The following is a 227184-nucleotide window of genomic DNA, read 5'->3' as shown; positions in this document are numbered from 1 at the left end:
GTTCGCCCATAACGGCAAGATGATCGGCGGCATCATGACCAAGGAGCCCAATATCCCCGTGCCGTGCTGGGGTTACTATTTCTGCGTCGATTCCATCGACGCCGCCCTGGAGCGGGTTACGTCCGCCGGCGGCCGGGTGCTGAACGGGCCGATGGAAGTGCCCGGCGATGCCTGGGTGATCCAGTGCACCGATCCGCAGGGCGCCTATTTCTCGCTGGTCGGCGGGCGCTGATCGTCCCGCCCGCGCCTTTCGTTCAACCGCCGCGCTGGCGGCTTTGGTTCAACCGCCGCGCTGGCGGCTTTGGTTCAACCGCCGCGCTGGCGGCTGGCGAAGGGACGCTCCAGCGCCGGCAGGGCGGGCACGTCGATATGGTCGGGCGCAAGCCCGGCCCTTGCCCGCTCCGCCATCAGGCCATAAGCGCGCTCCAGATGCGCGGTGATGCGCGCGCCGTTGAACAGCGGCGCACAGAAACGGTTTTCCTCAAGGCGCTCCTTCAGTTCCGCCACCTTGCCCGGCGCGCGGGCGATGGCGGTTGCCATGGTGCAGAAGGCCTCGTCGTCGCGGGCGACCAGTTCGGACAGGCCGATGGCATTCAGCAGGCTTTCGGAAACCCGCGATGCAAAACTGTTGCCCCGGCTGGAAAGCACCGGCAGACCGGCCCAGAGCATATCCGATGTCGTGGTGTGGCCGTTGCACGGGAACGTATCCAGAGCAAGATCGGCGAGCGGCACCCGGGCAAGGTGATCGGCATAATTGGCCGAGCCGGTGAACAGGATGCGCTCCCCGGCGATGCCGGCTTCGGCGAAGGCGGAGCGGAGGTTGACGCGGGCGAGCGGTCGGTCGCAGAGGATCCAGAGCACCGACCCGGGCACGCGGTCGAGGATATTCGCCCACAAGGCGATGGTGCGCGGCGTGATCTTGGGCACGGCATTGAAAGAGGCGAAGACGAAGGCATCCTCCGGCAGGCTCCATTCGGCGCGGCTGGAGGCGTGCGGCAGCGGCCGGCCCGTCGTGTCGTTGGCCTGGTAGCTTTCCGGCAGGCGGCAGAGCTTTTCCGTAAAGAACGCCTTGCTGGCGTCCGGCGTGACGAAACGGTCGGTGATGGCGTAATCGAGATCGGCGCCGTGGACGCTGCCGGGGTAACCAAGGTAGGTGGCTTTCACCGGCGCATCGGAGCGATTGACGATGCCCAGCCGGGCATTCATCGTATGCCCCTTGAGATCGACCAGGATGTCGATATCGCGGGCCGAAATGGCATCTGCGGCGGCGCCGTCGCTCATCTCCTTCACCGGCACGATCGCCTTGCGCACCACCGGCGGAAAATGGCGCTCCTGCCAGTCGCGATGCTGGCCGTCCGAATGGCAGAACAGGGTGACGTCGAAGGCATCCCGGTCGTGCAGGGCGAGCACCTGGCCGAACAGCCGCATCGTCGGGTGATCGTAGAAATCGTTGGAAAGGTAGCCGATGCGGATCTTTCCGCCGGCGGCGGAAAAAGCCCGGCGGGCGGGCGCGGCCGGAACGGCGGCGACACGGGTCGAATCGGAATTCGGCCGGCGGCTGATCGCCTCGTCGTCGTTCCAGAAGACGCGGCCGAGCGCCGGTTCGCTCGCCAGCAGCTTCGTGGCCAGCGGACCGTCGGGCTCCTTCATGATCGCTTCGAATTCGGCGAGGATCTCGACGTCGCAGACCTCGCGGCCGACGACGAATTTCGAAGTCTGCAGCAGGAGGTTGCCAGGGTCGAGGCGGCAGGCCTGCTTCAACTCGCGCAACAGGACTTCGAAATTGTTGTTCAACCGGTGGCAATTGACGATCATCGCCATATGCTGCGGATTTGTCCGGTCGAGATTGTCGAGATACGGCGCGGTTTCCCCAAACCGTCCCTCGGAAAACAGTGTGTTGACGTAGGTGAAGGCGAGGTCGGTATCGCCGGGATTGAGCTTGACGGCCCTCTCGCCGACACCGAGGATTTTATCGCGTGCGCCGGCGTTGTGGTAAAGGGTAACGGCAAACTTGGCCAGCATGGCGCTTTTCGGGCTGGAAAAACTGGATGCTTCCGCGAAGGCATCGGCGGCGTCGAGCATCCGGCCGAGCTTCAGGTTCGTATTCCCAAGCAGGGCATAGGTATCCTGGTTGCGGACACGCTCCGCGGAAATGACCCGTTCCGTCAATTTCAGTGCCGACGGGAAATCGCCCTGCTGATAGGTCTGCAAGGCTTTCTTCAAGGTCTGGCTCATATCGGGGATCTCGCTTCCGTGCAGCGCGCAAGGGGGCACCCTGTCGCATCTGAAGCCCTGTATAAACCGCCGCGGCTTGCATGAAGCTTTTGCCGCAGAGCTCAGGGAATACACGATTAGCGCGTCAGCAACGCGCCGGCATGGACCGCGCCGACATGCATGCCGTTCCAGTTGCGCAGCGCCCGGTTGGCCATCGCCGTCAGGCCTGTTTGCTCCGGGGTGTCCTTGTCGAAGAAGCGCGACAGGACGGCGGCGACCATGGCTTCCGCCGCCCGCGTCGCCCCGTCCTCGCATTTGAGCGCGATGGCGATGCCCTTTTCCGGCACGGCGGCGCAGAACACGCCTTCGGCACCGGTCTTGGCGAAGATGCGGCCGGGGGCGATCTGCATGAGTTTGGTACAGGCCCGGCCGGTGCCGGCGACATAAAACGGTTCGGCCATGCACGCGTCGATGATGCGCCGGGACGCTTTTGCCCGTTGCGGGGCAAGCCCCGTTCCGGTGACCATCCGCGCAAAACCGTGGGCCAGCCCACGCAGCGGCACGGCATAGGTGGGGATGGAGCAGCCGTCGGTGCCGCAATTGTCGTGGCCGAGCGCCGCACCCGTCAGGCTTTCCATGATGCCGCGGATCTCCGCCTGGATCGGGTGATCATAGCTGCTGTAGCCCTTGGGGTCGGTGCCGGAATGGCAGGCGGCGCAGACGAAGCCGGCATGTTTTCCCGAACAGTTGTTGTGCAGGGCCGACGGCTTTTCCATGCTGCGGGCCTGCTCGATCAGCACCGGCTGCTCGAAAGACCAGTGGGCGCCGCACTCCAGCACCGTTTCGTCGCGGCCGGCGCGGGCGAGCATCGCCGCAGCAAGTGTTGCATGCGCCGGCTCGCCGGAATGCGACGCGGCCGACAGTGCCAGTTCGGCATTGCCGAAACCATAGGCGTCCGCCGCGCCGCTCTCGACCAGCGGCAGCGCCTGCATCGCCTTGCAGGCCGAGCGCGGGAATACCGTCGCGTCGATGTCTCCGAGCGAAAAGACCAGGCTGCCGTCGCCATCCACCACGGCCACCATGCCGCGATGCCGGCTTTCGACCAGGTCGCCACGCGTGACGTCTACGAGGACAGGGTTCGTCATGGCTGTTTTCTCCCGGATGCCAGATGCTGGGCGCAGCAATATCGTGCCGCCGCGCCCGTGCCAACGGCTTTCAAATGCCATAATCGCATGATGTTCATCGCAATGTCCCGCCATTGCACTTCCGCCGTTACCGCCGAAGGACTTTCATGAAGCTCGCAAAACGCCTGGCGATCGCCTTCCTCGTCATCTACCTGCTGCCGGCGCTGGCGTCTGCCGGATGGTGGGCGATCAAGGACAGGCCGCGCAGCTGGCGGGAGGCGGACTGGTCGTCGGCCGGGCTGCTGCCCAAGCCGGAAGAGGAAAAGGCGGCGGCGATCTACATCTTCTCGGCAGCGACCGGCGGAATGAAGGGCGCCGTTTCCAGCCATTCGTGGATCGTTACCAAGGGCAAGGGTGACCAAAGCTATACGCGCTACGACAAGGTCGGCTGGGGTTCGCCGATCCGCCGCAACGGCTATCCGGCGGACGCCTACTGGTATTCCAACACGCCGCATCTGGTGCGCGCCATCAGGGGTAAAGAGGCCGAGCGGCTGATCCCCGCCGTCGAGGCGGCGATCCGCGACTACCCTTATGCGAAACCCGGTTCCTACCGGCTCTATCCCGGCCCCAACTCCAATACCTTCGTGGCGCATGTGCTGCGGTCGGTGCCGGCGATCGGCGCGGTGCTGCCGCCGGATGCCGTCGGCCGCGACTACCTACCGGACGGCCGATTCTTCCAGCTCGACGACGACGGGCTCGACATGCACGCCTCGCTCTACGGCCTCATCGGCTTCTCCGCCGGGTTGCGCAGCGGCATCGAACTGCATCTGCTCGGCCTGGTGGCCGGTCTCGATGTCGTCGAGCCGGGGGTAAAGATCCCGGCGGTCGGCACGTTAAGGATGTAAAGGCCGGATGCGGTAGGCGCAGCGGCGGGCGCCGTGCAGGATATGCTCGAGGCGCTCGACATCGGCGTCGAGGATGCGGCGGAAGACGGCAAGCTCGGAAACGCAGAAATTGCTGCAGGCGGTCGCCGCCGCGCAGATCGGACAATGGTTCTCGACAAGGATGCACGACCCGTCCTCGTCGCGCCACCAGTCGGCCATGTAGCCCTCCTGCGTGCGCAATGCCGCCAGCCGGGCGACGCGGTCGGGCAGATCCCCCTCGCCGGCCAAGGCAGCCGCATAATGCGCCGCCGTCTGGTTTTCCCGGGCGGCGATCACCGCCTCCAGGGCCGCAGGCCCGAGCGTCTGCCGCAGGATGTCGATCAGGCCGGCGGCAAGCTCCGCGTGACCATCGGGAAAGACGCGATGGCCTTCCGCCGTCAGGTGCCATAACTGGCGCGGCCGGCCCCGGCCGCCATCGCCCTCGCTGCGCGCCTCGACCAGCCCCTTTGCCGCAAGCTTGGCCAATTGCTGGCGCGCCGCCTCGCCCGTCGTGCCGAGCGCCTCGCCGATCGTCGCGGCCAGTTGAGGCCCTTCCTTCTTGATGAGAATCAGGATCTTGTTGACCGGCGACTGCCGCATATATTTATCCAAGCTCCACCTTGATTAATTGCATAGCCCATGCAATTTTCCAATTTATAACTTGGAATAACAGAAAGCTGCCGGATTTCAACCGGCGGAATGGAAACACCCGATGTCGACGCCCGCTTCCGCAGCACCTTCCGCTTCCGTCTGGAGCCTTTTTTCCCCCACGCACCTCGCCGCCAGCCTGATGCTCGCCGGCGGCATTTCGCTCTATGCCATCGAGACCTATGTAACGGCGACCGTGATGCCGTCGGTGGTGCGCGATATCGGCGGGCTGCCGCTGTTTGCCTGGGTGACGACGCTCTACGTCGCCTGTTCGGTGCTCGGTTCGATCTTCATCGCCATCCGTCCGCGGGGCATGAGCCTCAACCGCACCTACATGGTCGGCGCCTTTCTGTTTCTCGCCGGCAGCCTGATCTGCGCGCTCGCCCCGACGATGGAAATCGTGCTGATCGGCCGTGCCGTCCAGGGTTTCGGCGCCGGCACGCTGTCGACGCTCGGTTACGCCTTCATCCGCTACGCCTATCCGGAGCCCTTGTGGGGCAAGGCCTCGACGCTCTATGCGGCGATCTGGGGCATCTCGACCTTCATCGGCCCGACGGTCGGCGGGTTCTTCGCCCATGACAGCGCCTGGCGCTACGCCTTCGCCATCATCATCCCCTTCGCGCTCGCCATGGGCACGCTGGCGCCGTGGCTGCTGCCGGAAGGCGCCGACGACCGCACGGAAACCAAGGCACCGGTGCGCCAGATGGTGTTGTTGATCGCCTCCGTGCTGATGGTGAGCTTTGCCGGCACGACGGAAAACGTATCCCTGCGCATGTGGCTGGTCGTCGCCGCCGTCGCGACCATCGCGGTCATGATCGTCGTCGAATGGAACGTGCCGGTGCGGCTCCTGCCGCGCGGCGGCGTCAACCTGAAGAAACCGATTTCACGTGTCTATATCGCCATGTTCATGCTTCTGGCGGCGCTGGTCTGCGACATCTATATTCCGTATTTCCTGCAGGTGCTCCATCACGTGACGCCGCTGATTTCCGGCTATCTCGTCGCACTGATCGCGCTCGGATGGACGATCGGCGCTTTCTTCAGCGCCAATCTCAAGGGCAGGACGATGCGATTGGCGATCATCTGCGGCGCGGCGCTCGAAGCCATCGCCACCGGCCTCCTGATCTTCACCATGGCACGCGACAATCCCGATTCCGACCTGACGCTGCTGATCGCCAACACCGTGCTGCTGTTCGGAATGGGGTTCGGCGTCGGCCTCGGCTGGGCGCATCTGGTGACCTATGTGTTGAAACTCGCCGACGAGGACGAGAAGGACAAGGCGTCCGCCGGTATCACCACGATGCAATCGCTCGGCAGCGCCTTCGGCGCGGCGATGGCCGGCGTTACGGTGAACAGTACCGGCCTGATCGCGCCGGGCGGCGTCGCCGGCAACATTTCGGCGGCGACCTGGCTTTTTGCGCTGTTCACCCTGCCCGCCCTCGTCGCGCTGGTCGCCAGCATCAGCCTGCGGAAAACCGCGACCGATACCTAGAATATCCGTGTTCTTGCCGCATTGTCCGGCACAGAAGCGACTACGCTTCGGCTGGACATGCTCTCGGAGGAAAGCGCCGGCGGCGAACTAGCGGCACGCGTGCTTGACACGATATCACGTAGACGAATGATTGCAGCCGGATTTTAAGGGAATTTCAAAACCGATCGTATAATATAAAGATCAGAGACAGATTTGCTCACGAAAGAGTTTCCCAAAGGCATGTCGAAGGCTTCGAGCATCATTGCTGCCAGCACATATCCGACGAAACGACGCGAGCCCGAAACACCGGAAACGGCGGGCTCGCATTCCGCGTTTCCGGATGCCCTGCTTGCGGGCTTTGCTGCCAGCGGCGCTGCGATTGCCCTCTTCGATCCGGCCGACCGACTGGTCTTCACCTCCGAGGGCATGCGGCGGATCTACAATATCCAGCCGGGCTGCGCCAGTTTCGACGACATCATGCGGCATTGTCATGCCACCCGCACCGGCCCGCGTTTTTCCGTCGACATCGAGACCTGGCTTTCCAATGCGCGGCAGAAGCGCCGCAGCGCGCCTTACCGTTCCTTCGAGATCGACATGGTCGACGGCAGCTGGTTCTGGTCGAGCGAAACCACCTATGACGGCGGCTGGGTGCTGCTGTTCGTCACCGACATCACGCCGCTGAAGACCAACGAGAGCCTGCTGCGGCTGGCGCGCGACCTCGCACAGCAGGCGGCCGATACCGATGCACTGACGGGCCTGCTCAATCGCCGCCACGTCATGTCGGTGTTTTCCTACAAGACGCTGGAGGCCGGCGAACGCGGCACCGCCTTTTCCGTCGCCCTCATCGACCTCGACCATTTCAAGACCATCAACGATCGCTTCGGCCACGCGGCCGGCGACAAGGTTCTCTGTCATTTCGCCGAACTGGCCAAGCAGAAGATCCGCGATACCGACACGCTCGCCCGCATCGGCGGCGAGGAATTCATGCTGTTGATGCCGGGGGTCCGGCTGCAACGCGCCGTCGATATCGTCGAGCGTATTCGCGAGGCGGTCAGCCGCTCGGCCCCGGTCGCCGGCATCGACCTCTCCTACACGCTGTCGGCCGGCATTGCCGAATGCATCGGCGAATGCCCGGAAGAGCTGTTCCAGCGTGCCGACAAGGCGCTCTACCGCGCCAAGCAGGCCGGGCGGAACCGCACGGAAGCCGCCCGCTGAACCCTCAGCATTTCCCGTGAACACGGGTTCACAGGATTGCTCCATCCTCTTGGTGTTGCCGCATTGTCCGACGCCGAAGCGATGCCGCTTCGGCTGGAAATGCTCCGGTTAGGCAAGCTTCAGCACGATCTTGCCGATATGCTCGCTGCTCTCCATCAGGCGATGCGCCTCCACCACCGCCTCGAACGGAAGCACGCTATGCATCACCGGCGCCAGGTCGCCGGCATCGAGCAGCGGCCAGACCTGGGACAGCAATTCGTCGCGAATGCCGCGTTTTTCTTCCGCCGTGCGTGGCCGCATCGTCGAACCGGTCACCGTCAGGCGCTTGACCATGATCGGCGCAAGGTTGACTTTCTCGGCCATGTTGCCGCCGAGGAAGGCGATGATCGACAGGCAGCCGTCCTTGGCGAGCGAGGCGAGGTTGCGCTCCAGATAGGCGGCGCCGATCATGTCGAGGATCGCATCGACGCCGCGTCCGTCCGTCTCCTCGCGGATGACGGCGGCAAAATCCTCAGTGCGATAATTGATCGCCCGTTTGGCGCCGAGCTTTTCGCAGGCCTGACATTTTTCCGGCGACCCGGCCGTGGCATAGACGGTGGCGCCGAAGGCGCGGGCAAGCTGGATGGCCGTCGTGCCGATGCCGCTGGTGCCGCCATGGATCAGCACGCTTTCGCCTTCCATCAGCCCGGCCATCTGGAACAGATTGGCCCAGACGGTGAAGAAGGTTTCCGGCAGCGCCGCCGCGCGCACGGCGTCGTACCCTTTCGGAAACCGCAGCGCCTGGCCGGCCGGCAGCACGCAATAATCGGCATAGGCGCCGCCATTGGTCAGGCCGCAGACCTTGTCGCCGATGGCAAAACCGGTCACGCCGGCACCGAGCCCGACCACCTCGCCGGCGATCTCCAGCCCGAGCACCGGGCTCGCATCCTTCGGCGGCGGATAGGACCCCTGCCGTTGTGCGACATCGGGGCGGTTGACACCGGCAGCCTCGACGCGGACGAGCAATTCACCTTCGCGCGGCTGCGGCAGCGGACCGCGGGCGACCACCATCACCTCCGGCGCGCCAAACTGCGGCAAATCGATGTAACGCATATCCTTCGGCAGACTCATTGCTCACGCCCTCCTGTTCGGCATGGCAACCGCAATAGAGGAAGCCGCGCGACTTGAAAAGCCGACCGCTTGCCGCGCCCTGAAAGCGCATCGCAACGCTTCAGATCCGCCCTCAGGTCCTGGCACTTTGTTTCTGCATGTCATTTTCGCCAAAAACCTGGAAGGCAAGGCCGCTGTCGCTGTTCTTGGCGCGCGCCTTGACGGCGGCGATTTCGGCGCTGACGCGGGCGCTGTCGTCGATGACAAGGCCGGCCGGCAGTTCCAGCACGCCGATCGAGCAGCGCATCAGCTGGAAGATCCGCTCGTTGCCGGTGCGGTCGTGGCCCTTGATGTAGCCGTTGATGCGGTCTTCCTCGGTGTAGAGGTCGATCACGTCGTCGTGGAAATCGGTAAGCAGGCGGTCGAGGATTTCGGTGATCTCCTCCGTCGACCAGCCGGAGATGCCGATGAAGAAATCGTCGCCGCCGACATGACCGAGGAAATCGCCCTCGGAGAAGAAATAGCGGCGCATCAGCGCCGCGAAAAGCGAGATGGCGTGATCGCCGATATGGAAGCCGTAATGATCGTTGAACGGCTTGAAGTTGTCGAAATCGCAATAGCAGAAGAAGCGGGTCTCGTCGCCGTCGCGGCCGGCGGACTGCATGAACTCGCGGATGGCGCGGTTGCCCGGCAGGCCGGTCAGCGGGTTCTGGTCCTGCGCCGTCTTCAGCTGCTTTTCGTTGATGACCTTGATCAGCGAGGCGGCGGAAACGACGCCGGCATAGCGCATGTTCTCGGTGAGGATGACGCAGTCGCTGCCATCCATGTTGGCGAAGATCGCCATCAGCCGCTCCGCATCCGCATCCAGGCCGACGGTGGGCGCGCGGTCGACGAATTGCGAGATGGAGCGTTCGTAGACCTTGTTCTTCAACAGGTCGCGGCCGAACGGCTGGTAGATATATTCCTTCAGGTGATATTCGTTGATGATGCCGCGCGGTTCGCCGTTGGCGTTCAGCACCGGAAAGAAGGCCTGGCGCGGGTTGCGCCGGAACAGCTCGAAGACGTCCTCGATGCTGTCGTTCTCATAAACGGTCGGCAGCCGCTCGATCTGCTTGCGGATGAGGATTTCGTCGAGCGACTGGCTGGAACGCTTCATCGTCCCGAGATCGCGCAGGTGCGGGAAGGCCGGCTTCAGCTCGGAGACGAAGGTGGTGGGGCGGGAGATGAACCAGCCCTGCACCAGATCGACGCCATATTCGCGGCAGGCCAGGAATTCCGCCTCGGTCTCGATGCCCTCGGCGATGACGCGGATGCCGAGCACATGCGCCATGTTGACGAAATTCTTGAACAGGTGGCGCTTGCGGGCGCTCTTGTCGATATCGGCGACGAAGTGGCGGTCGATCTTGAGATAATCGACCGGATAGTCGCACAGCAATTTCATCTCGCCATGGCCGACGCCGAAATCGTCGATGGCGAGCTTGAAGCCCGCCTTGCGCATGGTGGCGATCAGCGCCGAAAATTCCGGCACGCTGGTATTGTCGAACCGCTCCGACAGTTCGAAGCACAGCGAGGACGGCGGGATGTTGTTCTTGCGCAGGTGCTGCAGCAGGGTTTCGACCAGCCGTTCGCCATGGCGAATCAGCCGGACGTCGAGGTTGAGGAACAGGGTGGCGGAGGAGAAGTCCTCGATGGTGGCGAATTTCGCCAACGCCCGGCTGGTCAGCATCTGCTCCAGCGCGACCAACTGGCCGGTCTTGTCAGCCTGGTCGAGCACTTCCAGCGGGGAATCGAAACCCATCCGGTCGAAACCGCGCATCAGCGATTCGTAACCGAAGACGGTTCCCGTGCCGGCTTCGACGATCGGCTGGAAGGCACTTTCGATCACCAGCTTGGCGAGCGTCACCAGCTGGTCGCTGGCATAGCGGCGCAAAAGTTCAGGTTCGGTGTGCTGCGCCATCAACATGCTGCGTTCCTCAAATCCACACGGGCTCAAATCCATAAAGGCACGCCCGCAGGATTCCCGGCAAAAGGTCAATAAAACCTTTTGCCAGTGTGAAACTTGCATGAATGTTTGATGATCGGCGCGAGGCTTGGCGGGAAATTTCCCGCTCAGGGTGTGTTCTCTTTCGTTTTCAAGGTCTTGCCGGCAATCACCCCCGTCAGCACGCCGCCGTGGGCAGGCGGTGCATATGGGCGCTGAAAAGGTCCGCGACACAGACCCTTTCGCTGTCCAGCCACTCGCGGCGGGAGCTCGCTTCCCACATCTTTTCCTCGCCGAAGCGCGGCGCGCCGCGCCGGGTTTCGCTCCACAGCTTCAGCGCCTCGCGCACGACGTCGCTTTCGGACGCATAGGTGCCGTCATCAACGGCAGCCCGGATGGCAGCAGCAAGTTGGGGTGGGACGGTGGCATTAACGATCGGCATGTGTTTTCTCCCTCGTTCTATCGCACGGAGTAACCACCAGGATACGCTGTACCCGATCCTTGGACGGATCCGGCCGATGCCCTGTCGCTGCCTACGGAAACCGGGTGACGCCGCTTCGAACAGGTCTCGCACGCAACACGCCAGGAAAACGAATCTAGGCCTTCTTCGTGCGCTTGTCAAAAACATGGGGACCGTGCCCGCGGCCGACAAGTGTGCAGTTGCCGATTTCCGTGCAGATGAACGGCAAAACAGCAGATCATTCGGGCGGAAAAATTTCGCGTTTTTTATTGATTGGCGCGTCAATCAAAAATAGACTGCCGTCATTCTGCTTGGACCAAACCAGAGGACGGACCGCCCCGATGGCCCTTCGCAACAAGCTTCTGCTGATCATTCTCGACGGCCAGCCCTGGCGCAACGCCCGCCGGCTGATGGGCAATCTCGAGGGCTGGGTGCAATCCGGCGAGGCCCGCGTGTGGAAGATGCGCTCCGTGCTGCCCTCCACCTCGGCCTCCTGCTACGCCTCGATCCACACCGGCGTTTCGCCGCAGGTGCACGGCGTGCTCTCCAACGAGACGCTGTTCCGCGTCGCCCAGCCGGACATCTTCTCGGAAGTGGCCAAGGCCGGCGGCAAGACGGGGGCGGTGACGCATTCCTTCTGGTCGATGTTCTTCCAGCGCTCGCCTTTCGACATGGTGCGCGACATCGAATACGACGAGCCGGAGGGGCCGATCCATCACGGCCGCTTCCACACCATGAGCGGCTACAACCACCAGAACCAGATGACGCCGTGCGACCTCGACCTGTTCGCGACCCTGACGCGGCTGACCGAGCGTTTTTCCATCGATTACGGTATTCTGCACACCTGCACGCTGGACAGCATGGGCCACCGCTACGGGCATGACTGCGGCCAGATGGACGGCGCCTGCTTCGTCATCGACGCGCAGCTCGCCGCCTTCCTGCCGCGCTGGCGCAGGAACGGCTACGAGGTGATCGTCACCGCCGACCACGGCCAGACCAACCGCGGCCACCATGGCGGCCATGACGAGGAGATGCAGGATTTCGCCTTCTACTGGTTCGGCGGCGGCGAAGGCCCCTCGGAGGATACGCTGCTCGACCAGCTGCAACTGGCGCCGACCGTGCTGTCCCGCCTTGGCGTGCCGGTGCCGGACAGCATGAAGGCCAGCGCCTTCCTGCGCTGACACAGAAGGGAGACGGGATGCCGAAAGTCGGAATGGAGCCCATTCGCCGCAAGGCGCTGACGGATGCCGCGCTGCGCGCCATCGGCGACCACGGTTCGCTCGACGTGACCATGTCGGAGATCGCCCGGCAGGCCGGCGTTTCGGCGGCACTGGCGCATCATTATTTCGGCTCCAAGGACCGGCTGGTGATCGAGACGATCCGCAGCCTTCTGCGCCAACTGCGCGCCGATGCCGTTGCGGCGCTCGGCGCGGCCGCCTCGCCGCGGGACAGGCTGTCGGCGGTGATCCGCATCAGCTTCCAGGCCGACCAGTTCAGCCCGGAGACCATCGCCGCCTGGCTCGCCTTCTATGTCGAGGCGCAGCGTTCGGAGGAGACGCGGCGGCTCCTGGTGCTCTACAGCCGCAGGCTGCATTCCAACCTCGTGGCCAGCCTGCTCGACCTCTGCCCGCGTGCCGATGCCGAACGCATCGCCGAAGGTTTAGCGGCGATGATCGACGGTCTCTACATCCGCCAGAGCCTGAAATCCGCACCGATCAGCATCGAGGCTTCGGTGGCGATGACCGAGGATTACCTGGCGATGCAACTTCAGGCGGTGAACCGATGAGCGACTTCCGTATGTGGCACGACGGCGCCTCTTTGCCCTTCTCTCCCGCGGGAAGAAGGGATATGCCGCACCGTTTTGCCGTATTCCGCTGCCGCGTGGGGCAAGTCCCCTCTCCCCGTAAAACGGGCAGAGGGTTAGGGTGAGGAGCAATCTTGCCAGTATAAAACTGAATTAAATCAATATTATAACAAGGGAACACCCCGTTGAGCCATACCCAGCCGAATATCCTGATCATCATGGTCGACCAGCTCAACGGAAAGTTCTTTCCCGACGGCCCGGCCGACTTCCTGCATGCGCCGCACATGAAGGCGCTGGCCGCCCGCTCGGCGCGCTTCCGCAACAACTACACCTCGTCGCCGCTCTGCGCCCCTGCCCGCGCCTCGTTCATGGCCGGCCAGCTGCCGAGCCGCACGCAGGTCTACGACAACGCCGCCGAATATGTCTCGTCGATCCCGACCTATGCCCATCACCTGCGCCGCGCCGGCTATTACACCGCGCTGTCCGGCAAGATGCATTTCGTCGGGCCAGACCAGTTGCACGGTTTCGAGGAACGGCTGACCACCGACATTTATCCGGCCGATTTCGGCTGGACGCCGGACTACCGCAAGCCCGGCGAGCGCATCGACTGGTGGTACCACAATCTCGGCTCGGTCACCGGCGCCGGTGTCGCCGAAATCACCAACCAGATGGAATATGACGACGAGGTCGCTTTCCTCGCCAACCAGAAGCTCTATCACCTTTCGCGCGAAAACGACGACCAGGGCCGCCGCCCCTGGTGCCTGACCGTCTCCTTCACCCATCCGCACGATCCTTACGTGGCGCGGCGGAAATACTGGGATCTCTACGAGGACTGCGAACACCTTCTGCCGGAGATCGGCACCTTGCCGGACGAACAGCAGGACCCGCATTCGCAACGCATCATCCACTCCTGCGACTACCAGAACGCCACGGTAACCGAGAACGACATCCGCCGTTCGCGCCAGGCCTATTTCGCCAACATCTCCTATCTCGACGACAAGATCGGCGAGCTGGTCGATACGCTGACGCGGACGCGGATGCTGGACAATACCTTCATCCTGTTCTGCTCCGACCACGGCGACATGCTGGGCGAGCGCGGCCTATGGTTCAAGATGAATTTCTTCGAGGGGTCCGCCCGCGTGCCGCTGATGATCGCCGGCCCCGGCATCACGCCCGGCCTGCACACGACGCCGACCTCCAATCTCGACGTGACGCCGACGCTTGCCGACCTCGCCGGCATTTCGCTCGACGGCGTCAAGCCCTGGACCGACGGCATGAGCCTCGTGCCGATGATGAACGGCGTGGCCCGCACCGAGCCGGTGCTGATGGAATATGCCGCCGAGGCTTCCTACGCGCCGCTGGTCGGCATCCGCGAGGGCAGGTGGAAATACATCCATTGCGAACTCGACCCCGAGCAGCTTTTCGACCTCGATGCCGATCCGCTGGAACTGACCAATCTCGCGGCAGATCCCGCCCATGCCGAAACGCTCGGTCACTTCCGCGCCAGGCGCGATGCCCGTTGGGACATGGGGCGTTTCGACGCCGCCGTGCGCGAAAGCCAGGCGCGGCGCTGGGTGGTCTACGAAGCGCTGAGGAACGGCGCCTATTACCCCTGGGACCACCAGCCGCTACAGCGCGCTTCCGAGCGCTACATGCGCAACCATATGGATCTCAACATTCTGGAAGAATCGAAACGGTATCCGCGCGGAGAGTGACTGTGAGAAAAGCGAGATACAATGCGCGAGGCGGCTTCGGCCCGGACATCGACAGCCCAGCGGACGGAATTCTGAACGAGGCCTGGGATGCAGAGACGCCGGGTAAGCGGACCAAACTCGCCCGCAAGGCGCTCTCCGTCGATCTCGACTGCATCGATGCCTATAACATTCTCGGCATTCACGCCGAAAGCCACGCCGAAAGCATCGCCCTGTTCCGTGAGGGGGTAAGGATCGGGGAGAGGCTCTTCGCGCCGGTCCTCGACGATGAAGACATGGCCTGGTGGGGCTTCCTCGGCACCCGTCCCTGGATGCGCGCGCAGCATAATCTGGGCCTCGCCCTGATGGCCGCGGGAGATGCGAAGGAGGCTGCCGAGACCTTCAAGCGACTGCTCAAGCTGAACCCGAATGACAACCAGGGCGTTCGGACCCTGGTGATGAAGCTTTCGGCGGAAAGCGGCGACTATAGCGATTGCCGCATTCTCTTCGCCGACTACGACGGAGATGGCTCCATAGAGTTCGTGGCAACCAAGCTGCTGGTCGATCTGGCCAGCAAACGGAAGATCGATTTCCGCCGGCATTTCGACGAAATAGAAGCCAGCAATCGATATTTCCTGCCCCTGCTCGCCACGGCGGCCAAGAGCAACAGGTGGCCCCGCGCCGTGTCGGCCGACTTGATTGCCTGGGGCAGCAAAGAAGCCGCAGCCATCTATCTCAACGAATTCAAGGCGGCGTGGCAAAGAAGCCCGAAACTGCTCGCCGGTTTCCTGGAAGCCTATCTCGCCCAACAGGCAAAGGATCGCACATGAAAGCCCAACCCAAAGCCTCGCACTTCATCGACGGCGAGTATGTCGAGGACGCCGACGGCACCGTCTTCGAAAGCCTGTATCCGGCCACCGGCGAAGTCATCGCCCGCCTGCATGCGGCAACGCCCGCCATCATCGAGAAGGCGATCGCCGCTGCCAAGCGCGCCCAGCCGGAATGGGCGGCGATGAGCCCGACGGCCCGCGGCCGCATCCTCAAGCGCGCCGCCGAGATCATGCGTGAACGCAACCGCGAACTCTCGGAACTCGAAACGCTCGACACCGGCAAGCCGATCCAGGAAACCATCGTCGCCGACCCGACGTCCGGCGCCGACAGTTTCGAATTCTTCGGCGGCATCGCCGCCACGGCGCTGAACGGCGACTATATCCCGCTCGGCGGCGATTTCGCCTATACCAAGCGCGTGCCGCTCGGCGTCTGCGTCGGCATCGGCGCCTGGAACTATCCGCAGCAGATCGCCTGCTGGAAGGGCGCGCCCGCCCTGATCGCCGGCAACGCCATGGTGTTCAAGCCCTCGGAGAACACGCCGCTCGGCGCGCTGAAGATCGCGGAAATCCTGCACGAGGCCGGGTTGCCGAAGGGCCTCTACAACGTCATCCAGGGCGACCGCGACACCGGGCCGCTGCTGGTCAATCATCCCGACGTCGCCAAGGTGTCGCTGACCGGCTCGGTGCCGACCGGCCGCAAGGTGGCCGCCGCCGCCGCCGGCCACCTGAAGCACGTCACCATGGAACTCGGCGGCAAGTCGCCGCTGATCGTCTTCGACGATGCCGACATCGATTCCGCCATCGGCGGCGCCATGCTCGGCAATTTCTATTCGACGGGACAGGTGTGCTCCAACGGCACGCGCGTCTTCGTGCAGCGCAAGGTGAAGGAAACGTTCCTGTCGCGCCTGAAGGCCCGCACCGAGGCGATCCTCATCGGCGACCCGATGGACGAGGCGACGCAGCTCGGCCCGATGGTCTCCTGGGCGCAGCGCGAGAAGGTGCTCGCCTACATCGAGAAGGGCAAGGCCGAGGGCGCGACGCTTCTGACCGGCGGCGGCATTCCCAACAATGTCGCCGGCGAAGGCTATTATGTGCAGCCGACCGTCTTTGCCGACGTCACCGACAAGATGACCATCGCCCGCGAGGAGATTTTCGGCCCGGTGATGTGCGTGCTCGATTTCGACGACGAGGCGGAGGTCATCGCCCGCGCCAACGCCACCGAATTCGGCCTGTCCGGCGGCGTCTTCACCGCCGACATCTCCCGCGCCCATCGTGTCGTAGACCGGCTGGAAGCCGGCACGCTGTGGATCAACACCTACAATCTCTGCCCGGTGGAGATCCCCTTCGGCGGCTCGAAACAATCCGGCTTCGGCCGCGAAAATTCCGCCGCGGCGCTGGAGCACTACAGCGAGCTGAAGACGGTCTATGTCGGCACCGGGCCGGTTCAGGCGCCGTATTGAGATGGCGGCGTCAATCCACCACGAGATCGTCGAGATCGACCTTGAGAGCGGCGGCGATGCGCTTCAGCACATCGACGGAGCCGGTCTTCTTGCCGGTCTCGATCTCGGAGAGATAGGGCTGCGAAATACCCGCGGCCTCGGCGAGCTCGGACACGGTCATCCTGCGGTAATTGCGAAACGTGCGGATGCGGCTGTCGGTTTCGGTGAGTTCCCTGACGAACTCCAACGGCCATGTTTCCTCACCAGCCGCAACACGCGCCATGATCGCGTCGGCGCGAAGACCGTCGACCAGGTCTTCGTAATCCTCTTCGCTGAGCAGAACATAGTTCTTGCCGTCGATCGTCAGTTTCTGGATGTCGCCCATTCCGACCTACTCCTTGTAAATGCCTCCGCGCGGCCCGGCATCGATAACCATCACGACTCTTCCCTGATCGTCGATGATCACCCGATCCTGACCGACGCGAATGCGGTAGTAGCTTTTACCTTGCATCCTCTTGATGTCGACAGGCTCTCCGCGCGCATAGGCATCGAGCTTGGCATAGATGGCTGCCCGACGCTTGGGCTGCATCCGGCTCAAGCTTCTTTGCGCCTCCCGGGTCACAACAATCTGTTTCATACAACAGCAATTGCCCAAAGCTATGGATACGGCGCTATGCATAGCAATTCGCGATACTTTTGTCACTAACTTCGTGGAACTGCGGGGACATCCATCATGCAGGCAGATTTCGTCATCATCGGTTCGGGTTCGGCCGGTTCGGCCATGGCTTACCGCCTGTCGGAGGACGGCAAGCATACGGTCATCGTGCTGGAGTTCGGCGGCTCGGATTTGGGGCCGTTCATCCAGATGCCGGCGGCGCTGGCCTGGCCGATGAGCATGAAGCGCTACAATTGGGGTTATCTTTCCGAGCCGGAGCCCAACCTCAACAACCGCCGCATCACCGCGCCGCGTGGAAAGGTGATCGGCGGGTCGTCGTCGATCAACGGGCTGGTCTATGTCCGCGGCCACGCGGAAGATTTCAACCGCTGGGAAGAGCTCGGCGCCAACGGCTGGGCCTATGCCGACGTGCTGCCCTACTTCAAGCGCATGGAACACAGCCATGGCGGCGAGGAGGGCTGGCGCGGCACGGACGGGCCGCTGCACGTGCAGCGCGGGCCGGTGACCAACCCGCTGTTCCACGCCTTCATCCAGGCCGGCAAGCAGGCCGGCTTCGAAACGACGGAGGACTACAACGGCTCGAAGCAGGAAGGTTTCGGGCTGATGGAGCAGACGATCCACAACGGCCGCCGCTGGTCGGCCGCCAATGCCTATCTCCGCCCGGCGATGAAGCGGCCGAACGTGCAGCTCATCCATTGCTTCGCCCGGAAAATCGTCATCGAGAATGGCCGCGCCGTCGGCGTCGAGATCGAACGGGGCGGCAAGGTCGAGGTGGTCAGGGCGAACCGCGAGGTTATCGTCTCGGCCTCCTCCTTCAACTCGCCGAAACTGCTGATGCTCTCGGGCATCGGCCCGGCGCAGCACCTGCGCGACCTGGGGCTGGAGGTGAAGGCCGACCGGCCGGGCGTCGGCGCCAATCTCCAGGACCATATGGAATTCTATTTCCAGCAGGTTTCGACCAAGCCGGTATCGCTCTATTCCTGGCTGCCGTGGTTCTGGCAGGGGGTTGCTGGCGCGCAGTGGCTGCTGTCCAAGGGCGGGCTGGGCGCCTCGAACCAGTTCGAGGCCTGTGCCTTCCTTCGGTCGGCGCCGGGCCTGAAACAGCCCGACATCCAGTACCACTTCCTGCCGGTGGCCATCAGCTACGACGGCAAGGCGGCGGCGAAGAGCCACGGCTTCCAAGTGCATGTCGGCTACAACCTGTCGAAATCGCGCGGCAACGTCATGCTGCGCTCGGCCGATCCGAAGGCCGATCCGGTCATCCGCTTCAACTATATGAGCCATCCGGAAGACTGGGAAAAATTCCGCCACTGCGTGCGCCTGACCCGGGAAATCTTCGGCCAGAAGGCGTTCGACACGTTCCGCGGGCCGGAGATCCAGCCGGGCGAAGCGGTCCGGACCGACGAGCAGATCGACGCCTTCCTGCGCGACCATCTCGAAAGCGCCTATCATCCCTGCGGCACCTGCCGCATGGGCGCGAAGGATGATCCAATGGCGGTGGTCGATCCGGAATGCCGCGTCATCGGCGTCGAGGGCTTGCGCGTCGCCGACTCGTCGATCTTCCCGCATGTGACTTATGGCAACCTCAACGGCCCGTCGATCATGACCGGCGAAAAGGCCTCCGACCATATACTCGGCAGGCAGCCCCTGCCCCGCTCCAACCAGGAGCCCTGGGCCAATCCGCGGGCGCAGGTGAGCGACCGGTAGCGGCGGGACTGCCGAACATTAACGGTGCCGGATTTTTCATCCGGCGCTCGTTGACAATTAATCTATAAATCTAGTAGACATAATCGGGTCGGCGGCACGCCTCATGGTTTTCTGCCGCGCTTGCCGTTCGGAGAGATATTTGCTCCCGCGGCCTTTGTTTCGAAATCCGTTTTTCTGTCTTGCTGCAGCGCAACCTGCGATACTCCGGTCACAATCGAACCCGGATATCCTGCAGATGACTGCCATTCAAAGCATCGCCGACGCACAGACCCTCAACGAGACGCTGGCGGGTCTCGATCTTGCGGCGCGCCTGTCGCTGGTCGCCGGCCTTGGCGGGCGTGTGGTGTTCACCACCTCGCTCGGCATCGAGGACCAGGTCATCACCGCCGCCATCGGCTCGCACCGCTTGCCGGTGGACGTCGTGACGCTCGAAACCGGGCGGCTCTTTCCCGAGACCGTTGCGCTGATCAGGGAGACCGAAAGCCGCTTCGACATCCAGATCCGCCGCTTCCATCCCGAGCAGGCCGACATCGATGCCTATGCCGCCCGATACGGCATGAACGGCTTCTACGACAGCGTCGAAGCCCGGCATGCCTGTTGCGGCGTGCGCAAGGTGAAGCCGCTCGCCCGGGCGCTGGAAGGCGCCGCCGTGTGGATCACCGGCCTGCGCCGCGGCCAGTCCGGCAACCGCGCCGAAACGCCTTTCGCCGAATACGATCCGGAGCGCTGTCTGATCAAGGTCAATCCGCTGGCGGATTGGGACATCGAGGCGATCAACGCCTATGTCGCAACCGAGGCGGTGCCGATCAACCCGCTGCACGCCCGCGGTTATCCGTCGATCGGCTGCGAACCCTGCACCCGCGCCATCAAGCCGGGCGAACCCGAACGCGCCGGCCGCTGGTGGTGGGAAAACGACGAGAAGCGCGAATGCGGCCTTCATGTCACTGATGCCGCTTCCGCCCTGCCGCAGGCATCGACGCTGGCCCGCTGAGCGGCCGGCCATGCCGAACACGAATTCCTGGAGCCCCTGACGAGATGTCCGATACCCGACCGGAACAAGACCTGAAAAATCCCAAAAGCAACAAGGCCCCGCTCGACCCGCACCTGAAAGCGCTGGAAAACGAGGCGATCCATATCTTCCGCGAAGTCGCGGCCGAATTCGAGCGTCCGGTGATGCTCTATTCGATCGGCAAGGATTCTTCTGTGCTGCTGCATCTCGCTCGCAAGGCCTTCTATCCCGGCCGCGTGCCCTTCCCGCTGCTGCACGTCAACACCGGCTGGAAATTCAAGGAAATGATCGCCTTCCGCGATGCGATCGTCAAGGAATACGATCTCGACCTGATCGAGCACATCAATCCGCGCGGTGCCGCCGAAAACGTCACGCCGTTTACCCACGGCTCGGCGCTCTATACCGACATCATGAAGACCGAAGCGCTGCGCCAGGCGCTTGATGCCGGCCAGTTCGATGCCGCCTTTGGCGGTGCGCGTCGCGACGAGGAGGCCTCGCGCGCCAAGGAGCGCATCTACTCCTTCCGCACTCCCGACCACCGCTGGGACCCGCGCAACCAGCGCCCGGAACTGTGGAACATCTACAACGGAATGATCCGCAAGGGCGAAAGCGTGCGCGCCTTCCCGCTGTCCAACTGGACCGAGGTCGACATCTGGCGCTACATCCAGGCGGAAGACATCCCGCTGGTGCCGCTCTATTACGCCGAGAACCGCAAGTTCGTCGAACGCGACGGCATGATGATCCTCGCCGAGGACCCGCGCCTGGAACTGCTGCCCGGCGAAGTGAAGCAGGAAGGCATGATCCGCTTCCGCACGCTCGGCTGCTTCCCGCTGACCGGTGCCATCCGCTCCGAAGCGACGACGCTGGACGAGGTGATCGCCGAACTCGAGATCGCCACCGTCTCCGAACGTCAGGGCCGCGCCATCGACCGCGACCAGTCCGGCTCGATGGAAAAGAAAAAACGCGAAGGATATTTTTGAGATGAGCGCCTCCCTCACCGCCACCGCCACCGTTTCGGCCCATCCGGCCAGCGAGCCGGCCAGGGCCGTCCGCGACACGCGGCCGTTGCGCCTCATCACCTGCGGCAGCGTCGACGACGGCAAGTCGACGCTGATCGGCCGGCTGCTCTGGGATACCAAGGCCGTCAAGGAAGACCAGGCCGCGACCCTGCACCGCGATTCCGGCAAGCAGAACGACCTTGGCCTGCCGGATTTCGCCCTGCTGCTCGACGGCCTGCAGGCCGAGCGCGAACAGGGCATCACCATCGATGTCGCCTACCGCTATTTCGCCACCGACAAGCGCTCCTTCATCGTTGCCGATACGCCCGGTCACGAGCAGTACACCCGCAACATGGCGACCGGCGCCTCGACGGCGGATCTCGCCGTGCTGCTGGTCGATGCGCGCTCCGGCATCCTGGAGCAGACCCGCCGGCATGCGACCATCGCGGCGCTGATGGGCATCAAGCAGTTCGTGCTGGCGGTCAATAAGATCGACCTGACCGGCTACGACCGCGCCGGCTTCGAGCGCATTGCCCACGAATTCCGCGAGATCGCCCTGTCGCTGTCCATCCGCCAGGTCACCGCCATCCCGATGTCGGCGCTGAAGGGCGAGAACGTCGTTTACGACGGCAAGGCCGCGATGCCCTGGTATGACGGCCCGACGCTGGTGGAGGCGCTGGAACTGGCGACCGTGCGCTCGGCGCAGACGGTCGGCTTCCGCCTGCCGGTGCAGCGCGTCTCCCGCCCCGGCGAAAGTTTTCGCGGCTACCAGGGGACCGTGGCGGGCGGCTCGGTGAAGCCGGGCGATTCCGTCGCCATCCTGCCCTCCGGCATCGTCGCCAACGTCACGCAGATCGTTACCTTCGACCTGGTGCGCAACGCCGCCGTCGCCGGCGACGCCATCACGCTGGTGCTCGACCGCCAGGTCGACGTCGCCCGCGGCGACATCATCGCCTCCATCGACGGCCAGCCGCAGGTGGGCCTGAACTTCGACGCCAACCTGGTGGCGCTGCAGCCGGAAGGCATCCAGCCCGGCAAGCGCTACTGGCTGAAGTCCGGCGCCCGCCGCCAGCGCGTCAGCATCGAGCCGGTGAGCCAGATCGACCTGGAGACCGGCGCCTGGAACCCGACGGATTCCTTGGCGATGAACGGCATCGGCAAGGTGCATCTCGCCTTCGACGAAGCGGCTATCTTCGATCCCTACGACCAGAACCGCTCGACCGGCGCCTTCATCCTGATCGATCCCGACACCAACAACACGGTCGCGGGCGGCATGGTCACCGGCAAGCGCGCGCCTTCCATCGGCGGCATCCACCGCGAGGGCAACCGGGTGATCCTGTCCCTGCCGGCCGACCTCGCCGACCAGATCATGGCCAGCGAACTCTTCGCCAACCGCCGCCACGAGGCGGAGGTGAAACGCATGACGGCCGCCGAGGCCGCCCAGCTCTGGTCGAACGCGGCCAGCGACATCTGATGCAAAAAGGGGCCGACCGGCCCCTTTTTCGTTTCCCCGTCCCGATGTCAGCCCGCCGATCGGCCCAGCGTCGATTCCCGCTCGACGAGGGTAAAACCGACATCGACGGACAGCGGTTCGAGCCCCGGATTGTCGATGGCGCGGATGATCATGTCGGCAGCGCGCACGCCGAGGTCGTAGCGCGGCACCCGCACCGAGGTCAGCGTCGGCGCGCTGACGGCGGCGAAATCGAGATCGTTGAAACCGCACAGGCCGAATTGCTGCGGTACGGCGAGGCCGACGCGGCGGCATTCGAACATCATGCCCAGCGCCACGTCGTCATTGTGGCAGAAGGCTCCGTCGATATCGGGAACACGGTCGAGGAGGCGCCGCAGCAGCCGGCATCCGAGATCGGCGCTGGTGGCTTCGTTCTCGACGATATCGAGCACCGGATCGTAAAGCCCGGCCGCCTGCATCACGTCGCAGTAGCCGGCATGCCGCAGCCGGCTGCGGCTATCAGGCCCGCCTACCATGGCAAAACGGCGGTAACCCCGCTCCAGCATGTGGCGGGTGGCGACCCGCGCTGCCTCGCGCGTGTCGATGCCGACCCTGAGGCCGGAGTAGGTCTCTTCCGAAATATCCAGCACCTCCAGCACCGGGCAATCGGCGCTGCGCAGGATGGCCCCGGTCTCTTCGCTCGGCGACAGGCCGGTGACGATCAGGCCGGCGGGATTTTGCGCCAGGAACAGCCTGATCTGCGAGACCGCAGCCGCCTCCAGGAAACGGGTATAGGCATATTGCACCCGGTAGTGCGTCTGGTGGATGCGCTCCTCGATGCCCTGCATCACCGACATCAGCGCAAAATTGGAAAGCGTCGGCAGCACGACGCCGATGACGTCGCTGTCGCGGCTTGCCAGGGTGCGGGCGGCAAAATCCGGCACATATCCCAGTTCCTCGACCATTTTCAGGATTTTTTCCCGCAGGCTTGCGGAAACCTTGTCCGGATTGCGCAAGGCGCGCGACACGGTAATCGAACTGACGCCGACGAGCCTTGCGACATCGATCAGCGTTATCTTGTCTCTGCGGCTACGCCGCCGTCTCACATTCACACGGCACCCCTAACTGCATGCTGGCAGCCGCCCTGATGGCAGCCGCTTGCCGTGTCTTTGGCAATGATACCGCGTCACCTCCGCTTGCGCGGCTCTCACTGTCGGATCATCAATGCGATGAATTTAATGAGAATATTCCTAATAAAGAATATGAACGGCGATACGACAAATGACGGGGAAGTTCTGTTGGGCGCTCCTCACGGCCTTGTGAATTTTCCGGCCGGGCATGGCACCGCATTCATCGAAGCCTTATATTGCCGTCACCACGGTGCATGGATGCAATGGACAAGGCAAAACCCAAGATAGAGATTTTTCTTCCCGGACATGACGAACCGCTTCCGGACGAAGACGTCCCGATCCGGAAATCGAAGCGAGTCGGCGACGGAGCAGCGTTGTGGATTTTCGGGACGATCACCTTCATCAGCCTGATGACGCCATTGATGATCTATATCTACCGCTGACGTCGTGGCGCCAGCGTTGCCTGCCGCGAAGGCGGACAATCTTCGACAAAAATCTCTGAGAAATATCGGAAGACATGAAAAACCCCGCCGCAGCGGGGTTTCAAGCTGGTCGGAGTGAGAGGATTCGAACCTCCGACCCCCACGTCCCGAACGTGGTGCGCTACCAGACTGCGCTACACTCCGTGACCAGCGGCGCCTCTATAGACCAGCTATTTTGGATAGACAAGCGGCATCGGGAAAAAAGTCCGTACGTTTGACGAAAAAATGACGGGGGTCTCTTCCGGGCGCCCTGGCGGATGTTTCGGCAACCGCCGGAGATATGGCAGCAAAGACCCACTCGAACTATTTCTGCTGATAAAGCCGCAAAGCAGATTTTCTTTGTCGACGATTAGCGCTAGAGCGACGGCCGGACAAACCGCCGGATCGCCTAGGTTTTGTTGGGCTCCCGCGGCATTCGCCGAGATGACGTTCAAGGGACAAACACGATGAATTTCCGCATGATCACCGCGGCCGGGCTGGCGCTCGCTCTCGCCGGCTGCACGACGACCGGCCTTGCCAGCAACCCTGTCGAAGCCCGCTGGAACGGCAAGCCGGCCGGCACCTTCTTCGCCGCCTACGGCCCGCCGATCTCCGACGTCGAAAGCGGCTCCAGCACCACCTATGTCTGGCGTGGCGGCTACAAGACGGTGCGCGTGCCGGCCCAATATGCCGAAGGCGAGAACGGCAAGAAGGGCAAGCGCATCGCGGCGGCCAAGACCGTCTACATGCGTTGCGAAGTCAAGCTCACCGTCGGCTCGGACTACGTGATCCGCAATATCGAGACGATCGCCGACCGCCCCGGCGTCAAGGGACCGTCCTATTGCGCCGAATTCCTCGGCGACGATAAGTAAGGCTTAACCCTTCATTATCCATGATGGCATCGGCGGCGCAGGCCGCCGCCGCCGCTTTCGATCCGCCCTGCCCTTCCATCCTGAAGCATCGCCATGACAGCCGAGATCAAGTCGTTTCTCAAGCATGCCCAAAGCCGGGGCGAGCAGCCGATCGCACAGCTCTACCGTGTCGAGGCCGCCCTGATCCAGGCGGGTTTCCATCTCGACATCACCCACGGCTCGACGGACGAGGGCGATCCCTGGGTGGTGTTCTGCCGGCCGGAAAACGGCGCGGTGATCGCCCATGTCGCCGTGATCGGCGGCGAGGTGGTGGCGGACAGCCCGGCCTTTGCCGGGCCGGTCAGGATGCGCAACGTTTCCGAGCTGATCGCCCGGCTGGTCAACCGGCTGCGTGCCGGCAGCTTCCATCGCGGCGATTTTCTCTCCGACCAGTTCGTGCTGCTGGCCGGCATCGTCGCGCTTGCCACCCTGCACCTCACCGATGCCGGTGCCGACTGGCGGCCTCTTGCCCCCGAGACATTTGCAGACCTCGGCGACCACATCGCCGCCGTGCCGGCGGAGATGATCGCCAGGGCGGCGCTCTCCGTCGAAAACGCGATCCACACCGCCTTCGTCGCGCCCGACGATACGATCCAGGTGGCGGAACTGCTGCAGGAGAGCGCCGGCACGTCGCTGCCGGTGGAGACGCCGGACACCCGGCCTCATCCACATGCCTCCGAATTCAAACTGCCCGGGGACATGCCGCAATCCGCCGCCGCGCTGGAACTGCAGGCCGTGGCCAAGGCCCACGAGGCGCAGGCGAGCGGCGAACTCGCATTCGCCTTTGCGGCGCCGACGCTCCCGAACGATCCTGAATTCGGCAGCGCGCCGGCGTGGAAACCGAAGGAGGCCGGCCTGAACACCCTCGATCCGCGGGAAATGCTGGCCTATATCGTCAGCCATCACGAAACCGCCGTCAGCATGACCGGCGGCAATGTCACGCTTTATGCCGAAGGACTGAAGAGCGAGGACTATCATCTGCAATTCGCCGACGGCTCCAGCCTCTCGATCGTCGGCGTGTCGGTTCTCCCCGTGGAGCACGGCGCGCCGATGTGACCGGCGGCATTGCATCTGGCGACGAAATTCATGGAAAACGTGGCTGGGGCGCCAGGATTCGAACCTGGGAATGCCGGTACCAAAAACCGGTGCCTTACCGCTTGGCGACGCCCCACCGTGACGCGAGCATCACTGCTTCGCGAAATCGCCGCCTGCTTATCAAAGCTTCGGGGATGCGACAATCACTAACTTCGCGGGGCCCCAAGTTTTCTGTGCACCGCCTGCCCTTCCGTGCTAGGTCAAAAACCGCGGCATCTTCCTGCCCTTGCAGGGGAGCAGTGCCTCGAATGAGCATCGGAGAGATTTATGAGCCAGTTTCGTGCCCGCCCGCCCGCTATCCCCACCACCCTGCTCGACGACGAAATGGTGCGCATCATCCGCTGGGATTTCGAGCCGGGCGCCGATACCGGCCATCATGTGCATGGGCTGGGTTACGTCGTCGTGCCGATGACCGATTGCCATTTCCTGATCGAGGACGAGAGCGGCAGCCGCCAGGTCGACGTCGCCAAGGGCGCGCCCTATCGCCGCGAGGCCGGCATCGCCCACAATGTCGTCAATGGCGGCAGCGAGTTCATGTCCTTCATCGAGATCGAGTACAAGTGAACGAAACAGCGCCTCCCGTCTTCGATATGAGTTTCGAGCCGCATTACGGCGAAGCCGTGCCCGTTGCCGAAGGCGTCGAGCGCCTCACCGTCAACAATCCCAGCGCCTTCACCTTCCACGGCACCAACAGCTACATTGTCGGCCGCCAGTCGGTGGCGGTGATCGATCCCGGGCCGGACAACGAGGCGCATTTCGAGGCACTGATGGCGGCGCTGAAGGGGCGCGAGGTGACGCATATCGCCGTCAGCCATACGCACCGCGACCACTCGCCGCTCGCCCGCCGGCTGCAGCAGGCGACCGGGGCGATCCTCGTGGCGGAAGGGCCGCATCGCGCCGCCCGGCCGCTGCACGAAGGCGAGGTCAATCCGTTCGGCGAAAGCTCCGACCTCGATTTCGTTCCCGACATCGCGCTGGCGGATGGCGACCTCGTCGAGGGCGACGGCTGGACGCTGCGGGCGGTGCTGACGCCCGGACACGCCGCCAACCATGCGGCCTTCGCGCTGGAAAACACCGGCATCCTGTTTTCCGCCGATCACGTCATGGCCTGGGCGACCTCGGTGGTCGCCCCGCCCGACGGCGCGATGAGCGACTACATGGCCTCGCTGGAAAAGCTGCTCGCGCGTGACGACCGGATCTATTTTCCCGGCCATGGCGGGCCGGTGAACGAGCCGCAGGCCTTCGTCCGCGGCCTGCGCACCCACCGGCGCATGCGCGAGCGGGCGGTGCTGGAGCGGATGAAAGCCGGCGACCGGCTGATCGCCGACATGGTCAAGGCGATCTATCGTGACACGGATCCCAGGCTGCACGGCGCAGCGGCGCTTTCGGTGCTGGCGCATATCGAGGACCTGGTCGAGAAGGGGCTGGTGACGGCTGACGAACCTCCGTCTCTGGCGACAGTGTTTCGTCCCGCCGCCTGACGGGACGCGGGTCCGGCTGCAACGTCAGAAGCCGGATCACCTCCAGGAAAATCTGCATCATCTCGGTCATGGCCTGCCCTCCTTTGTTTTGTTCGGCAGGCCTTATCTTCTTGCGCGCTTGCAGGGCGGGCGCAAACGAGCTTATGGTCGCCTTCGAATGACTTGAGGTTATGCGAATGAAACGGGGACGCCTGCCGCTGACGGCGCTGCGCAGTTTCGAGGCCGCCGGCCGGCTGGAAAGTTTTACGCTGGCCGCGGAAGAACTGTTCGTGTCGCAGGCGGCGATCAGCCGGCAGATCCGCGGCCTGGAGGAGGAGATGGGCCGGCCGCTGTTCGAGCGCCAGCATCGGCGCGTGGTGCTGACATCCGCGGGGCGAGCATTGCTCGACGTGCTGACTGCCTGTTTCGACCGCATGGAGAATGCGCTGGGCGCCACGGCGGCGGGCGAGGTGCGGCACCTGGTGCATATCAGCGTCGAGCCTTCCTTCGCCTCCGGCCGGCTCCTGGCGGCGCTGCCGGATTTTGCGGAAAACAATCCCGACATAGACGTGCAGATGGAATCGGATTCACGCCTTATCGGCTTTCGCGGCAAGGGGCCGGTGCTGGCGGTGCGTTACAGTGCCGGCGCGCGCAACTGGCCGCGCGTGGAGGCACGGCATCTCTACGATTGCGAGATGGCGGCCGTTGCGGCGCCGGAGCTAATCGCCGCCGGCACCATGCCGGACAAGCCGGCCGATCTCCTGCGGTTTCCGCTGGTGCACGAGGAGAACCGCGATCTCTGGGCGCGATGGTTTTCGGCCGCCGGCGTTCACGGCGGCGGTTTCGAGCGCGGACCGATCTTCGACGACGCCTCGCTGGTGCTGCAGGCGGCGATCCGCGGCCAAGGCATCGCCATCGTCGACCTCGCCATGGCGCGCGGCGAGCTGGAGGCCGGACGGCTCGTCCGCCTGTTCGACACGGTGCTCCTGCACGGCGCTTATTTTCTGGTGGCACGGGATTTTCGACGCCTGCCGCCGGCGGCCCGCATCCTTGCGGACTGGCTGACCGAGGAATTCGGCGGGGCGTCTTAATCCCCGGCGATCCCCAGCAGCTCGGCGTCGAGCGCCTTCAGGTAGCTTTCGGCGAGATCGGCGCCCATGCCGAGATCGTGCGGGCCGTAGCGCGACGCGATGCGGATATCCACCAGCGTCGTTTCCGCCTCCTCGCGCAGGCGGATGGCGGCATCGAAGCGCAGCCCCAGCACCAGCGTGCGGATTTCGCCTTGCAAAAGCACGTCGCTGTCGCGGCCGAAAAGCGGCTCCTCCTCCTGTTCGGGCCGCGGCAGCGGCACCGGCACATTGTCCAGCGTGTCGGCGACGGCTTCGTCGTCGCCCTCCTTGGCCTCCTGCTTGGCGGGAAGATCGCCGATATCGGCCTCGGTCTTCTCGACGCCCTCGGTCTTGACGATCACGATGCGCTGCTGGTGCGCCACCTTGCTCACCGCCTGGTAGACGCGGTCGAGAGCGCCGTCGTAGCGCCGGCCGGTCAGCGCCGGATAGGCGAGCATCTGCGCCTCGCGGTCCTCCGGCCCCACCTCGGCCGGCCGCCGCAGCCACAGCTGATCGACAGTGGAAGGCTCCAGCCATGGCGGCGCATCGATGACATCGGTGGAGATATCGTAGATCGGCGGGTAGCGCAGGTAATCATAGCTGGCGAGGCCGAAGAGCAGCAGCGGCGGCAACGCATAGACGAGGCCCTTGACCGCCGCTCCGCCGCCCTTGGCCGCCACCTGCCAGAGGCGCATCAGCCCGACGGCGGCAAACAGGATCGCCAGGGCTGCAAAGGCCACCGACAGCAGCACCAACGCCACGAAATAGGGCGTGATCATCAAGCCGAACCGGTGCGCCACCAGGACGACGACAAACAGGAGGAAGGAAAACTGTCCGAGCCGGCAGGAAAGATAGGCCGCGTGGGATACTGGGCGGTCGTAGCGAATGGTCATCAAGCGGCACCCGGAAAAACAGAACCGGTAAATGCCGGCATGACCGATTTTCTAACCGCTGGTTCAATACGAAACAAGCGGGGTGACGGACGGAAGCGGGCGATCGCATAAGGCATGACGTCGCCTCCTACCCCTTCTCCCCCGCGGGGAGAAGGGGTAGGAGGCGACGTCTCGTTCAATATGACAGCCCTGCCGGTGGCGGGACAGGCAGCTTGTTCGCACCCGCGAGGATACCTGCGCCGTCGCATGAACGGCCAGGTCGCAAATTCGCCATGCTTTCGCGCGATTTCTTAATAAATACGGATCCGTGAAGGAGAAGAGCAATGACTGCCTCCGTCGAAGCCCATGCCGCACCGGCCGCATTCGCGCCGCCGGTCGTCGACAAGAACGAATTGTCGCTTCCCGTCACCCTGCTGGAATTGGAACTGTCGCTTGCCGCCTTCGATGGCGACGAGGAGAGTTTCGGGCGCACGGTCCGCGTCGCGGCGCAGGCCTCCGGCGGCGAACTTCTCTTCGAACTGCCGGCCTCGGGGCTGCTGCCCGATTGCCACAAGATCGCCGTTCTCCACATCCCCCGGGAAGCGGACCAGGGAAAACGCATCGTGCTCGCGGTGCTCGATACCGACAGGACGATCCGGCTGGAGGAGCCGACGGAAGCCACCGCCGGCCTCGTGCGGCTTGCAGAAGCCTTCGTGGACGTCCTGAAGCGCATATGACGGCTTGACGGGACCGCCCGGCGGGTCTTGGATGCCGATAGCCGGCCAGCTTGCCGGCGCTTGGAGTTGTCATGCTGTCGACCAGACTTGTTGCCATCCTGCTGACCGGACTTCTGCTCTCCGCCTGCCAGACGATGACGCCGGAGGAGCGCCGTGCCGCCGACGAAGCGAAGTGCCGCGACTACGGTTTTCGCGCCCGCACCGAAAGTTTTGCCAACTGCCTGATGAAGCTGGAACTCGACCGGCGCGCCGAACGGCGCAGTTTCCGCGACAGCGCGGCCATGGATCCCTGGTATCCGTGGGGACCGCCGCTGGTGATCGAGCGGCGCGTCATCATTCGCGACTGAGCCGCGCTGGAGCATTTTGTTTCTGCGCAATTCCGGACGCAAAACCGCTAAGCAGTTTTGCTGGAATTGCTCTATTCCGCCGCCAGCCGCCCCTTGATCGCCGCCTGCGCCGCCGCCAGCCTGGCGATCGGCACGCGAAACGGCGAGCAGGAGACGTAATCGAGGCCGATTTCTTCGCAGAAATGGATCGAGGCCGGATCGCCGCCGTGCTCGCCGCAGATGCCGAGCTTCATGTCGTTGCGGGTGCGGCGGCCACGCTCGGCGGCGATGCGGATCAGTTCGCCCACCCCGTCGAAATCGAGCGAGATGAACGGGTCGTGCTCGATGATGCCCTTGCGCTGGTAGGTCGTCAGGAAGGCGGATGCATCGTCGCGGGAAATGCCGAAGGTCGTCTGCGTCAGGTCATTGGTGCCGAAGGAGAAGAATTCGGCGGCCTCGGCGATGATGTGGGCGCGCAGCGCCGCCCGCGGCAGCTCGATCATCGTGCCGACGAGATAGTCGATCCGCATGCCGGCCTCGGCCATGACGTCGCTGGCGACGCGGTCTATGCAGCCCTTGACGTAATCGAGCTCCGAGCGCAGGCCGACGAGCGGCACCATGATTTCCGGAACGACGGGCGCGCCGGTTTCCCGCGCCGCATCGACGGCCGCCTCGAAGATGGCGCGGGCCTGCATCTCGGCGATCTCGGGATAGGAGATCGCCAGGCGACAGCCGCGATGGCCGAGCATCGGGTTGAATTCGTGCAGCGCATCGACGCGCTGGCGTAAAAGCGATGGCTCCATGCCCATGGCAAGCGCCACCTCGGCGATCTCGGCGTCGCTCTTCGGCAGGAATTCGTGCAGGGGCGGGTCGAGCATGCGGATGGTCACCGGCAGCCCGTGCATGATGGTGAACAGCGCGGCGAAATCCGAGCGCTGCATCGGCAGGAGCTTGGCAAGCGCGGCCCGGCGCCCCTCCTCGCCTTCGGCCAGGATCATCTCGCGCATCACATGGATGCGGTCGCCCTCGAAGAACATATGCTCGGTGCGGCACAATCCGATGCCTTCCGCGCCGAAGGAACGGGCGGCACGGGCATCCTGCGGCGTATCGGCATTGGTGCGCACCGTCATGCGGCGGGCGCGGTCGGCCCATTCCATGATGCGGCCGAAATCGCCCGACAGCTCCGGCTGCAGCATCGGCACCTCGCCCTTCAGCACCTGGCCGGAGGAACCGTCGATGGTGATGATGTCGCCCTTTTCCAGCGTCAGGCCGCCGAGCCCGATCAGTTTCTCGCCGCGCAGATCGACGCGCATGGTGCCGGCGCCGGTGACGCAGGGAATGCCCATGCCGCGGGCGACGACCGCCGCATGGCTGGTCATGCCGCCGCGCGTCGTCAAAATACCTTCGGCAGCATGCATGCCGTGGATGTCTTCCGGGCTGGTTTCGATGCGCACGAGAATAACCTTGCGGCCCTCGCTTTCCGCCTCGACCGCCTGTTCTGAGGTGAAGACGATCTCGCCGGTCGCCGCCCCCGGCGAGGCCGGCAGGCCGGAACCGATGACGGTGCGGTCGAACCGCGGATCGATGGTCGGGTGCAGCAACTGGTCGAGCGAAGCGGGCTCGATGCGCGCCACCGCTTCGTCTTCAGAAATCAGCCGCTCCAACGCCATGTCCACGGCGATCCGCATGGCCGCCTTGGCGGTGCGCTTGCCGGCACGGGTCTGCAGCATCCACAGCTTGCCGCGCTCGATGGTGAACTCGACGTCCTGGACATCGCGGTAATGGGTTTCGAGGCGGGTGCAGATCGCCCGGAACTCGGCGAAGGCCTCCGGCATCAGCTTTTCCAGCGACGGCTTGTCCGAGCCGGAGGCGATGCGGGCCGCCTCGGTGATGCTTTGCGGCGTGCGGATGCCGGCGACCACGTCCTCGCCCTGGGCGTTGACGAGGAACTCGCCGTAGAGTTCGCTTTCGCCGGTGGACGGATTGCGGGTGAAGGCGACGCCGGTGGCCGAACCGTTGCCGAGATTGCCGAACACCATCGCCTGGATGTTGACCGCCGTTCCCCAGGCTTCGGGAATGTTGTGCAGGCGGCGATAGATGGACGCGCGGGCATTCTGCCAGCTGGCGAAGACCGCCGCGACGGCGCGCCAGAGCTGGACGTTCGGATCCTGCGGGAAAGGCTCGCCCAGTTCCTCCTCTATCGTCGCCTTATAGAGCGAGATGACATGCTGCCATTCTACGGCGGAGAGTTCGGTGTCGTATTCATGGCCGAACCGCGCCTTCTCGTCCTCGAGGATTTCCTCGAACACCTCGTGATCAAGGCCGAGAACGACGGCGCCGTACATCTGGATGAAGCGACGGTAGCTGTCCCAGGCAAACCGCGCATCGCCGGCATCGTGGCCAAGCGCCTGCACCGTCTCGTCGTTGAGGCCGAGGTTGAGCACGGTGTCCATCATGCCCGGCATCGAGGCGCGCGAACCGGAACGCACCGACAAGAGCAGCGGCTGGCGCTTGTCGCCGAAGCGGCGGCCGGTCATGTCCTCCATGGCGCGCAGGCCCTGCTGCACCTGCAGCTTGAGGTCGGCGGGCAAGGTGCGGCCGTTTTCATAAAACCACGTGCAGGCCTGGGTGACGATGGTGAGGCCCGGCGGCACCGGCAGGCCGAGGCTTGCCATCTCGGCGAGGTTGGCTCCCTTGCCGCCGAGAATGTCGACATCGCTGGCGCGGCCTTCCGCCGCGCCGTTGCCGAACGTGTAAACCCACCTGGTCATGCCTGCTCCCCGCCCCCGGCACCTGTTTGCCAAAGCTTATGTCACTTAAGCAAGGATGAAAATTGATAAATACGGCCAAAATGTTGCATTGCACAATAAAACCGTCGCACGCAACAGGATTGTTTCCGCGGCAGCCGCCAAAAAGCGGCGCATGCGGTCCGTTCCGATCAAACGCAGGCGACTTCCGTTTCGACCCAGGTGTTCTTGCCGGCCGCCTTGGCGCGGTAGAGCGCCTTGTCGGCGGCGCGCATCAACCCGTCCGGGTCGAGCGCCGCAAAGGGTGAAACGGCGATGCCGATGGAGACGCCGATGGTGGCGGTCTCCGCCTGGATGAGGAAAGGCCGGGCCATGGCGGCGATGCAGCGCTGGGCGAGCGCGGCCGGCGGCGTCCGGCCGATCGGCTGCATGATGGCGAATTCGTCGCCACCGAGACGGGCAACCAGGGTCGGTTCGTCGGCCACGGAGCGCAGGCGGCGGCCGACCTCGACCAGCAGCGCATCGCCGGCAGCGTGGCCGAGGCGGTCGTTGACCGGCTTGAAACCGTCGAGATCGAGGTAATGCACGGCGATCTGGGTCTTTGAATCGCGGATCGCCAGCGCCGATTCCAGCGCCGAAAGGAAATGCATGCGGTTGGGCAGGCCGGTGAGCGCATCGTGATGGGCCAGGTGGTTGGCATGCGCCTCGGCGCGCACCCGGTCGGTGACGTCGGCAATGGCGAGCAGCAGGCGGCGTTGCGGACCTTCTTCGAGGAAGCGCACATAGACCATCACGGCGCGTTCGGACCCGTCGGCGCTCGTCTGACGCCAGATCGTCCGCGCCTCGTTGTCACCCTTCATCGATCGCAGCCCGGCGGCGAAGCGGCCAGCATCCTCGGGCGGACAGAGGCTGGCGACGTTGCGGCCGACCAGGACCTCGCCGACATAGCCGTACAACGCCACCGCGGCGCGGTTGACGGAGGAAATCTCCAGCGTGGCGGCATCGCAGAGCATCATCGGCATCGGATTGGCGTCGAAAAGCTGGCGAAGCGCCTCCTCGCGGCGCTTGAGGTCGGTGATATCGATGCGCATGCCGATGGCGCCGCCATCCGGCGTGCGCCGGTCGTCGTGCAGCATCCAGCGGCCGTCCTTCAGCTTCTGCTCCTCCTGGGGCGACACCGTCATCCGCTGCTTCTTCATGCGGGCGGCGAACCAGGCTTCCGGATCCTCCGTCGCTTCCGGCATGTGGCCGCTGTCGACGCTCATGCGCAGGATCTGCTCGAACGGGATGCCGGGGCGCAGGTGCGGCGCGATTTCCGGATAGAGTTCGGCATATTTGCGGTTCCACAGGACATAGCGGTCCTGGGCGTCGAAGATGCAGGCGGCCTGCGGCAGCATGTCGATGAAATATTCGAGGCGCCGGGTGGCCGCACCCGCATCGAGAAGCGCCTTTTCCGACTGGCGCTGCAACTCGGTCTGCAGCGCGGCGATCATCTTTTCGCGGCCGATGTCGCGGATGACGGCGCAGACCAGCCCGCCGCTGCCGAGCTTGACGATAGAGACTTCGACATTCGCCTTGGTGCCGTCCTCACGAACAAGCGCCATCTCGCGACGCGGCGCGGCGGCATTCGCCGAAGGCACAGTCCATTCCGGCAGGACATCGGTTACCGGCTGGCCGGCCAAGGCCTGGGTGCCGCCGGCAATCGCGGCTGCGGCAGTGTTGGCGGCGACGATGAGACCGTCCGGTCCGATGCACAGGGCGGCAAACGGACAGGCTTCGAAAAAATTCAACGCATCGTCTGCGCCAAACGTTCCCACCATGCCTCCTCTCACCCGCACCCAGTTTCCCAGGGCCAGATATCCCCCCTGACCCTTTTTCATACTGCAGGAGGAGAAAAGGAATCGTTACGAACCGTGCTGCAATTGCAACCTTTGCCGGCAAAACAATCTGACGCCCCGGGCGCGCAAGACAGCCGATGCAACGGCTATGTCGACAAACAACCACTACCGCCGGCTGCAGCAACCGGCGGCGATGGAAACGAACCGTCACGAGATCGCCGAAATCGGCAGCCCGGATCGGCAGCACGCGCAAGGGCAGACGCGGCCGGGAAAGGGATTATTTCCAGCCGGCGCGGGCCGAGCACTCGTCGTTTTCGGCCGGGTTCAGCTTTTCCCATTCGGTGACGGTCTTGGTTTCGCCCGAGCTCATCTTCTCGTTCATGCAGGCGCAATAGACGGCAACGGTGCCATCAGCCTGCTTCTGGTCGTCATTGTCCTCGACGCACTGCTTGATCCAGGCGTCGTCGTCGGCATTGGCAAACGCCGGAGCGACGGAAAACAGCAGCGAGGCGGCAAAAAAAGCGGAAACGGCAAGTTTCATAACATCCTCCATGGGGTCATTTCAGTCGGCACGACGCCGGCCGACGACGGTCGCTCCCGCAGGTTCGCAGGAGGCTGGGACTGTCATAACCGAAGCGGCGCGATCGCCGCCTTACCATTATTGGGACGAGAGGCCGCGGCCCGGAACATTTATGGTTGTTTCCGTGACGAAAGGCACGGGCGCCACTCGATTTGCGCGTCGGTGGCACCGCTTGCCTTGTAGGACTACAGCCAGCCGCGCCGCTTGAAATAGAGGAACGGCAGGGCGGCAGACAGGATCATCAGCAGCACCGCCCACGGATAACCGCCGACCCATTTCAGCTCCGGCATCACCTCGAAATTCATGCCGTAGATCGACGCCACCAGCGTCGGCGGCAGGAAGACCACCGAGGCGACGGTGAAGATCTTGATGATCTGGTTCTGCTCCAGGTTGATCAGGCCCAGCGTCGCATCCAGCAGGAAGTTGATCTTGCCGGAGAGAAAAGTGGCGTGGTCGCCAAGCGAGGAGGCGTCCCGTTGCAGCATCTTGACGATCTGGCGGGTTTCCTTGCTCGGCTTGCGCGTCGCATTTTCCAGCGCAGCGTGATAGGCGGCCAGCCTCGAAATGCTGACCAGGCTTTCGCGCACGCCACTGAGGAAATCGCCCTTCTGCCCAAGCTGCTCGATCAGCGACTGCAGGTCGTTGGTCTTCTTGGCTGACGTCTTCGACTTGCCGCGGAAAACCTCGCGGGAGATGCCGTCGATATCGTTGCCGATGCGCTCCAGCACGTCGGCGAGCCGGTCGACGATCGCCTCCACGATGCCGAGCATGATCTCCTCGCCGCAGGTGTAACCGTGGCCGTTCGGCCTCAGCGCGCGGCCGGCGAAGATCACGAAGGGCTTTGGATCGGCGTAACGCACGGTGACGAGCGTCTGCCCCTTGAGGATGAAGGTCACCGGCGTCTTGACCGGCTCGTCGCCGTCGAGCTTGGTGAGCGCCGTCAGCGTCATGAACTCGGCGCCGTCCTCCTGGTAGAGCCGGGCGGAAAGTTCGATTTCCTCCATCTCGTCGCGGGTGGGCATGGAGATGCCCAGCGCCTGCTCGACATGGCGGCTTTCGCCGGTGGTGGGATTGACGAGATCGTACCACAGCACGGGATCGGTGGCGGAAAAGGCTTCACCGTCATTGTGCAGCACGAGACGTTCTGCGTCGCGGCAGTAGATGCGCAGCATGGCATAACTCCTTCAAGGCTTTCGCCATCCGGAGCAGGAACGTGGGAGAACCCTTACCGGACGGTTCGGTCGAAATCGGTCGGTTGTCGACTGTCAGGGTCCATTTTCATGTCCTCGGAAAATGCCGTCGGCAAACGCCGCGGCAGGCCCTCGCATGAGCCAAAAAACCGGGCGCGTCAAGCCCGGAGTGACGCGCGAAGAAAGGCGTTGCGCAGCGTCGGCGGGTCGATGCGTGCGCTCAGCCGACGTCGAGCAGACGCTCCGCCGCCTGCAGGTCGACGGACACCAGCTGCGACACCCCCTGCTCCGCCATGGTGACGCCGAACAGGCGGCTCATGCGGGCCATGGTGATGGGGTTGTGGGTGATGACGACGAACCGCGTTTCCGTCGAGGCCGCCATCTCGTCCATCAGGTTGCAGTAGCGCTCGACATTGTGGTCGTCGAGCGGCGCGTCCACTTCGTCCAGCACGCAGATCGGCGCCGGGTTGGTGAGGAAGACGGCGAAGATCAGCGCCATGGCCGTCAGCGCCTGCTCGCCGCCGGACAGCAGCGTCATGGTCTGCGGCTTCTTGCCCGGCGGGCGGGCGAGGATTTCGAGACCCGCTTCCAGCGGATCTTCCGATTCGATCAACTGCAGCTCGGCCGTACCGCCACCGAAGAGATGGGTGAACAGCCGCTGGAACTGGGCGTTGACGACGTCGAAGGCGGCGACGAGGCGTTCGCGTCCCTCGCGGTTCAGGCTCTGGATCGCCGCGCGCAGCTTGCGGATGGCGTCGATGATGTCGTCGCGCTCCTTGACCAGCACGCCGAGCTTTTCGGAGAGTTCCCGCTGCTCCTCGTCGGCGCGCAGGTTGACGGCGCCGAGGCGTTCGCGCTCGATCTTCAGCCGGTCGAGCTCGCGCTCGACATCGCGCAGGTCGGGGATCGCCTCGATGCTGGCAAGGCCGGTGAGGCGCATCGCCTCTTGCGGCGCGACGTTCAGCCCGTCGCGGATGCGGGCCTCGCTCTCGATGCGTTTTTCGCGGGCCGAAACCAGGCGTTCTTCGGCGCGGCCGCGCTGCTCTCGGCTTTCCGCCAGTTCGGAGAGCGCGATGGTGGCGGTCCGGTCGGCCTCGCGCTGGCGGGTTTCGGCGGCGACCAGCTGGTCGGCGGTAGCGCGGCGGGCTTCCTCCGCCTTGGAGAGTTCGTTCATCAGCGCGTGGCGGCGCTCGTCGAAGGCATCCGGGGCCATGTCGAGGTCGGCGACCTCCTCGCGGGCTTCCTCCTCGCGCTCGCGCAGGGTGGCGATATGTTGTTCTGCGCTGGCGGCGCGCGACTGCCAGCCAGCCCGCTCCTGCCCGATCGCCACCAGGCGGCGGCGGTGGGCCTCGTTTTCACGCGACAGGCCTTCGTAGCGCGCCCGCACCTCGGCCAGGGCACCGCGGTCGGCCAGCACCTCGGCCTGGGCCTCGCGCAGGCGCAGATCGAGGTCGGCGATATCGGGCGCATCCTCCATCTCGATGCGGGCATTTTCTTCCTGCACCGCCAGGTCTTCCAGCTGCAACGACAGCTGGCTCGCCGCTTCCGCGACCACGTCGCGGCGGCGCATCAGTTCGCCGGAGGCGCGCTCGGCCTGGGCCAGCGCCTCGCGGGCATCGCCGAGATGGCGGGCGGCGAGACGGGCGAGATCGCGGGCGTCGGCCAGCGCCTGCTCGGCGGCGCGGATCGCCTCGGCGGCTTCCGCCTGGCGCTCCTCGGCTTCGAGAAGCAGATCGTTTGCCTCGTCGATTTCGGCGGTAAGTTCCGAAAGGCGGTTCTTCTGGGCAAGCCGCAGTGCGGCAGCGCTCGGCGCTTCGGAGCCGGTGACGTGGCCGTCCCAGCGGAAGACGGCGCCTTCGCGGGTCACCAGCCGCTGGCCGGGCTTCAACAGCGCCATCATCCGGGTGGCGTCCTCGGCGGCAACGATGCCGATCTGCCGCAGGCGGCGGCCCAGCTCCGCCGGCGCCCTGACGTGGCCGATCAGGGCAACGACGCCCGCCGGCAGCGGCGGATCGCCGGCACCGTCGCCGTTCTGCGACCAGTAGGAGGGCGCCTCGCGGTCGAGCGCGCTTTCGAGATCGTCGCCCAGCACCGCGCCGAGCGCCGTTTCGAAACCGCGATCGACCTTGAGGTCTTCGGCAACCGGGGGGAACCGGCCGGCGGAAGCACCGGCGACCAGCATCTTTTCGATGGTGCGGGCTTCGGTGCTGAGCGCATTGAGTTTCGAGCGGGCGGCCTCGACCGGTGCGCGCGACAGGGATTCCATGCGCCGGGCATCGGCCAGCACGACATCGGCGGCTTCGACGGCGAGTTCGGCATCGGCAAGCCCGCCTTCGGCCGCTTCGACCATGGCGCGCTTTTCCGACGGGTCCGGCAGGCCGGCCATCCTTTCGTCGATGCCGGCCAGTTCGCTCTGCGCCTCCGCCAGCTGCTTTTCGAGGCGCATCTTGCGGTCGGCCAGGTCGCGGATCGCCCGTTCCAGCTGGTTGCGGGCAGCCGCCCCTTCGGCGCGCTCGGCGGTCAGGGTGGCGAGTGCTTTTTCGCTGTCGGCGAGCTTTGCCGTCGACCCCTGCAGTTCGGCGAGGATTTCCTCGGAGAAACGGCCGGAATCGGCCAGCGTCGCCTGCAGGTCCTCCTCTTCGGCATCCAGCCGGCCGATGACCTCGGCATTGTCGGCCACCAGCCGTTCCTCGCGGCGGATGTCTTCGGAGAGCTGCGACAGGCGGCGGCTCAATTCGTCGCGGCGCTTGAGGATGCGGCTTGCCTCCTCCTCAAGCTGCGTGCGGGCAATCTGCAGGCGCTGCAACGCGGCGGCGGCGCGGGCCTCCTGCTCGCGCAGCTCCGGCAGCTTGAGGCTGGCGACGGCCTGCGATTTTGCCGCCTCCATCTGCGCCTGCGCCTTTTCGGCGACGATGACGGTCGCCTGGTTGAGCGCGCTGTCGGCCTCGCCTTCCGCCGCCTTCGCCTGCACCCAGCGGATATGCAACAGCATCGCCTCGCGGGCGCGGATATCGGCCGACAGCGCCTTAAAGCGGTTCGCCTGCCGCGCCTGGCGCTTCAGGCTCTCGATCTGGCTGTCAAGCTGCGTCGTGACGTCTTCCAGACGCTCCAGATTGGTCTCGGCGGCGCGCAGGCGCAACTCCGCCTCGTGGCGGCGCGAATGCAGGCCGGAAATGCCGGCCGCCTCTTCGAGCAGCTGGCGGCGGGCCTGCGGCTTGGCCTGGATCAGTTCGCCGATGCGGCCCTGCCCGACCATCGAGGGCGAACGCGCGCCGGTCGAGGCGTCGGCGAACAGCAGCTGCACGTCCTTGGCGCGGGCTTCCTTGCCATTGATGCGGTAGACGGACCCCTGCTCGCGCTCGATGCGGCGCGTCACCTGGATTTCGTCGCTGTCGTTGAAGCTGGCGGGCGCGGTGCGGTCGGAATTGTCGAGGTAGAGGCCGACTTCGGCGGTGTTGCGCGCCGGACGGTTTCCGGAGCCGGAAAAGATCACGTCGTCCATGCCGGAGGCGCGCATGTTCTTGTAGGAGTTTTCCCCCATCACCCAGCGCAGCGCCTCGACGAGGTTCGACTTGCCGCAGCCGTTCGGCCCGACGACGCCGGTCAGGCCGGGCTCGATGATGAATTCGGTCGGTTCGACGAAGGACTTGAAGCCGAGCAGGCGCAGGCGGTTGAATTTCATGGGCCGAAACCCCTTTCATCCGCCGTTATGCGCCACCTTCCCCCCGCAGGGGAGAAGGGCAAGACTGCGCGCGCCAAAAGGCCGTCGCCGGAACGCGACGGCGAAAGGCGGTCAGAGCAGGCTGTCGATGAGCGCCGACATGGTTTCAACCGACATGTCTCCAGAATAACGCTTCCCGTTGATGATGAAGGTCGGCGTGGAATTGACGCCGAAATCCTTGGCGCCGCGTTCGCGAACGCTGTTCACATCATCCAGAAGCTTCTGGTTCGTCAAGCAGGCTTCGAAGCTCTCCTGTGTAAAACCGGCGAGTTTCGACATCTGCAGCAGCGCCTCGCGACCGTCCTGCGCCGCAGCCCAGGCTTCCTGCTGCTTGAAGAGCATGGAAACCATCGGGAAGTAGCCGTTGTTGGGCGCGCAGCGCGACAGCATGAAAGCGGCGGCAGCGCGCGGATCGAACGGGAATTCGCGGATGATGAAGCGCACCTTGCCGGTGTCGATATACTTCTTCTTGATCTCGTCGAAGGTGGTGTTGTGGAAATGGGCGCAATGCGGGCAGGTCATCGACATGTATTCGACGATGGTGACCTTGGCATCTTCCGGGCCGAGCGCCTGCTCCGGCAGGGCGCCGGGCTTCAGCACCTCCGCCATGTCGACGTCGGCATCGGCGGTGGGAAGCTCGACAGCGGCAAATGCGCTCGAGGCAAAGAGCGGCCCGGCGACGGCAACGGTGGCGATACCGGCGAGAAGTTGGCGCTTCGTGATGTTCATTTCGGACGTCGGCATTCAATCACCCGTATCGATGGAAATGGTCGGAAAGTTCGCTGGGAACCGTCATAGTCGATATATGCAGCCGGTGCCACGGACAAGGCACGAGCGCGCCGATTTCTTCAAAGAATTGTGACCGGCTGTTGGCGGCGTCGATGAAAGTTTCGTAACAATCGCGCCGCCGCTGGCATCAACGCTTCAGGAGCGGGTTTTCTTCGACAGGACGGCCGTTCCCAGCCGTTCGATCGCCTGGCGCAGCTTTTCGCTTTCGATGCCGTCCATCATCGCCTCCAGGCGGCGGGCAGGCTCGCCCTTCAGCGGCTGCGGCTTGCGGCTGCGCGGCGGGCCGGCCGAAACCGGTTTCTGGACGATGCGGATCTGGCGCACGGCGGGAAACCCGAAGAAACCGTTGATGCGGCTGATCAGTTCGCCCTGGGCGTGGGTGAGGAACAAGGCCCTCGCCCCTTCGCAGGCGATGGTGAGCACGCCGGGCTGGTAACCGCCGCTGCGGTCGTCGGCATGGTCGCGGCGCGGCCAGGTGATCTTTTCGGGCCGGGTACAATCGGCGAAATCCTCGCCGGCGATCTCGTCCCAGGAGCCGAGCAGCGCGGTGGAAATGCCGGCGCGGCGGGCGAGCACGGGATCGAGCAGGCCGTTGGCGACCTCGGCGATCTGGTGCGCGCCCTTCTTCTGGAACCCCGGCCTCTGCCGCGTCTTGCCGTTCATGCCGGGCCGACCTTGCCCCCCACGGAGGGTTTTGGCGCCGGCCGGCGCGCGTAGAGGAAGCGGGACACGCTCTCCTTGAGGCGGAAGAGATAGGCCGGCAGCCGCCGCCAATGCGACGGCTTTACCGAGCGGTAGTCGGCCCGCGTGGCGATCACCGTCGCCTCGCGCATGTCGCCGAAGGGCAGGATGTTCTTTTCCGCCGTAAAGATTTCCGCGCCGTTCGCCCAGCCGCGCTCCAGCGCCACGTCGAACGGCAAAGCGATGACCTTCATCGACGCCAGAAGCTTTTCCGCTCCCTTGCGGGTGATGAGATAACAGGCGGCCGACCCCTGCGGCCCCCACAGGCAGCGCCCGACGCGATCGCCGAAGCGGCTCTGCGCGAACGGCCGGAAACCCGAGGCGCGGTGATTGACCAGCTTGATGACGTCGGCGGAAGGCAGGGCATCCAGAAGCGCGCTGGCGCGGCGCAGGAAACCGCCGTCGAAGGCGATATCGTCCTCGACGACGACCGCCGCCGGTTCGCCGCTCGCCACCAGCCGTTCGAAGGCCAGCATGTGACTGCGGTAGCAGCCATATTCGCCGGGCAACATCGGGCGGCCGTTGCAGGTGTAGAACCGGTCCTCGTCGGCATCGACCCGGTCGACCTTGGCCAGCAGCGTGCCGTCGACGCCGGCAACCCGTTCCAGAAGCACGCCATGGGTCTCGGCAACCGCGCGCAACGCTTCCATCCGGGCGGCGGCGCGGTCGATGTTGACGACGTAGACGGGCAGGTCCTGGGACGGCATGTCGAAGCTTTCGGGCGAGAGCGGGGAAGGCCGGCTTGACTCGTGCAGCGTCATTCTTTTTTCTCAGGCCCCGATGCAAACAGATTCCCCGCCCTTAGCACAATTCGCCATCGCAAAGAAACTGCTCGAATGGTACGACCGCCATCACCGGGAATTGCCGTGGCGGGTTTCCCCGGCCATGGCGCGGCGCGGCGTGACGGCCGATCCCTATCACGTCTGGCTGTCCGAGGTGATGCTGCAGCAGACCACCGTCCAGGCCGTCAAACCCTATTTCGCCAAGTTTCTCGACCTGTGGCCGACCGTCAATGACCTGGCGGACGCGCCGTCCGAGGCGGTGATGACGGCCTGGGCCGGCCTCGGTTATTATGCCCGGGCGCGCAACCTGAAGAAATGCGCCGAGGCGGTGGCCCGGCTGCATGGCGGGTCTTTTCCACAGACGGAGGACGGGCTGAAGTCCCTGCCCGGCATCGGCGACTATACCGCCGCCGCCGTCGCCGCCATCGCCTTCAATGTGAAGGCAGCCGTGATGGACGGCAATATCGAGCGTGTGGTCTCCCGGCTCTATGCCATAGATACGCCGCTGCCGGCGGCCAAGCCGCTGATCCGCGGCCGGGTGGCCGAGATCACGCCGGAGGACAGGCCGGGCGATTTCGCCCAGGCGATGATGGATCTCGGCGCGACCATTTGTACGCCGAAACGCCCCGCCTGCGCGCTCTGTCCGTTCAGGGAGGACTGTCTGGCGCTGGCCGGGCACGATCCCGAGACGTTCCCGGTCAAGGCGGCGAAGAAGGCAAAACCGGTGCGCCTCGGCGCCGCCTTTGTCGCCATCGACGACACGGACAGCATCTTCCTGCGCCGCCGGCAGGAGGAAGGCCTGCTGGGCGGCATGACCGAGGTGCCGACGACCGGCTGGACGGCGCGGATCGACGGCGAGACCTCGACCGAGGCCGCCCCCTTCCCGGCCCCGTGGCAGGCGGAGGGCGCCATCGTGCACGTCTTTACCCATTTCGAGTTGAGGCTTTCCGTCTACAGCGCCCATGTCGAGAGGCGGGAACGCGATGACGGATGGTGGCGTGCCGTTGCAAATCTTGACCAGGAAGCGCTGCCGACCGTCATGAAAAAAGTCATCGCCCAGGCTATTCCCGACGCATTCAAATCCAGACGACAGGGATAGGCCATGGCATCGGAAATTCGCCACATCGTGTTCGACATCGGCAAGGTGCTGATCCACTACGATCCCAGCCTGCCCTACCGGCGACTGATCCCCGACGATGCCGAACGCGCCTGGTTCTTCGCCAATGTCTGCACCCACGACTGGAACATCGAGCAGGACCGCGGCCGCAACTGGGATGACGCCGAGGCGCTGCTGATCGCCGACCATCCCGGGCGCGAGGAGCATATCCGCGCCTTCCGCAAGCATTGGCACGAAATGGTGCCGCATCCCTACGACGGCAGCGTCGCGATCATGGAACGGTTGATCGACGAGGGCCGCGACGTGACCATGCTCACCAATTTCGCCTCAGACACGTTCCGCGAGGCGCAGCAGCGTTTTGCCTTTCTCAACCGGCCGCGCGGCGTGACGGTGTCGGGCGATATCGGCCTGATCAAGCCGGATGCGGCGATCTACCACCGACATGCGGACACTTTCGGGCTCGATCCCGATGCGACGCTGTTCATCGACGATACGGCGGTCAACGTCTCCGGCGCCAGGGACGCCGGCTGGGGTGCGGCGATCCATTTCACCGGCGCCGATAGGCTTAAAGAGGATCTGCACCGGTACGGCATCGAAGCTTGACGGGAGTCGGAAAACTCTAGCTATCGCGAACAATCGTTTCGAAATGCGCCTCGATTGCTCGCGTCAGCGCGACCGTATCGAACAGCGGAGCAGTCGAGCGGACTTCGATGAGGGTCTGGCGCAGGCGGAAACGGCGATTCCCGTCCTGCGCCAGTTCGACCGCCAGGCGGACGAAACCGTTCAAATCTTCAGCCACCAGTTCCGGCAATCCGACAGCGGAAAGCAGGCTTTCGCTGACACGACCGGCAAAACTCGTGCCCTTCCAGGTGATCACGGGAACACCGGCCCAGAGCGCGTCTGATGTCGTGGTATGGCCGTTGTAGGGTGCGGTATCCAGCGCGATATCGGCTTCGGCAACGCGGCGCAAATGTTCGGTCAGCGGTTTCTGCCGGGCGAAGACGAGACGATCCGGATCGACGCCGGCCGTCCTTGCCGCTGCGCGCAGGTTTTCGCGCACCGGCGCCGGATGATCGACCAACCAGAGAACCGAACCCTCGACGGCTGAGAGGATGCGCATCCAGGCGGCAAAGACGGCGCTGCGGATTTTTTGCGCCTGGTTGAAGGAGCAGAAAACCACGACACCATCCGGCAGTCCGTGGCCGGCACGATCGCCGCTGCGAACCACAGCTTCCCGGCTGGCATCGTTGCATTGATAGCTCGCCGGAAGCCGCAGCAGGCTTTCCGCATAATAGGGCACACTCGTTTCGGGCGTCACAACGCTGTCCGTCAGGGCGTAGTCGATGCCGACACCGGCAACACTGCCGGGAAAACCGAGATAGGTGACCTGAACGGGTGCCGGACGACGGCAGAAGATACCGAGCCTGTTGCCCTGGGTGAACCCCTTCAGATCGATGAGAATATCGATATTGCTCTTGGCGATCGCCTCGGCGGCCTGATCGTCGGTGAGATCGAGAATATCCGTGTAGCGGTCCACGCTTTTCAGGAAGCGCTCTCGCATGACGCCCTGCCGCGCTTTTTCCGGCGTGTGGCAGAAGCCATGGATCTCGAAACGGCTGCGGTCGTGAGTTTCCAACACGCCGGCAAACAATGCCATCGTCGCGTGATCGAAGAAATCGCAGGAGAGGTAACCGATACGGATCGGGCGGCCGCGCACGTCAGGCAGCCCGGCCTTGCGGGCTGCGACCTGCGGGAACATAACCTCCGCCGTGCGGCGGGCAACAGCAAGGTGATAGGCCTCGTTCGCCGACCAGGTCAGTGCACAGAAGGCATTTTCACGGATGTCAGCTTTATCGCCTTCGACGGCATAGGCGGCTTCAAGCTTGGCTTGCATGGCGTCGGCGACGGGGAAATCGCAGAGATTGCTGGCGCACCAGAACAGTTCGCTGACGGCCAGACGCTCGTCTGGCCGCTCCTTTTGCGCTTTCAGCAGCACCGGATAGGCCTCCTCGGAGCGGCCGAGCCCGGAAAGAACGATGCCGGCATTGAGGGCGTTTTCGAAGCCGTTGCCGACGCTGACGAGCTTGACAGCAAAGGGTGCCGCCTCGTGGTAACGACTGGCCTCGCGCAGGATCGAGCAGATGCTGTGGTTGACGGCAGGATCGTCGGGAAAGAAGCCGTGCAGGGTGAGGAGGACCGAGAAGGCCCGGTCGCTGCGGCCGCTCGCCAGGTAATGCGACGCGGCGCGAAAACCGACCTCACGCTTCAGATTGGCAGTGAGCGGCATGGCGCTGGCGTAAAAATCCGCGGCCAGTTCGCGGTTGTCCTGCTGTTCGTGGATCGTCGCGGTGAGGATATGGGCGTCGGCATTGCGCCGGTCCTGCTGGATCAGACGGCGCAGCGTCGCGAGTGCGATTTTATAGTCGCCGCGATTATATTGCTGCTTTGCCTTGTCCAGCAGTGCCGCCATTGGGATTGCCCTCGTCTTCGGGCACGGTCTAGCGGCATTGTCTTGCCTCAGGCTGGACTTAACCGGGGCTGTTGGCATGGCCTGCGCGCGGGCAAAAAATGGCGCCCAGGGCTTCTCTTCCCTGGGCGCCAAGCAACTTTCCGGGACTGAAGGTACAAAAACCGGAAAGCCGTAGAGGAACTGGCGACTGGGTGGATCAGTCCATTTTCGCCAGATCACTGCGGACGATCGACCGCAGTTCGTCGATCGGGCGCAGGGTTTTCCCGTCGTCGAAATGCCAGAAGGTCCATCCGTTGCAGGTATCGAGGCCCTGGACTTTGGCGCCAAGGCGATGAATGGAGCCGGCGTCTCCGCCGGAGGCGACGGTGCCGTCGGCGCGCACGATGGCGCTCCAGCGCCGCCTTGCATCCGTCAGCACCTGGCCCGGCTTGACCAGGCCGGTTTCGACCAGCACGTTGAAGGCGACGCGGGCCTCCGCCTTCTTGCCGGTCATGACCGTGAGCACCGCCTTGCCGAGCGGCTCGACGGCGGCGATGCGCTCGGAAGCGGCATCGATATAGGCCTGTTCGCGCTCGATGCCGACGAAGTGGCGGCCGAGGCGCTTGGCGACGGCGCCGGTGGTGCCGGAGCCGAAGAAGGGATCGAGCACGATGTCGCCCGGCTTGGTGGAGGCCATGATGACGCGGGCGAGCAGCGCCTCCGGCTTCTGGGTCGGATGCACCTTCTTGCCGTCCTCGCCCTTCAGGCGCTCGCCGCCCGAGCAGATCGGGAACAGCCAGTCGGAGCGCATCTGCACGTCGTCGTTCGCCGCCTTCATGGCGTCGTAGTTGAAGGTGTAGCCCTTGGCCTTGGCGTTGGGGGCGGCCCAGATCATCGTTTCATGGGCGTTCTGGAAACGGCGGCCCTTGAAGTTCGGCATCGGGTTGGTCTTGCGCCAGACGATGTCGTTGAGGATCCAGAAGTTGAGATCCTGCAGGATGGCGCCGACGCGGAAGATGTTGTGGTAGGAGCCGATCACCCAGAGCGTGCCGGTCGGCTTCAGCACGCGGCGGCAGGCCAGCAGCCAGGCGCGGGTGAAGGCGTCGTAGACCTCGAAGGAGGCGAACTGGTCCCATTCGTCGTCGACGGCATCGACCACCGACTGGTCCGGGCGATGCAGGGTGCCGCCAAGCTGCAGGTTGTAGGGTGGATCGGCAAAGATCGCATCGACGGAATGATCGGGAAGCGCTTCGAGCGCGGCGACGCAATCGCCCTTGATGATCGTGTCCAGCCAGATGCGGGATTGCCCGGTCTCGCGGAGACCGGCAAGCGGAAGAACTGACGCCATGTGATACTCGCTATACGCTTACGCAGAACTGATAACGCCCTTATGGTTACCGAAGTTGGTTACCAAAAGCTGAAGCGGAACGGTAAATGCCAAAATAATTCATGGGGCTCGTGCGTTAATGGGAAAGCGCGGTCCTCAGGCCGCCGTCGCTCCGGCATGGCGCTTGCACCGCGGCAAGCGCCATGCAAACCTACACGCAGAACCGACCGATGGAGGAAATTCCGGTGCGATTTTTCGTCATGGCAGTGCTTCTTTGTCTCTCCATCCTCTTCCGACCCGCAATCGCGGCCGAGCAGTCGATCATCGTGCTCGATGCCTCCGGCTCGATGTGGGGCCAGATCGGCGGCAAGACGAAAATGTCGATCGCACGCGAAACGCTGCACCAGGTGTTGCAGTCGATGCCCGCCGACAATCCACTCGGCCTGATGGTCTACGGCCACCGCGAAAAAGGCTCCTGCAGCGACATCGAGCTCGCCGTGCCGCCGGGCGTGGGCAATGCCGACAAGATCGCCGCCTTCGTCGACGGCATCAACCCGAAGGGCAAGACGCCGCTCAGCGCCGCCGTGCAGCAGGCGGCGGAAGCGCTGAAATACACCGAGGAGAAGGCGACCGTCATCCTCGTCACCGACGGGCTGGAAACCTGCGAAGCCGATCCTTGCGCGCTCGCGAGCCAGCTGGAAAAGCAGGGTGTCGATTTTACCGCCCATGTCGTCGGTTTCGGCCTGACGCCGGAGGAAGGAAAGCAGGTGGCGTGCCTGGCCGAAAACACCGGCGGCAAATATTTCGAGGCCGCCGATGCGCCGCAGCTGGTGGCAGCCCTCAAGGAAACCGTCATCGAGGCGCCGCGGCAGGCAAGCGAAGAGCCGCAGCCGGTGCCGGAAGAGCAGGCGGTGGCCCCCGCCTTCAACGTCGAGCCGGATGCGGTGCTTTCCGAAGGCGGTCCTTCGCTTGGCGACAACAACGACGTGCAATGGAAACTCTTCCCCGCCGGGGCGGACGGCCAACCGGCCGGCGACTATGTCGACCTGACCTACAAGGCGCATTATTCCGTCACCATCCCGCCGGGCAAATATATCGGCGAGGCGACCTTGCGCAGCCTGATCGTGCAGCGGGTGCCGTTCGAGGTGAAGGAGGGCGAGGTCGCCAAGCCCTTCGTGAATTTCGATGCCGCCACCGTCACGCTGGTGCCGAAACGCTCGGCCGACGGCGAGGCGGACAGCAACGCCGTCATCGAGATGAAGTTCGGTCCTTACACTACAACAGAATACGGCCAGAAGACCGTCTATATTTCCGCCGGCACGGCGAATATCAAGGCGACGATCGGACCGTCCGCGATCGAGGAAACACTGACGGTCAAGGCGGGCGAAACGCTGACCAAGGAGCTGATCATCGGCTCCGGCATCATCGACAACAAGGCCATCTATGCCGAGGGCGGACCGGACGTCGAATCCAACGACCTGTTCTTCGAAGTCCTGTCGGCCACCAAGAGCATCGACGGCAGCCGCAAATCTTTCGGCTACACTTACGGCAACGGCACCAAGCTGGACGTGCCCACCGGCGAGTTCATCCTGAAGGCGACGCTCGGCAAGGCGAGCGGCGAAACGCCCTTCTCGATCGGCGCCGGCGAACGCAAGGACGTGTTGGTCAACATCAACGGCGGCGTCGTGGCGATCACCGCGCCGAATGCCTACAAGGTCGTCGTGCTGGAAGCCAAGAAGGATATCCAGGGCAACCAGAAAGAAATCACCTACAGCTTCGACAGGCAATTCCAGGACACGGTGCCGCCCGGCGACTACATCGTGCGGGTGACCTACGAGGGCGACGTCGCCCCGAAGGAAAAGCCCGTGACAGTGAAGGCCGGCGAGAGGGCCGAGGTGACGGTGGAATAGGCGCCTGGGCCGCCCCTGTAAACATTCGGTCCAGAAAGAAAGAACGAGCGGGCCACATGCCTCTTCTCCCCACCGGGAGAAGGGGAAATAGCTGCACCGGCCTCTATCCAATCGCTGCCGGGCATGCGACCTCCCCGTTCACGCCTCGGCAGCAGCGTGAAACTGGCGGCTATCGTCCGGCGCCCCGTCGCGTTCTTCAAGCCCGTAGTCGCGCAGCACGCCGGCGATGCGCAGGCGGTATCCGGCGAAGACGCCGTTGCGCCCGGCATGCTGGGCGGCACGGTGTTCGGCGGTGTTGCGCCACTGGCGGATCGCCGTCTCATCGCGCCAGAAGGACAGGGAGAGCAGCTTGCCGGGCTTCGACAGGCTTTCGAACCGCTCGACGGAGAGGAAACCGTCCATCTTTTCGAGTTCCGGCCAGAGCGCTGCGGCCATCTGCAGGTAGGTGGAACGGCGGTCGTCCGCCGGCGTCACTTCGAAGATCACGGCGATCATGGCATCGTCCTTTCCGCGTGCGGCAGGGATACGTTGCGCAGGAAGATGCGATCCTCCTTCAGGATGAAACGTTCGCGCCGGGCAAAATCGTAGTTTTCCTTCCCCAGCGGGTCGGCGGCCAGCCGGGCGCGATAGGCCTCGTAGGCGGCAAGGCTTTCGATGGCGTAGACGCCGTAGGCCGTGGTTGCCGAACCTTCGTGCGGGGCGAAATAGCCGACCAGGCCGGCGCCGCAGCGCGGGATCGCCTGGCCCCAGTTGCGGGCATAGTCGCAAAAGGCCTCGCGTTTGAAAGGGTCGATCTCGTAGCGGATGAAACAGGTGATCATGCATGTCTCCTTGATGGAACGATGCCTGCTTATGCCATGTTGCACGTCGCCGATGCTTCGGTTACGATCGAAGTATGAAAGAAGGACCTGACATCGCCCAGATCGGCGCACTCATCGGCGATCCCGCCCGCGCCAACATGCTGACCGCCCTGATGAGCGGACAGGCGCTGACCGCGACCGAGCTTGCCGGGGCGGCGGGCATCACGCTGCAGACGGCGAGTTCGCATCTCGCCAAGCTGGAAGCCGGCGGCTTCATCGCCCAGCGGAAGCAGGGCCGGCATCGCTATTTCACGCTGGCGGATGCCGGGGTCGGACGGTTGATCGAAAGCCTGATGGGTTTTGCCGCCGACCGCGGGCACCTGCGCCATCGCGCCGGGCCGAAGGAACCCGCCTTGCGCAAGGCGCGCATTTGCTACGACCACCTCGCCGGCGATTTTGGCGTGCGCATGCTCGACAGCCTGGTCGCCGGCGGCGCCATCGATGCGGCAGATGATCGTCTGGTGCTGACGGCGGCGGGGGAAGAGCGGCTCGCCGCCTTCGGCATCGATGCCAGGCAGCTCAAGCGCTCCTCGCGCCGGCCGCTGTGCCGCTCCTGCCTCGACTGGAGCGAACGCCGCGCCCACTTGGCCGGCACGCTCGGCAAGGCGCTGCTTTACGGTTTCATCGAGCGCGGCTGGGCAAGGCGAAGCGCCGAGAGCCGCGCCATCGCTTTCAGCCCGGAAGGGGAGCGGCAATTCCTGGCGCTGTTCCCGCTGGCGCAGGCGGCCTGAGCGGAGCGCAGATATCGTCCGGACCGGCGACGATAATTAACGGTGAAGGCCCGTGCATGGCCTTCACCGATAGAGGTCAGCATGCCCGAGCAGATGACGGGCGCGCAGTCGGACAGTCAGCCGAGTCGGGCCCGATCACCGAAACGGCGCATCGCCTTCAGCACGGCGGCTGCGAGCGCAGACTTGAGCACCGCGCCGAGCACGAACGGGGCGACGCCGAGCAGCCAGGCCTTTTCGGCACCGATAAGGGCCGCGAGGTAAAGGCCGCCGAGCACCAGGCACAGCAGGTTGGCGAGGAGATGCGCCGCAAAGCTGCGGATCACCCGGTTGCCCGTCCAGCCGCGCTCCGCAAGAAGACCGGCCAGGGCCGCGACCAGCGGGAAGGAGACGAGATAACCGGCCGTCGGACCGGCGAAAGGCGCGAGGCCGCCGGCGCCGCCGGCCAGTACGGGGGCGCCGAGCATCGCCTCGCCCAACCAGGCCAGCACGGTGAGCGCACCCTGCCGCCAGCCGTAGAGCGCACCGATCATGGTCACCGCGAACGTCTGCATGGTGATCGGCACCGGCACCATCGGCACGGCGATCTGCGAGGCCAGCGCCAGCACGAGCGTGCCGGCGAAGACGAAGGCAAACTTCACCGCCAGCGGGCGGCTTGCGAGATTCAAGGGATCGACAGACAGGGGGCCGGATGGGTTTGACAGGTGCATGTTTCTACTCCTCTTCAAATTATAGATAATTTTAAAATTCCATCTATTTCATGAGAGATATTTTTCACATGCGCAAGCGGGATTTGCGCGAGACGGCAGGGAACCTGCCTGCAACAGTGCTAAACTCCACATAAAATCCGGGCGCAGGAAGACGACGATTCGACGCTGTCCGCACCTTTCCACCCTCGCGACGTCATCCTCCGTCCTGTCCCAAAGATCGAAGAACGTCAAATATTATCCATTTTTATCAAATACTTGAATGGAAATCGCAGATCCTCGGGACAAGCCCGGGATGAAGACGACGGGCGGAGCCTGGCGGCTGCCTACCGCACACACACTGCCGTGCAAAAAATTATCTATAATTCCTGGAAAAAATCACCCGACGATGGCGAATGCGCCGGATTCGTCATCCGCCTGCGTGCCGCGCGGGGCGCGGCCGATCCATTGCACATGTTTTTGCAGCACGGCGACGGCCTCGTCGGTGCGGCCCTGCCGCAGCGCCGACAGGATGGCGCGGTGATCGTGGTCGGTGCGTTTTTCCCAGCCCGAACGCCAGGCGGAAAACAGGAAGCGGGCGCTGGCGGCGTGCAGGTCGTCGATGGCGGCCAGCAGGCGCGGCATGGCGCAGGGCGCCAGGATCAGCCGGTGGAAGCGACGGTTGGCCGCTTCCCAGGCCTGCACGTCGGCGGCGGCATCGCCCTCCCGCGTCGCCTCTTCGGCAGCGTCGAAGATGGCGGGGGTGAGGTGGCGGGCGGCGTGTTTCAGCGCCAGCACCTCCAGCGCCGCCCGCATTTCCGCCACTTCGCGCACCTCGGCGATGTCGAAGGAGGCGACGCGCACGCCGCGGCGCGGCTCGCTGATCGCCAGCCCCTGCGCCTCCAGCCGGCGGAATGCCTCGCGCACCGGCACATGGCTCGCCTGGAATTCCTCGGCGATGTGATCCTGCCGCAGGCGGGCGCCGGGCGCAAGTTCGCCGCGCACGATGCGGTCGGCCAGCACGCGGCTGATCCGTCCTGCGATTGTGTCTTCGACGTCCTTGCTCATCTATCCTTACCGCCGGCGGGAATCGCCGTGCCGAAGCTAGAACGCCGCAGCCGCCAAGGCAAATGCGGGCGCTCCCGCCAAAGCCGCCCGCAAGGCGCATCGCAGCCATGCGCGCTTCCGGTTGAGATTGGCGCTGCCATCGTGTAAAGCGCCGGCAATTCGAAACAGGGTGTTTGTCATGAGCGGCTTCGACCTTCTTCTCTTCGATTGCGACGGCGTGCTCGTCGATTCGGAAATCATTTCCGCCAAGGTGGAATCCTCGCTGCTGACCGAGGCCGGTTATCCCATCACCGTCGAGGAGATGAACGAACGGTTTGCCGGCCTGACCTGGCGCGACATCCTGTTCACCGTCGAGAAGGAGGCGGATATCCCGTTTTCGGCGACGCTGCTCGACAAGTCGGAAAAGCTTCTGGATGCACGGCTGGAGCGCGAGGTGAAGATCATCGACGGCGTCAAGTTCGCGCTGTCGCGGCTGACGCAGCCGCGCGGCATCTGTTCCAACTCCTCGTCGCACCGGCTGGAGATGATGCTGACCAAGGTCGGCCTGCGCGACTATTTCGCGCCGCACATCTATTCCGCCAAGGATCTCGGTGCCGACCGGGCGAAGCCGAAGCCGGATATCTACCTGCACGGTGCCGAACAATTCGGCGTCAAGCCGGCACGGACGCTGGTGATCGAGGATTCCGTCCACGGCATCCATGCGGCGCGCGCCGCCGGCATGCGTGTCGTCGGTTTTACCGGCGGTTCGCACACCTATCCCGCCCATGCCGACCGGCTGACGGATGCCGGCGCCGAAACGGTGATTGCACGCATGGCCGACCTGCCGGCGGTTGTCGCAGCACTCGCGGAGTGGGCGGGGGCGATCTGAACGTTCGGCGAGCCGGTTGCCGGTTTTGGGGGTTGCGACCGATCCCTCATCCGCCTGCCGGCACCTTCTCCCCGCAAGCGGGAGCCGTGGCAACGTTTCCCTCCACATCTCGCGGAGCGAGTTAGAACGCCGTACTTTCTAAAAACTTTTGAGCCGCAGCCGGCCGGGCAGGCATTCGAAACGGGCAGGCAGGCTCCCCGGCGCTTCGCCGTCGCAGTCCATCAATGCCGCCCGTCCGCCGAGCGGCTCCGCCTCCACGGTCCGGGCGCGAAAAACACGGACCAGCGGATCGCGGATGTGGGCGCCGCTGTATAGCTTGTTGAGCAGGCCGAACACGTTGAGCGTCGGCGCCCCGCCCAGGAGCACGACATCGAAAAATCCGTCATCGAGCACGGCATCGGGCGCCACATGCATGCCGCCGCCGAACCAGGCGCCGTTGCAGACGGCAATCGCGGTGATGGGGCCTTCGAAGGTGATCTTGCCGTCGAGCGTCAGGCGCACGCCCTCGGGACGGTAACGCAGGATTTCCCGCGCCGAATGATAGAGAAACCGTAGCGACCCAGGCATGCTGCGGCCACGTTTCGCCGTGTTGACGGAACGCACGATCGGTCCCGGCACGCCAAAGCTGGCGATGTTGGCGAAATGGCGCTCGACCGGAGCACCATCCTCGCCTCGGCAATGCATCAGCCCGGCATCGACGCTTCGCACAGGGGCGGCAAGCAGGGCTTCGACCATCGCCTCGGGGTCGCCTGCCGGCGAAAAATTGCGGGCGAAATCGGCACCGGTGCCCTGCGCCAGGAAGGAGAAGGCCGTTTCCGGCCGCGAGGAGGTGAGGATGCCGTCCACCGTTTCGCCGATCGTGCCGTCGCCGCCGACGGCGATGACAAGATCGGCACCGCCGTCGCAAAGGCTGCGCGCATGGCGCGCGGCGTCGCCGGCGCCGCGGGTTTCGAGGATGGTGGTCTCGGAAGCCTGTCGCCGAAGCGCCGCGAGCAGCCGCGGCCAGAGCCTGCGCGCAGCGGCGGAGCCTGCGACCGGATTGCGCACGATGCCAATCTTCACGCGACCGCCCTTCCGCCGGGGGACAGGGAGGTCGCGGGCATCGTCGTCAAAGGCCGGCGGTTATTTGGTGTTGTACGGGCCTTCATCGAAACCGATATAGATCTTGGCAAGCTTGCCGGCACCGCCGGGAATGCTGACATTGTCCTTGCGGAAGACGAACTGTGCCGAGCTGCCGCCGGCCGGAATGGCGGCCTCGAACTTGACCAGTTCGGAATAGAGCGTCGTCTGGCCATCGGTCACGGCGACACGGATCGGCATCACCAGATTGCCGGCCGAGCCGACCGGTCCGGTGACCAGTCGGCCCTGGGCGACGACGGTGATGTTCATGGCGCTGGCGTTCATCGTGCAGCTGCGCGAAGTCTCGGCGAGCGATGCCTGATAGATCACCTTGGCCGGGTCGTCCTTGCCGCCCTTGGCGTAGGTGCGATAAGAGGAGGTGCCGTCGCGCAGGAAGATCTGCGGGCAGGTTCCCTCGACCACCGGCATGGTGTCCGTCGGCGCGGCAGCGGCGGATTTGTTGTCCGTCGTTTCGAGCGTCTTTTGCGTGTTGCAGCCCGCAAGGAGGGTGAGAGCAGCCGCAAAAACGATAGGCCGCGAGACATAAGCTGACACGATACTGCCACTCCCTGCATTCCGCCGTTTGCCGGCTTTAAACCTTTATACCGGGTCTTTCATGACCCGCGGCGATGGTCTATAGCAGCGACGCAGAGAAAAATCGATTGGGTAAGCGCGTTTTGGTGCAATTTTCGCTTTTGCCGCAAAGAGGTGCGGTGTCCGCGACCCTGCTCGCAAGGTCGGCGATTGACGCAGTTGCGAAAAGTGCGCGCCGCTTCTGGCGCAAAATGACGGATGCCCTTGCGTTTCCTCCCCTAGGCTTACGGCTCTGCGCTACAGAATTCTCTTCCGCTCTTCAAGACCAAGGATGACCGTCGTGGATTATATCTCAACCCGGGGCGAGGCCCCTTCCCTCGGCTTCAGCGACGCGCTGCTGGCGGGCCTTGCCAAGGATGGCGGGCTCTACGTGCCACGCGAATGGCCGACGATGTCGAAGCGGGAAATCCGGGCGCTGCGCGGGAAATCCTACCAGGAGATCGCCTTCGAGGTGCTCTACCGCTTCACCGGCGGCGAGATCCCCGCTGAAAAGTTCCGTGCGATGATCGACGAGGCCTATGCCACCTTCCGCCATCCGGGCGTGGCGCCGCTGGTGCAGACCGGCCCGAATTCCTTCATCCTCGAACTGTTCCACGGCACGACGCTCGCCTTCAAGGACGTGGCGATGCAGCTGCTCGGCCGGCTGATGGATTATGTCCTGACGGAACGCAACCAGCGCGCCACCATCGTCGGCGCCACGTCGGGCGATACGGGCGGCGCGGCCATCGACGCCTTTGCCGGGCGCGAGCGCACCGACATATTCATTCTTTTCCCGCACGGCAAGGTCTCGCCGGTGCAGCAGCACCAGATGACGACGTCTACGGAAAACAACGTCCATGCGCTGGCGATCAAGGGCAATTTCGACGATTGCCAGACGCTGGTGAAGGGCATGTTCAACGACGCCGCCTTCCGCGACCGAGTGAAGCTTTCCGGCGTCAACTCGATCAACTGGGCGCGCATCATGGCGCAGGTGGTCTATTATTTCACCACCGCGATCGCGCTTGGCGGGCCGGATCGCAAGATCTCGTTTACCGTGCCGACCGGCAATTTCGGCGATATCTTCGCCGGTTACGTCGCCAAGAAGATGGGCCTGCCGATCGACCGGCTGGTGATCGCCACCAACGAGAACGACATCCTCGCCCGCACGCTGAAGACCGGCCGCTATGAGATGAAGGCGGTCAAGGCCACGACGTCGCCGTCGATGGATATCCAGATCTCCTCGAACTTCGAGCGGCTGCTGTTCGAAGCCTATGGCCGCGATGCCGGTGCCGTGCGCTCGGCCATGGACAGCCTGAAGCAGTCCGGTTCCTTCGAGATCAGGGACGAAGCGCTGAAAGCGATCCGCCGCGAGTTCCGTGCCGGCCGCGCCAGCGAGAAGCAGGTCAAGGACACCATTCGCGACACGCTCGCCGAAACCGGTTACCTGCTCGACCCGCACACCGCCATCGGCGTGCATGTTGCCAAAAAGCATGAAAAGGCCAATAGTCCGATGGTAACGCTCGCCACCGCCCATCCGGCGAAATTCCCGGACGCCGTAAAATCGGCCTCCGGTATTGACCCGGCGCTTCCGGCATGGCTTGCTGACTTGATGGACAGGGAGGAGCGCTTTGACATTCTGGAGCCGGAGCTTAAGACCGTCGAAAGCTTTATCGACAAACATGCCCGGATCACAGACTAGTACGGCGCAGAAAGACAGACGATGAATGTTGAGTGCACCCGGCTTCCTTCCGGGTTGACGGTCGTTACCGAAAAAATGCCGCATCTGGAGAGCGCAGCTCTCGGCGTATGGATCAAATCGGGTTCACGCAACGAAACGGAAGCTGAGCACGGCATCGCCCATCTTCTCGAACACATGGCCTTCAAGGGCACGGCGCGCCGGACGGCGCGCCAGATCGCAGAGGAGATCGAGAACGTCGGCGGCGAGGTGAATGCCGCCACATCGACGGAAACCACCTCCTATTATGCCCGCGTCCTGAAGGACGATACGGCCCTGGCGGTGGATATCCTGGCGGACATCCTCACCGAATCCGCCTTCGACGAGGAAGAGCTCGATCGCGAAAAGAACGTCATCCTGCAGGAAATCGGCGCTGCCGACGACACGCCCGACGACGTCGTCTTCGACAAGTTCTCCGGCATGGCCTACAAGGACCAGACGATCGGCCGGCCGATCCTCGGCACGCCGGACACGGTGATGAGCTTTTCGCCCGACGACATCCGCGCCTATCTCGGCCGCAACTATACGACCGACCGCATGTTCGTCGTCGCTGCCGGCGCCGTCGATCACGACACCTTCGTGCGGCAGGTGGAGCAGCGCTTTTCCGGCCTGCCGACCGCACCGTCGGCCCCGCCGGTCTTCGAGCCGGCGATCTATACCGGCGGCGAGGTGCGCGAAGGCCGCGACCTGATGGACGCGCAGGTGCTGCTCGGTTTCGAGGGCAAGGCCTATCACGCCCGCGACTTCTACTGTTCGCAGATCCTCGCCAACATCCTCGGCGGCGGCATGTCCTCGCGGCTGTTCCAGGAAGTGCGCGAGAACCGCGGCCTCTGCTATTCCGTCTACGCCTTCCACTGGGGCTTTTCCGATACCGGCATTTTTGGCGTGCATGCGGCGACAGGCGGCGAGAACCTGCCCGAGCTGGTGCCTGTCATCGTCGACGAGTTGCGCAAGTCGTCGGAGCGCATCGACCAGCAGGAAATCGAGCGCGCCCGCGCCCAGATTCGCGCCCAGCTGCTGATGGGCCAGGAGAGCCCGGCCGCCCGCGCCGGCCAGATGGCGCGGCAGATGATGCTGTACGGCCGGTTGATCACCAACCAGGAACTGATGGAACGCCTGGCGGGCATTACCACCGAACGCCTGACCGATCTCGCCGGACGTCTGTTCTTCGACAAGGCGCCGACGCTGTCGGCGATCGGGCCGCTGGAACAGCTGGCGCCCATGGAAGACATCATCGCATCCCTGTCGACGCCTGCCCCGAAACCGCTGACGGCCAAAGGCTGATCGGCCGTTCCGGCACGTCGACCGCAACCCTTACCCCGCCGGATCCGTCCGGCCGGCCCAGCCGGGAGTATCTGATGGCACGATCGGTTTTTCGGTTTCTGTCGCGGCAGCCGGAGACGGTCGAACTTGTTGGCGACGCGCTCACTCTCAGGCTGCCGCGATACGGCGATTTCCGCCAATGGCATCAGCTGCGGGCCGAAAGCCGAGCTTTCCTCGAACCCTGGGAGCCCACCTGGCGTCACGACGAACTGACGGAAAGCGCCTTTCGCCGCCGGGTGCAGCGCAACGAACAGGAATATGCCTCCGGGCAGGCGGCGCCGTTTTTCCTTTTCCGCAAGGCCGACAACGCGCTGCTCGGCGGCATGACCATCGGCTATATCCGCCGCGGCGCGGCGCAAAGCTGCATGATCGGCTACTGGATGGGCGAGAAATATGCCGGTCAGGGCCATATGTTCGCCGCACTTCGACTCGTTATACCTTACATCTTTTCAGGGCTTCAGTTGCACCGGATCGAGGCAGCCTGTATTCCGGACAACACACGCAGTATCCGGCTTCTGGAAAAAGCCGGCTTTCGTCGCGAAGGGCATTTGAGGGAATATTTGAAAATCAACGGACAGTGGCGGGATCATGTGATGTTCTCCAGATTGGCCACGGACGGTGAGATGGACGGGAAAATACGCACCCCATGACTTTGAACGGTACGATGCTCTTGTCGTCAGCCCGCCGGCTGATCGCCCTCCCGGCTATCCTGGCGGCGCTTTTCCTGCTGACGGCATGGACGGGCGCCTTCGCCGCCGAGCCGATCAAGATTTCCCGCGACGACACGGCGCTGGACCTGACCAGCACCACGGAGATCTATACCAACCAGGGCGAAGCCTTCCAGGTCTCCACCGCCGCCGGCGCCGACGGCATCCGCCGGCGCATCGAGGTGCGCGCCAGCTCGGAAAACCACCAGGGCGACTGGGCGGTCTTCGCGCTCGCCAACGTTTCGGAAGAGCAGCTGGAGCGCGTCATCGTCGCCCCGCATTTCCGCCTCGTCGATTCGAAGCTGTTCTGGCCGGACCTCGGTTCGCAGCGCATCATCTCGATCACGCCGAGCGAAGGGTTCGCGCTCGACCGGCAGCCGAGCGAGGAGGCCGACGTCTTCCGCATCACGCTCAATCCCGGCGCCGTGATCACCTTCGTCGCCGAGCTTTCGACGCCGGAACTGCCGCAGATCTACCTGTGGGAGCCGAATGCCTACAAGGATACAGTCAACGCGTTTACGCTCTACCGCGGCATCGTGCTCGGCATCGCCGGCCTGCTGGCGGTGTTCCTGACCATCCTCTTCGTCGTCAAGGGCACCTCGATGCTGCCGGCGACCGCAGCGCTTGCCTGGGCGGTGCTCGGTTACGTCTGCGTCGATTTCGGCTTCCTCGAAAAGCTGATCAGCCTGACCTCGGGAGACCAGCGCATATGGCGCGCCTGCGCCGAGGTGGCGCTGGCGTCCAGCCTGGTGATCTTCCTGTTCACCTATCTCAATCTCAACCGATGGCATGTGCATCTGGGCTACGTCACCCTTGCCTGGATACTGGGGCTCGGCGTGCTGTTCGGCGTCGCCATCTACGATCCTTCGGTCGCTTCCGGCATCGCCCGCGTTTCCTTCGCGCTGACGGCATCGGTCGGCATCATCCTGATCGTCTATCTCGGCTTCAACCGCTACGACCGCGCCATCCTCTTGATCCCCGCCTGGGCGCTGATCCTGGTGTGGATCTTCGGCGCATGGCTGACGATCACCGGGCAGCTCGACAACGACATCATCCAGCCGGCGCTGGGCGGCGGCCTGGTGCTGATCGTGCTTTTGATCGGCTTCACCGTCATGCAGCACGCCTTTGCCGGCGGCGCCTACCAGCAGGGACTGTTTTCCGACCTCGAACGCCAGGCCTTGGCGCTGACCGGTTCCGGCGATACCGTCTGGGACTGGGACGTCGCCCGCGACCGCGTCGTCACCATTCCCGACGTGTCGCAGAAACTCGGCCTGCCGCCGGGCTCGATGCACGGGCCGGCGCGCAACTGGCTGCCGCGCCTGCATCCCGACGACCGCGACCGCTTCCGCGCCACGCTCGACGTGCTGCTCGAACATCGCCGCGGCCGGCTGAACCACGAATTCCGCATCCGCGCCGAAGACGGTCATTTCCATTGGCTCGCCATCCGCGCCCGGCCGGTGCTCGGCTCCAACGGCGAAATCATCCGCTGCGTCGGCACGATCATCGATGTGACGGAACAGAAGAACTCCGTCGACCGGTTGCTGCATGACGCCATGAGCGACAACCTGACCGGCCTGCCGAACCGCCAGGTGTTCCTCGACCGGCTGCAATCGGTGCTGACGCTGGCGCCGACCGGCGACATCGTCCGGCCGACCGTCATGGCGATCGATATCGACCGCTACAAGCAGGTCAACGACGCGCTCGGCATCGCCGCCGGCGACAACATCCTGATCGCGCTCACCCGTCGCCTGCGCCGCCTCCTGAAGCCGCAGGATACGCTGGCGCGGCTTTCCGGCGACGAGTTCGGCATCATCCTGGTGTCCGAGCGCGATCCGGCCAAGGTGGCCGATTTCGCCGATGCGGTCAGCAAGGCGATCATGGTGCCGCTCAACTTCGCCAACCGCGAGATCATCCTGACGGCGTCGATCGGGCTTGCCTCCTGGGTCGACCAGCAGGAAAGCGCCACCAGCCTGCTCAACGACGCCGAGCTTGCCATGTACCGGGCCAAACGCGCCGGCGGTAATCGCGTCGAGCCGTTCCAGCCGGCGTTCCGCAGTTTTGGCGCCGACCGCCTGCAGCTTGAAACCGACCTGCGCCGCGCCATCGAACGCAAGGAACTGACACTGGTCTACCAGCCGATCGTGCGGCTGGCCGATGCCGAGATCGCCGGTTTCGAGGCGCTGATGCGCTGGGACCACCCGAAGCGCGGCACGGTGCCGCCGACGGAATTCATCCCGATCGCCGAAACCTCCGACCTGATCGGCCCGCTCGGCATCTTCGCGCTGGAGCGGGCGAGCTCCGACCTGGTGCACTGGCAGCAATATGCCGGCGACGTGCCGATCTTCGTCTCCGTCAATCTTTCCAGCGCCCAGTTGCTCAACAACGAGCTTTACAGCGACATGCGGGCGATCCTCGCCAAGACGCAGTGCCAGCCGTCGCAGATCAAGCTGGAGCTGACGGAATCCATGGTGATGGAGAACCCGGAACAGGCCCGCCTGGTGCTCGACAAGCTGAAGGAGATCGGCATGGGCCTGGCGCTCGACGATTTCGGCACCGGCTATTCCTCGCTCGCCTATCTGACCCGCTTCCCCTTCGACACCATCAAGATCGACCAGACGCTGGTGCGCGACGGCGGCGCCAAGCGGCCGATCCTGCTGCGCTCGATTATTTCCATGGCCCGCGATCTCGACATGCAGGTCGTCGCCGAAGGGATCGAAACGGAAGAGGATGCCATCGAACTCGGCAAGCTCGGCTGCAATTTCGGCCAGAGCTATTTCTTCGGCGCGCCGATCGGCGGCGATTCCGTGCTGCGCCTGCTCAAGGAACGTTTTCCGCTGACCAAGCGGGCCTAACCGGCCGCTGATGATAGGAGTGTGGGTGCGGCATGGAAGAGTGTTCCCTGCGTCTTCTTCACATTTGATCGTGTTTTCGTGAGCGCGCCGGGCGGGAACAATGTCTGGCCGTGACGGTTCTATCCTCGTAACACCGATAAAAACGATAGTGATACACGAGGAGAAAACGCATGTTTATGAAACAGATCGCCGTCGCAACTCTTTGTCTCGGCATGGCAACCAGCGCTTTCGCCCAGCAGGGCAATGCCGACAATGGCTCGAAGACCGTGCCGCAAAACCGTTCGACCACCCAGGACGGCAAGGTCATGACACCGGATGCCGTCGACCCCTCCACGACACAGGGCATCACCAACAATTCTATGGACGGGTCAACCAACCCTGACTGCATCACCCGCAATTCCGGTGGTGCCGGTGACGGCGTCGATGGGACGGCACCCACGAATAATGATCTCGCCAACAACACCAAGGCTTGCTGATTGCGGCATTGAGAGTTGGTTAGGGACAAACCAAAGGCCAGTCATCGGTTTCGATGGCTGGCCTTCTCTTTGCAACGGAAGAGGGTCGGTGGATTTGCATCGGAGGTCTCAAACAGTCTTCACCGGTGCAAGTGACGGTGCCGCCGCTTTTTCGACCTGGCTATCCTTGGCCGTGGCCGTGTGGATCAGCGCGTGGATGAATTCCAGCTTGGCGACGACGACGGGCGACAGCACGAACGGATAGAGGTCCGGCTGGCCCATGCTGCGATGAATGCTGTTGAGTGCGACACTCAGCGGGATCCAGGCATTGGCAAGCTGCTCGGCGTTGCGGGCGGCATAAGGATTGAACGTCACCTCCGTCGCCATCTCGTCATGGCCTTTCGGATCGATGGCGATGCCGAAGGAGCGCGCCGTTTCCAGCGTATCGACGATATGCAGGTAGTGGGCGAAACATTCGGCGAAATCCTCCCAGGGGTGCGTGCTGGCATAAGCGCTGATGAAATCGTTCTGCCAGCCCGCCACGGGGCCGTTTTCGTAATGACGCTGCAGGGCGGCGGCATAATCCTCGCGCTCGTCGCCGAAGGCGTCGCGGAACGGTGCAAACCGGTCGCGGTCGCGCACCAGCTTGTTCCAGATGAAATGCCCCGCCTCGTGGCGGAAATGGCCGAGCAGCGTCCGATACGGCTCGTTCATCATCGTCCGTGTCAACTCGCGTGTCACGTCGTCCGCCTCGGCGGCGCGGATGACGATCACGCCTTCCTCATGCCCTGTCATGGCCGGCACGATCGTGCCATCGGGATTGATGGTGTCTTCGAGGAAATCAAAGACCAGGCCGCCCTCGGGATCTTCGTTGCGATCGGGATGCGGCAGGTTCCAGCGCAGGAAGGAATAGAACAGGTGCCGCTGCGCCTGGCTGATGCGCCGCCAGCGCTCGACGCCTTCTGCCGTGTCGATGTTGGGGACAAGCCGGTTGTGGCTGCAGGCCGGGCAGAAACTGTTTTGCGATCCTGCCGGCAGCGTCCAGTTGCAGATATCCAGTTCGGCGTTGGCGCAGAAACGCACCTGCCGCCCAGGATCCGCCACCACCCGCCAGGCGTCGTCGGACGGCTCCAGCGCATGCATGGCCATCACCTCCGGCACGAAGCCGAGACGGTGGCCGCAATTGACGCAGGATCTGTTGTCGAAATGGACCGGAAGGCCGCAATGGTCGCAGGCATAAAGTCTCATGAGTTCTGTCCCCGATGATGATCCATGCTGAAAAAACCTGCCGCGGCATTCGCCGGGCAGGTTTTTCGCTATTCAGTCTTTCCCGCGGAAAGCCCGAACGTTAAAGCCGGTCCACCTGGTTTTTCACGGCGTCCTTGACCTTGCCGCTGACAACCTGAACCTTGCCCTTGGCCTCCTGTGCGGCGCCCTTGGCCTGCATTTCATGATTGTCCATCGCATCACCGGCAGCTTGCTTGATCTTGCCGGCAGCCTGGTTGGCGTAACCGGAAACCTTGTCGCTGGTGCTTCCCATTGGGTACTCCTTGAGCTTTTCGAGCGAACCATATGTTCGCCCTGGCGAGGAGTAGAACGGTATGCCGGGGACATTCGTTCCGGTGAACCGAACAATATTTTCAGTCTTCAGGCGTGGCCGGCATCGCTGGAGAGCATGGCGGGCGTCACGCCCAGCAGGGCCAGCGCCCGCTCGTATTTGTCGTCCAGGCTGTCGTCGAAGATCAGTTCTTCGCTTGCCGGGCAATTGAGCCAGCCATTGTTGCCGATCTCGCGCTCCAGTTGTCCGGCACCCCAGCCGGCATAGCCGAGCATCATCGTCGCCCGGCGCGGCCCGCTGCCGCTCGAAATCGCCCGGACGATATCGAGCGTCGCCGTCAGCGAGATGTCGTCACTGACCGGAATGCTGGATTCGCTGAGATAATCGTCGGAATGCAGCACGAAACCGCGGCCGCTCTCCACCGGACCGCCGTTGCGGATCGGGAAATCCCGGGCATGCGGCGGCAGCATGATCGCATCCGTCTGGTCGATCATGTTGAGATGCAGCAGCACTTCGGTGAAGGTCAGCGCCTGCGGGCGGTTGATGACGAAACCCATGGCGCCGGCGGCGGAATGGGCGCAGACATAGACCACCGTGCGGGAAAAATTGCTGTCGAACATGCCGGGCATGGCGATCAGGAAATGACCATCGAGGAACCCGCGCTCTCGCTTATCCTTCAGTGCCGACAATGACATGTGGTCCTCCAGCGTAACGTCCTCCGGCCGGTGCAAGAGGAACGTGTGAGTGCTTCGACCTGAGAAACATGGGGTATAGTCACAAATCAATCAACCGGAAATGATGAAGAAAAAACGGCGGCCTCTGGAAGACTTTCCGGGCATCGGCTAAATCCTTACAAGATGAAGATATTTTTTCGATCCACACAATTCATGGCCGGAATTTTCGGCATCGCCGCTCTTGCAGGCGTGATTGCCGGCCCGGCGACGGCCGCGATGACGGCCTGGGCGGAGAGCGAGGGGGGGCGTGTGCGCCTCATCGCCCTGCCCGCGGATGCCGACGGAAAGATCAGCGCGGCGCTGCAGATCGAGCCGGCGCCCGGCTGGATCACCTACTGGCGCGAACCGGGCGACAGCGGCATTCCGCCCCACATCAGCATCACGCCAGACAGCAATGTCACGCTCGCCGGCATCGCCTATCCGGTGCCAAAACACATCGAGGCGGGGTCGTTGCGCGATTTCGGTTATGACGGGCCGGTCGCCTTTCCGCTCGACCTCACTCTGGCCTCGGCCGACGCCGAACCGCGTTTCGATGCGCAGGTGTTCATCGGGCTGTGCAAGAACATCTGCATTCCCTTCCAGGCGGATTTTTCGCTGACGCTGCCGAAGGCGGCACAATCGGCGGCGCAGGAGGCGATGATCATCGAAACCGCCCGCGCCAGCCTGCCGGAAGCCCCGGGCGCCGATTTTGCCGTGACCGGCTCCGGCCTTGCCGCCGACCACAAGGCGCTGCATCTGTCGCTGACGCTGCCCGAAGGCGGCGATTTTCCCGAGATCATCGTCACCGGCCCGGCCGGCTACGTCTTCACCGAGCAGCAGAACGCCCGGCGGGAGGCAAACACCTTCTCGACCGACATCGTCATTCCGAAACTGCCGAAACGATTCAAGGCCGAAACCGCCCGCTGGGGCCTATTGGTCAAGAGCGGCAGGCGGGCCATGGAGACCACGCTTGCCTTTGAGTGAGCGACGCATATATTCGCCACCAACCCGGACGGCCGGACCCGCCCCGTTTCAAGGAGACATTTCATGACCATATCCATTGGAAGCCAGCTGCCGCAGGCGAAATTCAAGGAAAAGACCGCCGACGGTCCGACGGAGATCACCACTGACGAGCTGTTCAAGGGCAAGCGCGTCGTGCTCTTCGCCGTGCCCGGCGCGTTTACGCCGACCTGCTCGCTGAACCACCTGCCCGGCTACCTGGAAAACCGTGACGCCATCCTCGCCAAGGGTGTCGACGACATCGCCGTCGTCGCCGTCAACGACTGGCACGTCATGGGCGCCTGGGCGCAGAATTCCGGCGGCATGGGCAAGATCCACTTCCTCGCCGACTGGGACGGCGCCTTCACCAAGGCGCTCGGCCTCGATGCCGACCTGTCCGCCGGCGGCCTCGGCCTGCGCTCCAAGCGTTATTCCATGCTGGTGGAAGACGGCGTGGTGAAATCGCTGAATGTCGAGGAGAATCCGGGCCAGGCGACGGTTTCCGCCGCTGCCGCCATGCTCGAGCAGCTGTAAGTTTCATACAAAACGCAAAGAAAAACCGCCTCCCGGGGCGGTTTTTTTTGTGTCTGCAGTTGATGCTGCTCAGATCATCAGGTCGAACACCAGAATGCCGGCCAGGCCGCCATCGGTGGCGGCAATGATGCGCTCCCCGACCGCCACATGCTCGGGATGGACGAGATAGGCGTCGCGGGCGGCCGCATCGTCGAAGGTCACGGTGAAACCGTCCACGAAGCCGCCATTCAGGCCTTCCGGCGAAACGTTCGGCCCGTATTTGACATCGACGATGCCGGGAATGACGTCCTTCAACGCGGCGACCGCCTCGAAGATCGCCTGTTTGTCGGCGGGCTGAAGCGCCGCCTTGAAGCGCAGGAACACGCAATGCAGGATCATATATCTCTCCCCTTGTCCTCGCCGCACAATAACGGCAAACCGGCTCGCCGCAAGCCGGCATTCGCCTGCCGTCGGCGCGCTATTGGGCGCCGCCCTTCTTGAACGGCGCCATGCCCATGCGGGCGAGTTCGTCGGCGCGTTCGTTTTCCGGATGGCCGGCATGGCCCTTGACCCAGTGCCAGATGATCTTGTGGCGCTTCGTCGCCTCGTCGAGCGCCTGCCACAACTCACCGTTCTTCACCGGCTTCTTGTCGGCGGTCTTCCAGCCGTTCTTCTTCCAGCCATGGATCCACTTGGAAATGCCGTCCATGACATATTTGCTGTCGGTATGCAGGTCGATTTCGCAGGGCTCCTTCAGGGCGTTGAGCGCCGAAATTGCCGCCAGCAACTCCATGCGGTTGTTGGTCGTCGCCGCCTCGCCGCCGGAAAGGTCCTTTTCCGTATCGCCGTAACGCAAGACCGCACCCCAGCCGCCCGGACCGGGATTGCCGGAGCAGGCACCGTCGGTAAAGATATCGATATGTTTCATGGCCGGCTGAGCCCGTATTCGCCGACCGAGGAGACGGCCGCGTGAAAGCGCAGCTTGCGCAGATATTCCAGCGGGTCCTTCTTGACGACGAGCGCATCCGGCGGCGTGGTCAGCCAGTCGTAGAGGCGCGTCAGGAAGAAACGCAGCGCCGAACCGCGCGACAGGATCGGCAGGGCCTCAGCCTCGGCCCGGCTCAGCGGCCGCACGCTTTCGTAACCCTCCAGCAGCGCCATGCCCTTGGTCATGTTGTAGGACCCGTCCTTTTCGAAGCACCAGGCATTGAGGCAGATCGACACGTCGTAGGCGAGAAGGTCGTTGCAGGCGAAATAGAAATCGATCAGGCCAGAGAGCCCGTCGCCGAGGAAAAACACGTTGTCCGGGAAGAGGTCGGCATGGATGACGCCGGCTGGCAGGTCCTTCGGCCAGTTGGCGGCGAGGAAGGCGAGTTCGCCGCGGATTTCCGCCTGCAGCCCCTTTTCCACCTCGTCGGCGCGTGCTTCCGATTTTTCCCACAGCGTGTGCCAGCCGTCGAGCGACAGGGCGTTCGGGCGCGTCAGGGTAAAACCTTCGCCGGCAATGTGCATCTTCGCCAGCGCCGCGCCGACATCGCGGCAATGCCGTGCTTCAGGCTTGCGCAGCCACATGCCTTCGAGGAACGAAATCAGCGCCGCCGGGCGTCCGGACAGCGTGCCGAGCAGCGCGCCGTCCCTGCGCGGCAAGGGCAGCGGGCAGGACAGGCCGCGGGCGGCGAGATGCTGCATCAGGCCGAGGAAGAACGGCAGGTCGGATTTTTCCACCCGCTTCTCGTAAAGCGTCAGGATCAGCGGATCGCGGGTGGTGTGCAGCAGGAAGTTGGAATTTTCCACGCCTTCGGCGATGCCCTTGTAGGAGGTCAGGTCGCCGACGTCATATTCGGTGAGGAAGCGCTTGAGGTCGTCTTCGGTGATATCGGTGTAGACTGCCAAGGGTGTGACTCGCGGATGGAAACTCAGGTGGGACGAGACATGCTTTGGCATCGCGATAGCGACAAGGCAAGTGGGTCCGGCCCCCATAGACGTCGCATCACCCTCTTTCGCTCCATATGCGAAAGCCCGGGGCTCGGGACAATCCGGCCCTGCGCCTCCCATTTCTCACCCGTTGACGAAAGCCATGTCGGCGGATTCGAGGGCGATGTCGCGCAGCTCGCGGTTGACGAGGAAATGCTCGTTTTCCTGCACCGTTTCCGCCAGCTCGACGCGCGCATCGAAACGATCGCGGAAGGCGGCGATGATTTCGTCGACGATCACCTCCGGCGCCGAAGCGCCGGCGGAAAGGCCGACGGTGGTGATATCGCCGAGATCCGACCAGTCGATCTCCGAGGCGCGCTGCACCAGCAGCGATTTTTTCGCCCCTGCCCTGAGCGCCACTTCCACCAGCCGCTTGGAATTCGACGAATTCGGCGCGCCGACGATCAGGAACAGATCGCAGCCGGGCGCCGCTGCCTTGACCGCCTCCTGCCGGTTGGTGGTGGCGTAGCAGATGGAATCGGCGGCCGGCGCCATCAGCTTTGGAAACCGTTCGCCGAGCCTGGCGATGACGCCGGCCGTATCGTCTACGGACAGCGTCGTCTGGGTGACGAAGCCGAGATTGTCGGCATCGACGGGCTCGTAGGCATCGGCATCCTCGACCGTCTCGATCAACGACACCGAGCCTTCCGGCAACTGCCCCATCGTGCCGATGACCTCCGGGTGGCCGGCATGACCGATCAGCACCACATGGCGGCCGAGCCGCTGGTGACGCATCGCCTGTTTATGCACCTTCGAAACCAGCGGACAGGTGGCGTCGAGATAAAAGAGATTGCGCGCCTCGGCATCGGCCGGCACGGATTTCGGCACGCCGTGGGCGGAAAACACCACCGGCTGCGCGCGGTGCTCGGCGGGGATCTCGTCCAGTTCTTCGACGAAGACGGCACCCTTGGCTTCCAGTCCCTCGACGACATAACGGTTGTGGACGATCTCGTGGCGGACATAGACCGGCGCGCCATAACGCTTCAGCGCCAGGACGACGATCTGGATAGCGCGGTCGACCCCGGCGCAGAAACCGCGCGGGCCGCAAAGCCTGATCGTCAGCGGCGGTTTGGAAACGGCGATGTTCATTCCTCGTCCCTGGCTTCGTATGTCCATGGATATGGCAATTCGGCTGCGGGTTTACCACAAATTTCCCGGCAGGAAACCGGCAAAGCCTCCGTTCCCTGTAAATCTGCCATGACCGTCCTGGCCTTCAGCCTTTCCGGCGGCGCAGCCACATCGTGCCGGAAACCGCCACCAGCGCCACAGCCAGGCCGTACCAGGTGAGCGCATATTGCAGGTGGTTGTTCGGCAGTTCGAACTGGGTGACGCCGCCGATCGGCAGGCCGGCGGGATTGCGCGTCGCATCCGCATCCATGAAGAACGCCACCACGTCCGAGCGGTCGAGGCCGGTGGTATCGGCCATGGCGTCGAGATCCTTCCAGTAGAAGATGTTCTTGGCCGGATCGTTGTCCGGCACGATCGACGACGGTTTTTCCGCAAGCTTGGCGCGGGCCAGACCGGTGACCGTCACCTGGCCGGTCAACTGTCCCTGCTTGCGCATCTCCGGCTCCTTGTTCTCGTAAGGAACGAAGCCACGGTTGACGAACAGGTAGCGGCCATCGGCCAGAAGCAGCGGGGTGTAGACGTAAAAGCCCGTCTGGCCGCGATAGGTGGCGAAAAAGTGCCGCTCCTTGTTGTTGACGAACCGGCCGCTGACGGTCATGGCGCGGTAATCGACGTCCTCTCCACGGCTGCCAAGCGCCTCGATGTCGGCGAGCGATGCCGGCGGGGCGGCGCGACGTTCGGCGATATCGGCCAGCAGCTGTTCCTTCCAGTGCAGCCGCCGCACCTGCCATGTGCCGAGCGACAGCAGGATGGCCAGCGCCAGCAGGAACAGGATGAAGGTGGCGATCTTCTTGCGGCCGCTCCACGCGACGACCGCTGCCTGGACGTCAGTCACGATCGAGCTTGCCTTCGGCGGCATTGTTGCGGAACTGCAGGGCAATCAGCACGCCCTTGAGCGTTCGCAGCAGAAACAGCGACAGGACGATGGTCAGCGGTCCCCACAGCAGGATGTGCAGCCAGACCGGCGGCGCAAAATTCACCTCCGCCCACAGGGCGAGGCCGACCACCAGGAAACCGATGATCAGGATGACGAAGACCGCCGGCCCGTCGCCGGAATCGGCGAAGGAATAATCCAGGCCGCAATTGGCGCAGCGCGGCTTCACCTTCACCAGGCCGTCGAACAGCTTGCCCTGGCCGCAGCGCGGGCATGAGCCGGCAAGTCCGGTCTTGAACGGATCGACGGGCGGATAATGGGCGCTGTCCTGGTTCATGGCATAATCCCGGTCGGCCTTTGTCTCCGGCAGGCCGCTTCGCCGTTTCTGTTGATCGTATCACGGCTTAAACCGTCATGAGGCCATTCCATAAGCCGGCACTTCGCCGCAGGCCAGCGTAAAGTAGAGCCCCATGGGCTTTCATGACGTGGCCGGAGCCTTTCATGCGAAAAGGCGGCTGCGTTTTCGCGCAACCGCCTTTCCTTATGGTTCTTTCGATCGGACCGGATCAGCCGTGCGCGATCGGCGCCCCCCAGCTGCCCCAGATGTAGATGCTGAAGAACAGGAAGAGCCAGACGACGTCGACGAAGTGCCAGTACCAGGCAGCGGCCTCGAAGCCAAAGTGCTGCTTCGGCGTGAAGTCGCCCTTGATCGCACGCAACAGGCACACCAGCAGGAAGATGGTGCCGACGATGACGTGGAAGCCGTGGAAACCGGTCGCCATGAAGAAGGTCGCGCCGTAGATCGAGCTCTTGAAGGCGAACGGAGCGTGGGCATATTCGTAGGCCTGCACGAAGGAGAACAGCAGGCCGAGGGCAACGGTGAGCGCCAGGCCGTTGATCAGGCCCTTGCGGTCGCCGTGCAGCAGCGCATGGTGCGCCCAGGTGACGGTCGTGCCCGACAGCAGCAGGATCACGGTGTTGTAGAGCGGCAGGTGCCAGGGGTCGAGCACTTCGATACCCTTCGGCGGCCACTGGCCACCGGTGAATTCGAAGCGCGAGGCCTGGATGGCTTCGTGCGAGAACAGGCTGGCATCGAAGAAGGCCCAGAACCAGGCGGCAAAGAACATCACTTCGGAAGCGATGAACATGATCATGCCGTAGCGCAGGTGCAGCGAAACGACGCGGGTATGGGCACCCTCATGCGCTTCCTTCACCGTGTCCGCCCACCAGCCGTACATGGTGTAGAGCACCAGAGCGAGGCCGATGTAGAAGATCCACGGAGAAGCAAGCTCCAGGCCGAACAGGTGGAACGAACCACCGTTCAGATAGCGCATGTAGCCGACGCCCCCGAAGGTCAGCAGGAATGCACCGACGGAGGCCAGAAGCGGCCACGGGCTAGGGTCGATGATGTGGTAGTCGTGATTTTTCTGGTGTGCATCGGCCATGTCAGCGATCCCCGAATGTCTTTCTCCAAAATGTCACCGGCGAACCGGAAACATACCTCTCACAATTTCTGTTCAGAACCCTTGTCCTCATCCGTCCGCAAAGCCACCGGCTTTCCGCTCTCATGCGGATAGAATGTGTAAGACAGGGTCAGCGTTCCGATACTCTTGGTCTCGGGCGTATTGACGATGTCCGGATCGACGTAGAACACCACCGGCATGGTCATCGTTTCGCCCGGCTTCAGCTCCGTTTCGGTGAAGCAGAAGCACTGGACCTTGTTGAAATAGGCGCCTGCGACCATCGGCGTGACGTTGAAGATCGCCTGCCCCTTGGTCGGCTTGTTCGACATGTTCGTCGCCGTGAACTCGACCTGCACCGTCTCGCCGATCTTGACCTCGACATTGCGCTGCACCGGCTTGAAGTCCCACGGCAGGCCGCTGGCGACGTTGGCGTCGAAACCGACGGTCACCTTGCGGTCGAGCACCACCTGCGACATCTGCTCGACGCGCTGGGTCGTGCCGTTGTAGCCGGTGACACGGCAGAACATGTCGTAGAGCGGCACGGCGGCAAAACTTGCGCCGACCATCGCGCCGACGAAGGTGAGGCAGGCGGCAACGACGACGCCGTTGTTGCGCGGCGTGTTGCGGCTGGTCTGCGGCGATTGTTCGGTCATCGGCTCACCCCTGCATCCCGCCGCCGAACTTGATCAGCGTCACGACGTAAAAGAGGACGACAAGGCCGGCCAGCGCAAAACCGAGCGCGATGTTGCGGCCACGGCGGGATTTCTGTTGCTTGTCGGTCAGCGTGATCTTGTCGATCATGCGGCACCTCCGATCAGCGAAAGCAACGGCGCCACGAAGGCGTCGATCATCAGGGCGGAAAAGATGGCGAAGAGATAAAGGATCGAGAAGGCGAACATCTTCTTCGCCGGCACCATCTTCTGATCGCCATCCGGCATGCGCCAGACGGCGATGGAACAGTACAGGAAGACGGCGCCGAGCAGGCCGGCGAAGACGCCGTATCCGAGGCTCGACCAGCCGGCAAGGGCGGGAACCACGGCAATGACGGCGGTCAACAGCGTGTAGATGAAGATCTGCACCTTGGTGGAGGCTTCGCCGGCGACATTCGGCATCATCGGTACGCCGACGGAGCCGTAGTCACGCATCTTGAACAAAGCGAGCGCCCAGAAGTGCGCCGGGGTCCACAGGAAGATGATGAGGAAAAGCACGATGCTTTCCATCGAGACGCCGCCGGTGACGCAGGCCCAGCCGATCATCGGCGGGAAGGAGCCGGCAGCACCGCCGATGACGATGTTCTGCGGCGTCGAGCGTTTCAGCCACATGGTGTAGACGACGGCGTAGAAGAAGATCGTAAAGGCGAGCAGGCCGGCCGAGAACCAGTTGACCACCAGGCCGAGGATGGCGACCGAGAAGAAGGAGAGCGTCAGGCCGAAGGCGAGCGCCTCGTTCGGCTGGATGCGGCCGCCCGGAATCGGCCGGTTGGCGGTGCGGCTCATGACCGCGTCGATATCGGCGTCGTACCACATGTTGAGCGCGCCCGAGGCGCCGGCTCCGACGGCGATGCAGAGAATGGCGATGAAGCCGAGGACCGGATGGATGTGGCCCGGCGCCAGCACGAGGCCGGCAAAGGCCGTGAAGACGACGAGCGACATCACCCGCGGCTTCAGCAGTTCGAAGAAATCCCGTGCGCCCGCTTCCGAAAGGCGCACGCCGCCATTCGTTCCCAGCGCTTCGTGATCGTCGATGACCGTCATTCAACCCGTCCTGTTTTTATTTGTATCGGCGCCGCGTCTTTTCCGCGGCGCCTTTGTTTTCAAGCTTTGACCAGCGCGCGCGGCTTACTTGATGCGCGGCAGCTGTTCCCACTGGTGGAACGGCGGCGGCGAAGACAGCTGCCATTCCAGCGTGGTCGCACCCTCGCCCCACGGATTGTCGCCGGCGATGCGCTTCTTGGCGAAGGCTTCCCAGACGGCAAAGAGGAAGATCAGCACGCCGATGCCGGAGATGTAGGAGCCGATCGAGGACACGTAGTTCCAGCCGGCAAAGGCATCCGGATAGTCGATATAGCGGCGCGGCATGCCGGCGAGGCCGAGGAAGTGCTGCGGGAAGAACACCAGGTTCACGCCGATGAACATCACCCAGAAGTGCAGCTTGCCGAGGAACTCGGAATACATGTAGCCGCTCATCTTCGGGAACCAGTAGTACCAGGCGGCGAAGATGGCGAACACGGCGCCGAGCGACAGAACGTAGTGGAAGTGAGCCACGACGTAATAGGTGTCATGCAGCGAACGGTCGAGGCCGGCGTTGGCGAGCTGGACTCCCGTAACACCACCGACGGTGAACAGGAAGATGAAGCCGATCGCCCAGACCATGGGGGTGCGGAAGGTGAGCGAACCGCCCCACATCGTAGCAACCCAGGAGAAGATCTTCACGCCGGTCGGAACCGCGATGACCATCGTGGCGAACACGAAGTAACGCTGCGTTTCGAGCGACATGCCGACCGTGTACATGTGGTGCGCCCAGACGATGAAGCCGACGGCGCCGATGGCGACCATGGCGTAGGCCATTCCGAGGTAGCCGAAGATCGGCTTGCGCGAGAAGGTCGAGACGATGTGGCTGATGATGCCGAAGCCGGGCAGGATCAGGATGTACACTTCCGGGTGACCGAAGAACCAGAACAGGTGCTGGAACAGGATCGGGTCGCCGCCGCCTTCAGGATTGAAGAAGGCCGTGCCGAAGTTGCGGTCGGTGAGCAGCATGGTGATGCCGCCTGCCAGAACCGGCAGCGAGAGCAGCAGCAGGAAGGCGGTGATCAGCACGGCCCAGGCAAACAGCGGCATCTTGTGCAGCGTCATGCCGGGAGCGCGCATGTTCAGGATCGTGGTGATGAAGTTGATGGCGCCGAGGATCGACGAGGCGCCCGAGATGTGCAGCGCGAAGATCGCAAGATCGACCGCCGGTCCCGGCATGCCCGATGTCGAGAATGGCGGATAGATCGTCCAGCCGCCGCCGACACCATAGGCACCCGCCGGACCCTCCACGAACATGGATAGAAGCAGAAGCAGGAAGGCCGGAACGATGAGCCAGAACGAGATGTTGTTCATACGCGGGAACGCCATATCCGGCGCGCCGATCATGATCGGCACCATCCAGTTGGCGAAGCCGCCGATCAGCGCCGGCATGACCATGAAGAAGATCATGATCAGGGCGTGAGCGGTGGTGAAGACGTTGAACATGTGCTTGCCGCCGTCGATGGCGGCGTCGCCTTCATAGCCGTAGACCATGGAGGCCAGACCGTGGAAGATCTGGATGCCCGGCTCCTGCAGCTCGGCGCGCATGGCGACCGAAAGCGCGCCGCCGATGATGCCGGCGATGATCGCGAAGATCAGATAGAGCGTGCCGATGTCCTTGTGGTTCGTCGACAGGAACCAGCGCGCGAAGAAGCCGAGCGGCTTGTGCGCGTGGTCATGATGGTCATCGTGACCATGGGAATGATCGTGATGATCGTGCGAATGATCGTGAGCAGACGGTCCAGCCATTGTCCTCACCCCTACCTTACTGTGCGTCGTTTGCTGCAACGTCGACGGACTTCTTGCCGTCCGTTGCCGCCATCAAAGTCTTGTTCGCGCCTGACAGATCCGTGCCAGCCGCCGCGATCCAGGCGTCGTATTTCTCCTGGGAGACGACGCGGATGGCGATCGGCATGAAGGCATGATCCTTGCCGCACAGCTCGGAACACTGGCCGTAGAACAGGCCTTCGCGTTCCGGCTTGAACCAGGTCTCGTTGAGACGGCCGGGCACCGCGTCGATCTTGACGCCGAAGGACGGCATCGCGAAAGCATGGATCACGTCGGTCGGCGCAGCCGTCACCAGGAGGCGAACGACCTTGTTGACCGGCAGGACCATTTCGTTGTCGACGGCGAGCAGGCGCGGATAGACCGACTTGTCTTCCTTGCCGAGGCCGGCGCGATCGGCATCCTTCAGCAGATAGGAATCGAATGCGACGGGCGTTTCCATCTCGTATTCGTAGTTCCACTGCCACTGCGTAGCGGTTGCCTTCAGCGTCAGATCCGGATTCTCAGGGATAGTGAGCTGCGCGGTGAGCAGGTTGAAGGAGGGGATTGCGAGGAAGAGCAGCAGAAGCACCGGACCGACGGTCCAGACGACTTCGATTGCCGTGTTGTGGCTCGTCTTCGACGGCACCGGGTTGGCGCCGGCGCGGAACTTGACGACGACGATGATCAGCAGCAACAGCACGAAGAGCGTGACCGGCACGATGAACCACAGCGTGTACTGCTCGAACCAGCGGATCTCATGCATGATCGACGTCGCTGCGGGCTGCAGCGTCATCTGCCAGTCCAGCGGCTGATCGGCAAAACTGCTGGAAGCAAACAGCAGACAGACCAGACAGGCCAGAACTGCATAAGCTTTATTTTTCACAACGTATCTCCCTCAAGCGCTTGATGTGGATCAAACCCAAACGCAGAATCCTAGCTATTCTTCCGCTTCAAACCACAGTTTGCCCCCCGCCGCAACATCTGTCAAAAAAACCCTGTGCGGCATTTTTGCCCAAATTCAATTTTGGCCCAGATAATACCGTTTTCCTGTGACGCGGTGTTAACTCCTTCCACAATTTCAGGACGATGGGCCAGGGCCTGCAGTCCAATTTCCGCCGCACTGGGCTGGAATTGAAGCAGGCAGGGCTTTTCATTTGACGGCCCGGGCTCCAAAAATGGCAGCAGTGATTCGAATTCTAGAGGTATTCATGGGTTTTCATCCCCTTGCGCGGTCCGGCATGCTGGCCGCCGGCCTGATCGCCGCGATGGCGGCGCCCGTCGCCGCACAGCAGAAAGTCGAGCAGCAGCAGGTCCAGAACCAGACGACGCAGACCCAGCCCGGCACGGTGAAATCCAACCACGGCGCCTGGTCGATCGTCTGCGACCAGCCGGCCGGCGCCAGCGCCGAGCAGTGCGCGCTGATGCAGAACGTGATTGCCGAGGACCGCCCGGAAGTCGGCCTGTCCGTCGTGGTGCTGAAGACCGCCGACCGCAAGTCGCGCATCCTGCGGGTGCTGGCACCGCTCGGCGTGCTCCTCCCCAACGGCCTCGGCCTCAACATCGACGGCAAGGATATCGGCCGCGCCTATTTCGTGCGCTGCTTCTCCGACGGCTGTTATGCGGAAGTGGTGCTTGAGGAAGAACTGCTGAAGACGCTGCGCAGCGGCGCCCAGGCGACCTTCATCGTCTTCCAGTCGCCGGAAGAGGGCATCGGCATCCCCGTCGACCTCAAGGGTTTCGCCTCGGGCTACGACGCCCTGCCGTAACGGCAGGGCTTGTCCCGCCGGCGTCGGGCGCCTACATCGCTGGCGACACATTATATATAACAAGCGGCGGCCGCACGGCGCGGCCCTCTCCATGCCGCGCCGATGGAGCCAGATAGCATGAACACCGATCTCCTCACCCTTTTCGATGCCGACGAGACCACCTTGCGCACGCTCGTCGCCGAGGCGCTGAAAGGCGCAGACGACGGCGAACTGTTCATCGAACACGCCCAGTCCGAAGCGCTGACCTTCGACAACGGCAAGCTCAAGGGCGGCAGCTTCAATACGGAGCAGGGTTTCGGCCTTCGCGCGGTGGCCGGCGAAGCGGTGGGGTATGCCCATGCCGGCGATCTTTCGGTGGCGGCGCTGAAACGCGCTTCGGATGCGGTCGGCGCCGTGACGCGCGGTTATTCCGGCGCCTATTCGGAAGCGCCGCAGCGCACCAACCACAAGCTCTACGGCGAGGAAAACCCGATCGGCGCGCCGACCTTCGAAGAGAAGGTGGCTCTGTTGCAGGAGATCGACGCCTATCTTCGCGCCGACGGCAAGGTGCGGCAGGTGACGGCATCGGTGGCGGCGAGCTGGCAGATGGTCGATATCCTGCGCGCCGACGGCCACCGGGTGCGTGACATCAGGCCGATGACCCGGCTCAACATTTCCGTGGTGGTGGGCGACGGCGACCGGCAGGAAACCGGCTCCTTCGGCACCGGCGGCCGTTTCGGCTTCAACGATTTCCTCACCGCCGCGAGCTGGCGCAAGGGCGCCGACGAGGCGTTGCGCCAGGCGCTGGTCAACCTCGACGCCATCGAGGCGCCGGCCGGCACCATGGACGTGGTGCTCGGCAACGGCTGGCCGGGCGTGATGCTGCACGAGGCGGTCGGCCACGGGCTGGAAGGCGATTTCAACCGCAAGAAGACCTCCGCCTTCGCCGGCCTGCTGGGCGAAATGGTCGCCTCCCCCGGCGTCACCGTCGTCGACGACGGCACGATCGAGAGCCGCCGCGGCTCGATCTCCGTCGACGACGAGGGAACGCCCTCCGGCTACAACGTGCTGATCGACAACGGCAAACTTGTCGGCTACATGCAGGACCGCCAGAACGCCCGCCTGATGGGCATGAAGCCGACCGGCAACGGCCGCCGGCAAGGCTACGCCCATGTGCCGATGCCGCGCATGACCAACACCTACATGCTCTCCGGCGACAAGACGCCGGACGAAATCATCGCCTCGGTGAAGAACGGCATCTATGCCGTCTCCTTCGGCGGCGGACAGGTGGACATCACCTCGGGAAAATTCGTCTTCGGCTGCACCGAGGCCTACATGATCGAGAACGGCAGGATCGGTGCGCCGATCAAGGGCGCCATGCTGATCGGCAACGGCCCGGATTCGATGAAGCGCGTCTCGATGATCGGCAACGACAGCAAGCTCGACACCGGCATCGGCAATTGCGGCAAGGCAGGACAGTGGGTGCCGGTCGGTGTCGGCCAGCCGCACATCCGCATGGACCAGGTTACCGTCGGCGGCACGCGAACCTGATCGTCCGCCGCTTGACGAACCGCCGCCGGCAGATGCAAGCAGGGCCGATCTGAAACGGAAACGCCATGCTGCAGAACCTGTTTGCCGGGACCACCTTCGCTCAACTCGCCTTCCTCGGCATCGCGGCTTTCGTCGCCGGCCTGGCGCGTGGCTTTTCCGGCTTCGGAGCGGCATTGATCTTCATGCCGCTCGCCAGCGCCATCGCCGGCCCCAGGATTGCCGCCCCCTTGCTGCTGGTCATCGATGGTTTCGGTGCGCTCGGCATGATTCCGAATGCGTGGCGTCAGGCGCATAAACGCGACGTGGCTGTCATGGCAGCCGGCGCGGTGATCGGTGTGCCGATGGGGGCGGCCTTCCTCGCTTATGCCGACCCGCTTCTCGTCCGCTGGCTGATCATCGTGCTGGTCATCCTGCTGCTGATGCTGCTCATGTCCGGCTGGCGCTATCACGGCAAACCCTCCGATGCGATAACGGCGGTCGTCGGGCTGGTTGCCGGCCTCTTCAGCGGCACCGCGCAGGCCGGCGGCCCGCCCATCGTCGCCTACTGGCTGGGCGGCGCCATACCTTTCGCCATCGTGCGGGCCAACATCGTTCTCTATTTCGCCGTCTCGACGGTTTTCAGCGTCGTCAGTTATACGATCGGGGGATTGTTCGTCACTGCGATCGTCGCGCCGGCCCTGACCACGGGACCTCTCTACCTGCTGGGCCTCAACCTGGGGTCACGCCTGTTCAACCGCGCCGACGAGCGCCTGTTCCGGCGTGTCTGCTACGGGCTCATCGCCACGGCGGCAATCCTCGGCCTGCCGCTGCTCGATCCGGTACTGCGCTGATGCCCGGGCCCGATTCAGCGATGCTTAACACCCTTGCCGATAGTCTTGCGAAAAATCGGGACAGAGGATCATGGGGCTGAAGCAGAGGGTGCGTGCCGGGCTGAAGCGTGCCGCTATCACCGGCGGCCTCGAAACCGCGTGGCTGCTGAACCGTGCCGGCTTCATGGGCGGTGCGCGCGGGCGCGGCGTCATCTTCACCCTGCATCACGTCCGCCCGAAACAATCCCGCAGTTTCGATCCCAACGCCCATCTCGAAATAACCCCGGATTTCCTCGACCGGGCGATCCGGCAGTTGCGGGCGGACGGCTACGAATTCGTGGCGCTCGACGCGGTTCCGGCGCGGCTGGCGAAGCGCTCGGCGCGGCCCTTCGCCGCCTTCACGCTCGACGACGGCTATCGCAACAATGCCGACCATGCCTTGCCGATATTTGCCGCGCATGGCGTGCCGTTCACGGTGTTCGTCAGCGGCGGCTATGTCGACCGGACCCATACGATGTGGTGGGAGACGGCAGCGGACCTGCTATCGGCCCGGACATCGCTGTCCTTCGATTTCGGCCATGGCGAAGAACGGCTCGACCTTGCAAACAATGCGGCAAAGCAGGCTGCCTTTGCCAGGATCGCGCAGTTCGTCCTTCGCCCCGGTGAGTCCGAAGCCGTTGCGCGGCTGAACCGGATTGCGGCAGAGCATGGTGTCGATGCGCATGCCATCCCCGACGGCGCGACGATGACCGAGGACGAAGTGAAGGCGCTTGCCGCCCATCCCCTCGCCTCGCTCGGGGCGCATACGATCAGCCACCGGGCGCTGGCGCTTCTGGATGAAGACGAGGCGCGGCGGGAAATGGTGGCATCGGCGGAGCGCATCCGGGCGATCACCGGCACGATGCCGACGACATTTGCCTACCCCTACGGCGATCCGCCGGCGGCATCGGCCCGGGAGTTCCGCCTGGCGGAAACGCTCGGCTTCAAGCTCGCGGTGACCACCAATCCGGGCACGCTGTCAGAAGCAGCGCTCGCCGGCCTGACGGCGCTGCCGCGGGTCTCGCTCAACGGTCATTTCCAGAAGCGCCGCTACGTCGCGGCGCTGGCCTCGGGGATTCCGTTCAAGCTGATGGGGCGGGGTTAGGGATACATCCTGACCTTCGACCATGGCCCTTCCGGCGTCTCGCGGCGGAATTCGATTCGGTCATGGAGACGGAACTTGCGGTCGTGCCAGAATTCGATCGAGACCGGCCGGATGCGGAAGCCGGACCAGTGGGCCGGACGCGGAATTTCGCCGATGGCGTAGCGGGCGGTATATTCGGCCACCGCCTTTTCCAGCGCGAACCGGCTTTCCAGCGGGCGTGACTGTTTCGAGGCCCAGGCGCCGATGCGGCTGCCGCGCGGCCGGGTCTGGTAATAGGCGTCGGCCTCGTCGTCGGTGACGATCTCCACAGGCCCGCGCAAGCGAACCTGCCTGCGCAGGGATTTCCAGTGGAAACACATCGCCGCCTTCTTCTGGCCGAGGATTTCCTGGCCCTTCTGGCTTTCGAAATTCGTATAGAAAACAAAGCCGTCCGTATCGAACCCCTTGAGCAGCACCATGCGCACGTTGGGCAGGCCGTCCGCATCGACGGTCGCCAGTGCCACGGCGTTGGGGTCGTTGACCTCGGAGGCCTGTGCCTCGTTCAGCCACGCCTCGAAAAGGGAAAAGGGTTCGCTTACCTCGGTGAAGTCACCGGTTGTTAACGCCTGGTCTGTCATGATAGCTAAAATGCCTCGGACTTTCTTAACCAATGCCCAGGGATTCGCATCCCGGGGTCATCTCAAGGTGACAGACATAGCAAAGTCGAACATCCACACAAAGGGTTTGTGCGCGAGGTTTGGTGTGGCGGCTGTCCTGGCAGCTGCGGCTCTTGGCCTGTCGGGCTGTGTCGGCAACGGGCTCGACCTCTTCGGCTCGAAGGTCGACCAATCGATCTCGACAAGCACCATAACGGACGGCAAGAACAAGGATGCCCTTTCCGACGAAGTGACGGTACGCAACGCCGTGACGTCGGCCGACATGTCCAAGCTCGACGGCAAGCCGCTGGCCTGGGCCAATGCCTCGACCGGCAGCGCCGGTGTCATCAGCACCATCACCGAACAGTCCCAGAACGGCACCGTGTGCCGCGCCTTCGAAACCAGCCGTCATTCCTACGCCGGTGTCGCAAACTTCCAGGGCAAGGCCTGCCTTGCGGGCGACGGCAACTGGCAGCTGCTCAGCTTCCAGGAAAACAGGTAGCCCCTGCCCTGCTGATTCGCGCCGGCGCCACGCGAAATCTTGGGATCGCGTAACCTCCGATTAGTAAGTTGCCGCCATACTCCTTGCGTATGTGCGCCCCCGGCGGCTTTTTTACGCGCCGGGATCGGATTGCACTCGTTGTATTGCGTTTCGGCCCGCCCCAAATGAACAGGTGCGGCGTCGTATAGAGTTGTTAACCGGTGGTGATATGCGCGATCCCTATTCTGTGCTCGGCGTAAAACGGGATGCTGGTGCCGACGAGATCAAGTCTGCCTGGCGGAATATCGCCAAGGCGGTCCATCCCGACCATAATCGTGAAGACCCGAACGCGACCAGGCGGTTCGCCGAAGTCGGGCAGGCCTACGACATCCTCAAGGACCCGAAGAAACGCGGGCGCTACGACGAACGCGTCAAGGCCGCGGAGGCCAAACACCAGGCCCAGACCATCCAGCAGCAGCGCCAGGCGGCCCGCGAGGCCGCCGAAAAGGCCCGTGTGGCCAAGGCCAATGCCGAAAAGATGATGGAGGAGCTTGCCCGCGCGGAAGCCGCCAAGGCCAAGGCGCAGAAGCCTGCGGCCGCGACGGCGGGAGCCACCTCGGGCAGTGCCGGCGCAACGGCCGCATCCGGCGCGTCAGGCCCGGCGGCCGGCGGCCCGGAGACGCCGGAAGACGTCATTTCCCGGATTTTCGGCGCCCAGGCGGCGGCGGCCCATACGGCGACGCAGGCTGCTGCCGCCAGCGTGCTCGGCGACACACAGCCTGCCGCAGAAGCACCGGCGCGAGATGCCGACGACGCGTCCAAGGGATTTGCGACGTCGCTGCCGGCGCAGGCGATCAATCTCGTCAGTTCGCTGGTGCGCCGCATCCGCGGCATCCAGCCCATACCGGAAAAGGCGCCGGACATTGCCGCCATCGCCGCGATCACCATTACCGATCTTCTCAAGGAAAACTGGATCACCGTACCGCTGCCGGAAGGCCGCGAGGCGCGTCTCCGGCTCGAACCCGGCGCCAGCGACGGCCAGGTGATCCGGCTCGCCGGCCAGGGTCTGAAGCTTCAGGGCATGCAGCGCGGCGACGCCTTGGTGACCCTCAAGCTCGATCAGAACGGGCCTTTCCGGGTCGACGGCGCCGATATTCACACGATTCTGCCCGTCAACCTGCAGAACGCCGTGCTCGGCTGCACCGCGATGGCGGATTCGCCGGCCGGTCCTGTCGAGGTGGCCGTGCCCGCCTGGTCGGGTTCCGATCAGGTGATCCGCATTCCGGACGGCGGCTTGCCCAGGGCCGAAGGCGGCCGTGGCGACCTGGTCGTGGAAATCCGGCTGATGTTGTGGGAAAAACCCGACGAAAAGGTCACGGATCTGATGAGAAGCATGCGCGAAGGCCTGTTTTTATGAATATTTCGTGACGTCTGCACCCTTTGTTACGCTCCCTAACAGTTGATGATGGCCCCCGTGCTTGAACCGGGGTGCCGCCTATGTCATAGGCAACATCCATCTGATCTGCGAGGGAGCAAAGCATGGCTGAAGCATCGGGCCTCATGAAGGGCAAGCGCGGCGTCATCATGGGCGTCGCGAACAACCGGTCGATCGCCTGGGGCATTGCCAAGGCCATTCACGCCCAGGGCGGAGAAATCGCCTTTACCTACCAGGGCGAAGCCCTGAAGAAGCGCGTCGAGCCATTGGCTGCCGAACTCGGCGGCGTGCTGGCCGGCCATTGCGACGTCGGCGACGAATCGACCATCGATGCCGTTTTCGCCGAACTGGAACAGCGCTGGGGCACGATCGATTTCGTCGTGCACGCCATCGGCTTCTCCGACAAGGACGAACTGACCGGCCGCTACGTCGACACCTCGGCGGAAAACTTTTCCAAGACGATGCAGATCTCGGTCTATTCGTTCACCTCGGTGGCGCGCCGCGCCGAAAAGCTGATGCCGAACGGCGGCTCGATGCTGACGCTGACCTATTACGGCGCCGAAAAGGTGATGCCGAACTACAACGTCATGGGCGTCGCCAAGGCAGCGCTGGAAGCAAGCGTGAAATATCTCGCCGTCGACCTCGGCCCGAAGAACATCCGCGTCAACGCCATTTCCGCCGGCCCGATCAAGACGCTGGCCGCCTCCGGCATCGGCGACTTCCGCTACATCCTCAAGTGGAACGAATACAACGCGCCGCTGCGCCGCACCGTCACCATTGAGGAAGTCGGCGACGTCGGCCTCTACATGCTCTCGGACCTGTCGCGTTCGGTCACCGGCGAAGTGCACCATGCCGACAGCGGCTACCATGTCGTCGGCATGAAGGCCGTCGACGCGCCGGACATTTCGGTCATCAAGGACTGATACCGTCAACGGAAGGCCTCCCGTGCTCATCTACGTGATCCGCCACGGACAGACGGACTGGAATGCCGAAGCGCGCCTCCAGGGCCAGAAGAACATCCCGCTCAACGATGTCGGGCGCGGCCAGGCGAGCAGCAACGGCGAGACGCTGGCCGGCATCCTCGGAACCGAAGCGGCGGGCTACGATTATGTCGTCAGCCCGCTTTCGCGTGCCCGAGAGACGATGGAACGCATCCGCGACGCCATCGGCCTCCCCCGCGACAATTACCGAATCGACGACCGGCTGATGGAAATCTCCTTCGGTGCCTGGGAGGGTTCGACGCTCAAGGAACTCAAGGCCCATACGCCCGAACGCGTCGCCGCCCGCAAGACGGCGAAATGGGATTTCATCCCACCGGGCGAAGACGCCGAAAGCTACGAGATCCTGTCCTGGCGTGTCGGTTCCTGGCTGTTGTCGGTGGATCGGCCGACGGTCTGTGTCAGCCATGGCGGCGTCATTCGCAGCCTGTTCCGGCTGGTCGGCGACACGCCGAAGGAAGAAGCCGCCGAAATCGCCATCCCCCAGGACCGAATCCTGAAGGTGGACCGCGACCGCCGCATCATCGCGTGGATCTGACCCCGAACGCAATTGCGGGCACGCAACCGCTGCGCAATCTTGCCGGAATTGCTTTAACCCGGCTCATGAACGGAAACTTACTGAACGACTTCCAGATCGTTGATGACGCGCCGGCCGTCGACTTCGGTGTAGAAGACGATCACTTTCACGCCCGCTGCCAGCCCCTCGAAATTGAACTCCTCGGGCGCCTGGTAGATCTTGCCGTCGTCGAGCGTCAGGCTGAGGTTGCCCATATCGACCTTCTTGATCGTCGCCTCGACATCGGCGCTTTCCGCAAAACCCTTCAAGGGGGAAAGGAAGCTGGCGGTTGCCAGGAGAGCCGCGATCATCAGACGCATTTTGCGGGACCTGCTGTGAAACATGGAAAGGATTTTCTGAAACAAGATTAGCCCCTCGAATGTGGCAAAATTTGCCCTGAAACGTGACAATTGCGGCCCAATTGATGAACGGAAAATTTGCCGTTATCAAGGGGCTGGGCGCTTGCAAAGTATTCGGCCGGATTCGGTGGCGTTATCCGGCGGTTAACGTAAACAACCGCGCATCGTTGCCCGTCCCGCAAAGGCCAATCCTAAATTAACGTTCTCCACTTTATCCTCATGTTCTAAAATGAAAGGGATGCGGCCATTTGACGTCTTGGAGTTTGCCTTTTCGCGGGAAAGATGGCCGCCTCACGGATACTCGCCTCTCCGTCGTCGCCGCCATGCTCGTCGCCGCGATGGTCATGACGCTGGGTTTCATCCTCGACCGGCAGAACCAGGCCTTCTATCTCCGCGAGATGCACATCCGCACGGAAAACGATGCGGCCCTGATCCATGCCCGGATGATGGGACAGATCAACACCGACTTTGCCCTGGTCCGCAACCTTGCCAACACGATCAGCGCCGCCGGGGCAATCCATCCGGAACTGGACACGCAGATCGAACGGCTGCTGCTGCAGAACCCGCATCTTTCCAGCATCGCCTTAGCGCCGGGCTTCATCGTTGAAGACGTGTTCCCCGCGGACGAAGGGCGTTCGCGCATCGGCCAGGACGTGCGCGGCGAACTGCTGCTGAAGCCGTCCGACGTGCGCGGTTCCGACCGCTTCGCCGCAAAATTCTACGGACCGGTGCTGACGGCCCGCGGTGCGGGCGGCTTCGTCATTCTTTATCCGGTCGTCAGCAGCGACCAGGGCAGCCACAAGCTCTGGGGCGCGATCGAAGCCGTCATCGATGAAGACAGGTTCTACGAGGCGACGGGGCTGCGCCCCATCCGGAACAGCGAAAACCAGGAGCGTTACCCGCATCTCGACAGGCTGTCGCTTGCCGTCCGCGACCTTTCCCTGCCGGCCCTCAACAGCATGCCCTTCTTCGGCGATGCCGCCGTGCTGGATGAACAACCCGTGCGCCGCAAGATCGGCTTTCCCGGCGGCACCTGGGAACTGGCGGCGGTCCCTTCCGCCGGCTGGAATGCGCCGCCGCCGAACCAGACCTTCCTGCGGGTCGCCATCATCTTTGCCGGCGGCATCATCATTTTCCCCGTCTTCATGTCGAGCCTGCTGATTTTCGAACGCAGCCAGAACGTCAAGACGCTGGAGAAACGCGAGACGCAACTCAGCGAACTGTCGCAACGCCTCGACCTGGCGCTGGAATCATCGCAGATCGGCATCTGGGAAATGGGCAGCGACGGCACGCAGCTTTTCTGGGACGACCGGGCCGCGCAGCTGCACGGCCACCTGCCCTCGAACCGTTGCTACAAGCTGGCGGACTGGATCGCCGTGGTCCATCCCGACGACCGGCCTGCCGCCGAAGCGCATTTCTTCAACTGCTCGATCGTCGGCAACACCGCCAGCGTCCAGTACCGCGTCATCTTCGAGAACGGTTTCGAACGCTACCTCCGTTCGGTCGGCTCGCACTACAAGGGGGCCAGCGGCACGCAGACCATCGGCATCGTCTGGGACGTCACCGGCGACGTGCTGATGAACGACGACCTGCGACACGCCAAGGAAACCAGCGATCTCAAGAATGCCGAACTGGAGCTGGCGCTGATGGAGCTTTCCAGCCGCGAGCAGCTGCTGGAAGAGCTCTCCCGCAAACTGAGCCTGGCGCTCGATTCCTATCGCTGCGGCATCTGGGAAGTCGATCTCGATACGAAGACCGAGATCTGGGACGACCGCATGCATCAGCTCTACGGCCTGCCCTACAGCACCGAGCCGATGACCTCCGAGCGCTGGCTTTCGCTCATGCATCCCGAAGACCACGCCGCCGCCAAGGCCAGCGAAAGCGACTTCGCCAACCACGACATGTCGGAGCCGCTGGTGGTCCGCGCCATCCATCCGGACGGCTCGCTGCACTACATCCGCTCGATTGGCAAGCTGCACACCGGCAAGGACGGCAGGCGCAGGATCATCGGCATCGCCTTCGACATCACCACCGATGCCCTGCTGACGGCGGAACTGAAATCGGCCAAGGCCGAGGCGGACATGCGCAACATCGAGCTGCAATTCGCCAAGAACTGCATCGAGCACAATTCGCTGCACGACCCGCTGACCATGCTCGGCAACCGCCGCAAGCTCGACGTCGAGCTCGACGCGCTGTGCCGGCGCAGCGCCGAAACGCCGCAAAAGCTATCGCTGCTGCATATCGACCTCGACCGTTTCAAGCAGATCAACGATACGCTCGGCCATGCCGCCGGCGACGCGATGCTTGTCCATGCGGCAAAGATCCTGGAAGCCAACATCCGCCAGGGGGACCTCGTGGCCCGCATCGGCGGCGACGAATTCGTCATCGTCGTCCACGACAGCTGCGATCCCGAGCGCATGGCGGCTCTGGCCGGGCGCATCCTCGAGGCGATGCGTCAGCCGGTGATCTTCGAGGGCGCCTCCTGCCGCTGCGGCGTTTCCATCGGCATCGCCCAGGCGGACGGCATGAACATCGACACGCGGCAATTGCTGGTCAATGCCGACATCGCCCTCTACCGCGCCAAGGCGACGGGGCGGAACTGCTACGAGTTCTTCACCCAGAACCTGCAGGCCGAGGTCATCACCACCAAGCGCATCGCCGACGAAATCCTCGCCGGGCTGGAAAACGACGAGTTCACCGCCTGGTACCAGCCGCAATTCTGCGCCAGGACGATGGAACTGACCGGCGTCGAGGCGCTGGTGCGCTGGAACCATCCGAACCAGGGCGTGCTCACCCCGGATCGTTTTCTCAAGATTGCCGACGAACTCAACGTCGTGCAGATGTTCGACCGCATCGTTCTCGAAAAGGCGCTGCAGGACAAGATGCGCTGGGCGGCGCGCGGCATCGTCGTGCCGAAGGTATCCGTCAACGTCTCCTCGCGCCGGCTGAACGACGAAACCCTGTTCGAGACGCTGACGACACTGGCCATCGTCCCCGGCGAAATCTCCTTCGAACTGATCGAGTCGATCTTCCTCGACGAGAGCGACACCGTCGTCTCGCACAATCTCGAACGCATCAAATCGCTGGGCATCGATATCGAGATCGACGATTTCGGCACCGGCCATACCTCGATCGTCAGCCTGCTCAAGCTGCGGCCGAAACGGCTGAAGATCGACCGGCAGCTGGTGCAGCCGATCCTGGAATCACAGCAGGAGCGCGCCCTGGTGCGCTCGATCATCGAGATCGCCCATTCGCTGGATGTCGATACGGTTGCCGAAGGCGTGGAAACATTCGAGCATGCCGCCATGCTGCGCGAGCTCGGCTGCGACCTGCTGCAGGGCTACGCCTTCTCCAAGCCGCGGTCCTTCGAGGATTTCTGCACGATGGTCCAGGCAGCGGAGTGGCGCAAGGTTTCCTGATGCCTCCTGAGCGCGGGAGAAAGAAAGGCTTTTCTCTTAGAGCATTTCCGCTTTTCTCCGAAAAACGAAAATGCTCTATATCTTTGTTTCTACGCAATTCTGGACGCAAAACCGCTCCGCACTTTTGCTGGAATTGCTCTAGCCGCATTTTCGACGACAGCGCCGCGCGCCAATGACGCGCTCGCGTTCGCTGTAGCGCTTTATACCTGCTGCATAATTTTATCCCCAAACCGATATCGGTTTGGGGAATTATGCAGTATGAGTGTGCCGCTCCTTTCCTGCGGCGCGGCAGGCGTTTTTCGCCGCCCGCGCGCTATCAATCGGTCGGTTTCATGTCACACAATACCTTCGGTCATCTCTTCCGCGTCACCACCTGGGGGGAAAGCCACGGGCCGGCGCTCGGTTGCGTGGTCGACGGCTGCCCTCCCGGCATCCGCTTCCGGCTGGAGGAACTGCAGGCCTGGCTGGACAAGCGCAAGCCCGGCCAGTCGCGTTTCGTCACCCAGCGGCGCGAGGACGACCTGGTCAAGGTGCTCTCCGGCGTGATGTCCGACGACGACGGCGAGACGATGATCACCACCGGCACGCCGGTGTCGATGCTGATCGAGAACACCGACCAGCGCTCCAAGGATTACGGCGAGATCGCCCGCCGCTACCGGCCGGGCCATGCCGACTATGCCTATGACGTCAAATACGGCATTCGCGACTATCGCGGCGGCGGCCGCTCCTCGGCGCGCGAGACGGCGGCGCGTGTCGCCGCCGGCGGCCTTGCCCGCAAGGTGGTGCCCGGCGTCACCGTGCGTGCGGCGCTGGTGCAGATCGGCAAGCACAGGATCAACCGCGCCAACTGGGACTGGGCCCAGGTCGACCAGAACCCGTTCTTTGCGCCCGACGCCGCGATCGTGCCGGTCTGGGAAGACTATCTCGACGGCATCCGCAAGGCCGGGTCCTCGATCGGCGCCGTCGTCGAGGTGATCGCCGAAGGCGTGCCGGCCGGTCTCGGCGCGCCGATCTACGGCAAGCTGGACCAGGATATCGCCAGCCTGCTGATGTCGATCAATGCCGTCAAGGGCGTCGAGATCGGCGAGGGTTTTGCCGCCGCCGAACTGACCGGCGAGGACAACGCCGACGAAATGCGCATGGGCAACGACGGCAAGCCGCTGTTCCTCTCCAACCATGCCGGTGGCATCCTGGGCGGCATTTCCACCGGCCAGCCGCTGGTGGCCCGTTTCGCCATCAAGCCGACCTCGTCGATCCTGACCGAACGCCAGTCGATCGATGCCGACGGCAACAATGTCGATGTGCGCACCAAGGGCCGCCACGATCCCTGCGTCGGCATCCGCGCCGTGCCGATCGGCGAAGCAATGGTCGCCTGCGCCATCGCGGATCATTATCTCAGGGATCGCGGCCAGACCGGCCGTGTGCGGTAAGGGTTCGACAAGGCCTGCCGGTTGCAGAAGCGTTGCCGCGCATGGATTTTTCGTGTACGAATAATCCATGCGGATCGTCTGGGACGAACACAAGCGGCTTGCCAACATCGAGAAGCATGGCCTCGATTTTGCCGATGTCGTTTTCTTTCAATGGGAAACGGCCGTTCTCGAACGAAGCCATTCGGGCCGCGTAAAAGCCGTCGGTTATTTCGAGGACGGCACTGTCGTCGTGATCTTTGCGGAGCTCGGCTCGGAAGCGATTTCCATCATCAGTTTCCGGCAAGCGAATGCCAAGGAAAGAGGAGTTCTCAAATGGCGATAAAACGTGCTGTCCAGAAGGAATTCCGACCGGGGCGCGGCTATACGAAAGAGGATTGGGATGCCGTCGACAGCCCGCCTCTGACCGACGAAGAGCTTGCGGCGATGCGCCCGGCGCGGGACGTATTTCCCCCGGAATTTTTTGAAGCGATGGAAAAAGCCGCAGCTGCCGCCCGCGGCCGCCCCAAGGTCGATGCGCCTAAGGTGGCCGTGACCTTGCGGCTCGATCCGGACGTGCTCGAAAAATTCAAGGCCTCCGGCAAGAACTGGCGCAGCGTCATGGCCGAGGAACTGCGCAAGGCGGCAGGGCTGTAAAGCATGTCGCGCAAAAGTGTGCAGCGGTTTTGCGAAAACGACATGCGAAAACAAAGAGCTAAAGCGTGAGAGCGAATCTGGAGGATCGCGACACGATTTAGCCGGCCGTCGCCTTATCCCTGCCAGCCGTCGAGATATCGCACGCTCTCCAGGCCGGAGAAGCGGGCGAGACGGGAGAGTTCCGCCTCCAGTTTCTCCAATCGGCCGGACGAGGCCCGCACGCCCTTCTCCCACCACAGGCGCTTGACATCCAGCGTGCCGCGCTTGCGGTCGGCCTTCATGTCGATGCGGCCGACGAAACGGTCGCCTTCGAGCAGCGGGAAGACGTAATAGCCATATTCCCGCTTCGGTTCCGGCACGAAGACTTCGATGCGGTAGAAGAAGCCGAAAAGGCGTTCGGTGCGGTTGCGGTCGCGGATCAGCGGGTCGAAGGGGCTGAGCACACGCAGGCGCGCGGGCGGTTCGGGCAGGTCGGTTATCTCGTCCGGAAACGCCGCGAAAGCCAGCGAAACCCGCGGCTTGCCGCCATCGATCGGCTCGACGGACACCTCCAGCAGTTCGTCCCTGCGCGCCGCCGCCCAGTCCTTGACCTCCTGCGGCGACAGCAGGTCCCAGAAAGCGGCGATTTCCCCCGTCGTGGCATAACCCAGCCGCTGCAGGGCGCTGCGGCAGGCCCAATCGACGAAATCCTCGCTGCCGACCTCCGGATGGTAATGGTGCGCCGGCAGCACGCGCTCGGCGAGATCGTAGACCTTCTGGAAATTCTGCCGGCCGGCGATGGCGAGCTTGCCGGTGTGCCAGAAATATTCGAGCGCCGTCTTGTTGGGATGCCAGTTCCACCAGCCGCCGGACTTGTGGTCCTCGACCTTGACGTCGCGCGACATCGTCGCGCCGTTCTCGGCGATCCGCCGGATGGTCTCCTCGAAGGTGCTGTCGAACCCCTCCCCCTGCCACTTCGCCCAGCGCTGGCGCAGGATCGGCTCGCGGCGGACGAAGCGATGTTTCCAGTAGCGGAAGAAGGCCGACGGGATGATCGAGGCGTCGTGGGTCCAGTGCTCGAACAGATCGCCGTCCGTTTCCAGGAGTTCGGTCAGATGCTGGCGGCGATAGGTCTGGTTGCGGGCAAACAGGATCAGGTGATGCGCCCGCTCGACCGTCTGGATGCTGTCGACCTGCACGAAGCCGAGATCCGCAATCAGGGCCAGCAGCCCGGCCTTGTCGAGGCTGCGGTTCGGCGGCTGGCAAAGCCCCTGCCTTGCCATGAAGATCCTGCGGGCTTCGCGATTGGAAAGAAGAATCGTCATGCACAAACCATAGGCTTTTATTCCCAAGTTTCAATCCGCCTCGCCATTCTAGATGTTTCCAAAAACGTCCGGCTTCGGTTATAGAACGGCGACGTTTTTGCGAGGACATGACTTGGACATCCGCTTTCAGGACGCCGGCGCCGCTTTTGCGGGGAAAACGGCGCTACAGCCGCTTACGGTGACGCTCCATGAAAGGCGGATCGGCATCATCGGCCTCAACGGCTCGGGAAAGACGACGTTCGCGCGGATGATCAACGGCCTCGTCACACCCTCGACGGGCAAGGTGACCGTCGGCGGGCTGGATACGGTGAAGGATGCCAAGGCCGTGCTCGGCAAGGTGGGCTTCATCTTCCAGAACCCGCAGAACCAGATCATCCTGCCGATCATCCGCGAAGACATCGCCTTCGGCCTGAAGAACCGCGGCCTTTCGAAATCGGAGATCGCTGCTGCGGTGGATGCCGTGCTGGTGCGGCTGGACATCGCCCATCTCGCCGGCCGCCGGGCCCACGAGCTTTCCGGCGGCGAGTTGCAGCTTGCAGCCCTAGCCGCCGTGCTGGCGACGGGGCCGGACGTGCTGATCCTCGACGAGCCGACCAACCAGCTCGACCTGAAGAACCGGGCGCGGGTCGAAAAGACCATCGCCGGTCTCAAGGAAACGACGATCGTCATCAGCCACGACCTGGCATTGATCGAGAATTTCGACCGGGTGCTGCTGTTCGACGGCGGCAGGCTTGTGGCCGACGGGCGCCCGTCGGAAACGATCGTCCGTTACCGAGAGCTCGCCGCCGCGTGAAATCGCTCTACGTCGAAACCAACACCATCCTGCACCGGCTCTCGCCGCGGACAAAACTCGTTGCGCTCGCGGCCATCAGCGTCGCGCTGTTTTTCACACGCTCCTACGTGCTGCTGGCGGCAGCGGCAGCAGCGGGAGCATTTTCCTATCTGCTGGTCGGCCTGCCGATCCGGGAAGCGCTTCGACGGCTGTTGCCGGTCTTCGCCACCATTGCCGCCGTCGCAGTCTTCAACTTCGCCTTCAACTCGGCCGAAGAGGCGATCGTCATGCTGCTGCGGCTGACCACGCTGATGCTGTTTGCGGCAACGGTGACCGCCACCGTCACGGTCGCAAGCTTCATCGACGAAATAACCGCCCTTGCCCGGCCGCTGGAACGGCTGGGTGTCGTACGGGCCGCCGACATCGGGCTGGCGGCGGGGCTGGTGATTCGTTTCGTGCCGGAGATCCTCGACCGCTATGCGGCCATCCGCGAAGCGCATGCCGCCAGAGGCCTCAAGGTGGGTTTTCTGACGGTTTTGGCGCCGCTGATCATTCTCACTCTGCGCGATGCCGACAATATCGCCGCCGCCATTGACGCACGCGGCTTTCGGCGGCAATAGTCGAGGATGGAATTCGTCTGCAGGAGACGTCAATGAGCACCCGAAACCTTGTTCTGTCGTCCCTTTTTGCCGCCATCATCGTCGCGCTCGGCATGCTGCCGCCGATCTATCTGGCGGTGTTTGCCGTGCCGATCACCGCCCAGTCTCTCGGTGTCATGATGGCCGGGACGGTTCTCGGCGCCTACCGTGCCGGCGCCGCCGTTCTGATCGTGCTGGTCCTCGTCGCCATCGGCCTGCCGGTGCTGTCGGGCGGCCGCGGCGGACTGGCGGTGTTTGCCGGACCGACGGCAGGTTTCCTGCTCGGCTGGCTGGTTGGCGCCGTCGTCACCGGTTACCTGTCGGAAAAACTCGTGAACGCCGAACAGTCGGGACTGGTGCAGACGGTCAGCTTCTTCCTCGCCTGCTTCATCGGCGGCGTCGTCACCGTCTACTTCTTCGGCATCCTCTATCTCGGCATCGTCGGCGGCACCGGAATTTCCAAGGCCTTCCTCGGCTCCCTTGCCTTCGTTCCGGGCGACATCTTCAAGGCCGTGATCGCGGCTCTGGCCGGCAGGGCTGTCATGGCCGGTTATCCGCTGCTGCCGCAGCGCGCCTGAGGGCCAAGGGGCCTTACGGCAGGAACTGGTAGAGCCAGTCGCGGATTTCTTCCGGCAACGGCGCGGGTTCGCGGCTTTCCGGATCGGCGGCCATCCATGTCATCTCGACATCGGCGGCAAGCTCTTTTTCGACCTCGATCAGCACGTTGAACCCGACCGAACGGCCGCCGATCTTGTCGATGCGCACCGTCAGCCGGGCAATCTCGTCAAGCTTCAAACCGCGGTGATAACCGCATTCCACCTTGCGAACGACAAACAGCGGTTCGTCTTCGACCCGAGGCCGGTGACGCCAGAATTGCAACAGTGCCGCTTCCGCATAGGCCAGATAGGCATGGCTGTGCAGGAAGCCGTGCATGTCGATATCCCGGTAGGCGACCTGCACTTCCGATATGTCTATGCGTCCCGTTTCTGCCATTGCCTGCCCCCAAAATACCTGCAATCATCTCCCCGGACGCGTCCCCAGTCCGGGAAGAAACATGCTTTATGCTTTAGAATTCATCTAAGGCATTTTTCTCACCCTGGAACAAGCGGCATTGCCCCGCCATCCGTTCCGTTGCGGCAAGATCTCCTGTTGAAAAGCGGCGATTTCCGCCCCATCTGCTGGACAGAAGGCGGCCTGCGCTTCAATCCTTGCCGCAAAGGAACCCGGCATGACGACGCGTCTCTACGAACATCCCGTTTTTCTGGAGCACAACACGCCCCCCGGCCACCCGGAGCGCGCCGACAGGCTGCGCTCGCTCAACATCGCCCTGGAGCATGCCAATTTTTCCGGCCTGCAGCGCCACCAGGCGCCGCAGGCCAATGAGGATGCCGTGCTGCTGGCGCATCCGGAGGAACATCTCTTCTCCGTCATGCGCGCCGTGCCGGAAGAGGAGGACGAGATCAACCAGATCGAGTCCGACACCTATGCCAGCCAGAAAAGCCTGCAGGCGGCACTGACCGGCATTGGCGGCGCCATGGCGGCGGTCGATGACGTGTTTGCCGGCAGGGCGGACAATGTCTTCGTCGCCAGCCGGCCGCCGGGGCACCATGCCGAGCGCAGCCGCGCCATGGGGTTCTGCCTGTTCAACACCATCGCCATCGCCGCCCGGCATGCCCGCAAGGCGCACGGTGCCGAACGGGTCGCCATCGTCGATTGGGACGTGCATCATGGCAACGGCACGCAGGATATTTTCTGGGACGATCCAGACGTGCTGTTCTGCTCCACCCACCAGATGCCGCTCTATCCCGGCACCGGCAGGAAGGACGAAGAGGGCGCAAGCGGCAACATCGTCAACGCGCCGCTTTCCGCCAATGACGGCAGCGACCATTTTCGCGAGGCGTTCAAATCGCGCGTGCTGCCGGCGCTCAAGGATTTTTCGCCCGATCTCATCCTGATCTCCGCCGGCTTCGACGCGCATCACCGCGATCCGCTGGCGCAGATCAATCTGGTCGGCGAGGATTTCGACTGGGCGACCGGGCGGCTGATGGAGATCGCCGACAGGACGGCGGGCAACCGCATTGTCAGCATCCTCGAGGGCGGCTACGACCTGGAAGGACTGGCGGAATCCGCCGGTTTGCATATTTCACGTTTGATGAGAGGTTGACGATGAGCGAGAGCACCCCACTGGCCGAGGTTTCCGGCTATACATTCGAAAAGGCGGTAGCCGAGCTCGAAAGCATCGTTCAGCGCCTGGAGCGCGGCGACGTGGCGCTCGACGAGTCCATCGCCATCTACGAGCGCGGCGAAGCCTTGAAGAAGCATTGCGAGACGCTGCTGAACGCGGCGGAGAACCGCATCGAGAAGATCCGTCTCGACCGCGCCGGCAAGCCGCAGGGCGTCGAGGCACTCGACGGGGAATAAGAAAAGGTTTTGGGGGCCGGATGCGGGTGGAGCCCCATCCATGACGGGGAGACTGCAATCATGACGGACAGGCTGAAAGGAAAGGTCGCCATCGTTTCCGGCGGCGCGACCGGGATGGGCGGGGCAGCGTCGAAGCTGTTTGCCGCCGAGGGCGCAAAGCTGGCGATCATCGACCGCAATGCCGACGCCGCCGCAGAGACCGTCAAGGCGATCCGCGATGCCGGTGGCGACGCCGATTTCTGGACGGCCGACGTCTCCGACGAGGGCGCGGTCAACGCGGCCGTCGCCGGCGTCCAGGCACGCTACGGCGCCGTCAACGTGCTGTTCAACCATGCCGGCACCATCGTCATCAAGCCGTTCCTCGAAACGACGGTCGAGGAATGGGACTGGCTGCATGCGGTCAATGTCCGCTCGATGTTCCTGATGACCAAGGCGGTTCTTCCCAAGATGATCGAGGCCGGCGGCGGCTCGATCGTCTGCACCTCTTCCATCTCCGCCGTCGCGGCAACGCCGATGGAAGTGCTCTACGACACGACCAAGGGCGCCGTGCACATGTTTGCCCGGGCGATCGCGGTGGAATTCAGGGACCGCAACATCCGCTGCAATGCCGTCTGCCCCGGCTTCATCCGCACGCCGCACGGGCTGCGGGAAGTCGCCGAACTGCAGGCGCATGGCGTCGACGTCTCCGACGCGGCGATCGCTGCCCAGCAGGGTCGGATCGGCGAGCCCGAAGACGTGGCACGCGCGGCGCTGTATCTCGCCAGCGACGAGTCGAGCTTCGTGAACGGCGCCCATCTGTTCGTCGACAACGGCTTCACGGCGATCTGAACCGGCGAGGCTTTCGCTGCGCGCCGCAGGGGCCTATGCTCGGCTGAGGCGCTTGCGACAGGAGACCATGCCATGTCCTTTTTCCCCGGAACTGATCCCGTTGCCGGCGATGCCTTTGCCTGCGATGCCATCGAGCAGCTGATCATCCCGCGTTCGAGCGATATCGGCGGCTTCGCGGTCAGGCGCGCCCTGCCGACCTCGCGCCGTCGGCTGGTCGGGCCGTTCATCTTCTTCGACCGCATGGGGCCGGCGGTGCTGCGCGCCGGCGAGGCGCTGGACGTCAAGCCGCATCCGCATATCGGGCTGTCCACCGTCACCTATCTGTTCGACGGCGAGATCAAGCATCGCGACAGCCTCGGCACCGAACTCGTCATCCGTCCCGGCGACATCAACCTGATGACGGCCGGCCGCGGCATCGTCCATTCCGAACGCACGCCGGAAAACCTGCGCGGCCATCCGCTGTCGATGTCGGGGCTGCAGACCTGGCTCGCCCTGCCGGACCGGATGGAGGAAATGGCGCCCGCCTTCGCCCACACCGCCAGAGCCGAGATGCCGCTGATCGACATCGATGGCGCCAGCGGCCGCGTGGTGATCGGCAGCTTCGAGGGCCTGTCGTCGCCGGTGGCGGCCTTTACCGATACGCTCTATGTCGACCTGACGCTGACGCCGGGATCGCGTTTCCCCTTCCCGGCCGTGCATGAGGAGCGGGCGATCTACATCCTCTCCGGTTCGCTCGTCGTCGCCGGCGATCGTTTTGCCGCCGACCAGCTGCTGGTCTTCCGGCCGGGCGACGACATCACCCTGGAGGGTGGCGAGGAAGGCTGTCATATCATGCTGTTCGGCGGCGCGGCGCTGTCGTCGAAACGCTATATCTGGTGGAATTTCGTCTCCTCCTCGAAGGAGCGCATCGAACAGGCGAAGGAGGAGTGGCGCACCGGCCGTTTCGACATCGTGCCGGGCGACGAGGAAGAATTCGTGCCGTTGCCGCAGAGTTGACCGCCTTTCGACCACAAAAACATGACTTGTTGAAACCTGGCGCTTTTGCCACAGATAGTTTTGCAGTATGGCGGCATGCCTGCCAAAACACCAAGAAGAGGCGATCGCCCGTGACAAAACTTCCCGAGACTCCGCTTTTGAACCAGGTCGACCTGCCCGTGGACCTCAGAAAGCTGGATGATCGTGATCTGCCGCAACTCGCCCGCGAGCTTCGCGACGAGATGATCGATGCGGTGTCGAGCACGGGTGGCCATCTCGGCGCCGGCCTCGGCGTGGTGGAACTGACCATCGCCATCCACAAGGTGTTCAACACGCCGGACGACCGGCTGATCTTCGACGTCGGCCACCAGTGTTATCCGCACAAGATCCTCACCGGCCGGCGCGACCGCATCCGCACACTGCGCCAGGAAGGCGGCCTCTCCGGCTTCACCCGCCGGGCGGAAAGCGAATACGACCCGTTTGGCGCCGCGCACTCCTCCACCTCGATTTCCGCCGGTCTCGGCATGGCGGTGGCGGCCGAACTCAGCCAGACCGACCGCCGCGTCATCGCCGTCATCGGCGACGGCGCCATGTCGGCCGGCATGGCCTACGAGGCGCTGAACAATGCCGGCGCGCTGGATGCCCGGCTGATCGTCATCCTCAACGACAACGACATGTCGATCGCGCCGCCGACGGGCGCGATGAGCGCCTATCTCGCCCGCCTCGCCTCCGGCCGCACCTATATGGGCTTTCGCGAGCTCGGCAAGAAGCTGACGGCCTATCTCGGCAAGAACATCGACCGGGCGATTACCCGCGCCGTCGAGCATGCCCGCGGCTACGTCACCGGCGGCACCATGTTCGAGGAGATGGGTTTTTACCACATCGGCCCGATCGACGGCCATTCCTTCGACCATCTGCTGCCGGTGCTGCGCAACGTGCGCGACCACCAGCAGGGGCCGGTGCTGATCCATGTCGTCACCCAGAAGGGCAAGGGATACGCGCCGGCGGAAGCCGCCGCCGACAAATATCACGGCGTCAACAAGTTCGACGTCATCACCGGCGCGCAGGCGAAGGCCAAGCCGAATGCGCCCGCCTATACCTCCGTCTTCGCCGAGGCGCTGGTCGAGGAAGCCCGCCATGACGAAAAGATCATCGGCGTCACCGCCGCCATGCCCTCCGGCACCGGGCTCGACAAGCTGGCCGAGCTGTTTCCCGCCCGCTGCTTCGACGTCGGCATCGCCGAGCAGCATGCGGTGACCTTTGCCGCCGGCCTTGCCGCCGAAGGCTACAAGCCGTTTGCGGCGCTTTATTCCACCTTCCTGCAGCGCGCCTATGACCAAGTGGTGCACGACGTGGCGATCCAGGGCCTGCCGGTGCGTTTCCCCATCGACCGCGCCGGTTTCGTCGGCGCCGACGGACCGACGCATGCCGGCTCCTTCGACACCACCTTCCTCGCCTCCCTGCCCGGTTTCGTCGTCATGGCGGCGGCCGACGAGGCGGAGCTGAAGCACATGGTGCGCACCGCGGCCGCCTATGACGAAGGCCCGATCTCCTTCCGCTACCCGCGCGGCGAGGGCGTCGGCGTCGAGATGCCGGTGCGCGGCGAAATCCTCGAAATCGGCAAGGGCCGAGTGATGAAGCAGGGCACGACGGTTGCCCTGCTCTCCTTCGGCACGCGGCTGGCGGAATGTCTGCTGGCGGCCGAGGACCTCGATGCTGCCGGCCTTTCCACCACCGTCGCCGACGCGCGCTTTGCCAAGCCGCTGGATGCCGATCTCATCCGCCAGCTCGCCCGCCATCATCAGGTGCTGGTGACGGTGGAAGAAGGCTCGATCGGCGGTTTCGGCGCGCAGGTGATGCAGTTGCTCGCCACCGAAGGGCTGCTCGACAACGGGCTGAAGATCCGGCCGCTGGTGTTGCCGGACAACTGGATGGAACAGGCCAAACCGGAAGCCATGTACGCCAAGGCGGGCCTCGACCGCGCCGGCATCGTCTCGACGGTGTTCCGGGCGCTTGGGCAGAAGCAGATCGAGGTCGGCGCCGCGGGGTAATCCGCGTGCGTGAGCACGTGTTCTCATAGAGATGGGACGGTGCTGCATATCCCCTTCTCCCCAGCGGGGAAAAGGGGACGGCTAACCCAAGCCCTTACGGCTGCAGGGTGTTATCCACCTTTGCCAAGAGCAGGATATCGAGATCCTTTTCCGGGAAAAAATCCTCGGCGGTCATCTCGAAGCTGGTCGGGCCAACCTTCTTCACGCCGGTGCCGCAGAAGCTGACGTAGTTTTCCGACCTGCCCTTGTCGACGGTCAGCTTGAACTTCTTGATGGTGCCGCCCCAGTTGGCGCCGGTCTTCAGCACGTAGGAAATCCAGTTTTCCATGAAGTAGGGCTTGCCGCTCGCCATCGCCTCGTTCGACTGCCTGGCGATCTTGACCATGGCGTCGTCGATGCAGAAACGCTTGACATATTCCTCGTAGCGCTCGCCCTTGCCCTCGTTGTTTTCGTCGAGATAGGTGGTCGCCACCGTGCCGCCGACGCTCGGCTTGTAGGTGTGGGCGACCTTGATCCTCGAATGCGCCGGGAACGTCGTGCGCCACCAGTAGACCGAGCTCATCGTCCACAGCGCCGAGGTATCGCGCTGCATGCCTTCACCGGCATCGTAGCTCGAATCCATGGCAATGCCACGGTCGAAGAAATCCTGGCGCACGTCGTCGGCCAAGGCGTTCAGCGCCTTGTTGGTCGCTTCGCTCAAGGGCAGCAGCGGGATCTTGTGGGCGATCAGGTCGCCGGTGATGTCGACGCCGTTGGCAGTGGCGCGCTGCTGCAGTTCCGGCGTGATCGACTTGCCGTCCTGGCTGACGGTGAAGCCCAGCATGTTGTCGGAGTTCGGGTCGTAGACGGCGACGTTCTGACCCGGCCCGCCGGTGACCTCCGGCATCGGGAAGGCGACGACGGTGTGGATGTCGCGGTCGGTATCGTTGGCGAAGACATAGTTCACCCGCACCTCGGCCGGCGAGATGAACAGGTCCTCCTCCTCCATGGTGACATCAAGCGTCTCGACATAGATGATGCCGCCGGTCTTCAGTTCGGCCATGGTGTCGTTGGCGAGCGCCGGCGCGGCAAGCAGGCAGGCGGTCAAGAGGCAGGTGATGGGCGCCGCCGAAAGTCTGGTCATCATCGTCGCAAATCCCGGTTCGAGGAGAGGTCGGGCGGCAGTCTCCACCCCCGGCTGACACAAGCGTTAGACAAGCCCCTGCCCCGGCGCAAGCGACCGGCGGCACAGCTGCGGCGGCAAGGCGCGATGCGCCCAAAGAAAGTCGCCGACGCGGCCTGCGGCCCGCTTGGAAACCTTCGCGAAACCATGGCCGTTGGCTGGCGTGTAACCATCTTCCTTGGCGGTTTTTGAATGTCTCCTTGCTAAGGTTCCGAGCATCAAAACAAACAAGAATGACAGGGACAGAACCATGCTTACCAAGATCCTGCTGGCGGGAGGATTACTCGCGGCCACGGCATTTTCGGCAGCGGCCGACGACACCCCGCAATACGATCGCCAGCTCGAAGCGGCGATGATCGCCCGGCTGCAGACCAGGCTGCCCGAGCTGCGCAGCAGCTACGACGTGACGGGCGCGGCGCAGACGGCGGCGCAAAAGGACGAAGCCACCGATTGGGCCGAACTTCTGAAACCGAGCATCATGAAATACAGGGGCCGGATCATCTGGCTGTAACGACGGACAATCCCAGGCTGAAACGACAAAGGCCGCCGGTGATCCCGGCGGCCTTTGTCGTTGCAGGCAAACCTCTGCGAGGCCCCGAAAAATGAAAAGGCAAGCTGGACGATACCAGCCTGCCTTTTTTCATTGATGTGTACTGGCTCAGAATTCCGACCACTCTTCCTTCACTGCGGCATTGCCCCGTGAAGCAAAGGCGCGGGCGACGGTGGAGCGCATGTCGCGCGGTGCCGACGCCACCGGCCGGGCATTCGCCGGGGCGGCAACCGGGCGCGACGCCGACAGCATGGAGTGGCCGAGGTTGAACTGCGCCAGCAGCTCGTCCAGCGCATGGGCTTCGCGGGCCAGCGAATGGCTTGCCGCCGTCTGCTGCTCGACCATGGCGGCGTTTTGTTGCGTGCCCTGGTCCATGGCGTTGACGGAGGTGTTGATCTCCTGCAAGCCGGTCGACTGTTCGCGGGCGGCGACGACGATGGCGCTGACATGGGTGTTGATCTCGGCCACCTCGGCCACGATCGCTTCCAGCGCCTTGCCGGTCTCGCCGACGAGCGAGACACCATTTCCGACATGCTGGCTGGAGGCGGTGATCAACGCCTTGATCTCCTTCGCGGCCTTGGCGGAACGCTGGGCGAGCTCGCGCACTTCCTGGGCGACGACGGCGAACCCCTTGCCGGCCTCACCGGCGCGGGCGGCCTCGACGCCGGCATTCAGCGCCAGCAGGTTGGTCTGGAAGGCGATTTCGTCGATGACGCCGATGATGTTGGAAATCTCGCCCGAGGACTTTTCGATTTCATGCATCGCCGACACCGCATTGCGGACGATCTCGCCCGACCGCTCGGCGCCGGCGCGGGTGCGCTCGACGAGGCGGCCGGCCTCTTCGGCGCCGCGGGCGGTATCCTTGACGGTGGTCGTCACCTGCTCCAGCGCGGCTGCGGTCTCTTCGACGGAAGCGGCCTGCTGTTCGGTGCGGCGCGCCAGGTCGTCGGCAGCGGCGCGGACCTCGTTGGCGCCGGAGTTGATCGCGGTGGCATTCTGACCGACCGAGCGCAATACGGACTGCAGCTTCTCGACCGCGCCGTTGAAATCGACGCGCAGGCGCTCCAAGCGGCCGGCAAACGGCGTTTCGAGCCGCGAGGCGACATCGCCGCTGGCGAGACTCGACAGGCCCTTGGCGAGAGCGTCGATGGCGAATTCGATCTCGCCCGTCTCGCGTGCCTTCTGCTCGTCGTTTGCCTGGCGCTCACGTTCGGCGGAGCTGCGCATGGCATCGGCATCCTTGGAGAGCCGGATCTTTTCGATCGCCGCATCCTTGAAGACGGCGACGGCCTTGGCCATGCTGCCGACTTCGTCGCCGCGATCCAGCGCCGGCACGTCGATCGAATTGTCGCCGCCGGCAAGGCGGGTCATGGCGTCCGTCATGCCGACGATCGGCGTGACGATGGCGCGCGACAGCGCCCAGACGAGGAGAACGGCAATGGCGCCGGCCAGAGCACCGCCGACGAGCAGTGCCAGCAGCAGGTCGCGGAATGCGGCCTTCTGCACCTCGACCAGGCCGTTGCTGTATTCGAGCGACTGTTGCTTGATCTTGGCCGCAGCCTCGCGGAAGCGGTCGAGCTGGCCGCGCGACTTGTCGCGGTTGAGATTGGCGACCTCTTCGACCGGCATGTCGGTCGTCTTGCGGGCTTCCAGCTGCGGTTCGGTCAGTTCCTTGTGGAAGACGTCGGCTGCCTGGCGCATCGCAACGAGCGATTCCAGCATCTCCGGCCGATCGGCGGCAGCCGCCTTTGCGGCATCCAGCGCGGCGATCATCTTGTCGCGATTGGCGAAAACGTCATTGTAGGTGCTGTGGCTCTTGAACAGCAGGTAACCGCGCTGATTGACGGCCTGTTCCAGCATCGCCTCGAGCGCATTGTCGACATGGCCGAGGATGCCCTGGGCCTCATATTGTTGCCGGGACGCTTCCCGGGAAGCGGCAGCCTGCCAATAGACGCCTGCGGACGCTAAAAGACAAACCGACATCAGTGCGGCAAAAGTACCAATCAACTTCTTGTTGAGAGAGAGATTTCTAAGAGACATGGGGTTCGCTCTGTTCGATTCGAATGGGTCGGCTCCTCCAGATCCCAAAAGAGGGCGCAGCCGTTAAGATTGCGTTGAAAACCATCGCGATTCCGAACATTTCGGCGATGCAGATCGACGCAGCGCGAACTCGGCGCGCCGGCGCGTCCCCGCCGCCACCAGGGGTTGTCAAAGAGCAGGAATTCTTCCCAGCGCCCGCTTTCGCCGGCCAGGCATGGCCTGCCGACTGTCGCGACGGCTGATGCGCCGCAACAAAAGGCTTGCCAGAACGGCGTTTGGCCGTCATTGACGGCACATGTCGACCTCATCAGAACCCCAGCGCCTGGACCAGCTCCTGGTCTCCCGCAACCTCGTGGCCAGCCGTTCGCGCGCCCGCGACGCCATTGCCCGCGGCACCGTCACCGTTGCCGGCAAGGTGGTGACCAAGCCGAGCCTGGTCTTCGCCCCGGACGTCATCATCACCATCGACGATCCGGCCCAGGACTACGTCTCACGCGCCGCCCTGAAGCTGGTGGCGGCGCTCGACCATTTCGGTCTCGACCCCAGGGATGCCGAATGTCTCGACGTCGGCGCCTCGACCGGCGGCTTCACCGAAGTGCTGGTGCTGCGCGGCGCCGCCCATGTCACGGCAATCGATGTCGGTCATGGCCAGATGCATCCGCGGCTGCTTGCCAACGAGAAGGTGACCACCATCGAAGGGCTCAACGCCCGCTACCTGGAGCCAGGCGACATCGACGACCGGCCGATCGAGTTCATCGTCTCCGACGTCTCCTTCATCTCGCTGAAGCTGGCGCTCGCTCCGGCGCTGGAGCTCGCCGAGCCGGGCGCCAGGGCGATCCTGCTGGTGAAACCGCAGTTCGAGGCCGGGCGCGACGCGATCAGCAAGGCCGGCCTGCTGAAGGAGCCGGAAACCGCCCCGGATGTCGCGGCCGAGCTGGAACGCTGGTTCGTCGAAGACATGGGCTGGACAAGCCTCGGCCTGATCCCCTCGCCCATCGACGGCGGCGACGGCAACAAGGAATTCCTGCTCGCCGGAACGAAACCATGAGCACCGAAACCGTCACCATCTCCCGGCTCGGCGCCCAGGGCGACGGAATCGCCCACACGCAGGACGGCCCGCTCTACGTGCCGTTTGCCTTGGCCGGCGAAACGGTGGCGGTGGCGCGGATCAAGAGCCACGGCACGATCATGTCGATCACCACGGCCTCGCCGGATCGCCAGGAGCCGGCCTGCCGGCATTTCGGGCCGGACGGTGTCAACGGCACCTGCGGCGGCTGCGTGCTGCAGCATCTCAAGGACGACCCCTACCACGCCTTCAAGCGCATCCTCGTGATCGAGGCGCTGCAGGCGAAGGGGCTCACGCCCGTTGTTGACGATCTTGTCATCGCCCGGCCGGGCGAGCGGCGGCGCGTGACGCTGGCGGCGCGCAGGACCGAGAAGGACCTGCTGCTCGGTTTCAACCAGGCGGAAAGCCACCACATCGTCGCCATCGAGGAATGTCCCATCGCCGTGCCGGGCATCGTCGCCCGGCTCGGCACCATCCGAGCAATCGGCAAGGCGGCGGCGGCGAATGCCGAGCCGTTCCGCATCACGGTGCTCGAAACCCTCTCCGGACTCGATATCGCCATCGAAGGGCTGAAGGCGGTTTCCGACAGGCAGAGGCGCGCAACCATCGACGCGGTGCTGGCCGAGCGCGGCGTCGCGCGGGTTTCCGTGAACGGCGAAGCACTGGTCGAACCGCAGAAACCGCAGCTGGATTTCGGCGGCGTCAAGGTCTCCCCGCCGCCTGCCGCCTTCACCCAGGCGACAAAGCCGGCCGAGGACGCGATGGCCGAACTGGTACTGGCCGAAGTCGGCAAGGCCAAGCGCATCGCCGATCTTTTTGCCGGCTCCGGCACGTTTTCGCTCAGGCTCGCCCGCATCGGCCGGGTGCATGCGGTGGAATCCGAGGACAAGGCCCTGAAGGCGCTCGACCTTGCCGCCCGCGGCGCGCAGGGCTTGAAGCCGGTGACCACGGAAAAACGCGATCTGTTTCGCCGGCCGCTGACGCCGCAGGACCTGAAAGTCTACGACGCCGTCGTCTTCGACCCGCCGCGCGCCGGCGCCGAAGCGCAGGTGAAGGAACTGGCACGGTCGAGCGTGAAAAAACTCGTCGCCGTCAGCTGCAATCCGCTGACGCTTGCCCGCGACCTCGCCTTGCTGGTCGAGGGCGGTTACCGGATCACCCGGGTCACGCCGATCGACCAGTTCTTGTGGTCGTCGCATGTGGAAGTGGTGGCGACGCTGGAGAAATAAAGCGTTTTCGAGCGCCCAACCGCTGCGGACTTTTGCTGGAACGACTTCAAGAACGGATCAGGGAAACCAGATCACGTCTGGAAACCGCGCCTTCAACGCTTTCAACAGCGGCTCGCGAAACGTCGCCGTGGGGACGGTTGCGAGAATGGCGGAGACGGCGGGAATATGCTGGTCGTCGAGGCTGCCGAGAACCGCCGTCAGCATCGAGGCACGTTCGGTCTCGACCGGATTGGCGGCGATGGCGGCGAGCGCCTCTGCGGCCAGCGACGCATCCTGCAGGACGAATTTGCCGAATGCCCAGGCCCGCGTGGCGGCATGGACGGCGGGCAGATTGGCAGTCGCGACGGCCTCCGGCAGAATGGAAGGCATCAGCGGCAGCAGCCGCGTCAGCGCGACAACCCGCTCATCGGGGCCTTCCGTCCGGCGCGCGACGTCCAGTATGAGCGGGAGATAACCGTCTGAAAAGCGGCTCGCCAGAGCGACCAGAACATGGTCGCGATTGCCGATATCGGGGTCGTTCTGTCGAGCGGCAAGCTCAAGCGCTTCGGTGAAAAGCGCGTCGGGCAGATGGCGGGCGAGAGCCAGCAGGATCTGCGACCGGTCCCATTGGTCAAATGTATCGGCAGCTCGATCCAGCACCTCTTTCGCCAGTTCCGGCGGCATGGTCGTGCGAAGGGCCTCGATGGCGTTGCAGATGCCGACGTAACGGCTGAATTCCAGCGCCTCCCTCAGATCAGCGATGTTTTGCGACTCATCGTTCATCATCCGCTCCTGCCTGCCGTTGTCCTGCAGTGTTTCCGTTGCGCAGTCTTGCCGGACGTGCTCGACAGGCAGCCGCTCCGCCGCGGGCAACCGGTGGAACGCTACCGCTTCAAAAAGGTCTGGAACGCGGCGCGGGCCTCGTCGCTCTTCAGCCGTTCGGTGAAGTGATAAAGCTCCTCGTCCATGCGCGCCAGCAGGCCGGTCCGGTCGCCACGCAGGAGATCGCGGGTGATTTTCAGCGCCTCGGCGGGGCGGGAGGCGAGCCTTGCTGCGGCGGCGAGCGCCTGGGGCTCGACCTGGTCCGGCGCGACGACCTTCCAGACGATGCCGGCGGCGCGCGCCTCCTCGGCGGAAAACCCTTCGCTGGCGGCGAGCAGGGCAAAGGCGCGCTGCTGGCCCATCGCTTGCGGCCCGAGCAGGCTCGACCCGGCCTCCGGAACCAGGCCGAGATCGACGAAGGGCGTCTTGAACAGGCTGCGGTCGGAGGCAAACGTCAGGTCGCAATGCAGGTTCAGCGTCGTGCCGATGCCGATCGCCAGGCCGTCGACGCCGGACACGACGGGCTTTTCGCAGAGCGCCAGCGCCTTGAGGAAGACGAAGGCGGCCGGCGGCTCCGTCGGATTGGTTTCGGCAAAGGCGAGGAAATCGGCAAGATCGTTGCCGGCGGAAAAACAGCCCTCGGTGCCGAGGAACAGCACGGCGCGGATGACCGGGTCGGCGCCCGCCTCCTCCACAGCCGCCGCCATGCGCCGGTACATGGCGGTGGTGATGGCGTTCTTCTTTTCCGGCCGGTTGAAGCGGATCGTCAGCACGCCGGGCGCTTGTTGCGGGCGGTCGACGAGGATGTGGCTGTCGCTCATGGGACTATCCTTCAATCGAGGATGCTGCGGGCGGCGGCAAGGCTGTCGGCGCCGTTCAGCACCCGGTCCTTGAGCGCCAGCGTCTCGGCCAGCAGGTTTTCCGCCGAGAAACGGCAGAGCGCCACGCGCTTGTCCGTGCCGCCATTGTCGACGGCAGCGAGCCCGCCCTTGGCGAGATAGGCCGTGGTCAGCACCAGGCCGAACAGCCGCAGATAGGCGGTGGCGCCGGAGAGCGCCCCGGCAAGGTCGCCGTCCTTCTGGTGCGACAACAGCCAGTCCGTCGCCGTCTCCAGATCGGCGATGGCGACGTCCAGCCGGCCGGCCGTCTCGCCGAAAGCCGGATGGTTGGAGGCGCGGACATCGGCGGAAATCGCCTTCAACTCGCCGATGAAACCCCGGACGTGGTCGCCGCCCGACAGCGGCAGCTTGCGGGTGACGAGGTCGATGGCCTGGATGCCGTTGGTGCCTTCGTAGATCGGCGCGATGCGGGCGTCGCGCAAGAGGCGGGCGGCACCGGTCTCCTCGATGAAGCCCATGCCGCCATGCACCTGCACGCCGAGCGAAGCGACATCGACGCCGACATCGGTGGAAAAGGCCTTGGCGATCGGCGTCAGCAAGGCGGAACGCTCCTGCCAGTGGCGGGCGGTCTCGCCTTGCGCATGGTGCGCCCGGTCGCCGGCATGGGCGCAACTGTAGGCGATGGCACGTGCACCCTGTGTCAGCACTTTCATGGTGAGCAGCATGCGGGTGACGTCGGGATGCTCGATGATCGGGCTCATGCCTTCTCCGCGCCATCCGGGCGCCTTGCCCTGGGTGCGGTCCCTGGCATATTGCACCGCCTTCTGCGTTGCCGCCTCGGCGATCGCCACGCCCTGCATGCCGACCATGAGGCGGGCATTGTTCATCATCGTGAACATGCAGTTGAGGCCCTTGTTCTCCTCGCCGATGAGCCAGCCGACCGCCCCCTTCTCGCTGCCGAAACGGCCGTCGCCGTAGATCATCGTGCAGGTCGGCGAGCCGTGGATGCCGAGCTTGTGCTCCAGCGAATGGCAGAAGAGATCGTTGCGGGCACCGAGCGTGCCGTCGGCATTGACGAAAAATTTCGGCACGAGGAACAGCGAGATGCCGCGCGTGCCGGCCGGCGCATCCGGCAGCCGGGCGAGCACGAGGTGCACGATGTTTTCGGCCGCGTCGTGTTCGCCCCAGGTGATGAAGATTTTTTGGCCGAAGATGCGGTAGGTGCCGTCGCCTTCGGGCACCGCTCGCGTCTTCATGACGCCGAGGTCGGAGCCGGCATGCGGTTCGGTCAGGTTCATCGTCGCCGTCCATTCGCCGGAAACGAGGCGGGCGAGATAGGTGTCCTTGAGCGCCTGGCTGCCATGCGCCTCCAGCGCCTCGATGGCGCCGACGGTGAGCGTCGGGCCGATGGCAAAGGCCATGGAGGCGGAGTTCCACATCTCGAAGGCGGCGACGTTGAGCATATGCGGCAGCCCCTGGCCGCCGAAAGCCTCCGGCGCCGTCAGGCCGTTCCAGCCGCCGGCGGACCAGCGGCGGTAAAGGTCGGCCCAGCCGTCCGCCAGCCTGACCGCGCCATCGGCAAGGCGGGCGCCCTGCCGGTCGCCGATCTCGGCCAGCGGCGCCACTTCCTCGCTGGCGAAGCGGCCGGCCTCCGTCAGGATCGCCTCGACGAGATCGCCACTCAGATCGCCGAAGGTGCCGTTCTCCGTCGCCTCGGACAGGCCCGCGACATGGTTGAGCGTGAATACGATATCCGCGACCGGTGCCCGGTACATGAGGTCTCCTTCCGACTCAAATGCGTTCGTCGGTTGGAACTTAACCGAAGGATCGGGTTGCGCCCACAGGAATTGCTGTTGCCGACCGGACACCTCTCGTCCTGCAGCCGCGCCGGCGATAATGCACTGCACACGATTTCGCTTGAAGCCTTTCCGTCATACGGGGCAGATAGGGGCGCTGCCGCAGTCACCTGACCGGGGCAGAGATTTCCCGCGGTGTTCGAAAGCCGGCCCATGGTACTGCAAACCTCCGATATCCCCGGCCTCGTCTGGGCCTATCATTTCCAGCCCGAAAACCGAAAAGCGCTGCGGATGCCGAACGAATGTTCGCGCTCGCAGCTTGAGGTGCAGGACGGGTTCGTCTGGCTGCATCTCAACCTCGCCGACGCCCGCGTTCCGGCCTTCCTGGAGACGTTTCCGGGCCTGACCGAGCAGGCGCGCACGGCGCTGACGACCCATGACACGCATGCGGCCATCGCCGCCGAGGACCAGTTGCTGTTCGGCACGCTGGTCGATTTCCAGCGCGAATTCGATGCCGATACCCGCGATATCGCCTGGCAGCATTTCGCCGTTTCCGACAGGTTCATCATCACCACCCGGCTGCAGCCGCTGCGCAGCATAGACCGGGCGCGGGCGGCGATCGAAAAGAACGCCGGCAAATACAGCCAACCGATCCACGTGTTCGAAACGCTGGTGGCGGAATTCCAGCGGACGCTGATTTCGCTCGTCCTCGAAATGACCGAGGAACTCAACGTCATCGAGGATTTCGTCTACGACAACACGCCGCGTGACGAACGACGGCGGCTGGCGCCGGTACGGCGCACCGTGGTGCGCCTGCATCGCCACCTGCGCACCGTGCTGACCCTGATGCGCCGGGCATCCGCCGCCGACGACGAGGACATGCCCGCCGGTTTCGAAGACGTGGCCGGACGGCTCACCAACCGGCTGGAGGCGGTCGACCACGACGTCTATGCCCTGCAGGAACGGGCACGGCTGCTGCACGAAGAAATCGATTCCAAACTGTCGTCGGAAACCAACCGGCACCTGTACATCCTGTCGCTGATGACCGCCTTCCTGCTGCCGCCGTCGCTGGTCACCGGCTTCTTCGGCATGAACACATCGAGCCTGCCGTTTGCCGAAGGCGTGAGCGGCACGCTTTATGCAGTCGGCTTTATCGTCCTCTCGATTGCGCTCGCATGGTGGCTGTTGCGGCGGGCGGGCATCATCTAGAAACAACAACGAAAAACCCCGTCCGCAGCTGCGGACGGGGCTTGGACACTGGCTGCCTGCTCTCCTCAGCTATAAGGAGAGACACAGACGCGGCGCGGGCCGTTATAGGGCTGGTACGTATTGTCGTAAGCCCGATAGGACCGCCAGCGGTTCTGGCACCAGGACACATGGTCCGAACCGACATTGCGATAGACGCGCGGCTGGCTCATCGCTCCGCCGATGATGGCACCAGCGCCGAAAGCTGCCAGCGGGAACCAGTATCCGCCATGGCGGCGATAGCCGCGACGATAATCGCGGTAGCCGCGGTGGCCGTTGTACCAGCCGTGACGGCGGTCGCCGCGGCGATCCCAATTGCGCCCATGACGCCAGCCGCGATCTCCACGCCAGCCACGTCGGTCACCACGCCAGTTGCGGTTGTGACGCCATTCGTTCGGATAGACGCGGGCCCCCTGCTCGGCGACATTGACCACCGGGCTTTCGGCCCGAGAAACCTGCGGCAACGGCATTGCCGACGACGGCACCATACTCGAAAAAACCACCGCCATGGATAAACCAACAGTGGCGATCCTTGCCATCCACTTGTTCATACGTTTCGACTCCCTGGTCATTTTGGATAATCGCTTAACGCGCCGGCATTGATTTGGTTCCGGAAAGGGCCGAATTTGGCCGGCGACGCCATGGTGAAGCCGCAAATATAGGTTTGCGGGCATGAACCCCGTATTAACCCGCCGTTCAGCCGATGTTAACCACACCCTCCGTGCCGTCACGAACGACACAATGCGGATCATGCGGGCAGACGGCATAAATGACGCAAGTTTCGCGAAACCGCCACGGTCTAGACATGGGAAACCTGATGTTAACCCAGGCTGCACTAGTCTTTCACGGTGCAGACCTCGTCACGAGCAGAGAGTGCCGGCATGTCCAAGCTCCGTTATTTCGATGCTAGCGGGCAGAAAAAGCCCCAGGTTCCGGCTCTCGAAACCCTGCATTCCGACTTCCTGCGCACCGGCAAGATCATCCGGCACAAGGACAACTGGGTTCCCGAGGAACGGCGCTACCTTTCCTACCAGGAAGTCGCCGAGCGCACCGGGCGCCGCCTGGACGCTGCCGGCGAACAGGCGCACGACCGGCTGAACAGCTTCCACCGCTCGATCCAGCTGCCGAAGATGATCTTTCACCGCACGCTCGATGATCGCCCGCATCTCGGCTACTGTCACGTCACCGCCTCGAAAACCCGCTTTGCGCAATTCGACGAGGTGAAGTGGGCCTTCTATATCGCCAACTTCATGGCCGATATCGGCGAAGACGAAAAGATGATCTCCAACCTGCGCCGGCGCGGCTCGCGCATGTATTTCGCCGTGGCCATGCAGCCGGACGACGAGAGGAAGAAGCTGACCATCGACCGGAAAATCCGCGGCAACGGCGTGATCTTCCGCACCAGCGATCCGAAGGTGGCGCTGAAGAACGTGCTGCTGCTCGGCGCCCGCAACGAAAAGCTGCGCGACGTCATCCGGTCGCTCTGAGCAATTCCGCTCTCCCACCAAAGACTATCCGATCAAAGACCATTTGATCCCGGGCGGCCCAGGGGTTAAAGCAGGACGCAGACAGAACCTCTGCCGCCTCCTTCTTTTTTGCCCGCATCCGCGCCCGGACCACAATGGCCAGATTGATCCATATCGAAACCGACCGGCAGGAAGCCCTTCGCGCCGCCGTCGATGCCCTCAATGACGGCCTGCCGATCGGGCTGCCGACGGAAACCGTCTACGGACTGGCCGCCGACGCCACCAATCCCGCCGCCATCACCCGCATCTACGAGACCAAGGGCCGGCCGCGCTTCAACCCGCTGATCTGCCACATGGCCGATGTCGCCATGGCCGAGCGCCACGTCGTGTTCGATCCCCTGTCGCGCCGGCTGGCCGAACGGTTCTGGCCGGGGCCGCTGACGCTGATCCTGCCGCGCCGGGCCGAGAGCCCGATCCATGCGCTGGCAACCGCGGGGCTCGATACCGTCGGCATCCGGTCCCCCAAGGGATTTGCCGGCGAACTGATACGCGCCTTCGGCCGGCCGCTGGCGGCCCCCAGCGCCAACACTTCAGGGCAGATCAGCCCGACCACTGCGGCGCATGTCGCCGCCGATCTGGGCGCAAAGATTTCGCTGATCCTCGACGGCGGCGCCGCCACCGTCGGCGTCGAATCGACTATCCTGAAGGTCGAGGGTGAATACGTACGGCTGTTGCGGCCGGGCGGTCTCGGCGCCGCCGAGATCGAAGCCTTCATCGGCCGGCCGCTGGTCCGGCCGGCCGCAGCCGGCGCCGCGATCGAGGCCCCCGGCATGCTCGCCTCCCATTATGCGCCGGGTGCGGCGGTGCGGCTGGACGCGGTTTCGGTCGGTGCCGGCGAGGCGCTCGTTCGGTTCGGCGGCGTAGACGTCGAAGGCATGGAACGGGCGCGCATCGTGCTCGACCTCAGCCCCGACGGCGATCTCGCCGAAGCCGCCGCCAACCTGTTCGACTACATGAAAAAAGCCGATGCCACCGGCGCCGGCATGATCGCCTTCACACCCATTCCGGAAACGGGCCTCGGCGAAGCGATCAACGACCGGCTGCGCCGCGCCGCCGCGCCGCGGGAATAAACCGCTGCGCAAGTGCGCGAACACAAAAAGGGCAGGACTATCCGCAGTTCCACGGACAGCGGAAATGCCCGGATGGAGGAAATCATGTCCAACACCACGTCGCCGTCCCCTGCCCTGCTCGACCGCTTTGCGGCAATCGTCGGCGAGGCCAATGTCCTGCGCGAGCCTGCCGACATCGCGCCGCGGCTGATCGAAAACCGTGGGCTCTATCGCGGCGCCTCGCCGATGGTGCTCAAGCCGGGCACGACGGCCGAGGTCGCGGCGATCCTCACGCTCGCCAGCGAAACCGGAACCGCGATCGTGCCGCAGACCGGCAATACCGGGCTCGTCGGCGGCCAGACGCCGCGCGAGGCGGGCGGCGACCTCATCCTGTCGCTGGAGCGCATGAATCGCGTCCGGGAGGTCGATCCGGTCGCCAACATCATCGTCGTCGATGCCGGCTGCATCCTTGCCGACGTGCAGCGGGCCGCAGACAATGCCGGCCGGCTGTTTCCGCTGTCGCTCGGCTCCGAAGGCTCCTGCCGTATCGGCGGCAACCTGTCGACCAATGCCGGCGGCACGGCGGTGCTCGCCTACGGCAACATGCGCCAGCTCTGCCTCGGCCTCGAAGCGGTGCTGCCGACCGGCGAAATCTGGGACGGGCTGCGGCGCCTGAAGAAGGACAATACCGGCTACGACCTGCGCGACCTGTTCATCGGCGCGGAGGGCACGCTCGGCGTCATCACCGGTGCCGTTTTGAAGATGTTTCCGCAGCCGCTCGGCCGTCAGGTGGCGCTGGCGGGGCTCGCCTCGCCCGATGCCGCCCTCGCGCTGTTCCAGGAGGCGTCCAACCGCTGCGGTACGGCGCTGACCGGTTTCGAGCTGATGCCCCGCCTCGGCGTGGAATTCACCACGCGCCACATTCCCGGCGTCCGCGATCCGCTGGCCTCGCCGCACGACTGGTATGCCCTGATCGATATCTCCACCTCCGATTCGGCCGAGACCGCCGAGCGGATGATGCAGGCGCTGCTGGAGCACGGCTTCGAGGAGGGGCTGGTAGAGGATGCGGTGGTGGCGGCATCCGGCGCGCAGCAGGCGGCGCTGTGGCATATGCGCGAAAGCATGTCGGATGCGCAGAAACCGGAAGGCGGTTCGATCAAGCACGACGTCTCGGTGCCGGTCTCAAAAATCCCGGCCTTCATGGAAGAGGCGCGGCTGGCGGTGCTGGAAGCCATTCCCGGCGCCCGCATCTGCGCCTTCGGCCATCTCGGCGACGGCAACATCCACTACAACATCTCGCAGCCGGTCGGCGCCGACAAGCAGGCCTTCATCGCCCGCTGGCGCGAGATCAACCATATCGTCCACGGCATCGTGCTGTCCTACGGCGGTTCGATTTCCGCCGAGCACGGCATCGGCCAGCTGAAGCGCGACGAACTCGCCGTAATCCGCACCGGCATCGAGATCGAGCTGATGCGGCGCATCAAGCGCAGCTTCGATCCCGCCGGCATCATGAACCCCGGCAAGGTGATCGCCGCGGGCTGAGCACGCCGCGCAAAGCTGCGCGGCGGTTTTTGCGACTTATCCCTTGCGAAGCTGGGCGATGGCCATCAGCGTGTCGCCACTGATCGTGGCGCTGCCGCCATCGCCGAGGAGGATGGCCAGGGACGGTGCGTTGTTGATGCCGTTTTCCAGGTCGTAGAGAATGGTGAAGCGCTTGACGAGCTTCTCCAGGGCCTCGGGATCCTTGAGGTCGGAGAGATCCAGGTTCTTCTCGACAATCTTCGCCTGCTGGTCGATGTCCATGTTGCTGAGTTCGGTCGGCAGGCTGAACATCGTTCGGAAGACTTCGAGAAGTGCGGTATCGCCGAGAATGTCATAGGCCGAGGTGATCGAATCCGCCATGCGCTTGAAGTAGAGCGCCAGGCGAACGCCGGCGTTCTCCTCGCCCTGCTCGGTCTCGAGGACCTGGTTCAGATAACGATTGGCCGTTTCGAGGACTTCGCCGCGCTGCTGGATACCGTCCTGCGCCGACTGGATGAGGTTGCCGGCCGCATTGAAGTTGAACGAAGCCACCACTTCGGCAAACCGCCAGTCGGCCAGTCCGTTGACGTAGCTCTTGGGGTCGTCGAGATCCGACTCGAACATCTTCTTGAGGTCTTCGTCCGTGACCTTCGCCGGATCGATGCCCTTGGAAAACAGCACGACGTCCAGGATCTTGCGATCCGCCAGCAGTTCCTTGACGTTGTCGATCTTCCCGATGTTGTCCGCGTAATATTGTGCTTCTTCTTCCGCCTTCTTGCGGACGGCAGCCACCTCGCCACTGTCGACGAAGCGGGTTTTGAGGACGATGTAGTCCTTGGAATTCTGCGTGACGACGGCGGGGGACTGCGCCGCCAGCGGCTCGACGATCTGCCCCTTGGTATCGAAATTGAATGCCTTGGCGAGCTTGACGTAGCGCTCGTCCTTCAACTGGTAGACATAACTTTTCGGGTCGTTGAGATCGCTTTTCAGCACGTTCTTGATCGTCAGCACCGAAACCTTGTCCGGATTGAGCCCGACGGCCTTCAGCGCGAACTGATAAACGCTGGACGTCGCAACGAATTTATCGACGGTGGTGATCGCAGCGATGTTGTTCTTATAGGCAGTAATCGCCTTCTCGTCCGCCGCGTCGTCCTTGTCGTTATAGGCCGACATATAGCGGTTCTTGATGAGCATCGCCTGCTGGGACGTTTGCGCCGACACGCCGGCATCAAGGCTGCCGTCCTGGTTGAAGTTGAACGTCTCCATCAGCGCCTTGTAGACTTCCTTGTTGGCGCCCGCCATGTTGACGTAGCTGGAAGCATTGTCCGGATCGCGATCGCTGGTCAGGATGTTCTCGACGGTCGATGGCATGACAGCAGCCGAGGTCAGGCCGAACGCCGTCTTGATGTAGTTGTAGATGCGTTCGTCGAACGGATCGGCGAACAGGTCGTCGACGCTCGTCGCGGCGGCGACCTTCTGCTCGAAATATGCCTGGTTGAGCAACGCGGCCGACGATGTGACGCGCGAATTGGACAGGATGTACTGTTCGTTGACAAGAGCCTTCATGTCGGCCGACTGGGCCGTTTCCCCCGCCGGGAGGGTGCCGTCCGCATTGAAGTTGTAGGCCGCCGCGAGATCGTAATATTTGCCGATTTCGGTGACGGAACGGCTGTCGCTGGCCACCGACGCGGTCAGCGAGTTTATCGTCGTCAGGCTCGCATTCATTCTGTCGCCGAGAGTGTTGATCTCCCCCGTGAGATATTCCGTGTCCGCGCCGGGATCGTCCATCATATCGATATAGGCGTCACGCTGCACCTTATCCGCATCATAGGATGCATTGAGAGTCGTGATTTGCGCGTTGTTGGTGTCGATCCTGGTTTGATAATCGGTAAGTCTTGGCCCCCAGACGGTATTGATATAGCTGGCGGGATCGTTGAGATCGCTCATCAAGGCGCCACGGATCGTGACGCGTGCATAGGTGCTTTCCTCGATTCCGAAAGCGCTGAATACGTAGGCGCGCAGGCGGTCGTTGTTGAGGATGTCGTCGGCGCTGGTGATGTGGTCCATCATCGCATTGTAATAGGACGTTTCCTCACGCATCGAGGCATCGGTGTTTTCGATAGTGCTGCTATAGAGGCCGATGATTTCGTCGATCTGTACGCTGGACTGGGCGACGGGCGCGTTGCTGGCGAACGAAAACGCGGTGGCGAAATCCTTGTAGCGCTCGTCGGTCAGACGGTTCGCATAAGAGTTGCTGTCGGTGAGGTCGCTTTCGAGAACCTGGCGCATGAAGGCCTTGGCATAGATCATGTCTTCCAGGCCGTAGGCGGTCATGGCGTAATTGTAGAGACGGTCGTTCTTCAGGAATTCGTCGACTGTTTTGACCGAGCCGATGTTTGCCTTGTAATAGGCCGCCTCGCGGGCAACCTGCTGTTCCTGTTCGACACGCTTCAGCGAAGCCCGGATATCGCGGTTGACCAGATCGTAGCTGAGATACGTCGAGACCATCGCGCATCGCTCCCATTTTAATTCGGATTACGCAGCGTTGTAGGAAGCCTGCCTTGCATGGGGCTTTACGCCTGCAGGCCCCTGCCGGTCGGCGCGGCGACCGTGCCAAATGGGGGCGGCCTTCAGCTTTTGAAAACCTTGCCGCGTTCGGATTTGCTAACCATCTGACAGCGCAAAGTTTTTTTAACTGCGATTTTTAAGCTGTCCGGAATGTGCGCCGCGTATGTTGCAGCCATCAGAGGACGCAAAGTCCCGAGGGAAGACCGGAAAACCGGCTCTCAGGTAAAACAAGGGTAAGAATTGATGACAAACACGGTGATGAAGCCCGATTGGGCAGAAACGACCTTGCGACTGGATCCCACGCGCTTTCCGCAGCAGTTCACCTATGCGATGCACGGTGCTTCCAGCGATGTCACGATAACAATCGACGAACGCGGCGCCGTGATGCGCAAGATCCTGCCGTCGAGCGGCCTGCCGCTCTCCATCGCCCTGCCGGCCCGCGCCTTCAAGGGCGTCGCCGCCCGCGCCATCGACCACGGCAACGGCGAAGTCACCGTGACGCTGGAACTGCATCACGACGATCCGAGCCTCTGCATCCCGCTGCTCGTCGCCCACGACCTCTGCGACATCGCCGCCGACTGGCGCAGCTGGGCCGCCTCCTTCCGCATTCCGATGCTGATGGTGGAAGCCGACGGCGTCGCCCGCCCGCTCGAGGAGCATCTCGGCGACCTGCGCCCCACCCCGGTCAAGAACCGTCGCCGCCATTCCTTCTTCGCCAACCGCCGCCCGCGTTTCCTGGTGCGCCGTCGCACCGGCACGCTCGGCGTGAGCATGAAGATCGAGGGCCGCGAGATTATCGCGCGCGGCTGATCTCCATCACTCGGCAACAAAAAACCCGGCCTCACGACAGGCCGGGTTTTTCGTATTCGAACGTTTCAGGCGAAGGGCAAGGCAAGCACCAGGCCGGCGAACAGCACGAGGCCGACCTTGTTGTTGGAGCGGAACAGCGCCAGGCAATCCGCCGCGTCATGGATGTTGAGAACGGCGATCTGGTAGGCGAGCATCACCGCGGCAACCAGCAGGCCGAGATAGGCGACGAGGCCGACGCCGGCGGCGACGAACGCCGTAAGCACAAGCACGAAGGTCAGGCCGTAGAGCCCCACCAGCCAGGCGCGCGTATCATCCCCGAACAGGCGGGCGGTGGAGCGGACGCCGATCAGCTCGTCATCCTCCTTGTCCTGATGGGCATAAATCGTATCGTAACCGATCGTCCAGGCGACGGCGCCGATGAACAGGATGACGGCGGAAAAGGAGAGTGTGCCGAAAACCGCCGACCAGCCGACCAGCGCGCCCCAGGAAAAAGCAAGGCCGAGAAAGAATTGCGGCCAGTCGGTAAAACGCTTGGCGAAAGGATAAATCGCCACGACGGCGAGCGACAGGATGCCGAGGACGATCGTGAAGATGTTGAACTGCAGGAGCACGACGAGGCCGACCAGCGCCTGCGCCAGCATGAACAGCTTGGCCTGGAAGCGGCTGACCCGGCCGGACGGCAGCGGCCGCGAGCGGGTGCGGGCAACCTCCATGTCGATGCGATGGTCGACGATATCGTTATAGGTGCAGCCGGCGCCGCGCATGGCGATCGAGCCGATCAGGAACAGCACGAGGTGGCCGACAAACTGGCCGAGCGAAAAATGCCCCTCGCCGGCGGCGACGTTGGCGGCAAGCGCCGCGGACCAGAAGCAGGGCCACATCAGGAGCTGCCAGCCGATCGGGCGATCCCAGCGGGCGAGCTGCGCATAGGGCCACAATGCCCGCGGCAGGATCTGATAGACAAAATTGCCGGAGGGCGCATCGACAACGCGGCCGGAGGTCTGACTGTTCGTTTCCATGACGCATTCCTAGAGCATATCCAGCCGAAGCGGAATCGCATCGGCGTTGGACAATGCGGCAACAAAATCCGGTGAAGCCGCGTTCACCGGAAATGCTCTAGCCGATCCGGCGTGGTGCCGAAACGGATATTTTTCGCCAGGCCCCAAATCCTGCAGCCGGCGTCAATCGATGCTGAAGCCGAACTTGTAGGTGGCGGAAAGGCCGATCAGCAGCTGGTCGCGCGAGCCGCGTTCCTTCACCAGGCTGGAATCGCTGGCCGGACCGGTCAGGCGGCGGTATTCGACGAAGGAACTGGTGGTGATCGCTTCCGATGCCTGCCAGGTCAGCGCCGCGCCTGCGCCGACGGAATGCACGCCGCCGTCGGGCGAATACTGGCTCAAGCCGGACTTCGCCGATTCGACAGCGTTCACGCCGTAATAGGCGTCGAAAAACTTGGCGCTGGCCAAGGTGGCGCGCGGTCCGCCCGAAAGCCTGAGGTTGGGCGTGATGTCGGTGAAGGCATCGACGGCGATGTCGGCGACGACGCCGTGATGGCTGCGGATGCCGTGGCGAAGTTCGGCCCGGGCGCGGATCCAGTCGGTCGGATAGACCTCGACGAAGGCGCCGGCTTCCAGTCCCCACGGCACGTCGGAAAGGCCGGCCAGGTCGGAATCGGTATCCTCGTCGCGCTTGGTGATCAGTTTTCCGGCAATGCCGGCCCGGATACCGCCATTGTCGAGCAGCGCGAAGGACGGGTTGTCGTTGCGCGAGGAAAAGCGCACGGCCGGGCCGACCTTGCCGACCGAGATCAGCGGCGAAAACTGCAGCTTGCGGCTATCGGCGCCTTCGAAGCGCGGCGCCACGAAGCCGGCGGCGCCGATCGACACATACCAGTCGCCCGACCACCAGGCCCGGCCTTCCTGTGCCGAAACGACACCGGCGGAGGCGAAGAAAACGGTCGCGCAGACGAACGAAGGCAATGACTTGAACACGAGGGAAACTCCAAACGATACGCAATACGGAGAGGGCCCGAAACGCGGGCCTGCTGGATTTCACGCAATCTAAACCTTTGGAATTACCAGGCTGTTAACCACATCGGGTTAGCGGGCGTCCGCGTCCGTCGGGAAAGGCCTCCCGACGAAAAAGCCGCCAAGCACCCGGCCGGCGGCTTCGTCTCTGGATGTTTCTTTCTGCTCACCCGGCCTTGCGCAGCGGCGCCTGGTACGCGGCATTGCGGCTCTGCGCCTGGCCGGAACCGACGCGGAAGCTGCCGATGAGGCCGAGCAGTTCGTCCGTGTCGGTGGCCAGCGATTCGGCCGACGCCGTCGTTTCTTCGGCCATGGCGGCGTTCTGCTGCGTGGCGAGGTCGAGCTGGTTCAGCGAGGCGGAGATGCTGCGCAGCGTCGTGTCCTGCTCGGTGGCGCTGTGGGCGATCTTGACGACGATGTCGCTGGCCGCCTTCACCTGGTCGGAGATGCGCTTCAGCGCATCGCCGGCTTCGCCGACGAGGCGCACGCCCGCATCCACCTGGCCGGACGACCGGGAGATCTGCTCCTTGATTTCCTTCGCGGCAGCGGCGGAGCGCTGGGCGAGTTCGCGGACCTCCTGGGCGACAACGGCAAAACCCTTGCCCGATTCCCCGGCACGCGCGGCCTCGACGCCGGCGTTGAGGGCCAGCAGGTTGGTCTGGAAGGCGATTTCGTCGATGACGCCGATGATCTTGCCGATTTCTTCGGAGGATTTTTCGATGCCGCTCATCGCGCCGATGGCTTCGGAGACGATGTCGTCGCTGCGCGAGGCTTCCTTGCTGACGCTGCTGACACGCTTGGCGGCCTCATGGGCGCCTTCGGCGGTCTGGCGGACGGCAACGCTGAGTTCGTCGAGGGCTGCCGACGTCTCTTCGAGGTTTGCCGCCTGCTGCTCGGTGCGCTGGGCGAGCTGGCCCGATGCACGGCGGATCTCGTCCTTGCTGGCGCCGATTTCGACACCCTTGGTGTTGACGCGGCTCATGGCATCTTCAAGTCCGGCTATGGCCTCGTTGAAGTTGTTGCGCAGGCCGGCATAGTTCTGGCCGAGATCGCTGCAGCGGATGGTCAGGTCGCCCCCGGCGAGGCCTTCCAGCGCCTTGCCGACAGTGGCGACGACATGGGCAGACTGCTCGGCTTCCTGCTCCTGCTGGCTGAGGTTGCGACGGCGCTCGGCCTCGAATTCGGCGTCCTGCTGCCTCTGGCGTTCGGCCATGGCATGGCGTTCACGCACCTTTTCCTGCAGTTCCCTGGTCGCTTTCGCCATCATGCCGATTTCATTCGACATGTCGGTGTGGGGAATGGCGATCGCGGTGTTCTCGTTGGCCACGGCCTCCAGAGAGGCATGGATGGCGGCCAGCGGCTGGGTGATGCTGCGGATCACGTAATAGGCGGCGCCAATGGCCAGGAGAAGCACGGCGACGCCGATCGCCAGCACCTGCAGGATGGTATCCCAAACCTTGGCATCGAGGTCATCGAGATAGACACCGGTGGCGACGACCATCTGCCAGGGTTCGAATGCCTTGGAATAAACGCCCTTCTTGAAGACGTCTTCGGCCGGCTTGCCGGGCTTTTCCCAGTAATATTCGGTGATGCCGCCGCCGGCGCGCCCCTTGGACACCAGTTCGTCGCGGAACATGTTGCCCATCTTGTCGGGCATGCCCTTCTGCTGCGTGCCGACATTCTTCGGGTTGTAGTGGAACACCGTGACGATGTCGTAGCTCATGCCGAACAGATAGCCGGCCGGCTCGAACTTGACGCCGGAGAGGATCTTGTAGGCCTGGGCCTGGGCTTCCTCATGCGTCAGTTCGCCGGATTTCTCGCGGTCGTAGAAGGACTGCACGATCGAAAGACCGGATTCCACCTGCGTGCGCAGCATGTCGTAGCGCTCGGCATAGATGGCATCGATGGAGGAACGGATCTGGTAATAGGTTGCCCCCGCGAAGGCAATCAGCAAGATGCCGACAAGTATTATCAGCTGTCGGGAGATTTTCAGATTCTTCATGACGCCTCACAGAGGGGTTGATGATAGAAACGAAAACAGATCATCTGCTCCCATTTCCGCTGCCCCATCGCAATTGCCGGCGTCGTCATGCGCGTAAAGTGTCGCGGGTCTTCGTGGGCGGCAGAATAGTGGTTTTTTTATAAACAAGAATTTAATTCAAATACTTGGATTGTTTTTTCCGTAAACTGTAACCAGGAGTGGAATTTCAAAGTTAGCTACGCCTAATATGAATGCAGATATAAGACTATAATCTTGGGCGGCGGCGTCATCTTGTCTGCATTGCAGCCGTTCTCCGCATGCCCCGAAATTGCGTTCAGTCAAAAAAAATGCGTCCCCGCTTCTCTCGGGGACGCATGTTTCGCCTTACGGCGTGGCCTCAACAGCGCTGTGGATCGGCTGTGCGGGCAGGGAAAGCCAGGCCTATTCGACCCGCAGGTTGAAGTCCGTTGCATCGAGCGTCGGCGTGCTGGCGGCAATGGCCGGCTCTTCAGCGCCGGCAACGCCGACTGCGGCCGTGGTGGCCGTCGCATCGACGCCGGTGGCCGGCAGTTCGATCTCCGCTGCCTGTGCCGGCTGTCCGGCCGTTGCCGCTGCCGTGACCGCCTCTGCCGGCGCCTTGCTGACGAAGATCACCGGCGAGCCGCCGAGCCAGGCTTCGGTGCGCACCACCTTCTTCTCGCCGTTGACGTCGCGGATTTCGGTCACCTGCGTGCCCTCCTTGAGCGCGGGCACGACATAGGCACGTTTCGATTTGGTGATTTTCAGCTCGGGGCAGTCATCACAGGATTTGATGACGATGCTGCCGGCCGAGATTTTTTTGGTCGTGATGGGTTCCACGGAGGAAGCGACCGCCGAGCCGGCGATCAGCGAAAGGGCAGATGCAAGAAGGAAAAAACGCATTGGAACCACCACCCGGTTGTTTGTTACCGGGACAGTAGCAGCTGTTTCTTTCTTTCCCGTCAGGGCAAATGGTAAAATTTGAACTGACGAGCGGAATCTTCCCGGAAATCAGGCCTTTTCGCGGGCAATCGCCTGCCAGCCGATGTCACGGCGGCAGAAGCCGTTGTGCCATTCTATGCCATCGACCAGGGCATAGGCGCGCGCCTGCGCTTCGCCCACCGTCCGGCCGGTCGCCGTGGCGTTGAGCACGCGCCCGCCGGTCGCCACCAGCTGGCCGTCCTTGAGCGCCGTGCCGGCGTGGAAAACCTTGGCGCCGTCCTGCGCCTGCGGCAGGCTGGCGATCGGGGTGTTCTTCTCGTAGGCGCCCGGATAACCCTTCGAGGCGACGACGACGGTCAGAGCCGCTTCCTCACGCCATTCGGCGCTCACCTGATCGAGCGTGCCCGTAGCGGTGGCGTGCAGCAAGGACAGAAGATCGCTTTTCAGCCGCATCATCAAGACCTGGCATTCCGGATCGCCGAAGCGGACATTGTATTCGATCAGTTCCGGCCCCTTGGCGGTGATCATCAGGCCGGCGAAGAACACGCCGCTGAATGGATGGCCGCTTTCGGCCATGCCGCGCATCGTCGGCTCGATGATCTCCTTCATCGTGCGCTCGATCAGCGCCGGCGTCATCACCGGAGCCGGCGAATAGGCGCCCATGCCGCCGGTGTTCGGGCCGGTATCGCCGTCGCCGACACGCTTGTGGTCCTGGGCCGTTGCCAGCGCCAGCGCCGTCCTGCCGTCGCAGAGGCAGAAGAAGCTCGCTTCCTCGCCATCCAGGAAGGCTTCGACCACGACTTCCGCGCCGGCCGCGCCAAAAGCGCCCTCGAAGCAGTCGTCGACGGCGGCCAGCGCCTCGTCCAGCGTCATGGCGACGGTGACGCCCTTGCCGGCCGCCAGCCCGTCCGCCTTGATGACGATGGGGGCGCCCTGCTCGCGGATATAGGCCTTGGCCTTCGGCGCGTTGTTGAAGCGCTGGTAGGCGCCGGTCGGGATATTATATTTGGCGCAGAGATCCTTGGTGAAACCTTTCGAACCCTCCAGCTGGGCGGCGTCCGCCGATGGCCCGAAGGTGGTGATGCCTGCGGCGCGCAGTCTGTCGGCCAGACCGGCGACCAGCGGCGCCTCCGGGCCGACGACGACGAAGTCGATGGCGTTTTCGGCGCAGAAGCGCAGGATCGCGGCGTGATCCTCGATGTCCATGGGCACGAGCGTCGCCACCTCGGCGATGCCGGGATTGCCGGGCGCCGCATACAGCGTGCCGAGACGCGGCGATTGCGAAAGCTTCCAGGCGAGCGCATGCTCGCGGCCGCCGGATCCGATCAACAGAACTTTCATCGCTTCACCCTTCCTTTCACGCTCTCCGCGGGTTAAGGGCGGGCGCAGCAAAGGTCAAGCGCCAAGCGGTTCGGGCGGTATTGCTTTCACGGGGAAGATCGGCACGTCTCCGCCGTCTTGCCGTTTTGTGCCGCTAGCGCGTTTTGTTTCTATGCAGTTCCGGACGCAAAACCGCTACGCACTTTTGCTGGAATTGCGCTATGCGCCAAGCCTCGATCTTGCAACAGGAACACCCATGGCCGTCGATACACAAGAACTCGCCAAGCTCATCGCCTCGGAAATCAATGCGCGCGGCCCCCAGGTGGTCGCCGCCATCGACCTGCTCGACGAAGGCGCCACCGTGCCCTTCATCGCCCGCTACCGCAAGGAAGTCACCGGCGGCCTCGACGATACCCAGCTTCGCACGCTCTCCGAACGGCTGGTCTACCTGCGCGAGCTCGGCGCCCGCCGCAAGGCGATCCTCGAATCGATCGACGGCCAGGGCAAGCTGACCGACGAACTCAGGGCGAAGATCGCCGCCACCGCCACCAAGGCCGAACTCGAAGACCTCTACCTGCCCTACAAGCCGAAGCGCCGCACCCGCGCCGAGATCGCCCGCGAGCGCGGCCTCGGGCCGCTGGCCGAAGCGATCCTCGCCAACCGCGCCGCCGAGCCGGCGGTCCTGGCCGAGGCCTATCTCACCCAGGATGTGCCCGACGTGAAGACGGCGCTGGAAGGCGCCCGCGACATCGTTGCGGAAGGCATCGCCGAAAATGCCGACCTGCTCGGCAAGCTGCGCAACTACATGAAGGACAAGTCTTTCCTGCGGGCGAAGGTGGTGGACGGCAAGCAGGAGGCGGGCGCCAAGTTTTCCGATTATTTCGACCATGCCGAACGCTGGGCGAATGTCCCCGGCCACCGCGCGCTCGCCATGCTGCGCGGCTGGAACGAGGAAGTGCTGACGCTGACCATCGACGTCGATGCCGACGACACCTCGCCGGTCAAGCCGGTCGAGCGGATGATCGCCGCGGCTTATGAGATCGGCCAGAAGGGCGGCGCCGACCGCTGGCTGATGGAAGTCGCCGGCTGGACCTGGCGCGTCAAGCTCTCGATGTCGCTGTCGCTCGACCTGATGCGCGAGCTGCGCGAGCGCGCCGAGGAAGAGGCGATCCACGTCTTCGCCCGCAACCTCAAGGACCTGCTGCTCGCCGCCCCCGCCGGCTCGCGGGCGACGATGGGCCTCGACCCGGGCATCCGCACCGGCGTCAAGGTGGCGATCGTCGACGGCACCGGCAAGCTCATCGAAACCACCACCGTCTATCCCTTCCCGCCGAGGAACGACGTGCGCGGCACCCAGGCCGAACTCGCGGCGCTGATCCGCAAGCACAATGTCGAGCTGATCTCGATCGGCAACGGCACCGGCAGCCGCGAGACGGAAAAGCTGGTGGCCGACATGCTCGCCAGCCTGCCGGCGCCGAAACCCACCAAGGTCATCGTTTCGGAAGCCGGCGCCTCGGTCTATTCCGCGTCGCAGACGGCAGCCAACGAATTCCCGAACCTCGACGTTTCGCTGCGCGGCGCCGTGTCCATCGCCCGCCGCCTGCAGGACCCGCTGGCAGAACTCGTGAAAATCGACCCGAAGTCGATCGGCGTCGGCCAGTACCAGCACGATGTCGACCAGCAGCGCCTCAGCCGTTCGCTGGATGCCGTCGTCGAAGATGCGGTGAATGCCGTCGGCGTCGATCTCAACACCGCCTCGCCGCCGCTGCTCGCCCGCGTCTCCGGTCTCGGCCCGTCGATCGCCGAGGCGATCGTCGCCCATCGCGACCAGGAGGGGCCGTTTGCCAGCCGCAAGGACCTGCTCAAGGTTGCCCGCCTGGGCAACCGCACCTTCGAACAATGCGCCGGCTTCCTGCGCATCCCCAACGGCAAGGAGCCGCTCGACGCCTCCTCCGTGCACCCGGAAGCTTACGGCGTCGCCAAGAAGATCGTCGCCGCCTGCGGCCGCGACCTGCGCACGCTGATGGGCGACAGCGTGCTCCTGAAGAGCGTCGATCCGCGCCAGTTCGTCGACGAAAAATTCGGCCTGCCGACGGTGCGCGACATCATCGCCGAGCTGGAAAAGCCCGGCCGCGATCCGCGTCCGAGCTTCAAGACGGCGACCTTTGCCGAGGGCGTCAACGAAATTTCCGATCTGGTGCCGGGCATGGTGCTGGAAGGCACGGTGACCAACGTCGCCGCCTTCGGCGCCTTCGTCGATATCGGCGTCCACCAGGACGGCCTCGTGCATGTCTCCCAGTTGGCCGACCGGTTCGTCAAGGACCCGCACGAGGTGGTGAAGGCAGGTGACGTGGTGAAGGTGCGCGTGGTCGAAGTCGATGCCAAGCGCAAGCGTATCGCGCTTTCGATGCGCAAGGACGATGGCAGCATGCCCGCATCACAATCGCGTGATCGTGGTGGCGCGGCGGCAGCGACGCGTCCGACGGGGGGTAAACCGCGCGACGACAAGAAAAAGCCCGAAACGCAAGGGAGTCTGGGCGCTGCGCTGGCTGCGGCGATGAAACGCAAATAGCCCCGTAAAATACCGTAAACAGCGGAAGCGATGCGATGTTGCAACACTTCCGCTCTTTGCATCTGTCAAACTTGGGACCGCGCTTGTAACTTCGGCAAGACGTGCATAGATTTTTTATGCATATAAGAGTCTGGTTCCGTAAGGTTCGTGTCACCCGTTGGGAGCGTAACCGGGGCCGACAGCCGGCTCGGCTTCTTGCCGGGCGGTTGCCTGTCTGCGGCTTCCCCTTTTTTCAGAAAGCGAGGCATGTTCTCCGTTTGAATGCGCCGGAATTGAATTAGAAAATATCGTTATATTTCCTCCCTTTTCCCTCCGTTCATATGGACGATCTGCCCGAGCAGGTTCGCTTGAACAGAATGGACCCAGCCTCATCGACGTATTTTTGAAATGCTCGGAGGTTGGCATGGCTTCAGGTTTTTATGCTCTGGTCGAGAGCATCGTTCGCAAGGGTTCGCTGATCGTCACCCGGGCGTCCGGCGAAAAATTGACATTCGGCGATGGATCGGGCACGCCCGTGGCGGTGCGTTTCACCGATGACGACGCCGAGAAGCTGATCGCCACGGACCCAACCCTGAAGCTCGGCGAAATGTACATGGAAGGCCGCTTCCTTGTCGAAGAGGGCAACATCTATGACTTCCTGTCCCTGGTCAAAAGCAACACCGTCAACGAAGTCTTTTCGAAGGCCATGGCCCTCAAGCTGCTCTGGCGCATCGGACTGTCGCAGCTTGCCTCGCGCGTTCCGATCAACCGCAACCGCTACAACGTCTCGCATCACTACGACCTGAGCGCCAAGCTCTTCGACCTGTTCCTCGACGAGGACTGGCAATATTCCTGTGCCTATTTCAACCCGCCGGGCATCGGCCTGGCGGAGGCGCAGCTCGCCAAGAAACGCCATATCGCCGCCAAGCTGCTGCTCGAACCGGGCCAGCGGGTGCTGGAAATCGGCTCCGGCTGGGGCGGCATGGGCCTCTACCTGGCGGAATCCTCCGGCGTCGATGTTACCGGGATCACGCTGAGCGACGAACAGCTGAAAGTCTCGCGCGACCGCGCCGCCAAGCGCGGGCTTTCCGACCGCGTGCGCTTCGAATTGCAGGACTACCGCTACCTGCCGAAGAACAGCTACGACCGTATCGTCTCCGTCGGCATGTTCGAGCATGTCGGCCGGCCGCATTACGACGGTTTCTTCCGCAAGGTCTCCGACGTGCTGCACCAAGACGGGGTGATGGTGCTGCATGCCATCGGCCGGCCGAAACCGAGCTTCATGAACAACCCCTTCATCGAGAAGTATATTTTCCCCGGCGGCTACATCCCCGCGGTCGGCGAAGTGTTGCCTTCGATCGAGAAGGCCGGCCTGCTGGTCAAGGACGTCGAGATCCTGCCGATGCATTATGCCCATACACTGCGGGCCTGGCGGGAAAGATTCGTCGCCCGCAAGGCGGAGGCGGTGGCTCTTTACGACGAGCGCTTCTTCCGCATGTGGGAATTCTATCTTGCCGCCTCCGAAATGGCCTTCCGCTGGGACGAACTGTTCATTTTCCAGATCCAGATCGCCAGGCAGCAATTCGCCGTTCCCGACAACCGCAACTACATCCAGGAGCGCGAGGCGAAGCTGAAGGAATTCGAGGCGATCCGGCCGCCGCTGGAGAAGGTGACGTTCTGAGGCGAGGCCTTTGCCAGTGACAGGCAGGGCGACCGCAGATGGGATGCGCGGTTGCCACGCCTCCCCTTCTCCCCTTGGGGGGAGAAGACGGAAGGAGGCAGCGTTGCGGCAGAAACGACAGCCCTTGAGGCCAACGCCTACCCCGTGATCTTCGAAAAATCGGCGACGGTGCCGGTGGCTTCGCGAATGGTCTTCAGCAGTGCAAGCCGGTTGGCGCGGATCGCCGGGTCCTCGTCGTTGACGAGCACGTCGGTGAAGAAGCGATCGACCGGCGCGCGCAGCGTCGAGAGCGCTGCCATGGCGGAGCGGAAGTCCTCCCTGGCGACCGCCTCGGCGGCCTCGCGCACCGTCTTGGTGACGACGGCGTAGAGATCCTTCTCGGCATCGAGCGACAGCAGCGCTTCCGATACGCCGTCGGCGACGACCGTGCCTCTCTTTTCCTCGGCGGCGAGCAGCTGCGTGGCGCGCTTGGTGCCGGCGAGCAGGTTCTTGCCGTCTTCGGAGGTAATGAAGGCCGTCAGCGCCTCGGCGCGGCGGGCGACCATCAAAAGGTCGTCGGCATCAGCCGTCAGCACCGAATCGATGATGTCGTGGCGGGCGCCCTGATCGCGCAGGTAGACCTTCAGGCGGTCGTGGAAGAAGGAGAGGAGATCGGCGACCGTCTCCTGGCCATCCTTCTCGAACTTGTAGTTGATGATGTTCTCCAGCTTGGCCGGAATGATCCAGTTGCGGAGGAAGCGGGCGATCGGAAGGCGCACGCCGCGCTCCAGCAGGATACGCACCACGCCGAGCGCGGCACGGCGCAGCGCATAAGGATCCTTCGAGCCGGTCGGCTTTTCATCGACGGCCCAGAAACCGACAAGCGTATCCAGCTTGTCGGCGAGCGCGACGGTGATCGCCACCTTGTCATCCGGCACGCGGTCGGAGGGGCCTTGCGGCTTGTAGTGATCCTCGATGGCGATGGCCACCGAATCCGCCTCGCCCTGCAGGCCGGCATATTTGCGGCCCATGACGCCCTGAAGCTCGGGGAATTCGCCGACGGCTTCGGTGCGCAGGTCGGCCTTCATCAGCACGGCGGCGCGATCGACCAGGGCGGCATCGGCGCCGACGACCGGCGCGAGTTCTTTCGCCAGCGCCCGGATGCGGGTCACACGTTCGCCCTGGTTGCCGAGCTTGGCATGGAAGGTGACGTTCAGCGCGTCGAGCTTGGCCATGCGCTGGTCGAGGGGCTTCCTGAGGTCGAGGCCGAACTTTTCCGCGGATGCGGCAAGCGTGCCGAGATCCGGCAGGTCGCCCTGGTCGCGGGTCCAGAAATGCTTGGCGTCCGAAAGACGGGCGCGCACCACCTTGCCATTGCCGTGCACGATCTCCTTGCCGCCATCCTTGGCGGCGATGTTGGAGACGAGGATGAAATGGTTCGACAGTTTTTCGCTGCCCGAAACGCGGGTGACGAAACACTTCTGGTTGGTCTTGATCGTCAGCCGGATGATTTCCGCCGGGATCGCCAGATAGTCTTCCTCGAAGCTGCCCATCAGCACATGCGGATATTCCACCAAGCCGGACACCTCTTCGAGCAGCCCCTCGTCCTCGACGAGGTCGAGCCCGCTGGCAAAGGCGAGATTGGCGGCGTCCTGGGCGATGATCTGCTTGCGGCGTTCGGCATCAAGCACGACCTTGGCCCTTTCCAGGCTTTCGACGTAATCGCCGAAGCGCTTGACGGTGATCGCCTCGGGCGCATGGAAACGGTGGCCGTAGGTGACGTTGGACGCGACGATGGCGTCGATCTCGAACGGGATGACGACGGTCTCTTCATGCTCGGTGCCGAAGGTGCAGACGATCGACTGCAGCGGCCGCACCCAGCGCAGCGAACCCGGCTCGCTCGATGCCTTGCCCCAGCGCATCGATTTCGGCCAGGGGAAATCGCGGATGATGCCCGGCATGATATCGGTCACGATCTCTTCGGTGGGGCGGCCCGGCTTGACGATCAGCGCGACATAGAAATCGCCCTTCTTCGGATCGCTCTGCACCTGCGCTTCGGATATCGAGGAGAGACCGGCACTGCGCAAAAATCCTTCGATCGCCTTTTCGTTGGCGTCGGTGCGTGGCCCCTTGCGTTCCTCGCGCACATCGGCGGAGCGCGCCGTCAGGCCGCGGATGTCGAGGGTCAGCCGGCGCGGCGTCCAGTATTCGCGCGCACCTTCATAGCTCAGGCCCGCTTCGACCAGCGCGTCGGTCACGAGTTTCTTCAGGTCGCCCGCCGCCTTGCGCTGCATGCGCGCGGGAATTTCCTCGGAGCGGAGTTCAAGCAGGAGATCAGGCATGGATGTGTCTTTTCATAAATCCGAACGGTTGCGGCGGACTTAGCAAGCCCGCGCGCAAAAGTCATCTCTCGGCATGCGGAAAATCGCTGGAACCTACCAGCCGCCACCGCCGCCGCCGCCACCGCCGCCTCCCGACGAGCCGCCCGAGGAACCGCCGGACGAAAAGCCGGAGGAGGAACTGCGCGGCGGCTCGGGGATCGTCGAGGCGATGGTCGAGGCCATCGAGCTGGAAAACTTGCCGATATTGTCGCTGAAACGGTCGCCGCGAAACGACGAGCCGGAATACCAGGACGGCTGGTAGGCCGCCGCCGCCGCCCCGGCAGCCGCCGAGGCAAGCCAGCGGTCGAAGGTCTTCGACCAGGGTTTTTCCACGCCCAGCGCCACGGCATAAGGCAAAAGCGTTTCGAAATGCTGCGGCGACATGGTCGGCGCGCCGGCCATGTTCATCCGGTCTTTTTCCGCCAGTGTCAGATATTGCCGGAGGCCCTCGATGCCGGTCATCATCTTCGACCCGATCGGCGTCGGGGCGCCCATGAGGTAGAAGAACAGCACGTTCAGGAACACGATGCCGCCGGCCGCATAGATCGGCACGTATTCATGCGGGTCGCCGAGACCGACATAGGCGCCGATAAACAGGCCGAACAGCAGGATCGCGCCGATAAACAGGAGAATCCCGAGGATGAGGATGAGGATTATCCGCGCAAAGAGGTTTCGCGTCGCCCGCAACGCCAGGCCGAGGGGAATGGAAAACACCCCGACCACCACGCCGATGAGCAGCGAGCCGATAAAGATGCCCAGCGCCTCCTCGGAGAGCTGCGCGAAGATCAGCAGCCCGACCATACACACAACGCTGATCAGGACGCCACCGACGATATAGGCGACATTGGCATTGTAATATTTGCCGCGGTGTTCCCGCTCGATGGAGCCGCGGAAACGCTCGCCCACCGCCTTGACATAGGCGCCGTTCGACTTGGCGATGGTGAGGGCCGCCCCTTCGCCGCCGAGCGAATGCAGCAGGCTCTCCTCGCCCGCGCCCAGCTTCTCGCCGCGCGGCTTGGCCGTGCGGCGAATGGACAGCGAGTCTTGCAGATCCTCCAGGACGGCATATCCCTTGACCGCAAGGTTAAGTGCGGCGGCGGACAGCGCCGTCCAGCCCTGGCCGGAAAAACCCTTGTTGTCGATGTAGTTGACGAGCGCCGGCGAGATGCCGTCCGGCGCATCCCAGCGCGGCACCATGACACCGCCCGGCGGATCGCGCCCGACCCGCACCCACGACCGCATGTAATAGACGAAAACCACGGCGAAACCGCCAATACCGATGAAATAGCCGAGATTTTCCTCCAGCCACGCCGTCCGCTGCTGCAAGGCCGTGGGGGGATCGATGACGCCCTTGGCGAGCTTGACGCCGATCGTCAACCCTTCGCTGACGCGCAGCGGCTGCGTGGTCGCGAAGGTGACGGTGCCGCCATTGTCCTGCACGGTGGCGTTCTTCTCCGTCGCGCCCAGCGGACCGGTGAAGAAGACCGTATCCTCGGCGCGGACGCCCTCCGGCAGCCGGACCGTCGCCGTCGCCTTCGCGATGCGGAACAGCCAGCCGTTGCCGGTGACGTTCCAGAACAGTTCGTCATAGGCCTCGAACCGCCTGATCTGCCGGTCGGTGCGGTAGGTGATGGTGAAGGTGTGCTCACCGGCCGGCAGGAAGATATCCGACTTGCCGATATAGATGCGGATGCCGCCGGAGATCGATTCGGTGTGATAATCGTCCGGCGCGCCGTCCCGCTCGATGGAGACGATGTCGAAATCAACCTTGGCGGTGCGTCCCTTCTCGTTGACGAAGGTCAGCGGGAAGTCGCGGAAAATACCGCGACGGATCTCCCGGCCTTCGGCATTGGCGACGATCGTCTCGGTGACCGTCATCGAGCCGTCGCGGGAGAGCGTGATATCCGCATCGTAGGAGCGGATATATTCTTCCGCCGCGGCGGGGCTGATCGGCGCGATGGCCACCAGCATCAGGAGAAGGGCTAAAAACAGCCTGGTCATCGGTCTGCTCGCAAGAAGGGAGGGATCAGAACTTGACGGTGGGCACGGCGCGGTCGGCCTCGGCGACCTCGAAATAACCGGCTTTCACGAAACCGAAGCTGCGGGCGATGAGGTTGGAGGGAAAACTGTCGACCTTGACGTTCATGTCGCGGGCGGCGCCGTTGTAATAACGCCGCGACATCTGGATCTCGCCTTCGACCGTTTCCAGCGTCTGCTGCAGCTCGGTGAAATTCTGGTTGGCCTTGAGGTCCGGATAAGCTTCCGCGACGGCCAGCAGCCGGCCGAGCGCCTGCGACAGCATGCCTTCCGCCTGGGCGCGGCCGGCAATGTCGCCTGCGGGAAGCGCCTGGGCACGGTTTCGCAGTTCGACGACCTTTTCCAGAGTCTCCCGTTCGTGGGAGGCGTAACCCTTCACCGTTTCGATCAGGTTGGGGATGAGGTCGGCGCGGCGTTTCAGCTGCACATCGATGCCCGACCAGGCTTCCTCGGTCATCTGCCGCGACCGGACGAGGCTGTTGTAGACATAGATGGCATAGATCGCAATCGGCACCGCGATGAGCAGCAAATACATGGATCAATTCTCCGAAAATCCTGGAAACGCCGGCGGAGATTAACATTCCGCCGGGCATTGTCACCCTGGTTATTCCGAAAGCAAAACTATCGGCGGGGCGGATGCGGAGGTGTTCCTGCGGGAACCGAAATTTCCGGCGGAATGCGCGAGATTGGCTCATCGATCCACTCCAAACCGCAAGCCGAACCGATGAAAACCGCCCTCACCCTGATCAACGTCCTCGCCTTTGCCGCCCTCTTTGCCGTGCATGTGGCCGGCAATCCGGCCGAACGGCCTTCAGGAGTGCGACGCGCGATGCAGATCTATGCCGGCCAACTGCCGACCGGCAGCTATCCGACGCTGAAGCCGGTCTGGGAACTGGGCGTGGAAACCGCCGACCTGGCGTAAATTCAGGTGCCGGGCGCCCGCCGGCTGTTACGCCGGCAGGAAAGGGAATATCCGGGCCTACGCCACCTTGCGCCAGTTGACGCCGCCGGCCTCCGTCAGCAGGAAAGCTTCGCCGCAGGCCTTGGCCAGCGTGCGCACGCGCAGGATATAGGCCTGGCGCTCCGTAACCGAGATGACGCCGCGGGCATCGAGCAGGTTGAAGACGTGGCTGGCCTTGATGCACTGGTCATAGGCCGGCAGGACGCATTTGTGCAGGCGCTGGTTGTCGGCATCGCCCGGCGCGCCGGCGGCGAGCAGCGCCTGACATTCCTTTTCGGCGTCGATGAAGTGCCGGTGCAGCATTTCGGTGTTGGCATATTCGAAGTTGTGGCGGGAATATTCCTGCTCGGCCTGCAGGAAGACGTCACCATAGGAGATCTTCTCGTCGCCCTCGCGGCCGTTGAAGTTCAGGTCGTAGACGTTGTCGACGCCCTGGACATACATCGCCAGGCGTTCGAGGCCGTAGGTCAGTTCGCCGGCCACCGGCGAGCATTCGATGCCGCAGACCTGCTGGAAATAGGTGAACTGCGACACTTCCATGCCGTCGCACCAGCATTCCCAGCCCAGCCCCCAGGCGCCCAGCGTCGGGCTTTCCCAGTCATCCTCGACGAAGCGGATGTCGTGCAGCAGCGGATCGAGGCCGATCGCCGCCAGCGAGCCGAGATAAAGCTCCTGCAGGTTGGACGGATTGGGCTTCAGGATCACCTGGTACTGGTAATAATGCTGCAGGCGGTTGGGGTTTTCGCCGTAGCGGCCGTCCGACGGCCGGCGCGAGGGCTGCACGTAGGCGGCCTTCCACGGCTTGGGGCCGAGGGCGCGCAGCGTGGTCGCCGGGTGGAATGTGCCGGCGCCGACCTCCATGTCGTAGGGCTGCAGCACGGCGCATCCCTTGTCCGCCCAGTAGTTGTGCAGCGTCAGGATCAGCCCCTGGAAGGAGCGGGTCGGATGCATGTGGTCTGGCAGGCTGGCAGCGGTCATCGGTCAATCACAATGGCAATGGGGTCGAGATTGCCGGACAGGTGCCATGCCGAGCGCCGGGGGTCAAGACACTTGGCGGCCGGCCTGCTGCATCTCCCGAAACGGGACAGGACCAACGTGCCGAAATAGGGCAGCCATATCAATTCTTTAACGGTGCGGTTTAAGTGCACGTTAAAGCCGCCATGATAGCAAATAGGCCAAAGCCATCAGCCGATACCAGGGCTGACGATAATAAAACGGATGGCGCAGGGTGCCGATACTGCCCGCAGATCAGGCCCATGCAGCCGGAAAATTCGTTGCTCGAACAGGGAATATTAACCATGATGCGCACTCTCCGTCGCTTCAGGAGTGACGTTGCCGGCAACTTCGCCATCATCACGGCTCTGCTGATCGTCCCCTTCGCCGGCGTCATCGGCCTCGCCATCGATTTCAGCCGCGCCTTCGAGATGCGCGAAAAGCTGTACGGCGCCGCCGACGCTGCCGCGCTCGGCGCCATATCGGAAAAGTCCAACGGCGTCGCGCTTGCCCGGAAGATGGTCACCGACGGCCAGATCGCTGCTGCCATCGAGGAAGCCAAGGAGATTTTTCGCGCCCAGCTTCCCAGCGACGGCATTTCGGTGACGACGGAAACCAAGGACCCCTATTCCAGCGAGACCCTGAAGCTGGATGTCGATATCAAGCGCACCGGCCAGGACATCGTCTCCCAAGTGAACTTCAAGACGTCGATTCCCACCACCTTCCTGAAGATCATCGGCAAGCAGGAAATCGTCATTTCCGGGGCCGCGAAGGCCACCTACCAGCTCGGCTCGCATATCGATTTCTACATGTTGCTCGACAATACGCCCTCGATGGGCGTCGGCGCCACCGCCGCCGACATCGCCACGCTGGAAGCCAACACCTCCGACAGCTGCGCCTTCGCCTGTCACGAGACGAAGAACGCCAACAATTATTACAATCTCGCCAAGAAGCTCGGCGTGAGCATGCGCATCGACACGGTGCGCCAGGCAACCCAGCAGCTGACCCAGACCGCCAAGGATACGATGCTGTTTTCCAACCAGTATCGCATGGGCATCTATACGTTCGGCGAGAAGGCCGAAGATGCCAAGCTGACAACGGTTTCGACGCTCAACGCCAACATGGACCAGGTGAAATCTTATGCCGACGCAATCGACCTGATGACCATTCCGCAGCAGGGCTACAACAACGACCAGCAGACCAGCTTCGATTCGGCCCTGACGGAAATCAACAAGCTGATCGACAAGCCCGGCACCGGCGACAGCGCCAACGACCGGCAGAAGGTGCTGTTCTTCGTCTCCGACGGCGTCGGCGACAGCTACAAGCCTTCGACCTGCACCAAGAGGACCACGGGTAACCGCTGCCAGGAACCGATCGACGTCTCCTTCTGCAAGCCGCTCAAGGATCGCGGCATCCGCATCGCCATCCTCTACACCACGTACCTGCCGCTGCCGAAGAACGGTTGGTACAATTCCTGGATCAAGCCGTTCCAGAGCGAGATTTCGACCAAGATGCAGGAATGCGCCACGCCCGGCCTGTTCTTTGAGGTCAGCCCGACGCAGGGCATTTCCCAAGCCATGGAAACCCTGTTCCGCAAGGTCATCAACAGCCCGCGCCTGCAGAGCTGACGGGCGACCTACCGGACGAGGATCACTCGTCCGGTCGCTTGACGCGGTATTCGCCGGTGGCGGGGTCCTTGATCAGGGTGCCCATGGCCCCCGTCTCGCGCTCGCGTTCCGCCTGGCGGGACTTGGCGGCAAGCCGCTGGGCGTCGCCGATGAAGCGCTTGTAGAGAATCCAGCCGCCCGCGACGAGAATGATCAGAAATATAAGTTGTGCCATCTCCCCCGTCCTTCCGGCTCAAAGTCCGTAACGGCTCCACAATGCCTTGTCTTCCAGTGTTCCGGCAAGACCCGATGCAGCTGCCGCCGCCACCTCTTCAGCCCGGATGGCGCCGGCGACGCCTGGCACGCGGCGGCCAAGAAAACCCCGGGCGCCGGTGACCAGCTCCAGCTTGACCTTGTCGCCGTAACGCTTGCGCAATTCCTGGCGCATGTCGGCGAGGCCATCGACGAGCCCCAGCTCGAGGCCGCGCGTGCCCGTCCAGAACAGGCCGGAGAAGACTTCGGGATCGCTGGAGAGCCTGTCGCCGCGCCGCGCCTTGACCATGTCGATGAACACGGCATGGATATCGAGCTGCAGCGTCTTGAGATATTCGATATCCTGCGGCTTTTCCGGCTGGAACGGATCGAGGATCACCTTGTTTTCGCCGGCAGTATAGACGCGCCGCTCGACGCCGATCTTGCGCAACAGTTCCGGAAAGCCGAAGCCGCCGGAAACGACGCCGATGGAACCGACGATCGAGGTGGGATCGGCGAAGATCTCGTCACCCGCCAGCGCGATCATATAGCCACCGGAGGCGGCGACATCCTCGACGAAAACGAAGACCTTCTTGCCGTTTTCTTCCGCCAGCGACCGGATGCGATGATACAGCATGCGCGACTGCACCGGCGACCCGCCGGGCGAATTGATCGACAAGGCCACAGCCGGCGCTTCCTTCATCGCGAAGGCCTTTTCCAGCGCTGCGGAATAGGAGGCGAGATTGAGTGCGGGACGGAAGGCGCTGCCGCCCGCCTGAATGGCACCGTGAAGCCTGACGACCGGGATGACCACTCTTTTCTTGCGAAAGCGTTTCGGTAACAGCCGCTTCAGAAAACCCGCCATCCGTCATCCCTATGTTTGAAAACCTGCGGGGATATGTGTGTATCGCCACGGCGAACACAAGCGGCATGACGCAAAAATCAGCGTTTTCGGGCGTAGGCTGCCCGGCCGTTGTTGAAGTCGTCGAACAGGGCGGCAAAGCGGTGCGTATCCTCTTGATGCATCACGAGCGGGAAACGCAGGCTGAGGCGGGCACGCGACCCCTTGATCGCCGTCACCAGGATGCGCACGGCATTCTCGCCTTCACGGGGGTGCAGGGCGGTGATCTCGATCCCGCCGAAGCGGCGGCCGCAGGCGGCGATGATCTCGGCGATCGATTCCGGCCGGGCGATCAAGGACAGCTGCCCGCCGGGGCGGAGGATGGCGCCGGCCGTGCGCACCCAGCTTTCGAACAGGCCGTCATGCATGGCATGCGCCTCAGCTTTCAAAGCATCCGGCGTGCGCCGGTCGCTGCCGTCGTTGAAGGGCGGGTTCATGATGACATGGTCGAAACTGTCGTCCTCCAGGCCCATCGCGCGCCGCGCCCGACCCGTGGCCGTCACATCCGCCTCGATGACAGACAAGCGGGTGGCCATGTGGGCATTGAGCGGATGGGCGGCGCTGCGCCGGGCATAATCCGCCATGTCGGGCGAGCGTTCCGCCAGCACCACCTCGGCCTTTGCCAGCCGCGAGGCCACAGCCATGCCGGCAGCCCCGGCGCCGGCGCCGAGATCGGCGACGCGGATCGGCCGCTCATCGGCGACGAGGGCCGCCAGCAGCATGGCATCCATGCCGGAGCGGTGACCCCTGCCCTTCGGCTGCAGCACATGGAAGCCGCCATAATGGAAGGCATCGAGGGTCTCGGCCTGGGTGTCCTGCACCTCAGCTGCGCTCATCGCGCAATTCGTCCGCAAGGCCGGCATCGGTAAGAATGGCGCGCGCCTCATCCGCCCGGTCGCTTTCCACCAGGAAACGGCGCGGCAGCATGCCGAGCGAACCTTCGAGAATGCTCATGCCCTCATCGGCGACCATGCAATGAATACCGGCATCCTTCATCAGGCTCTCGGCAAAGGAGAGCAGGACCGGATCGTTCGTACGGATGAGTTCGAGCATTCAGATGAAATCCCTGTCAAATTTGCATGAGCGAGACAATTCGCCTCTTGCCGCGCTAACCGGCCCTTTCTATTGTCTTTTGCAAAGAATGAACAGGAGTCCGGGTCGTTGGGCGTCGTAATACCGCTTGAAGAAGGCAAGAACAAACAGGCTTCGGTGAAGCCGCTCGTCGATCTGACCAAGGCGGACATGGAGCGCGTCAACCAGCTCATCCTGTCCAGGGCGGGCTCCGATGTGCAGATGATCCCCGAGGTCGCCAACCACCTGATCTCGTCTGGCGGCAAGCGCCTGCGGCCGATGCTGACGCTCGCCTCCGCCGCGATGTTCGGCTACGAAGGCGATGCGCATGTCAAGCTCGCCACCAGCGTCGAGTTCATGCACACCGCGACGCTGCTGCATGACGACGTCGTCGACGAAAGCGACCTGCGCCGCGGCAAATCGACGGCGCGGATGATCTGGGGCAACCAGGCGAGCGTGCTGGTCGGCGATTTCCTGCTCGGCCAGGCTTTCCGCATGATGGTCGATGTCGGTTCGCTCGAGGCGCTCGACGTCTTGTCCACCGCCGCTTCGGTGATCGCCGAGGGCGAAGTGCTGCAGCTGTCCGTCGCCAAGAACATGGAAACGACCGAAGACGATTACCTGCAGGTGATCCGCGCCAAGACGGCGGCGCTGTTTGCGGCTGCCGCCGAAGTCGGCCCGATCGTTGCCAGGACCGACAAGGCCGGCCGCAACGCGCTGAAATCCTACGGCATGAACCTCGGCCTCGCCTTTCAGCTGGTCGACGATGCGCTGGATTACGGCGGCAAGGCCGCCGACCTCGGCAAGAATGTCGGCGACGATTTCCGCGAGGGCAAGATCACCCTGCCGGTGATCCTTGCCTATCGCCGCGGCACGCCGGACGAACGCGCCTTCTGGCGCGATGCCATCGAAGGCGGCAACAGCAGCGAAGAGAACCTTGAAAAGGCGCTGGGTCTGATCACCAGATACGGCAGCCTCGCCGATACCATCGCCCGCGCCAACCATTACGGCACCATTGCCCGCGACGCCCTGGCGCCGCTGCCGCAATCCGCCTGGAAGACGGCGCTGATGGAGGTCATCGACTTCTCCATCCAGCGGGTGAACTGAGGGTACACGCGGAATTCCTTGCGGGACTGCTTCAAAAAAGCCATTCTGTTGCGGAATCATAACGCCCGTGTTCCCATGCTTTCGGGCTTGGCCCGTCCCTGATGAAAGGCTTGTTCATGCGGCAGACAGTTGCCCACCGTCTTCTTTCCGGCGTCGCGATCGCGGTTCTGATGGTCGCAGGGGCGGCCAATATGGCTTATGCCCAGGCCGAAAAGGCGCCTGCGGGCGAACAGGTGGAAACCTTCGACCCCTCCACCGCCACGACCTTTGCCGGCGCCTTCCTTGCCGGACGCACGGCCGACGTGGACAAGGACTACAAGAACGCCATCTCGCTCTACCGCAAGGCGCTGGAACTGGAGCCGGGCAATCCCGAGATCCGCCAGCGGCTGATGATCGCGCTGTTCATGAACGGCGACTTCCAGGACGGCGTCAAGCTGGCCGAGCAGATGAAGGGCGACCCGTCCGTCGAGCGTATCACCACCATCGTTCGCGGCCTCAACGCCATCTACGGCAAGGACTACGCCTCGGCGGAGAAGATCCTCAAGTATGAAGGCCCGAACGATCTCGAGCGGATGATGAACAGCCTGCTCGTCGCCTGGGCCCGCATGGGCGACGGCAAGGGGAAGGAAGCCCTGGCGCTGATCGAAGGCATGAAGGGGCCGCAGTGGTTCGGCATCTTCAAGCATTACCACGCCGGCGCGCTGGCCGCCGCCACCGGCGACGTTTCCAAGGCGCGCTCGCACCTCAGCGAAGCCGTGGCCGACCGTGACGGCGGCCAGACGGCGCCGGACACCTACGTGCGCGCCGTGATGGCGCTGGCGCGGCTGGAAGCCAAGGAAGGCAACAAGCAGAAGGCGCTCGACGCGATTTCCGCCGGCGACAACTTCATCAACAACTACGCGCCGCTTCTCGCCCTTCGCCAGAGCATCGAAAAGGGCGAGAAGCCGGAGCAGCAGATCCGGACCGCGGCGCAGGGTGCCGCGGCCGTGCTGTTTTCCGTCGGCAGCGCGCTGAACCGGCAGGGCGCCGACGACGCCGTGGCGCTCTACCTGCAGGCCTCCTACGCGCTCGATCCGGAAAGCGCCGATACGCTGGTCCTGCTCGGCGGACTGGCCGAAAATGCCGAGCAGCCGCAGCGCGCCATCGACTTCTATCGCCGCGTGCCGCAGGATTCGCCGATGCGGCGGATTTCCGAGTTGCAGCTCGGCATGGCGCTCGCCCAGACCGGCGATGTCGACGAAGCCAAGAAGCACCTGAAATCGCTGATCGATTCCGACCCCAAGGACATCCGCAGCTATATCGCCTACGGCAGCGTGCTTTCCGACGCCAAGGACTATGCGGCCATGGCGGACAATTTCGACAAGGCCGTCGAGGTGATCGGCCCGGTGCCAAACCGCGGCAACTGGACGATCTTCTTCCAGCGCGGCATCGCCTATGAGCGTCTGAAGAAGTGGGAGCAGGCCGAGCCGAATTTCCGCAAGGCGCTGGAGCTCAACCCGGACCAGCCGCAGGTGCTGAACTATCTCGGTTATTCCTGGGTCGACATGAACCGCAATCTCGACGAGGGGCTTGAAATGATCAAGCGCGCCGTCGAACTGCGCCCCGACGACGGCTACATCGTCGATTCGCTCGGCTGGGCCTATTTCCGCCTCAACCGCTTCGAAGAGGCCGTCAACGAGCTGGAACGCGCCGCACAGTTGAAGGCCGGCGATGCGGCGATCAACGACCATCTCGGCGACGCCTACTGGCGTGTCGGCCGCACGTTCGAGGCCCGCTACCAGTGGCAGCGCGCCCTGACCATGAAGCCGGAAATGACCGAGATCCCGAAGATCGAGGCGAAGATCAAGGACGGGCTGAGCGACGGGCCGCAGCAGCAGGTCGCCGTCAACAAGACGGATGCACCGACGACGGATTACACCATCGCCGCCGGCGACACCGTCGCCAAGATCGCCGAGAAGATGCTCGGCGACGGCAGCCGCGTCAACGAGATCCTCGAACTCAACCCGGCATTGAAGGGCAATCCCGAAGACCTGAAGACCGGCGAAGTCATCAAGCTGCCGGCGAAGGTGAAGTAAGAGCCCTCGCCTGTCGTGACCACGGACAGCATTATCGAGCCGGCGCCTGCCAAGATAAACCTGGCGCTGCATGTGATCGGCCAGCGGCCGGACGGTTACCACCTGATGGAATCGGTGGTGACCTTCGCCGCTGCGGGTGACCGGCTGGTGATGTCACCGGCCGCAACGGATCGGTTCGGCCTATCCGGCCGGTTCGCCCCCTTGCTCCAAGCGGAAGATCCGGCGACCAACCTGGTGCTGAAAGCCCGGGATGCGTTGCGGGCGGCATTCGTTGGCAAGGGACTGCCGACCGCAGCCGTCGATATCCATCTCGAAAAGAACCTGCCGGTCGCATCCGGCATCGGTGGCGGCTCGGCCGATGCGGCGGCGGCCTTGCGCGGCCTGCAGCGGCTGTGGGGCCATGCGCTTGCGGCGGAAGAATTGCATATGCTTGCCCTGAAACTCGGTGCCGACGTGCCGATGTGCCTCGCCGGACGCCCGCTGCTTGCCCGCGGCATCGGCGACGAGATCGAGAGCCTGCCGCACCTGCCCGCCTTTTCCTGCGTGCTCGTCAATCCGCTGAAGGCGGTCTCGACGCCGGCGATCTTCAAGCTGCTGACGGAGAAGAACAACGCGCCACTGGCGCCGCTGCCCTCCTCGGCAGGTCGCACGGCGGGGTGGCTGTCCTGGCTTTCCTCCGCCCGCAACGACCTGGAAGCGCCAGCCAAGAACCTCGTCGGCGAAATCGGCGAAGCCGGCAAGCTGTTGCTTCGCGAAAACGCCGCAATGGTACGGATGTCGGGGTCCGGCGCGACCTGTTTTGCCCTGTTTACCGATCCGGGCCTTGCCGAAAAAGCCGCCGCCGCGCTTCACGCTGCCCGGCCTGATTGGTATGTTCAGACGACAGAAACCTTTGCCGGAACCGTTTGATGACCCCACTCGACGAAAGCCGCCCGTTCATTCCCGTCGGCATCGCGGTGCTGACCGTTTCCGATACGCGGACATTGGCCGACGACAAGTCCGGCGATACGCTCGTCGCCCGCATCGCGGCGGCCGGCCACCGGCTTTCGGCGCGCGCCATCGTGCCGGACGAGCGCGCCCGCATCTTCGACCAGGTGAAGGCTTGGACGCTCGATGATACGATCGACGTGGTGATCACCACCGGCGGCACCGGCTTTACCGGCCGCGACGTGACGCCGGAGGCGCTGGAACCGCTGTTCGAAAAGCGGATGGACGGCTTTTCTGAGGTCTTCCACCGCATTTCCTACGACAAGATCGGCACCTCCACCATCCAGTCGCGGGCGACCGGCGGTGTCGCCAACGCCACCTTCATCTTCGTGCTGCCCGGCTCGCCCGGCGCCTGCAAGGATGCGTGGGACGGCATTCTTGCCGCACAGCTCGACTATCGCCACATGCCGTGCAATTTCGTGGAAATCATGCCGCGGCTCGACGAACACCTGAAGCGCGGCAATCCCCAGTCGTAGCGGTCAGCGCATCGACCGCGCCACCCGGGACGGGATGAGTTCGCTCGCCAGACGCCGGGTTTTCTGCCCCCTGGCGACCTCGGCCAAGGACAGGCCGGGCTTCGCCGCGGCCAGCATCTGGTTCCTCGATATCAGGAAACCTTGTTCAAGCGGCGGCACCATCCGCAAAAAGCGCTTCCACCAGGGCAACCGGTAGCTGACCGAGGGGGAAAACCGCGCCGGCATGCGGTTCAGCGCCATGTATTCGGCAATCTCCTCGACCCAGCCGCTTTGCGGCCGCGCGCCGGGCTCCAGCAGCAGCAGCCACTCTCCGCGCGCCGCGCGCACGATTTCGGCGAGGTCCCAGTCCAGATGGAACCGGCAGCCGGCGGCATCGGCCACGTCGGATGAGCCGTCCTTCGACCCGTGGTCGATCACGACGACATCGCTCACCAGCCCTTCCACGGCGCCCGCGACGAGCACCGACAGGGTCTGTGCCAGTTCGGCCTCCTGATCCCGGCATTCCATGATGACTGTCAACATGCCTTCCTGATTACTGCATCGCACAAGAAATTGCCATCGTTCTATCGGCGAATTTGTTCTTGCAATGTTCTCATTTTCACGATAGGAATTTAATCATGATTTGACGGGGCGGATGAAACCCCGGGCGGAGAACACCAATGAACGATCTGTCCCATGTCGGGCGGGCTGCTTTCCAGCCTGCCAATACGGCAGATATTGCCGATGCAATGATCGTCGCTTCCGGGCTGCGGGTCGATGCCGAGCGGCGGCGTGGCCGGGGCGCCGGCCTCAATCCCGACGGGCGTTTCGAAGTGCAGCAGCGTGCCGCCTTCGATGACGGCTGGCAATCGCTGGAAGACCTGCCGCCGTTCAAGACCGAGGTGCAGGTGGAAAAGCCGCGCACGGCGATCACCAAGAACGACTCACCGGATATCGGTTTCGACCGTTCGGTCAATCCCTATCGCGGCTGCGAACATGGCTGCATCTATTGTTTCGCCCGGCCGACGCACAGCTATATGGGCCTGTCGGCGGGCCTCGATTTCGAGGCCAAGCTGTTTGCCAAGCCGGACGCGCCGAAACTTCTGGAACGCGAGCTGGCGAAGCCGGGCTACAAGGTGCGCACCATCGCCATCGGCACCAACACCGACCCCTACCAGCCGATCGAGCGGGAATGGCGCATCATGCGGCAGATCCTGGAGGTGTTGAACAAGGCCAACCATCCCGTCATGATCGTCACCAAGTCGGCGCTGGTGACGCGCGACATCGATATCCTGCAGGAGATGGCCGCCAAGGGGCTTGCCAAGGTCGGCCTGTCGGTGACGACGCTCGACCGCAAGCTGGCGCGGACGATGGAGCCGCGGGCCGCCACACCGACGAAGCGGCTGGAGGCGATCCGGGCGCTGACCGAAGCCGGCATTCCCGCCAGCGTGCTGGTGTCGCCGATCATCCCGGCACTGAACGACCATGAGATCGAGCGGATTCTCGATGCGGCCAAGGCTGCAGGCGCGACCGAAGCAAGCTATGTCCTGCTTCGCCTGCCGCTGGAAGTCAGCCCGCTCTTCCGCGACTGGCTGCTGCAGCATTATCCCGAGCGCTACCGGCATGTGATGTCGCTGGTCCGCTCGATGCGCGGCGGCAAGGATTACGATGCCGAATTCGGCAAACGCATGAAGGGCGCCGGTCCTTATGCCTGGCAGATCGGCCGGCGTTTCGAGATGGCGACCAAGAGGCTGGGCCTCGGGCGGCGCGGTGTACAGCTGCGCGGCGACCTGTTCCTGCCGCCGAACGGCAGCGGCGTGCAGTTGTCGCTGCTGTGAAGCAGCATTGAGCCGCAAATCTGCGTGCGGAACGAGGCAAAAAATTTCCGGCGGCGGTCCCCCTGTCCCCCGCCTCCGGAAAGCGCCCCCGGGGAGCCGCCCTCCATTGCGGCTTGGCCTGATACCGGCCGCAAACCGGGGGCTTGCAGGAGATCGGGTCGGCGTGCGATTTTCGCCGCATGAAAAAGAGCATGCCGCCCGATTCTCCACTGCTTTTCGATGCACCGCCGGCGGGTCCGGATTTTCTGATGGAACTGTCTGCCCGCAAGGACGGCCAGTGGCCGGTGGCGGGAACGGACGAGGCCGGGCGCGGGCCGCTGGCCGGCCCGGTCGTCGCCGCAGCGGTGATCCTCGATCCGGACAATATTCCTGATGGCCTCAACGATTCCAAGCAGCTGACGCTCTCGGAGCGGGAGAACCTGTTCGAGGTGATTCTCTCGACGGCCACCGTCGCCATCGCCTCGTCAGGGCCGAAACGGATCGACGGCATGAACATCCTGCGGGCCAGCCTCGACGCGATGCGCCGGTCAGTGCTGAGCCTCAGCCTCGCACCCAGGCTGGTGCTGGTCGACGGCCGCGACGTCCCGCCAGGCCTGCTATGCCATGGCCGGGCGGTGGTCAAGGGCGATGCCCGCTCGGTATCGATCGCCGCCGCCTCGATCGTCGCCAAGGTGACCCGTGACCGGATGATGGCGCGGGCCGGCGCCGTATTCCCCGCCTACGGCTTTGCCCATCATGTGGGGTATGCCACCGTCGTTCATCGACGCAACATCGAAATCCACGGCCCCTGCCTGCTGCACCGGATGAGCTTCAGACCGCTGAGAAAAGACGAGCCGCCGGCGGACGATTGAGGGCTCGGGGGGAGCGCTCGACGGCAGGATAAAACACGTAAAACTCCGCAGAGCGCTGACGAAGACGAGACCTCTCCTGCGTCATCAACTCGGGCTTGTCCCGAGGATCTGCCTTCGTCAGCTAAGTCATTGACGTTAAAGGAGGTGTCCGACGTGCCTGGATCCTCGCGACAAGCCCAAGATGACGTGGGAGAGGGTACGGCTCATCAACAAATAAAAAAGGCCGGGGAAACCCGGCCTTTTCTAGAACAATGCGGCGAACGCTCAGTTCAGGCGCGTCTTCACGTCGTTCAGCGAACGGTTGAAGAGGTCGGACTGCACGGCGGCGTCGCTCTTCTTCGCGATGACGGCTTCGGCGGCGGCAATCACCAGATCGACGGCGGCGGAGCGGACGGCGTTGACGGCGTCGGCTTCGGCCTGCTTGATCTTCTGCTCGGAGAGCGCGTTGCGGCGAGCGACGAATTCCTCCGTCTTCTGCTTGGCTTCGGCGGTCAGCATCTGCGCCTCGCGCTCGGCGGCGGCGACGATGTTGGCGGCTTCGGCTTCGGCTTCCTTGCGCTTGCGCTGGTATTCGGCCAGCAGGTGCTGGGCCTCTTCGCGCAGGCGCTTGGCTTCCGCCAGCTCGTTGCGGATCTGGTCGGCACGGGCGTCGAGGCTCTTGCCCACCATGCCCGGAACCTTGAGGTAGATCACCAGTGCGAGGAAGACGACCAGGCCGACGAGGGCAAAGAATGTTGCATCAAAAGCCATGGATCATGCCCCCTGCTTGGCTGCGGCGACGGCGGCCGAAATGTCGGCCTGCGTGGCCTGCTGGCCGATCAGTTCTTCGACGACGGTGTTTGCCGTGTCTTCGGCAATGGCGCCGACGTCGGCGAAAGCCTTCGCCTTGATGGCGGCAATGTGCTGTTCGGCAGCGGCGAGCTTGCCGGAAAGTTCGGCTTCGACAGCGGCGCGGTCGGCATCGGCTTTCGCCTTGGCGGCATCGCGGGCCGTCGTTGCAATGGTATTTGCCTTGGCGCGTGCGGCAGCGAGTTCCTTTTCATAGGTCTCGATCGCGGCGTCGGCTTCCGCCTTCAGGCGGCCTGCTTCGTCCAGGTCCTGGGCGATGCGGTCGTGGCGATTTTCAAGGATGCCACCGATGCGCGGCACGATGACCTTCTTCATGAGCATGTAGAAGAGGCCGAACGTGATCACCAGCCAAAGGATCTGGGACGCGAATGTGGTCGAATCGAACGGCGGGAAAACACCGGTCTCGTGACCAGCTTCATGTGCCACGCCCGTTTCCGTATGGGTCTCGCCCGCGGCCGGGGTTTCTTCGGCATAAGCCGGGGTCACAAACATGCTCACCTCCAGGTGTACTGCAAATGCAAAGGATCACGGCCCGCATGCGGCGAACCGTGATCCAGATCTCGGCCGGTATTAGACGGCGAAGAGCAGGAGGAGAGCGATGAGCAGCGAGAAGATGCCCAGAGCTTCCGTAACGGCGAAGCCGAATACCAGGCGGCCGAACTGGCCGTCAGCGGCAGACGGGTTGCGCAGCGCGCCGGAGAGGTAGCTGCCGAAGATGTTGCCGAGACCCAGAGCCGTACCGGCCATACCGAGGCAAGCCAGACCTGCGCCGATGTACTTTGCTGCTTCCGCTTCCATGATTGAACTCCTTCGAATGGTTGTTGCGGCGAATGACTGGCGCCCGGAAAGACGCCGTTGTCGGTATCCTTAGTGCCCGCCAGGGTGAACTGCGTCGTTGAGGTACATGCAAGTCAGTACCGCGAAGACGTAAGCCTGCAGGAAGGCGACGAGGAACTCGAGACCGGTCAGGGCGACGGTCATGATAAGAGGCAGGATGGCGCCACCGACGCCGAGCGCGCCGAGGGTTCCGAGCGAGGCGACGAAGCCTGCGAACACCTTGAGCGTGATATGGCCTGCCAGCATGTTGGCGAAAAGACGAACCGACAGCGAGATCGGACGCGACAGGAAGGAAATGATTTCGATCGGCACGACCAGCAGCAGCAGCAGCGGCGGCACGCCGGACGGCACGAACAGCTGGAGGAAGTGCAGGCCGTGCTTGTAGAAACCGTAGACAAGAACCGTGCCGATGACCAGAAGCGCCAGCGCGAAGGTGACGATGATCTGGCTGGTGACGGTGAAGAAGTACGGGAACATGCCGAGCATGTTGGCCGTCAGCACGAACATGAACAGCGAGAACACCAGCGGGAAGAACTTCATCCCGTGGCTGCCCGCCCCTTCCCTGAGCATCGAGGCGATGAACTCATAGGACATTTCGGCAACCGACTGCGTGCGGCCCGGGATCAGGCCGCGCTGCGAGGTGGCAAAATACAGGAAGCCCGATGCCGCGGCAACGGTGGCGACCATGAACAGCGATGCATTGGTAAAAGAGAAATCAATCCCGCCAATTTCGATAGGAACAATCTTTTGTACCACGAACTGATGGATCGGATCGTTTGACACCGTCGGTCTCTTTCATTCTGCCCGCGCTCAGGCGGAGGCCTCTACCCGAGAAAGCGACCGATGGCCACTCCTCATGATTCATTTTTGTCCTTCTTGTCGAGAGGATGCGGCGCCGCCACCATCCCGGCCGAACGAAGAACATTCAATATACCGGCACAAAAGCCGAGGAGCAGAAGAACGATCATGCCCCAAGGCGCTGTACCGACAAAACGATCGAAAAGATAGCCCAGAAGAGCACCGACGATGATGGCGGCGATGAATTCGCTGGAAAGCTTCATGGCCATGGCATACCCCTTGCGGTTTGCCTCGGCACTGCTTTCGCTCGCCTTTTCGTCGTGCGCCTCCTTGCGAATGTTTGCCAGCTTGGCACCCAAACGCCTGCGGCGCGCTTCCAGACCGTCATCCCGGTTGTCCGTCATGGTACTCTCCTCTTCCTTTGTCCTTTTCCTGCCTTAAAGTCAGGCTAACGAGAAGCAGACGGAGAGGTAAATAGCACCTTTCAGGCCGTTTTGAAGTCGCGCGCAACATAGTTTTGGCCGTCCTTATAGTCAAGGCGTCGACCAAGGTTGTTAAGGGACTATTTTACTGTAAAGATTCAGGAACTTAGCAGGATACCGGAGGGAATCCCCCAAGAATCCGGGATTTCCCTGCTGCAAACCGGCGCCTTCTTCAGCTCCAGCCGCCGCCATAGGTACGGTAGAAGACGTGAAGCCCGATGCGGCCGACCTTCTTCATGCTGCGCGCCCAGCGCGGCCAGACGTATATGGCGTGGTAATGCGTGGCCGAGCCGACTTCCGGCAGCCAGATCTTGCCGGCCGTCACCGCCATGGCGACATCCCGGGCAATCTTCCAGTGATATTGCGAATTGACGCGATCCTTGATGCGGTCGCAGGCGAAGGAAAACTGGCAACGGTTGCGCCAGTCCTCGTTCTGGTAGACGACGCCGCAGATGGTTTTCGGATAGGCGGGGTTGCGCACCCGGTTGAGGATGACCTGCGCCACGGCAGCCTGTCCCTTCACCGACTCACCGCGTGCCTCGAAATAGATGCCGGACGCCAGGCATTGCTGTTCATCGGGAGAAAATACCGACGGCGGCAGCACACTCGCCGCCCAGGCGTGGTCCTCCGGGCCGATCTGCGGCACGAAACGGCCGGTATCCTGCTTGTCGGCGAGAATCGAATCGAAGGGCGATTCCTTGGCGTAATCCGGCTCGACCGGCGCATAGGCGGTGGCGAGCACGTCGGCCTTGTCGTTGGTCACCAGGCTGGCGAGCATCGAGGAGACGCCGACTTCGGCCACCGGCTCCTTCTTCTTGTAGAAGGCGCTGGCGATCTGCAGTTCCTTGCCGCGGATCTTCGGCTTGACGAAACCGGTCGGTTCCTTGCTGTCGAACAGCGGCTCGAACAGCGAGGTGGTGCGATCGAGCACGGAGCCGGCGGAAAAATCCTTCGGCGGCAGCATCTTTTCCACAGCCACGACGCGGCGTTTCTTTTCCCTGCGGTTGATGCGCTCCTCGTCCGGCGTGCCTTCGCCCTTCTCGCGGTCGATGATCGCCACGCGCCGGCCGTCCGGCAGTTTCAGCCCGGCATCGGCGCCGAGCGAGCCGGTGACGATCGGATCGGCAAAGAAGAGTTCCGATTCATGGATGGACCCGGCCGGCGAATCGGTGAGCACCATGCGCCATTGCTGGCCGCCGCGATCGAGGCCTGAGAGCAGGCCGGCGAGATCGGCATGGGCGGAAATCGAGGGAAACCCGATCCAGATCGCCAGTCCAAAGACGAGGGGCGAAGTCCAGTTGCCAAACGGCGAACGGAACCTACGGCGCGAACGGCTTTCTTGACGCAAAACAAAACTCCACGAAGGCGACGCAAGACATGTATGCAAAATCGCTCATTAACCTTTATAGCTGGTTAATAGCGACGTCTGCACGACGCCTTCGACTGCGACAATCTGCCCGAAACGGCCCTTTTCGGCTCAGATGATGACGTGCGACCCCAGTTCGACGACACGATTCGCCGGCAGGCGGAAATAATCCGAGGGGTCGGCGGCGCTGTTGGCGAGCGCGATGAACAGCCGGTCCTGCCAGTGCGGCATGCCGGACTTGGCATCCGGCACCAGCTTGCGCCGGCCGAGATAGAAGGAGGTCGACATGATGTCGAACTTCAGCCCCGTCTTGCGCAGCTGCGCCAGGGCCTGCGACACGTTCTGCGATTCCATGTAGCCGAAATTCAGCCGCACGCGGGAAAAGCGCTCGCTGATCTGCTCGACCATGTAACGATCCTCATTGGTCACCCGCGGCTTGTTGATCGTCTGGATGGTGAGGATGACGTTCTTCTGATGCAGCACGTGATTGTGCTTGAGGTTGTGCAACAGCGCGGCCGGCGCCGATTCCGGGTCGCTGGTCAGGAAGATCGCCGTGCCCGGCACGGCCACGGGGCCGTGTTCGCTCTTGCGCTCGATCGAGGTGATGAAGGAATTGAGCGGGATATCCGTATGGCGGGTGCGCGTGAACAGGATCCGCGTGCCGCGGCGCCATGTCCACATGATCACCGTAAAGGCGGTGGCGATCAGCACCGGCACGTAACCACCTTCCTCTATCTTCAGAAGGTTCGAACCAAGGAAGATGATCTCCAGCGTCACGAAGGGCGACATCACCAGCGCCGCCATCGGCCGCGACCATTGCCAGCGGGTGGTGATGAATTCGAAGGCGAGGATGCTGCTGATCAGCATCGTGCCGGTAACGGAGATGCCGTAGGCGGTCGCCAGCGCATCGGAACTGCGGAAGGTGAGCACCAGGCCGATGACGCCGACCAGCAGGATGGTGTTGACCGACGGCAGGAAGATCTGCCCGGTATTGGTTTCCGAGGTGAAGAGGATTTCCATGCGCGGCAGATAGCCGAGATGGATCGCCTGCCGCGTCAGCGAGAACGCGCCGGTGATCACCGCCTGGCTGGCGATGATCGTCGAGGCCGTCGCCAGGATGACGATCGGCAGCAGCGCCCATTGCGGGAACATCAGGTAGAAGGGATTGGACACGGCTTCGGGATGTTTCAGAACCAGCGCGCCCTGGCCGAGATAGTTCAGCGTCAGCGCCGGAAACACCAGCAGGAACCAGGCGAGCTGGATCGGCTTGCGGCCGAAATGGCCGAGATCGGCATAGAGCGCTTCCGCGCCGGTGATCGTCAAAAACACCGAACCGAGCACCAGCAGGCCGATGAAACCCTCGTCGACCATGAAGGAAATGGCGTACCAGGGATTGAAGGCGGCGAGAATGCCGAAATCGTCGGAAATATGGGCAAGACCGGCACCCGCCATGACGACGAACCAGACCGCCATGACCGGCCCGAAGAACCGTCCGACCGCGCCGGTGCCGTGCGACTGGATGGCGAACAGGAAAAACAGGATGGCGACCGATATGGGGACGATATATTCCGCCATGCTGGGCGCCACCAGCTTGATGCCTTCCACCGCCGACAGAACCGACAGCGCCGGCGTGATCATCACTTCGCCGAGAAACAGTGCCGCGCCGATCAGGCCGAGCAGCATCAGCAGCGCGGTGTGGCCGTTGGCGGTCTTCATCAGCAACGCCAGAAGCGACAGCGTGCCGCCCTCGCCGTCATTGTCGGCGCGCAGCAGGAACAGCACGTATTTGATGGTGACGATGATGGTCAGCGACCAGATCATCATCGAGATCAGGCTGATGATCTCGAATTCGGTGATGCCGTCGCGGCCGATCGGCCGCAGCGCCTCGCGGAAGGCGTAAAGCGGGCTCGTGCCGATATCGCCGTAGACGACGCCGACGGAACCGAGCGCGAGGCCGACGAGATTGCGCAGCTTGTTGCCATCCGGCGCGGAATGCTCAGCAGTGTGAGACATGGGGTGTGAAAACAGGCCTAAAGCCAGCCTTTCCAGAGAAAGAAAAACGAAAACGGCGGTCAACCGCCATCACCGCACACGATGCGGGCAGGCGCTTCCCCGGCGGGGTCGGCGCATCAGGGATCAGGGTGGTCCGTAGCGGGCAGACAGGGCGGCAACACGATGCGGCCGCAGGCTTCCGGCATGTCCACCGTGGCACGAAGCGATCCGGGCGAAGCCACGAGGTGCGCAATCCATCGGAGGGGAGCCGGCCTCACCGCTGAAACGACAGGCATCGATCAATCAACAACTCCTGCGCCCCTGGCATCGGGCCGCTTCCTAGCTTCTCACGGTGGATCACCGCATCGCGACTATCTACAGCAATTGCTGCGCGACGGATAGGGGATGCTCTGCAGCATTTATATCACGCCGGCCGATGCTGCTTTCGGCCGGTTGCCGGGATTGCGCCGCCATCGGGCGGCTCAGACCGCAGCCTTCTGATCGAAGGCGCAGAGAGAATCAATCCCTTCGATCGAAGGGCAGCCATGCAAAAGACGCAGCCGCTATTCGAAAACGATGGCGGGGGCGGCTCTCTGCGTGGTGCCCTTGAGTTGTTGCCAGACCTTTGTGGCGATATCGCGGTAGATACCGGCCGAAACGCCGTCCGGTTCGGACACCACAACCGGCGTGCCGGCATCGGAGGTCTCTCGGATGGTCATCGTCAGCGGCACTTCGCCGAGGAAGGGCACGCCGATGCGCTCCGCCTCGTTCCTCGCGCCGCCATGGCCGAAGATATCGTAGCGGTTGCCGGTATCGGGGGCGATGAAATAGCTCATGTTCTCGATGATGCCGAGTACCGGCACCTCGACCTTGCGGAACATCGTCAGCCCCTTGCGGGCATCGATCAGCGCCAGGTCCTGCGGCGTCGAGACGATGACGGCACCGGCCAGCGGCACCTGCTGCGCCATGGTCAGTTGCGCATCGCCGGTGCCGGGCGGCATGTCGACGACCAGGACGTCGAGCTCGCCCCAGGCGACCTCGCGCAACATCTGCATCAGCGCCGACTGCACCATCGGCCCGCGCCAGATCATCGCGGTTTCCTCGTCGACCAGGAAACCCATGGACATGACCTTCAGGCCGTAATTTTCCATCGGCCTGATGATGCGGCCGTCGATCTGCCCCGGGCGGCCGGAAATCTTCAGGAGGCGCGGCATGGACGGGCCGTAGATATCGGCATCCAGCACACCGACGCGCAGGCCGTTCGCCTGCAGCGCCAGCGCCAGATTGACGGCGGTCGTCGACTTGCCGACGCCGCCCTTGCCCGAGGCGACGGCGATGATCGCGCCGATGCCGGGCACGCCGGCCTTTGCCTGCTGCGGCGACCGGGCCTGCGGCGGCGCATGCGAATGGCCGTGATGATGCCCCTGGTGACCATGATTATCGGCCGGCTGGGCCGCCGGGCGCGGAGGGGTTGCGCCTCCGGCCTTCTTGTCGGCGGTCAGCGCCACCATGGCGCCCTTGACGCCCGGCAGTTCCTTGACGGTGCGTTCGGCGGCCTGCCGCAACGGCTCCAGGTCCTTTGCCCGTTCGGCCGGAACCGTGATCGAGAAATAGACCTTGCCGTCGGCGATGAAGACATCCGACACCATGCCGAGATCGATGATATTGCTTTCCAGATCCGGACCACGCACGCTCTTCAGCTTGTCCAGAACCTGTTCCTTGGTGAGATCCACCTTGCAGCCCCCGCATTTCCTGTTTCCCATTAGATAAGCGAGCCGGAGCGGTTCGCCAAGGCCGACGGAGACGAAGCCGTGCGGGAAGCAGAAACACAAAACCGCCGGTCATGATGGCTGCCGTACATCCGGGCTCGCACATCATGGCCGACGGCTCTGCGTCGCGCGCCATTCATCGGCGCTGTCGTTTGCAAAGTCCCCTCTGGACCTATGATGATAAGGAAGCAGGAAGCGTGCCAGTTTTGTAAGTATAAAAATATGGATTATAATCAGATGGTTATCGAAACCGCCATCTTCAACGGCATTCGCCGCCCAGAAGAGTTGCGCCCAAAATATAATGCAATGCACAATAAAAATGCAGCGCAATGCCCTTCTATTTGATCATGCCGAGGCGCAATGCCTTGGCGACGGCCTGGGTGCGGTTGACCGTATCGAGTTTTTTGGCGGCACGATTGAGATAGTGATTGACCGTATGTTCCGACAGGCCGAGAATTTCGGCGATTTCCGCGCTGGTCTTGCCCGCCGCCGTCCAGTTCAGGCAGTCGATCTCCCGCTCCGTCAGCGAATCGGTGCTCTTGATGTCCTGATAACGGATTTCCGCCAGCCGGCCGTAGACATGAACGCAGATGAGATGGAGAAGCAGTTCCTCCTCGAAGCCGATCGCCTCCCTGTCGCCGCCAAACGAAATGGCGCCGCGCCCGCCGGCCGGGTCGTGCACCGGAAAATACGCTCCCCTGACCAGGCCGAACCGCGTGAAAAGGCTCGCCACCACATCGGTGCGGCCATCATCGCGCCGCATGACCGTCTCGCCGAGGTCATAACGAAAGGGCACCGTCGTCTTGCGCAGGCGCCGCAGCAGCGCGCTGTCCGACAGCATCTTCTGCTGGTCGTAGATGGACAACAATTCCGCCGGCCAATTGGTGATCACCGAATTGGCCGAGAGCTCGATCGAGGTCTTGCCCGGCAGGTGAAGAACCATGAACGCCTTCATGCCGAATGCCTCGGTCAGACGCTTCATGAACCGGAACACGTCGAACTGAGTTTTGAGGCCTTCGATTTCAACGATGTAGGCCTCACCCTTCGAGAGAGAGACGGTTTCGATTTCAGCAACCATTGTTTTCTTAAGCCTGGTCCGTGGGGCGGGGGTACGCCGACGGATCGCGGGAGGACCCAGCACTATTCTAGATTGATTTATCTAGCTTAGATGTTCGGCAACAGGAAATCCATCAAAATGCGCCGACGATCCAAAGCCTCGCTCTTCCAGCATATAGACGTCATGCTGCAACGATACAGTTCTTTGCGATCATGACAAATCCCGGGAGAAAAAAGTCAATATACAAATAAAAACTTCCGTCGCGCAGAAATCAAAAAGTAGAAAAATACCCCAATAACGATCAATATTTTAAAATACTTTCCATCGATATAATAAGTCCTACGAATTAACCGCAGCAACTTTCGGCGGGCAGCCCGGTAAATTGCGCCGGCCAGCGATTCAGCGCCGCCGGACGCCACCGCGATCAGAGCGGTGCACCGGCATGCGGCCCGAGGCCGAATCGCAATGATTCGTCGATGTTGCCGGCCGCAGCGCGAACGGGTTCGGCCCAATCGACCAGTTGCTGCATGGAAATACGGTAAACCGGCGCCGTGACAGAAATCGCCGCGACCAGGGACCGGTCGCCGGAACGGACGGGAGCGGCAACGCAGTGGATGCCGTCCTCATGCTCCTGCCGATCATAAGCGACGCCATCGCGGCGAATTGTGTCGATGTCTGCCATCAGTGCCGCGGCAGTCGCATGGGTCTGCGCGGTAAAGACCTGGAATTCCAGTCCGGCGATTCGCTCCTGCAGCACGGCATCGGGAAGCACCGAGAGCGCTGCCTTGCCGACCCCCGTGCAGTGGACCGGCGAAACCTTGCCGACCTCGGAATACATCCGCACCGACTGCCGCCCTTCCACCTTGTCGAGATAGACGACCTGCGCCCCTCGCAGCACGGCGAAATGCACCGTCTCGCCGGTCATCCGGTGCAGGGCCTTGAGATGCGGTTCGGCCAGCAGGCGCACCTCGTTGCGAGCCCAGGCCAGAGAGGCGAATTTCAGCAGCCGCAGCCCCGGAACGTAACATTGGTTGCGGTCGAGATCGAGCAGGCCTTCCTCGACGAGATGGCTGAGCTGGCGATGCAGCGTGCCGCGCGGCTCGCCGGAAAGCGCAAGCACGTCGGTGAACCGCAACGGCTGCTCCGACTCGGCGACCAGCGCCAGCGTGGCGATCGCTTTCCCCAGCGTGCCGGTGCCCTGGCCCTTCGGCCCGGAGTCCTCCGTATCGATCGTTCCTGCCATGGCCTCACCGCTTGACACGCTGTGTGGATACTTCGATAATTCCACATAGTCAAACATAATTCCATATAATGGAACTTTTGGAAGAGGAAGGCATCGATGGCAGCGACCCAGGCACGGTTTCCCGATCTCGAGGGCGCCGGCGTCATCGTCACGGGCGGCAGCACTGGTATCGGCGCGGCACTGGTCGAGGCTTTCGCCCTCCAGGGCGCCAAGGTCGGCTTCCTCGACATCGCTGCGGCCGAAGGGCTGGCACTGGTCGAGCGCCTCAGCGCCGGCGTGGCGCATTCGCCGGTCTTCGAGGCGGTCGACCTGCGCGACATCGCAGCGACCCGGCAAAGCATGGAGCGGCTGGCGGCGGCGCTGGGCAGCATCCGCGTGCTGGTCAACAACGCTGCCTGGGACGACCGGCACGACATCGATACCGTGACGGAAGACTATTGGGACGACAACCAGGCCATCAACCTCAAGCCGGTGTTCTTCCTGTCGCAGGCGGTGGTGCCGCATCTGCGCCGCGCCGGCGGCGGGGCGATCGTCAATTTTTCCTCGATCGCCTTCCTGCTCAACATGGCCGATGTGCCGGCCTATGCCGCCGCCAAGGCCGGCATCATCGGCCTGACCAAAAGCCTTGCCGGCCGGCTGGGGCCGGACAATATCCGAGTCAACGCCATCCTGCCGGGCATGATCGTCACCGAGCGCCAGAAAAAGCTCTGGCTGACCGAGGAGGGCATCGAGACCATGGTGGCCCGCCAATGCCTGAAACGGCCGCTGGTTGCCGAGGATATGGTCGGCCCCTGCCTTTTCCTCAGTTCCGCCTGTTCGGGCGCCATGACCGCACAAACCATCATTGCCGACGGAGGCCTGCTTTAAATGACCGAACCCGCCTTTATCGCCGTCGACTGGGGAACCTCCAGTTTCCGGCTGTGGATGCTTGACCGCGACGGAAAGCCGCTTGCCGAACGGCGCAGCGGCGAAGGCATGACCACGGCCGCCTCAAGCGGTTTTGCCGCGATCCTGCAATCGCATCTCGACGCCATTGCGGCGCCGGCCGACCTGCCGGTGCTGATCTGCGGCATGGCCGGCGCCCGGCAGGGCTGGATCGAGGCCGGTTACATCGACCTGCCCGCATCGGTCTCAGGCATCGCCGCCGGCGCGGTGCGCATCGCCGGCGAAAGCCGCGACATCCGCATCCTGCCCGGCCTCGCCCAGCGCCGGGCCGCGGACCCGGATGTCATCCGCGGCGAAGAAACGCAGCTGCTCGGCGCGCTTTCCGCCTTTTCCGGCGGCGATCATGTCGTCTGCATGCCGGGAACGCATTCGAAATGGGTGCATGTCTCGGGTGACACGGTCGACGGCTTCTCCACCTTCATGACCGGCGAACTGTTCGACGTCATCACCCGCCATTCCATCCTCAGCCATGCGGTCGCCGGCTCGGAGACGATCGACGATGCCGGTTTTGCCGATGCCGCCGTTGATGCCTATGCCGCCCCTGCAATGGTGACCAACCTTCTGTTCCGCGCCCGCGCCGGCCAGCTGCTGCACGGCCTGTCCGCCGATGCCGCCAAGTCGCAGCTTTCCGGCACGCTGATCGGCGTCGAAATCGCCGGGGCGCTGTCGCATGCGAAGAAGGGCGCCGTCGTGCGCCTCGTCGCATCCGGCCGGCTGCAGCACCTCTACGAGACCGCCTTCCGGCGGCTCGCCATCGACTTCACCACCATCGACGCCGACGATGCGGTCCGCAAGGGGCTGTTTGCCGCCGCCCGCACGATTTGGCCGCTGACGCAGGAGACACAGGCATGACCCGCATCCCCTTCCCCGACATGAAATATCCGCTGATCGCGATCCTGCGCGGCCTGAAGCCCGAAGAGGCCGAAGGTGTCGTCGGCGCACTCATCGACAACGGCCTGACGGCGATCGAGATCCCGCTCAATTCGCCGGAACCGTTCCGCTCCATCGAGACCGCCGTGAAGATGGCGCCGGAAAACTGCCTGATCGGCGCCGGCACCGTGCTCACCGTCCAGCAGGTCGAATGGCTCGATGCCGTCGGCGGCAAGCTGATGGTCAGCCCGAACGTCGATACCGACGTCATCCAGGCCGCGGCTGCCAAGGGCATGGTGACGATGCCCGGCGTCTTCACCGCCACCGAAGCGCTGCTCGCCGCCAAGGCCGGCGCGACCGGCCTGAAATTTTTCCCGGCCAGTGCGCTCGGCGCCTCCGGCATCACGGCGATCCGCGCCATCCTGCCGCCGGACCTGACGCTCGCCGCCGTCGGCGGTGTCTCCGACGCGAATTTCCGTGATTATACCTCGGCCGGCATCCTCGCCTTCGGCCTCGGCACCTCGATCTACAAGCCGGGCATGACGGCGGCCGAGGTCGCGGAGCGGGCCAAGCGCACGATTGCCGCCTACGACGCCGCGATCGGAGGCTGAACCATGACCGAAACCCATGATTTCAACGGCAGTGTGCTGTTCGATACGCCCCTGGCGCTCGGCGAAGGCCCGACCTACGACCCGGCCACCGATACGGCTTGGTGGTTCAACATCGTCGGCAAGGAGCTGCACGAACTGCATCTGGCAAGCGGTGCCAAGCGCGTGCATGCCCTGCCCTTCATGGCCAGCGTGCTCGCCCGCATCGACAGCCAGCGCCAGCTGATCGCCTCCGAGGACGGCCTGTTCATTCGCGACACGGCAACCGGCGCACTCTCCCTGCATGTGGAATTCGAGCCCGGCAAACCCGGCAACCGCTCCAATGACGGGCGCACCCATCCGTCCGGCGCGCTGTGGATCGGCACCATGGGCAAATCGGCCGAAGACGGCGCCGGCGCCATCTACCATGTGGCCGGCAGCACGGTCACACGCCTCTATGACCGGGTCAGCATCCCCAATTCGATCTGCTTTTCGCCGGACGGTTCCATCGGCTATTTCGTCGACAGCAAGGTGAACAGGCTGATGCGTGTCGCCGTCGATCCGGCAACCGGCCTGCCGGCCGGGGAAGCCACCGTGCTGGTCGACGTCGCCGGCGAGCCGCACGACATCGACGGTTCGGTCTGCGATGGCGAAGGCAATATCTGGAATGCCCGCTGGGGCGCCGGCGCGGTCGATCGCTACGCGCCGGACGGGCGCCATCTCGCCCGCTACCGCGTACCCGCCAGCCAGAGCAGTTGCCCGGCCTTCATCGGCGCCAGCGCCGACCGGCTGATGGTGACCTCCGCCTTCCAGGGCATGGACGCCGCAGCGCGTGCCGCCGATCCCCAGGCCGGCGTGACCTTCGAGCTTGGCGTTTCCGTCATAGGTGTTTTCGACCGGCCGTTCCGTCTCTAGGGCGATTCCGGAACGATTTTTGCAAAGAATGCGCGGCGGCGGCAGCAATTCCGCCGCTTTTCATATTCGAACCGGTAAAAAGTTCCGAAAATTTTCCGGATAACATTTCGGAACCAAATCCTCTGCTTATCAGTTTTTGCATCGAACCGGCGCGGATGAGACTAAAAAATGGTCAATTCCGGGTCTGACGACAACCGATGACATCTGGAAAGGCAGGTTCAACATGCTCAAGAAACTCCTCACGACAGCGGCTGCCGGTGCTCTTCTCATGGGAGCCACCGCCACCTATGCCCAAGACACGACAAAACCGATGGACACGACCACGCAGTCCCAGACGATGGACGGCGCGGCAACGACAACCCCGGAAGTCACGCCTGACGCTGCGGCAAACACGCCGGCGACGGCCGACACCACCAATCAGACGGCGGCAGCCGGCGATACCTACCTGACGCAGCAGGCACCCGACGAGATCAGCGCCAACACCTATATCGGCCAGCCGGTCTATAACGGCGCCAATGAAAACGTCGGCAAGATCAACGACCTCATCCTGAAGAAGGATGGCGGTATCGTCGCTGCGGTCATCGGCGTCGGCGGCTTCCTCGGCATCGGCGAAAAATACGTCGCCGTTCCGATCCAGAACGTCGCCGTGTCGCAGGATGCGGAAGGCTCCGAGCTGAAGCTGACCACCACGGAAACGGCCGACAGCCTGAAGGCCGCTCCCGAGTTCAAGACCCTGGCCATGCAGACTGCCGAACGCAACAATGCGACCACCGGCGTCGGCATGACCCCGACGGACAGCACCACGACCTCGTCGACGACCACCGATACCACGGCCACGCCCCCGGCTGAATAATCGGGTTCCGGAACGCGGGACGGCATGTTCGTCCAATTGGAAGAGGCGGTGCGCAAGCGCTGCCTCTTTCGTTTGTGTCGTCCGGGCTCAGGCGAGCCGGTGGTACGTTTTCACGGATTCTGGATCGGCAGGGCGCCGGCGCGCTTTTCCGCCTCGAGGGAAGCGGCCGCATCGACATAGGCTTCCTGGCGGGCGGCGCTCCAGTAACGCAACTCGTCGAGAGGGATCTGGTTGCCGGTCATGGCGCAGATCACATAGGCGCCCGGCAGCAGGATCTGGAAATCGGCGTCGAGATATTTGAGCTTCGCCTCGCGGTTTCCGCTGCCTTCGAAACGGTTCATGCGCACTCTCCTGCCGCGTATCATCGGATTGCCATACTCTCTGGCAAAATAGATTTCCAGCTTTTTCCCGTAGCCTTGCCGTCAGCTTCTGCCGAACAGCCGCTCGATATCGGAAAGCTTTAGCTCGATATAGGTGGGCCGGCCGTGATTGCACTGGCCTGAGCCGGGAGTGGCCTCCATCTGCCGCAACAGCGCGTTCATCTCCTCGGGACGCAGGCGCCGGCCGGATCGCACCGAGCCGTGGCAGGCCATGGTGGCGGCGACATGTTCGAGCTTGGCCGAAAGCCCCGATGCCGTGTCCCATTCGGCGATCTCGTCGGCGAGTTGCCGCACCAGGCCGGGCGCATCGACCTCGCCGAGCATGGCCGGTGTTTCCCGCACCGCAACCGCGCCCGGCCCGAAACGCTCGATGGCGAGCCCCAGCCGGTCGAGATCCTGGCTGTGGACCATCAGGCGGTCGCAATCTTCTTCCGGCAGGTCGATGATCTCGGGAATGAGCAGCACCTGCGACGGCAGGCGACGGTCGCGCAGCGCCTTGCGCAATTCCTCGTAGACCAGCCGCTCATGGGCGGCATGCTGGTCGACGATCACCAGGCCGTTTTCCGTCTGTGCCACGATGTAGTTCTCGTGCAGCTGGGCGCGGGCGGCGCCGAGCGGATAGTGACGCGCCGGTTCTGGCGTTGCCGTTGCCGCCACGGCTTCGGCCGCCGGACGCTCGGTGCGGGCGGCGGGCATCGAAAAATCGGAAAAGCTTGCCTGCGGCCGTTCGCCGAAACCGGCGGAAACGGGGGCCGTTTCGAATGGCCGGTAAGGCGACGCGTCGCGCGACCAGTTGGCGGCCGGCGCCGGGCGCTGGTAGGCGGGCTGGTAGCCCGGCCGGAAGGCGCGCAGCATGCCGTCGGCGCCGGTGGTCGCCGCCCGGTCGCCGTTCTGCGCCAGGGCCTCGCGGATCGCGCCGACGATCAGGCCGCGGATGAGACCGGGATCACGGAAGCGGACATCGGACTTTGCCGGGTGGACGTTGACGTCGACCAGCGCCGGATCGATGTCGATCGACAGCACCGCCACCGGATAGCGCCCCTGGGGCACGGTTTCGGCATAGGCGCCGCGGATGGCCGACAGGATCAGCTTGTCCTGCACCGGCCGGCCGTTGATGAAGGCATATTGGTGGGCGGAATTGCCGCGGTTGAAGGTCGGAATGCCGGCAAAACCGGTCAGCCGCACATCCTCCCGGACCGCGTCGATCTCGATGGCGTTGTCGCGGAATTCCTTGCCGAGCACCTGCGCCATGCGCGCCAGGCGGTCGTCGCCGGTGGCGGGAAATTCCAGCGTCGAGCGATCGGCGCCCGACAGCACGAAACGGATATGCGGGAAGGCGATCGCCATGCGCTTCACCACTTCGGTGATGGCGCCGGCCTCGGCCTTTTCGGTCTTGAGGAATTTCAAACGGGCCGGCGTGGCGAAAAACAGGTCGCGCACCTCGACGATGGTGCCGGCATTGGTGGCCGCCGGCCTGACGGCCGACAGCTTTCCGCCGGTCACCGACACCTCCGCCCCCTCGGCGCTGCCGGGCAGCCGGCTTGTGATCGACAGCCGCGCGACCGAGCCGATCGACGGCAGGGCTTCGCCGCGGAAACCGAGCGTGCGGATATCGGTCAGCGTCTCGGAAATCTTCGAGGTGCAATGCCGGCGGATCGCCAGCGCCAGGTCGTCCGGCCCCATGCCGCCGCCATTGTCGGCGACGCGCAGCAGGCTCTTGCCGCCGCCGGCGGTGGCGATCTCGATGCGGCTGGCGCCGGCGTCGATGGCGTTTTCGATCAGTTCCTTGGCGGCGCTCGCCGGCCGTTCGATGACTTCGCCGGCGGCAATCTGGTTGATGATCGTTTCGGACAGCTGCTTGATGGACATGGCCGGTTTTATCCGGATTCGGCAGCCACTGGAAAGCTGCAATGCGACTTGTCTGTACGGATGCCGGAAATTCGGGCGAATCCGCTTCTGCATCCACCGAAACGTTCTTCGCTTCTTTAACACCGCCTTAATATAAATATGACAATTCTCGCATCATCTTGAAATGATAAGCAGGATGCCGGAGGCAATGCCGGCCGACCTGGTGACGGCAAGCTGGAGCCGTCGCGCCCATCCCGTCGCGTTCCTGTTTCAAGACCGCTGCCAGCATGTCCGCTCTTGTTTTGGTGAAAAGGCGACACGGTCAGCCCGTGGGCAGGCCGGCCCGGATCGTTTCGGGAAAAGACGTGGTTCGCACACCCTCGCCCAGGATGTGCCGCAGGGAGTTCAGAATGAATGACGAAGCGTCTGGTGACGCAGCCATTCAAATCGATACGCTGAATACGGTTGGCGACGCGTTGTCGGCGGCGTTCATCGTGTATGACAAGAACGACCTCCTGATCTTCGCCAGCCGGCAGGTTCTCGGTTATTTTCCGGTCAGTTCGCAATTCGTGGAGCCGGGCACGCGCCTCAGGGATTTTCTCGGCGCCCTCTATGATAGCGGTATCCGTTTTCGTTACGCCACGCGCGAGCGCGGCAATCTTGGCCGCGAGGACTGGATCGCCGAGCGCATCGCCAGCCACTGGCGCGAACGCTCAGACCAGATCGAACGCCATGGCCCCGACCGCTGGACCCGCATCGTCAAGCGCCGCCTGCCGAGCGGCTACGGCGTATGCCTGTTCATCGACGTGTCGGAACAGAAGAAGCGCGAGGAGCAGTGGCGCGCCGACCTGGAGCGGGTCCAGCTCACCGAGGAAATTCTCGATACGCTGCCCTTCCCGGTTTTCGTCAAGGATCGCAATCTCAGCTTCGTCGCGGCGAACAAGGCCTATTGCACGCTGCGCGGCATCAACGTCGAACAGCTGATCGGCCGGACGGTCTACGACATCCTCTGCCCGGAAGCCGCCGTGCATTTCGATCGTGCCGACAGGCATGTGATGGATACCGGCATGCCGGCCATGGTCGCGGAAGTCCTGGTGCGCGCGGACGGGTCGGAAATGTCGGTCATCACCCGCAAGCAGCGCATCGGCAGGTCCGGCCGGTATTTCCTGGTCACCAGCGTCGAGGACGTCTCCGAACTGGCGCTGGCCGGCGCGACGGCCGGCATGAATGTCGAAGGCGACCCGTCCGTCACGGCAACCAGCCTTTCCCCGGTCGATTTCCCGCCCTCGACGCCGGGAGAGGTGGTGCCGCCCGGCCAGTTTACCGGGCGAAAGGTCCTTCTCGTGGCGGCCGACGCGATGGTCGAAGGCCCGGCGATGCGCACGCTCCGGCGTTTCGGCATCGACGCCTGCACCGTCCGTGACGAGGACGAGCAGGCCGCCTTCCTCGACATGGCCCGCTCCGCCGGCCTCGTGGTCGACCTGATCGTCATCGATACGCAGATGGATCTCCGCAGCCTGGAAATCGCCAGGACATACGGCATCGACGTCCTGGCGCTGGACGGTTTCCAGCTGACGACACAGCTTGCCTATCTCATCGCCCGGCATTTCAACCGCCGCCGCGACGTGCCGTCCTTGCCCGTGCCGCAGGCGGACGACTGGAGCGTTGCGATAGAGGCGCCGCCGGAAGCGCTGGTGGACGTTCTCGTCGTCGAGGACAACGACGTCAACCGCATCGTCTTTTCGCAGATCCTCGAAGGCCTGCGGCTGAGTTATGTGCTGGCCGCCGACGGCAGCGAGGCCGTCGACCTCTGGGAACGCCACCGGCCGGCCATCGTGCTGATGGACACGACGTTGCCGGTGCTCAACGGCTACGAGGCGACGCGGACAATTCGCGAGCGCGAGGCGGGGCTGCCCCGTCGGACGCCGATCATCGGGGTTCTGCCCCAGGCCTTCGACCGCGACCACAAGGCCTGCCTGGATGCCGGCATGGACGATGTCATCTTGAAGCCGATCAGCCCCGACAACCTCGTCGCGGTTTTCGAAGCCTATCGCTCTCCCAAGCAGTCGACTGCCGCCGGCTGATCCGAAATGCGACGTCAACCCCCTAGATTACGGGATATATCCTCTAGGGCGACATCGCGAAAAGCTATGATTTTTTAAGAATTCAAGCTCATCCTTCCCCTGTTGGAAGGAGCTCCCAGGACGTGTTCATGAAGTCGGGCGATCAGACATTGCCGCAGGTGAGCCAGAACGAGTTGCAGGCGATGGCCTACACCGATCCGCTCACCGGTCTCGGCAACCGCTACAGGATGCGCGACAAGGTGCGCATGCTGGCGGCGGAGCGTGCCGACGACCCCGCGCCCTTCACCATCGGTATCGCCAACCTCGACGGCTTCAAGCCGATCAACGACCTGTTCGGAACGGCGGCAGGCGACGAGATCCTCTGCCAGGTCGCGCACCGCCTGAAGGCCTGCGTGCCCGACGGCGCCACCGTCACCCGCCATGGCGGCGACGAGTTCGCCTTCGTGCTGCCGCTGATCTTCGAGCGTTTCAGCGCCGAGAAGGTCGGCCAGATGATCAAGGAGGTGCTGTCGGCGCCCTACGATCTCGGCGACCGCAACGTGCGTCTCTCCGCCTCCATCGGCTTTGCGATCTATCCGTTCGCCGGCGAGGAATTCGAAGACCTGCTGAAGAGCACCGAGACTGCGCTCTACCGCTCCAAGCGCCGCGGGCGCGGGCAGATCACCGTCTATTCCCGCGAGATCGCCCAGGAAATGAAACGGGCGACGCAGATCGAGCAGGCCCTGCGCAACGCGATCATCAACGATGCCGTCGACGTGCATTTCCAGCCGATCGTCAATCTCGAAAACAACACGGTGCTCGGTTTCGAGGCCCTGGCGCGCTGGAACGACGCCGATCTCGGTTTCGTTTCTCCCGCCGTCTTCGTGCCCCTGGCCGAAGAGCGCGGTTTCATCGACGCGCTGTCGGAAACCCTGCTGCGCAAGGCTGCGGAAGCAGCATTGTCCTGGCCGCGCGACCTGTTCCTGTCGTTCAACCTGTCCTCGGCGCAGCTGATGGACCCGTCGACGGCGATCAATATCCTGTCCATCCTCGGTCGCGTCGGCCTCGATCCGCACCGCCTGGAGCTGGAAATCACCGAAACGGCGGTGATGACCTCGGCGGAAACCGCCCACAAGATCATCGCCGAACTGCGTCAGGCCGGCGTGCGCATCTCGCTCGACGATTTCGGCACCGGCCAGTCGAGCCTCGGCCGTTTGCGCGATTTCACCTTCGACAAGGTGAAGATCGACCGGGCCTTCGTCTCGCGCATCACCACCGATCGCGCCTCCGAACACATCGTCAAGGCGATCGTCGCCATGTGTGACGGGCTGGATCTGGAAGTGGTGGCGGAAGGCATCGAAAGCGGCATCGAGGCCAAGAAACTCAGGGCGATGGGCTGCGCCATGGGGCAAGGCTATTTTTACGGCCGGCCCGCCGATGCCGCCGCGACGCTCGATTGCGTCCACAATTCCTACCAGAACACCGGCACCACCGAGACCGCGCTCGCCTGACCGGCAGCGGAAAGCGGCGACCTTCGAAACCTACGAGACAGAGGCTTCCCGGTCGCGCTGGCCTTCCGCCAGCAGCCAGTCGCGCACGCGGGCGGCATGGGCGTTCAATTCGCGCGAGCGTGGCCAGACGATGTAGAAGGCCTGCCCCGTTTCCAGCACATGGCCGCCGACCGGAACAAGCGCGCCGGAGCGCGTCTGCCGGCCCGTCAGGTGTTGCCAGCCAAGCGCGATGCCCTCCCCCGCCAGCACCGCCTGGATGACCAGCACATAGTCGTTGATCACCAGCCCCTTGCTCTGCGACGTGTAGGAAACCCCGGCGCTGGCAAACCATTCCGGCCAGTCACAGGCCTTGCGCACCGGTTCTTCGAGCCAGATCAGGCGGTGGCGCGCCAGGTCCGCCGGCGTTCGCGGCATGCCATGCGCCTCGACGAATGCGGGGCTGGCGACGGCATTGATCACCTCCGGCGCCAGAAGCGCGGTGTGATAGCGCGGCCAATCCACCGGATCGCCGCCGCCGCGGACGGCGAGCGGGATGGATTCCTCCTCCAGATCGAGTTCGCGCACACTGGTCTGGATGCGCAGGTCGACCTCCGGCAGGTCCTGGCGCAGCCGCGGCAGGCGCGGCAGCATCCACATCGAGGCAAAGGCGGTGGAGGCGGCCAGCGTGACGTTGACCTCGCGGCCCTTGGCGCGGATGTCTTCGGCGGATTTCTGGATACGCGCCAATCCGGCGGAGACGTCGGCATGGAAGCGTTCGCCGACATCGGTCAGTTCCACCGCCCGGTGGACACGATGGAACAGCGGCGCGCCGAGCTGTTCCTCCAGCCCGCGCACCGCATAGGACACCGCCGCCTGCGACATGCCGAGTTCTTCGGCGGCGCGGGTGAAATTCTCGTGCCGGCCCGCCGCCTCGAAGACGACAAGGCTGGTGGCGGATGGAAGGAGGCGGCGGAAACTGTTCATCTTCAATTTTCTTCCATAAGCTCAACTTATATCATGCCTCAAATCTTTCCGGCGTTACAACGGATTTTCTGGCCATTACCATCAACGGAAATGGAGGAAGACAGATGGCCCTGGCGGAAGATACCACACTCGACACCGGCCGCCGTGCGCGCGGCGGGCGTTCCAACAGGCGCGACGCTTCGACGAAGCCGCTCGGCGTTCCTTATATCCGGCGCAACATCCCGACCTACGACATTCTCTCTGAAGAGAACCTGTTGAAAATCGAACGCACGGCGGATCGTATCCTCTCGGAGGTCGGCATCGAATTTCGCGACGATCCCGAAGCCATCGAGCTATGGAAGAAGGCGGGAGCCAAGGTGGACGGGCTGCTGGTCAAGTTCGAGCCGGGCATGCTCAACGAGATCCTCAAATCGGCGCCGGCAAGCTTCACCCAGCATGCCCGCAACCCGGCCCGCAGCGTCGAGATCGGCGGAAGCAACGTCGTCTTCTCGCCGGCCTATGGTTCCCCCTTCGTCATGGACCTGGACAAGGGCCGCCGCTACGGCACGATCGAGGATTTCCGCAACTTCATCAAGCTGGCGCAATCGAGCCCCTGGCTGCACCATTCCGGCGGCACGATCTGCGAGCCTGTGGACGTCGCCGTCAACAAGCGCCACCTGCACATGGTCTACAGCCATATCAAATATTCCGACCGCGCCTTCATGGGCTCGATCACGGCAGAGGAGCGGGCCGACGATTCCATCGACATGGCCCGTATCCTGTTCGGTACCGATTTCGTCGACAGGAACTGTGTCATCCTCGGCAATGTCAACGTCAACTCGCCGCTCGTCTGGGACGGCACGATGACAAAATCGCTGCGCGCCTATGCCCGCGCCAACCAGGCGGCGGTCATCGTGCCCTTCATCCTCGGCGGCGCCATGGGACCGGTCACCAATGCCGGGGCGATCGCGCAATCCTTCGCCGAAACCATGGCTGGCTGCGCGCTGACGCAGCTGGAGCGCAAGGGCGCGCCTGTGATCTTCGGCAACTTCCTGTCCTCCATGTCGCTGCGGTCGGGCTCGCCGACTTTCGGCACGCCGGAGCCGGCGATCGGCTCGATGGTGATCGGCCAACTGGCCCGCCGGCTGAAGCTGCCGCTGCGCTGCGCCGGCAATTTTTCCAATTCGAAGCTGCCGGACGGCCAGGCGATGCAGGAAGGGCTGATGTCGATGCTGTCGGCGGTGCATTGCGGCGCCAACTTCATCCTGCATTCCGCCGGCTTCCTCGACGGCCTGCTGGCCATGTCCTACGAAAAATTCGTCATGGATGCGGATCTCTGCGGCGCCCTGCATTCCTACCTCGCCGGCGTGGTGGTGGACGACAACACGCTGGCCATGGACGCCTTCCTGCAGGTCGGCCCCGGCAGCCATTTCCTCGGCTGCGACCATACGATGCGCAACTATACCAGCGCCTTCTGGGATTCGACGCTCTCCGACAACGAACCCTTCGAGAAGTGGAGCGAAGAAGGCGGCTCGACCGACATCGCCACCCGCGCCAACCGGCAATGGAAAAAGACCCTGGCCGAATATGAAGCGCCGCCGCTGGATGTCGCCACCGACGACGCGCTGAAGGATTTCATCGAGCGGAAGACGCGGGATATTCCCGACGCCTGGTACTGACGGGAAGCTCGCGGACGCTGCCCGCAGTCAGCGTTGCTTGCCGCCCGTGGAGAAAAGCCGTGTCTTCGACGCTTTGATCGCATCGTCGATGATATGGTCGGGGGCATGCGGATCGTCGAAGACCATGTCGACCTCGATGACCTTCGACAGGAAGACCAGTTCCGAGGCCCGGCCGTGATTGCCGGTCAGGCGGACGATATCCTTCGACGTCGTCACCAGCTGCAGGCCCTGCCGGTTGGCGGTGTCGAGCAGGTCGGCCATTTCGTCGTCGGAAATATGCTGGTGGTCGCCGAAGGCGTGGCGGACCACCACCTCCGCGCCCAGTTCGTCCAGCGTCCGGTAGAATTTGTCCGGATCGGCAATGCCGGCATAAGCGAGAACACGGCGACCGCCGAGATCCGGCTCCGGCCGCGGCACGATGGCGCCGACGAAGATGCCCTTGCCGGCACGGGCGGCACGGCGCACCAGGCGATCGGCGGCATTGCCGCGACCGACGGTCATCAGTGCCGAAACGTATCGAAGCTGGGTGTCGATCGGCGCCCGGACGGGACCGCCCGGCACCAGATGCCCGTTGCCGATGCCGCGCACGGTGTCGATCACCACCAGGGCGTAATCGACCGCCAGCCGGGCGCTCTGGAAACCGTCGTCCATGATGATGAGGTCGACGCCGGCCTCGACCAGGCGCTTAGCACCGTCGACGCGGCGCCGCGAGATCACCGTCGTCGCCTCGCGCGCCAGAAGCAGCGGCTCGTCACCGACCGCCATGGCCCGGTGGTGGTGCGGATCGACCAGCGTCGTGACGTCGAGCGAACCGCCGTAACCGCGGCTGAGGAAGCCGGGTTTCAGGCCGCGCGCCTTGGCCGCCTTGGCAATCGCCAGCGCCGTCGGCGTCTTGCCGGCGCCGCCGACGGTGAAATTGCCGACGCAGATGACCGGCACGGGAACCGAGGCCCGCCGGCCATGGGTCATACGATAGCCGGCGATGCGGCCATAGAGGAAAGAAAAGGGTGAAAGCAGCCAGGCGCGCCAGCCGGGACGTGTCCACCAGAAGGGCGGCGCTTCCGAAATCATCCTGTCCCCTCCCCTTTGGAAATCGCCGGACGCCGGCCTCACACCGGCTGGAGGGACGGCAGGACCGACACGAGCTCGGTGATGTCGTTCAGGCAGTGATCACTGCCCGCCGACAGCGAGGCGCGCGAGCCCGTTCCCGTCAGCACCGCGACCGTCAGGCCAGCGCCGGCGTTGCGGCCCATGTGCAGGTCGTGATTGTTGTCGCCGACGACGGCGACCTCTTGCGGATCGAGCCCGGTCGCCATGCAGAAGCCGAGCACCATGCCGGGCTCCGGCTTGACGCCGAAACCGCTGTCGTAGCCGGCGACATAATCGAGATAGGGCGCAAAGCCAAAGCGATCGGCCGTCTCGCGGATCGACCGCTCGTTGTCGCTGGAGGCGACGCCGAGGCGATACCCTTTTTCCTTCAAGTCCCGGAAGAAGCTTTCGAGATCGGTAACCGGCACGGCATGCCGGGCGGCATCGGCAGACATCGCATCGAGTTGCTCCGTCAGCGCCGCGACCGAGAGTGGCGAACCGGCCTCGACGAACCCGGTGGCGATCTCCACCGTGTTTCCGGCCGCCAGCAAGCTGTCGGGCACCACATAGCCGCTCACCGGATCCATACCGCAAGCGGAGAGAAGCCGGTCGGCGAGCACGCCGTCGCCCTGCGCCGCGAACCGCGCAAGCTCGCGGTTCACCGGCAGCCAGGTCCTGGCGTAATCCAGAAGCGTACCGTCCTTGTCGAAAAGAATGCCTGAAATGGGGGATGGCGCCACGATGAGATCTTCCGTTGTCAGCCTTGCGCCGCAGCCCTCGGCTGCAGGCGGGCCTTGACCGTGAGGGGATTGATGTAGGGCTCCAGCCCCTTGATGGTGGCGGTGAGCGCGCCGCGCATTTCCTGCACCGTCTCCAGCCCGGCATTGATCATTGTCTGCCGGGCGGCATCGTTGGCAAGCAGGTAATGCACCGCCTTCGCCAGCATCTCGACATCGCGCACCATGCGGGCGGAACCGTTGCGGGCGAGCTTCTGGTAGGTGTCGCGGAAATTCTGCACATGCCCGCCGGAAAGGACCGCGCAACCGAGCATGGCCGGCTCCAGCGGGTTCTGGCCGCCTTCGGCAAACAGCGAGCGGCCGACGAAAGCCACTTCCGTCATCCGCAGGTAGAGGCCCATCTCGCCGATCGTATCGCCGAGGAAGATGTCGGTTTCGGGCGTCAGCGGATCGTTGCGGGTGCGACGGGCTACCTTGAGACCCTTTTCCGTCAGGGCTTTTTCCAGGTCGTCGCTACGCTCCGGATGGCGCGGCACGATGATGGTCAGCACGCCGTCGCGCTCCTTGAGCGCCCGGTGCACCGTCGCCGCCGCCATCTCCTCGCCCTCGAAGGTGGAGATCGCCGCCCAGGTCTTGCGCGTGCCGATCTGGCGCTTGTAGCTGTCCAGTTGCGCCGGATCATGCGCCGGCATGTCGTTGTCGACCTTGAGATTTCCCGAGACCGTCACCGGCAGGGCGCCGAGATCGCGAAAACGTTCGGCATCGACATCCGACTGGGCGATGACCAGCGCCAGGTTCTCGAACAGCGCTTCGGCCAGCGACAACCGGCTGCGCCAGCGCGTAAAGGAACGGTCGGACATGCGGGCGTTGACGAGGACTTGCGGAATATGGCGGTTGCCGAGTTCCATGATCGTCATCGGCCAGATTTCGGATTCGGCGATGATCGCCACGTCCGGCTGCCAGTAGTCGAGAAACCGGCCGACGGCGGGTTTCAGGTCGAGCGGCACATATTGATGCACCGTCTCGGCGCCGAGGCGCGCCTGGGCAACCTTGGCGGAGGTGGTGGTGCCCGTCGTCAGCACGACGTTGATGTCACGCCGCCGCATCTCGCGGATCAGCGGCACGACGGCATTGGTTTCGCCGACGCTGGCGGCGTGGAACCAGATGAGCGGCCCTTGCGGGCGCGCGGCGCTGGCAAAGCCGAACCGCTCGGCCCGGCGCGTGCGGTCTTCCTTGCCCTTCGCCGCCCTGTATGTCAGGTAAGCGCCGACCAACGGATAGATCGCCACGCCGGCCCAGCGATAGCTTGTCAAAGCCATGCGCGCCATGCGGCTGCTCATGAATGCGGTCTCCGATCTTGCACGATCGTTTTCAAAGCCAAGTTCCCCAATGGTTTCCGGTCATTCATGAGCGACGAATTGGACAAATTCGCGTCCCGGCCAAGGCTCGCAATGCAAGCCCCGCCTTTCGTCATTCCGCCGGATTCAGCAACCGATGCATATGAACGATGAAATAACGCATGTGCGCATTATCGACAGTCTGCTGCGCTTTCGCCTTCCAGGCCGTCAATGCCGTCGCGTAGTCAGGAAAAATACCAACAATATCAAGCTTGTTCAGATCGCGGAACTCGACCTTCGTGAGATCGTCGAGTTCACCGCCGAAAACGAGGTGCAGGAGCTGTTTCTTATCGCCGGAGTCGGTCATTCTGGTTTTCCCAATTTGTACTCCCTCCCTCTTTCCTCTGCGAGATTTTGTCCGAAAGGTCAACGTTCAAATGCGTCGCAGATGGTCGAGAATCTCGGGAAGGCGGCTTTCTCCGGCGGCGCAGAGCGTGCCGTGCGTCACCTCGGGGCGGTTATAGGACAACGGCGCCCCGTCGAGATCGACGAGCTGCCCGCCGGCGCGGGCGAGGATGAGGTCGGCGGCAGCAAGATCCCAGTCATGGGAGTTGCGCTTGACCAGCGTGCCGTCGAGCCTGCCGTCGGCGACCATGGCCAGCCGGTAGGCGAGCGAGGGCACATGCTTGGCGCGCTCGATGGTGGCGCGGAAGCCCGGCTCGAATTTCGAGACCATCTCCTCGGCGGCGGCGAATTTCTGGCGGCGCGCGGGATCGGGCAGCGATACGGCGATCGGCCGGCCGTTCTTCAACGCATCGCCGCTGACACCGGCGCAAAACTCCTCCTCCAGCGCCGGCGCAACCAGCACGCCGGCAACCGGCCGGCCGCGATGGACGACGGCGATGCTGACGCACCACATCTCCAGCCCGTTGATGAAACCGCGGGTGCCGTCGATGGGATCGACGACGAACAGCGTGTCGTGGCCAAGCCGCGCCACATCGTCGTCCGTTTCCTCCGAAAGCCAGCCATAACCTGGCCGGGCGCTGCGCAACACGCTTTCCAGGCATTCATTGGCGGCATAATCGGCGGCGCTGACCGGCGAACGACCTTCGTTCTTCCACCAGACTTCCGGCGAGCGCCGGAAGAATTTCAGCGCGATCTCGCCCGCCTGCCGCGCCGCATCGCGGATCAGCTGCAGATCCGCGGTCCAGTCGGCCTGTGTCGCGGTATCCATGGTCAGCGTCCCGCCAGGGTCATTCCCTCGATGGCGATGGTCGGCGCGACGACGGAGAAGCTGCGATCGATATCGTTCGCCGGCGTCACCCGCATGAACATGTCCTTGAGGTTGGAGGCGATCGTCACTTCCGAGACCGGATAGGCGATTTCGCCGTTCTCCATCCAGAAGCCGGTGGCGCCGCGGCTGTATTCGCCGGTGATCATGTTGACCCCCTGGCCGATCAGCTCGGTGACGTAGAAGCCGGTGCCGACCTGGCGGATCAGCGCCTCGGGATCGATGCTGCCCGGCTCCAGCATCAGGTTGGTCGAGGTGGGATTGACGTAGGAGCCGCCGCGGGCACCGCGGCCGTTGGTCTTCAGGCCCAGCTCGCGCGCCGTCGAGGTCGACAGGAACCATTGCCTGAGCACGCCGTCCTCGATCATCGCCAGCTTGCGGCCGGTCACGCCTTCGCCGTCGAACGGCCGCGACGACGGACCGCGCACGATCAGCGGATCGTCGGTGATGGTGAGGCCGGATTTCAGCACCTGCTGGCCCATCTTGTCGCGCAGGAAACTCGTCTTGCGGGCGACGGACGCGCCGTTGATCGCCGCGGCGATATGGCCGACGAAACCGCGGGCGACACGCGGATCGAAAACCACGGTGACGTTCCTGCCGGTATCGACCTGCCGCGGGTTCAGCCGCTTGACGGTCCGCTCGCCGGCCCGCCGGCCAATCTCCTCGGGGCTGTCGAGATCGGCGAAATAGAGACGGCTGTCGAAATCGTAGTCGCGCTCCATCTTCGTGCCTTCGCCGGCGATGACGCTGACGGAACGGCCGAAGCGCGAACCCATGTAGCTACCGGCAAAGCCGTGCGAGGTGGCGAGCACCATGCCGCCCATTCCGGCCGAAGCGCCGGCCCCGGACGAATTGGCCACGCCCGGGATCGCCATTGCCGCGGCCTCCGCCGCCAACGCCGCCTCGGCCAGCGCGTCGGTGGGGATTTCGGTCGGATCGAAAAGATCGAGGTCGGGATAATTGCTGGAAAGGTCGGCTTCATCCGCCAGGCAGGCGAAGGGGTCTTCGGGGGAGACCTTTGCCATGGCAACGGCGCGTTCGGCGATGATCCGGGCATCGGTCGCCCCCGGCGTCGCCGAAATGCTGGCAACACGATTGCCGACGAACACGCGCAGGGCGAAGTCGTCGCTCTCGGATGCCTCGGTCGCCTCGACCTTGCCGAGGCGGACGCTGACCGAACGGGAGCGGGAACGCACCACCACCGCATCGGCCTTGTCAGCGCCGGCGGCAAGTGCAAGATCGATGAGTTGGCTGGCCTGCGAAAGCAATGCTGCAGAGTCGATTTCTGAGGACATGATTTAGCCTTTCATTCGCGTTCCATTTATTGTGCACTCCAGCAAGCATCAAGTCCGCAGCCGCCGATTCTTTCCGTCGTCGTTTTTACAAGCTCTCGAAAGACGTCCATTTTCATGTCCGAGCCGACTTCCCTTTTCTCCGAGGCGCTTCTCCTGCTCGGCGGCGCGGTGGTCGCCGCGCCGATCTTCAAGAAGCTCGGCCTCGGCACCGTGCTCGGTTACCTGTTCGCCGGCGTGGTGATCGGCCCGGCGCTGCAGGTGATCACCGATGCCGACAACATCCTGCACGTCGCCGAACTCGGCATCGTCTTCCTGCTGTTCATCATCGGCCTCGAACTCAAGCCGTCGCGGCTGTGGCAGCTCCGGCGTGACATCTTCGGCCTCGGCTCCGCCCAGGTGCTGGTGACCGGGCTGGTGCTGTCGGCCGCCGCCACCTTGAGCGGCGTCGTCGACTGGCGCGGCGGGCTGATCGCCGGCTTCGGGCTGGCGCTGTCTTCGACGGCCTTCGCGCTGCAGATCCTCGGCGAGGCCGGCGATACCAATACGCGCTACGGCCAGCTGTCCTTCTGTATCCTGCTTTTGCAGGACCTGGCGATCGTGCCGCTTCTGGCGCTGATAACGGTGCTCGACGGACCGGACGGCGAAATGGGCGATCCGATCCGCGACCTGTTCATCGCCGTCGCCGCCGTGGCGGTGATGGTGCTCGCCGGACGCTACCTGCTGCCGCGGCTGTTCCAGGTGATCGCCCGCACCGGCGCCCGCGAGGTGATGATCGCCGCCGCCCTGCTGGTGGTCATGGGGGCTGCCTCGCTGATGCAGGCGGTCGGCCTTTCCATGGCCATGGGCGCCTTCCTCGCCGGCGTCATGCTGGCGGAATCCTCCTACCGGCACGAGCTGGAGGCCGATATCGAGCCCTTCCGCGGCATCCTGCTCGCGATGTTCTTCATCGCCGTCGGCCTGTCGCTCGACCTCAAGGTGCTGCTGGCCAACATAACGCTGATCCTCGTCGCCGTACCGCTGACGATGGCCTTGAAGGCAACCGTCGTCTATCTCGTCTGCCGGGCCACCGGCTCGGGCCACAATGACGCGATCCGCATCGCTTTCCTGCTGCCGCAGGGCGGCGAGTTCGGTTTCGTGCTGTTCACCACCGCCGCCGCCCACGGACTGATGTCCTCGGGCACGGCGTCGCTGCTGGTCGCCATCGTCACCCTGTCGATGGCGCTGACGCCGATCGGCGCCTCCCTGTCGCGGCGGCTCCTGAAGGAGGAAGGGCACGAGGAACTGGAAGAGGATTTCGACGGCGCCGGCTCCGACGTGCTGATGATCGGCTTTTCCCGTTTCGGCCAGATCGCCGCGCAGATCCTGCTGGCCGGCGGGCGCGACGTGACCGTCATCGATTATTCCGCCGATCGCATCCGCCAAGCGGCGAGCTTCGGCTTCCGCATCTATTTCGGCGACGGCACCCGCAAGGATGTGCTCATCTCCTCCGGCATCGAACGGGCGAAGATCATCGCCATCTGTACCCACAACCGGCAGGTCACCGACCGCATCGTCGAACTGGTGCGCGCCGAATTTCCCCAGGCGCGGCTGTTCGTGCGCTCCTACGACCGTATCCACACGCTGGCGCTGCGCGAACAGGGCATCGAATACGAATTGCGCGAAACCCTGGAGTCCGGCCTGCTGTTCGGCCGCCGGGCGCTGGAGGCGTTGGGCCTGGGGGAGGACGACGCGACGTCGATCGGCGACGACATCCGCCGGCGCGACGAGGAGCGGCTGGTGCTGCAGGCGGCGGAAGGCCTGCAGGCCGGCCGGCACATGCTGTACTCGCGCCCGGTCAAGCCGGAGCCGCTGCTCAAGCCGAAGCGGACGGTCGAAGAATACGACGACATGGCCGAACCCGTCGCGAACGAGAGCGGCTGATCCGCTATGCGCGGGCGAAAACTTCGAATTCGCGGTCCAGCGCCCGCTTCAAATCATCCTTGATGCCGACGGATTCCGTCAGGATATCGCGTGCCTTGAGGAAATCGAGAACACGGAAGCGGTTGACGGCCGGGCGCAGGAAAATATGCGCCGGCTGCAGCCGGAGTTTCATGGCGATGTTGGCCTGCATCATCAACTGGCCGGCGCCGAACAGGCTGTCGATGCGGTTGGGCATGTGGCTGCCGTCGCCTTCCGGCGCGCCGACGACATCGACGCCGATGACGATATCGGCATGGCCGAGCAGGTGTTCGTAGGGCACGGCGTTGAAGATGCCGCCGTCGATCATGATCCGCTCACCGATGCGCACCGGCATGAACAGCGCCGGGATGGCGGCCGAGGCGGCGAGCGCCGGGTAAAGTTCACCGGTTTCGATCACCAGTTCGGCCTGGCCGTAATAATCGGTGGCGGACACCTTGAACGGGATCTGCAGCTGCGAAAAATCGTTCGGAATGGCCGGCGGCAGAAAGGCCTTGAGAATGCGTTCGAGATTGAACTGGCCGAGGCGCAAACCGCCGGTCATGGCGGACCGGACGGTGACAGGCCTGAGGCTCCACAGCTTGTTGGCGACGGTTTTCGGCTGGCCGATGGTCGCCAGCGTATAATCGGCGATCTCCCGGCCGCGCATGCCGGCGGCCATGCCTGACCCGATGATGGCGCCGATCGACGATCCGGCGATCATCACCGGCCGGATGCCGAGTTCGTCGAGGGCTTCGATGACATGGATATGGGCGATGCCGCGTGCACCGCCGCCGCCGAAGGCGACCGCAATGCTGGGCGAGGTGCTGCTGTGCCGTCGGGGCGCCGCGCCGGCGGATGTTATGTCGTCCTGCATCGCGGCGCGCCCCTGACGATCAATCCGGCTGGTAGCGGAAAAAATGCATCTTCGTATCGCCGAACGTCCGCTCTTCCAGCGGCTTGAAGACGGAAGATGCCTCGATTGTCACGTCGGCACGCTCCTCGATGATGCACAGAGCACCCGCGGCAAGCCAGCCGCCGGAATGGGCGGAGGCAAACGCCTTTTCGCCCAGCCCCTGGGCATAGGGCGGATCGGCAAACAGGAAATCGAACGGTTCCGCCGTGCCCACCGTGCCGAGTTTGGTGGCGTCACGGCGCAGCATGCGGGCCCGGCCGTGCAGGCCGAGCGCCTCGATGTTTTCCCAGAGAATGCCGCGGCCTTCGACGCTGCTTTCGACGAACAGCACCTGCTTGCAGCCGCGCGAGACGGCTTCGAGACCAACGGCGCCGGTGCCGGCAAACAGGTCCAGCGCCCGCGTGCCGTCAAGGCTTTCCGGATAGGCATGCGCCAGGATGTTGAACAGGCTTTCGCGCGTGCGGTCCGTGGTCGGCCGGATGGCATTCGACTGCGGAACGGCAAGCGGGCGGCCCCTGAATTCACCGCCGACGATCCGCACCGCGCTTCACCCCACCTCGACTGCCACCTGGTTTTCCGCCCTTCGGGCCACCGCCATCCGGCCGGTCGCCCCGCGGCTTGCCGGTGAAGGATTTTGCGCCGCCCGGCTTTCCGCCGAAGGATTTGCCGGCGGGCTTGCCGCCTCTCGGCCGATCGCCCTCCGCGCCGTCACGCGCCGGCCGGTCGCCGAACAAGCGTTCGCCACGCGGCTTGAAGGGCCGGTCACCGGCAGGCCGCTCACCACGGGCCGGGCGCTCCTCACGGCCTTCCGCCGCAAACGGCCGCGACCGCGGGCGCTCACTGCCTTCGCCCCGGGGACGATCGGAACGCTCTCCGCGCGGCTTTGCCGGACGATCGCCGAAGGGTCGGTCGCCACGAGCCGGACGATCACCACGACCTTCCGCCGGGAGCGAACGTCCACGCGGACGCTCGCCGCCTTCGCTGCGGGCCGGCCTGCCTTCACCACGCGGCCGATCCCCGGAGGGACGGTCACCACGATCGGAGCGCTCGCCACGCGGCTTTGCCGGGCGGTCGCCAAAAGAACGCTCGCCGCCTTCGCGGGATGGCCTGCCTTCGCCGCGCGGACGATCACCGAAGGAGCGCTTGCGCTCGAAACCGCCCTCTTCCCCACGCGGCTTGCTGGCCGGCGCGTCGGCGCGGATCCAGTCGTTGTCTTCCTCGGCGCGCTGAACGACGACGCGCGGGCCGGTATCGGGCCGACCGGCCGGACGCTTTTCGCGATCCGGATCATAACTGGTCTTGGTGCGAGTCGGCAGGCCGTCCTTGGTGCGGCCGTAGCGCTTCGACTGCGGCGCACCTTCCGGACGGGCGCGCGGCGCGCGCTTTTCGCCGCCTTCGGCCGTCTTTTCGGATTTTTCGGCCACCGGACGGGCGCCGGGCGCCATCCAGACATTGGCGGTACGGCCATGGCCCATCGGCTTGCGCTTCGGGCGCTCTTCACCGCCGGAACCACGGCTGCGCTCGCCCTTGCCGAAGGTTTCGTCCTTGCGGGTGTCGAGACGGCCGAGCAGCCGCTCGCGCTTGTCGCCCGGCTTTTCGCGCGGGGCCTTGCGCGGCTTTTCTTCGGCCTTCCAGTTGTTCTCTTCCTCGTCAGCCGCGGCGGCAGCCGGTGCGTCGTAGAGCGGCGCGTCGAAATTCGCCTTGGCTTCCTCGATCAAACGCGGGCCGAGCTGGTCGCGCAGCGTGCGGCCGCGCACCTCGATTACCTCGCCTTCCGGCAGGTCGCCGAGCTGGAACGGGCCGTAGGAAATACGGATCAGGCGGTTGACCTCGAGACCGAGCGCGCCGAGGACGTTCTTGATTTCGCGGTTCTTGCCTTCGCGAAGACCCATGGTGATCCAGACATTGTGGCCCTGGGTGCGGTCGAGCGTCGCGTCGATGCCGCCGTAGAGCACGCCGTCGACGGCGATGCCCTCCTTCAGCCGGTCGAGCGCCGCCTGGTCGATGTCGCCATGGGCGCGCACACGGTAGCGGCGCAGCCAGCCGGTTGCCGGCAGTTCGAGCACGCGGGAGAGGCCGCCGTCATTGGTCAGCAGCAGCAGGCCTTCGGTGTTGATGTCGAGGCGGCCGACCGACATGACGCGCGGCAGGCCTTCCGGCAGGTTATCGAAAACGGTCGGGCGGCCTTCCGGATCGGCATTGGTGGTCACCAGGCCGGCCGGCTTGTGGTAGAGCCACAGGCGGGTGCGCTCGATGCCGCGGATCGGCACGCCGTCGACCTCGATGCGGTCGGACAGCGTGGCGTTGACGACGGGCGTCTCCAGAAGCGTGCCGTTCAGCCGCACGCGGCCTTCGGAAATCATGCGCTCGACATCGCGGCGCGAGGCCACGCCGGCGCGGGCGAGGATTTTTGAAATACGTTCGGGCTTGTCCGGACCGCTTTCCGGCGCCGCATCGACGGCCGGCTTCGGCTTTGCGGATCTGGCCGCATTCGCCTTCTTTTCCGCAGCCTCGCCCGGAGCCTTGGTCTTCTTGTCGCCGGCGAACGGTTTGCCGGCTGCCCGCTTGGGCTTGTCTTTGGATGTCATTTGTTGTTTGCCTTGGTTTTGGCTGTCGTATCAGGTCGTGCGGTCGGGGTTAAGAGGAAATAGTTGCATGGCGCCGACAAATCAATTCATGGCGCTCGCGCTCGAGGAGGCGAAAGCGGCAGCTGGACGCGGCGAAATCCCGGTCGGTGCCGTGCTGGTGCTCGATGGCGCGGTCATCGCCAGCAGCGGCAACCGCAACCGCGAGATGAACGACGTCACCGCCCATGCCGAGGTCCTCGTGCTCCGTCAGGCCGCCGCCGATCTCGGACAGGAGCGGCTGACCGGCGCCGATCTCTACGTCACGCTCGAACCCTGCACCATGTGCGCCGCGGCGATCTCGTTTGCCCGCATCCGGCGGCTCTATTACGGCGCCGAGGATGAAAAGGGCGGCGCAGTCGACAACGGCGTGCGCTTCTTCCGCCAGCCGACCTGCCACCACGCGCCGGACGTCTATTCAGGTTTTTCCGAAAACGAGGCACGGGTGATGCTCAGGAGCTTTTTTCACGAGCGGAGAGAGCCGCGATGACCGCCTGCCCGGCCGGTCCGGCTGATCCTCAGCCTTCGGCAAAAGCCTTCAGCGTTTCGCCGCTCATGCGATAGCGGATCCACTCGTTCTGCGGTTCGGCGCCGATGGCGTCGTAGACCTCGATTGCCGGCGTGTTCCAGTCGAGCACGCTCCATTCGAACCGGCCGCAGCCATTGTCAACGGCGATCTTCGCCAGGCGCTTCAACAACACCTTGCCGGCGCCGGAGCCGCGGTAGTCCGGCGTGACATAGAGATCTTCGAGATAAAGCCCGTTCTTCGCCAGCCAGGTGGAATAGCTGAAGAACCAGACCGCGAAGCCGACCGCCCTGCCCTCATGCTCGCAGATCAGCCCGCGCGTCACCGACGAAAGCCCGAACAGCGACGCGGCAATACTTTCCGGTGTCGCCTCCACCTCGTGTTCGGCCTTTTCGTAAATCGCCAGTTCGCGGATGAAACCCAAAATGACAGCACAATCCTCGACCACCGCCTCGCGGATCGTGAAATTCCTGCGGGTCTTGCCCTTTACCTCAGCATCCATGTTTCCCACCCGACATAAAAAACGCGACACCGGAGCGCCGCGTTCTGTTGGTTTTGCCGATCGGCAAACGATTTATTGGAACGGCATCCACCAGCGGCTGCTCTGCTTCTCCGCCGCGGCTTCTTTCTTGCGCCGCTTTTCCTTCTTGCGCTCGGGCTCGCCGAGATCGTCGAGGGCGGCCTGGTCGGACACGGCGCGATATTCCGTCGGCGGATCGCTCAGGTAGCGGCGGTCGCTATAGGCGCTCTTCTGTTCGGCGCGGGCGGCGCGATAGGTGGCCAGTTGCTCGTCGGTGTTCAGGCTGCGGGCATTGGCGCCGGTCAGCGCCAGCGGCGAGCGGTAATGCGGCTTGTTCTTGTTGAGTTCGGCATCGTCAACCAGGCGCTTGCGGGTTTCTTCCGGCGATTCCACCCATTGCGGGTTGTTCTTGCCGGCCAGCGATTCCTGCGGCTCGACCAAGGCCAGCTTGTTGGATTCACCTGGAAGGACAAGGCCTGGACGCGGCGAATATTTGAGGTTCCTGTCCTTCTTCGTCGTCAGGGCCGTGGCGTCACCGAGGTCGGTGATCAACTGCTCCGCCGCCGTCTTGTCGGTGCCGTAGGTTGGGCTGCTCATGCAACTGGACAGCGACAGGCAGGCGCCGACAAGCGCAACCATGCCGGCGGCTACTCGAAACTCGTGCGTGATCTTCATGCGTACCCTTCCAGCCATGCCGGTGCTTTATAGTGCCGGCATCCCCATTTCATCGCCCTTTAACCATGCGATTGCCTGAAAAATCCGGCCATTTTCAGGCAGCTTTACCGGATGAACCGCCAAAGCGCAATTCATCCGGCAGAGTTTATGCAGGCAATACGCCCAGTTCCCTTAGCGCCGCGGCATCGCGCGCCGACACATCCGGATAGGCCGGGTCGGTGCCGACATCGGTGGTGATGCGCCAGGAACGGGCGCATTTGACGCCTTCGGCAAGCTTCGGCTCGACGCTGACGCCCGCCACTTCAGGCAGACGGAAAGCATCGGCCGGGCCTTCGCCGGAGACGATGGAGATGCCCGAGGTGATGCAGATTTCCTCGAAATCCTGGCCTTCCAGCGCCGCCAGAAGCTCGGCATCGGCGATATGGACGACGGGTGCGGCTTCCAGCGACGAGCCGATACGCTTGTCCTTGCGCTCGATTTCCAGGGCGCCGGTGACGACCTTGCGGACCTCGCGGACCTTTTCCCATTTCGCTTCCAGCGCATCGTTGCGCCATTCGGCGGGAATGACCGGGAACTGTTCGAGATGCACCGAGACGGCGGCCGGATTGCGCGACAGCCATGCCTCTTCCATGGTGAAGGGCAGCATCGGCGAAAGCCAGGTCACCAGGCAATCGAAGATCTTGCGGATCGCCGCAAGTGCGGCACGCCGGCGCAGGCTCGACGGCGCGTCGCAATAAAGCGCATCCTTGCGGATATCGAAGTAGAAGGCCGAAAGCTCGACATTCGAGAAATCGATCAGCGCGCGGGTGATGCGCTTGAAGTCGAAGGCGTCGTAGGATTCGCGCACCAGCTGGTCGAGCTGCGACAGGCGATGCAGCATCAGCTTTTCGAGCTGCGGCATGTCGGCATAGGCGATCTCCTCGCCCTTGTCGTGGGCGAGCGTGCCGAGCATCCAGCGCACCGTGTTGCGCAGCTTGCGGTAGGCGTCGATGTTGGTCTGGAGGATCGCCTTGCCAAGGCGCTGGTCGTCCCAATAATCGGTGGTCATGACCCAGAGGCGCAGGATATCGGCGCCGGCATCCTTCATCACCTCCTGCGGCGAGACGACGTTGCCTTTCGACTTCGACATCTTCTCGCCCTTCTCGTCCATGGTGAAGCCATGGGTGATGACGGCGTCGTAGGGCGCGCGGCCACGCGTCGCCGCCGATTCCAGCAGCGAGGAATGGAACCAGCCGCGATGCTGGTCGGAGCCTTCGAGGTAGACGTCGGCCGGCCATTTCAGGTCGGGGCGATCTTCCAGCGTGAAGCTGTGGGTCGAACCCGAGTCGAACCAGACGTCGAGAATGTCGCGCACCTGCGTCCACTTCTCATGGTCGTGGCCGTTGCCGAGGAAACGCTCCTTGGCACCCTCGGTGAACCAGGCATCGGCGCCTTCCTTCTCGAAGGCTTCGAGGATGCGGGCATTGACCGCCTCGTCCTGCAGGATCTCGCCCTTCTCATCAACGAAGACGCAGATCGGCACGCCCCAGGCTCTTTGACGGGAAAGAACCCAGTCCGGGCGGCTTTCGATCATGGCGCGCAGGCGGTTCTGGCCGGCGGCGGGCACGAAACGGGTGTCGTCGATCGCCTTGAGGGCGCGCGAACGCAGCGTCGTGCCGTCGGCCAGCACCTTGTCCATGTAGACGAACCACTGCGGCGTGTTGCGGAAGATCACCGGTTTCTTGGAACGCCAGCTGTGCGGATAGGTGTGCTTCAACCGTCCGCGGGCGAACAGGTTGCCGGCGGCGATAAGCGCCTTGATGACGCGATCATTGGCATCGCCCTTCTTGCCCTTGTCGTCGATGACGCGCGCGGCGCCGCCTTCGGACTCCGGACCGAAGCCGGGCGCATCCGCTGTGTAGAAACCGGCGTCATCGACAGTGAACGGGATCTTCGTCGAGATGCCGCGGGCATCGAGAGCGCGGGCATTGGCCATCCAGGCATCGAAGTCTTCACGGCCGTGGCTGGGGGCGGTATGCACGAAACCCGTACCGGCATCGTCGGTGACATGGTCGCCGTCGAGCAGCGGCACCTTGAAATCGTAGCCGAGGGAAGCGAGCGGGTGGGCGCAAAGGATGGCGCCGAGCTCGGTGCCTTCGATCTCGCGCACGAGGTTGAGCGTCACCTTGGCCTTGGCGGCGCATTCTTCCGCAAGACGACGGGCGAAGATCAGCTTCTCGCCCGGCTGCGGGCCGAAGTCGTTCTCGGCGGCGGTGACCTCGTAAAGGCCGTAGCCGTAACGCGAGGAGAAGGCGATGGCGCGGTTGCCGGGGATCGTCCAGGGCGTGGTCGTCCAGATGACGACGAATGCGCCCGCGAAGGCTTCCGGGCCTTCGACGACCGGGAACTTCACCCAGATCATGTCGCTTTCGTAGTCCTGGTACTCGACTTCGGCTTCGGCAAGCGCCGTGCGCTCGACCACCGACCACATGATCGGCTTCGAGCCGCGATAGAGCTGGCCGGACTTGGCGATCTTCAAGAGTTCACCGGCGATGCGGGCTTCCGAATGGAAGTTCATCGTCGTGTAGGGATTGTCGAAGTCGCCCTCGATGCCGAGGCGCTTGAACTCCTCCGACTGCACCTTGATCCAGCCGGCGGCGAATTCGCGGCATTCCTGGCGGAATTCGTTGACCGGAACCTCGTCCTTGTTCTTGCCCTTCTCGCGGTATTTTTCCTCGATCTTCCATTCGATCGGCAGGCCGTGGCAATCCCAACCCGGAACGTAGTTGGAATCATAGCCGCGCATCTGGAACGAGCGGGTGATGACATCCTTGAGGATCTTGTTCAGCGCGTGGCCGATATGGATGTTGCCGTTGGCATAGGGCGGGCCATCGTGCAGCACGAATTTTTCGCGGCCGGCGGCAGAGGCGCGCAGTTGCTTGTAGAGGCCCATGGACTGCCAGCGGGCCACCATTTCCGGCTCCTTCTGCGGCAGGCCGGCGCGCATCGGGAATTCGGTTTCGGGCAGGTAAAGCGTCTTGGAATAGTCGATCTTTTCAGCGGTATCGGTCATGGTCCGTGCCATCGTCTTTCGCGCCACAGGGAGCGGGCGCAGGAGAAACAGGGGAATATCGGTGACGGAGGGCGCTCGCAAAAGCGCCAAAAACCCGGACCTTCCGGCAGCTCTTAGCGCGCGCGGGAGGCCGGGCCGATAATTCGTAGTGCTATGATCTGCCGAAATCGGGTCATGTCGGCGGGTTGTGTAAGCGTTTTTGCGGCGGAAAGGAAGAGGTAAAGCGGAGGCCGGCGATCGGAATGGACATTGCCGTTGCTCTTCTCAAAACGCGATCGTCGCATCCACCGCGCCGATCGGCCGGACGCCGGCGAGCAGGGCGCGGGCCTCGGCCTCGTCCTTCTTCATCTGCACGACCAGCGCGTCCAGCCCGTCGAACTTCAGTTCGTCGCGCAGGTGGCCGAAGAAGGAGACGGCGCAGATCTGGCCGTAGAGATCGCCGGAATAGTCGAAGAGGAAGGTTTCGAGCAGGGCCGCGCCGTCTTCGGTCACCGTCGGGCGGTAGCCGAAACTCGCCACGCCGTCATGGATGGTGCCGCAGGCGCGGCGAAAGCGCACGGCGTAGATGCCGGGGCGCAACGTCACCTCCGGCGGCAGCGACATGTTGGCGGTGGGATAACCGAGCGTGCGGCCAAGCTGCCTGCCCTTGATGACTTCGGCCTCCACCGTGTAGCGGTAGCCGAACAGACCGGCGGCTTCCGCCACGGCGCCTTCGGTCAGCAGGCTGCGGATGCGGCTGGAAGAAATCACCTCGGCGTTTTCGTCACGGAAGGCATCGACCAGGGTGACGCCGAAGCCGTTGCGGCTGCCCGCCTCCATCAGGAAGGCCGGCCCGCCTTCGCGGTTGCGGCCGAAGTGGAAATCGAAGCCGGTCACCACTTCCGAGGCGCCGATCCAGTCCATCAGCACCGAGGAGACGAATTCGTCGGCCGAGCGCTGCGAGAATTCGCGGGTGAACGGATATTCGATCACCGAATGGAAACCCATGCCCTCCAGCAGCCGCGCCTTCAGCGGCGCCGGCGTCAGCCGGAAGACCGGGGTTTCCGGCTTGAAGACGGTACGCGGATGCGGCTCGAAGGTCAGCACAAGCGCCGGCAGCTTGCGATCTCCGGCGATTTCCAGCGCCCGGTTCAGCACCGATTGATGGCCGCGATGCACGCCGTCGAAATTGCCGATGGCAAGCACGCCGCCCTTCAGCCGCTGCGGCAGGGGCTCTTTCGCTTCATTGCGGTGGAAAACGGTCATCGCATCATACCTGTCTGCAGAAAAATCATGCCAGCTTCGGCATCCACCATTTCGGCGCCGCCGCGTTGCGCGTCAAGAAGGCCGAGAGTGCCGCCTCGTCCGTCGCGCCGTCGCGGACGTATTCGCCGGCATGGATGCCGCCGCTGATGTAAAGCAGGTCGAGGTCCTGGTTGATGGCGCCGCGCACGTCGGTCGGCATGCCGTCGCCGATGGCGAGCACGCGGTCGCGGGAAAATGCGCCGCGCATGACTTCAGCCTTGGCGAGACAGGCATCGTAGATCGGCGAGAAAGGCTTGCCGGCGATCAGCGTCTCGCCGCCGAGTTCGCGGTAGAGCGCGGCGAGAGAACCGGCGCAATATATCATCTTCGTGCCGCGCTCGACCACCAGGTCGGGATTGGCGCAGATCATCTGCAGGTTGCGGGCCTGCAGCGCCGCCAGCATGTCGCGGTAATCTTCGGGGTTTTCCTCCTCGTCGCGGAACAGGCCGGAACAGAGGATGATCTCGGCGTCCTCGCTGTCGACGCGGGTGACGTCGAGGCCTTCCAGCAGCGGCAGGTCGCGCTCCGGGCCAAGCAGGAAGACCTTCTTGGGACCCTGGCTGGCGATCAGCTCGCGGGTGACGTCGCCGGAAGTGACGATCCGGTCATAGGTTTCCTCGCCGACGCCGATCGCCTTGAATTGCGACACGACACCGGCGGAAGGCCGCGGCGAATTGGTGATCAGCACGACGGTGACACCCGACCGCCGGGCCGCCAGCAGCGCCTCGCAGGCCAGCGGGAACGGATCGATGCCGTTATGCACCACGCCCCAGACATCGCAGAGCACGACATCATATTGCCCGATGATGTCCTGCAGACTGTGGATGCGTTCGGCCATGCGAAACCCCGGCTTTCTTCGAAATCAAGGGGTGACATCGCAAAGGAACAGCACGATGGCAAGGAAATTTACTGCAGTGCTTCCAAAAACCTTCAAAGCGCCGCCTGGACGATCCAGCCGGCCGCGGCGGCGATCAGAAGCACCGCCGCCACGCCGAGGCGAAAGCGCACGACCAAGACGGCGGAGAGAATCGACAGGGCCAGCGCCAGCCCGTCGATGCTCGTCCACACCGGCCGGGGAAGCGAAGCGAGCGGCGCCGGCCCGCCTTCGCCCGGATAGGACAAAAGCGTCAGCCGTCCGACCTCGCCGAACAGCACATGCAGGCCGAACCAGAGCGCCAGGTTGAGGATGACGCCGGTGACCGCCGCAGTGATCGCCGACAGTGCATTGGCAACGGCACGGTTGGCGCGCAGGCGCTCGACATAGGGCGCGCCGACAAAGATCCAGAGAAAGCTCGGCGCAAAAGTCGCCCAGGCCGCCAGCGCGCCGCCGATAAGCCCCGCCAGTACCGGATCGAGGCCGAGCGGATTGCGGAACGCGGCGATGAAGCCGACGAAACAGAGCACCAGCACCAGCGGTCCCGGCGTGGTTTCGGCGAGCGCCAGGCCGTCCAGCATCTCGCCCGGGTTCAGCCAGCCGTAATGTCCTGACGCCATCTGCGCGACATAACTCAACACGGCGTAGGCACCGCCGAAGGTTACCATCGCCATTTGCGAGAAGAAGCCGAACAGCGCCGCAAAGACATTGTCCACGCCGCCGCCGGCAAGCGCAAAGATCAGCAGAAACGGCGCCTGCCAGACGAGCACCCAGGCAACGAGCGTCAGCAGCGTCCGGCGCAGGGATGTCGGCGGGCCGGGCAGGATTTCGCTCCTGGCCGGCGTGGCGGAAAAAGTGGAATAACGGCCGGCGATCAAACCGGCCATGGCAGCGGCGAGGATCACCACCGGAAACGGAATGTTGAAAACGAACAGCGCCAGGAAAGAGAGGCAACAGATCGCATAATGCAGGCGATGCTTCAGCGCCCGCCTGCCGACACGGATCACCGCCTCGATGACGATGGCCAGCACCGCGGCCTTGAGCCCGAAGAACAGGCCACGCAACCAGCCGGCCTCGTGGAAGAGGGCATAGGCAACGGACAGGCCGAGAATGACCAGGAGACCCGGCAGGATGAACAGCAGCCCCGCCGCAAGCCCGCCGCGGGTGCGGTGCATGAGCCAGCCGACATAGGTGGCGAGCTGCTGCGCCTCGGGGCCTGGCAGCAACATGCAGTAGTTCAGCGCATGCAAGAAACGCTCCTCCGAGATCCAGCATTTCTCATCGACGAGGGTACGATGCATCAGCGCGATCTGGCCGGCCGGGCCGCCAAAGCTCAGGAGCCCGATACGGGCGAACACCGTGACCAATTCCCTGAAAGAGGGCGTTTGCGGCGGATCGAGGACACGTTCGTTTTCGATTCGAGAGTTCATGCCGCATTGCTAATCATATTTTCTGAAAGTTTTTAGAAGGCGCATCCTTGACTCGTTTCGCGCCGATCCTTATCTCAAACGTCGCTGGCACTCAGCAAAGTGGAGTGCTAACAGCCATCCGGCGGATCGCCTCGCAATCCGCTCAAGTCATTTGATCGAGGGATTAGACAATGACAACCAATTTCCGTCCGCTGCACGACCGCGTCGTCGTTCGTCGCGTTGAATCCGAAGCCAAGACCAAGGGCGGCATCATCATTCCGGATACCGCCAAGGAAAAGCCGCAGGAAGGCGAAATCGTCGCCGTCGGCTCCGGCGCCCGCGACGAGTCCGGCAAGGTCGTTCCGCTCGACGTCAAGGCCGGCGACCGCGTCCTGTTCGGCAAGTGGTCCGGCACCGAAGTCAAGCTCAACGGCGAAGACCTTCTGATCATGAAGGAAGCCGACATCATGGGCATCATCGGCTGATCAGGCCTTCACCCTTTCCATCTTTAAACGACAAATGGGCGTGAAGCCCGGGAGTTCTCAAAATGGCAGCTAAAGAAATCAAGTTCGGCCGCACAGCGCGCGAAAAGATGCTGCGCGGCGTCGACATTCTCGCTGACGCCGTGAAGGTCACGCTCGGCCCGAAGGGCCGCAACGTCATCATCGACAAGTCCTTCGGCGCTCCGCGCATCACCAAGGACGGCGTTTCGGTCGCCAAGGAAATCGAACTGGACGACAAGTTCGAAAACATGGGCGCCCAGATGGTCCGCGAAGTCGCTTCGAAGACCAACGACATCGCCGGCGACGGCACCACGACTGCAACCGTTCTTGCCCAGGCCATCGTCCGCGAAGGCAACAAGGCCGTTGCAGCCGGCATGAACCCGATGGACCTGAAGCGCGGTATCGATCTCGCCGTTGCCGACGTCGTCAAGGATCTCCAGGCCAAGGCCAAGAAGATCTCGACCTCGGAAGAAGTCGCGCAGGTCGGCACGATCTCCGCAAACGGCGACAAGCAGGTCGGTCTCGACATCGCTGAAGCCATGCAGAAGGTCGGCAACGAAGGCGTCATCACGGTTGAAGAAGCCAAGACCGCCGAAACCGAACTAGAAGTCGTCGAAGGCATGCAGTTCGACCGCGGCTACCTTAGCCCCTACTTCGTCACCAACGCCGAAAAGATGGTCGCCGACCTCGAAGACGCTTTCATTCTCCTCCACGAGAAGAAGCTCTCGAACCTGCAGGCCATGCTTCCGGTTCTCGAAGCCGTCGTCCAGACCGGCAAGCCGCTCCTCATCATCGCTGAAGACGTCGAAGGCGAAGCGCTTGCGACCCTCGTCGTCAACAAGCTGCGTGGCGGTCTGAAGATCGCTGCCGTCAAGGCTCCGGGCTTCGGCGATCGCCGCAAGGCCATGCTCGAAGACATCGCCATCCTGACGGGCGGCACTGTCATCTCCGAAGACCTCGGCATCAAGCTCGAAAATGTCACCCTCGACATGCTCGGCCGCTCGAAGAAGGTCTCGATCTCCAAGGAAAACACGACGATCGTCGACGGTGCCGGCCAGAAGTCGGACATCGAAGGCCGCGTCGCGCAGATCAAGGCCCAGATCGAAGAAACCACCTCCGACTACGACCGCGAGAAGCTGCAGGAACGCCTTGCCAAGCTCGCTGGCGGCGTTGCCGTCATCCGCGTCGGCGGCTCGACGGAAGTCGAAGTCAAGGAAAAGAAGGACCGCATCGACGACGCCCTCAACGCGACGCGCGCTGCCGTTCAGGAAGGCATCGTTCCCGGCGGCGGTATCGCTCTGCTGCGTTCTTCCACGAAGATCGCTGCAAAGGGTGCCAACGACGACCAGGAAGCCGGCATCAACATCGTTCGCCGCGCCCTGCAGGCTCTGGTTCGCCAGATCGCTGAAAACGCAGGCGACGAAGCTTCGATCGTTGTCGGCAAGGTTCTCGACAAGAACGAAGACAACTACGGCTACAACGCCCAGACGTCCGAATATGGCGACATGATCGCCATGGGCATCGTCGACCCGCTCAAGGTTGTCCGCACGGCCCTGCAGAACGCAGCTTCGGTTGCTTCGCTGCTGATCACGACGGAAGCCATGATCGCCGAACTGCCGAAGAAGGATGCACCGGGCGGCATGCCTGGCGGCATGGGCGGCATGGGCGGCATGGACATGATGTGATAGGCGAAAGCCTATCGGAGCGTGGCCATCAGGCTTCGCCATGCGCCAAGAGTGGTTCAGCGCGCCAAGCGCGCTGAACAGGCGGCATGGACATGATGTAAGACTTTGATGTCTTGCATCTGAGCCATACGGTTCAGTTCGGAAGGGGCGGTCTTCGGATCGCCCCTTTCTTTTTGCGCAAACTCATGGTCATCGCGCGATGCTTTTTTCAGCAGTTCCATTGCGTGCAAAAAACCGTTGCCGTTTACACAAAAGAAACTATAAGTGCTGCCTCGGATGCACAGGGCTGAGCGTGGAGGAGCATTGCCATCGCCCTGTGACGCGTATCGCGTGCACCGACGTGTACAGCCTTATCTTTTACGCCAAGCTTACTTGACCGAATACAACGGAATCGAAGTCGATTTTCGCCCGATTCTACACACCCGATCGTTACGCGTTATTTGGATTGAAATGTAATGCAAGGCATGCGCAGGCATGCATTATTTTCGGACTGGGGAATACTTTTGTTCAAGATTGCCAGGACCAATATTACCGCGCCCTTTGCGCAGGATTCTTTGGGGGAATCGAACCCTGAACTTCTTCACCAGCTCTGCATCAGCGAAGGCTGGACGGCGGACCTGGAAAGCGGCATCGTCTCCCTCGGCCCCCATTCCATGGCGATGCATGGAATCAGTCAATCCGAGTGCGGCCTGCTGAACCTGCTGCGCTGTTACGAGACGCACGACCAGCTGCGGATCCTGGAGCTTTTCGAGCAGGCGGCGACCAATTGTTCGGCCTTCTGTTATTCCAGCACCATCCAGCCGAAAGCAGCAGCCCGCCAGCCTGTCTTCTGCATCGGCGAATCGGCCGGGCTCGACGGGCAACAGACCGGGCGCTTCATCGGGGTTTTCCTCTATCCGCGCTTCAAGCTCGACCCGCACGTCCATCTCGTCGGCCACCAGTAACGGACTGGCGGCCGAGACGATTGGAAGGATCAGTCCTTTGACGGGACCTTCCATCCCTTCTGGCTGGCCGGACGGGCATAGGCACGCTCCACCCAGTCCATGACGGCGGGGAATTTTTCCAGCTCGAGCACATCCTTGCCGCCGTAGAAGACATCGACGCCACGCACCCAGGGGAAGGTGGCAATATCGGCAATGGTGTATTCGTCGCCCATGATCCACTGGCGGGAGGCGAGACGCTCTTCCAGCACGCCCAGCAGGCGCTTGGCTTCGTCGCGGTAACGCTCCACCGGATAGGAATTGTTGGCAACCTTGGCGGCGGCATATTTGAAGAAATGGCCGAACTGGCCGAACATCGGCCCGACGCCACCCATCTGAAACATCACCCAGGCAATCGTCTCATAGCGGCCGGCGGCATCGGCAGGGATGAGTTTGCCGGTCTTCTCGGCGAGATAGATGAGAATCGCGCCGGATTCGAACAGGCCGATCGGCTTGCCATCGGGGCCGTTGGGATCGATGATCGCCGGGATGCGGCCGTTCGGATTGAGCGAGACGAATTCCGGCGACTTCTGGTCGACGGTATCGAACGAGATGAGGTGGGCTTCGTAAGGCAGCCCCAGTTCTTCGAGCGCAATGGAAATTTTTACGCCGTTCGGCGTCGCCAGCGAATAGAGCTGGATGACATCCGGGTTGCGGGCGGGCCAGCGGTTGGTGATGGGGAAATTGGACAAGTCGGCCATTCGGTTCTCCTGATCGGGCGGCTCTTTCATATCGCCCGCCCGGCACCGGCGAAAGAGGCGATTGATCGATTTAACGTGAGCGACAAGGCGGGAAACCTGCGGCCGGAATTGATATTCGTCATATCGCGGAGAATGATGGCGAAGGCGGCACCTTCCCGTCGGCGGCCAGATTGTCGTCAAATTGTGAACGATATGTCCAGGTTCGTTTATCTATCAAAGACGACAGAAAGCAGGCACATAAGAGCCACGAAATTCAACCGGCGGTCCTGACCAGACAGGGCCGGCCACAGGAGCCCGAAATGTCCAATCCCAACAGCGCACTCATCCTTCTCGCCCGCATTCTGCTTTCCTTCATGTTCATCTATGCCGGCTTCGGCAAGCTGACCGATCCGAGCGGCACGGCCGGCATGATCGCCGGCGCCGGCATGCCGGCGGCAAACGTGCTCGCCTATCTCGCCGGTCTCTTCGAACTCGTCACCGGCCTTGCCGTGCTCGTCGGCTTCCAGACCCGCATCGTCGGCTGGCTGCTCGCGCTGTTCTGCGTGTTCACCGGCCTTGCCTTCCACAGCGCCGCCATCAACGTTCCTGATTTCCCGGCTGCCGCCAACGGCTGGCTGACCGCCCTGAACCAGATCATGCTGATGAAGAATTTCACGCTGGCCGGTGCTTACATCCTGCTCGCCACGGTCGGCGCAGGCGCCTACTCGATCGACGCCCGCCGCAGCGGTGTCACGGTCAACGCCTGATCCTTGCTTCCTCCCCAGGATGCCAAAACCCGCCGGTACGAGCCGGCGGGTTTTTGCATTGTCGATGTGTAAGCCGTCTCAGAGCGCGCCGCGGATCGCCTCGATGATCCGGCCGATCCGCTGATCGCCCTCATGGGCCTGCTTTCGCGCCCGCACCAGGCAGGCCTCGGATTTGAGGATGACGCCGTCCGGCAGCACCTTCAGGTGGTTGGCCTTGAGCGTCGAGCCGGTGGAGGTGATGTCGACGATGATATCGGCCGAACCGGAGGCCGGCGCGCCTTCCGTGGCACCGAGGCTTTCGACGATGCGATAAAGCTGGATGCCGTGGCTGCCGGAAAAGAATTGCTGGGTCAGCCGCCAGTATTTCGTGGCGATCGCCAGGCGCCGGCCATGCCGGGCGCGGAAATCGGCGGCGACGTCGCCGAGATCGGCCATGCTGTCGACATCGAGCCAGATCTCCGGCACGGCGACGACGACATCCGCATGGCCGAAACCCAGACGGGCGGCAATCTCCATCCGCCGGTCTGCCTCGGCAAGCCCTTCACGCACCAGATCTTCGCCGGTGACGCCGAAATCGACGCTGCCATTGCCGATCTCGCGGGAGATTTCGGAGGCGGACAGGAAGGCGATCTCGATATCGTCCCAGCCTTCGACGCGGCCACGATAGGAACGCTCGTTGCCGACGGCGACGATCGGCAGGCCGGCGCGTTCGAAGATCGCCGCCGCGTCCTCCTTCATCCGCCCCTTGGACGGCAAGGCGATGGTGATGGTCATCAGCGCGCCCTCGCTTGTTCGATGCGGTCGAGCCACAAGGAGAAGCCGACCGCCGGGATGTCCTCGCGGGCGCCGAGCAGCGTCAGCAGCCGGTCGAAACGGCCGCCGCCGGCGAGCACCGCGCCGTCCCCCGCCCGCGTCACTTCGAAGACCAGGCCGGTGTAATAATCGAGCGGCCGGCCGAAGGCGGCGCGGTAGGTGATGCGCGACAGGTCGATGCCGAGATCGGCCAGCGCCGCCACCCGCTCCTCGAAGCCGGCCAATGCACCTTTCAGCGAAAGGCCTGCCGCGTCGGCAAAACCGGCAAGCGCTGCCGAGGCCTCGCCGAGCGGCAGTTCCAGCGACAGGAATTCGCACAACAGCAAGAGCGCGGTGCCATCCAGCCTTGTTTCGGCAAGCGACAGCTTTTCCTTCAGCCGGGTGGCGATTTCGCGCGGCGAGCGGCTGGCATTGGTGGAATAGCCCGTTTCCTGCATGGTGCGGTCGATATGCTCGATCAGCGCCGCCTCGTCGCCGCCCAGCAGGGTGGCGAGATCAGGGGCAAAGCCGGTGACCGGCTGCGGCGAGGCAAGCCGCAGCAGGATCTGTTCGATCTGCGCCGTGTTGCCGAAGGCCTGGATCAGGCGCTTCTGCCAGCCGCCGGGAAGGCCGAGCGCACGCACCACCGCCTCAAACACCGCCTGGTCGCCGAGCGTCACGGCCAGCGGCCGGCCGGGCAGCAAGCCGGCGATGATCTGCACGGCATCGTTGACGGCGCGCGCATCGGCAGCGGCGATGGCGGTTTCGCCGAGGTCCTCGATGCCCGCCTGATAGAATTCGTTCTCGCCGTCACGCCGCTGGCGGAAGACTTCACCGAGGTAACAATAGCGCCGCGGCGTGCCGGTGGCGCTTTCGATATGGCGAAGGCAGACGGGAATGGTGAATTCCGGCCTGAGGCACAGGCTTTCGCCGGTTTCGCTTTCGGTGAGGAAGATGCGGCGGCGCAGATCCTCGCCCGCCATGTCGAGAAAGGGGGCGGCCGGCTGGATGACCGGCGTATCGATGCGCAGCGCGCCGCGGGCGGCAAAATCGTCGAGCAGTTTTGCCGCGAAATCCGGCATGTTGATCAGCGGCATCGGGTTTCTCCTCCTGCGCTGCCGGCCAACCTCGGCGCGACCTCAAGCATTGCGGACCGCCTGCAGCCGGTCCTCGGCCTGGGCCGCCAGAATCTCCAGAACCTTGGCGACCAGATCCGCTTCCGGCACCGTTTCCTGCGCCACACGGGCCTCGCGCCAGGCGGCATTGTCCTCGATTTCGCCGGAGAGGCGCTTGCCTTCGATCAGGTCCTTGATCTGAACCACGCCCTCGGCGCGCTCGTCGCCGCCCTGGATGATGGCAATGGGCGAACCGCGGCGGTCGGCATATTTCAGCTGGTTGCCGAATTTCTTCCAGTTGCCCTGGTACATCTCGGCGCGGACACCGGCGGCACGCAACGCCTGCGTGAAACGCTGGTAGCGGCCCATGCTCTCGACATCGCCATCCATGACGGTGACGAGGACCGGGGCGATCACATCGTCCTGCCCGAGCTTGCCGAGGTTCTTCAGCGCCGTCATCAGCCGCGAGACGCCGATGGAAAAACCCGTTGCCGGCACCGGCTGGCCCATGAAGCGCGACACGAGGCCGTCATACCGCCCGCCGCCGCCGACGGAACCGAAGACGACCTTTTCGCCCTTCTCGTTGGTGACGTCGAACAGCAGTTCGGCCTCGTAGACCGGGCCGGTGTAGTATTCGAGGCCGCGCACGACGGAGGGATCGATCTTGATGCGGTCGGGGCCGTAACCGGCGCTCGTCACCAGGCCTCCGATGAGGTTCAGTTCCTCGACGCCTTCGCCACCCTTGGACGTGCCGGCGACGAGTTCGGCCAGTTCGGCGGCACTCTGCGCATAGTCCCTGATGCCGACGAAGAACAGCACCTTGCGGATCTGCTCGGCATCGAGGCCGGCGCCCTTGGTGAAGTCGCCGGATTCGTCCTTGCGGCCCGGGCCGAGCAGCAGCGTCACGCCTTCCGGACCGAACTTGTCGAGCTTGTCGATGGCGCGCAGCACGTTGAGCCGTTGGGCAGCCTTGTCCTCGCCGCCAAGGCCGATCGCCTCCAGGACGCCGTCGAGCACCTTGCGGTTGTTGACGCGGATGACGTAGTCGCCGCGCTTTATGCCGAGCGCTTCCATCGTATCGGCCATCATCATGCACATTTCCGCATCCGACTGCACGCCGGGCGCACCGACGCTGTCGGCGTCGAACTGCATGAACTGGCGGAAACGGCCCGGACCCGGCTTTTCGTTGCGGAAGACATAACCGGCGCGATAAGTGCGGTAAGGCAGCTGGATCTCGTTGAAATTTTCGGCGACATGCCGGGCGAGCGGCGCCGTCAGGTCGTAACGCAGGCTCATCCACTGCTCGTCGTCATCCTGCAGCGAGAAGACGCCTTCGTTCGGACGGTCGCTGTCGGGCAGGAATTTTCCGAGTGCATCGGTGTATTCGAAGAGAGGCGTTTCGACCGGATCGAAGCCATACCGTTCGTAGACCTCGCGGATCTTGGCGGTCATCTCGTTGACGGCGCGGATATCGGCGGCGGAACGGTCGACGAAACCCCGGGGCAGACGGGCTTTCAGCTTTTGCGGTTTCTTCGACTTGTCATTCATGATGCGGGTCCGTCCATCGTCAATTTGTGGCGATTTCTTAGAGGATCGGGGCTTGGGCGGCAAGGGCGAAGGCTGGCAGGCAGGGCGTGCGGATGTTATATTGGCAGCCAGACGAAGAGGCCCGACCATGAACAAGCGCGTCACCATCGAAATGCCGGAAGAAATGCATCGTTTGGTGCTCCAGTACGCAGCAGAGGCGGGCACGGAACCGAATTCCTACCTTCTCGAACTCATCGAAGAACGGCTTGAAGACGCCTACTTTCTGAAAAAGGCGGAAAAAGTGCTCGAAGCGCGCGAGCGCGGCGAAAGCCGTACCTACTCGTGGCAAGACATGGAGCGCGAACTTGGCCTGGACGATTGATTTCGACGACAAGGCCATAAAAAATCTGCAGAAGATCGGAAAGACGGAAGCAGCCCGCATTCGAGATTTTCTCCACACAAGAATCAAGCCCATCGACAATCCGCGTCAACTCGGTCGCGCGCTCGAGGGGCAGAAATTCAACCACCTCTGGCGCTATCGCGTCGGCGACTACCGCATCATCTGCGACATCCAGGATCAAAAACTGGTAGTGCTGGTCGTTGAGATCGGCCATCGCCGCGAAATCTACCGATAATTCATGATCCTCGAAGCCCTCAATTACCTCGCCACCCGTCCCCTCACCGCCAAACCCTTCCGGCGCTTCGTCCGCTATTCGGTCAGCCTCTGGTCGCGGGCCAATCGTTGCGCGCGGGACTGGGCCGGGCACGAGGACAACAGCAAGGCGGCAATCCGCGCGGCGATCGCCGATCTGCGCCAGCGGCGGACCGCCGTCGTGCTCGGCTCCGGCCTGTTGCGCGACGTACCGATCGACGATCTCTGCCGCAGCTTCGATACGGTGGTGCTGGTCGATCTGGTGCATCTCGCCTCGGTACGGCTCAGGCTGATGCGGCGGCGATACCGCAACGTGCGGCTGATCGAGCGTGATCTTTCCGGCTGGGACGATCTAGCCGCCGGCAGCAACCCGGATGCGCTCGGCTTCCTGCGCGGCGTGCCCTATCTCGATCTCGTCGTTTCCGCCAACCTGCTGTCGCAGATCGGCATCGGCGCGCGCCGCAGGATGGAGGCCGGCGAAAGCGGCATGCCGGAGGATACGGTGCCGCGGCTGATCGCCGGCCATCTCGACGGCCTGGCGACGCTCGGATGCCGGACATGCCTCCTCACCGACATCCGCCTCGATGTCATCGACATCAACGGCAAGCAGCATGACAGCGTCGACCTGATGCATGGGGCCGGCATGCCGCCCGCCGACGATACATGGACGTGGCCGGTCATTCCGGTCGGGGAAGAAAGCGCCGATTACCAGGTGGTGCACACGGTGGTCGCCGTGCGGCGCTGAGGCCACCTTTCGGTCACGGTTTTCTCATATGACCAGACGGGGTAAAACTGCTGTGCCTTTTCGTAGGCTTTTGTTTTTGCATGCCTTATTCGCAAGTCCCCTGCACATGCCGGCAAGATGTGCTATGGGATGCGAGGCGCGGCAGCCGCCATGGAGGAAGACCCAATGAGCACCCGGCAAGTGACCGCCATCGGCTTCGATGCAGACGACACCCTGTGGCAGAACGAGCAGTTCTACCGCCTGACGGAGCGGCATTTCGCCAGCCTGCTTGCTGATTTCGCCGATGAGACGCATATTTCGGCGCGGCTGCTGGATGCGGAAAAACGCAACCTCAGCCATTACGGCTTCGGCATCAAGGGGTTTACCCTGTCGATGGTGGAGACGGCGGTCGAGGTGACCGAGGGGCGCGTGCCGGCCGGCGTCATCGCCCAGATCCTCGACATCGGTCGCGACCTGCTGCGCCATCCCGTCGAATCCCTGCCGCATGTGCACGAGACGCTGGAGGCTTTGGCCGGCCGCTACTTCCTGGTGATGATCACCAAGGGCGATCTTTTCGACCAGGAGCGCAAGCTCGCCCAATCCGGCCTCGGCGATTATTTCGATGCGGTGGAGATCGTCAGCGACAAGACGGCGGTCACCTATCGCCGTATCTTCTCCAAGCTCGCCGACGGGCCGGAGCGGGCGATGATGGTCGGCAATTCGCTGAAATCCGACATCGTGCCGGCAATCGCCGCCGGCAGCTACGGCATCTTCGTGCCGCACGAGCTGACCTGGGTGCTCGAACATGTCGAACCGCCGGTGGAGGCGCCGCGCTTCCGGCAGATCGCCCATCTCGGCGAGTTGCACTCGATCATCGAGACGATCGGATAGAGCGTTTCACGCAATTCCGGACGCAAAACCGCTGCGCACTTTTACTGGAATTGCTTTATTTGATACCGATGACCACCTTGTAGGGCGCACCGAGGCCGCGGCGCGGCGAAACGCGCGAATAATAGGGCCGGATCAGCCAGGTGGTATTATTGGCAACCGGCAGGCTCTTGATGTTGCCGTCCTCGTCGCTGGAATAAAACGCCTCGTCGTCGGGCCTGGAGACGTCGAACATTACCAGATAGGTGAACCGGCTCGGCGTCCAGAAATTGATCCCCACCGTCTGGCCGCGCTTGACGTGCAGCGAATAGACGTGGCTGCGGCCATCACGGGTCCAGCCGCTGAGTTCCAGCGGCTTGCCGACGGGCGGCTCGATGGGCACCAGCTTTTCGCCCTTGTAGAGATTGGGGTGAGGCGGATCGGCCAGAGCCGGGCCGATCATGCCGAAGAGAAGAAACAAAACGGCGGCAAGCCACGCCGAACCCGGAAATCTCTTCATGGCCGCTCCAGCACCTCGCGCATCGCCTCAACCTCGGCCCGACAATAACAACCCTCGACATGGTCGTTTACCATACCCATGGCCTGCATGAAGGCATAGATGGTGGTGGGGCCGACAAACGTCCAGCCGCGCTTTTTCAGGTCCTTCGACAGGCGCACGGAGGTCGGCGTCGTCGGATTGGCCATCACCACCGCCCGCGTCACCATGCCGGGCCGCTCGCTTCCGCCCGGCTCGAAACTCCAGAAATACCGGGCAAGCGAGCCGAACTCCGCCTGCAGGTCGAGCGCGCGCCGGGCATTGTTGATCGTCGAGACGATCTTGCCGCGGTGACGGATGATGCCGGCATCGGCAAGGCAGCGGTCGATCTCCGCTTCGCCGAAACCGGCGACGACGGCGAAATCGAAACCGGCGAAGGCCCGGCGGAAATTGTCTCGCTTGCGCAGGATCGTCAGCCAGGAGAGGCCGGATTGGAACCCTTCCAGGCAGATCTTCTCGAACAGCCTGATATCGTCGGTCACCGGCCTGCCCCATTCCTCGTCATGGTAGCGCCGGTAATCGTCCAGACCACCGTGCCAGGAGCACGTATGGCGGCCGTCATTGCCGATGATGATGCCTTCTGCGGTCATTCTCGCCTGCTCTTCCCTGGCCGCCGTGGCGGCTTTACCACTTGCTTACCGTCTTTGCGAACCGGGCGGTAACCCTGACGAAAGGTTTATCGCACCCTTCGCATTCGAATGAACCGTTGTTTACCATTCGCTGGCGGCCCGGTGCGACGATCGCTGCCAAGACGCCCCTGAGCGCCCCAGTTAAACCCGGTGAAATGTAGCGAGTCCACCCGATGTTGAAAAAACCTTTTCTTTTGGCGGCAAGCCTCGTGCTTGCCTTGTCCACCGTTGCCGAAGCCCGTGACGGCCGCTACCGCGAGCGGCCGCCGGTCATCGTCAGCGCCGACCTCAGCGCGCCCTGGCTGATGCAGCTCGGCGGCGCCGTGCAGCCGCGGGTCTATTCCTCCCGCCGGGTGCTCACCCAGCCGCAGGTCTACCAGCGCCGCGTCGTCCGCCGCGGCCTGTTCCAGACACAGGACCTGCAGCAGCGGGATGTGCAGCAGGTGGCGGTGACGCGCGCCGAAAAACCGATCAAGAGCAAGCTCGATCCGATGTACCTGCCGCAGATGGTCGAATATCCCGGCGACCACAAGGCCGGCACGATCGTCATCGATACCAACAACCGCTTCCTCTATCTCGTGCTCGGCAACGGCCAGGCGCGGCGCTACGGCGTCGGCGTCGGCAAGCCGGGCTTCGAATGGGCCGGCGCCCACAAGATCACCCGCAAGGCGGAATGGCCGAGCTGGACGCCGCCGAAGGAAATGATCGACCGCGAGGCCGCCAAGGGCCACTACCTGCCGGCCACCATGGAAGGCGGTTCGGCCAACCCGCTCGGTGCCCGCGCCATGTATCTCGGCTCGACGCTCTACCGCATCCACGGCACCAATGCGCCCTGGACGATCGGTTACGCCGTTTCCTCCGGCTGCATCCGCATGCGCAACGAGGATGTCGTCGATCTTTACGACCGGGTGGACGTCGGAACCCGCGTCATCGTGATGTAACGGCAACGGCCGGCCTGTTTCTTGGGGAACAGCGCCGGCCATTCGTTCACTTATGCTTTATTGCCAGGCGCGTGTCTTGCAACATGCAAGACCACTCAAGTAGCGTGCCGTATGGATTTGATCACCGAGGGGATAAGAACATGGCAAGATATTCGAAGCTGCTTGCGGCAGTGACGATCACGATGGCCGGCATCATTGCCGTGCCGCCCGCCCAAGCATTCAATCTCACCGCTCCGGCCGTCGCGCAGCGCTCCGACGTCGTCGAGATCGCCGTGCAGAACAAGCAGGTATCCGCCGCCTACCGGCGCAAGAAGGTGCGGCTGGTGACCGACGAGAAGGCCGGCACCATCATCATCGATACCAACAACAAGTATCTCTATTATGTCGAAGGCAACAACCGCGCGACCCGTTACGGCGTCGGCGTCGGCCGCGACGGCTTCGGCTGGTCGGGCATCGTCAAGATCGGCCGCAAGGCGGAATGGCCGGATTGGGTGCCGCCAAAAGAAATGATCGCCCGCGAAGCCCGCAAGGGCCGCAAGATCCCGGCCTTCCAGGAAGGCGGCGTCGACAATCCGCTCGGCGCCCGCGCCATGTATCTCTATCAGGGCGGCCGCGACACGATCTTCCGCATCCACGGCACCAACCAGCCGTGGACGATCGGCCAGAACATGTCGTCCGGTTGCATCCGCATGATGAACAAGGACGTGGAGCATCTCTACGACCGCGCCGGCGTCGGCACCAAGGTCATCGTCGTCGGCCCCGGCAACCGCCAGGGCAAGGTCGCCTTCGAGGATCGGGGCATCGACGTCCTGCGCACCATGTTCGGCGGCTGATACCGCCATTTCACGATCTTCCCAAAGCGGGCGGCACGGCCGCCCGCTTTCGTTTTGCGGCATCCGTTTCATGCACGCGCTCGCCACGCTGTGATATCGCGAGACCGTCGCTCGGCTATGCGGGGGTGCCGAGCGGCTGCCCGGCACTTGCCCACTTCGCCGCCGAAAGTTGCGCCGGCCGGGGGCCGCCATAAGCCCAGTCGAGCAGTTCGACCGTATGCAGGATGGGAATGCCGGTGCCGGAGGCGATCTGGGTGATGCAGCCGATATTGCCGGTGGCGATGATATCGGGCTTGGTGGCCTCGATGTTGCGCACCTTGCGTGCCTTCAGCTGCGCCGAAATTTCCGGCTGCATGATATTGTAGGTGCCGGCCGAGCCGCAGCAGAGATGGCCTTCCGCCGGATCGCGCACGGTGAAGCCGGCAGCCTTGAGAAGCTGTTTCGGAGCCAAGGTGATCTTCTGGCCGTGCTGCATCGAGCAGGCGGAATGATATGCGACGGTGATGCCCTTCGGCATATGCGCCGGCAGGTCGAGGGTGGCGAGATATTCGGTGACGTCCTTGGCCAGCGCCGAGACTTGCGCCGCCTTCTCCGCATAGGCCGGATCGAGCCGCAGCATGTGGCCGTAGTCCTTGATCGTCGTGCCGCAGCCCGATGCGGTGATGATCACCGCATCCAGGCCGCCGGTTTCCACCTCGCGCATCCAGACATCGACATTGCGCCGGGCGGCGGCGAGCGCCTGTTCCTCGCGGCCCATGTGGTGCACCAGCGAACCGCAGCAGCCTTCGCCCTGCGGCACCACGACCTCGATACCGAGGCGCGTCAGCAGCGCGATGGTCGCCTCGTTGATGCCGGGATCGAGCACCGGCTGGGCGCAGCCGGTGAGGATCGCCACCCGGCCGCGCGCGGTCAGATTGGGGGCCACATTGGCGGCATGGACCGCCGGCTGCGCCGAAGCCGAGGCAGGCGGCACGGATTTCGGTGCCAGCCGCAGCATCGCCGCGAAGGGTTTCAGGCTGGTCACCCTGTCGAACAACGGCGCCAGCGGCCGGCCGAGGCGCGCAAGCTGCAACGCCATGCGGAACCGGCCCGGATAGGGCAGCACCATGGCGAGCACGCCGCGCGTCAGCCGGTTCATCAGCGGGCGCTTGTAGGTCTTCTCGATGTGGGCACGGGCATGGTCGACCAGGTGCATGTAGTCGACCCCGGAAGGACAGGTGGTGGTGCAGGCAAGGCAGGAGAGGCAGCGATCGATATGCTTGACCACCTGCTCATCCGCCGCCCGGCCGTTTTCCAGCATGTCCTTGATCAGGTAGATGCGGCCGCGCGGGCTGTCGAGTTCGTCGCCCAGCGTGACATAGGTGGGACAGGTGGCGGTGCAGAAGCCGCAATGCACGCATTTACGCAGGATCTTTTCGGATTCGGCGACATGCGGATCGGCCAGTTGGGCGGGGGTGAAGTTGGTTTGCATCGATCAGGATCTCCCGCCGGTGGCGGCGGACGCCATCTTCTCCCCGGCGGGGAGAAGATGCCCGCAGGGCAGATGAGGGGGTGAGCGGCGTAAGCCGGGAACGGCCGGAGCGAAGGCGACGGGCGCAAAAACCGCAGCGAAAGGTGCTTGCCGCGCCGGCGCCCCCCTCACCCGGCGCTCTGCGCCACCTTCTCCCCGTTGGGGAGAAGAGGGAGCAAGCGGCAAGGCCCGATCGAGACGACACATGGCGATACTCATCCCATCTTCCCCGGATTAAAAATCGCTTGCGGATCGAACTTTTCCTTCACGCGCGCCGACAGCACCGCCACCGGTGCCGGCTGCGGTTCAAAAGCGGGCGTGGCAGCGCGGGTCTTTTCCGAGGCACGCATCAAGGTCGCATGGCCGCCGCCGAGGGCCTTGATGTAGCGGCGGACGAGTGCTGCTTCCGGATCGGCCTCCATGCGCATCCAGACGAGACCGCCCTGCCAGTCGTAGAAGGCATCGATGCCGGCTTCGAGGCGCAGCGCGGCGACAAGCTGGTGGCCGGCCGACGGAGCGACGGAGACGCGCCAGATGGGCCGTTTCGTGCCGTCCGCATAAGGCAGGACATCGCGGATCTCGCGCCAGAGGGAAAGGCTGGTGGCCATGTCGAGCCGGCCGACCGCGCCGAACGGCGCCATCGCGGCGCCAAGCTTTTCCGCCCGCACGGCAACCGACGACGGCAGGCCTTCGAGCCGCAGCACGGTCGCCTCGCCATCCGGCAGCGCCCCGCCGGCGAAGCGGCCCTTGACGCTCTCAGGCAGATGGGCGGCGCCGGAAACTTCCACGGACAGGGCCATGGCCGCCGCCATGGCATGCGCGGCCTCGGCATCGTTTAGGCCGGAAACGACGATGGTTTCCGTCGCCTTCGGCACCGGCAACACGCGGAAGGTGACCTCCGTCAGGAAACCCAGCGTGCCGTGCGAGCCGGCCAACAGCTTGACGAGGTCGAGGCCGGTGACATTCTTCATCACCCGGCCGCCATTGCGGACGATCTCACCGCGACCGTTGACGAACCGCACGCCGAGCAGGCTGTCGCGGGCCGCCCCCGCCACGAACCGCCGCGGGCCGGAGACATTGGCGGCAAAGACCCCGCCGATGGTCGGTTCGCCGTCCGTGCCCATCAGCGGGCGATGATCCATGGGTTCGAACGACATCATCTGGCCGTTTGCGGCCAGCGCCGCCTCGATCTCCGCAACCGGCGTGCCGGCGCGGGCGGTGATGACCATTTCCGCCGGATTGTAGGCGACGATGCCGGAGAGACCTGCGGCGCTCAGCCCCGCCTCGGCGCGGACGGCATTGCCGAAACCGCTGCGGCTGTTGCCGCCGAAAAGCGCAAGCGCCCTGCCCGCTTCGGCATGGGTGCGGATGAGATCGGCAGCTTCCGCTTCCGTCGTGGGATGGAAAACATCGGTCATGCGGCGGGACGCCCTTCCAGCGGAAAGACCTTTGAGGGATTGAGCAGCCAGCCCGGATCGAAGGCGGCGCGCACGGCCATCTGCTGGTCGAGATCCACCTTGCCATATTGATGGGTCATCAGGTCGCGCTTTTCGATGCCGACGCCGTGTTCGCCGGTGAGGCAGCCGCCAGCATCGACGCAGAGTTTCAGGATTTCGTTGCCGGCCTGTTCGGCGCGGGCGGCATCGTCCGGGTCGTTGGCGTTGAACAGGATCAGCGGATGCATGTTGCCGTCGCCGGCGTGGAAGACGTTGGCGACCCGAAGGCCGAAGCGGTCGATGATCTCGGAGGTCTTCTTCAGGACGTAGGAGAGCTGGCTGAGCGGCACGGTGCCGTCCATGCAAATGTAGTCGGAGATGCGGCCGGTGGCGCCGAAGGCGGACTTGCGGCCCTTCCAGATCAGCGCCGCCTCGGTGGCCGACTGGCATTCGCGCACCGTTTTGACGCCATGGCGGCGGGCGATCTCGACGATATCGGCGAGCATCGCATCCATCTCGGCTTCCGAGCCCTCTACCTCGACGATCAGAAGCGCGCCGACATCCAGCGGATAGCCCGCCTTGGCGAAGGCCTCGCAGATCTCGATGGCCGGCTTGTCCATGAACTCGATCGCCACGGGAATGATGCCCGACCCGATGACGTCAGCGACGCAGGACCCCGCCTCCTCCGAGGTCTCGAAGCCGAACAGCACGGGACGCGCGCCCTCCGGCTTGGCGATCAGCCGCACCGTCGCTTCGGTGACGATACCGAGTTGCCCCTCGTGGCCGCAGACGAGACCGAGCAGGTCGTAACCGCCGGCATCGAGATGTTTGCCGCCGAGCTCGATCACCGTACCGTCGACCAGCACCATCCTGACGCCCAGCAGGTTGTTGGTGGTGACGCCGTATTTCAGGCAGTGGGCGCCACCGGAATTCATGCCGATATTGCCGCCGATGGTGCAGGCAAGCTGCGAACTCGGATCGGGCGCGTAGAAAAACCCTTCCGGCGACACGGCCTCGGAAATGTTGAGATTGGTGACGCCGGCCTGCACCGTCGCCGTGCGGTTGGCGAGGTCGATATCGAGGATGCGCGACATCTTGGACAGGCCGAGCACCACCGCATCCTCCTGCGGGATCGCGCCGCCCGACAGCGAGGTGCCGGCACCGCGCGGCACCACCGGCACGCCGTATTTGTGGCAATAGCGCATGACGGCCGCAACCTCTTCCGTGGTGCGCGGCAGGGCGACGGCCAGCGGCACGCGGCGATAGGAGACGAAGGCATCGGTTTCGAACGGCACCAGCTCGCGCGGCGCGTGGATCAGACAGTCCTTCGGCAGCAGGTCGACCAGATCGGCAACGATGGCGTCGCGGCGCGACAGGATAGCCGGCTGGGGTTCCAGAAAACGAATGAAATCAGTCATCAGCTCCTCCCGGCGCATTGCCTCCGCCGTACTGGTGTTTTTTCTTTACCACTTCAACAAAACCGGCGCAAATGCTAAGCACTTATTCCCAAATCGGAAAAAATGGACGGTCTTTCGTGACGAACTTCGGTGACCTCGACATCTTCGCCCGCGTCGTGTCAAGCGGCAGCATGTCGACGGCGGGCCGGGCGCTCGGCCTATCGCCGGCGGTGATCTCCAAACGCATCAAGCGGCTGGAGGACCGGCTCGGCACCCGGCTCCTGCAGCGGACCACGCGGCAGATCTCGCTCACCGAGGCCGGGCAGGGGTTTTACGAGCGGGTGCTTTCGGTGCTGGCCGGGCTGGAGGATGCCGAAGCCTTCGTCTCCGGCCGCTCGGCGCGCATCCAGGGCACGCTGAAGGTTTCGGCGCCCACCTCCTTCGGCCGCATGCACATCGCCCCGCATCTAAAACCCTTTCTCGATGCGCATCCGGACCTGACGCTCAACCTGGTGCTGACCGACGAATTCACCGATATCGTCGGCGGCGGTTTCGACCTTGCCATCCGCATTGCCGAACTGGGAGATTCCAGCCTCGTCGCGCGGCGGCTGGCGCCGGTGCGCCGTGTTCTCTGCGCCGCGCCTGCCTATCTGGCCAGCTACGGCACGCCCGAAGATGTCGAGGCGCTGAAACACCACACCTGCCTTCGGCCGCACAACAACGACGCCTGGCGGCTGGAGGGACCCGGCGGCGCCGTGCTCTATCGTCCGGAAGGCAGGCTTGTCACCAATTCCAGCGAGGTGATCCGCGAAGCCGTCATCGCCGGCTTCGGCATCGCGCTCCGCTCCACCTGGGATGTCGGGCAGGAGTTGAAGGACGGTCGCCTCGTGCGCGTGCTGCCGTCCTACGAAGGCTCGCGCAACGTCGCCTTGTCCGCCGTCTATCCCAGCCGGCAGTTCTTGCCCGCCAAGGTGCGGCTGCTGATCGACTACCTGGCGGAATTGTATGGGCCGGTACCGTATTGGGAGCGGTAGCGAGCGATTGAAATTGGTACTGCTATATGGTACCAAATCACATGAAGCGCAGGCATCGGGAAACGCTCGAACAGATATTTGCACGCCCCGTGAGCGGTTCTATTCGCTGGACCGAGATCGAGGCGCTGTTTCTGTCTCTCGGTGCCGAAATCACGGAACGCGAAGGGTCGAGGATCGGTGTCTTCCTGTTTGAGGAATCAGGGTGTTCCATAGGCCACATCCCTCGCCGGATACGGACAAGGGCGCCGTCGCCATCATTCGTAAATGGCTGGAGAGCAATGGAGTGAAGCCATGAAGAATATCATTGAAATCGAGGGTCACAAGGCAGTTGTCTCCCTCGATCCCGAGATCGGCTTGTTTCGCGGCGAATTCCTTGGCTTGAACGGCGGCGCGGATTTTTATGGAGACAGCCTGAACAGGCTCCGGGAAGAAGGCGCCTTGTCTCTCAAGGTTTTCCTGGAAATGTGCGCGGAAAAAAATATCCAGCCGTTGCGGACGTTTTCAGGCCGCTTCAACATCCGCCTGGCACCCGAGCTTCACGAAGCGGCGGTTCTCGCCGCAAGCTCCGAGCACAAGAGCCTCAACGAGTGGATCTCCGGCGTCATCGAAGAAGCCGCCACAAAATTAATCAATCCCCCGTATCGCGGTGGTGATGGCGGATGCGGCGGACGGTCCACCAGATGCCGAGGATGACGACCGGCACGGAAAGCCCCGTCAGCGCCGAGGATTTGACCGCGAAACCCTCCGTCTCCAGCCATTTTGCAAGGTAGCCGAACAGGCCGACGACGTAATAGGAGATCGCCGCAACCGACAAGCCTTCCACCGTCTGCTGCAGCCGCAGCTGCAGGTTGGCGCGGCGGTCCATCGAGGTCAGCAACACGGAATTCTGGCGTTCCAGCTCGACGTCGATCCAGCTGCGAACGAGGCCGGTGGCGCGAGACAGTTTTCGCGACAGGTTCGCCTGGCGCTCCTCCACCGACTGGCAGGTGCGCATCGCCGGCGCCAGGCGCCGCTGCAGGAAGGAGCCCAGCGTTTCGAAACCCGGCACCGGCGTTTCGTCCAGCATTTTCACGCGCTCGCGGACGATGTCGTCATAGGCGCGGCTGGCGCCGAAGCGGTAGAGGCTGAGCGCGGCATTGGCCTCCAGTTCCGCCGCAAGCCGGGTAATTTCCCCGAGCATCGTATCGGCCTCTTCGCGGGCATGCGCCTTCATGCGCTGGGTGACCGCCGTCAGACCGTCCTCGATGCGGCGGATTTCCGGCGACAGCGACTGGGCCAGCGGCAGGCCGAGCATGGCCAGCGTGCGATAGGTCTCGATGTCGAGTAGCCGCTGCACGAGGGCGCCGGTACCGGCTTCCGTCAGGCCGCGGTCGATGATCAGAATGCGCGTCAGGCCGTCGCCGTCCTGGCGGAAGTCAGTGAGGATCGTCGCCGAGCCGTTCTTGACTTCGCTATGACAGAGGCTGGCAGGGTCGAAGGTTTTCAGCGCGGCGCGGGCTTCCGCGCCATCCGGGCGGATCTCCAGCCGGATGCCCGACATCAGCGAACCCGGCGGCGAAAAACCGTCGCCGAAGGGATGGATCGCCACCTCACCGCCGAACTGCTCCGGCGCCGGTCCGTCCCAGAACCAGGTGGAAAATTCCGTATGACGCTCCCAGCGCAACGTGCCCGGCCCGCAGGCCAGCGCATGGTGGCGGGCGTCCGTCGCCGGCGGCGAGACGCCACGGCTGCGCGACATCTCGGAAATGACGGCGTGGTGCACGCTCAACCCGCCTTCGGCCATGAAAGCGAGCTGAAAGATCACCCGCGGCGCCCGCACCAGCACGTAAGGCCGCGCATGGATTTCGCCCAATGCCACCGCGCGCTCCGGATGCCCCGGAAACGCAAAGCTCCCCTTGCTCATTCTGTCGTCCCCAACCCCTCAGGCCGTACAGGATGCGGCAGATCTTGACGAAAGACAAAGGGCGGTTTGCCGCAGGCTTGGTTTATGAAACTGGACAAGTTATTTGACCACTCCGCAGCCAACTTGATATGAAGCGGAACCGCGACGGAGGACAGCGTGACAGACCAGAACGACATGCTTTTTTCCCGTGTCGACCATAACCGCACGGCCGATGGCGTGGTGCTGCAGATCGAGCGGCTGATCCTCGACGGCGTTTTGCGCGACGGCGACCGGCTGCCGGGCGAGCGCGACCTGGCGCAGCGGCTCGACGTCTCCCGGCCGATCCTGCGCGAGGCGCTGAAGGAGCTGGAAAATCGCGGCCTTCTGGTCAGCACCCATGGCGGCGGCACCTTCGTCGCCGATATCATCGGCCAGGTGTTTTCCAAGCCGATCACCGAACTGATCGCCCGGCACGAACGCGCCACCTACGACTATCTGGAATATCGCCGCGAGCTCGAGGGGCTGACCGCCGAGTTTGCCGCACGGCGGGCGACCGAAAGCGACAAGGCCATGCTCGGCCGCATCATCGACCGCATGCGCGCCGCTCATGACAGCGGCGTCTTCGACGACGAACTCGGCACCGATGTCGACCTGCACAATGCCATCGGCGAGGCCGCGCACAACATCATCCTGATGCACACGCTGCGCGCCTGCTACCGGCTTCTGACGCAGGGCATCTTCTATCACCGGCAGATGGTGTTTGCCGTGCCGGGGGCGCGGGAGCGGCTTCTGGCGCAGCATGTCGCCATCCACGACGCGATCATCGCCGGCGATGCGGCCGCCGCCCGATCGGCGGCGCAGGCGCATATCGACTACATCGTCGAAACGACACGGGAAGCGACCCGCAGCGGCGAATGGGCACGTGTCTCGCGCCTCCGGTTGATGCAGCAGGAAAACCGCGGCTGACCTATCGGTGGATATCGAGATAGGCGCCGGCCACCATGGCATCGATATCGGCCGGAACCGGCACGATGCAGGCTTCCGCCCCGACGCCGCCCCTGGCGATGCGCTCCAGGCAGCGCACCTGCAGCGTAAAGCCGAGATCCATCGATTCCACCGAATTCCCGAGCGGTCGCGGCCCGGCGAGATTGGCCATGTGGCCGCCGCCCAGCACGTGGAAGGCGCGGCCATCGGCAAGATGGAAGGTCTCGATGCCATCGGCGACATAATGCTCGGTCTTCACCACGTCGGCGCTGGCGCGAAACCTTTCGACATCGATTTCGTGCGGAAAATGGCCGCCATTCAGCAGGATGGCGCCGTCCTTGATCAGCGGCAGGTCTGCGACCGTGATGATGCCCGAAAATCCGGTAACGGTGGCGATGACATCGGCGGTGCGGATCGCCGTCTCGCGCAGCGGCGTGGAAAAGCCGTCGAGATGGGCTTCAAGCGCCGTCACCGGATCGATATCGACGACGCTGACGGCCGAAAAGGCGTTGCGGAAGCAGGCGGCGGTGCCCTTGCCGCAGGCGCCGTAACCGAAGACCGTCACCCGCTTGCCGTTGGTCGAACGGTTGGTGAAGCGCATGTAGCTTTCGAACAGGCTCTGGCCGACCGCATGGCGGTTTTCGGCAAACTGCTTGATCGGGCTGTCGTTGATGACGAGGATCGGTTTGGCAAGCCGCTGGCGCAAAGGCAGAAGCCGCGTCCGGCCGGAGGTCGTCTCTTCCGTGCCACCGAGCAGGCCGGCATAGGGTTTTTCCGCCACCCGGGCGAAAAGATCGCCGCCATTGTCAAGTAGCAGGTCCGGCGTTTCGGCGAGCAGCGCGTCCAGGGTGCGGCCATGCTCGGCTTCATCCGTGGTCTGGGTGGCGAAGACGGTGATGCCCTGGTCGCGCAGGTAGGCGACGGTTTCCGGCTGGGTGCTGTTGAGATTGCCGGTGGCGACGATCCGGGCGCCGCCGGCCGCCAGCGTCATCAGCATGGCAACCGTCTTCGGTTCCAGATGGATGCCGGTGCCGATGCTGAGCCCTTCGAACGGCCGGGAGGAGCGAAACTCCGCGGCAGTCGCCTGCAGCAGGCGGCAGCTGCGGGCAACCCAATCGATGCGGCTGGCGGTTTCGGTCTGCGGCACGGCGCTTCTCCTTCGCGATCTCGGCTTGTGATTTCGGCTTGTGATCTTCAGGGCGATACACCGCCGCCGCAAGCGATCCAATGGAGATAATCCTGCCCTGATGGTCAGATTTTCTGCCCTGTCGCCGCGCCCTGCCCGCTCAGCCATTCACCAAACGCCACAATGGCCGGATTTTGGGCATCGGCACTCCGGAAGCAGAGCCGGTAACCACCCGGCCGGGCGATGAAGCCATAGGGCGCGGCGAGCAGGCCGTGCCGCAGGTCGGCCTCGATCGAGGCACGCGGCGCGACGGTGACGCCGGAGCCGGCACGAGCAGCGGCGATGGCGAGCAACAAATCCTCGAAAACCGAACGGCGCGGAAACGTCACCTGCGCCGTGCCGCTTTCGACGAACCAGTCGTCCCAGAGCGTCGGCGCCGTGCGGGCAATCAAGGCCACGGCCTCGCCCAGCCGCAACCGGTCGTCCCGCAGGCGCAGCTGCGCGCTGAGATCCGGCGCGGCGACGGGGCCGAACTCGTCCTCCATGAAACGAAGGGCGGCAACTTCCGGCACTGACTGGTATTCGCCGCCCATGATGACGGCGTCGAGATCGGGATGGCGCGACAGCGGTTCGACCACCGCCAATGGCAGGACCCGCACGTCGATGCCTGCGAGATCAGTCTCCAGCGACGGCAGCCGCGGCATCAGCCACCAGACGGCAAAGGCGGCGGGGACGCCGAGACGGATTTCACGCCGTCCCTTCGGCGCGGCAATGTCGGCGGCGGCGCGCTGCAGGATGCCGAAGGCGGTTCCCGCCGCGGCCGCCAGCCGGCTGCCCTCCCCGGTCAGGACGAGGCGCCGGCCCTCGCGGGAAAACAGCGGGACGCCCAGATGGCCTTCCAGCGCGGCAAGCTGCTGGCGCACCGCACCGCGGACGACACCCAGTTCCTCCGCCGCCTTCAGGATGCTGCCGCAACGGGCAACAGCCTCGAAAGCACGCAACGCATTCAGCGGCGGGAGTCGCATGACACTGCCTTCTTTGGGAGAACGGCGCCCATGTCGCAACCTGAACAGGAAATGCCGACAAATTCAAATTGAAACACACAGCCTTGCCATAGAGCACCCACCACGCGTTTTCCTTTGGATACGCTTTTTTTCCATAAGACTGGGGCAACTTTAAAAGATTATTCCTATATAGGTTGCTTAAATAATCGTAGCTGAAAGGTCGTCCCCGAATTGCCCATCCTGTCGCGTCTTGCTTCCGATGTCCAATTGATGTTTCGGCGTCCGCCGAGACAGCAATATGCTGCGCTCTGCTATCGGATGACGAACGACAACCGGGTGGAGATCCTTCTGCAGACGAGCCGCGACACCGGTCGCTGGGTCATTCCCAAGGGCTGGCCGATGGCCGACAAGGGACCGCATGAAGTGGCCGCCCAGGAAGCCTATGAAGAGGCCGGCGTCCGCGGAAAGGTGGACAAGACCAGCATCGGCTGTTTCCTTTATCGCAAGGGCATGAAGGACGGCTTCACCGTTGACTGCAAGGTGCAGGTCTACGCCCTGGAAGTGACGGAAATCGCCAAGAAATTCAAGGAAAAGGGCGAGCGCCGCGCCGAGTGGGTCTCTTGCCAGGAAGCCGCGAACCGCGTCCAGGAACCGATGCTGAAGCTTTTGATTCTCGGCTTCGAAACGGAATTGCGGCAACGCAAGCCTTAGTCGGAAAATCGTAACCGTTGCACATTGTGTCCGAGACCGGTAGTGCACGGGGGCCTCGGCGCGTCGGCGATTGTCGCTGACAACCCATGCCGATGGCGGAACAGGTCCTGAAGACGCATGGCGAACAAGCCGGTCCAACTGACGAAGAAGACGCTCGACAAGGATCTCGACAAGCTGACCTTTGTCGAGGACGCGTCGAAATTCGTCCTGCGCAGCCTGGTTGCGCCGGGACTGGCCGTGCTGTTCCTCGGCATGGTGATGCTTTTTGCCGGCGTCTATGTGTTCGACCAGCCGGATGCGGTGCTTATCATCGCCGCGTCGGCGCTTGCAGCCTACATGGCGATGAACATCGGCGCCAACGACGTCACCAACAACGTCGGCGCCGCCGTCGGCGCACGCGCCATCAGCATGGCCGGGGCGCTGATGATGGCGGCGGTCTTCGAAATCCTCGGCGCGACGATCGCCGGCGGCGGCGTGACGCAGACGATTGCCTCCGGCATCGTCTCGCGCGAAGTGATCCCCGATGCCAACACGCTGGCCTGGCTGATGATGGCGGCGCTGACAGCCGCCGCCCTGTGGATCAATCTCGCCACCTGGCTCAATGCGCCGATCTCCACGACCCACTCCATCGTCGGCGCCGTGCTCGGCGCGGGCATAGCGGCAGCCGGCTTCGACCTGGTCAACTGGGAGATGATCGGCATGATCCTCGTCAGTTGGATCGTGTCGCCGCTGCTCGGCGGGCTGATCGCCATCTTTTTCCTCTATATCCTCAAGGAAACGATCATCTACCGGCAGGACAAGATCGCAGCGGCCAATCGCTGGGTGCCGGTCCTCATCGCCGTCATGTTCGGCTCCTTCACCACCTACATCCTGCTGCAGACAGCCCCTATCAATCATGTGCCGCCTGTCTGGACGGGTCCTCTGGGGCTGGCGGCCGGGTTTGCCTGCTGGCTGGCGGCGCGGCCGCTCATCGCCCGGCAATCGATCGGCCTGGAAAACCGCAACGATTCGCTGCGCAAGCTGTTCCGGCTGCCGCTGATCTTCTCCGCCGCGCTGCTCTCCTTCGCGCACGGCGCCAACGACGTGTCGAATGCCATCGGCCCCTTGTCGGCCATCGTGCATGTGGTGATGGAATCGCGCGACGTGACCGAGACGGTCGGCGTGCCCTTCTGGGTGATGGCGATCGGCGCTCTCGGCATTTCCGTCGGCCTGCTGCTTTTCGGTCCGCGGCTGATCCGCATCGTCGGCGAGCAGATCACAAAGCTCAACCCGATGCGCGCCTACTGCGTCGCGCTGTCGGCCGCCGTGACCGTCATCGTCGCCTCCTGGCTCGGCCTGCCGGTCAGTTCGACGCATATTGCCGTCGGCGCGGTGTTCGGCGTCGGCTTCTTCCGCGAATGGTATACGCGCCACTCCCGCCGGCGCATCGAATACATGCGCCAGAAATCCGGCCATTTCGACATCGCCGAACCGGAGGACCGCAATCCGGACGAAACAAGGCGGCGCTACCTGGTGCGCCGGTCGCACCTCATGACCATCGGCGCCGCCTGGATCATCACGGTTCCCATTTCCGCCGCGCTTGCAGCGGTCCTGTATTGGATTATGTTCGCGCTGTTCATCTAGGAGCGATTGTTCGGCTCCCAGTCCGCAACCCGGATTGTCTTTGAGGTTTGGAAAATCGCATGCGTGCCAATTTTCGAATGCAGCGGCTCTATATCGAGGCTGCCCTGCAGAGAGACGTTGCCATCGAAGCCGGCAAGGAACACGTCCACTATCTCGCCAACGTCCTGCGCGCCGAAGAGGGCAGCGAGATCCTGCTGTTCAACGGCCGTGACGGCGAATGGAAGGCGAAACTCGCCTTTCCGACCCGCAAGCGCATCCAGTTCCTGCCGCAGGAACAGGTGCGCCCGCAGCCGGCTCCGTCCGATCTGCATTATCTCTTCGCACCGCTGAAAGTCGGCCGGCTCGACTACCTCGTGCAGAAGGCGGTCGAAATGGGCGCCGGCGTGCTGCAGCCGGTCATGACCCAGCATGTGCAGGGCCGCATCAACAGCGTCGAGCGGCTGGAAGCCAATGTCATCGAGGCCGCCGAACAATGCGGCATCCTCGGCATTCCCACCGTCGCGCAACCGAAGAAGCTGCAGGATCTGCTGGAAAGCTGGCCGGGCAACCGCCGGATCATCTATTGCGACGAGGGCGATGCCGGACAGAACCCGTTGCCGCTGCTTTCCGGCATCAAGGAACGGAACCTGGCGCTGCTGGTCGGCCCGGAGGGCGGTTTTTCGGAAGACGAACGGGCGCTGCTGCGTTCGCTCGATTTCGTCACCGCCATTCCGCTCGGGCCGCGCATCCTGCGCGCCGATACCGCCGCGGTCGCCGCCATGGCGGTCATCCAGGCGGCGATCGGCGACTGGCAATAACGGCCGGAACCGGCTTCCGGTTTTTTTGATCCACGCATAAAAGATTTTCACTTGCGCGGTTTATCAATCCGGTCCAATCCACCCTACTGGCCCGCTTCCGGGGAGGCGGGTGATCCCTCGTGTGCAAGGTTTGTCCATGGCTCGTGATACCACCGATCAAACGCCGATTTCTGCAGCCAGCGAACTGACAGCCTACCTGGCATCGGGGTCCAAACCGAAAGAAGAGTTCCGTATCGGCACGGAACACGAGAAATTCGTCTTCTTCAAGGCCGGTCACGGGCCGGTTCCTTATGCCGGCGATGCCAGCATCCATGCGCTCTTGACCGGCATGCAGAAGGCGCTCGGCTGGGAGCCGATCATGGACGGCGACAACATCATCGGCCTCGCCGGCCCATCCGGCGCCGGCGCCATCTCGCTGGAACCCGGCGGCCAGTTCGAACTGTCGGGCGCGCCGCTGGAAACGCTGCACCAGACCTGCGTCGAATCGAATCAACACCTGGCGACTCTGCGCACCATTGCCGAACCACTCGGCATCCGCTTCCTCGGCCTCGGCGGCAGCCCGAAATGGTCGCTGGCAGAGACGCCGCGCATGCCGAAATCGCGCTACGAAATCATGACCCGCTACATGCCGAAGGTCGGCTCGCAGGGTCTGGACATGATGTACCGAACCTGTACCATCCAGGTGAACCTCGACTTCTCGTCGGAGGCGGACATGATCAAGAAGATGCGGGTTTCGACCAAGCTGCAATCGCTGGCGACCGCGCTGTTCGCCTCCTCGCCGTTCACCGAGGGCAAGCCGAACGGGCTGGTGTCCTGGCGCGGCGATATCTGGCGCGACACCGACAACCAGCGCTCCGGCCTGCACCGCTTCATGATCGAGGACGGCATGAGTTTCGAGCGCTACACGGAATGGGCACTCGACGTGCCGATGTATTTCGTCGTGCGCGACGGCCGTTACCATGACTGCACGCACGTTACCTTCCGCCAGTTCATGAATGGCGCTCTGAAGGGCGGGATCGCCGACTGGGAGCCGACGCTCGGCGACTGGACCAACCATATCTCCACGCTCTTTCCCGACGTCCGGCTAAAGCGGTTCCTGGAAATGCGCGGCGCCGACGGCGGGCCGTGGCGGCGCATCTGTGCGTTGCCGGCCTTCTGGGTCGGCCTGCTCTACGACGATGCCGCGCTCGATGCCGCCGAGGACCTGACGAAATCCTGGAACTTCGAGCAGGTTTCGGCCTTCCGCGATTCTGTGCCGAAAGAAGGGCTGAAGGCAACGGTCGCCGGCCACGGCCTGCTCGACGTCGCCCGCGAGGTGCTTGCCATTTCCCGCGCCGGCCTCCAGGCTCGGGCGCAACTGAACGGCGACGGCCAGGACGAGACGGTCTTCCTTGCCTCGCTCGACGAAATCCTCGCCAAGAAGGCGACGCTCGCCGACGACCTGCTGATGCTCTACAACGGCCGCTGGAACGGCAGTGTCGAGCCGGTTTTCGAAGAATATCAATACTGAAGCCGAAAAGGCCGGATGCAGAAATAGCTGTGTCCGGTCCGGGTCCAATGGCAAAAACCGGTTTGCGCCCACCCTTTTCCAGCTATAGTGGCACAAACCGTCACCGCCCTGGGAAAGGAACTCCGATGCTGCCTCTCTTCGACATGATGATGCGGGCCCAGAACGGCGCCGCCATGGAGGCGATGGCCAAGCAATTCAACCTCGCCCAGGAGCAGACGGCAAAAGCCATGGCGGCGCTGATGCCGGCTTTTTCGTCCGGGCTGAAACGCAGCACCACCAACCCTTATGATTTCAGCACGCTGATGCAGGCGGCGGCTTCGGGCAACTACGCCAAATATTTCGAGGATATGAGCACGGTTTTCACCCCGCAGGGGATTGCCGACGGCAACAGCATTCTCGGCCAGATTTTTGGCTCCAAGGAGGTCTCCCGCGCCATCGCCGCTCAGGCGGCGCAGATGACCGGCGTGGGGCAGGAGGTGCTCAAGCAGATGCTGCCGGCCATGGCCGACATGCTGATGGGCGGCATCCTGAAACAATCGACCGGGCAGATGCATGCTGCCGGTAACCCCTTTGCCAACACACCGATGGCCGGCATGATGCAGCAATGGCTGGAAACCACCGGCTTTTCTCCGAAAGCCAAGCCGGAGCCGCAGGCGAGCCTCTTCGACAATCCCTTTACCCAGGCCATGCAGGCGATGTTTGCCGTGCCGAGGCCGGAACAGCCGCAGCCCGCCGCAAATCCCTTTGCCGACAACCCTTTCGCCAAGGCCTTCCAGGACATGATGTCCGGCAGTTTCCCCGGCGCCAGGGAGCAGAAGCAGGAAACCGCCGAGCCCAAGGCCGCCGCTCCCGAACCCAACCAGTTCGCCGAGATGCTCAACAGCATGTTCGACAGTGGTCTGGAGGTACAGAAAAACTACCAGAAAAGCCTGGAGTCGATCTTCGAGACCTATCGCCCGGCCGGCGCCGATGCGACGCCGAAAAAGCCGGAGAACGAATAAGGCAGATCCTCACGACCTCAGGCGCAATTGCCGCCCGAGATCCTGCGACACTGCGAGCGCTCTTCATCTGAAGCCATGACCGGCCATGCGGATGCGTGGCATCCCGGTTTGCGCTGCAATGCAGCATTGAACGTATTTCTGTCCCGACCCTGAAGGACAGCCGGTACGGGCTCAGCCTGAACACGGAAATATATAAAGGCCCGGGAAACAGCCTCTCGACAATTTCCGATACTTAAAAAATTCTTGAAAAGACAAGACCGCATTGCCGCAACCGATCGGTTTATTTTCAATAAACTATTTTTTACTGATAGTAAAAATTTGGAAAATACATTGTACAATTTAGGGGCATTTGTACAAAATTTCAATTTCTCCAATCTATACTTCCGTATCCGTTGAATTAAGAAAATTTTATGGTAGCTAAATGGGAAATCGGCAAAATCCTATTTAGCGATAGTGAGATTTCATATGAAAATCATGCAATCCGCCATACCCACCTCCAGCCTGCTGGAGAAGGGGTTCGACGTCGAAACGTGCTCAATGTTTCAACTTGGCAATATCCTGATCAATGACGGCGCGGGCGGCGGCAAAAAGGAAACCAATTCCCTTGTCGTAGACAGAATCACCTCCTCTACCGGCCTCATCCTGTTTGCCAAAAATGCGGAAACGATGAGGAGGGGTCTCGCGAAAATCGACCAAACCCAAAGGATAATCGGGGACGGCGGCCTCTGCGTCGTCGCCGGGCACTGCTCCAAGGGCCAGATCGTCACCGGCGCAAAGAAGGTCGGCAAGTTCATCCAATGGTCTGCCGGGCGCGGAAAACAGGGATTTATTCACGATGCCTACAATGTCACGCAGCTTTTCGCCAGCATCGCCAAAGCGACGGTCTATAAGAACAGCAGTAAAAAGGGTGATTTGCATTACAAAGTGAAGGAGATGTATGCACACATGGGCATGGGCAGCAAAGTCACTTTCGCAACATTCAAGTCTATCGTCGGCCCACAGCTGAAAACGAACTTCTCGATGATCATGGTATGCCTGAACAAATGCATGCCGCTCCATACGCCCGAAGGCGTCACGGTCATTCGCAATATCCGCACGCGAATGACCGCAGGCGAGCTCAGCGCGATCGCCGGAAAAGCCTTTGCCGGAGAAGGCCACAACCCCTTCATGAACCCCTTCACCGGCAATATGGAACTTCACATGGATATAGGCGATATCTGAACGCCCGTTTGCCACGCGCCGGCATCGCCAGACGAAGTCGAATCTCCCTCGCGGATCCAACGCAACTCATCCGGATTGCTGTTCTCGACGCAGCAATCCGTCGCCACCCCGGGCGACATGCGTTTTCATCCGGCACCGTCCCGACAGGCGACGTCCTGCCGCCAGAACCCAATTTTCCATTTCCGAAGGCATAAAAAAACCCGGTGACGGCTCTTGGGTCCAGTCACCGGGTAAAGAGCAGGGCTTATTGGCTATCACCCTGCGGGGAAACTTCAGAGGCTCAGGGCGTCCGTTCCATGCGCCGCGAGCGGTTGCGGGCGGATGTCCGTAACTGGGGGAACGGGTCCTCGAAAAATGTCGAGGTCGCCGCCTGCCTGACTTCGCTGCGCGTCAGGCCGATATCGAGGAGTTGGTGATCGTCCAGATCCTGCAGCCGATTGAGGACGACGCGGTTGCGGATGGCACGATAAACGGAAACAAGCATGGCCCACAGGATATTCGTCCGGCCGGCAGCCGTCGGGCGTGCTATCGCAATTCTGGTCGTCCGTTCCGTCGTGCGCATCGATGTATCCTTTCTTCAGGCACGAAAAATTCAGCCCCTCCCGGAGGTCGGGAGGAGGAGCGTAAGAAACTGCGAACAGTCAGGGTTTCCGCTCGCTGTCGCTGTCGTGATTTGCAGGATCAGGATGTCAAAAACGTATTGATCAGTCCAACGAATGTTTCTAATATCAATCATCAATCGATTTTATGGATGATCCCATGTCCTCGCCTCTCGATATCGATCAGTTGCAGACCTTCATCGCCATCGTCGATACCGGCAGCTTCACCAGGGCGGCCGACCGGGTATTCAAGACGCAATCCGCCGTATCGATGCAGATGCGGCGGCTGGAGGAGCGTGTCGGCAAGCAGCTCTTCGCCAAGGACGGCCGCGGCATCCGCATGACGACGGAGGGCGAAAAACTGCTGAATTACGCCCGCCGGATCATCCGCCTGAACAACGAGGCCATCGCCGCCTTCGACGACAACCGGCTGGAAGGCACGCTCAGGATCGGCACGCCCGACGATTATGCCGACCGCTACATGCCGGAGATCATCGGTCGTTTCGCCAAGACGCATCCGAACGTCGAGCTTTATATCGTCTGCGAACCGTCCGTGGACCTGGCGGAGAAGATGGGGCGCGGCGAGCTGGACATTGCCCTCGTCACCCACAATCCGCGCGAACGGATGTCGGACGTGGTGCGCACCGAGCCCTTGTGCTGGGTCAGCTCCGCCAACCATCCGCTGCGCGACGATGCGCCGGTGCCGCTGGCCGTCGGACGGCGCGACTGCCTGTGGCGGCAGCTGGCCTGCTCGGCGCTCGACGGCGTCGGCCGCGAATACCAGATCCTGTTCACCAGCTGGTCGTCCACCGTGGTGGCGGCGGCCGTGCTGGCCGGCATGGCGGTGTCGGTGCTGCCGGAATCGGCGCTGCGCCCGGGCATGAAGGTTCTCAGCCAGAACGACGGTTTCCCGGCCCTGCCGCCGGTGCAGATCGGCATCATGAAACGGCCGGGATTTTCCTCGTCGCTGATGAGCGCCATCACCAACCACATCGCCGCCTGCCTCGACAACATCACGCCCGCCAACGTCAACGACGACCTGGAAGGCGAGGTCAAGGCCTATCCGCGTTATCCGCGGCTGCGGGCCGGCCACATGCTGCCCGGCTGGTAAGAAAGAAGCCGCGATTACGAACTTTCGGCGAAGAGCGACGCCCGGATAATCAGCTTCCATTCCCTGAGCAGCCGCTCGGCCATGACCGGCTCGGTGATCAGCGACATCAGCACGAGATTGCCGACCAGGTGGCAGAAAAGGAACGTGCGGGCTTCCATATCGATGCCGGTGTTGGACGGCAGCAGGTGGCCGATGGCGGCGTGGATGGTATCGCCTACTCGCTTGCTGTCGGCAACGTTGAGGCGCATCAGTTCCGGATCGCTTTCCGTGCTCGAAAGGATCTGGCGCAGCGTCGGGTGCTCGCGATATTCGCTGTAGTACCAGTCGATGATGCCGTCGATGCGGTCGCTCGCCTCCTCTATCGTGGAGACCCCCTCGAAGGCGCCTTCGAGCTGGGTATGCACCCCCTCCGCCATTCGCTCGAACAGGGCCGCGACGATGGCGCCGCGATCGGGAAAATATTGGTAGAGCGAGCCGACCGGCACATGCGCCTCGCGGGCGATCTCCGTCATCTTCAGACCGGCCATGCCGTGCATGCCGATCAGGCTCTCGGCCGCATGGAGGATCGTCTCCACGCGCTGTACGCTGCGGTCCTGCTGCGGTTTCCTGCGGTAACCCGCACGAGGAGTATCGTCCGAACGGTTCATATGCGCCTATACGAAAATATGAAAATGCTTATGTGCCGAAGTGAGACAAGGTGTCACTCTATGGCACCGACACGTTCATGCTTCCCGAAATAAAACGGTCGCATTTTACCGGTCGGACTATTCTCCGAAAAAAGATTGTGCGGCGACCGGCCCAAACCGGCCTGTGCTGCTTTTCCACGAGGCGGCCCGGCGAACAAAATCGCGTTTCCGCGACAGGGTCAGCTCATGGCCAGCCAGACGGCGAACCAGGCCCACATCAGGCCAAGCGTGACGAAACCGACCAGGAAGGCCGGCTGGCGGCGCGACAGGCGGTTGCCGGTGACGTGGATGAAACTGTGGGCATAGCGGGAAACGACGAAGATCCAGGCGAGCGCGACCATCGGCAGGTTGTCCGCCTCGACGAAATACAGCGCCAGGCAGCAGACGTGGAACAGCACCGGCAACTCGAACTGGTTGGCGAGATTGTTGCGCACCACCAGGCTTTCGGTCGGTTCGTCGCGGTTTTCGCGAAACTGTTCGATGCGGGCCTTTCCCTGCCTGACCATGGCGGCGCGGCGCAGGCCGAGCAGGCCGTAGAGACCGAAGACCAGGGCCGCATGGGCGACCATCGGCCAGAAGATGGCGGCTGTGGCGGACATAGTGTTTCCTTCAAAAAATTCGTCGCGCCATCCAGACAAGAAAATGCGCCCGCGATCAAGCATTTAGGTCGATCGCGGGCGCATTGATTTTCGCAAATCGGCCAGGCTTACTGAGCGAGCGTCAGCTTTTCCGTGCCGCTGCCGTCCTTGCCGGTGATCGTCCAGGCGCCGTCGAGCGTGCCGTCGCCGGTCACCTTGTAGACGATCAGGCCGATGGCATCGCCGAGGACATAGGCGGCGGCAAAGGCATCGCCGTTCAGCATGCATACGCCCTGGGAGTTCGTCGAGCCGGTCTTCCACTCGATGACGCAGGTGGTTTCGCTGGCGAGCGTGATCGTTGCCGTGCCTTCGTAGCTCGAACCGTCGAGGTTCGTGCCTTCAACGTTGTAGGTACCGGCGCTGACGGTCTGTGCGGCGACCGGAGCGGCCATGCCGAGTATGAGCATCGCCGAAACGAGAAGCTTCTTCATGGTATCCCCCAAATTGGAACGCCGCACCTGGATCGGTCGGCGTGGCAGGATATTAGGCGCAAACGACGGCGCCGGAAACGAACATAATTGGGGGCTAGACTGTTCTTCGGCAAAGCGAATGCTTATTCCCGGCAACCCTTATCCGACATCGCTTTCGCCCAAACGGCGCAGCAGCCAGAAGCGCATGATGGTCAGCGCCGAAACCAGGAAAAACGCCATCTTGACGCTTCCGAGCCACGGCAGCAGCACAGGCGCATGTTCCATCACCGGACGCGGCGGCGCGGCCGTCGAAAAATAGGCGAGGCTGAGGGCATTCTCGGCATAGTCGGCGACGACATAGATGCACGGCAGCGCCAGGAGCGCCGTCAGCAAGCCGCCGCGGACGGGGCGGCCGAACAGCGTGCCGCAGGGCGCCAGCCGCCGCATCGACACGAGGCCCAGTGCGGCGAGGCAGGCCGGCAGGATCAGGTCCGGTCCGGCATAGAGCCAGAACAGCAGCACCGCCGCCTCCCGCCGCTCCGGCAACAGCAGCATGTCGCGCAGGAAGGCGATATCCGCCGGTGTCGCCGTGCCGAAGACGAGGCTCCAGATCGGAAACCCGTTGGCGGCCTGCACGAACTGCCAGGCGATCCAGGCCGCCAGCAGCAGGCAGGCCAGGCAGATGCCGGCAAGCAGCCGGATCCTGAACAGGAACCCGCGCTCGCCGGCGTCCGGCATCAGAGACCACCCGGATAGTTCGGGCTTTCGCGGGTGATGGTGACGTCATGCGCATGGCTTTCGCGCAGGCCGGCGCCGGAGATACGGACGAAGGTGGCGCGCTCCTGGAAGTCCTTGAGCGTGCCGCCGCCGACATACCCCATCGCCGCCTTGAGGCCGCCGGCAAGCTGGTGAAGAACGCCGGAGACCGGCCCCTTGTAGGGCACCTGGCCTTCGATGCCTTCCGGCACCAGCTTCAGCGTGTCGCGCACTTCCGCCTGGAAATAACGGTCGGCGGAGCCGCGGGCCATTGCGCCGACGGAGCCCATGCCGCGATAGGCCTTGAAGGAGCGGCCCTGGTAGAGATAGACCTCGCCCGGGCTTTCGTCGGTACCGGCCAAAAGCGAGCCGATCATCACCGCCGAGGCGCCGGCGGCAATCGCCTTGGCCAAATCGCCGGAATATTTGATGCCGCCATCGGCAATGACCGGGATGTCGGCGGCACGCGCCGCCTCGACGGCCGACATGATCGCCGCCAGCTGCGGTACGCCGACGCCGGCGACGATGCGGGTGGTGCAGATCGAACCCGGGCCGATACCGACCTTGACGGCATCGGCGCCGGCATCGATGAGCGCCTTCGTGCCGTCCGCCGTCGCGACGTTGCCGGCCATGATGCGCACCGAGTTCGACATCTTCTTCACGCGCGCGACGGCATCCAGCACCCGCTGCGAGTGACCATGGGCGGTATCGACGACGATCAGGTCGATGCCGGCATCGATCAGCCGCTCGGCGCGCTCGATGCCGTCGTCGCCGACGCTGATGGCGGCGGCGGCGCGCAGCCGGCCCTGTGCATCCTTCGAGGCGTTGGGATTCAGCTGCGACTTCTCGATATCCTTGACGGTGATGAGGCCGACGCAGCGGCCGTCGCTATCGACCACCAGCAGCTTTTCGATGCGATGGGCGTGCAGCAGGCGCTTGGCCTCCTGCTGATCGACGCTTTCCTTCACCGTGATGAGGTTTTCGCGGGTCATCAGTTCGTAGATGCGCTGCTCCGGATCGGAGGCAAACCGCACGTCGCGGTTGGTCAGGATGCCGACGAGGCGGCCGGCGCGGCTGCCGTTGCCGCTATTTTCGACCACCGGAATGCCGGAAATGCCGTGAGATTTCATCAGGGACAGGGCTTCGGCCAGCTTGGCGTCCGGGCCGATCGTCACCGGATTGACGACCATACCGCTTTCGAACTTCTTGACCTGGCGGACCTCTTCGGCCTGCTCGATCGGGGTGAGGTTGCGGTGGATCACACCGATGCCGCCGGCCTGCGCCATGGCGATCGCCAGGCGGCTTTCCGTCACCGTGTCCATGGCGGAGGACAGGATCGGCAGGTTGAGGTCGATGTCGGTGGCGATCCGGGTGGCGATGTTCGTCTGGCCGGGAAGAACTTCGGAGTGCCCCGGCTGCAGCAGCACGTCGTCGAAGGTAAGGGCGTCTGCCCCGGTTGCCGTTTCTATGATCCGCGCCATGGCCAAATTCCTTATCTGGAAGAAAATGCCGATCCTCCCGGTACGAATCGTCGTCCCGGCGATCAGCAAGAATTGCTTGGAAGTTGGCGAGGGCTGGTAACACGTCTATGACAGGAAGGGAATAGCAAAACGTCGACCGCGGCCAGACGACAACAATTCCCAAAAAAGCCGGACATATTCTTGACCATTTATTAGCCGTTCCTCATGGCCGGTTCTTTAAAACTCCTGTTCTAAAAGGATTTTCACGGCCAGGGGAAAACGGCCGGGGACAAAAATCGATCCAAACGGGGATGACACATGACTGCTTTGCTGAAGCGTGCCCGCGCGCTTGAAGACAAGTTCGCCCATGATCAGGAATTCATGTTCAAGGCTCAGGCGCGCCGCAACGCGCTGATCGGCCTCTGGGCCGCCGCCACCCTGCGCCGGCACGACGCGCAGGCCTATGCCCGCGAACTGACCACCGCCGACATCGCCGATCCGGACGGCGTCTTTGCCCGCCTGCGCCGCGACTTCGATGCCGCAGGCGTGGAAGTTCTCGATGACGAGATCCGTTGTCGCATGACGTCGATGCTCAAGGATGTCGCCAACGACATGTACGAAGGGCGCTGATCTCGACGTTCCCTATCGAACGCGGGCGCTCCCGGGCGTCCGCGTTTGGCATTTCTGCAGGCGCAAGACGGAACCTGACGCCCGCCTCTTCCGCCTCAGCCGGCAAGCGATTGCCCGAGCCCCGACAAAAGAAGCACCAGCTGTTGCTGCCGGCTGACGCCGGTCTTCGCGAAGATCGATTTCAGGTGACTGCGAACCGTTTCGCGGCCGACGCCGAGCGACAGGGCGACCTCTTCGACGGTTCGTCCCTTGGTCAGCTCCTGCGCCACCCGCGCCTCGACACGGGTGAGATCGAAAAGCCCGCAGATGACCTTGAGATCCGGCGGCCCGACCTGCCCGACCGGCGTGATCACCACCAGGGCGTAGCTGCGGGTGAAAATATCCCGTGCATTGCGCTTGACCGGCACGACATGCAGCACCAGCGCCGGTGCATCGATCTGCGCCGCGATCGGGATGGACTGAACCTTCGGCGCCTTATCGAGGCGCAACGTCTCCAGTATCGACGAAAGCAATACGTTCGCTTCGGCATCGGCCAGACGCATCCTGTCGGAGGCCGTGGTCATCACCCGGGGAGCCAGCACTTCCATGCGGTCGTTCATGGCGACGACATTGCCACGATCGCCGATCACCGCGGCCGGCAACCCGACAGTCGACAGGCTCTGCGCCATGGTCTGCGCTTCGCGAAACGCAAGCCGTGTCGACATGAAGGCCGCCCTGGCAAGATCCGCCTTGACCGTATTGATCCGGCGAACGGCATTTTCGTCGAACGGACCATCCTCGGTCCTGGCCAGCATGCTGAAGATCAGCATCGCCCCTGAAGGTTCCAGGAAGACGGCACCCATTTCCCAGGAAAGGCCGATGGGCTGAAGGAGTTCGGTATAGAGCGGTTCGTTTTGCAACTCCTCCATCGTCTGGAGATCGATATCCCGCATGAAGCTTCCCGGCGCCAGTTCAAGGCCGCGCCGGGGGCGTTCGGTACGCTCGGCAAGGCCGCTTGCCTGATACATCGCCATCTGCTCGGTGATGCAGGGACTGCAAACCCAGCGCAGCGCCCCTTGCGGGGCAACGGTAATGAGCGCCGTGGAGAAACCACCGATCTCCGCACTGATGAGATCACAGGTCTCGCCCCATAGTTCCGGAACGATAGCGGCTTCATAGACGCGATCGATCAATCCGTCCGTCACGGCATCCATATCAGGCTCCTCGCTTTGGCACGTCCCTGATGGTCCTGCACGTCGTGGCACGGGCGCATGACCGTCCTCCTCGCAGAAGGGTACACAACAAAACGAAAGTTATGCAATCAATATACACGCTTTCGTGCGTATCCATATGCGACATGCACAGCGCAGTATCCGGGGTTTAGCCGCGGAGACGGGGACGACACCGGTCAGATATCGAACTGATAGGACTTCGGCACGAAACGATACCCCGCATCCACCTTCTCGACAAAGCCGACCGCCGGGAACGGCATGTGGTAGCCGAGGAAGCCGAGGCGATCCGTGGCGATCATGTCGAAGACCTTCTTGCGCGTCGCGGCGGCGGCGGCCTTGTCCATGTCGTAGCGCACCTCCCAATCCGGCCGCTGCAGCGACAGGACGAAGTGGTTGGCGGTGTCTGCGGTGAGGATCAGCTGCTTGCCGCCCGATTCGACACGGAAGATCATGTGACCGGGAGAATGGCCGGCG

Annotated in this window: 217 protein-coding genes, 2 tRNA genes and 1 pseudogene (2 of these 220 only partly in view); 102 read left to right on the top strand and 118 right to left on the bottom strand. The window is 63.7% G+C overall.

Features of this window, described 5'->3' with window-relative positions; genetic code table 11:
• A protein-coding gene (locus tag DEM27_RS02750; protein ID WP_109456638.1) for a VOC family protein crosses the window boundary here: on the top strand, positions 1-232 show its 3' portion. Its footprint begins 557 nt before the window's first position; only the last 232 of its 789 coding nucleotides appear in the window; its start codon lies off the left edge, out of view; the stop codon is at positions 230-232.
• 74 nt (positions 233-306) lie between these two features.
• Here DEM27_RS02750 and DEM27_RS02745 read toward each other — a convergent pair whose 3' ends face one another.
• Together DEM27_RS02745 and DEM27_RS02740 are read right to left on the bottom strand one after the other, a co-directional pair.
• Positions 307-2235 carry an O-linked N-acetylglucosamine transferase, SPINDLY family protein gene (locus DEM27_RS02745; RefSeq protein WP_109456637.1) on the bottom strand — a complete coding sequence of 643 codons (1929 nt, stop codon included), beginning with the start codon at positions 2233-2235 and terminating at the stop codon, positions 307-309.
• Positions 2236-2351: 116 nt separating this feature from the next.
• Complete coding sequence (locus DEM27_RS02740) at positions 2352-3359, bottom strand: asparaginase (RefSeq protein ID WP_109456636.1); 1008 nt, start codon at positions 3357-3359, stop codon at positions 2352-2354.
• Between the two features lie 146 nt (positions 3360-3505).
• Between DEM27_RS02740 and DEM27_RS02735 the strand changes: the two genes are divergently transcribed.
• Positions 3506-4243 carry a DUF3750 domain-containing protein gene (locus DEM27_RS02735; protein WP_109456635.1) on the top strand — a complete coding sequence of 246 codons (738 nt, stop codon included), beginning with the start codon at positions 3506-3508 and terminating at the stop codon, positions 4241-4243.
• Here the strand turns inward: DEM27_RS02735 and DEM27_RS02730 are convergent.
• The gene (locus DEM27_RS02730) at positions 4232-4861 is read right to left on the bottom strand and encodes a helix-turn-helix transcriptional regulator (protein ID WP_109456634.1); all 630 of its coding nucleotides are present in this window, start codon (positions 4859-4861) and stop codon (positions 4232-4234) included. The two genes, DEM27_RS02735 and DEM27_RS02730, sit on opposite strands and share 12 nt — an antisense overlap.
• Before the next feature lie 112 nt (positions 4862-4973).
• On the opposite strand from DEM27_RS02730, the gene DEM27_RS02725 reads away from it, so the two are divergent.
• Both DEM27_RS02725 and DEM27_RS02720 read left to right on the top strand, forming a co-directional pair.
• A complete protein-coding gene (locus DEM27_RS02725; protein WP_109456633.1) occupies positions 4974-6398 on the top strand; it encodes an MFS transporter in 1425 nt (474 codons plus the stop codon).
• Positions 6399-6617: 219 nt separating this feature from the next.
• The gene (locus tag DEM27_RS02720) at positions 6618-7592 is read left to right on the top strand and encodes a sensor domain-containing diguanylate cyclase (RefSeq protein ID WP_109456632.1); all 975 of its coding nucleotides are present in this window, start codon (positions 6618-6620) and stop codon (positions 7590-7592) included.
• Between the two features lie 108 nt (positions 7593-7700).
• Here the strand turns inward: DEM27_RS02720 and DEM27_RS02715 are convergent, their stop codons facing one another.
• From DEM27_RS02715 to DEM27_RS02705, 3 genes are all read right to left on the bottom strand, one after another.
• A complete protein-coding gene (locus tag DEM27_RS02715; RefSeq protein ID WP_109456631.1) occupies positions 7701-8702 on the bottom strand; it encodes an NAD(P)H-quinone oxidoreductase in 1002 nt (333 codons plus the stop codon).
• Between the two features lie 112 nt (positions 8703-8814).
• Positions 8815-10644, bottom strand: coding sequence for a bifunctional diguanylate cyclase/phosphodiesterase (locus DEM27_RS02710; RefSeq protein ID WP_245445616.1), 1830 nt, complete (start codon positions 10642-10644; stop codon positions 8815-8817).
• A gap of 196 nt (positions 10645-10840) precedes the next feature.
• The gene (locus DEM27_RS02705) at positions 10841-11104 is read right to left on the bottom strand and encodes a ribbon-helix-helix domain-containing protein (protein ID WP_109456629.1); all 264 of its coding nucleotides are present in this window, start codon (positions 11102-11104) and stop codon (positions 10841-10843) included.
• A gap of 359 nt (positions 11105-11463) precedes the next feature.
• Here DEM27_RS02705 and DEM27_RS02700 point away from each other — a divergent pair, with 359 nt between their 5' ends.
• From DEM27_RS02700 to betB, 5 genes are all read left to right on the top strand, one after another.
• The gene (locus DEM27_RS02700) at positions 11464-12303 is read left to right on the top strand and encodes an alkaline phosphatase family protein (RefSeq protein WP_109456628.1); all 840 of its coding nucleotides are present in this window, start codon (positions 11464-11466) and stop codon (positions 12301-12303) included.
• A gap of 17 nt (positions 12304-12320) precedes the next feature.
• The gene (gene betI, locus DEM27_RS02695; protein ID WP_109456627.1) at positions 12321-12908 is read left to right on the top strand and encodes a transcriptional regulator BetI; all 588 of its coding nucleotides are present in this window, start codon (positions 12321-12323) and stop codon (positions 12906-12908) included.
• A gap of 203 nt (positions 12909-13111) precedes the next feature.
• Complete coding sequence (betC, locus tag DEM27_RS02690) at positions 13112-14641, top strand: choline-sulfatase (RefSeq protein WP_109456626.1); 1530 nt, start codon at positions 13112-13114, stop codon at positions 14639-14641.
• A gap of 2 nt (positions 14642-14643) precedes the next feature.
• Positions 14644-15447: a tetratricopeptide repeat protein gene (locus DEM27_RS02685; RefSeq protein WP_109456625.1), complete on the top strand. Its 804-nt coding sequence runs from the start codon at positions 14644-14646 to the stop codon at positions 15445-15447.
• Entirely contained in the window at positions 15444-16907 is a 1464-nt protein-coding gene (gene betB / locus DEM27_RS02680; RefSeq protein WP_109456624.1) for a betaine-aldehyde dehydrogenase, read from the top strand. Before DEM27_RS02685 ends, betB begins: the two co-directional genes overlap by 4 nt.
• A gap of 10 nt (positions 16908-16917) precedes the next feature.
• Here betB and DEM27_RS02675 read toward each other — a convergent pair whose 3' ends face one another.
• Together DEM27_RS02675 and DEM27_RS02670 are read right to left on the bottom strand one after the other, a co-directional pair.
• Complete coding sequence (locus DEM27_RS02675; protein ID WP_109456623.1) at positions 16918-17271, bottom strand: helix-turn-helix domain-containing protein; 354 nt, start codon at positions 17269-17271, stop codon at positions 16918-16920.
• A gap of 6 nt (positions 17272-17277) precedes the next feature.
• Entirely contained in the window at positions 17278-17523 is a 246-nt protein-coding gene (locus tag DEM27_RS02670; protein WP_109456622.1) for a type II toxin-antitoxin system RelE family toxin, read from the bottom strand.
• Positions 17524-17619: 96 nt separating this feature from the next.
• Between DEM27_RS02670 and betA the strand changes: the two genes are divergently transcribed.
• The 4 genes from betA (at position 17620) to cysN (ending at position 22750) form a co-directional block, all read left to right on the top strand.
• The gene (gene betA, locus DEM27_RS02665; protein WP_109456621.1) at positions 17620-19269 is read left to right on the top strand and encodes a choline dehydrogenase; all 1650 of its coding nucleotides are present in this window, start codon (positions 17620-17622) and stop codon (positions 19267-19269) included.
• Positions 19270-19504: 235 nt separating this feature from the next.
• Positions 19505-20260, top strand: a complete 756-nt coding sequence (locus DEM27_RS02660) for a phosphoadenylyl-sulfate reductase (RefSeq protein ID WP_109456620.1) — start codon at positions 19505-19507, stop codon at positions 20258-20260.
• 44 nt (positions 20261-20304) lie between these two features.
• On the top strand, positions 20305-21258 hold the full coding sequence (gene cysD / locus DEM27_RS02655; protein WP_109456619.1) for a sulfate adenylyltransferase subunit CysD: 954 nt from the start codon (positions 20305-20307) through the stop codon (positions 21256-21258).
• Position 21259: 1 nt separating this feature from the next.
• On the top strand, positions 21260-22750 hold the full coding sequence (cysN, locus tag DEM27_RS02650) for a sulfate adenylyltransferase subunit CysN (protein WP_109456618.1): 1491 nt from the start codon (positions 21260-21262) through the stop codon (positions 22748-22750).
• 47 nt (positions 22751-22797) lie between these two features.
• On the opposite strand, the gene DEM27_RS02645 is transcribed toward cysN, so the two are convergent.
• Positions 22798-23838 (bottom strand): LacI family DNA-binding transcriptional regulator, encoded by a 1041-nt coding sequence (locus DEM27_RS02645; protein WP_245445614.1) that lies wholly within the window; start codon positions 23836-23838, stop codon positions 22798-22800.
• 281 nt (positions 23839-24119) lie between these two features.
• Between DEM27_RS02645 and DEM27_RS02640 the strand changes: the two genes are divergently transcribed.
• On the top strand, positions 24120-24299 hold the full coding sequence (locus DEM27_RS02640) for a hypothetical protein (RefSeq protein WP_128755422.1): 180 nt from the start codon (positions 24120-24122) through the stop codon (positions 24297-24299).
• A 106-nt stretch (positions 24300-24405) separates the two neighbouring features.
• On the opposite strand, the gene DEM27_RS02635 is transcribed toward DEM27_RS02640, so the two are convergent.
• A tRNA-Pro gene (locus DEM27_RS02635) sits at positions 24406-24482 on the bottom strand.
• Positions 24483-24784: 302 nt separating this feature from the next.
• Between DEM27_RS02635 and DEM27_RS02630 the strand changes: the two genes are divergently transcribed.
• Positions 24785-25189 carry a hypothetical protein gene (locus DEM27_RS02630; protein ID WP_109456616.1) on the top strand — a complete coding sequence of 135 codons (405 nt, stop codon included), beginning with the start codon at positions 24785-24787 and terminating at the stop codon, positions 25187-25189.
• 93 nt (positions 25190-25282) lie between these two features.
• Positions 25283-26284 carry a hypothetical protein gene (locus tag DEM27_RS02625; RefSeq protein WP_109456615.1) on the top strand — a complete coding sequence of 334 codons (1002 nt, stop codon included), beginning with the start codon at positions 25283-25285 and terminating at the stop codon, positions 26282-26284.
• A gap of 40 nt (positions 26285-26324) precedes the next feature.
• Here DEM27_RS02625 and DEM27_RS02620 read toward each other — a convergent pair.
• A tRNA-Gln gene (locus tag DEM27_RS02620) sits at positions 26325-26399 on the bottom strand.
• Between the two features lie 191 nt (positions 26400-26590).
• Between DEM27_RS02620 and DEM27_RS34520 the strand changes: the two genes are divergently transcribed.
• The 3 genes from DEM27_RS34520 to DEM27_RS02605 all read left to right on the top strand — a co-directional run bounded on the left by DEM27_RS34520 (position 26591) and on the right by DEM27_RS02605 (position 28874).
• Complete coding sequence (locus DEM27_RS34520) at positions 26591-26887, top strand: cupin domain-containing protein (RefSeq protein WP_109456614.1); 297 nt, start codon at positions 26591-26593, stop codon at positions 26885-26887.
• 26 nt (positions 26888-26913) lie between these two features.
• Entirely contained in the window at positions 26914-27804 is an 891-nt protein-coding gene (locus DEM27_RS02610) for an MBL fold metallo-hydrolase (RefSeq protein WP_109456613.1), read from the top strand.
• 176 nt (positions 27805-27980) lie between these two features.
• Positions 27981-28874, top strand: coding sequence for a LysR substrate-binding domain-containing protein (locus tag DEM27_RS02605; RefSeq protein ID WP_109456612.1), 894 nt, complete (start codon positions 27981-27983; stop codon positions 28872-28874).
• Here DEM27_RS02605 and DEM27_RS02600 read toward each other — a convergent pair.
• Positions 28871-29785 (bottom strand): DUF1499 domain-containing protein, encoded by a 915-nt coding sequence (locus DEM27_RS02600; protein WP_109456611.1) that lies wholly within the window; start codon positions 29783-29785, stop codon positions 28871-28873. The genes DEM27_RS02605 and DEM27_RS02600 overlap by 4 nt on opposite strands.
• 323 nt (positions 29786-30108) lie before the next feature.
• On the opposite strand from DEM27_RS02600, the gene DEM27_RS02595 reads away from it, so the two are divergent.
• Positions 30109-30501 carry a hypothetical protein gene (locus tag DEM27_RS02595; protein ID WP_109456610.1) on the top strand — a complete coding sequence of 131 codons (393 nt, stop codon included), beginning with the start codon at positions 30109-30111 and terminating at the stop codon, positions 30499-30501.
• Between the two features lie 71 nt (positions 30502-30572).
• Positions 30573-30848 carry a hypothetical protein gene (locus DEM27_RS02590; protein WP_109456609.1) on the top strand — a complete coding sequence of 92 codons (276 nt, stop codon included), beginning with the start codon at positions 30573-30575 and terminating at the stop codon, positions 30846-30848.
• A 71-nt stretch (positions 30849-30919) separates the two neighbouring features.
• Here the strand turns inward: DEM27_RS02590 and ppdK are convergent, their stop codons facing one another.
• The 8 genes from ppdK to DEM27_RS02550 all read right to left on the bottom strand — a co-directional run bounded on the left by ppdK (position 30920) and on the right by DEM27_RS02550 (position 43194).
• The gene (ppdK, locus tag DEM27_RS02585) at positions 30920-33598 is read right to left on the bottom strand and encodes a pyruvate, phosphate dikinase (RefSeq protein ID WP_109456608.1); all 2679 of its coding nucleotides are present in this window, start codon (positions 33596-33598) and stop codon (positions 30920-30922) included.
• A 167-nt stretch (positions 33599-33765) separates the two neighbouring features.
• The gene (locus DEM27_RS02580) at positions 33766-35394 is read right to left on the bottom strand and encodes a diguanylate cyclase domain-containing protein (RefSeq protein ID WP_109456607.1); all 1629 of its coding nucleotides are present in this window, start codon (positions 35392-35394) and stop codon (positions 33766-33768) included.
• A 295-nt stretch (positions 35395-35689) separates the two neighbouring features.
• Complete coding sequence (locus tag DEM27_RS02575) at positions 35690-35953, bottom strand: hypothetical protein (protein WP_109456606.1); 264 nt, start codon at positions 35951-35953, stop codon at positions 35690-35692.
• A 224-nt stretch (positions 35954-36177) separates the two neighbouring features.
• On the bottom strand, positions 36178-37164 hold the full coding sequence (locus tag DEM27_RS02570; protein WP_109456605.1) for a magnesium transporter CorA family protein: 987 nt from the start codon (positions 37162-37164) through the stop codon (positions 36178-36180).
• Between the two features lie 238 nt (positions 37165-37402).
• Entirely contained in the window at positions 37403-40864 is a 3462-nt protein-coding gene (locus DEM27_RS02565; protein ID WP_109456604.1) for a chromosome segregation SMC family protein, read from the bottom strand.
• 111 nt (positions 40865-40975) lie between these two features.
• Positions 40976-41647 (bottom strand): DsbA family protein, encoded by a 672-nt coding sequence (locus tag DEM27_RS02560; RefSeq protein ID WP_109456603.1) that lies wholly within the window; start codon positions 41645-41647, stop codon positions 40976-40978.
• 180 nt (positions 41648-41827) lie between these two features.
• A complete protein-coding gene (locus tag DEM27_RS02555; protein WP_109456602.1) occupies positions 41828-42355 on the bottom strand; it encodes a DUF721 domain-containing protein in 528 nt (175 codons plus the stop codon).
• Positions 42352-43194, bottom strand: a complete 843-nt coding sequence (locus DEM27_RS02550) for a glycosyltransferase family 25 protein (RefSeq protein WP_245445612.1) — start codon at positions 43192-43194, stop codon at positions 42352-42354. Before DEM27_RS02550 ends, DEM27_RS02555 begins: the two co-directional genes overlap by 4 nt.
• Positions 43195-43213: 19 nt before the next feature.
• On the opposite strand from DEM27_RS02550, the gene mutY reads away from it, so the two are divergent.
• Together mutY and DEM27_RS02540 are read left to right on the top strand one after the other, a co-directional pair.
• Positions 43214-44314 carry an A/G-specific adenine glycosylase gene (gene mutY, locus DEM27_RS02545; protein ID WP_109456601.1) on the top strand — a complete coding sequence of 367 codons (1101 nt, stop codon included), beginning with the start codon at positions 43214-43216 and terminating at the stop codon, positions 44312-44314.
• A gap of 3 nt (positions 44315-44317) precedes the next feature.
• Entirely contained in the window at positions 44318-44935 is a 618-nt protein-coding gene (locus DEM27_RS02540; protein WP_109456600.1) for an HAD family hydrolase, read from the top strand.
• Positions 44936-44951: 16 nt separating this feature from the next.
• Here the strand turns inward: DEM27_RS02540 and DEM27_RS02535 are convergent, their stop codons facing one another.
• Both DEM27_RS02535 and DEM27_RS02530 read right to left on the bottom strand, forming a co-directional pair.
• Positions 44952-46802, bottom strand: coding sequence for an O-linked N-acetylglucosamine transferase, SPINDLY family protein (locus DEM27_RS02535; protein WP_165823327.1), 1851 nt, complete (start codon positions 46800-46802; stop codon positions 44952-44954).
• 196 nt (positions 46803-46998) lie between these two features.
• Positions 46999-48129, bottom strand: coding sequence for a site-specific DNA-methyltransferase (locus tag DEM27_RS02530; RefSeq protein ID WP_109456598.1), 1131 nt, complete (start codon positions 48127-48129; stop codon positions 46999-47001).
• Positions 48130-48311: 182 nt separating this feature from the next.
• Between DEM27_RS02530 and DEM27_RS02525 the strand changes: the two genes are divergently transcribed.
• On the top strand, positions 48312-50018 hold the full coding sequence (locus DEM27_RS02525) for a vWA domain-containing protein (RefSeq protein WP_245445610.1): 1707 nt from the start codon (positions 48312-48314) through the stop codon (positions 50016-50018).
• A gap of 138 nt (positions 50019-50156) precedes the next feature.
• Here the strand turns inward: DEM27_RS02525 and DEM27_RS02520 are convergent, their stop codons facing one another.
• Both DEM27_RS02520 and DEM27_RS02515 read right to left on the bottom strand, forming a co-directional pair.
• On the bottom strand, positions 50157-50513 hold the full coding sequence (locus DEM27_RS02520; RefSeq protein ID WP_109456597.1) for an antibiotic biosynthesis monooxygenase family protein: 357 nt from the start codon (positions 50511-50513) through the stop codon (positions 50157-50159).
• Positions 50510-50839 carry an NIPSNAP family protein gene (locus tag DEM27_RS02515; protein ID WP_109456596.1) on the bottom strand — a complete coding sequence of 110 codons (330 nt, stop codon included), beginning with the start codon at positions 50837-50839 and terminating at the stop codon, positions 50510-50512. Before DEM27_RS02515 ends, DEM27_RS02520 begins: the two co-directional genes overlap by 4 nt.
• A 74-nt stretch (positions 50840-50913) precedes the next feature.
• On the opposite strand from DEM27_RS02515, the gene DEM27_RS02510 reads away from it, so the two are divergent.
• Positions 50914-51609 (top strand): ArsR/SmtB family transcription factor, encoded by a 696-nt coding sequence (locus tag DEM27_RS02510; protein ID WP_109456595.1) that lies wholly within the window; start codon positions 50914-50916, stop codon positions 51607-51609.
• 116 nt (positions 51610-51725) lie between these two features.
• Here DEM27_RS02510 and DEM27_RS02505 read toward each other — a convergent pair whose 3' ends face one another.
• Positions 51726-52316: a biotin transporter BioY gene (locus DEM27_RS02505; protein WP_109456594.1), complete on the bottom strand. Its 591-nt coding sequence runs from the start codon at positions 52314-52316 to the stop codon at positions 51726-51728.
• Between the two features lie 375 nt (positions 52317-52691).
• Entirely contained in the window at positions 52692-53360 is a 669-nt protein-coding gene (locus DEM27_RS02500; protein WP_109456593.1) for a GntR family transcriptional regulator, read from the bottom strand.
• Positions 53361-53538: 178 nt separating this feature from the next.
• Here DEM27_RS02500 and DEM27_RS02495 point away from each other — a divergent pair, with 178 nt between their 5' ends.
• The gene (locus DEM27_RS02495; RefSeq protein ID WP_109456592.1) at positions 53539-54228 is read left to right on the top strand and encodes an HAD family hydrolase; all 690 of its coding nucleotides are present in this window, start codon (positions 53539-53541) and stop codon (positions 54226-54228) included.
• Between the two features lie 138 nt (positions 54229-54366).
• On the opposite strand, the gene DEM27_RS02490 is transcribed toward DEM27_RS02495, so the two are convergent.
• Both DEM27_RS02490 and DEM27_RS02485 read right to left on the bottom strand, forming a co-directional pair.
• Positions 54367-55290, bottom strand: a complete 924-nt coding sequence (locus DEM27_RS02490; RefSeq protein ID WP_109456591.1) for a diacylglycerol/lipid kinase family protein — start codon at positions 55288-55290, stop codon at positions 54367-54369.
• 60 nt (positions 55291-55350) lie between these two features.
• Positions 55351-55902, bottom strand: coding sequence for a hypothetical protein (locus tag DEM27_RS02485; protein ID WP_109456590.1), 552 nt, complete (start codon positions 55900-55902; stop codon positions 55351-55353).
• A gap of 310 nt (positions 55903-56212) precedes the next feature.
• Between DEM27_RS02485 and thrC the strand changes: the two genes are divergently transcribed.
• The 5 genes from thrC to DEM27_RS02460 all read left to right on the top strand — a co-directional run bounded on the left by thrC (position 56213) and on the right by DEM27_RS02460 (position 63013).
• Positions 56213-57619 carry a threonine synthase gene (thrC, locus tag DEM27_RS02480; RefSeq protein WP_109456589.1) on the top strand — a complete coding sequence of 469 codons (1407 nt, stop codon included), beginning with the start codon at positions 56213-56215 and terminating at the stop codon, positions 57617-57619.
• A gap of 21 nt (positions 57620-57640) precedes the next feature.
• Positions 57641-58939 (top strand): M16 family metallopeptidase, encoded by a 1299-nt coding sequence (locus DEM27_RS02475; protein ID WP_109456588.1) that lies wholly within the window; start codon positions 57641-57643, stop codon positions 58937-58939.
• A 74-nt stretch (positions 58940-59013) separates the two neighbouring features.
• A complete protein-coding gene (locus DEM27_RS02470) occupies positions 59014-59628 on the top strand; it encodes a GNAT family N-acetyltransferase (RefSeq protein ID WP_109456587.1) in 615 nt (204 codons plus the stop codon).
• A 14-nt stretch (positions 59629-59642) separates the two neighbouring features.
• A complete protein-coding gene (locus DEM27_RS02465) occupies positions 59643-62537 on the top strand; it encodes an EAL domain-containing protein (RefSeq protein WP_420028797.1) in 2895 nt (964 codons plus the stop codon).
• Positions 62538-62707: 170 nt separating this feature from the next.
• A complete protein-coding gene (locus DEM27_RS02460) occupies positions 62708-63013 on the top strand; it encodes a hypothetical protein (protein WP_109456585.1) in 306 nt (101 codons plus the stop codon).
• A 108-nt stretch (positions 63014-63121) separates the two neighbouring features.
• Here DEM27_RS02460 and DEM27_RS02455 read toward each other — a convergent pair whose 3' ends face one another.
• The 3 genes from DEM27_RS02455 to DEM27_RS02445 all read right to left on the bottom strand — a co-directional run bounded on the left by DEM27_RS02455 (position 63122) and on the right by DEM27_RS02445 (position 65245).
• A complete protein-coding gene (locus tag DEM27_RS02455) occupies positions 63122-64240 on the bottom strand; it encodes a zinc-binding metallopeptidase family protein (RefSeq protein WP_109456584.1) in 1119 nt (372 codons plus the stop codon).
• 100 nt (positions 64241-64340) lie between these two features.
• Positions 64341-64532 (bottom strand): CsbD family protein, encoded by a 192-nt coding sequence (locus DEM27_RS02450; RefSeq protein ID WP_109456583.1) that lies wholly within the window; start codon positions 64530-64532, stop codon positions 64341-64343.
• Positions 64533-64639: 107 nt separating this feature from the next.
• On the bottom strand, positions 64640-65245 hold the full coding sequence (locus DEM27_RS02445) for a YqgE/AlgH family protein (protein ID WP_109456582.1): 606 nt from the start codon (positions 65243-65245) through the stop codon (positions 64640-64642).
• Between the two features lie 192 nt (positions 65246-65437).
• Here DEM27_RS02445 and DEM27_RS02440 point away from each other — a divergent pair, with 192 nt between their 5' ends.
• Together DEM27_RS02440 and DEM27_RS02435 are read left to right on the top strand one after the other, a co-directional pair.
• A complete protein-coding gene (locus tag DEM27_RS02440) occupies positions 65438-66247 on the top strand; it encodes a protein-disulfide reductase DsbD domain-containing protein (RefSeq protein ID WP_109456581.1) in 810 nt (269 codons plus the stop codon).
• A gap of 63 nt (positions 66248-66310) precedes the next feature.
• Positions 66311-66796, top strand: coding sequence for a peroxiredoxin (locus DEM27_RS02435; RefSeq protein ID WP_109456580.1), 486 nt, complete (start codon positions 66311-66313; stop codon positions 66794-66796).
• 69 nt (positions 66797-66865) lie between these two features.
• Here the strand turns inward: DEM27_RS02435 and DEM27_RS02430 are convergent, their stop codons facing one another.
• The 12 genes from DEM27_RS02430 to coxB form a co-directional block, all read right to left on the bottom strand.
• The gene (locus DEM27_RS02430) at positions 66866-67174 is read right to left on the bottom strand and encodes a Dabb family protein (RefSeq protein WP_109456579.1); all 309 of its coding nucleotides are present in this window, start codon (positions 67172-67174) and stop codon (positions 66866-66868) included.
• 79 nt (positions 67175-67253) lie between these two features.
• Entirely contained in the window at positions 67254-67703 is a 450-nt protein-coding gene (rnhA, locus tag DEM27_RS02425; protein ID WP_109456578.1) for a ribonuclease HI, read from the bottom strand.
• Complete coding sequence (locus DEM27_RS02420) at positions 67700-68668, bottom strand: homoserine kinase (RefSeq protein WP_109456577.1); 969 nt, start codon at positions 68666-68668, stop codon at positions 67700-67702. The genes rnhA and DEM27_RS02420 overlap by 4 nt, the downstream gene beginning before the upstream one ends.
• Positions 68669-68833: 165 nt before the next feature.
• Positions 68834-69838: a 4-hydroxy-3-methylbut-2-enyl diphosphate reductase gene (gene ispH, locus DEM27_RS02415; protein WP_109456576.1), complete on the bottom strand. Its 1005-nt coding sequence runs from the start codon at positions 69836-69838 to the stop codon at positions 68834-68836.
• Between the two features lie 124 nt (positions 69839-69962).
• Positions 69963-70712, bottom strand: a complete 750-nt coding sequence (locus DEM27_RS02410) for an SURF1 family protein (RefSeq protein ID WP_420028787.1) — start codon at positions 70710-70712, stop codon at positions 69963-69965.
• Complete coding sequence (locus tag DEM27_RS02405; RefSeq protein WP_109456919.1) at positions 70705-71088, bottom strand: DUF983 domain-containing protein; 384 nt, start codon at positions 71086-71088, stop codon at positions 70705-70707. The genes DEM27_RS02410 and DEM27_RS02405 overlap by 8 nt, the downstream gene beginning before the upstream one ends.
• A 229-nt stretch (positions 71089-71317) precedes the next feature.
• A complete protein-coding gene (locus DEM27_RS02400) occupies positions 71318-72196 on the bottom strand; it encodes a cytochrome c oxidase subunit 3 (protein ID WP_109456574.1) in 879 nt (292 codons plus the stop codon).
• A 59-nt stretch (positions 72197-72255) separates the two neighbouring features.
• Positions 72256-72867 (bottom strand): cytochrome c oxidase assembly protein, encoded by a 612-nt coding sequence (locus DEM27_RS02395; protein ID WP_109456573.1) that lies wholly within the window; start codon positions 72865-72867, stop codon positions 72256-72258.
• A gap of 4 nt (positions 72868-72871) precedes the next feature.
• Positions 72872-73015 (bottom strand): hypothetical protein, encoded by a 144-nt coding sequence (locus DEM27_RS02390; protein ID WP_165823326.1) that lies wholly within the window; start codon positions 73013-73015, stop codon positions 72872-72874.
• Entirely contained in the window at positions 73012-73968 is a 957-nt protein-coding gene (gene cyoE / locus DEM27_RS02385; RefSeq protein WP_109456572.1) for a heme o synthase, read from the bottom strand. The genes DEM27_RS02390 and cyoE overlap by 4 nt, the downstream gene beginning before the upstream one ends.
• An 84-nt stretch (positions 73969-74052) precedes the next feature.
• On the bottom strand, positions 74053-75753 hold the full coding sequence (gene ctaD, locus DEM27_RS02380; RefSeq protein WP_109456571.1) for a cytochrome c oxidase subunit I: 1701 nt from the start codon (positions 75751-75753) through the stop codon (positions 74053-74055).
• Between the two features lie 16 nt (positions 75754-75769).
• On the bottom strand, positions 75770-76654 hold the full coding sequence (gene coxB, locus DEM27_RS02375) for a cytochrome c oxidase subunit II (protein ID WP_109456570.1): 885 nt from the start codon (positions 76652-76654) through the stop codon (positions 75770-75772).
• Positions 76655-76979: 325 nt separating this feature from the next.
• Here coxB and DEM27_RS02370 point away from each other — a divergent pair, with 325 nt between their 5' ends.
• The 4 genes from DEM27_RS02370 (at position 76980) to DEM27_RS02355 (ending at position 81020) form a co-directional block, all read left to right on the top strand.
• A complete protein-coding gene (locus tag DEM27_RS02370) occupies positions 76980-77537 on the top strand; it encodes an invasion associated locus B family protein (RefSeq protein ID WP_109456569.1) in 558 nt (185 codons plus the stop codon).
• Positions 77538-77654: 117 nt separating this feature from the next.
• Complete coding sequence (gene tldD / locus DEM27_RS02365; RefSeq protein WP_109456568.1) at positions 77655-79067, top strand: metalloprotease TldD; 1413 nt, start codon at positions 77655-77657, stop codon at positions 79065-79067.
• 65 nt (positions 79068-79132) lie between these two features.
• Positions 79133-79897 carry a sulfite exporter TauE/SafE family protein gene (locus DEM27_RS02360; protein WP_109456567.1) on the top strand — a complete coding sequence of 255 codons (765 nt, stop codon included), beginning with the start codon at positions 79133-79135 and terminating at the stop codon, positions 79895-79897.
• Positions 79898-79967: 70 nt separating this feature from the next.
• Positions 79968-81020, top strand: a complete 1053-nt coding sequence (locus DEM27_RS02355) for a polysaccharide deacetylase family protein (RefSeq protein ID WP_109456566.1) — start codon at positions 79968-79970, stop codon at positions 81018-81020.
• On the opposite strand, the gene pdxH is transcribed toward DEM27_RS02355, so the two are convergent.
• A complete protein-coding gene (gene pdxH / locus DEM27_RS02350) occupies positions 81017-81637 on the bottom strand; it encodes a pyridoxamine 5'-phosphate oxidase (protein WP_109456565.1) in 621 nt (206 codons plus the stop codon). The two genes, DEM27_RS02355 and pdxH, sit on opposite strands and share 4 nt — an antisense overlap.
• Positions 81638-81761: 124 nt before the next feature.
• On the opposite strand from pdxH, the gene DEM27_RS02345 reads away from it, so the two are divergent.
• The 4 genes from DEM27_RS02345 to DEM27_RS02330 all read left to right on the top strand — a co-directional run bounded on the left by DEM27_RS02345 (position 81762) and on the right by DEM27_RS02330 (position 85107).
• Entirely contained in the window at positions 81762-82157 is a 396-nt protein-coding gene (locus DEM27_RS02345; RefSeq protein ID WP_420028786.1) for an RT0821/Lpp0805 family surface protein, read from the top strand.
• 208 nt (positions 82158-82365) lie between these two features.
• A complete protein-coding gene (locus tag DEM27_RS02340) occupies positions 82366-83553 on the top strand; it encodes a DnaJ domain-containing protein (protein WP_109456564.1) in 1188 nt (395 codons plus the stop codon).
• Positions 83554-83675: 122 nt separating this feature from the next.
• Entirely contained in the window at positions 83676-84494 is an 819-nt protein-coding gene (gene fabI, locus DEM27_RS02335; RefSeq protein WP_109456563.1) for an enoyl-ACP reductase FabI, read from the top strand.
• 22 nt (positions 84495-84516) lie between these two features.
• Complete coding sequence (locus tag DEM27_RS02330; protein WP_109456562.1) at positions 84517-85107, top strand: histidine phosphatase family protein; 591 nt, start codon at positions 84517-84519, stop codon at positions 85105-85107.
• Between the two features lie 77 nt (positions 85108-85184).
• On the opposite strand, the gene DEM27_RS02325 is transcribed toward DEM27_RS02330, so the two are convergent.
• Positions 85185-85445 (bottom strand): DUF1344 domain-containing protein, encoded by a 261-nt coding sequence (locus DEM27_RS02325; RefSeq protein ID WP_109456916.1) that lies wholly within the window; start codon positions 85443-85445, stop codon positions 85185-85187.
• 362 nt (positions 85446-85807) lie between these two features.
• On the opposite strand from DEM27_RS02325, the gene DEM27_RS02320 reads away from it, so the two are divergent.
• The 4 genes from DEM27_RS02320 (at position 85808) to DEM27_RS02305 (ending at position 90966) form a co-directional block, all read left to right on the top strand.
• Positions 85808-88903 (top strand): bifunctional diguanylate cyclase/phosphodiesterase, encoded by a 3096-nt coding sequence (locus DEM27_RS02320; RefSeq protein WP_109456915.1) that lies wholly within the window; start codon positions 85808-85810, stop codon positions 88901-88903.
• A 332-nt stretch (positions 88904-89235) separates the two neighbouring features.
• Positions 89236-90333: a chorismate synthase gene (gene aroC, locus DEM27_RS02315; RefSeq protein WP_109456914.1), complete on the top strand. Its 1098-nt coding sequence runs from the start codon at positions 89236-89238 to the stop codon at positions 90331-90333.
• A gap of 67 nt (positions 90334-90400) precedes the next feature.
• On the top strand, positions 90401-90655 hold the full coding sequence (locus DEM27_RS02310; protein ID WP_109456561.1) for a BrnT family toxin: 255 nt from the start codon (positions 90401-90403) through the stop codon (positions 90653-90655).
• Positions 90646-90966, top strand: coding sequence for a BrnA antitoxin family protein (locus DEM27_RS02305; RefSeq protein WP_109456560.1), 321 nt, complete (start codon positions 90646-90648; stop codon positions 90964-90966). Before DEM27_RS02310 ends, DEM27_RS02305 begins: the two co-directional genes overlap by 10 nt.
• Before the next feature lie 113 nt (positions 90967-91079).
• Here the strand turns inward: DEM27_RS02305 and DEM27_RS02300 are convergent, their stop codons facing one another.
• A complete protein-coding gene (locus tag DEM27_RS02300) occupies positions 91080-92270 on the bottom strand; it encodes a winged helix-turn-helix domain-containing protein (protein ID WP_109456559.1) in 1191 nt (396 codons plus the stop codon).
• Positions 92271-92382: 112 nt separating this feature from the next.
• Here DEM27_RS02300 and DEM27_RS02295 point away from each other — a divergent pair, with 112 nt between their 5' ends.
• From DEM27_RS02295 to DEM27_RS02285, 3 genes are read left to right on the top strand one after another with little or no spacing between them, the layout of a single operon-like run.
• The gene (locus tag DEM27_RS02295; protein ID WP_109456558.1) at positions 92383-93063 is read left to right on the top strand and encodes an energy-coupling factor ABC transporter ATP-binding protein; all 681 of its coding nucleotides are present in this window, start codon (positions 92383-92385) and stop codon (positions 93061-93063) included.
• Positions 93060-93662 carry an energy-coupling factor transporter transmembrane component T family protein gene (locus tag DEM27_RS02290; protein WP_109456557.1) on the top strand — a complete coding sequence of 201 codons (603 nt, stop codon included), beginning with the start codon at positions 93060-93062 and terminating at the stop codon, positions 93660-93662. The genes DEM27_RS02295 and DEM27_RS02290 overlap by 4 nt, the downstream gene beginning before the upstream one ends.
• A 32-nt stretch (positions 93663-93694) precedes the next feature.
• Complete coding sequence (locus DEM27_RS02285) at positions 93695-94258, top strand: biotin transporter BioY (protein ID WP_109456556.1); 564 nt, start codon at positions 93695-93697, stop codon at positions 94256-94258.
• 13 nt (positions 94259-94271) lie between these two features.
• On the opposite strand, the gene DEM27_RS02280 is transcribed toward DEM27_RS02285, so the two are convergent.
• Positions 94272-94673 (bottom strand): acyl-CoA thioesterase, encoded by a 402-nt coding sequence (locus DEM27_RS02280; RefSeq protein ID WP_109456555.1) that lies wholly within the window; start codon positions 94671-94673, stop codon positions 94272-94274.
• Positions 94674-94908: 235 nt separating this feature from the next.
• Here DEM27_RS02280 and DEM27_RS02275 point away from each other — a divergent pair, with 235 nt between their 5' ends.
• From DEM27_RS02275 to dxs, 5 genes are all read left to right on the top strand, one after another.
• Positions 94909-95844: a histone deacetylase family protein gene (locus DEM27_RS02275; protein ID WP_109456554.1), complete on the top strand. Its 936-nt coding sequence runs from the start codon at positions 94909-94911 to the stop codon at positions 95842-95844.
• Positions 95845-95846: 2 nt separating this feature from the next.
• Positions 95847-96101 carry an exodeoxyribonuclease VII small subunit gene (locus DEM27_RS02270; RefSeq protein ID WP_109456553.1) on the top strand — a complete coding sequence of 85 codons (255 nt, stop codon included), beginning with the start codon at positions 95847-95849 and terminating at the stop codon, positions 96099-96101.
• Between the two features lie 60 nt (positions 96102-96161).
• Positions 96162-96929 (top strand): SDR family NAD(P)-dependent oxidoreductase, encoded by a 768-nt coding sequence (locus DEM27_RS02265; RefSeq protein ID WP_109456552.1) that lies wholly within the window; start codon positions 96162-96164, stop codon positions 96927-96929.
• A gap of 72 nt (positions 96930-97001) precedes the next feature.
• Positions 97002-97925, top strand: a complete 924-nt coding sequence (locus DEM27_RS02260; RefSeq protein ID WP_109456551.1) for a pirin family protein — start codon at positions 97002-97004, stop codon at positions 97923-97925.
• 110 nt (positions 97926-98035) lie between these two features.
• Positions 98036-99955, top strand: coding sequence for a 1-deoxy-D-xylulose-5-phosphate synthase (dxs, locus tag DEM27_RS02255; RefSeq protein WP_109456550.1), 1920 nt, complete (start codon positions 98036-98038; stop codon positions 99953-99955).
• Positions 99956-100049: 94 nt separating this feature from the next.
• Here the strand turns inward: dxs and DEM27_RS02250 are convergent, their stop codons facing one another.
• Positions 100050-101078, bottom strand: a complete 1029-nt coding sequence (locus tag DEM27_RS02250; RefSeq protein WP_109456549.1) for a DUF4424 domain-containing protein — start codon at positions 101076-101078, stop codon at positions 100050-100052.
• A 66-nt stretch (positions 101079-101144) separates the two neighbouring features.
• A complete protein-coding gene (locus tag DEM27_RS02245; RefSeq protein WP_109456548.1) occupies positions 101145-101369 on the bottom strand; it encodes a hypothetical protein in 225 nt (74 codons plus the stop codon).
• Here DEM27_RS02245 and DEM27_RS02240 point away from each other — a divergent pair.
• A complete protein-coding gene (locus DEM27_RS02240) occupies positions 101368-101628 on the top strand; it encodes a hypothetical protein (protein ID WP_109456547.1) in 261 nt (86 codons plus the stop codon). The two genes, DEM27_RS02245 and DEM27_RS02240, sit on opposite strands and share 2 nt — an antisense overlap.
• A gap of 147 nt (positions 101629-101775) precedes the next feature.
• On the opposite strand, the gene DEM27_RS02235 is transcribed toward DEM27_RS02240, so the two are convergent.
• On the bottom strand, positions 101776-103707 hold the full coding sequence (locus DEM27_RS02235; RefSeq protein ID WP_109456546.1) for a methyl-accepting chemotaxis protein: 1932 nt from the start codon (positions 103705-103707) through the stop codon (positions 101776-101778).
• A 295-nt stretch (positions 103708-104002) separates the two neighbouring features.
• Here DEM27_RS02235 and DEM27_RS02225 point away from each other — a divergent pair, with 295 nt between their 5' ends.
• Both DEM27_RS02225 and DEM27_RS02220 read left to right on the top strand, forming a co-directional pair.
• Positions 104003-104755 (top strand): TlyA family RNA methyltransferase, encoded by a 753-nt coding sequence (locus tag DEM27_RS02225; protein WP_109456544.1) that lies wholly within the window; start codon positions 104003-104005, stop codon positions 104753-104755.
• Positions 104752-106002: a class I SAM-dependent RNA methyltransferase gene (locus DEM27_RS02220; protein WP_109456543.1), complete on the top strand. Its 1251-nt coding sequence runs from the start codon at positions 104752-104754 to the stop codon at positions 106000-106002. Before DEM27_RS02225 ends, DEM27_RS02220 begins: the two co-directional genes overlap by 4 nt.
• 57 nt (positions 106003-106059) lie before the next feature.
• On the opposite strand, the gene DEM27_RS02215 is transcribed toward DEM27_RS02220, so the two are convergent.
• The 3 genes from DEM27_RS02215 to DEM27_RS02205 all read right to left on the bottom strand — a co-directional run bounded on the left by DEM27_RS02215 (position 106060) and on the right by DEM27_RS02205 (position 109417).
• Positions 106060-106764, bottom strand: a complete 705-nt coding sequence (locus DEM27_RS02215; protein WP_128755421.1) for a hypothetical protein — start codon at positions 106762-106764, stop codon at positions 106060-106062.
• Between the two features lie 101 nt (positions 106765-106865).
• Positions 106866-107624, bottom strand: a complete 759-nt coding sequence (locus DEM27_RS02210; RefSeq protein ID WP_109456541.1) for a crotonase/enoyl-CoA hydratase family protein — start codon at positions 107622-107624, stop codon at positions 106866-106868.
• Between the two features lie 11 nt (positions 107625-107635).
• Positions 107636-109417, bottom strand: a complete 1782-nt coding sequence (locus DEM27_RS02205; protein WP_109456540.1) for an acyl-CoA dehydrogenase — start codon at positions 109415-109417, stop codon at positions 107636-107638.
• 234 nt (positions 109418-109651) lie between these two features.
• On the opposite strand from DEM27_RS02205, the gene DEM27_RS02200 reads away from it, so the two are divergent.
• Positions 109652-110647, top strand: coding sequence for a transporter (locus DEM27_RS02200; RefSeq protein ID WP_109456539.1), 996 nt, complete (start codon positions 109652-109654; stop codon positions 110645-110647).
• A gap of 65 nt (positions 110648-110712) precedes the next feature.
• Here the strand turns inward: DEM27_RS02200 and DEM27_RS02195 are convergent, their stop codons facing one another.
• Positions 110713-111234, bottom strand: coding sequence for a BA14K family protein (locus tag DEM27_RS02195; RefSeq protein ID WP_109456538.1), 522 nt, complete (start codon positions 111232-111234; stop codon positions 110713-110715).
• 330 nt (positions 111235-111564) lie between these two features.
• Here DEM27_RS02195 and DEM27_RS02190 point away from each other — a divergent pair, with 330 nt between their 5' ends.
• From DEM27_RS02190 to DEM27_RS02180, 3 genes are all read left to right on the top strand, one after another.
• On the top strand, positions 111565-112170 hold the full coding sequence (locus DEM27_RS02190) for a DUF6656 family protein (RefSeq protein ID WP_109456537.1): 606 nt from the start codon (positions 111565-111567) through the stop codon (positions 112168-112170).
• Between the two features lie 134 nt (positions 112171-112304).
• The gene (locus tag DEM27_RS02185) at positions 112305-113279 is read left to right on the top strand and encodes an L-threonylcarbamoyladenylate synthase (RefSeq protein ID WP_109456536.1); all 975 of its coding nucleotides are present in this window, start codon (positions 112305-112307) and stop codon (positions 113277-113279) included.
• An 84-nt stretch (positions 113280-113363) separates the two neighbouring features.
• Positions 113364-114800, top strand: coding sequence for an FAD-binding oxidoreductase (locus tag DEM27_RS02180; protein WP_109456913.1), 1437 nt, complete (start codon positions 113364-113366; stop codon positions 114798-114800).
• A 36-nt stretch (positions 114801-114836) separates the two neighbouring features.
• Here DEM27_RS02180 and DEM27_RS02175 read toward each other — a convergent pair whose 3' ends face one another.
• Positions 114837-117287, bottom strand: a complete 2451-nt coding sequence (locus DEM27_RS02175) for a DUF1217 domain-containing protein (RefSeq protein WP_109456535.1) — start codon at positions 117285-117287, stop codon at positions 114837-114839.
• A 303-nt stretch (positions 117288-117590) separates the two neighbouring features.
• On the opposite strand from DEM27_RS02175, the gene DEM27_RS02170 reads away from it, so the two are divergent.
• Positions 117591-118157, top strand: coding sequence for a DUF6101 family protein (locus DEM27_RS02170; protein WP_109456534.1), 567 nt, complete (start codon positions 117591-117593; stop codon positions 118155-118157).
• A gap of 65 nt (positions 118158-118222) precedes the next feature.
• Here the strand turns inward: DEM27_RS02170 and ubiA are convergent, their stop codons facing one another.
• The 5 genes from ubiA to purD form a co-directional block, all read right to left on the bottom strand.
• The gene (gene ubiA / locus DEM27_RS02165; RefSeq protein WP_109456533.1) at positions 118223-119176 is read right to left on the bottom strand and encodes a 4-hydroxybenzoate octaprenyltransferase; all 954 of its coding nucleotides are present in this window, start codon (positions 119174-119176) and stop codon (positions 118223-118225) included.
• A 162-nt stretch (positions 119177-119338) separates the two neighbouring features.
• Entirely contained in the window at positions 119339-120148 is an 810-nt protein-coding gene (locus DEM27_RS02160; protein ID WP_109456532.1) for a MipA/OmpV family protein, read from the bottom strand.
• A 202-nt stretch (positions 120149-120350) separates the two neighbouring features.
• Positions 120351-122186: a methyl-accepting chemotaxis protein gene (locus DEM27_RS02155; RefSeq protein WP_109456531.1), complete on the bottom strand. Its 1836-nt coding sequence runs from the start codon at positions 122184-122186 to the stop codon at positions 120351-120353.
• A 420-nt stretch (positions 122187-122606) separates the two neighbouring features.
• On the bottom strand, positions 122607-123086 hold the full coding sequence (locus tag DEM27_RS02150) for a plant virulence effector HPE1-like domain-containing protein (RefSeq protein WP_109456530.1): 480 nt from the start codon (positions 123084-123086) through the stop codon (positions 122607-122609).
• 108 nt (positions 123087-123194) lie between these two features.
• Positions 123195-124466 carry a phosphoribosylamine--glycine ligase gene (purD, locus tag DEM27_RS02145; RefSeq protein ID WP_109456529.1) on the bottom strand — a complete coding sequence of 424 codons (1272 nt, stop codon included), beginning with the start codon at positions 124464-124466 and terminating at the stop codon, positions 123195-123197.
• A gap of 235 nt (positions 124467-124701) precedes the next feature.
• Between purD and DEM27_RS02140 the strand changes: the two genes are divergently transcribed.
• On the top strand, positions 124702-127017 hold the full coding sequence (locus tag DEM27_RS02140; protein ID WP_109456528.1) for a Tex family protein: 2316 nt from the start codon (positions 124702-124704) through the stop codon (positions 127015-127017).
• Between the two features lie 403 nt (positions 127018-127420).
• Positions 127421-128677, top strand: a complete 1257-nt coding sequence (locus tag DEM27_RS02135; RefSeq protein ID WP_109456527.1) for an SAM-dependent methyltransferase — start codon at positions 127421-127423, stop codon at positions 128675-128677.
• Positions 128678-128814: 137 nt separating this feature from the next.
• Here the strand turns inward: DEM27_RS02135 and glyS are convergent, their stop codons facing one another.
• The 3 genes from glyS to DEM27_RS02120 form a co-directional block, all read right to left on the bottom strand.
• Positions 128815-130998 carry a glycine--tRNA ligase subunit beta gene (gene glyS, locus DEM27_RS02130; protein WP_109456526.1) on the bottom strand — a complete coding sequence of 728 codons (2184 nt, stop codon included), beginning with the start codon at positions 130996-130998 and terminating at the stop codon, positions 128815-128817.
• 93 nt (positions 130999-131091) lie between these two features.
• Positions 131092-133038 carry a DUF2207 domain-containing protein gene (locus tag DEM27_RS02125; RefSeq protein WP_109456525.1) on the bottom strand — a complete coding sequence of 649 codons (1947 nt, stop codon included), beginning with the start codon at positions 133036-133038 and terminating at the stop codon, positions 131092-131094.
• Between the two features lie 25 nt (positions 133039-133063).
• Entirely contained in the window at positions 133064-133609 is a 546-nt protein-coding gene (locus tag DEM27_RS02120) for a LemA family protein (protein WP_109456524.1), read from the bottom strand.
• A 189-nt stretch (positions 133610-133798) separates the two neighbouring features.
• Here DEM27_RS02120 and DEM27_RS02115 point away from each other — a divergent pair, with 189 nt between their 5' ends.
• Positions 133799-133996, top strand: coding sequence for a hypothetical protein (locus tag DEM27_RS02115; protein ID WP_109456912.1), 198 nt, complete (start codon positions 133799-133801; stop codon positions 133994-133996).
• Positions 133997-134053: 57 nt separating this feature from the next.
• On the opposite strand, the gene DEM27_RS02110 is transcribed toward DEM27_RS02115, so the two are convergent.
• Positions 134054-135013, bottom strand: a complete 960-nt coding sequence (locus DEM27_RS02110; RefSeq protein WP_109456523.1) for a glycine--tRNA ligase subunit alpha — start codon at positions 135011-135013, stop codon at positions 134054-134056.
• A gap of 323 nt (positions 135014-135336) precedes the next feature.
• On the opposite strand from DEM27_RS02110, the gene DEM27_RS02105 reads away from it, so the two are divergent.
• Positions 135337-136656: a TadE/TadG family type IV pilus assembly protein gene (locus tag DEM27_RS02105; protein WP_109456911.1), complete on the top strand. Its 1320-nt coding sequence runs from the start codon at positions 135337-135339 to the stop codon at positions 136654-136656.
• A 22-nt stretch (positions 136657-136678) separates the two neighbouring features.
• Here DEM27_RS02105 and DEM27_RS02100 read toward each other — a convergent pair whose 3' ends face one another.
• The 4 genes from DEM27_RS02100 to DEM27_RS02085 all read right to left on the bottom strand — a co-directional run bounded on the left by DEM27_RS02100 (position 136679) and on the right by DEM27_RS02085 (position 138841).
• The gene (locus DEM27_RS02100) at positions 136679-136870 is read right to left on the bottom strand and encodes a hypothetical protein (RefSeq protein ID WP_109456522.1); all 192 of its coding nucleotides are present in this window, start codon (positions 136868-136870) and stop codon (positions 136679-136681) included.
• Between the two features lie 18 nt (positions 136871-136888).
• Entirely contained in the window at positions 136889-137752 is an 864-nt protein-coding gene (locus DEM27_RS02095) for a S49 family peptidase (RefSeq protein WP_109456521.1), read from the bottom strand.
• Between the two features lie 77 nt (positions 137753-137829).
• Positions 137830-138624 (bottom strand): tRNA1(Val) (adenine(37)-N6)-methyltransferase, encoded by a 795-nt coding sequence (locus DEM27_RS02090; RefSeq protein WP_109456520.1) that lies wholly within the window; start codon positions 138622-138624, stop codon positions 137830-137832.
• Positions 138611-138841, bottom strand: coding sequence for a putative signal transducing protein (locus DEM27_RS02085; RefSeq protein WP_109456519.1), 231 nt, complete (start codon positions 138839-138841; stop codon positions 138611-138613). The genes DEM27_RS02090 and DEM27_RS02085 overlap by 14 nt, the downstream gene beginning before the upstream one ends.
• Positions 138842-138949: 108 nt before the next feature.
• Here DEM27_RS02085 and DEM27_RS02080 point away from each other — a divergent pair, with 108 nt between their 5' ends.
• From DEM27_RS02080 to moaB, 4 genes and pseudogenes are all read left to right on the top strand, one after another.
• Complete coding sequence (locus DEM27_RS02080; protein WP_109456518.1) at positions 138950-139966, top strand: polyprenyl synthetase family protein; 1017 nt, start codon at positions 138950-138952, stop codon at positions 139964-139966.
• A 116-nt stretch (positions 139967-140082) separates the two neighbouring features.
• Positions 140083-141876 (top strand): annotated as a pseudogene (locus DEM27_RS02075) (tetratricopeptide repeat protein); the annotation flags it as partial.
• Positions 141877-142056: 180 nt separating this feature from the next.
• Positions 142057-142950: a 4-(cytidine 5'-diphospho)-2-C-methyl-D-erythritol kinase gene (locus tag DEM27_RS02070; RefSeq protein WP_109456516.1), complete on the top strand. Its 894-nt coding sequence runs from the start codon at positions 142057-142059 to the stop codon at positions 142948-142950.
• Positions 142950-143504: a molybdenum cofactor biosynthesis protein B gene (gene moaB / locus DEM27_RS02065; protein WP_109456515.1), complete on the top strand. Its 555-nt coding sequence runs from the start codon at positions 142950-142952 to the stop codon at positions 143502-143504. Before DEM27_RS02070 ends, moaB begins: the two co-directional genes overlap by 1 nt.
• Before the next feature lie 3 nt (positions 143505-143507).
• On the opposite strand, the gene DEM27_RS02060 is transcribed toward moaB, so the two are convergent.
• Positions 143508-144026 (bottom strand): glycosyltransferase family protein, encoded by a 519-nt coding sequence (locus DEM27_RS02060; RefSeq protein WP_109456514.1) that lies wholly within the window; start codon positions 144024-144026, stop codon positions 143508-143510.
• A 137-nt stretch (positions 144027-144163) separates the two neighbouring features.
• Between DEM27_RS02060 and DEM27_RS02055 the strand changes: the two genes are divergently transcribed.
• Positions 144164-145321, top strand: coding sequence for a PA0069 family radical SAM protein (locus tag DEM27_RS02055; RefSeq protein ID WP_109456513.1), 1158 nt, complete (start codon positions 144164-144166; stop codon positions 145319-145321).
• Positions 145322-145500: 179 nt separating this feature from the next.
• Complete coding sequence (locus DEM27_RS02050) at positions 145501-146172, top strand: ribonuclease HII (RefSeq protein ID WP_109456512.1); 672 nt, start codon at positions 145501-145503, stop codon at positions 146170-146172.
• Between the two features lie 264 nt (positions 146173-146436).
• Here the strand turns inward: DEM27_RS02050 and DEM27_RS02045 are convergent, their stop codons facing one another.
• The 10 genes from DEM27_RS02045 to DEM27_RS02000 all read right to left on the bottom strand — a co-directional run bounded on the left by DEM27_RS02045 (position 146437) and on the right by DEM27_RS02000 (position 156565).
• On the bottom strand, positions 146437-146922 hold the full coding sequence (locus DEM27_RS02045) for a F0F1 ATP synthase subunit B (protein WP_109456511.1): 486 nt from the start codon (positions 146920-146922) through the stop codon (positions 146437-146439).
• A gap of 3 nt (positions 146923-146925) precedes the next feature.
• Entirely contained in the window at positions 146926-147513 is a 588-nt protein-coding gene (locus tag DEM27_RS02040) for a F0F1 ATP synthase subunit B (protein ID WP_109456510.1), read from the bottom strand.
• A gap of 78 nt (positions 147514-147591) precedes the next feature.
• Complete coding sequence (locus tag DEM27_RS02035; RefSeq protein ID WP_003533642.1) at positions 147592-147819, bottom strand: F0F1 ATP synthase subunit C; 228 nt, start codon at positions 147817-147819, stop codon at positions 147592-147594.
• 69 nt (positions 147820-147888) lie between these two features.
• Entirely contained in the window at positions 147889-148641 is a 753-nt protein-coding gene (locus DEM27_RS02030; RefSeq protein ID WP_109456509.1) for a F0F1 ATP synthase subunit A, read from the bottom strand.
• Positions 148642-148712: 71 nt separating this feature from the next.
• Entirely contained in the window at positions 148713-149060 is a 348-nt protein-coding gene (locus tag DEM27_RS02025; RefSeq protein ID WP_109456508.1) for an AtpZ/AtpI family protein, read from the bottom strand.
• 250 nt (positions 149061-149310) lie between these two features.
• Positions 149311-150486 (bottom strand): cell wall hydrolase, encoded by a 1176-nt coding sequence (locus tag DEM27_RS02020; protein ID WP_109456507.1) that lies wholly within the window; start codon positions 150484-150486, stop codon positions 149311-149313.
• 129 nt (positions 150487-150615) lie between these two features.
• Positions 150616-152517 (bottom strand): potassium transporter Kup, encoded by a 1902-nt coding sequence (locus tag DEM27_RS02015; protein WP_109456506.1) that lies wholly within the window; start codon positions 152515-152517, stop codon positions 150616-150618.
• Between the two features lie 542 nt (positions 152518-153059).
• Complete coding sequence (apbC, locus tag DEM27_RS02010; protein WP_109456505.1) at positions 153060-154259, bottom strand: iron-sulfur cluster carrier protein ApbC; 1200 nt, start codon at positions 154257-154259, stop codon at positions 153060-153062.
• Between the two features lie 343 nt (positions 154260-154602).
• Positions 154603-155343 (bottom strand): LuxR family transcriptional regulator, encoded by a 741-nt coding sequence (locus DEM27_RS02005; protein WP_109456504.1) that lies wholly within the window; start codon positions 155341-155343, stop codon positions 154603-154605.
• Between the two features lie 403 nt (positions 155344-155746).
• The gene (locus tag DEM27_RS02000; RefSeq protein WP_109456503.1) at positions 155747-156565 is read right to left on the bottom strand and encodes an IclR family transcriptional regulator; all 819 of its coding nucleotides are present in this window, start codon (positions 156563-156565) and stop codon (positions 155747-155749) included.
• Between the two features lie 96 nt (positions 156566-156661).
• On the opposite strand from DEM27_RS02000, the gene DEM27_RS01995 reads away from it, so the two are divergent.
• From DEM27_RS01995 to DEM27_RS01975, 5 genes are all read left to right on the top strand, one after another.
• Positions 156662-157432 carry an SDR family NAD(P)-dependent oxidoreductase gene (locus DEM27_RS01995; RefSeq protein WP_109456502.1) on the top strand — a complete coding sequence of 257 codons (771 nt, stop codon included), beginning with the start codon at positions 156662-156664 and terminating at the stop codon, positions 157430-157432.
• Complete coding sequence (locus DEM27_RS01990; protein ID WP_109456501.1) at positions 157433-158362, top strand: 2-dehydro-3-deoxygalactonokinase; 930 nt, start codon at positions 157433-157435, stop codon at positions 158360-158362.
• Positions 158359-158991, top strand: a complete 633-nt coding sequence (locus DEM27_RS01985) for a 2-dehydro-3-deoxy-6-phosphogalactonate aldolase (protein ID WP_109456500.1) — start codon at positions 158359-158361, stop codon at positions 158989-158991. Before DEM27_RS01990 ends, DEM27_RS01985 begins: the two co-directional genes overlap by 4 nt.
• Before the next feature lie 3 nt (positions 158992-158994).
• Positions 158995-159882, top strand: a complete 888-nt coding sequence (locus DEM27_RS01980) for an SMP-30/gluconolactonase/LRE family protein (RefSeq protein WP_109456499.1) — start codon at positions 158995-158997, stop codon at positions 159880-159882.
• A gap of 223 nt (positions 159883-160105) precedes the next feature.
• A complete protein-coding gene (locus DEM27_RS01975; RefSeq protein ID WP_109456498.1) occupies positions 160106-160735 on the top strand; it encodes a PRC-barrel domain-containing protein in 630 nt (209 codons plus the stop codon).
• Between the two features lie 110 nt (positions 160736-160845).
• Here the strand turns inward: DEM27_RS01975 and DEM27_RS01970 are convergent, their stop codons facing one another.
• Complete coding sequence (locus DEM27_RS01970) at positions 160846-161076, bottom strand: DUF2093 domain-containing protein (RefSeq protein ID WP_109456497.1); 231 nt, start codon at positions 161074-161076, stop codon at positions 160846-160848.
• 81 nt (positions 161077-161157) lie between these two features.
• Positions 161158-162984, bottom strand: a complete 1827-nt coding sequence (gene mutL, locus DEM27_RS01965; protein ID WP_109456496.1) for a DNA mismatch repair endonuclease MutL — start codon at positions 162982-162984, stop codon at positions 161158-161160.
• Positions 162985-163373: 389 nt separating this feature from the next.
• Here mutL and DEM27_RS01960 point away from each other — a divergent pair, with 389 nt between their 5' ends.
• Together DEM27_RS01960 and DEM27_RS01955 are read left to right on the top strand one after the other, a co-directional pair.
• Entirely contained in the window at positions 163374-165047 is a 1674-nt protein-coding gene (locus tag DEM27_RS01960) for a response regulator (protein ID WP_245445606.1), read from the top strand.
• Between the two features lie 128 nt (positions 165048-165175).
• Positions 165176-166537 carry a putative bifunctional diguanylate cyclase/phosphodiesterase gene (locus tag DEM27_RS01955; protein ID WP_109456494.1) on the top strand — a complete coding sequence of 454 codons (1362 nt, stop codon included), beginning with the start codon at positions 165176-165178 and terminating at the stop codon, positions 166535-166537.
• A 30-nt stretch (positions 166538-166567) separates the two neighbouring features.
• Here the strand turns inward: DEM27_RS01955 and DEM27_RS01950 are convergent, their stop codons facing one another.
• A complete protein-coding gene (locus DEM27_RS01950; RefSeq protein ID WP_109456493.1) occupies positions 166568-167500 on the bottom strand; it encodes a LysR substrate-binding domain-containing protein in 933 nt (310 codons plus the stop codon).
• A gap of 104 nt (positions 167501-167604) precedes the next feature.
• Here DEM27_RS01950 and DEM27_RS01945 point away from each other — a divergent pair, with 104 nt between their 5' ends.
• Positions 167605-169158 (top strand): trimethylamine methyltransferase family protein, encoded by a 1554-nt coding sequence (locus DEM27_RS01945; protein ID WP_109456492.1) that lies wholly within the window; start codon positions 167605-167607, stop codon positions 169156-169158.
• A gap of 27 nt (positions 169159-169185) precedes the next feature.
• Here the strand turns inward: DEM27_RS01945 and lpxK are convergent, their stop codons facing one another.
• From lpxK to DEM27_RS01915, 6 genes are all read right to left on the bottom strand, one after another.
• Positions 169186-170229 carry a tetraacyldisaccharide 4'-kinase gene (gene lpxK, locus DEM27_RS01940; RefSeq protein WP_109456491.1) on the bottom strand — a complete coding sequence of 348 codons (1044 nt, stop codon included), beginning with the start codon at positions 170227-170229 and terminating at the stop codon, positions 169186-169188.
• A gap of 38 nt (positions 170230-170267) precedes the next feature.
• Complete coding sequence (locus DEM27_RS01935; RefSeq protein WP_109456910.1) at positions 170268-170990, bottom strand: HAD family hydrolase; 723 nt, start codon at positions 170988-170990, stop codon at positions 170268-170270.
• Between the two features lie 14 nt (positions 170991-171004).
• Positions 171005-172324, bottom strand: a complete 1320-nt coding sequence (waaA, locus tag DEM27_RS01930) for a lipid IV(A) 3-deoxy-D-manno-octulosonic acid transferase (RefSeq protein ID WP_109456490.1) — start codon at positions 172322-172324, stop codon at positions 171005-171007.
• A 130-nt stretch (positions 172325-172454) separates the two neighbouring features.
• Entirely contained in the window at positions 172455-172688 is a 234-nt protein-coding gene (locus tag DEM27_RS01925; protein WP_109456489.1) for a DUF4170 domain-containing protein, read from the bottom strand.
• Positions 172689-172754: 66 nt separating this feature from the next.
• Entirely contained in the window at positions 172755-173555 is an 801-nt protein-coding gene (locus DEM27_RS01920; RefSeq protein ID WP_109456488.1) for a 3'(2'),5'-bisphosphate nucleotidase CysQ, read from the bottom strand.
• Positions 173556-173557: 2 nt separating this feature from the next.
• Positions 173558-174907, bottom strand: a complete 1350-nt coding sequence (locus DEM27_RS01915) for a TldD/PmbA family protein (RefSeq protein WP_109456487.1) — start codon at positions 174905-174907, stop codon at positions 173558-173560.
• A gap of 114 nt (positions 174908-175021) precedes the next feature.
• On the opposite strand from DEM27_RS01915, the gene DEM27_RS01910 reads away from it, so the two are divergent.
• A complete protein-coding gene (locus DEM27_RS01910; RefSeq protein WP_109456486.1) occupies positions 175022-176827 on the top strand; it encodes a monovalent cation:proton antiporter-2 (CPA2) family protein in 1806 nt (601 codons plus the stop codon).
• A 4-nt stretch (positions 176828-176831) separates the two neighbouring features.
• On the opposite strand, the gene DEM27_RS01905 is transcribed toward DEM27_RS01910, so the two are convergent.
• From DEM27_RS01905 to DEM27_RS01895, 3 genes are read right to left on the bottom strand one after another with little or no spacing between them, the layout of a single operon-like run.
• Entirely contained in the window at positions 176832-177719 is an 888-nt protein-coding gene (locus DEM27_RS01905) for a patatin-like phospholipase family protein (protein WP_109456485.1), read from the bottom strand.
• 19 nt (positions 177720-177738) lie between these two features.
• The gene (gene rsmD, locus DEM27_RS01900) at positions 177739-178299 is read right to left on the bottom strand and encodes a 16S rRNA (guanine(966)-N(2))-methyltransferase RsmD (protein ID WP_109456484.1); all 561 of its coding nucleotides are present in this window, start codon (positions 178297-178299) and stop codon (positions 177739-177741) included.
• Positions 178280-180346 carry a pseudouridine synthase gene (locus DEM27_RS01895; RefSeq protein ID WP_109456483.1) on the bottom strand — a complete coding sequence of 689 codons (2067 nt, stop codon included), beginning with the start codon at positions 180344-180346 and terminating at the stop codon, positions 178280-178282. Before DEM27_RS01895 ends, rsmD begins: the two co-directional genes overlap by 20 nt.
• Before the next feature lie 67 nt (positions 180347-180413).
• Here DEM27_RS01895 and DEM27_RS01890 point away from each other — a divergent pair, with 67 nt between their 5' ends.
• The gene (locus DEM27_RS01890; protein ID WP_109456482.1) at positions 180414-180872 is read left to right on the top strand and encodes a nucleoside deaminase; all 459 of its coding nucleotides are present in this window, start codon (positions 180414-180416) and stop codon (positions 180870-180872) included.
• Between the two features lie 28 nt (positions 180873-180900).
• Here DEM27_RS01890 and DEM27_RS01885 read toward each other — a convergent pair whose 3' ends face one another.
• The 6 genes from DEM27_RS01885 to chrA form a co-directional block, all read right to left on the bottom strand.
• Positions 180901-181410, bottom strand: a complete 510-nt coding sequence (locus DEM27_RS01885; RefSeq protein WP_109456481.1) for a GNAT family N-acetyltransferase — start codon at positions 181408-181410, stop codon at positions 180901-180903.
• 72 nt (positions 181411-181482) lie between these two features.
• Positions 181483-182103: a hypothetical protein gene (locus tag DEM27_RS01880; RefSeq protein ID WP_109456480.1), complete on the bottom strand. Its 621-nt coding sequence runs from the start codon at positions 182101-182103 to the stop codon at positions 181483-181485.
• 145 nt (positions 182104-182248) lie between these two features.
• A complete protein-coding gene (gene ileS / locus DEM27_RS01875; RefSeq protein ID WP_109456909.1) occupies positions 182249-185155 on the bottom strand; it encodes an isoleucine--tRNA ligase in 2907 nt (968 codons plus the stop codon).
• A 264-nt stretch (positions 185156-185419) separates the two neighbouring features.
• Entirely contained in the window at positions 185420-186400 is a 981-nt protein-coding gene (locus DEM27_RS01870) for a bifunctional riboflavin kinase/FAD synthetase (protein ID WP_109456479.1), read from the bottom strand.
• Between the two features lie 25 nt (positions 186401-186425).
• Positions 186426-187277 (bottom strand): TIGR01459 family HAD-type hydrolase, encoded by an 852-nt coding sequence (locus tag DEM27_RS01865; protein ID WP_109456478.1) that lies wholly within the window; start codon positions 187275-187277, stop codon positions 186426-186428.
• A 92-nt stretch (positions 187278-187369) separates the two neighbouring features.
• Complete coding sequence (gene chrA, locus DEM27_RS01860) at positions 187370-188743, bottom strand: chromate efflux transporter (protein ID WP_109456477.1); 1374 nt, start codon at positions 188741-188743, stop codon at positions 187370-187372.
• Between the two features lie 170 nt (positions 188744-188913).
• Here chrA and groES point away from each other — a divergent pair, with 170 nt between their 5' ends.
• Both groES and groL read left to right on the top strand, forming a co-directional pair.
• Entirely contained in the window at positions 188914-189207 is a 294-nt protein-coding gene (groES, locus tag DEM27_RS01855; RefSeq protein ID WP_109456476.1) for a co-chaperone GroES, read from the top strand.
• 62 nt (positions 189208-189269) lie between these two features.
• On the top strand, positions 189270-190910 hold the full coding sequence (gene groL / locus DEM27_RS01850) for a chaperonin GroEL (RefSeq protein ID WP_109456475.1): 1641 nt from the start codon (positions 189270-189272) through the stop codon (positions 190908-190910).
• A gap of 56 nt (positions 190911-190966) precedes the next feature.
• Here the strand turns inward: groL and DEM27_RS33830 are convergent, their stop codons facing one another.
• Entirely contained in the window at positions 190967-191131 is a 165-nt protein-coding gene (locus DEM27_RS33830; protein WP_165823325.1) for a hypothetical protein, read from the bottom strand.
• A 282-nt stretch (positions 191132-191413) separates the two neighbouring features.
• Between DEM27_RS33830 and DEM27_RS01845 the strand changes: the two genes are divergently transcribed.
• A complete protein-coding gene (locus DEM27_RS01845) occupies positions 191414-191854 on the top strand; it encodes a hypothetical protein (protein ID WP_205908860.1) in 441 nt (146 codons plus the stop codon).
• Positions 191855-191883: 29 nt separating this feature from the next.
• On the opposite strand, the gene DEM27_RS01840 is transcribed toward DEM27_RS01845, so the two are convergent.
• Positions 191884-192591 carry a glutathione binding-like protein gene (locus DEM27_RS01840; RefSeq protein ID WP_109456473.1) on the bottom strand — a complete coding sequence of 236 codons (708 nt, stop codon included), beginning with the start codon at positions 192589-192591 and terminating at the stop codon, positions 191884-191886.
• 299 nt (positions 192592-192890) lie between these two features.
• Here DEM27_RS01840 and DEM27_RS01835 point away from each other — a divergent pair, with 299 nt between their 5' ends.
• The gene (locus tag DEM27_RS01835) at positions 192891-193337 is read left to right on the top strand and encodes a DoxX family protein (protein ID WP_109456472.1); all 447 of its coding nucleotides are present in this window, start codon (positions 192891-192893) and stop codon (positions 193335-193337) included.
• A 78-nt stretch (positions 193338-193415) separates the two neighbouring features.
• Here DEM27_RS01835 and hisG read toward each other — a convergent pair whose 3' ends face one another.
• The 3 genes from hisG to hisS are packed head-to-tail and all read right to left on the bottom strand — an operon-like array spanning position 193416 to position 196792.
• Positions 193416-194111, bottom strand: a complete 696-nt coding sequence (gene hisG / locus DEM27_RS01830) for an ATP phosphoribosyltransferase (RefSeq protein WP_109456471.1) — start codon at positions 194109-194111, stop codon at positions 193416-193418.
• Complete coding sequence (locus DEM27_RS01825; RefSeq protein ID WP_109456470.1) at positions 194111-195226, bottom strand: ATP phosphoribosyltransferase regulatory subunit; 1116 nt, start codon at positions 195224-195226, stop codon at positions 194111-194113. Before DEM27_RS01825 ends, hisG begins: the two co-directional genes overlap by 1 nt.
• Before the next feature lie 42 nt (positions 195227-195268).
• Positions 195269-196792, bottom strand: a complete 1524-nt coding sequence (hisS, locus tag DEM27_RS01820; protein WP_109456469.1) for a histidine--tRNA ligase — start codon at positions 196790-196792, stop codon at positions 195269-195271.
• Positions 196793-196919: 127 nt separating this feature from the next.
• Between hisS and relB the strand changes: the two genes are divergently transcribed.
• The 4 genes from relB to DEM27_RS01800 all read left to right on the top strand — a co-directional run bounded on the left by relB (position 196920) and on the right by DEM27_RS01800 (position 199038).
• Positions 196920-197153, top strand: a complete 234-nt coding sequence (gene relB / locus DEM27_RS01815) for a type II toxin-antitoxin system RelB family antitoxin (RefSeq protein WP_109456468.1) — start codon at positions 196920-196922, stop codon at positions 197151-197153.
• Complete coding sequence (locus DEM27_RS01810) at positions 197137-197406, top strand: type II toxin-antitoxin system RelE family toxin (RefSeq protein WP_109456467.1); 270 nt, start codon at positions 197137-197139, stop codon at positions 197404-197406. The genes relB and DEM27_RS01810 overlap by 17 nt, the downstream gene beginning before the upstream one ends.
• A 3-nt stretch (positions 197407-197409) precedes the next feature.
• Complete coding sequence (locus DEM27_RS01805; protein ID WP_109456466.1) at positions 197410-198168, top strand: hypothetical protein; 759 nt, start codon at positions 197410-197412, stop codon at positions 198166-198168.
• 165 nt (positions 198169-198333) lie between these two features.
• On the top strand, positions 198334-199038 hold the full coding sequence (locus DEM27_RS01800) for an HAD family hydrolase (protein WP_109456465.1): 705 nt from the start codon (positions 198334-198336) through the stop codon (positions 199036-199038).
• Positions 199039-199093: 55 nt separating this feature from the next.
• Here DEM27_RS01800 and DEM27_RS01795 read toward each other — a convergent pair whose 3' ends face one another.
• Complete coding sequence (locus DEM27_RS01795; RefSeq protein ID WP_109456464.1) at positions 199094-199534, bottom strand: hypothetical protein; 441 nt, start codon at positions 199532-199534, stop codon at positions 199094-199096.
• Complete coding sequence (locus tag DEM27_RS01790; protein ID WP_109456463.1) at positions 199531-200160, bottom strand: DNA-3-methyladenine glycosylase I; 630 nt, start codon at positions 200158-200160, stop codon at positions 199531-199533. The genes DEM27_RS01795 and DEM27_RS01790 overlap by 4 nt, the downstream gene beginning before the upstream one ends.
• A gap of 212 nt (positions 200161-200372) precedes the next feature.
• Between DEM27_RS01790 and DEM27_RS01785 the strand changes: the two genes are divergently transcribed.
• Entirely contained in the window at positions 200373-201140 is a 768-nt protein-coding gene (locus DEM27_RS01785) for a L,D-transpeptidase (RefSeq protein ID WP_109456462.1), read from the top strand.
• Positions 201141-201280: 140 nt separating this feature from the next.
• Positions 201281-201973: a L,D-transpeptidase gene (locus tag DEM27_RS01780; protein WP_165823324.1), complete on the top strand. Its 693-nt coding sequence runs from the start codon at positions 201281-201283 to the stop codon at positions 201971-201973.
• A 115-nt stretch (positions 201974-202088) separates the two neighbouring features.
• Here the strand turns inward: DEM27_RS01780 and glcF are convergent, their stop codons facing one another.
• The 3 genes from glcF to DEM27_RS01765 form a co-directional block, all read right to left on the bottom strand.
• Positions 202089-203444, bottom strand: a complete 1356-nt coding sequence (gene glcF, locus DEM27_RS01775) for a glycolate oxidase subunit GlcF (RefSeq protein ID WP_109456461.1) — start codon at positions 203442-203444, stop codon at positions 202089-202091.
• A gap of 254 nt (positions 203445-203698) precedes the next feature.
• On the bottom strand, positions 203699-204901 hold the full coding sequence (gene glcE, locus DEM27_RS01770) for a glycolate oxidase subunit GlcE (RefSeq protein WP_109456460.1): 1203 nt from the start codon (positions 204899-204901) through the stop codon (positions 203699-203701).
• Complete coding sequence (locus tag DEM27_RS01765; RefSeq protein WP_109456907.1) at positions 204898-206337, bottom strand: FAD-linked oxidase C-terminal domain-containing protein; 1440 nt, start codon at positions 206335-206337, stop codon at positions 204898-204900. The genes glcE and DEM27_RS01765 overlap by 4 nt, the downstream gene beginning before the upstream one ends.
• Positions 206338-206453: 116 nt before the next feature.
• Here DEM27_RS01765 and DEM27_RS01760 point away from each other — a divergent pair, with 116 nt between their 5' ends.
• Together DEM27_RS01760 and DEM27_RS01750 are read left to right on the top strand one after the other, a co-directional pair.
• On the top strand, positions 206454-207350 hold the full coding sequence (locus DEM27_RS01760; protein ID WP_109456459.1) for a LysR family transcriptional regulator: 897 nt from the start codon (positions 206454-206456) through the stop codon (positions 207348-207350).
• A 291-nt stretch (positions 207351-207641) separates the two neighbouring features.
• Positions 207642-208043 carry a type II toxin-antitoxin system HicB family antitoxin gene (locus DEM27_RS01750; protein ID WP_109456458.1) on the top strand — a complete coding sequence of 134 codons (402 nt, stop codon included), beginning with the start codon at positions 207642-207644 and terminating at the stop codon, positions 208041-208043.
• Here DEM27_RS01750 and DEM27_RS01745 read toward each other — a convergent pair.
• Positions 207979-209253 carry a DUF3422 family protein gene (locus DEM27_RS01745; RefSeq protein ID WP_109456457.1) on the bottom strand — a complete coding sequence of 425 codons (1275 nt, stop codon included), beginning with the start codon at positions 209251-209253 and terminating at the stop codon, positions 207979-207981. The genes DEM27_RS01750 and DEM27_RS01745 overlap by 65 nt on opposite strands.
• 174 nt (positions 209254-209427) lie before the next feature.
• Between DEM27_RS01745 and DEM27_RS01740 the strand changes: the two genes are divergently transcribed.
• Positions 209428-210198, top strand: coding sequence for an FCD domain-containing protein (locus DEM27_RS01740; RefSeq protein WP_109456906.1), 771 nt, complete (start codon positions 209428-209430; stop codon positions 210196-210198).
• A 1-nt stretch (position 210199) separates the two neighbouring features.
• Here DEM27_RS01740 and DEM27_RS01735 read toward each other — a convergent pair whose 3' ends face one another.
• Together DEM27_RS01735 and DEM27_RS01730 are read right to left on the bottom strand one after the other, a co-directional pair.
• Positions 210200-211363, bottom strand: a complete 1164-nt coding sequence (locus DEM27_RS01735; protein ID WP_245445604.1) for an adenosylhomocysteinase — start codon at positions 211361-211363, stop codon at positions 210200-210202.
• 104 nt (positions 211364-211467) lie between these two features.
• Positions 211468-212367, bottom strand: coding sequence for a LysR substrate-binding domain-containing protein (locus DEM27_RS01730; protein ID WP_109456905.1), 900 nt, complete (start codon positions 212365-212367; stop codon positions 211468-211470).
• 210 nt (positions 212368-212577) lie between these two features.
• Here DEM27_RS01730 and DEM27_RS01725 point away from each other — a divergent pair, with 210 nt between their 5' ends.
• From DEM27_RS01725 to DEM27_RS01700, 6 genes are all read left to right on the top strand, one after another.
• Positions 212578-213057, top strand: a complete 480-nt coding sequence (locus DEM27_RS01725; protein WP_109456455.1) for an NUDIX hydrolase — start codon at positions 212578-212580, stop codon at positions 213055-213057.
• Between the two features lie 117 nt (positions 213058-213174).
• A complete protein-coding gene (locus tag DEM27_RS01720) occupies positions 213175-214680 on the top strand; it encodes an inorganic phosphate transporter (RefSeq protein ID WP_109456454.1) in 1506 nt (501 codons plus the stop codon).
• 59 nt (positions 214681-214739) lie between these two features.
• Positions 214740-215477, top strand: a complete 738-nt coding sequence (locus tag DEM27_RS01715; protein WP_109456453.1) for a 16S rRNA (uracil(1498)-N(3))-methyltransferase — start codon at positions 214740-214742, stop codon at positions 215475-215477.
• A gap of 136 nt (positions 215478-215613) precedes the next feature.
• Entirely contained in the window at positions 215614-216987 is a 1374-nt protein-coding gene (locus tag DEM27_RS01710) for a glutamate--cysteine ligase (protein WP_109456452.1), read from the top strand.
• 125 nt (positions 216988-217112) lie between these two features.
• Positions 217113-217988 carry a DUF937 domain-containing protein gene (locus tag DEM27_RS01705; RefSeq protein ID WP_109456451.1) on the top strand — a complete coding sequence of 292 codons (876 nt, stop codon included), beginning with the start codon at positions 217113-217115 and terminating at the stop codon, positions 217986-217988.
• Between the two features lie 465 nt (positions 217989-218453).
• The gene (locus tag DEM27_RS01700) at positions 218454-219209 is read left to right on the top strand and encodes a hypothetical protein (protein WP_109456450.1); all 756 of its coding nucleotides are present in this window, start codon (positions 218454-218456) and stop codon (positions 219207-219209) included.
• A 280-nt stretch (positions 219210-219489) separates the two neighbouring features.
• Here DEM27_RS01700 and DEM27_RS01695 read toward each other — a convergent pair whose 3' ends face one another.
• Complete coding sequence (locus DEM27_RS01695; protein ID WP_109456449.1) at positions 219490-219771, bottom strand: DUF1127 domain-containing protein; 282 nt, start codon at positions 219769-219771, stop codon at positions 219490-219492.
• Positions 219772-219968: 197 nt separating this feature from the next.
• Here DEM27_RS01695 and DEM27_RS01690 point away from each other — a divergent pair, with 197 nt between their 5' ends.
• Entirely contained in the window at positions 219969-220919 is a 951-nt protein-coding gene (locus DEM27_RS01690) for a LysR substrate-binding domain-containing protein (RefSeq protein WP_109456448.1), read from the top strand.
• Positions 220920-220933: 14 nt separating this feature from the next.
• On the opposite strand, the gene DEM27_RS01685 is transcribed toward DEM27_RS01690, so the two are convergent.
• The 5 genes from DEM27_RS01685 to guaB form a co-directional block, all read right to left on the bottom strand.
• Positions 220934-221566, bottom strand: coding sequence for a TetR/AcrR family transcriptional regulator (locus DEM27_RS01685; RefSeq protein WP_109456447.1), 633 nt, complete (start codon positions 221564-221566; stop codon positions 220934-220936).
• Between the two features lie 218 nt (positions 221567-221784).
• A complete protein-coding gene (locus DEM27_RS01680) occupies positions 221785-222204 on the bottom strand; it encodes an MAPEG family protein (RefSeq protein WP_109456446.1) in 420 nt (139 codons plus the stop codon).
• A 107-nt stretch (positions 222205-222311) separates the two neighbouring features.
• Positions 222312-222674: a hypothetical protein gene (locus DEM27_RS01675; RefSeq protein ID WP_109456445.1), complete on the bottom strand. Its 363-nt coding sequence runs from the start codon at positions 222672-222674 to the stop codon at positions 222312-222314.
• 138 nt (positions 222675-222812) lie between these two features.
• Complete coding sequence (locus DEM27_RS01670) at positions 222813-223391, bottom strand: hypothetical protein (protein ID WP_109456444.1); 579 nt, start codon at positions 223389-223391, stop codon at positions 222813-222815.
• A complete protein-coding gene (gene guaB, locus DEM27_RS01665) occupies positions 223391-224890 on the bottom strand; it encodes an IMP dehydrogenase (protein WP_109456443.1) in 1500 nt (499 codons plus the stop codon). Before guaB ends, DEM27_RS01670 begins: the two co-directional genes overlap by 1 nt.
• Positions 224891-225187: 297 nt before the next feature.
• Here guaB and DEM27_RS01660 point away from each other — a divergent pair, with 297 nt between their 5' ends.
• Positions 225188-225499, top strand: coding sequence for a DUF1476 domain-containing protein (locus tag DEM27_RS01660; RefSeq protein WP_109456442.1), 312 nt, complete (start codon positions 225188-225190; stop codon positions 225497-225499).
• Positions 225500-225594: 95 nt separating this feature from the next.
• On the opposite strand, the gene DEM27_RS01655 is transcribed toward DEM27_RS01660, so the two are convergent.
• On the bottom strand, positions 225595-226692 hold the full coding sequence (locus DEM27_RS01655; protein WP_109456441.1) for a helix-turn-helix transcriptional regulator: 1098 nt from the start codon (positions 226690-226692) through the stop codon (positions 225595-225597).
• A gap of 194 nt (positions 226693-226886) precedes the next feature.
• Positions 226887-227184, bottom strand: partial view of an MBL fold metallo-hydrolase gene (locus DEM27_RS01650; protein ID WP_109456440.1) — the 3' portion only. 695 nt of this gene lie beyond the right edge of the window; only the last 298 of its 993 coding nucleotides appear in the window; its start codon lies off the right edge, out of view — the gene reads right to left on this strand; it ends in the stop codon at positions 226887-226889.

Origin of the sequence: Rhizobium album (assembly GCF_003122325.1) — a bacterium.
GTDB classification, from domain to species: Bacteria; Pseudomonadota; Alphaproteobacteria; order Rhizobiales; family Rhizobiaceae; genus Metarhizobium; species Metarhizobium album.
The sequence above is the reverse complement of the archived record's forward strand: the minus strand, read 5'-3'. Positions and strand labels throughout refer to the sequence as shown.

Coding starts and splice junctions, on each gene's coding strand:
- DEM27_RS02370 (WP_109456569.1), top strand. CDS start 76,980: ATGGGTTTTCATCCCCTTGCGCGGTCCGGCATGCTGGCCGCCGGCCTG.
- DEM27_RS02240 (WP_109456547.1), top strand. CDS start 101,368: ATGCTTACCAAGATCCTGCTGGCGGGAGGATTACTCGCGGCCACGGCA.
- DEM27_RS01905 (WP_109456485.1), bottom strand. CDS start 177,719: ATGCAGGACGACATAACATCCGCCGGCGCGGCGCCCCGACGGCACAGC.
- DEM27_RS01910 (WP_109456486.1), top strand. CDS start 175,022: ATGTCCGAGCCGACTTCCCTTTTCTCCGAGGCGCTTCTCCTGCTCGGC.
- DEM27_RS01805 (WP_109456466.1), top strand. CDS start 197,410: ATGATCCTCGAAGCCCTCAATTACCTCGCCACCCGTCCCCTCACCGCC.
- ctaD (WP_109456571.1), bottom strand. CDS start 75,753: ATGGCTGGACCGTCTGCTCACGATCATTCGCACGATCATCACGATCAT.
- DEM27_RS01950 (WP_109456493.1), bottom strand. CDS start 167,500: ATGAACAGTTTCCGCCGCCTCCTTCCATCCGCCACCAGCCTTGTCGTC.
- DEM27_RS01730 (WP_109456905.1), bottom strand. CDS start 212,367: ATGCGACTCCCGCCGCTGAATGCGTTGCGTGCTTTCGAGGCTGTTGCC.
- DEM27_RS02535 (WP_165823327.1), bottom strand. CDS start 46,802: ATGGCGGCACTGCTGGACAAGGCAAAGCAGCAATATAATCGCGGCGAC.
- DEM27_RS01750 (WP_109456458.1), top strand. CDS start 207,642: ATGAAGAATATCATTGAAATCGAGGGTCACAAGGCAGTTGTCTCCCTC.
- DEM27_RS02525 (WP_245445610.1), top strand. CDS start 48,312: ATGCAAACCTACACGCAGAACCGACCGATGGAGGAAATTCCGGTGCGA.
- DEM27_RS02400 (WP_109456574.1), bottom strand. CDS start 72,196: ATGGCCGATGCACACCAGAAAAATCACGACTACCACATCATCGACCCT.
- DEM27_RS02500 (WP_109456593.1), bottom strand. CDS start 53,360: ATGAGCAAGGACGTCGAAGACACAATCGCAGGACGGATCAGCCGCGTG.
- DEM27_RS01800 (WP_109456465.1), top strand. CDS start 198,334: ATGAGCACCCGGCAAGTGACCGCCATCGGCTTCGATGCAGACGACACC.
- DEM27_RS01765 (WP_109456907.1), bottom strand. CDS start 206,337: ATGACTGATTTCATTCGTTTTCTGGAACCCCAGCCGGCTATCCTGTCG.
- DEM27_RS02305 (WP_109456560.1), top strand. CDS start 90,646: ATGGCGATAAAACGTGCTGTCCAGAAGGAATTCCGACCGGGGCGCGGC.
- DEM27_RS01995 (WP_109456502.1), top strand. CDS start 156,662: ATGGCAGCGACCCAGGCACGGTTTCCCGATCTCGAGGGCGCCGGCGTC.
- hisG (WP_109456471.1), bottom strand. CDS start 194,111: ATGACCATCACCATCGCCTTGCCGTCCAAGGGGCGGATGAAGGAGGAC.
- DEM27_RS01975 (WP_109456498.1), top strand. CDS start 160,106: ATGCTCAAGAAACTCCTCACGACAGCGGCTGCCGGTGCTCTTCTCATG.
- DEM27_RS01840 (WP_109456473.1), bottom strand. CDS start 192,591: ATGGCCGACTTGTCCAATTTCCCCATCACCAACCGCTGGCCCGCCCGC.
- DEM27_RS02435 (WP_109456580.1), top strand. CDS start 66,311: ATGACCATATCCATTGGAAGCCAGCTGCCGCAGGCGAAATTCAAGGAA.
- DEM27_RS02580 (WP_109456607.1), bottom strand. CDS start 35,394: ATGGTGGGAACGTTTGGCGCAGACGATGCGTTGAATTTTTTCGAAGCC.
- DEM27_RS01835 (WP_109456472.1), top strand. CDS start 192,891: ATGTCCAATCCCAACAGCGCACTCATCCTTCTCGCCCGCATTCTGCTT.
- DEM27_RS02700 (WP_109456628.1), top strand. CDS start 11,464: ATGGCCCTTCGCAACAAGCTTCTGCTGATCATTCTCGACGGCCAGCCC.
- DEM27_RS02730 (WP_109456634.1), bottom strand. CDS start 4,861: ATGCGGCAGTCGCCGGTCAACAAGATCCTGATTCTCATCAAGAAGGAA.
- DEM27_RS02675 (WP_109456623.1), bottom strand. CDS start 17,271: ATGGGCGACATCCAGAAACTGACGATCGACGGCAAGAACTATGTTCTG.
- rnhA (WP_109456578.1), bottom strand. CDS start 67,703: ATGAAACATATCGATATCTTTACCGACGGTGCCTGCTCCGGCAATCCC.
- DEM27_RS01690 (WP_109456448.1), top strand. CDS start 219,969: ATGTCCTCGCCTCTCGATATCGATCAGTTGCAGACCTTCATCGCCATC.
- DEM27_RS02625 (WP_109456615.1), top strand. CDS start 25,283: ATGACAGCCGAGATCAAGTCGTTTCTCAAGCATGCCCAAAGCCGGGGC.
- ppdK (WP_109456608.1), bottom strand. CDS start 33,598: ATGACCAGGTGGGTTTACACGTTCGGCAACGGCGCGGCGGAAGGCCGC.
- DEM27_RS02275 (WP_109456554.1), top strand. CDS start 94,909: ATGACGACGCGTCTCTACGAACATCCCGTTTTTCTGGAGCACAACACG.
- DEM27_RS01990 (WP_109456501.1), top strand. CDS start 157,433: ATGACCGAACCCGCCTTTATCGCCGTCGACTGGGGAACCTCCAGTTTC.
- DEM27_RS02540 (WP_109456600.1), top strand. CDS start 44,318: ATGGCATCGGAAATTCGCCACATCGTGTTCGACATCGGCAAGGTGCTG.
- DEM27_RS02390 (WP_165823326.1), bottom strand. CDS start 73,015: ATGATCGACAAGATCACGCTGACCGACAAGCAACAGAAATCCCGCCGT.
- tldD (WP_109456568.1), top strand. CDS start 77,655: ATGAACACCGATCTCCTCACCCTTTTCGATGCCGACGAGACCACCTTG.
- DEM27_RS01925 (WP_109456489.1), bottom strand. CDS start 172,688: ATGACCGACTCCGGCGATAAGAAACAGCTCCTGCACCTCGTTTTCGGC.
- DEM27_RS02300 (WP_109456559.1), bottom strand. CDS start 92,270: ATGACGATTCTTCTTTCCAATCGCGAAGCCCGCAGGATCTTCATGGCA.
- DEM27_RS02060 (WP_109456514.1), bottom strand. CDS start 144,026: ATGTTGACAGTCATCATGGAATGCCGGGATCAGGAGGCCGAACTGGCA.
- DEM27_RS02150 (WP_109456530.1), bottom strand. CDS start 123,086: ATGCGTTTTTTCCTTCTTGCATCTGCCCTTTCGCTGATCGCCGGCTCG.
- ubiA (WP_109456533.1), bottom strand. CDS start 119,176: ATGGAAACGAACAGTCAGACCTCCGGCCGCGTTGTCGATGCGCCCTCC.
- betI (WP_109456627.1), top strand. CDS start 12,321: ATGCCGAAAGTCGGAATGGAGCCCATTCGCCGCAAGGCGCTGACGGAT.
- DEM27_RS02605 (WP_109456612.1), top strand. CDS start 27,981: ATGAAACGGGGACGCCTGCCGCTGACGGCGCTGCGCAGTTTCGAGGCC.
- DEM27_RS02285 (WP_109456556.1), top strand. CDS start 93,695: ATGAGCACCCGAAACCTTGTTCTGTCGTCCCTTTTTGCCGCCATCATC.
- DEM27_RS02600 (WP_109456611.1), bottom strand. CDS start 29,785: ATGACCATTCGCTACGACCGCCCAGTATCCCACGCGGCCTATCTTTCC.
- DEM27_RS01915 (WP_109456487.1), bottom strand. CDS start 174,907: ATGTCCTCAGAAATCGACTCTGCAGCATTGCTTTCGCAGGCCAGCCAA.
- DEM27_RS02740 (WP_109456636.1), bottom strand. CDS start 3,359: ATGACGAACCCTGTCCTCGTAGACGTCACGCGTGGCGACCTGGTCGAA.
- cyoE (WP_109456572.1), bottom strand. CDS start 73,968: ATGACGGTCATCGACGATCACGAAGCGCTGGGAACGAATGGCGGCGTG.
- DEM27_RS01980 (WP_109456499.1), top strand. CDS start 158,995: ATGACCGAAACCCATGATTTCAACGGCAGTGTGCTGTTCGATACGCCC.
- DEM27_RS02715 (WP_109456631.1), bottom strand. CDS start 8,702: ATGAGTCTGCCGAAGGATATGCGTTACATCGATTTGCCGCAGTTTGGC.
- DEM27_RS02280 (WP_109456555.1), bottom strand. CDS start 94,673: ATGGCAGAAACGGGACGCATAGACATATCGGAAGTGCAGGTCGCCTAC.
- cysN (WP_109456618.1), top strand. CDS start 21,260: ATGAGCGCCTCCCTCACCGCCACCGCCACCGTTTCGGCCCATCCGGCC.
- DEM27_RS02355 (WP_109456566.1), top strand. CDS start 79,968: ATGGGGCTGAAGCAGAGGGTGCGTGCCGGGCTGAAGCGTGCCGCTATC.
- pdxH (WP_109456565.1), bottom strand. CDS start 81,637: ATGACAGACCAGGCGTTAACAACCGGTGACTTCACCGAGGTAAGCGAA.
- DEM27_RS02000 (WP_109456503.1), bottom strand. CDS start 156,565: ATGGCAGGAACGATCGATACGGAGGACTCCGGGCCGAAGGGCCAGGGC.
- betB (WP_109456624.1), top strand. CDS start 15,444: ATGAAAGCCCAACCCAAAGCCTCGCACTTCATCGACGGCGAGTATGTC.
- DEM27_RS02100 (WP_109456522.1), bottom strand. CDS start 136,870: ATGGCACAACTTATATTTCTGATCATTCTCGTCGCGGGCGGCTGGATT.
- DEM27_RS02595 (WP_109456610.1), top strand. CDS start 30,109: ATGACTGCCTCCGTCGAAGCCCATGCCGCACCGGCCGCATTCGCGCCG.
- DEM27_RS01985 (WP_109456500.1), top strand. CDS start 158,359: ATGACCCGCATCCCCTTCCCCGACATGAAATATCCGCTGATCGCGATC.
- DEM27_RS01680 (WP_109456446.1), bottom strand. CDS start 222,204: ATGTCCGCCACAGCCGCCATCTTCTGGCCGATGGTCGCCCATGCGGCC.
- DEM27_RS02015 (WP_109456506.1), bottom strand. CDS start 152,517: ATGTCTCACACTGCTGAGCATTCCGCGCCGGATGGCAACAAGCTGCGC.
- DEM27_RS02530 (WP_109456598.1), bottom strand. CDS start 48,129: ATGGCGTCAGTTCTTCCGCTTGCCGGTCTCCGCGAGACCGGGCAATCC.
- DEM27_RS02405 (WP_109456919.1), bottom strand. CDS start 71,088: ATGAACCAGGACAGCGCCCATTATCCGCCCGTCGATCCGTTCAAGACC.
- DEM27_RS02670 (WP_109456622.1), bottom strand. CDS start 17,523: ATGAAACAGATTGTTGTGACCCGGGAGGCGCAAAGAAGCTTGAGCCGG.
- DEM27_RS01715 (WP_109456453.1), top strand. CDS start 214,740: ATGCGTGCCAATTTTCGAATGCAGCGGCTCTATATCGAGGCTGCCCTG.
- DEM27_RS02660 (WP_109456620.1), top strand. CDS start 19,505: ATGACTGCCATTCAAAGCATCGCCGACGCACAGACCCTCAACGAGACG.
- DEM27_RS02220 (WP_109456543.1), top strand. CDS start 104,752: ATGAGCACCGAAACCGTCACCATCTCCCGGCTCGGCGCCCAGGGCGAC.
- DEM27_RS02055 (WP_109456513.1), top strand. CDS start 144,164: ATGAACGATCTGTCCCATGTCGGGCGGGCTGCTTTCCAGCCTGCCAAT.
- DEM27_RS02205 (WP_109456540.1), bottom strand. CDS start 109,417: ATGTACCGGGCACCGGTCGCGGATATCGTATTCACGCTCAACCATGTC.
- DEM27_RS01785 (WP_109456462.1), top strand. CDS start 200,373: ATGTTGAAAAAACCTTTTCTTTTGGCGGCAAGCCTCGTGCTTGCCTTG.
- DEM27_RS02180 (WP_109456913.1), top strand. CDS start 113,364: ATGTCCAACACCACGTCGCCGTCCCCTGCCCTGCTCGACCGCTTTGCG.
- DEM27_RS02155 (WP_109456531.1), bottom strand. CDS start 122,186: ATGAAGAATCTGAAAATCTCCCGACAGCTGATAATACTTGTCGGCATC.
- DEM27_RS01885 (WP_109456481.1), bottom strand. CDS start 181,410: ATGGATGCTGAGGTAAAGGGCAAGACCCGCAGGAATTTCACGATCCGC.
- DEM27_RS02200 (WP_109456539.1), top strand. CDS start 109,652: ATGGTACTGCAAACCTCCGATATCCCCGGCCTCGTCTGGGCCTATCAT.
- DEM27_RS01890 (WP_109456482.1), top strand. CDS start 180,414: ATGGCGCCGACAAATCAATTCATGGCGCTCGCGCTCGAGGAGGCGAAA.
- groES (WP_109456476.1), top strand. CDS start 188,914: ATGACAACCAATTTCCGTCCGCTGCACGACCGCGTCGTCGTTCGTCGC.
- DEM27_RS01685 (WP_109456447.1), bottom strand. CDS start 221,566: ATGAACCGTTCGGACGATACTCCTCGTGCGGGTTACCGCAGGAAACCG.
- DEM27_RS02495 (WP_109456592.1), top strand. CDS start 53,539: ATGAGCGGCTTCGACCTTCTTCTCTTCGATTGCGACGGCGTGCTCGTC.
- DEM27_RS34520 (WP_109456614.1), top strand. CDS start 26,591: ATGAGCCAGTTTCGTGCCCGCCCGCCCGCTATCCCCACCACCCTGCTC.
- DEM27_RS01700 (WP_109456450.1), top strand. CDS start 218,454: ATGAAAATCATGCAATCCGCCATACCCACCTCCAGCCTGCTGGAGAAG.
- DEM27_RS02245 (WP_109456548.1), bottom strand. CDS start 101,369: ATGGTTCTGTCCCTGTCATTCTTGTTTGTTTTGATGCTCGGAACCTTA.
- betA (WP_109456621.1), top strand. CDS start 17,620: ATGCAGGCAGATTTCGTCATCATCGGTTCGGGTTCGGCCGGTTCGGCC.
- DEM27_RS01920 (WP_109456488.1), bottom strand. CDS start 173,555: ATGGATACCGCGACACAGGCCGACTGGACCGCGGATCTGCAGCTGATC.
- glyS (WP_109456526.1), bottom strand. CDS start 130,998: ATGCCTGATCTCCTGCTTGAACTCCGCTCCGAGGAAATTCCCGCGCGC.
- DEM27_RS01670 (WP_109456444.1), bottom strand. CDS start 223,391: ATGCCGGACGCCGGCGAGCGCGGGTTCCTGTTCAGGATCCGGCTGCTT.
- DEM27_RS02360 (WP_109456567.1), top strand. CDS start 79,133: ATGCTGCAGAACCTGTTTGCCGGGACCACCTTCGCTCAACTCGCCTTC.
- mutL (WP_109456496.1), bottom strand. CDS start 162,984: ATGTCCATCAAGCAGCTGTCCGAAACGATCATCAACCAGATTGCCGCC.
- mutY (WP_109456601.1), top strand. CDS start 43,214: ATGCAAACAGATTCCCCGCCCTTAGCACAATTCGCCATCGCAAAGAAA.
- DEM27_RS02395 (WP_109456573.1), bottom strand. CDS start 72,867: ATGACCGAACAATCGCCGCAGACCAGCCGCAACACGCCGCGCAACAAC.
- lpxK (WP_109456491.1), bottom strand. CDS start 170,229: ATGATTTCGGAAGCGCCGCCCTTCTGGTGGACACGTCCCGGCTGGCGC.
- DEM27_RS02115 (WP_109456912.1), top strand. CDS start 133,799: ATGAAAACCGCCCTCACCCTGATCAACGTCCTCGCCTTTGCCGCCCTC.
- DEM27_RS01825 (WP_109456470.1), bottom strand. CDS start 195,226: ATGCCGCTGATCAACATGCCGGATTTCGCGGCAAAACTGCTCGACGAT.
- DEM27_RS01955 (WP_109456494.1), top strand. CDS start 165,176: ATGAAGTCGGGCGATCAGACATTGCCGCAGGTGAGCCAGAACGAGTTG.
- DEM27_RS02265 (WP_109456552.1), top strand. CDS start 96,162: ATGACGGACAGGCTGAAAGGAAAGGTCGCCATCGTTTCCGGCGGCGCG.
- DEM27_RS02745 (WP_109456637.1), bottom strand. CDS start 2,235: ATGAGCCAGACCTTGAAGAAAGCCTTGCAGACCTATCAGCAGGGCGAT.
- DEM27_RS02325 (WP_109456916.1), bottom strand. CDS start 85,445: ATGCGTCTGATGATCGCGGCTCTCCTGGCAACCGCCAGCTTCCTTTCC.
- groL (WP_109456475.1), top strand. CDS start 189,270: ATGGCAGCTAAAGAAATCAAGTTCGGCCGCACAGCGCGCGAAAAGATG.
- DEM27_RS02575 (WP_109456606.1), bottom strand. CDS start 35,953: ATGAAACTTGCCGTTTCCGCTTTTTTTGCCGCCTCGCTGCTGTTTTCC.
- DEM27_RS01895 (WP_109456483.1), bottom strand. CDS start 180,346: ATGACATCCAAAGACAAGCCCAAGCGGGCAGCCGGCAAACCGTTCGCC.
- DEM27_RS02710 (WP_245445616.1), bottom strand. CDS start 10,644: ATGTTGATGGCGCAGCACACCGAACCTGAACTTTTGCGCCGCTATGCC.
- DEM27_RS02460 (WP_109456585.1), top strand. CDS start 62,708: ATGTTTATGAAACAGATCGCCGTCGCAACTCTTTGTCTCGGCATGGCA.
- DEM27_RS02310 (WP_109456561.1), top strand. CDS start 90,401: ATGCGGATCGTCTGGGACGAACACAAGCGGCTTGCCAACATCGAGAAG.
- apbC (WP_109456505.1), bottom strand. CDS start 154,259: ATGGGAAACAGGAAATGCGGGGGCTGCAAGGTGGATCTCACCAAGGAA.
- cysD (WP_109456619.1), top strand. CDS start 20,305: ATGTCCGATACCCGACCGGAACAAGACCTGAAAAATCCCAAAAGCAAC.
- DEM27_RS02610 (WP_109456613.1), top strand. CDS start 26,914: ATGAGTTTCGAGCCGCATTACGGCGAAGCCGTGCCCGTTGCCGAAGGC.
- DEM27_RS02125 (WP_109456525.1), bottom strand. CDS start 133,038: ATGACCAGGCTGTTTTTAGCCCTTCTCCTGATGCTGGTGGCCATCGCG.
- DEM27_RS02320 (WP_109456915.1), top strand. CDS start 85,808: ATGCTCGTCGCCGCGATGGTCATGACGCTGGGTTTCATCCTCGACCGG.
- moaB (WP_109456515.1), top strand. CDS start 142,950: ATGACCCCACTCGACGAAAGCCGCCCGTTCATTCCCGTCGGCATCGCG.
- DEM27_RS01710 (WP_109456452.1), top strand. CDS start 215,614: ATGGCTCGTGATACCACCGATCAAACGCCGATTTCTGCAGCCAGCGAA.
- DEM27_RS01720 (WP_109456454.1), top strand. CDS start 213,175: ATGGCGAACAAGCCGGTCCAACTGACGAAGAAGACGCTCGACAAGGAT.
- DEM27_RS01780 (WP_165823324.1), top strand. CDS start 201,281: ATGGCAAGATATTCGAAGCTGCTTGCGGCAGTGACGATCACGATGGCC.
- DEM27_RS02190 (WP_109456537.1), top strand. CDS start 111,565: ATGTCCAAGCTCCGTTATTTCGATGCTAGCGGGCAGAAAAAGCCCCAG.
- DEM27_RS02640 (WP_128755422.1), top strand. CDS start 24,120: ATGGACAAGGCAAAACCCAAGATAGAGATTTTTCTTCCCGGACATGAC.
- fabI (WP_109456563.1), top strand. CDS start 83,676: ATGGCTGAAGCATCGGGCCTCATGAAGGGCAAGCGCGGCGTCATCATG.
- DEM27_RS02440 (WP_109456581.1), top strand. CDS start 65,438: ATGGCCGGAATTTTCGGCATCGCCGCTCTTGCAGGCGTGATTGCCGGC.
- DEM27_RS01945 (WP_109456492.1), top strand. CDS start 167,605: ATGGCCCTGGCGGAAGATACCACACTCGACACCGGCCGCCGTGCGCGC.
- ileS (WP_109456909.1), bottom strand. CDS start 185,155: ATGACCGATACCGCTGAAAAGATCGACTATTCCAAGACGCTTTACCTG.
- DEM27_RS02195 (WP_109456538.1), bottom strand. CDS start 111,234: ATGAACAAGTGGATGGCAAGGATCGCCACTGTTGGTTTATCCATGGCG.
- DEM27_RS02735 (WP_109456635.1), top strand. CDS start 3,506: ATGAAGCTCGCAAAACGCCTGGCGATCGCCTTCCTCGTCATCTACCTG.
- DEM27_RS02455 (WP_109456584.1), bottom strand. CDS start 64,240: ATGAGACTTTATGCCTGCGACCATTGCGGCCTTCCGGTCCATTTCGAC.
- chrA (WP_109456477.1), bottom strand. CDS start 188,743: ATGAACTCTCGAATCGAAAACGAACGTGTCCTCGATCCGCCGCAAACG.
- DEM27_RS02555 (WP_109456602.1), bottom strand. CDS start 42,355: ATGAACGGCAAGACGCGGCAGAGGCCGGGGTTCCAGAAGAAGGGCGCG.
- DEM27_RS02225 (WP_109456544.1), top strand. CDS start 104,003: ATGTCGACCTCATCAGAACCCCAGCGCCTGGACCAGCTCCTGGTCTCC.
- DEM27_RS02520 (WP_109456597.1), bottom strand. CDS start 50,513: ATGATCGCCGTGATCTTCGAAGTGACGCCGGCGGACGACCGCCGTTCC.
- DEM27_RS02430 (WP_109456579.1), bottom strand. CDS start 67,174: ATGATCCTGCATTGCGTGTTCCTGCGCTTCAAGGCGGCGCTTCAGCCC.
- DEM27_RS02720 (WP_109456632.1), top strand. CDS start 6,618: ATGTCGAAGGCTTCGAGCATCATTGCTGCCAGCACATATCCGACGAAA.
- DEM27_RS02445 (WP_109456582.1), bottom strand. CDS start 65,245: ATGTCATTGTCGGCACTGAAGGATAAGCGAGAGCGCGGGTTCCTCGAT.
- waaA (WP_109456490.1), bottom strand. CDS start 172,324: ATGAGCAGCCGCATGGCGCGCATGGCTTTGACAAGCTATCGCTGGGCC.
- DEM27_RS01695 (WP_109456449.1), bottom strand. CDS start 219,771: ATGCGCACGACGGAACGGACGACCAGAATTGCGATAGCACGCCCGACG.
- guaB (WP_109456443.1), bottom strand. CDS start 224,890: ATGGCGCGGATCATAGAAACGGCAACCGGGGCAGACGCCCTTACCTTC.
- thrC (WP_109456589.1), top strand. CDS start 56,213: ATGACCGTCGTGGATTATATCTCAACCCGGGGCGAGGCCCCTTCCCTC.
- DEM27_RS02630 (WP_109456616.1), top strand. CDS start 24,785: ATGAATTTCCGCATGATCACCGCGGCCGGGCTGGCGCTCGCTCTCGCC.
- DEM27_RS02510 (WP_109456595.1), top strand. CDS start 50,914: ATGAAAGAAGGACCTGACATCGCCCAGATCGGCGCACTCATCGGCGAT.
- DEM27_RS02085 (WP_109456519.1), bottom strand. CDS start 138,841: ATGCTCGAACTCATCCGTACGAACGATCCGGTCCTGCTCTCCTTTGCC.
- DEM27_RS02110 (WP_109456523.1), bottom strand. CDS start 135,013: ATGACCGCTGCCAGCCTGCCAGACCACATGCATCCGACCCGCTCCTTC.
- DEM27_RS02235 (WP_109456546.1), bottom strand. CDS start 103,707: ATGTCTCTTAGAAATCTCTCTCTCAACAAGAAGTTGATTGGTACTTTT.
- purD (WP_109456529.1), bottom strand. CDS start 124,466: ATGAAAGTTCTGTTGATCGGATCCGGCGGCCGCGAGCATGCGCTCGCC.
- DEM27_RS02135 (WP_109456527.1), top strand. CDS start 127,421: ATGGCTTCAGGTTTTTATGCTCTGGTCGAGAGCATCGTTCGCAAGGGT.
- DEM27_RS02105 (WP_109456911.1), top strand. CDS start 135,337: ATGCGCACTCTCCGTCGCTTCAGGAGTGACGTTGCCGGCAACTTCGCC.
- DEM27_RS02095 (WP_109456521.1), bottom strand. CDS start 137,752: ATGGCGGGTTTTCTGAAGCGGCTGTTACCGAAACGCTTTCGCAAGAAA.
- DEM27_RS02040 (WP_109456510.1), bottom strand. CDS start 147,513: ATGTTTGTGACCCCGGCTTATGCCGAAGAAACCCCGGCCGCGGGCGAG.
- aroC (WP_109456914.1), top strand. CDS start 89,236: ATGTCACACAATACCTTCGGTCATCTCTTCCGCGTCACCACCTGGGGG.
- ispH (WP_109456576.1), bottom strand. CDS start 69,838: ATGAACATCGCCGTTTCCAAACCGCCGCTGACGATCAGGCTTTGCGGC.
- DEM27_RS02270 (WP_109456553.1), top strand. CDS start 95,847: ATGAGCGAGAGCACCCCACTGGCCGAGGTTTCCGGCTATACATTCGAA.
- DEM27_RS01880 (WP_109456480.1), bottom strand. CDS start 182,103: ATGAAGATCACGCACGAGTTTCGAGTAGCCGCCGGCATGGTTGCGCTT.
- DEM27_RS02120 (WP_109456524.1), bottom strand. CDS start 133,609: ATGTATTTGCTGCTCATCGCGGTGCCGATTGCGATCTATGCCATCTAT.
- DEM27_RS02170 (WP_109456534.1), top strand. CDS start 117,591: ATGACAAACACGGTGATGAAGCCCGATTGGGCAGAAACGACCTTGCGA.
- DEM27_RS02260 (WP_109456551.1), top strand. CDS start 97,002: ATGTCCTTTTTCCCCGGAACTGATCCCGTTGCCGGCGATGCCTTTGCC.
- DEM27_RS02465 (WP_420028797.1), top strand. CDS start 59,643: ATGCTCTTGTCGTCAGCCCGCCGGCTGATCGCCCTCCCGGCTATCCTG.
- glcE (WP_109456460.1), bottom strand. CDS start 204,901: ATGACCGATGTTTTCCATCCCACGACGGAAGCGGAAGCTGCCGATCTC.
- DEM27_RS02215 (WP_128755421.1), bottom strand. CDS start 106,764: ATGAACGATGAGTCGCAAAACATCGCTGATCTGAGGGAGGCGCTGGAA.
- DEM27_RS01865 (WP_109456478.1), bottom strand. CDS start 187,277: ATGGCCGAACGCATCCACAGTCTGCAGGACATCATCGGGCAATATGAT.
- DEM27_RS02340 (WP_109456564.1), top strand. CDS start 82,366: ATGCGCGATCCCTATTCTGTGCTCGGCGTAAAACGGGATGCTGGTGCC.
- DEM27_RS01790 (WP_109456463.1), bottom strand. CDS start 200,160: ATGACCGCAGAAGGCATCATCATCGGCAATGACGGCCGCCATACGTGC.
- DEM27_RS02560 (WP_109456603.1), bottom strand. CDS start 41,647: ATGCCGACGTCCGAAATGAACATCACGAAGCGCCAACTTCTCGCCGGT.
- DEM27_RS01675 (WP_109456445.1), bottom strand. CDS start 222,674: ATGAAGAAGCTTCTCGTTTCGGCGATGCTCATACTCGGCATGGCCGCT.
- DEM27_RS01660 (WP_109456442.1), top strand. CDS start 225,188: ATGACTGCTTTGCTGAAGCGTGCCCGCGCGCTTGAAGACAAGTTCGCC.
- DEM27_RS02505 (WP_109456594.1), bottom strand. CDS start 52,316: ATGCACCTGTCAAACCCATCCGGCCCCCTGTCTGTCGATCCCTTGAAT.
- DEM27_RS01960 (WP_245445606.1), top strand. CDS start 163,374: ATGAATGACGAAGCGTCTGGTGACGCAGCCATTCAAATCGATACGCTG.
- relB (WP_109456468.1), top strand. CDS start 196,920: ATGAACAAGCGCGTCACCATCGAAATGCCGGAAGAAATGCATCGTTTG.
- DEM27_RS01740 (WP_109456906.1), top strand. CDS start 209,428: ATGCTTTTTTCCCGTGTCGACCATAACCGCACGGCCGATGGCGTGGTG.
- DEM27_RS02550 (WP_245445612.1), bottom strand. CDS start 43,194: ATGACGCTGCACGAGTCAAGCCGGCCTTCCCCGCTCTCGCCCGAAAGC.
- hisS (WP_109456469.1), bottom strand. CDS start 196,792: ATGAATGACAAGTCGAAGAAACCGCAAAAGCTGAAAGCCCGTCTGCCC.
- DEM27_RS02470 (WP_109456587.1), top strand. CDS start 59,014: ATGGCACGATCGGTTTTTCGGTTTCTGTCGCGGCAGCCGGAGACGGTC.
- DEM27_RS01795 (WP_109456464.1), bottom strand. CDS start 199,534: ATGAAGAGATTTCCGGGTTCGGCGTGGCTTGCCGCCGTTTTGTTTCTT.
- DEM27_RS01705 (WP_109456451.1), top strand. CDS start 217,113: ATGCTGCCTCTCTTCGACATGATGATGCGGGCCCAGAACGGCGCCGCC.
- DEM27_RS02035 (WP_003533642.1), bottom strand. CDS start 147,819: ATGGAAGCGGAAGCAGCAAAGTACATCGGCGCAGGTCTGGCTTGCCTC.
- DEM27_RS02175 (WP_109456535.1), bottom strand. CDS start 117,287: ATGGTCTCGACGTATCTCAGCTACGATCTGGTCAACCGCGATATCCGG.
- DEM27_RS02210 (WP_109456541.1), bottom strand. CDS start 107,624: ATGAGCGACAGCCACATCCTCGTCGACCGCCCGCAACAAGCGCCCGGC.
- DEM27_RS02025 (WP_109456508.1), bottom strand. CDS start 149,060: ATGACGGACAACCGGGATGACGGTCTGGAAGCGCGCCGCAGGCGTTTG.
- DEM27_RS02475 (WP_109456588.1), top strand. CDS start 57,641: ATGAATGTTGAGTGCACCCGGCTTCCTTCCGGGTTGACGGTCGTTACC.
- DEM27_RS02050 (WP_109456512.1), top strand. CDS start 145,501: ATGAAAAAGAGCATGCCGCCCGATTCTCCACTGCTTTTCGATGCACCG.
- DEM27_RS02515 (WP_109456596.1), bottom strand. CDS start 50,839: ATGATCACCTGTTTCATCCGCTACGAGATCGACCCTTTCAAACGCGAG.
- DEM27_RS01870 (WP_109456479.1), bottom strand. CDS start 186,400: ATGACCGTTTTCCACCGCAATGAAGCGAAAGAGCCCCTGCCGCAGCGG.
- DEM27_RS01655 (WP_109456441.1), bottom strand. CDS start 226,692: ATGGATGCCGTGACGGACGGATTGATCGATCGCGTCTATGAAGCCGCT.
- DEM27_RS02450 (WP_109456583.1), bottom strand. CDS start 64,532: ATGGGAAGCACCAGCGACAAGGTTTCCGGTTACGCCAACCAGGCTGCC.
- DEM27_RS02185 (WP_109456536.1), top strand. CDS start 112,305: ATGGCCAGATTGATCCATATCGAAACCGACCGGCAGGAAGCCCTTCGC.
- DEM27_RS02590 (WP_109456609.1), top strand. CDS start 30,573: ATGCTGTCGACCAGACTTGTTGCCATCCTGCTGACCGGACTTCTGCTC.
- DEM27_RS02570 (WP_109456605.1), bottom strand. CDS start 37,164: ATGCTGCGCATCTACTGCCGCGACGCAGAACGTCTCGTGCTGCACAAT.
- DEM27_RS02725 (WP_109456633.1), top strand. CDS start 4,974: ATGTCGACGCCCGCTTCCGCAGCACCTTCCGCTTCCGTCTGGAGCCTT.
- DEM27_RS01970 (WP_109456497.1), bottom strand. CDS start 161,076: ATGAACCGTTTCGAAGGCAGCGGAAACCGCGAGGCGAAGCTCAAATAT.
- glcF (WP_109456461.1), bottom strand. CDS start 203,444: ATGCAAACCAACTTCACCCCCGCCCAACTGGCCGATCCGCATGTCGCC.
- DEM27_RS33830 (WP_165823325.1), bottom strand. CDS start 191,131: ATGGAACTGCTGAAAAAAGCATCGCGCGATGACCATGAGTTTGCGCAA.
- DEM27_RS02140 (WP_109456528.1), top strand. CDS start 124,702: ATGGCCGTCGATACACAAGAACTCGCCAAGCTCATCGCCTCGGAAATC.
- DEM27_RS02705 (WP_109456629.1), bottom strand. CDS start 11,104: ATGCCGATCGTTAATGCCACCGTCCCACCCCAACTTGCTGCTGCCATC.
- DEM27_RS02565 (WP_109456604.1), bottom strand. CDS start 40,864: ATGAAATTCAACCGCCTGCGCCTGCTCGGCTTCAAGTCCTTCGTCGAA.
- DEM27_RS02005 (WP_109456504.1), bottom strand. CDS start 155,343: ATGGTTGCTGAAATCGAAACCGTCTCTCTCTCGAAGGGTGAGGCCTAC.
- DEM27_RS01745 (WP_109456457.1), bottom strand. CDS start 209,253: ATGAGCAAGGGGAGCTTTGCGTTTCCGGGGCATCCGGAGCGCGCGGTG.
- DEM27_RS02090 (WP_109456520.1), bottom strand. CDS start 138,624: ATGAGCGCAGCTGAGGTGCAGGACACCCAGGCCGAGACCCTCGATGCC.
- DEM27_RS02250 (WP_109456549.1), bottom strand. CDS start 101,078: ATGACCAGACTTTCGGCGGCGCCCATCACCTGCCTCTTGACCGCCTGC.
- DEM27_RS02045 (WP_109456511.1), bottom strand. CDS start 146,922: ATGGCTTTTGATGCAACATTCTTTGCCCTCGTCGGCCTGGTCGTCTTC.